This is a genomic window from Roseburia hominis, assembly GCA_040702975.1.
GTDB classification, from domain to species: domain Bacteria; phylum Bacillota; class Clostridia; order Lachnospirales; family Lachnospiraceae; genus Allocoprococcus; species Allocoprococcus hominis_A.
Genome location: CP159990.1, coordinates 1,441,369 through 1,672,054 on the forward strand (window position 1 = coordinate 1,441,369; position 230,686 = coordinate 1,672,054).

Annotated in this window: 199 protein-coding genes, 6 pseudogenes and 3 riboswitches (2 of these 208 running past the window's edge); of the genes and pseudogenes, 173 read left to right on the forward strand and 32 right to left on the reverse strand. The window is 45.7% G+C overall.

The genetic code is table 11. The features are described from left to right. From ABXS75_06820 to ABXS75_06845, 6 genes are all read right to left on the reverse strand, one after another. Positions 1–1,178, reverse strand: partial view of a DDE-type integrase/transposase/recombinase gene (locus ABXS75_06820; GenBank protein XCP86501.1) — the 5' portion only. Its footprint begins 91 nt before the window's first position; only the first 1,178 of its 1,269 coding nucleotides appear in the window; it begins with the start codon at positions 1,176–1,178; the stop codon falls past the left edge of the window. 89 nt (positions 1,179–1,267) lie between these two features. Continuing rightward, complete coding sequence (locus tag ABXS75_06825; protein XCP86502.1) at positions 1,268–2,053, reverse strand: DUF6431 domain-containing protein; 786 nt, start codon at positions 2,051–2,053, stop codon at positions 1,268–1,270. 170 nt (positions 2,054–2,223) lie between these two features. Then, positions 2,224–3,372 (reverse strand): FtsX-like permease family protein, encoded by a 1,149-nt coding sequence (locus tag ABXS75_06830; GenBank protein ID XCP86503.1) that lies wholly within the window; start codon positions 3,370–3,372, stop codon positions 2,224–2,226. 4 nt (positions 3,373–3,376) lie between these two features. Further along, the gene (locus ABXS75_06835; protein XCP86504.1) at positions 3,377–4,069 is read right to left on the reverse strand and encodes an ABC transporter ATP-binding protein; all 693 of its coding nucleotides are present in this window, start codon (positions 4,067–4,069) and stop codon (positions 3,377–3,379) included. Positions 4,070–4,112: 43 nt separating this feature from the next. Next, on the reverse strand, positions 4,113–4,910 hold the full coding sequence (locus ABXS75_06840) for a TraX family protein (protein XCP86505.1): 798 nt from the start codon (positions 4,908–4,910) through the stop codon (positions 4,113–4,115). After that, on the reverse strand, positions 4,903–5,484 hold the full coding sequence (locus tag ABXS75_06845; protein XCP86506.1) for a TetR/AcrR family transcriptional regulator: 582 nt from the start codon (positions 5,482–5,484) through the stop codon (positions 4,903–4,905). Before ABXS75_06845 ends, ABXS75_06840 begins: the two co-directional genes overlap by 8 nt. Before the next feature lie 445 nt (positions 5,485–5,929). Between ABXS75_06845 and ABXS75_06850 the strand changes: the two genes are divergently transcribed. The 5 genes from ABXS75_06850 to ABXS75_06870 all read left to right on the forward strand — a co-directional run bounded on the left by ABXS75_06850 (position 5,930) and on the right by ABXS75_06870 (position 8,238). After that, positions 5,930–6,187, forward strand: coding sequence for a hypothetical protein (locus ABXS75_06850; GenBank protein ID XCP86507.1), 258 nt, complete (start codon positions 5,930–5,932; stop codon positions 6,185–6,187). Positions 6,188–6,238: 51 nt separating this feature from the next. After that, positions 6,239–6,751, forward strand: coding sequence for a GNAT family protein (locus ABXS75_06855; GenBank protein ID XCP86508.1), 513 nt, complete (start codon positions 6,239–6,241; stop codon positions 6,749–6,751). A gap of 61 nt (positions 6,752–6,812) precedes the next feature. Further along, entirely contained in the window at positions 6,813–7,328 is a 516-nt protein-coding gene (locus tag ABXS75_06860) for an adenylate kinase (protein ID XCP86509.1), read from the forward strand. A gap of 86 nt (positions 7,329–7,414) precedes the next feature. After that, positions 7,415–7,924 carry a helix-turn-helix transcriptional regulator gene (locus ABXS75_06865; protein ID XCP86510.1) on the forward strand — a complete coding sequence of 170 codons (510 nt, stop codon included), beginning with the start codon at positions 7,415–7,417 and terminating at the stop codon, positions 7,922–7,924. Between the two features lie 26 nt (positions 7,925–7,950). Further along, positions 7,951–8,238 carry a hypothetical protein gene (locus tag ABXS75_06870; GenBank protein XCP86511.1) on the forward strand — a complete coding sequence of 96 codons (288 nt, stop codon included), beginning with the start codon at positions 7,951–7,953 and terminating at the stop codon, positions 8,236–8,238. A 22-nt stretch (positions 8,239–8,260) separates the two neighbouring features. Here ABXS75_06870 and ABXS75_06875 read toward each other — a convergent pair whose 3' ends face one another. From ABXS75_06875 to ABXS75_06885, 3 genes are read right to left on the reverse strand one after another with little or no spacing between them, the layout of a single operon-like run. Next, positions 8,261–8,530, reverse strand: a complete 270-nt coding sequence (locus tag ABXS75_06875; protein XCP86512.1) for a hypothetical protein — start codon at positions 8,528–8,530, stop codon at positions 8,261–8,263. 35 nt (positions 8,531–8,565) lie between these two features. Then, positions 8,566–9,741: an IS91 family transposase gene (locus ABXS75_06880; protein XCP86513.1), complete on the reverse strand. Its 1,176-nt coding sequence runs from the start codon at positions 9,739–9,741 to the stop codon at positions 8,566–8,568. Further along, entirely contained in the window at positions 9,738–10,586 is an 849-nt protein-coding gene (locus tag ABXS75_06885; protein XCP86514.1) for a site-specific integrase, read from the reverse strand. Before ABXS75_06885 ends, ABXS75_06880 begins: the two co-directional genes overlap by 4 nt. A 423-nt stretch (positions 10,587–11,009) precedes the next feature. Here ABXS75_06885 and ABXS75_06890 point away from each other — a divergent pair, with 423 nt between their 5' ends. Both ABXS75_06890 and ABXS75_06895 read left to right on the forward strand, forming a co-directional pair. Further along, positions 11,010–11,549 (forward strand): helix-turn-helix transcriptional regulator, encoded by a 540-nt coding sequence (locus ABXS75_06890; protein ID XCP86515.1) that lies wholly within the window; start codon positions 11,010–11,012, stop codon positions 11,547–11,549. A 37-nt stretch (positions 11,550–11,586) separates the two neighbouring features. Next, the gene (locus tag ABXS75_06895) at positions 11,587–11,988 is read left to right on the forward strand and encodes a hypothetical protein (protein XCP86516.1); all 402 of its coding nucleotides are present in this window, start codon (positions 11,587–11,589) and stop codon (positions 11,986–11,988) included. Between the two features lie 184 nt (positions 11,989–12,172). On the opposite strand, the gene ABXS75_06900 is transcribed toward ABXS75_06895, so the two are convergent. Beyond that, positions 12,173–13,030, reverse strand: coding sequence for a YitT family protein (locus ABXS75_06900; protein XCP86517.1), 858 nt, complete (start codon positions 13,028–13,030; stop codon positions 12,173–12,175). A 330-nt stretch (positions 13,031–13,360) separates the two neighbouring features. Here ABXS75_06900 and ABXS75_06905 point away from each other — a divergent pair, with 330 nt between their 5' ends. Next, positions 13,361–14,299: a D-2-hydroxyacid dehydrogenase gene (locus tag ABXS75_06905; protein XCP86518.1), complete on the forward strand. Its 939-nt coding sequence runs from the start codon at positions 13,361–13,363 to the stop codon at positions 14,297–14,299. A gap of 42 nt (positions 14,300–14,341) precedes the next feature. Continuing rightward, positions 14,342–15,547, forward strand: coding sequence for a M20 family metallopeptidase (locus ABXS75_06910; GenBank protein XCP87102.1), 1,206 nt, complete (start codon positions 14,342–14,344; stop codon positions 15,545–15,547). A 138-nt stretch (positions 15,548–15,685) separates the two neighbouring features. Here the strand turns inward: ABXS75_06910 and pepT are convergent, their stop codons facing one another. Continuing rightward, a complete protein-coding gene (gene pepT / locus ABXS75_06915; GenBank protein ID XCP86519.1) occupies positions 15,686–16,903 on the reverse strand; it encodes a peptidase T in 1,218 nt (405 codons plus the stop codon). Positions 16,904–17,223: 320 nt separating this feature from the next. Here pepT and ABXS75_06920 point away from each other — a divergent pair, with 320 nt between their 5' ends. The 13 genes from ABXS75_06920 (at position 17,224) to clpB (ending at position 31,706) form a co-directional block, all read left to right on the forward strand. Further along, on the forward strand, positions 17,224–17,898 hold the full coding sequence (locus ABXS75_06920; protein XCP86520.1) for a response regulator transcription factor: 675 nt from the start codon (positions 17,224–17,226) through the stop codon (positions 17,896–17,898). Beyond that, on the forward strand, positions 17,886–19,118 hold the full coding sequence (locus tag ABXS75_06925) for a HAMP domain-containing sensor histidine kinase (protein ID XCP86521.1): 1,233 nt from the start codon (positions 17,886–17,888) through the stop codon (positions 19,116–19,118). Before ABXS75_06920 ends, ABXS75_06925 begins: the two co-directional genes overlap by 13 nt. 70 nt (positions 19,119–19,188) lie before the next feature. Then, positions 19,189–20,067 carry an ABC transporter ATP-binding protein gene (locus ABXS75_06930; protein XCP86522.1) on the forward strand — a complete coding sequence of 293 codons (879 nt, stop codon included), beginning with the start codon at positions 19,189–19,191 and terminating at the stop codon, positions 20,065–20,067. Beyond that, positions 20,067–21,311, forward strand: a complete 1,245-nt coding sequence (locus ABXS75_06935) for an ABC transporter permease (protein ID XCP86523.1) — start codon at positions 20,067–20,069, stop codon at positions 21,309–21,311. The genes ABXS75_06930 and ABXS75_06935 overlap by 1 nt, the downstream gene beginning before the upstream one ends. Further along, complete coding sequence (locus ABXS75_06940) at positions 21,274–21,894, forward strand: hypothetical protein (protein ID XCP86524.1); 621 nt, start codon at positions 21,274–21,276, stop codon at positions 21,892–21,894. The genes ABXS75_06935 and ABXS75_06940 overlap by 38 nt, the downstream gene beginning before the upstream one ends. A gap of 220 nt (positions 21,895–22,114) precedes the next feature. After that, entirely contained in the window at positions 22,115–22,390 is a 276-nt protein-coding gene (locus tag ABXS75_06945; GenBank protein ID XCP86525.1) for a hypothetical protein, read from the forward strand. Then, the gene (locus ABXS75_06950) at positions 22,374–23,717 is read left to right on the forward strand and encodes a TrkH family potassium uptake protein (GenBank protein XCP86526.1); all 1,344 of its coding nucleotides are present in this window, start codon (positions 22,374–22,376) and stop codon (positions 23,715–23,717) included. The genes ABXS75_06945 and ABXS75_06950 overlap by 17 nt, the downstream gene beginning before the upstream one ends. 89 nt (positions 23,718–23,806) lie before the next feature. Then, the gene (locus tag ABXS75_06955; protein XCP86527.1) at positions 23,807–24,463 is read left to right on the forward strand and encodes a TrkA family potassium uptake protein; all 657 of its coding nucleotides are present in this window, start codon (positions 23,807–23,809) and stop codon (positions 24,461–24,463) included. 81 nt (positions 24,464–24,544) lie between these two features. After that, a complete protein-coding gene (locus tag ABXS75_06960) occupies positions 24,545–25,618 on the forward strand; it encodes an ATP-binding protein (GenBank protein XCP86528.1) in 1,074 nt (357 codons plus the stop codon). Continuing rightward, positions 25,608–26,303: a response regulator transcription factor gene (locus ABXS75_06965; protein ID XCP86529.1), complete on the forward strand. Its 696-nt coding sequence runs from the start codon at positions 25,608–25,610 to the stop codon at positions 26,301–26,303. Before ABXS75_06960 ends, ABXS75_06965 begins: the two co-directional genes overlap by 11 nt. A 348-nt stretch (positions 26,304–26,651) precedes the next feature. Next, entirely contained in the window at positions 26,652–28,088 is a 1,437-nt protein-coding gene (locus ABXS75_06970) for an AAA family ATPase (GenBank protein XCP86530.1), read from the forward strand. Continuing rightward, on the forward strand, positions 28,069–28,785 hold the full coding sequence (locus tag ABXS75_06975; protein XCP86531.1) for a hypothetical protein: 717 nt from the start codon (positions 28,069–28,071) through the stop codon (positions 28,783–28,785). Before ABXS75_06970 ends, ABXS75_06975 begins: the two co-directional genes overlap by 20 nt. Positions 28,786–29,105: 320 nt before the next feature. Beyond that, the gene (clpB, locus tag ABXS75_06980; GenBank protein ID XCP86532.1) at positions 29,106–31,706 is read left to right on the forward strand and encodes an ATP-dependent chaperone ClpB; all 2,601 of its coding nucleotides are present in this window, start codon (positions 29,106–29,108) and stop codon (positions 31,704–31,706) included. 289 nt (positions 31,707–31,995) lie between these two features. Here clpB and ABXS75_06985 read toward each other — a convergent pair whose 3' ends face one another. Genes ABXS75_06985 through ABXS75_07005 form a run of 5 tightly spaced genes read right to left on the reverse strand, consistent with a single transcriptional unit; the run spans position 31,996 to position 35,600 of the window. Beyond that, positions 31,996–32,514 carry a YcxB family protein gene (locus ABXS75_06985; protein ID XCP86533.1) on the reverse strand — a complete coding sequence of 173 codons (519 nt, stop codon included), beginning with the start codon at positions 32,512–32,514 and terminating at the stop codon, positions 31,996–31,998. Beyond that, the gene (locus tag ABXS75_06990; protein XCP86534.1) at positions 32,489–33,331 is read right to left on the reverse strand and encodes a hypothetical protein; all 843 of its coding nucleotides are present in this window, start codon (positions 33,329–33,331) and stop codon (positions 32,489–32,491) included. The genes ABXS75_06985 and ABXS75_06990 overlap by 26 nt, the downstream gene beginning before the upstream one ends. A gap of 9 nt (positions 33,332–33,340) precedes the next feature. Beyond that, positions 33,341–33,928: a hypothetical protein gene (locus ABXS75_06995; GenBank protein ID XCP86535.1), complete on the reverse strand. Its 588-nt coding sequence runs from the start codon at positions 33,926–33,928 to the stop codon at positions 33,341–33,343. Then, complete coding sequence (locus ABXS75_07000; protein XCP86536.1) at positions 33,921–34,586, reverse strand: hypothetical protein; 666 nt, start codon at positions 34,584–34,586, stop codon at positions 33,921–33,923. The genes ABXS75_06995 and ABXS75_07000 overlap by 8 nt, the downstream gene beginning before the upstream one ends. Before the next feature lie 12 nt (positions 34,587–34,598). Beyond that, complete coding sequence (locus ABXS75_07005) at positions 34,599–35,600, reverse strand: LacI family DNA-binding transcriptional regulator (GenBank protein ID XCP86537.1); 1,002 nt, start codon at positions 35,598–35,600, stop codon at positions 34,599–34,601. Positions 35,601–35,955: 355 nt separating this feature from the next. Here ABXS75_07005 and ABXS75_07010 point away from each other — a divergent pair, with 355 nt between their 5' ends. Genes ABXS75_07010 through ABXS75_07025 form a run of 4 tightly spaced genes read left to right on the forward strand, consistent with a single transcriptional unit; the run spans position 35,956 to position 41,016 of the window. Continuing rightward, positions 35,956–36,894 (forward strand): ABC transporter permease subunit, encoded by a 939-nt coding sequence (locus ABXS75_07010; protein ID XCP86538.1) that lies wholly within the window; start codon positions 35,956–35,958, stop codon positions 36,892–36,894. Between the two features lie 10 nt (positions 36,895–36,904). Continuing rightward, a complete protein-coding gene (locus tag ABXS75_07015) occupies positions 36,905–37,813 on the forward strand; it encodes a carbohydrate ABC transporter permease (protein ID XCP86539.1) in 909 nt (302 codons plus the stop codon). Positions 37,814–37,839: 26 nt separating this feature from the next. Continuing rightward, on the forward strand, positions 37,840–39,510 hold the full coding sequence (locus ABXS75_07020; GenBank protein ID XCP86540.1) for a sugar ABC transporter substrate-binding protein: 1,671 nt from the start codon (positions 37,840–37,842) through the stop codon (positions 39,508–39,510). 18 nt (positions 39,511–39,528) lie between these two features. After that, complete coding sequence (locus ABXS75_07025) at positions 39,529–41,016, forward strand: glycoside hydrolase family 32 protein (GenBank protein ID XCP86541.1); 1,488 nt, start codon at positions 39,529–39,531, stop codon at positions 41,014–41,016. A 177-nt stretch (positions 41,017–41,193) separates the two neighbouring features. Here ABXS75_07025 and ABXS75_07030 read toward each other — a convergent pair whose 3' ends face one another. Genes ABXS75_07030 through ABXS75_07040 form a run of 3 tightly spaced genes read right to left on the reverse strand, consistent with a single transcriptional unit; the run spans position 41,194 to position 43,801 of the window. After that, positions 41,194–42,006: a hypothetical protein gene (locus tag ABXS75_07030; GenBank protein XCP86542.1), complete on the reverse strand. Its 813-nt coding sequence runs from the start codon at positions 42,004–42,006 to the stop codon at positions 41,194–41,196. A 36-nt stretch (positions 42,007–42,042) separates the two neighbouring features. Next, complete coding sequence (locus tag ABXS75_07035) at positions 42,043–42,690, reverse strand: YesL family protein (protein ID XCP86543.1); 648 nt, start codon at positions 42,688–42,690, stop codon at positions 42,043–42,045. A gap of 43 nt (positions 42,691–42,733) precedes the next feature. After that, the gene (locus ABXS75_07040) at positions 42,734–43,801 is read right to left on the reverse strand and encodes a LacI family DNA-binding transcriptional regulator (protein XCP86544.1); all 1,068 of its coding nucleotides are present in this window, start codon (positions 43,799–43,801) and stop codon (positions 42,734–42,736) included. 446 nt (positions 43,802–44,247) lie between these two features. On the opposite strand from ABXS75_07040, the gene ABXS75_07045 reads away from it, so the two are divergent. The 17 genes from ABXS75_07045 (at position 44,248) to ABXS75_07125 (ending at position 65,267) form a co-directional block, all read left to right on the forward strand. After that, positions 44,248–45,141, forward strand: a complete 894-nt coding sequence (locus ABXS75_07045; GenBank protein XCP87103.1) for an ABC transporter permease subunit — start codon at positions 44,248–44,250, stop codon at positions 45,139–45,141. Positions 45,142–45,152: 11 nt separating this feature from the next. Further along, positions 45,153–46,052 (forward strand): carbohydrate ABC transporter permease, encoded by a 900-nt coding sequence (locus ABXS75_07050; protein XCP86545.1) that lies wholly within the window; start codon positions 45,153–45,155, stop codon positions 46,050–46,052. A gap of 58 nt (positions 46,053–46,110) precedes the next feature. Then, on the forward strand, positions 46,111–47,793 hold the full coding sequence (locus tag ABXS75_07055) for an extracellular solute-binding protein (protein ID XCP86546.1): 1,683 nt from the start codon (positions 46,111–46,113) through the stop codon (positions 47,791–47,793). Between the two features lie 137 nt (positions 47,794–47,930). Continuing rightward, entirely contained in the window at positions 47,931–49,418 is a 1,488-nt protein-coding gene (locus ABXS75_07060) for a glycoside hydrolase family 32 protein (protein XCP86547.1), read from the forward strand. Between the two features lie 215 nt (positions 49,419–49,633). Further along, a complete protein-coding gene (locus tag ABXS75_07065; protein ID XCP86548.1) occupies positions 49,634–50,134 on the forward strand; it encodes a sigma-70 family RNA polymerase sigma factor in 501 nt (166 codons plus the stop codon). Then, positions 50,127–50,966: a hypothetical protein gene (locus tag ABXS75_07070; GenBank protein XCP86549.1), complete on the forward strand. Its 840-nt coding sequence runs from the start codon at positions 50,127–50,129 to the stop codon at positions 50,964–50,966. The genes ABXS75_07065 and ABXS75_07070 overlap by 8 nt, the downstream gene beginning before the upstream one ends. A 313-nt stretch (positions 50,967–51,279) precedes the next feature. After that, positions 51,280–52,221: a hypothetical protein gene (locus tag ABXS75_07075; GenBank protein XCP86550.1), complete on the forward strand. Its 942-nt coding sequence runs from the start codon at positions 51,280–51,282 to the stop codon at positions 52,219–52,221. Positions 52,222–52,439: 218 nt separating this feature from the next. Next, positions 52,440–53,375, forward strand: a complete 936-nt coding sequence (locus ABXS75_07080) for a YafY family protein (GenBank protein ID XCP86551.1) — start codon at positions 52,440–52,442, stop codon at positions 53,373–53,375. Further along, on the forward strand, positions 53,365–54,057 hold the full coding sequence (locus tag ABXS75_07085; GenBank protein ID XCP86552.1) for a GyrI-like domain-containing protein: 693 nt from the start codon (positions 53,365–53,367) through the stop codon (positions 54,055–54,057). The genes ABXS75_07080 and ABXS75_07085 overlap by 11 nt, the downstream gene beginning before the upstream one ends. Then, positions 54,058–54,402 carry a TfoX/Sxy family protein gene (locus ABXS75_07090; GenBank protein ID XCP86553.1) on the forward strand — a complete coding sequence of 115 codons (345 nt, stop codon included), beginning with the start codon at positions 54,058–54,060 and terminating at the stop codon, positions 54,400–54,402. A gap of 137 nt (positions 54,403–54,539) precedes the next feature. Then, a riboswitch (cobalamin riboswitch) is annotated at positions 54,540–54,736 on the forward strand. A gap of 239 nt (positions 54,737–54,975) precedes the next feature. Next, positions 54,976–58,821 (forward strand): hypothetical protein, encoded by a 3,846-nt coding sequence (locus ABXS75_07095; GenBank protein ID XCP86554.1) that lies wholly within the window; start codon positions 54,976–54,978, stop codon positions 58,819–58,821. Between the two features lie 13 nt (positions 58,822–58,834). Then, a complete protein-coding gene (locus ABXS75_07100; GenBank protein ID XCP86555.1) occupies positions 58,835–60,043 on the forward strand; it encodes an ABC transporter substrate-binding protein in 1,209 nt (402 codons plus the stop codon). A 17-nt stretch (positions 60,044–60,060) separates the two neighbouring features. After that, a complete protein-coding gene (locus ABXS75_07105; protein XCP86556.1) occupies positions 60,061–61,125 on the forward strand; it encodes an iron ABC transporter permease in 1,065 nt (354 codons plus the stop codon). Between the two features lie 6 nt (positions 61,126–61,131). Then, positions 61,132–62,238, forward strand: a complete 1,107-nt coding sequence (locus ABXS75_07110) for an ABC transporter ATP-binding protein (GenBank protein XCP86557.1) — start codon at positions 61,132–61,134, stop codon at positions 62,236–62,238. Positions 62,239–62,367: 129 nt separating this feature from the next. Next, on the forward strand, positions 62,368–62,838 hold the full coding sequence (locus ABXS75_07115; GenBank protein ID XCP86558.1) for a YbaK/EbsC family protein: 471 nt from the start codon (positions 62,368–62,370) through the stop codon (positions 62,836–62,838). A 307-nt stretch (positions 62,839–63,145) separates the two neighbouring features. Next, positions 63,146–63,718, forward strand: coding sequence for a flavin reductase family protein (locus ABXS75_07120; protein ID XCP86559.1), 573 nt, complete (start codon positions 63,146–63,148; stop codon positions 63,716–63,718). Positions 63,719–63,860: 142 nt separating this feature from the next. Continuing rightward, complete coding sequence (locus tag ABXS75_07125; GenBank protein XCP86560.1) at positions 63,861–65,267, forward strand: uracil-xanthine permease family protein; 1,407 nt, start codon at positions 63,861–63,863, stop codon at positions 65,265–65,267. Between the two features lie 108 nt (positions 65,268–65,375). Here ABXS75_07125 and ABXS75_07130 read toward each other — a convergent pair whose 3' ends face one another. Further along, on the reverse strand, positions 65,376–67,160 hold the full coding sequence (locus ABXS75_07130) for an ABC transporter ATP-binding protein (GenBank protein ID XCP86561.1): 1,785 nt from the start codon (positions 67,158–67,160) through the stop codon (positions 65,376–65,378). Beyond that, on the reverse strand, positions 67,151–68,908 hold the full coding sequence (locus tag ABXS75_07135; GenBank protein XCP86562.1) for an ABC transporter ATP-binding protein: 1,758 nt from the start codon (positions 68,906–68,908) through the stop codon (positions 67,151–67,153). Before ABXS75_07135 ends, ABXS75_07130 begins: the two co-directional genes overlap by 10 nt. A 926-nt stretch (positions 68,909–69,834) precedes the next feature. Here ABXS75_07135 and ABXS75_07140 point away from each other — a divergent pair. The 31 genes and pseudogenes from ABXS75_07140 to ABXS75_07290 all read left to right on the forward strand — a co-directional run bounded on the left by ABXS75_07140 (position 69,835) and on the right by ABXS75_07290 (position 99,785). Further along, a complete protein-coding gene (locus ABXS75_07140; GenBank protein ID XCP86563.1) occupies positions 69,835–70,344 on the forward strand; it encodes a transcription termination/antitermination NusG family protein in 510 nt (169 codons plus the stop codon). Then, a complete protein-coding gene (locus ABXS75_07145; protein ID XCP86564.1) occupies positions 70,341–70,871 on the forward strand; it encodes a transcription termination/antitermination NusG family protein in 531 nt (176 codons plus the stop codon). The genes ABXS75_07140 and ABXS75_07145 overlap by 4 nt, the downstream gene beginning before the upstream one ends. Next, positions 70,872–71,591: a transcription termination/antitermination NusG family protein gene (locus tag ABXS75_07150; GenBank protein XCP86565.1), complete on the forward strand. Its 720-nt coding sequence runs from the start codon at positions 70,872–70,874 to the stop codon at positions 71,589–71,591. A 494-nt stretch (positions 71,592–72,085) separates the two neighbouring features. Next, positions 72,086–72,373, forward strand: a pseudogene (locus ABXS75_07155) (DegT/DnrJ/EryC1/StrS family aminotransferase). A gap of 850 nt (positions 72,374–73,223) precedes the next feature. Next, on the forward strand, positions 73,224–73,754 hold the full coding sequence (locus tag ABXS75_07160; GenBank protein XCP86566.1) for a hypothetical protein: 531 nt from the start codon (positions 73,224–73,226) through the stop codon (positions 73,752–73,754). 37 nt (positions 73,755–73,791) lie between these two features. Next, positions 73,792–74,370, forward strand: a complete 579-nt coding sequence (locus tag ABXS75_07165) for a polysaccharide biosynthesis protein (protein ID XCP86567.1) — start codon at positions 73,792–73,794, stop codon at positions 74,368–74,370. 30 nt (positions 74,371–74,400) lie between these two features. Then, on the forward strand, positions 74,401–75,699 hold the full coding sequence (locus ABXS75_07170) for a DegT/DnrJ/EryC1/StrS family aminotransferase (protein XCP86568.1): 1,299 nt from the start codon (positions 74,401–74,403) through the stop codon (positions 75,697–75,699). A 104-nt stretch (positions 75,700–75,803) separates the two neighbouring features. Next, positions 75,804–76,513, forward strand: a pseudogene (locus ABXS75_07175) (sugar transferase). Next, positions 76,510–77,127, forward strand: a complete 618-nt coding sequence (locus ABXS75_07180; GenBank protein XCP86569.1) for an acetyltransferase — start codon at positions 76,510–76,512, stop codon at positions 77,125–77,127. Before ABXS75_07175 ends, ABXS75_07180 begins: the two are co-directional and overlap by 4 nt. Continuing rightward, positions 77,124–78,404, forward strand: a complete 1,281-nt coding sequence (locus ABXS75_07185) for a glycosyltransferase family 4 protein (protein ID XCP86570.1) — start codon at positions 77,124–77,126, stop codon at positions 78,402–78,404. The genes ABXS75_07180 and ABXS75_07185 overlap by 4 nt, the downstream gene beginning before the upstream one ends. Then, positions 78,404–80,275 carry a heparinase II/III family protein gene (locus ABXS75_07190; GenBank protein XCP86571.1) on the forward strand — a complete coding sequence of 624 codons (1,872 nt, stop codon included), beginning with the start codon at positions 78,404–78,406 and terminating at the stop codon, positions 80,273–80,275. Before ABXS75_07185 ends, ABXS75_07190 begins: the two co-directional genes overlap by 1 nt. Then, positions 80,272–81,492, forward strand: a complete 1,221-nt coding sequence (locus ABXS75_07195; protein ID XCP86572.1) for a nucleotide sugar dehydrogenase — start codon at positions 80,272–80,274, stop codon at positions 81,490–81,492. Before ABXS75_07190 ends, ABXS75_07195 begins: the two co-directional genes overlap by 4 nt. A 166-nt stretch (positions 81,493–81,658) precedes the next feature. After that, positions 81,659–82,141 carry a serine acetyltransferase gene (locus ABXS75_07200; protein ID XCP86573.1) on the forward strand — a complete coding sequence of 161 codons (483 nt, stop codon included), beginning with the start codon at positions 81,659–81,661 and terminating at the stop codon, positions 82,139–82,141. A gap of 80 nt (positions 82,142–82,221) precedes the next feature. After that, a complete protein-coding gene (locus ABXS75_07205; protein ID XCP86574.1) occupies positions 82,222–83,403 on the forward strand; it encodes a glycosyltransferase in 1,182 nt (393 codons plus the stop codon). A gap of 19 nt (positions 83,404–83,422) precedes the next feature. Further along, the gene (locus tag ABXS75_07210) at positions 83,423–84,577 is read left to right on the forward strand and encodes a hypothetical protein (protein ID XCP86575.1); all 1,155 of its coding nucleotides are present in this window, start codon (positions 83,423–83,425) and stop codon (positions 84,575–84,577) included. 39 nt (positions 84,578–84,616) lie between these two features. Beyond that, entirely contained in the window at positions 84,617–86,053 is a 1,437-nt protein-coding gene (locus tag ABXS75_07215) for a hypothetical protein (GenBank protein ID XCP86576.1), read from the forward strand. Positions 86,054–86,073: 20 nt separating this feature from the next. Then, positions 86,074–87,363 carry an oligosaccharide flippase family protein gene (locus ABXS75_07220; protein ID XCP86577.1) on the forward strand — a complete coding sequence of 430 codons (1,290 nt, stop codon included), beginning with the start codon at positions 86,074–86,076 and terminating at the stop codon, positions 87,361–87,363. Then, entirely contained in the window at positions 87,360–88,466 is a 1,107-nt protein-coding gene (locus ABXS75_07225) for a hypothetical protein (protein XCP86578.1), read from the forward strand. The genes ABXS75_07220 and ABXS75_07225 overlap by 4 nt, the downstream gene beginning before the upstream one ends. 29 nt (positions 88,467–88,495) lie before the next feature. Next, complete coding sequence (locus tag ABXS75_07230) at positions 88,496–90,433, forward strand: heparinase II/III family protein (GenBank protein XCP86579.1); 1,938 nt, start codon at positions 88,496–88,498, stop codon at positions 90,431–90,433. A 77-nt stretch (positions 90,434–90,510) separates the two neighbouring features. Then, positions 90,511–91,632, forward strand: coding sequence for a UDP-N-acetylglucosamine 2-epimerase (non-hydrolyzing) (gene wecB / locus ABXS75_07235; protein XCP86580.1), 1,122 nt, complete (start codon positions 90,511–90,513; stop codon positions 91,630–91,632). A 55-nt stretch (positions 91,633–91,687) separates the two neighbouring features. Continuing rightward, positions 91,688–92,371, forward strand: a complete 684-nt coding sequence (locus ABXS75_07240; GenBank protein XCP86581.1) for an AbiH family protein — start codon at positions 91,688–91,690, stop codon at positions 92,369–92,371. 32 nt (positions 92,372–92,403) lie between these two features. Continuing rightward, the gene (locus ABXS75_07245; protein XCP87104.1) at positions 92,404–92,670 is read left to right on the forward strand and encodes an AbiH family protein; all 267 of its coding nucleotides are present in this window, start codon (positions 92,404–92,406) and stop codon (positions 92,668–92,670) included. A 116-nt stretch (positions 92,671–92,786) separates the two neighbouring features. Next, positions 92,787–93,935, forward strand: a complete 1,149-nt coding sequence (locus ABXS75_07250; GenBank protein XCP86582.1) for an ATP-binding protein — start codon at positions 92,787–92,789, stop codon at positions 93,933–93,935. Positions 93,936–94,524: 589 nt separating this feature from the next. Next, positions 94,525–95,181: a hypothetical protein gene (locus ABXS75_07255; protein XCP86583.1), complete on the forward strand. Its 657-nt coding sequence runs from the start codon at positions 94,525–94,527 to the stop codon at positions 95,179–95,181. 62 nt (positions 95,182–95,243) lie between these two features. Further along, entirely contained in the window at positions 95,244–95,777 is a 534-nt protein-coding gene (locus ABXS75_07260) for a VanZ family protein (GenBank protein XCP86584.1), read from the forward strand. Positions 95,778–96,025: 248 nt separating this feature from the next. Further along, a complete protein-coding gene (locus tag ABXS75_07265; GenBank protein ID XCP86585.1) occupies positions 96,026–96,184 on the forward strand; it encodes a hypothetical protein in 159 nt (52 codons plus the stop codon). A 40-nt stretch (positions 96,185–96,224) separates the two neighbouring features. Further along, on the forward strand, positions 96,225–96,803 hold the full coding sequence (locus tag ABXS75_07270; GenBank protein XCP86586.1) for a transposase: 579 nt from the start codon (positions 96,225–96,227) through the stop codon (positions 96,801–96,803). 104 nt (positions 96,804–96,907) lie between these two features. Next, complete coding sequence (locus ABXS75_07275; GenBank protein ID XCP86587.1) at positions 96,908–97,111, forward strand: hypothetical protein; 204 nt, start codon at positions 96,908–96,910, stop codon at positions 97,109–97,111. A 131-nt stretch (positions 97,112–97,242) separates the two neighbouring features. Further along, on the forward strand, positions 97,243–98,979 hold the full coding sequence (locus ABXS75_07280) for an AAA family ATPase (GenBank protein ID XCP86588.1): 1,737 nt from the start codon (positions 97,243–97,245) through the stop codon (positions 98,977–98,979). 339 nt (positions 98,980–99,318) lie between these two features. Then, entirely contained in the window at positions 99,319–99,621 is a 303-nt protein-coding gene (locus ABXS75_07285) for a type II toxin-antitoxin system RelB/DinJ family antitoxin (protein XCP86589.1), read from the forward strand. Continuing rightward, on the forward strand, positions 99,621–99,785 hold the full coding sequence (locus tag ABXS75_07290) for a hypothetical protein (GenBank protein ID XCP86590.1): 165 nt from the start codon (positions 99,621–99,623) through the stop codon (positions 99,783–99,785). Before ABXS75_07285 ends, ABXS75_07290 begins: the two co-directional genes overlap by 1 nt. Positions 99,786–99,897: 112 nt before the next feature. Here ABXS75_07290 and ABXS75_07295 read toward each other — a convergent pair whose 3' ends face one another. Then, complete coding sequence (locus tag ABXS75_07295) at positions 99,898–100,251, reverse strand: hypothetical protein (protein XCP86591.1); 354 nt, start codon at positions 100,249–100,251, stop codon at positions 99,898–99,900. 84 nt (positions 100,252–100,335) lie between these two features. On the opposite strand from ABXS75_07295, the gene ABXS75_07300 reads away from it, so the two are divergent. The 4 genes from ABXS75_07300 to ABXS75_07315 all read left to right on the forward strand — a co-directional run bounded on the left by ABXS75_07300 (position 100,336) and on the right by ABXS75_07315 (position 105,268). After that, positions 100,336–101,550: an ATP-grasp domain-containing protein gene (locus ABXS75_07300; GenBank protein XCP86592.1), complete on the forward strand. Its 1,215-nt coding sequence runs from the start codon at positions 100,336–100,338 to the stop codon at positions 101,548–101,550. A gap of 110 nt (positions 101,551–101,660) precedes the next feature. Then, on the forward strand, positions 101,661–102,362 hold the full coding sequence (locus ABXS75_07305) for an amino acid racemase (protein XCP86593.1): 702 nt from the start codon (positions 101,661–101,663) through the stop codon (positions 102,360–102,362). 13 nt (positions 102,363–102,375) lie between these two features. Next, positions 102,376–103,920: a UDP-N-acetylmuramoyl-L-alanyl-D-glutamate--2,6-diaminopimelate ligase gene (locus ABXS75_07310; protein ID XCP86594.1), complete on the forward strand. Its 1,545-nt coding sequence runs from the start codon at positions 102,376–102,378 to the stop codon at positions 103,918–103,920. Between the two features lie 118 nt (positions 103,921–104,038). Next, positions 104,039–105,268 carry a HipA domain-containing protein gene (locus ABXS75_07315; protein XCP86595.1) on the forward strand — a complete coding sequence of 410 codons (1,230 nt, stop codon included), beginning with the start codon at positions 104,039–104,041 and terminating at the stop codon, positions 105,266–105,268. A gap of 119 nt (positions 105,269–105,387) precedes the next feature. Here the strand turns inward: ABXS75_07315 and ABXS75_07320 are convergent, their stop codons facing one another. Further along, a complete protein-coding gene (locus ABXS75_07320; GenBank protein XCP86596.1) occupies positions 105,388–106,368 on the reverse strand; it encodes an arginase in 981 nt (326 codons plus the stop codon). 238 nt (positions 106,369–106,606) lie between these two features. Between ABXS75_07320 and ABXS75_07325 the strand changes: the two genes are divergently transcribed. From ABXS75_07325 to ABXS75_07410, 18 genes are all read left to right on the forward strand, one after another. After that, a complete protein-coding gene (locus tag ABXS75_07325; GenBank protein ID XCP86597.1) occupies positions 106,607–108,139 on the forward strand; it encodes a UDP-N-acetylmuramoyl-L-alanyl-D-glutamate--2,6-diaminopimelate ligase in 1,533 nt (510 codons plus the stop codon). Between the two features lie 11 nt (positions 108,140–108,150). Beyond that, positions 108,151–110,379, forward strand: a complete 2,229-nt coding sequence (priA, locus tag ABXS75_07330; protein XCP86598.1) for a primosomal protein N' — start codon at positions 108,151–108,153, stop codon at positions 110,377–110,379. 75 nt (positions 110,380–110,454) lie between these two features. After that, positions 110,455–110,925, forward strand: coding sequence for a peptide deformylase (gene def, locus ABXS75_07335; GenBank protein XCP86599.1), 471 nt, complete (start codon positions 110,455–110,457; stop codon positions 110,923–110,925). Positions 110,926–110,981: 56 nt separating this feature from the next. Further along, positions 110,982–111,935, forward strand: a complete 954-nt coding sequence (fmt, locus tag ABXS75_07340) for a methionyl-tRNA formyltransferase (GenBank protein XCP86600.1) — start codon at positions 110,982–110,984, stop codon at positions 111,933–111,935. A gap of 9 nt (positions 111,936–111,944) precedes the next feature. Further along, on the forward strand, positions 111,945–113,243 hold the full coding sequence (rsmB, locus tag ABXS75_07345; protein XCP86601.1) for a 16S rRNA (cytosine(967)-C(5))-methyltransferase RsmB: 1,299 nt from the start codon (positions 111,945–111,947) through the stop codon (positions 113,241–113,243). After that, entirely contained in the window at positions 113,244–114,281 is a 1,038-nt protein-coding gene (gene rlmN, locus ABXS75_07350) for a 23S rRNA (adenine(2503)-C(2))-methyltransferase RlmN (protein XCP86602.1), read from the forward strand. A 2-nt stretch (positions 114,282–114,283) separates the two neighbouring features. Further along, positions 114,284–115,027 carry a Stp1/IreP family PP2C-type Ser/Thr phosphatase gene (locus ABXS75_07355; protein ID XCP86603.1) on the forward strand — a complete coding sequence of 248 codons (744 nt, stop codon included), beginning with the start codon at positions 114,284–114,286 and terminating at the stop codon, positions 115,025–115,027. Beyond that, positions 115,021–117,162: a Stk1 family PASTA domain-containing Ser/Thr kinase gene (gene pknB, locus ABXS75_07360; GenBank protein XCP86604.1), complete on the forward strand. Its 2,142-nt coding sequence runs from the start codon at positions 115,021–115,023 to the stop codon at positions 117,160–117,162. Before ABXS75_07355 ends, pknB begins: the two co-directional genes overlap by 7 nt. 20 nt (positions 117,163–117,182) lie before the next feature. Beyond that, positions 117,183–118,070 (forward strand): ribosome small subunit-dependent GTPase A, encoded by an 888-nt coding sequence (rsgA, locus tag ABXS75_07365; GenBank protein ID XCP86605.1) that lies wholly within the window; start codon positions 117,183–117,185, stop codon positions 118,068–118,070. A gap of 4 nt (positions 118,071–118,074) precedes the next feature. Continuing rightward, positions 118,075–118,737, forward strand: coding sequence for a ribulose-phosphate 3-epimerase (gene rpe / locus ABXS75_07370; GenBank protein ID XCP86606.1), 663 nt, complete (start codon positions 118,075–118,077; stop codon positions 118,735–118,737). After that, positions 118,730–119,383, forward strand: a complete 654-nt coding sequence (locus ABXS75_07375) for a thiamine diphosphokinase (protein XCP86607.1) — start codon at positions 118,730–118,732, stop codon at positions 119,381–119,383. Before rpe ends, ABXS75_07375 begins: the two co-directional genes overlap by 8 nt. Before the next feature lie 54 nt (positions 119,384–119,437). Then, positions 119,438–120,538 (forward strand): redox-regulated ATPase YchF, encoded by a 1,101-nt coding sequence (gene ychF / locus ABXS75_07380; GenBank protein XCP86608.1) that lies wholly within the window; start codon positions 119,438–119,440, stop codon positions 120,536–120,538. A 38-nt stretch (positions 120,539–120,576) separates the two neighbouring features. Next, positions 120,577–121,503, forward strand: coding sequence for a prolipoprotein diacylglyceryl transferase (lgt, locus tag ABXS75_07385; protein ID XCP86609.1), 927 nt, complete (start codon positions 120,577–120,579; stop codon positions 121,501–121,503). Positions 121,504–121,626: 123 nt separating this feature from the next. After that, a complete protein-coding gene (gene nifJ / locus ABXS75_07390) occupies positions 121,627–125,166 on the forward strand; it encodes a pyruvate:ferredoxin (flavodoxin) oxidoreductase (GenBank protein ID XCP86610.1) in 3,540 nt (1,179 codons plus the stop codon). 311 nt (positions 125,167–125,477) lie between these two features. After that, positions 125,478–126,065 carry a TetR/AcrR family transcriptional regulator gene (locus tag ABXS75_07395; protein XCP86611.1) on the forward strand — a complete coding sequence of 196 codons (588 nt, stop codon included), beginning with the start codon at positions 125,478–125,480 and terminating at the stop codon, positions 126,063–126,065. A 113-nt stretch (positions 126,066–126,178) separates the two neighbouring features. Beyond that, on the forward strand, positions 126,179–126,955 hold the full coding sequence (locus ABXS75_07400) for a Uma2 family endonuclease (GenBank protein ID XCP86612.1): 777 nt from the start codon (positions 126,179–126,181) through the stop codon (positions 126,953–126,955). Between the two features lie 120 nt (positions 126,956–127,075). Beyond that, positions 127,076–127,603: a GNAT family N-acetyltransferase gene (locus ABXS75_07405; GenBank protein XCP86613.1), complete on the forward strand. Its 528-nt coding sequence runs from the start codon at positions 127,076–127,078 to the stop codon at positions 127,601–127,603. 68 nt (positions 127,604–127,671) lie between these two features. Beyond that, a riboswitch (Lysine riboswitch) is annotated at positions 127,672–127,841 on the forward strand. An 83-nt stretch (positions 127,842–127,924) separates the two neighbouring features. Continuing rightward, a complete protein-coding gene (locus ABXS75_07410) occupies positions 127,925–129,544 on the forward strand; it encodes a Na+/H+ antiporter NhaC family protein (GenBank protein XCP86614.1) in 1,620 nt (539 codons plus the stop codon). A gap of 235 nt (positions 129,545–129,779) precedes the next feature. On the opposite strand, the gene ABXS75_07415 is transcribed toward ABXS75_07410, so the two are convergent. Next, complete coding sequence (locus tag ABXS75_07415; protein XCP86615.1) at positions 129,780–131,138, reverse strand: HAMP domain-containing sensor histidine kinase; 1,359 nt, start codon at positions 131,136–131,138, stop codon at positions 129,780–129,782. Then, positions 131,131–131,832 (reverse strand): response regulator transcription factor, encoded by a 702-nt coding sequence (locus ABXS75_07420; protein ID XCP86616.1) that lies wholly within the window; start codon positions 131,830–131,832, stop codon positions 131,131–131,133. Before ABXS75_07420 ends, ABXS75_07415 begins: the two co-directional genes overlap by 8 nt. Positions 131,833–132,040: 208 nt before the next feature. Here ABXS75_07420 and ABXS75_07425 point away from each other — a divergent pair, with 208 nt between their 5' ends. The 38 genes and pseudogenes from ABXS75_07425 (at position 132,041) to ABXS75_07610 (ending at position 176,467) form a co-directional block, all read left to right on the forward strand. Beyond that, positions 132,041–132,490 (forward strand): GtrA family protein, encoded by a 450-nt coding sequence (locus tag ABXS75_07425; protein ID XCP86617.1) that lies wholly within the window; start codon positions 132,041–132,043, stop codon positions 132,488–132,490. Beyond that, on the forward strand, positions 132,487–133,575 hold the full coding sequence (locus ABXS75_07430) for a glycosyltransferase family 2 protein (protein XCP86618.1): 1,089 nt from the start codon (positions 132,487–132,489) through the stop codon (positions 133,573–133,575). Before ABXS75_07425 ends, ABXS75_07430 begins: the two co-directional genes overlap by 4 nt. After that, positions 133,562–136,321 (forward strand): YfhO family protein, encoded by a 2,760-nt coding sequence (locus ABXS75_07435; GenBank protein XCP86619.1) that lies wholly within the window; start codon positions 133,562–133,564, stop codon positions 136,319–136,321. The genes ABXS75_07430 and ABXS75_07435 overlap by 14 nt, the downstream gene beginning before the upstream one ends. Before the next feature lie 295 nt (positions 136,322–136,616). Next, complete coding sequence (locus tag ABXS75_07440; protein ID XCP86620.1) at positions 136,617–139,541, forward strand: insulinase family protein; 2,925 nt, start codon at positions 136,617–136,619, stop codon at positions 139,539–139,541. A gap of 115 nt (positions 139,542–139,656) precedes the next feature. Then, positions 139,657–140,556, forward strand: a complete 900-nt coding sequence (era, locus tag ABXS75_07445) for a GTPase Era (protein ID XCP86621.1) — start codon at positions 139,657–139,659, stop codon at positions 140,554–140,556. Positions 140,557–140,862: 306 nt separating this feature from the next. After that, positions 140,863–141,039, forward strand: coding sequence for a hypothetical protein (locus ABXS75_07450; protein ID XCP86622.1), 177 nt, complete (start codon positions 140,863–140,865; stop codon positions 141,037–141,039). Beyond that, the gene (recO, locus tag ABXS75_07455; protein ID XCP87105.1) at positions 141,005–141,730 is read left to right on the forward strand and encodes a DNA repair protein RecO; all 726 of its coding nucleotides are present in this window, start codon (positions 141,005–141,007) and stop codon (positions 141,728–141,730) included. Before ABXS75_07450 ends, recO begins: the two co-directional genes overlap by 35 nt. Before the next feature lie 22 nt (positions 141,731–141,752). Beyond that, entirely contained in the window at positions 141,753–142,271 is a 519-nt protein-coding gene (moaC, locus tag ABXS75_07460) for a cyclic pyranopterin monophosphate synthase MoaC (GenBank protein ID XCP86623.1), read from the forward strand. Positions 142,272–142,467: 196 nt separating this feature from the next. Continuing rightward, positions 142,468–143,859 (forward strand): glycine--tRNA ligase, encoded by a 1,392-nt coding sequence (locus ABXS75_07465; GenBank protein ID XCP86624.1) that lies wholly within the window; start codon positions 142,468–142,470, stop codon positions 143,857–143,859. Positions 143,860–144,142: 283 nt separating this feature from the next. Beyond that, positions 144,143–144,490: pseudogene (locus tag ABXS75_07470) on the forward strand (DUF4869 domain-containing protein). A 195-nt stretch (positions 144,491–144,685) separates the two neighbouring features. Beyond that, positions 144,686–145,651 (forward strand): translation initiation factor 2, encoded by a 966-nt coding sequence (locus ABXS75_07475; GenBank protein ID XCP86625.1) that lies wholly within the window; start codon positions 144,686–144,688, stop codon positions 145,649–145,651. 428 nt (positions 145,652–146,079) lie between these two features. Further along, positions 146,080–147,435: a citrate transporter gene (locus ABXS75_07480; GenBank protein ID XCP86626.1), complete on the forward strand. Its 1,356-nt coding sequence runs from the start codon at positions 146,080–146,082 to the stop codon at positions 147,433–147,435. A 25-nt stretch (positions 147,436–147,460) separates the two neighbouring features. Then, the gene (locus tag ABXS75_07485) at positions 147,461–149,590 is read left to right on the forward strand and encodes a hydantoinase/oxoprolinase family protein (GenBank protein ID XCP86627.1); all 2,130 of its coding nucleotides are present in this window, start codon (positions 147,461–147,463) and stop codon (positions 149,588–149,590) included. Positions 149,591–149,627: 37 nt separating this feature from the next. Continuing rightward, entirely contained in the window at positions 149,628–150,023 is a 396-nt protein-coding gene (locus ABXS75_07490; GenBank protein ID XCP86628.1) for a hypothetical protein, read from the forward strand. Between the two features lie 134 nt (positions 150,024–150,157). Continuing rightward, positions 150,158–150,310 carry a hypothetical protein gene (locus ABXS75_07495; GenBank protein ID XCP86629.1) on the forward strand — a complete coding sequence of 51 codons (153 nt, stop codon included), beginning with the start codon at positions 150,158–150,160 and terminating at the stop codon, positions 150,308–150,310. Then, positions 150,304–150,765 carry a YhcH/YjgK/YiaL family protein gene (locus ABXS75_07500; protein ID XCP86630.1) on the forward strand — a complete coding sequence of 154 codons (462 nt, stop codon included), beginning with the start codon at positions 150,304–150,306 and terminating at the stop codon, positions 150,763–150,765. Before ABXS75_07495 ends, ABXS75_07500 begins: the two co-directional genes overlap by 7 nt. A gap of 120 nt (positions 150,766–150,885) precedes the next feature. After that, positions 150,886–151,866 carry a LacI family DNA-binding transcriptional regulator gene (locus tag ABXS75_07505; GenBank protein XCP86631.1) on the forward strand — a complete coding sequence of 327 codons (981 nt, stop codon included), beginning with the start codon at positions 150,886–150,888 and terminating at the stop codon, positions 151,864–151,866. Positions 151,867–151,888: 22 nt separating this feature from the next. Beyond that, positions 151,889–152,827, forward strand: a complete 939-nt coding sequence (locus ABXS75_07510; GenBank protein XCP86632.1) for a sugar kinase — start codon at positions 151,889–151,891, stop codon at positions 152,825–152,827. Continuing rightward, the gene (locus tag ABXS75_07515) at positions 152,828–153,454 is read left to right on the forward strand and encodes an orotidine 5'-phosphate decarboxylase / HUMPS family protein (protein ID XCP86633.1); all 627 of its coding nucleotides are present in this window, start codon (positions 152,828–152,830) and stop codon (positions 153,452–153,454) included. A 5-nt stretch (positions 153,455–153,459) separates the two neighbouring features. Further along, entirely contained in the window at positions 153,460–154,002 is a 543-nt protein-coding gene (hxlB, locus tag ABXS75_07520) for a 6-phospho-3-hexuloisomerase (GenBank protein XCP86634.1), read from the forward strand. Positions 154,003–154,014: 12 nt separating this feature from the next. Continuing rightward, positions 154,015–154,668, forward strand: coding sequence for a bifunctional 4-hydroxy-2-oxoglutarate aldolase/2-dehydro-3-deoxy-phosphogluconate aldolase (locus tag ABXS75_07525; GenBank protein ID XCP86635.1), 654 nt, complete (start codon positions 154,015–154,017; stop codon positions 154,666–154,668). Positions 154,669–154,882: 214 nt separating this feature from the next. Beyond that, positions 154,883–155,011, forward strand: a riboswitch (glycine riboswitch). A 106-nt stretch (positions 155,012–155,117) separates the two neighbouring features. Continuing rightward, positions 155,118–156,365 carry a serine hydroxymethyltransferase gene (glyA, locus tag ABXS75_07530; protein XCP86636.1) on the forward strand — a complete coding sequence of 416 codons (1,248 nt, stop codon included), beginning with the start codon at positions 155,118–155,120 and terminating at the stop codon, positions 156,363–156,365. Positions 156,366–156,386: 21 nt separating this feature from the next. After that, positions 156,387–157,475 carry a glycine cleavage system aminomethyltransferase GcvT gene (gcvT, locus tag ABXS75_07535; GenBank protein ID XCP86637.1) on the forward strand — a complete coding sequence of 363 codons (1,089 nt, stop codon included), beginning with the start codon at positions 156,387–156,389 and terminating at the stop codon, positions 157,473–157,475. A 157-nt stretch (positions 157,476–157,632) separates the two neighbouring features. Further along, positions 157,633–158,016 (forward strand): glycine cleavage system protein GcvH, encoded by a 384-nt coding sequence (gcvH, locus tag ABXS75_07540; GenBank protein XCP86638.1) that lies wholly within the window; start codon positions 157,633–157,635, stop codon positions 158,014–158,016. Between the two features lie 17 nt (positions 158,017–158,033). After that, positions 158,034–159,345 (forward strand): annotated as a pseudogene (gcvPA, locus tag ABXS75_07545) (aminomethyl-transferring glycine dehydrogenase subunit GcvPA). Positions 159,346–159,348: 3 nt separating this feature from the next. Beyond that, positions 159,349–160,779 carry an aminomethyl-transferring glycine dehydrogenase subunit GcvPB gene (gene gcvPB / locus ABXS75_07550; protein XCP86639.1) on the forward strand — a complete coding sequence of 477 codons (1,431 nt, stop codon included), beginning with the start codon at positions 159,349–159,351 and terminating at the stop codon, positions 160,777–160,779. Positions 160,780–160,796: 17 nt separating this feature from the next. Further along, positions 160,797–161,795 carry a lipoate--protein ligase gene (locus tag ABXS75_07555; GenBank protein ID XCP86640.1) on the forward strand — a complete coding sequence of 333 codons (999 nt, stop codon included), beginning with the start codon at positions 160,797–160,799 and terminating at the stop codon, positions 161,793–161,795. A gap of 10 nt (positions 161,796–161,805) precedes the next feature. Further along, positions 161,806–163,212, forward strand: coding sequence for a dihydrolipoyl dehydrogenase (lpdA, locus tag ABXS75_07560; protein ID XCP86641.1), 1,407 nt, complete (start codon positions 161,806–161,808; stop codon positions 163,210–163,212). A gap of 138 nt (positions 163,213–163,350) precedes the next feature. Beyond that, positions 163,351–164,652, forward strand: a complete 1,302-nt coding sequence (locus ABXS75_07565) for a folylpolyglutamate synthase/dihydrofolate synthase family protein (GenBank protein XCP86642.1) — start codon at positions 163,351–163,353, stop codon at positions 164,650–164,652. A gap of 97 nt (positions 164,653–164,749) precedes the next feature. After that, positions 164,750–165,307: a GTP cyclohydrolase I FolE gene (gene folE, locus ABXS75_07570; GenBank protein ID XCP86643.1), complete on the forward strand. Its 558-nt coding sequence runs from the start codon at positions 164,750–164,752 to the stop codon at positions 165,305–165,307. 34 nt (positions 165,308–165,341) lie between these two features. Then, on the forward strand, positions 165,342–165,875 hold the full coding sequence (locus tag ABXS75_07575; protein ID XCP86644.1) for an HD domain-containing protein: 534 nt from the start codon (positions 165,342–165,344) through the stop codon (positions 165,873–165,875). Between the two features lie 110 nt (positions 165,876–165,985). Beyond that, the gene (folP, locus tag ABXS75_07580; GenBank protein ID XCP86645.1) at positions 165,986–166,795 is read left to right on the forward strand and encodes a dihydropteroate synthase; all 810 of its coding nucleotides are present in this window, start codon (positions 165,986–165,988) and stop codon (positions 166,793–166,795) included. 87 nt (positions 166,796–166,882) lie between these two features. Next, on the forward strand, positions 166,883–167,698 hold the full coding sequence (folK, locus tag ABXS75_07585) for a 2-amino-4-hydroxy-6-hydroxymethyldihydropteridine diphosphokinase (GenBank protein XCP87106.1): 816 nt from the start codon (positions 166,883–166,885) through the stop codon (positions 167,696–167,698). 173 nt (positions 167,699–167,871) lie between these two features. Beyond that, the gene (locus ABXS75_07590; protein XCP86646.1) at positions 167,872–169,269 is read left to right on the forward strand and encodes an aminopeptidase; all 1,398 of its coding nucleotides are present in this window, start codon (positions 167,872–167,874) and stop codon (positions 169,267–169,269) included. 567 nt (positions 169,270–169,836) lie between these two features. Beyond that, complete coding sequence (locus ABXS75_07595; GenBank protein XCP86647.1) at positions 169,837–171,399, forward strand: ATP-binding cassette domain-containing protein; 1,563 nt, start codon at positions 169,837–169,839, stop codon at positions 171,397–171,399. A 290-nt stretch (positions 171,400–171,689) separates the two neighbouring features. Beyond that, positions 171,690–174,317, forward strand: a complete 2,628-nt coding sequence (gene ppdK / locus ABXS75_07600) for a pyruvate, phosphate dikinase (GenBank protein ID XCP86648.1) — start codon at positions 171,690–171,692, stop codon at positions 174,315–174,317. 253 nt (positions 174,318–174,570) lie between these two features. Then, positions 174,571–175,698 (forward strand): ATP-binding protein, encoded by a 1,128-nt coding sequence (locus ABXS75_07605; protein XCP86649.1) that lies wholly within the window; start codon positions 174,571–174,573, stop codon positions 175,696–175,698. Continuing rightward, the gene (locus ABXS75_07610) at positions 175,682–176,467 is read left to right on the forward strand and encodes a hypothetical protein (protein ID XCP86650.1); all 786 of its coding nucleotides are present in this window, start codon (positions 175,682–175,684) and stop codon (positions 176,465–176,467) included. Before ABXS75_07605 ends, ABXS75_07610 begins: the two co-directional genes overlap by 17 nt. A gap of 365 nt (positions 176,468–176,832) precedes the next feature. Here ABXS75_07610 and ABXS75_07615 read toward each other — a convergent pair whose 3' ends face one another. Further along, complete coding sequence (locus ABXS75_07615; protein ID XCP86651.1) at positions 176,833–177,375, reverse strand: hypothetical protein; 543 nt, start codon at positions 177,373–177,375, stop codon at positions 176,833–176,835. After that, the gene (locus ABXS75_07620) at positions 177,368–178,225 is read right to left on the reverse strand and encodes a GNAT family N-acetyltransferase (GenBank protein ID XCP86652.1); all 858 of its coding nucleotides are present in this window, start codon (positions 178,223–178,225) and stop codon (positions 177,368–177,370) included. Before ABXS75_07620 ends, ABXS75_07615 begins: the two co-directional genes overlap by 8 nt. 272 nt (positions 178,226–178,497) lie before the next feature. Here ABXS75_07620 and ABXS75_07625 point away from each other — a divergent pair, with 272 nt between their 5' ends. After that, a complete protein-coding gene (locus tag ABXS75_07625; GenBank protein XCP86653.1) occupies positions 178,498–178,638 on the forward strand; it encodes a metallophosphoesterase in 141 nt (46 codons plus the stop codon). Between the two features lie 661 nt (positions 178,639–179,299). Here the strand turns inward: ABXS75_07625 and ABXS75_07630 are convergent. After that, a complete protein-coding gene (locus tag ABXS75_07630; protein XCP86654.1) occupies positions 179,300–181,564 on the reverse strand; it encodes a glycogen/starch/alpha-glucan phosphorylase in 2,265 nt (754 codons plus the stop codon). A 335-nt stretch (positions 181,565–181,899) separates the two neighbouring features. Here ABXS75_07630 and ABXS75_07635 point away from each other — a divergent pair, with 335 nt between their 5' ends. Next, on the forward strand, positions 181,900–182,790 hold the full coding sequence (locus tag ABXS75_07635) for an AraC family transcriptional regulator (GenBank protein XCP86655.1): 891 nt from the start codon (positions 181,900–181,902) through the stop codon (positions 182,788–182,790). On the opposite strand, the gene ABXS75_07640 is transcribed toward ABXS75_07635, so the two are convergent. Further along, entirely contained in the window at positions 182,738–183,751 is a 1,014-nt protein-coding gene (locus ABXS75_07640; protein ID XCP86656.1) for a LacI family DNA-binding transcriptional regulator, read from the reverse strand. The two genes, ABXS75_07635 and ABXS75_07640, sit on opposite strands and share 53 nt — an antisense overlap. A gap of 498 nt (positions 183,752–184,249) precedes the next feature. Between ABXS75_07640 and ABXS75_07645 the strand changes: the two genes are divergently transcribed. The 31 genes and pseudogenes from ABXS75_07645 (at position 184,250) to ABXS75_07795 (ending at position 220,067) form a co-directional block, all read left to right on the forward strand. Next, entirely contained in the window at positions 184,250–185,488 is a 1,239-nt protein-coding gene (locus ABXS75_07645) for an extracellular solute-binding protein (GenBank protein ID XCP86657.1), read from the forward strand. 26 nt (positions 185,489–185,514) lie between these two features. Continuing rightward, positions 185,515–186,894, forward strand: coding sequence for a sugar ABC transporter permease (locus tag ABXS75_07650; GenBank protein ID XCP86658.1), 1,380 nt, complete (start codon positions 185,515–185,517; stop codon positions 186,892–186,894). Between the two features lie 2 nt (positions 186,895–186,896). Further along, positions 186,897–187,769: a sugar ABC transporter permease gene (locus ABXS75_07655; protein ID XCP86659.1), complete on the forward strand. Its 873-nt coding sequence runs from the start codon at positions 186,897–186,899 to the stop codon at positions 187,767–187,769. Between the two features lie 188 nt (positions 187,770–187,957). Beyond that, entirely contained in the window at positions 187,958–189,925 is a 1,968-nt protein-coding gene (gene pulA, locus ABXS75_07660) for a type I pullulanase (protein XCP86660.1), read from the forward strand. Positions 189,926–189,941: 16 nt separating this feature from the next. After that, positions 189,942–191,459 (forward strand): 4-alpha-glucanotransferase, encoded by a 1,518-nt coding sequence (gene malQ, locus ABXS75_07665; GenBank protein ID XCP86661.1) that lies wholly within the window; start codon positions 189,942–189,944, stop codon positions 191,457–191,459. Continuing rightward, entirely contained in the window at positions 191,456–193,402 is a 1,947-nt protein-coding gene (locus tag ABXS75_07670; GenBank protein ID XCP86662.1) for an amylo-alpha-1,6-glucosidase, read from the forward strand. Before malQ ends, ABXS75_07670 begins: the two co-directional genes overlap by 4 nt. Further along, positions 193,392–194,165 carry an HAD family hydrolase gene (locus ABXS75_07675; GenBank protein ID XCP86663.1) on the forward strand — a complete coding sequence of 258 codons (774 nt, stop codon included), beginning with the start codon at positions 193,392–193,394 and terminating at the stop codon, positions 194,163–194,165. The genes ABXS75_07670 and ABXS75_07675 overlap by 11 nt, the downstream gene beginning before the upstream one ends. A 43-nt stretch (positions 194,166–194,208) precedes the next feature. Beyond that, positions 194,209–195,150 carry a hypothetical protein gene (locus ABXS75_07680; GenBank protein ID XCP86664.1) on the forward strand — a complete coding sequence of 314 codons (942 nt, stop codon included), beginning with the start codon at positions 194,209–194,211 and terminating at the stop codon, positions 195,148–195,150. Positions 195,151–195,313: 163 nt separating this feature from the next. Beyond that, positions 195,314–195,688, forward strand: coding sequence for a helix-turn-helix transcriptional regulator (locus ABXS75_07685; protein ID XCP86665.1), 375 nt, complete (start codon positions 195,314–195,316; stop codon positions 195,686–195,688). A gap of 142 nt (positions 195,689–195,830) precedes the next feature. Then, positions 195,831–196,542: pseudogene (gene azlC / locus ABXS75_07690) on the forward strand (azaleucine resistance protein AzlC). Then, complete coding sequence (locus tag ABXS75_07695; protein XCP87107.1) at positions 196,542–196,874, forward strand: branched-chain amino acid transporter permease; 333 nt, start codon at positions 196,542–196,544, stop codon at positions 196,872–196,874. Before azlC ends, ABXS75_07695 begins: the two are co-directional and overlap by 1 nt. 90 nt (positions 196,875–196,964) lie before the next feature. Further along, positions 196,965–198,257, forward strand: a complete 1,293-nt coding sequence (locus tag ABXS75_07700; GenBank protein ID XCP86666.1) for a putative ABC transporter permease — start codon at positions 196,965–196,967, stop codon at positions 198,255–198,257. 37 nt (positions 198,258–198,294) lie between these two features. Next, positions 198,295–198,819 carry a GNAT family protein gene (locus ABXS75_07705; GenBank protein XCP86667.1) on the forward strand — a complete coding sequence of 175 codons (525 nt, stop codon included), beginning with the start codon at positions 198,295–198,297 and terminating at the stop codon, positions 198,817–198,819. Positions 198,820–198,955: 136 nt separating this feature from the next. Then, a complete protein-coding gene (locus ABXS75_07710; protein ID XCP86668.1) occupies positions 198,956–199,573 on the forward strand; it encodes a sugar O-acetyltransferase in 618 nt (205 codons plus the stop codon). Between the two features lie 197 nt (positions 199,574–199,770). Then, positions 199,771–201,164: pseudogene (locus ABXS75_07715) on the forward strand (AAA family ATPase). A 100-nt stretch (positions 201,165–201,264) separates the two neighbouring features. After that, on the forward strand, positions 201,265–202,509 hold the full coding sequence (locus ABXS75_07720) for an AAA family ATPase (protein XCP86669.1): 1,245 nt from the start codon (positions 201,265–201,267) through the stop codon (positions 202,507–202,509). Next, positions 202,502–203,248 (forward strand): HNH endonuclease, encoded by a 747-nt coding sequence (locus tag ABXS75_07725; protein ID XCP86670.1) that lies wholly within the window; start codon positions 202,502–202,504, stop codon positions 203,246–203,248. Before ABXS75_07720 ends, ABXS75_07725 begins: the two co-directional genes overlap by 8 nt. A gap of 110 nt (positions 203,249–203,358) precedes the next feature. Next, positions 203,359–204,756 (forward strand): Wadjet anti-phage system protein JetA family protein, encoded by a 1,398-nt coding sequence (locus tag ABXS75_07730; GenBank protein XCP86671.1) that lies wholly within the window; start codon positions 203,359–203,361, stop codon positions 204,754–204,756. Between the two features lie 24 nt (positions 204,757–204,780). Continuing rightward, the gene (locus ABXS75_07735; GenBank protein XCP86672.1) at positions 204,781–205,413 is read left to right on the forward strand and encodes a DUF4194 domain-containing protein; all 633 of its coding nucleotides are present in this window, start codon (positions 204,781–204,783) and stop codon (positions 205,411–205,413) included. 1 nt (position 205,414) lies between these two features. Next, positions 205,415–208,822, forward strand: a complete 3,408-nt coding sequence (locus ABXS75_07740) for an SbcC/MukB-like Walker B domain-containing protein (GenBank protein ID XCP86673.1) — start codon at positions 205,415–205,417, stop codon at positions 208,820–208,822. Next, positions 208,773–209,969, forward strand: a complete 1,197-nt coding sequence (locus tag ABXS75_07745) for a Wadjet anti-phage system protein JetD domain-containing protein (GenBank protein XCP86674.1) — start codon at positions 208,773–208,775, stop codon at positions 209,967–209,969. The genes ABXS75_07740 and ABXS75_07745 overlap by 50 nt, the downstream gene beginning before the upstream one ends. 52 nt (positions 209,970–210,021) lie before the next feature. Next, positions 210,022–210,912 (forward strand): DMT family transporter, encoded by an 891-nt coding sequence (locus ABXS75_07750; GenBank protein ID XCP86675.1) that lies wholly within the window; start codon positions 210,022–210,024, stop codon positions 210,910–210,912. A 152-nt stretch (positions 210,913–211,064) separates the two neighbouring features. Further along, entirely contained in the window at positions 211,065–212,216 is a 1,152-nt protein-coding gene (locus tag ABXS75_07755; GenBank protein ID XCP86676.1) for an amidohydrolase, read from the forward strand. 320 nt (positions 212,217–212,536) lie between these two features. Further along, positions 212,537–213,523, forward strand: coding sequence for a hypothetical protein (locus ABXS75_07760; GenBank protein ID XCP86677.1), 987 nt, complete (start codon positions 212,537–212,539; stop codon positions 213,521–213,523). A gap of 15 nt (positions 213,524–213,538) precedes the next feature. Then, the gene (locus ABXS75_07765; protein ID XCP86678.1) at positions 213,539–213,772 is read left to right on the forward strand and encodes a helix-turn-helix domain-containing protein; all 234 of its coding nucleotides are present in this window, start codon (positions 213,539–213,541) and stop codon (positions 213,770–213,772) included. Continuing rightward, the gene (locus ABXS75_07770; protein XCP86679.1) at positions 213,762–214,736 is read left to right on the forward strand and encodes a hypothetical protein; all 975 of its coding nucleotides are present in this window, start codon (positions 213,762–213,764) and stop codon (positions 214,734–214,736) included. Before ABXS75_07765 ends, ABXS75_07770 begins: the two co-directional genes overlap by 11 nt. Positions 214,737–214,807: 71 nt before the next feature. After that, positions 214,808–215,020, forward strand: coding sequence for a hypothetical protein (locus ABXS75_07775; protein XCP86680.1), 213 nt, complete (start codon positions 214,808–214,810; stop codon positions 215,018–215,020). A gap of 278 nt (positions 215,021–215,298) precedes the next feature. Continuing rightward, positions 215,299–216,693 (forward strand): nitrogenase component 1, encoded by a 1,395-nt coding sequence (locus ABXS75_07780; GenBank protein ID XCP86681.1) that lies wholly within the window; start codon positions 215,299–215,301, stop codon positions 216,691–216,693. After that, on the forward strand, positions 216,677–217,912 hold the full coding sequence (locus ABXS75_07785) for a nitrogenase component 1 (GenBank protein ID XCP86682.1): 1,236 nt from the start codon (positions 216,677–216,679) through the stop codon (positions 217,910–217,912). Before ABXS75_07780 ends, ABXS75_07785 begins: the two co-directional genes overlap by 17 nt. 48 nt (positions 217,913–217,960) lie before the next feature. After that, a complete protein-coding gene (locus ABXS75_07790; GenBank protein XCP86683.1) occupies positions 217,961–218,707 on the forward strand; it encodes a nitrogenase iron protein NifH in 747 nt (248 codons plus the stop codon). Positions 218,708–219,191: 484 nt separating this feature from the next. Next, positions 219,192–220,067 carry a hypothetical protein gene (locus ABXS75_07795; GenBank protein XCP86684.1) on the forward strand — a complete coding sequence of 292 codons (876 nt, stop codon included), beginning with the start codon at positions 219,192–219,194 and terminating at the stop codon, positions 220,065–220,067. 61 nt (positions 220,068–220,128) lie between these two features. Here the strand turns inward: ABXS75_07795 and ABXS75_07800 are convergent, their stop codons facing one another. From ABXS75_07800 to ABXS75_07810, 3 genes are read right to left on the reverse strand one after another with little or no spacing between them, the layout of a single operon-like run. Further along, positions 220,129–220,938: a carbohydrate ABC transporter permease gene (locus tag ABXS75_07800; GenBank protein XCP86685.1), complete on the reverse strand. Its 810-nt coding sequence runs from the start codon at positions 220,936–220,938 to the stop codon at positions 220,129–220,131. A 15-nt stretch (positions 220,939–220,953) separates the two neighbouring features. Continuing rightward, positions 220,954–221,838 (reverse strand): sugar ABC transporter permease, encoded by an 885-nt coding sequence (locus ABXS75_07805; GenBank protein ID XCP86686.1) that lies wholly within the window; start codon positions 221,836–221,838, stop codon positions 220,954–220,956. Between the two features lie 15 nt (positions 221,839–221,853). Beyond that, entirely contained in the window at positions 221,854–223,170 is a 1,317-nt protein-coding gene (locus ABXS75_07810; protein XCP86687.1) for a sugar ABC transporter substrate-binding protein, read from the reverse strand. A 336-nt stretch (positions 223,171–223,506) separates the two neighbouring features. Here ABXS75_07810 and ABXS75_07815 point away from each other — a divergent pair, with 336 nt between their 5' ends. From ABXS75_07815 to ABXS75_07840, 6 genes are all read left to right on the forward strand, one after another. Continuing rightward, a complete protein-coding gene (locus tag ABXS75_07815; GenBank protein ID XCP86688.1) occupies positions 223,507–224,619 on the forward strand; it encodes a uroporphyrinogen decarboxylase family protein in 1,113 nt (370 codons plus the stop codon). Positions 224,620–224,689: 70 nt separating this feature from the next. Beyond that, entirely contained in the window at positions 224,690–226,363 is a 1,674-nt protein-coding gene (locus ABXS75_07820; protein XCP87108.1) for a DUF4091 domain-containing protein, read from the forward strand. Positions 226,364–226,426: 63 nt separating this feature from the next. Then, positions 226,427–227,077, forward strand: coding sequence for a corrinoid protein (locus ABXS75_07825; protein ID XCP86689.1), 651 nt, complete (start codon positions 226,427–226,429; stop codon positions 227,075–227,077). A gap of 85 nt (positions 227,078–227,162) precedes the next feature. After that, entirely contained in the window at positions 227,163–228,032 is an 870-nt protein-coding gene (locus tag ABXS75_07830; protein ID XCP86690.1) for a uroporphyrinogen decarboxylase family protein, read from the forward strand. A gap of 22 nt (positions 228,033–228,054) precedes the next feature. Beyond that, positions 228,055–229,158 (forward strand): methylcobamide:CoM methyltransferase MtbA, encoded by a 1,104-nt coding sequence (locus ABXS75_07835; GenBank protein ID XCP86691.1) that lies wholly within the window; start codon positions 228,055–228,057, stop codon positions 229,156–229,158. Positions 229,159–229,182: 24 nt separating this feature from the next. Beyond that, positions 229,183–230,686, forward strand: the 5' portion of a protein-coding gene (locus ABXS75_07840; protein ID XCP86692.1) for an ASKHA domain-containing protein. 107 nt of this gene lie beyond the right edge of the window; only the first 1,504 of its 1,611 coding nucleotides appear in the window; its start codon is at positions 229,183–229,185; its stop codon lies beyond the right edge, outside the window.

Genomic DNA, 230,686 nt, shown 5'->3' on the forward strand with positions numbered 1-230,686 from the left:
GGATAATGCTCCCCCTCATAAAGGATGTAGGCAGAGGACATATCGTCGGGAAGGAAGCGGATCTCAACTTTGGATGAGATGAACTGCATGGGGACGTCATAGGAGACCTTGTCGATGGAGACAGTGGAATCCTTATTCACCTTCCTGTTGATGCGGTTTAAGAAACATTCCTCCAGCCATTCCCTGGACTTTGGCATCTGTATGGCACAGCGCGTCTTCTGGTAACGTTCCATGGGGGTACAGCCGATGCCGGAATGCATGGAAGTATTGTAGGTGCGGATATAGTCCCGCAGGAGGGAATTGAACTGTGCCAGGGACGTGATGGAATCCATGTCCAGCGTATAAAGCCAGGTCTCCTTGAATGTCCTGAACTGGCGTTCGATCTTGGCCTTGCTGGCGCCGTCCCGCACTTTTGTATGAAGGAGGACCGTGCCGATGGAGCCGCAGATCAGGGAGAGCTGTTCATTTGAGTAGCTGCAGCCATTGTCGACATAGAGTTTCGCCGGAATGCCGTGGGAGGCAACTGCGTTTTTTAAAACTTTCTGGAAGTTATAGGCGTTATCGTTATAAAAAAGGCCGCCGCCCACCAGGAAACGCGAGTGGTCATCAATGATCATAATGCAGTAAACCCTCCTGCGCTGCCCGCCTTCCGTGATATAAGGGAGGTAACAGGTATCCGCCTGCCACATTTTCCCAAAGGCATCTTCCTCAAAAGCTTTCCTGTCCCTCATAGATGGATTGCGCGCCGACTTCAGGTCATGCTTTTTCACGAAGCGCTGGACGGCGCAGACGCTGACAGAGGCGGGGATAAAAGCTTCCTCCACAAGATGGCGGTGGATCTGGGTTGCGTTTAAGCGTGGGAAAGCCTCTTTCAGCCGGTAGATCTCTTCAATGGCCGTGTCCGGCAAGGCGCGTGTGGAGCCTTTGTCGGAACGTTCCCGGGGCATGAGCGCGTCAATGCCGCCATTCTGGTAAAGAGAGGCCCACTTGCTGAGGGTCTTGGGGCTGTACTGGAATACAGAGCCGTCAGGCAGGGTGAGGGGTTTTTCCGTTACCCGCTGGTAATAGGCGTTTCTGGACGCATCCGGATAAAGGCCATGGATGACCGGTGCAATGAGTGCGAGCCGGAACTGTGCCATAGCAGATGCGTCTGAAAAGTTTTTGGTGTTGTAATGCATAAAAAAATCCTCCTTTACTGTTTTCTATCAGCATATAGGAAGAACAGCCTGGAGACCATCCCTGTGTTATGTGGTGTCTGGGAAACGGTTCAGGGGCCGAACTGCTGTTGGCAGTAAGCCGCCGGATTTCTGTGGGACTGGAGGAAGGAGACAGAGAAGCGGCGGACAAAACCGGATGCAAAGCCGGAATAAGCGGGCATCCGAAAAAGGCCTTTCAGGAAAGAGAGGCCGGAGGACTCCCTGGAAGAGAGAAGGCCCAGCCACTCTTCCTTCTGCTTTTTGAACAGGGAAAGCCAATGGTAGAGCTGGTTTTGGTTAATACAGAAGCGTGCGCAGATTTTTTCTACGGAAGCAAGCCGAAGGAAATATTCCGCCAGGACACGGAGGATAAAGAAAAGGCCGTAGGAGGAATAAGGGATGATGAAATCCGGAAGGATGGCATGGGTATGGCCGCAGGAACAGACAAGGCGCAGGATACAGAGGCTGTGCCAGACAGGCTTTCCACCAACGAAATCAGCCAGGGAACGTTCATAATAGGCATGGACGGAACAAGCTCCCTTTGCCCCACAACAGGGGCAGGTCTGTAGTTCAGGCCGGAAACCGTCCATGAAGGAGTCAAAAAGCTTTTTTGATGAAGATTTTATACGAATTAACTTGCAAAACAGGGAATTATTTCTTATCATAATAAATGTCAGTGATGCCAAAGCCTCATGAGTGGGACATGATCCCGTATATGGCAGGTATGCTGGTGTATGAGAGAAAGAACGAACTGTAGGAGGGGCTGTTCTTTCTCTTTTTTGTTCCATAAAAACTATACTGGAATAGAGCAGGATGGTCAAGATAAAAGTGTGCTGTTTTTTACTGCACGCTGACATAGATAATAATTAAATGTTGAGATTTTAATTTGCTGTATTTGTGCAGGAGACAGGAACTTTAATTTGCTGGCTGACAGTTCATCTTGGTCTCCGCCAGCTACCTGATCCGGCGGCCTTGCGGAAGTACGCCTCACTTCCCTCATAGCGTGAGCATAGATGTTTTCCTCCAACTATTCAATCATTATTTCTTTAATTGAAATCCTCTTAACTTTTTCGGAATATACAAACATCAGAATTTCATAAATCATTATAAAAACAACAAGCGAAATAAGCATAACAGGAAAATCAAATTTATAAACAGGAACGCCCTCAACGTCTTTAAATACAATATCCACCATAATACGAAGCAACATGTACTGATATCCGGTTCCAATGGCAAAACCGATATAGGACATCGGCCTGTATCCACCGAGAATTGCCTTGCAGCAGTCTTTTTGTGAATAACCAAAAACCCGCATCATAGCGATTGTTTTTGTGTTTCCATTAATTACTGTTGTGATGGCAAGGAACAGTGTTGTAAATGCTAAAGCAAGACCGATAATCAGCATCATTGCCCCCATCATTTCGCTTGACAGGTCTTTCATACTAAAGGACATCTGCGTCATAGCAGAAAAGCAGAAGGAAGCAAAGATTATGAAAAATACAAGTATTTTCTTACTTTTCAAGGTGTTTCTTTTCAGATCATCCACGAAGGAACACTCGCTGAGCTTATCTGCGGCATGCTTATTTGCTTTGGTTAAGGTCTGAAAATCATTTTTCAGAAGCGATAATACAGGCTTCTTTAATTTACACCAGGCATAACCAATCGCAAGCAGAGAAAAACCAACTGTCGGTAATATCACAAAGTAAAGAAAGATGGTCGGGTGAAAGTGTATAGCGATCTCCGGAAGCATTTTATCTTCATTTTGCAGAGCATAAAACCTTGGCATCATCAGAAACGCTCCGCAAAAACCAATCGCAGTTCCAATAAACGCACTGATTCCAAATACCCAAAAGTTTTTTGCAACCTTTAGATTGGAGTACCCCAAAGCCTTTAGGATGCCAAGCTCTTTTTTGTGGGTATCAATATAGTGCTTGATGTAGAACATGAGCATAACAACCGAAGTTATGAACAAACAACCACCAGTTACAAGACAAACGACCTTTGCCGTCGATACCTGAGCGTTATAGAAAATCATAGACAATTCTGATGTTATTTCACTCTCAACTGCCTGAACGTCAAAATAAAAATTCAGGAACATCGTACATACAAGCACGGCACAGCAGGCGATGATCGAAATGCCGATGAGCTTTGAAGCATTTTTTATTCCTATAAGCATCTTATCACCATCCAATCTCATAAGCGGACTTTTGAACTGCGTTTTGGTAAATATCCGATATCTTCCCACTGTTCATTTTGATGACCGTTTTGGCCATTTCCGCAATATTTAAATTGTGCGTCACCATGACGATCGTAAAACCATACTGTTTTTTTAACTTACAGATATAGTCCAGCACCTGCCGGCCCGTCTGCTCATCCAATGCGCCTGTGGGCTCGTCCAGGAACAATATCTTTGGTTTTTTCGCCAATGCTCTTGCAACGGAAACTCTTTGCTGTTCTCCGCCTGAAAGCTCACCCGGATATTTATGCAGTTTTTCTCCAAGCCCAACTGCTTCAATAACTTTTTTATAATCTTTGTTGCCTGCTAAGTCAGCACCCATTTTCACATTTTTATCCACGCTCATGTCAGGGAGCAAATAATACTGCTGAAAAATGAATCCAACATTTTCCTTGCGAAACGCAGTCAATTCATTGTCGGAAAGCGCTGTAATATCCGTTGCACCGTAAAAGACTTTACCGCTGTCCGGGCGCTCAAGTCCCGAAATCACATTCAAAAAAGTAGATTTGCCAGAACCTGAGGCGCCGAGGATCACAACGAAATCCCCGTCCTGAATTGTAAGACTGATTCCTCGTAATACCTGAAACCGGCTTTCCCCGTTTCCGTATGATTTTATAATGTTTTTCACTTCAATCATCGTTTTTTACCCGCCTTATCTTAGATTTGTGAACATTTTCATTTTACCGGCAAAGATATTGAATAGTACCAATAACAAATAAATGTAAAAGATAATATATGTAAAACGCCCATTTCATAAAATTATTTATGCTTTTGCTTTTCCCACGTTGTCCGTTGTATAACATTAAAATCGGTATCGCCAAAACAATGCACATCTGAATACAACCATATACTTTATCTATTGCAAAGAAATATACAACAGAATAAATAAACACATAAAATATAAGCCATAACATTTGCCTTTTAAAATTTCCTCGGTTTGTTCCCATTGCCAATATACACAAAGCCGCAACGCAACTCCAATCGCTCGGAAAACTTACAATACAAATCAGTATAATTAAAATAGCTTTTAACCAATTAGCTTGCACTTTGTTGCTGTTTGCAATTCTAAGCATAACCAGTCCCCAGGCCAGTGACCACATAACGCTTGTCTGATTTAAAAAGCTTCCGTAATAAAACGGGATAAAAGATTTCCAATCGACAAAATTCATAGACGCAAATACATAAGCAAAGTGCGAGATAATTGCAAATGAGAACAGCCTTGCCGTGTATTTCCCAATATTACGAGTATAATGATATCCTTCGGCAACAAAATAACACATCATCGGACAGGTAATCCTGCCAATGATATGCATTACAATAGGTAATGCCTGCGTCGGATAACCCGAAAATACCAGCCACGCAATATGGTCTATCGTCATTGCCAAAATGGCAATTAGTTTTAATGTGTTCGCATCTAAATTCTTAAATCGAATTTGACTACTTTCATTTGGATTTGCAATTTCATTGCTTTTATCCATTGTTTTTTTCTTCCTTAATATTTTTCAAAATACTCATACATACCTCTGTAATCATTGAGTTGATTTCCTCACCTGTAAAGCGGCACATTTTGGTGGCACAAAGCGTCGCAATTCCGTGTGTATATATCCAAAGGTGATGATATAACTTTTTAGCAAAAAGTTCGTTAATTTCGTAATCGTTTTGAATGGACAAGAGAATTTCTTCATAGCTTTCCTCAATCAATGGCAGTACACCCGATAAATCAGGTATCTGTGGTTGTTCCGTCATAAAGAGAAGTTGAAAAAGCTTTGGTTCATTAACAGAAAAGAGAATATATTGCGTTCCAACGCCCTTAAAAGGATGTTCCCATGTTAACCCTTTATCGACATATTCTTTATACAATGTTTTAGCAGATTCAATCACGGCTTGCTGAACCTCGTCCATATTTTGGAATACAGTAAAAATTGGTCTTGCTGAGCTGCCGAGGTGCGCTCCCAATGCTCTGGAGGTTAAGGCTTCAAATCCATCTTCTTTGACAATAGTTAATGCGGCTTCAATAATTTCCTCTCTTGTGAATTTTGCTCTTGGCGGCATAGATTATTCCTTCCCTTTCTAAATCATCTGTTTTACATCGCTTGATTTATTATACTCGGAACTGCATATAAAGTCAATATGCGGCAGAGATTTCTCCCTGCCGATTGTCTATCTCCGCAATATAAGCGTTGAGCCTGCCGCTGGTCAAAAGCGTTGTTTTCATCATAAACGTACTTGTCCATCTTGAAATCCTCCAGTATAATATATTTGTACATATGTTACAGTTTCCCGATTGCCACTTGCTGTTATAGCTTGTGATCAGCTTTTTTTGTCTACGCTCCGCTCCGGTCGGCACAGAGCAGATGTCCACCGGACATCTTGTGCCCTTGTTTTGTCCTTATGAGGTGGTGTGGGAAGCATAAATGCGAGTGAAATCGGTATTTGATGAGGAATGTGAGTATATGAGCAAGGAAACTAAAGTAATATTTAATGGGGAGGTTAAACGATGATAAAGAGCAGTAAAATCAGTGCCGCTTTTCTTTGTTTAATTATTTTTTCAATTTGTATTATAGTTGGTTTTTTCTTTAAACCATTGTTTATTCTTGCAAGCATTGCTATGGTAGGGTATGTATGGATTGATAAACGATATTTGCGCTGCCCTTATTGTGGTGGATTTGAAAATCTGGAACGACTTTTCTATGCAAAACATCATACATACCACTGCCAATATTGCGGAAAAATTATAAAAATTGAAACAAATTAACAACTTCCAGTTTTACGAACTGGGAAATTGAAGTTTAAGGAGATAGTTAATATGACTTGTGAAATAAGGAAATGGAAATTAACAGACGCTTCCGATTTGGCGTCAGCACTTTCCAATAAACATATACAAGATAATCTTCGTGATGGATTACCATATCCCTATACAGAAAAAGACGGTATGGATTATATTTCTGCTATGCTTTCTGCAAATGAAAACGACACTTTTGCATTTGCCATTATTGTTGATAATAAAGTCATCGGTAGTATTGGTGTTTTTCGCCAAGAGAATATACATAGGCAAACTGCGGAATTAGGATATTACATTGCCGAGGAATATTGGGGCAAAGGCATTATGACAGAGGCAGTAAAGCAGATTTGTGATTATGTTTTTAAAAATAGCGATATTATTCGCATTTATGCTGAACCGTTTTCATATAATAGGGCTTCGTGTCGTGTGCTTGAAAAAGCAGGATTTCAATATGAGGGTACATTGAGAAGCAATGCCGTAAAGGGCGGCAAAGTGATTGATATGAAAATGTATGCCCGAATAAAGGAAGGGATATAAATTCTAGTTTCACGAACCGGAAAAATCGGGAGTTATTCAGTTGGATTGAAGGAGTAATCGAATGATTATTTTGATAACGGGAGCATCTCACACAGGGAAGACAGCACTTGCTCAAAAATTACTAGAAAAATACAAATACCCTTATCTATCCATAGATCATTTAAAGATGGGGCTTATTCGCAGCGGAAATACTACGCTTACCCCTGTTAGTGATGAGAAAGCATTGACGGATTATTTATGGCCAATTGTGTGTGAAATGATAAAAACAGCTATTGAAAATGAGCAAAATCTTATTGTTGAAGGCTGCTATATTCCTTTTGAGTGGTCGAAAGATTTTGAACCGGAGTATTTGAAAAACATAAAATATTATTGCTTAGTTATGAGTAAAAAATATATTACGAATCATTTTAGTGATATAAAAAAGTATGCAAATGTTGTAGAAAACAGAATGGATGATGGGTACTGTACGATAGAAACAGTACTTAGAGATAATGCCGAAATAGTGGAACAGTGTCAGAATTACAAAGTCAATTATCTTCTTATTGATGATGAATATCAAGTTGATATCGAACTATAAATTAAATGTTAATATGCGTTGCTTGTAGCAACGGGCAGTTCCTCATACAATAGCGGTAACACCTGAAAGAAAGAGAGGTTATCCCTATGTTAAACGAGAACATTAAAACAATCAGAAAATCAAAAGGACTTTCGCAAGAGGAACTTGCCATCAAGCTGAATGTAGTCCGACAAACAATCTCTAAATGGGAGAAGGGATTATCAGTTCCTGACTCTGATATGCTGATCTCCATATCGGAGGCGCTTGAAACACCCGTAAGCACTTTGCTTGGAGAAACTGTTATTGAGCCTGAGGCTGATGATTTAAAAGCGATTTCCGAAAAGCTGGAGATTATAAACCTGCAGCTTGCGCAAAGGAAGATTACGAGGCGAAAAATACTTCATTGGCTACTTATCTCAGTGTGCGTGGTCATAATAACAATTTTTGCGGCCCTAATAGTATTAAATAGTCCTTACTTAGGTTGGGATTATAGCGACCCTGAAACCGCCGTTGTCGGAGTAGCTTTTCATGCATTTGAATGGCTGTTTGTCAAGTTGGCACCGATTATCCTTATAGGGGCAATTGTTGGGATTTTCTTAACACGGAAGAAAGGATAAACCTGCATTTTTGGAAGAAAGTACCGATGACATCGGAGTTTGATATTATCTTTAGATGGATACTGTTACCTTCCTTTTTATTGGTATCGACGATTACAGTTTCAAAGAACAACTATTGGGGAAAAGGAAATTGGTTTTGCGTTATTGGTGCTGCGATGATGTTTCTTACAGTACCTTATACACAATTTACAGAAGAAATGGGAATGGTAAAATATACTTTTCGTTTTCCTAACTTTACTTATATGGCAATAGGAATATTAGTCGCATTATGTGGAGTTGGAATCGGAACCATTTGGCACAGAAAGGCGAAATGAAAATCAATAGCCGTACAACTTCTCATTTTTCAGGGAGCTTAATAAAGAGGAAAATCGTTAAGGAAAGAATCGAAGATGGTGCAAACGAAAAAGCAGCCTTGAACTCTTTGATAACTGCCCTTTCGTTTGCATCAATTTCGATTTTTCCTGGTTGAACAAAGCGCATCCGGGCGGCCGCTATATATGGGCTTTCAATTCTGACGCTCTTTGCAAAACAGTATATCGCATGCCTGTGCAGATGGAGAAAAATCCCTTTAAAATCATTTCCAGAGCACCACGAATAAGCCTCCATAGGAAGCTTTTTTGAAAATATTCAGTTGCAGGTGTTTAACATAATAGGTGTGGCTCAGGCCTTGTGTAATACCTGCCAGACGGCAGAGGAATGATGTTTCCACCGCAGGATGAGCATTTGCAGACATCCTTGTTATAGAGCAGTTTGATAATAGCGGGCGCATCAAGATCTTTAAGTCTGGAAATGTATTTCTTACAGCCAAGCAGATTGCGGCATAGTATAATCTTCTTGTTTTTATTCCGAGAAGAAAGCAGGCCGTAATGCCGAATCCGCACAAAACGTTTTGGAGGAACATGCATCAGAAATCTCCGGATGAATTCTTCCCCAGGAAGTGTAAGTTCCTTCCACTGGCCTTGATTTTTGTAATCCTTAACAGTAAACGTAACCGTGGAATCCGTCATACCCTTTATTCGGTAGTTGCTTATGGCAATCCTGTGAGTATATTTGCCAAGATATTTGATAACAGACTCCGCACCACGGAATGGCTTCTTGCAATAAGGAATCCATTCTTTGGCATAGCAGGTGTCCAAAAGTTCCATGAAGGCATAATGATTTTTGTAAGGTTCCGCTGTTCCATGGAACTCCAGCTTTCCATCCGTCCATAGCTGTTTTAGCCCGGCAAGATACTTGCCCCGAAAAACCCTGGAAATGACTTTGACAGGGAGAAAAAAATCCTCACCGTTATCTTTCCAGTGGTTCTTGGCATCCAGCCCTCCGCCTAACACGATGGTGTGGATATGGGGATGGAAATTCATCGCACTTCCCCAAGTGTGGAGAATACAGATATAACCGATGTCTGCCCCAAGGTATTTTTTATCTCTGGCAAGTTCGCTTAAAGTATCTGAAGCTGCATGATACAAGGCATTATAGAGTGACTTCTGGTTGCTGTAAATGACAGGATTTAATTCCTCAGGCACAGTGAAAACCACATGAAAGTATGGGGCGTCCAGTATATCCTCCCTGCGGGCATCTACCCACTTTTCCTTCGGAAACTCCTGACACATGGGACAACACCTGTCCCTGCAGGAATTATAATGGACGGAGATACAGCCGCAGTCCTCGCAAACACTTACATTAACACCAAATGCACCGGTTTTGCAATTCATGATGTGATAAGCTGCTTTTCGCTGTGCCGCAGACAGTTCATGAGTTTTCTCATAGTCAGAATAAAAGCGGTTAAACACATCCTGTATCGTGCAGTTTTCGCTCATGATTCACCGCCTTCCGGAGCATCAAAAGGGCTGCGGATACCAAGAAGAGTTTTGTTGCTTACATGAAGGTATATATCCGTAGAGCGGGGATCAACATGACCAAGAAGGGACTGGATATATTTGATATCCGTTCCACTTTCAAACAGGTGGCTTGCAAAACTATGGCGGCACGCATGGGAAGAAACACGGCGGGTAATACCGGCGCGTCTGGCACTTTCTTTAAAGAACTGGTTGATACTGTTCGGCTCAAGGTATCCACCGGTCCATGAGCTTGGGAAAAGAATGCCTTTCGGACGGCCGCACTGATACCAGTACTCTGTGAGAAGATCCAGATTTCTCCGGGAAAGGATCGTATACCGGTCGATCCTTCCCTTTGTCTCACGGACATGAATGGTCAAGTTGGTACGGGAAATATCATCATAGTGGAGATGGATCACCTCGGATACGCGCAATCCAGAGGAATACATGGTCGCAATGATGGCTTTATGCTTCAGGTTCGTTGTTGCATCAATGATGGCATTTATCTCCTGATGGGTAAGGACTGTTGGAAGATTACGTTCCCGCTTCATTGCAGGAATTTCATCATCGTCCCAGCGTATCTTCAATACTCTTTTGTAGAAGAACTTGATTGCTGAACGATAATGATTATGTGTTTCCGGCGATCTGCCTTCCAGACGTTTCATGGTAAGAAAGGCATCTGCATCCTCGAGTGTGAGGTCAGTAACAGGCTTATTGGTGCAGCGCAGGAAATAGCTGACATCACTGCAATACAGTTGAATGGTCCGTTCTCTAAGGTTGCGTTTTTCCGCAGCTTGGCGGATGGAATTAAAAATATCTTCGTACATTATAAAACCTCCATGAATAAGTAGTTGTTAATAGTGGCAGCTACCTATCAAGGAGGTGCATTGGCATCATAATTCCGATTGCGGAAGACACCAAAAAGTGCTATTGTATTCATAGGCAGTGGGAGTCTCCGTGTTTGATTGTTTTGTGTGGTAACTGAACAATACCGTATTACGGGAGATTTTTCCACTGCTTTTTATTTGTTGTTAAAGAAAAACTGCGCCCCAGCCTTGGCAGGCCATCGCGCAGCGATTTTGTTCAATCGGGATTTACAAAAGAGGATTACTAAGATAATTTCAGAATATTTGGGATAAAAATGAAATCGCAACTTCAAGTAGCGAAAACGCAAACATAGGTTGGTAGTAACTATTGAGGTTTGTTTATATAGTATTATTATCTCAAAATTGTGAATGGAGGTAATTAGTATGAGCTTTGCAGAAAATTTACAGAAAATCAGGAAAGAAAAACATCTTTCTCAGGAAGAATTGGCAGAAATGCTAGATGTTAGCAGGCAGGCTGTTTCAAAATGGGAACAAGGAACAGGTTATCCGGAAGTAGATAAATTATTAATTCTATCACGTGAACTGAACTTATCATTGGACAGTCTTATGGCAACCGAAATCGCGCAAGGAAAAGCTGATGAACCTGACAAGGCAACAGGAATTATTACAATTTCATCGCCGCATGAACACGTTGTTGCGAAGTGTTACAAGGTGATGTCTTCGCAAAAGTTCAAGGGAGGAAAGAAATCCCCACAGTATGCTTTATATGCTGCCAGTAGTGATGGAATATCACTTTGGGGAGCATCAAATACATTTTTGGCGTGGTACGCTAATGCGGAACAATTGGAAAAGGAAATTGCCAAAATAGAGGATGCTATCTTCCGCGGAATACCAACTTATGAACTGAAATATAGCGTAAAAGTTGAAAAGAAATTCTTTGGCTTAAAAATGTTAGATGATTAGAAGCTATAGATGAAGACTAAACTTGTGGAGAGGGTTTATGAAGTGGCTGAAAAGATTTGGGATAGCGATTTTGGTTTTGCCGATTATCCTATTAGTGATTTTGGGGGGATATGAAGTTTTTGGTATGTGCATAAACCATATTGCGACCCAAAAACAAACCCATACATTGCAGATGAACTTAGAAAATGAAATTTCTGATATTGAGATTGTAAATGCCTATTCAGAAACCGGAAATACATCAGGAACTGGAAACCATGTCGACTGCCTGTCCTCTATAACATTTTCAACAGATATGCAAAAAACTGAAATAGAGGATTGTATGTCGAATTACTATGTGTTTGATGAATCGAGTTGCTATGTGAATAAAACAGAAGATGGGTATTACGTAATTTATATCAATACATCAGCTCCGTTTGTGGATAATATAGAAGGACACTAACTTAAACCATTTGTATCCGTCATACCCGTTGAAATCTCCTTCATTTTGCGATAGAATGAAGGAGATAAATTGAACACTATTTGCACCGCGACGCACAGCCGCGAAGGCGTTTCAGACAAGCCGCCAATAAAGTTGAAGAGAAGAGGAGCGGGCCCTATGAATTGCTCCTCTTCGTCCACCAAAATTATTCCGTCTTAAACCCTTCCCCAACAACCTCACTCGATTCCATAATCACCAAAAACGACTTCTCATCAATCTCCTTAATAAGCCTCCTGATCCCATACATCTGCTTATTATTACATGCACACATGACCACATCTTTTTCCAGCTTCGAGTAACTCCCGTACCCTTTCAGGATTGTAGAGCCCCGCCCCAGAATTTCATCAATCCGGTCACAGATTTCCTGTCCCCGTTCCGTAACGATCAGCGCGACCTTGCCTTCATCAATGCCATACATTACCCGGTCTACAACCACCGAAAGAATATACGTAACGATCATACCATAGATCAGGCTGTTCACATCTCTGGAGATCAGCGCAGTACCAAGTCCGACGATCAGGGCGTCCATGGCGAGTGTAATATTTCCGATAGAAAGGTGAGGGTTCTTTGCCTTGATCGAAAGCATGATAAAATCCGCTCCTCCGGTGGAAGAATCACGCATATAAATCATGGCATAGCCAAGGCCGGACAGGACGCCGCAGCAGATGGCAGCAAGAAGCCGGTCTCCTTCATAGACCGGAAACATAGGCGCAATCACGTCCATGATCACAGAAGTAATGATCATAGTGCGAAGGGAGCGCATAAAAAATTTCCTCCCCAGAATCTTAAAGCAGAAAAATGCAATCGGTATATTTAAAATAAGTGCGACAGTACCCATCGGCAGTCCGAACAAGTGATAAAAGATCAAGGCGATTCCGTTGATTCCCGCCAGCGGGAACCGGGCCTGCGCTGCAAAATTATATGCCCCCACCGCGATCAGGATTCCGGCGAAAATGTCTACCGCAATATCCTTTAATAATTCTGTTTTTTTGTTGTGTACCATTTATGTTTCCTCCTTCATGAAAGTATATGAGCATTTCCCATACTTAACCTGGAAATGTATGCAGTTTAAAATTTTTGCAAGGGCAATTCCTGAAAGATATAACATCTCCTTTTGAGCATTGTGGTAGTCTCAAAGCCCCTATAAGCAAAAAAAACACCTGCCAATTATACAATCCTGCGGTACATTCCCAAGAGAGGAATGTCTGCAACAAAATATAATCGCAAATGCTCTTCACATATCTAGTATACAATCAAAAAAGTAAAAATGTCAACACCTCACAGAAAAAAGATGCTATACTAAGATGAAGAACATAAAGGAGAATAAGCCAAGATGAAGATAGTTTTTTTAGATGTCAAGACCATCGGTGAGGATATAGATCTGTCCGGTTACGATGCATTGGGAGAAGTGGTAAAATACGGATTTTCCGCACCGGAGGAAGTGCCGGAACGAGTGAAAGACGCCGATGTGATCGTTTTAAATAAAGTACGGGTGAACGAACGGACGATAGGAAGTGCCGAAAGATTAAAACTGGTCTGTGTAACAGCCACCGGCACGAATAATCTGGATAAAGAATATCTGGAAAAACGCGGGATCGCGTGGAGGAATGTAGCTGGCTATTCCACTGAGACCGTAGCCCAGCACACCTTTGCCATGCTGCTCTATTTGCTGGAAAAACTCCGGTATTACGATGACTATGTCAAAGAGGAGCGCTATGTAAATGACACGATCTTCACCCATTTTGCAGAGCATTTTACGGAAATCTGCGGGAAGACCTGGGGAATCATCGGGCTTGGAAATATCGGAAGACGGGTCGCTGGGATTGCAGAGGCGTTTGGCGCGAAAGTAATCTATTATTCCGCATCGGGACGGCCAGCCCAGGAGGGATACCAGCAGGTGGATTTTGACACCCTGCTGCGGGAATCAGATATCATTTCCGTACATGCGCCGCTCAATGAACATACGGAAAATCTGATCGATAAAAAGGCTTTGGCGAAAATGAAGCCTTCCTGCATTTTCCTGAATCTCGGGCGCGGTCCTATCGTGGTGGAAAAAGACCTGTATGATGCGCTGATGAGTGGAGAAATTGCTGCGGCAGGGCTGGATGTGCTTTGCGAGGAGCCTATGAATGAGAAGAATCCGCTCATTGCTATTAAGGATAGCCGAAAACTTCTGATCACCCCGCATGTGGCGTGGGCGAGCGTGGAGGCGAGGACGAAACTGATGGGGATTATTCTTGGGCAGATTAAAGAGTATATGGGTGAAATCTAACCCGGAGTATCCGGAAGAGGGAGAGGGCATGGTGTGTTCCAGATGAATGGTAAGAATGATATGAATGTAGCAAACGAAATACGCGCGTGGGAAAGTCAGATGGTGGAAGACAGAAGATTTTTGCATATGAATCCGGAACTGAGCAATCAGGAATTTGAAACAACAGCATTTATAAAAAAGCGCCTGGAAGAATATGGAATAGAGATCGAAAACCTTCCGATTCCAACAGGAGTCAGCGCACTGATACATGGGGATAGAAACGGAAAAACAATATGTATCCGACATGATATTGATGCTCTCCCCATTAAGGAGGATACAGGGCTGGAATTTTCATCAAAGCAAGATGGGGTGAGCCATTGCTGCGGACATGATATACATACGGTTATTGCGTTGTATTGTGCAAAATATCTGCAGGAACACAGAAAGCAGCTGAAGGGTAATGTAAGGGTCGTATTCCAGCCGGCAGAAGAAACAGGAGCAGGAGCCAGAAGTATGATGAGGGCCGGATTTGCAGAGCTCGCCCCACAGACAGATCTTGTGGTAGGTCTCCACACACATCCTATGACAACAGTAGGAGAAATCTGCTTACGCAAAGGGCCAATGGAAGCGGGAGTAGATTATCTGAAAATAACGGTACAGGGATGCAGCGGGCATGGAGCATATCCTCACGATTGCGTAGATCCGATTGTGGTAAGCGCATATTTAATCACCCAGCTTCAAACGGTGATTTCCCGTGAAAATCAGGCAGTTTGTCCGGCAGTACTGACGCTTGGAAGTATCCATGGAGGAGAGACGTACAATTCGATTCCCGGCGAAGTAACCATGCTTGGAACGCTCCGTTCTTTATACCCGGAAAGCAGAGAGAAGAACTTGGATGCCATTCGGCGTATTGTCAATCATGTCTGCGAAGGAATGAGAGCAAAGGGAACTGTGGAGATTAGTGAAGGAAACATACCCCCGATTATCAACCGGGCTGATGTGGTAGATGGCATTGTGAAAGCAGCAGATCAGGTATTGGGCAAAGGTCATGTGAGAGAGCTTCCAAATCCCAGTATGGGCTCTGATGATTTTGCGGTATTTTTGAATCAATGTGAAGGGGCACAGTTTTTTCTTGGAACGGGAAACGAACAAGAGTGTAGCAGGTTGGGACTGCATAAAGGCAATAATATCTTTGATGAACGTTCCTTAGTGGTTGGAACAGCAGTTCTTTGTCAATATATTATGAATGAATTGGGGGGACACAAATGAAAAAACAGAAGGCCGTTGCGATCACATTATGCATGATTGAAGCGGTGACTGTTGTAGAATAGTGTAAGGGGCTATCTATTTCCCGATAGCCCCTTAAATGGCTCTGTCGTTCATAACTTCTGCCAGGTTGTCAAGAATTTATTTTGCATACAACTTCACAATCTCAATCGCTATGTCCGTAGCCTTATCCATTCCTTCCGCCGTGATATGTTCATACGGCCCATGGAATGCATAGCCGCCGGTTCCAAGGTTCGGACAGGGAAGCCCCATGTAGCTCAGACGACAGCCGTCTGTACCGCCGCGGATCGGGATCACGAGCGGAGTCACATCTGCCTTCTCGCAGGCAATCTTCGCATTCTCGATCAGGTGCATACAATTTGCAATGACCTGGAACATATTCTTATACTGGTCGGTGATCGTAAGCTTTACGGTACCTTCGCCCCATTTTTCATTTAAATCTTTTTCAATCAGACGCAGGGTATTTTTCCGTGCCTCAAATAAATGTTCGTCATGGTCGCGGACGATATAATGCATGTGCGCTTTTGTCACGTCTCCGTTTATGGATACCAGGTGGTAGAAGCCTTCGTAATCCTCGGTTCCCCGCGGAGTCTCAAAGCCCGGAAGCATGTTGTTGATCTCCATCGCCACCAGGGAAGCGTTGATCATGGTGTCCTTGCTGGAACCCGGGTGGACCCCAAAACCGACGATGTCGAACTCAGCCTTGCAGGCGTTGAAGTTCTCGTACTGGATCTCGCCTTCCGGTCCGCCGTCCAGGGTATAGGCAAATTCTGCGCCGAAGCCCTCCACATCAAAATTGTCCGGGCCTTTTCCCACTTCCTCGTCCGGGGTAAATGCAAGATAAATCGGACCATGAGGGATATGTTCCTCTTTCAGGCGTTCTGCCATGGTAAGAATCTCAGCGATTCCGGCCTTGTCATCTGCACCGAGCACGGTGGTTCCGTCGGTGGTGATCAGAGTGCGTCCCGCAAGCTGTGGCAGGTGCGGGAAATCCTTCAGGGTCAGTGCGCGTCCACTGTCGCCCAGCTTCAGTTCGCCTCCGTCATAGTTCTCATGTACTACCGGGATGATATCGTGGTCGCAGTAGTCGGAGACCGTATCCATATGCGCAATAAAACCAAGTTTTGTCTTATCCTCATAGCCTTCGGTCGCCGGAATCGTACCATACACATAACAGGTATCACTGAGGCGCACGTCCTCGATCCCCATCTCCCTCATCTCCTCGGCCAGCAGCTTTGCCAGGTCGAACTGGCACATACTGGAAGGATAAGTGCTGCTCTCTTCATCACTCGGTGTGCGGACTGCCGCATACTTTAAAAGTCTTTCATATGCTTTCATTTGAGTTCCTCTCTTTACGTTCACATTTCGCATTACGTGGGGAAATGTATTTCCTCCGTTCTGCCGATAAATCTATTATAAATTCCCGGCAAACAAGAGTCAAGCGGGCGGGAATTATATAGAAAATTTTAAGAAAGAATATCACTTTTCCTTAGAATTTATGTAGGAAATTTGTAGAGAATTTTATGATAGAATTTGAAGTGTTTTAGGACTTGGGGAGCACGAAGTGCGGAGCAACCCGTATATCATAGGGGCAAAATGCCTTTTGGCCCCAACATCTTAGAACATGAAGAATACGAATACAGGAGGAGTGGGAAGCTATGGCGCAGAAAATATTGATTGTCGACGATGAAGAGGGCATCAGGCAGCTCGTGAGAGATTATTTTGAAATACAGGATTACGAAGTGATAGAGGCGGACAGCGGAAATGCGGCGCTGAAAAGGATAGAGGAGGCCCCGGATCTGATCCTTCTGGACATCAACATGCCGGATCTGGACGGACTGTCCGTCTGCCGGAAGATCCGGAGCAGCGTGGAGTGCCCTATCGTTTTCCTGACGGCAAGGATTGAAGAACAGGACCGGATCAACGGATTTTTGATGGGCGGAGACGACTACGTTCTCAAGCCCTTCAGCATCGAAGAGTTGGGCGCAAGGGTCATGGCACATCTGCGAAGGGAGCAGAGGAGGCAGGCGTCCGGAACGGTAAATGTGGTGGGAGAGGTGGCAATCTATTACGAGGAGCGGGTGGTGCGCAGCAATTCTGTCAAAATTTATCTCACCAAAACGGAATATGAGATCGTGGAGCTGCTATCTCTTCACCCGGGGCAGATTTTCAGCAAAGAGAGTATTTACGAGAAACTAAGAGGGTATGACGCCGAGGGAGACAGCGCGATCATTGCGGAGCATATCCGGAGGATCCGCGGGAAAATAGGAGCCTTAACCAGGCAGGAGGTCATCGAGACCGTGTGGGGAGTGGGATATCGATGGATTGGTTAGAAGAGAAAGTAGAAAAATTTAGGCTTTGGCTTCAGAACCTCTCCCTTTGCCGCGCGTTAACTATGTACCTGGCGCTGGCCATCACGGCGGCGGCCCTCGTTTCCTATGTGACGCAAAATGTTCTGACGGACTGGAGCGTCATGATCTACAGGCAGTATGGGGCGGATCTGCCAAACGCCTGGCGCGCGATCGAGGGTGCGGATCAGGAGCGCCTTATATGTTTGCAGAAATGTATGGTCATACTGCCATTTTGCTATGTAAGTATGGCAGTTCTGGCGGCGGCCGTCTTGTTCTGGCATAAAAGACTGAAAAAACCGTTCTCTATTTTGCAGGCTTCCGCCAGAGCGATCAGGGAGCATGACCTTGATTTCAGGGTTGCGTATGACAGCCGGGACGAGATGGGAGAGCTTTGCCGCTCATTTGAAGATATGCGCATGGAAATGGTGTGCGGGAAGGAGGAAATGTGGAGGCTGATCGAGGAACAGCGCAGGATCAACGCGGCCTTTGCTCACGATCTGCGCACGCCGCTGACTGTGCTGCGTGGATATTCGGATTTTCTTTACCGCTATATTCCGGAGGGGAAGGTCAGCATGGAGAAAATGACGGCCACCCTGAAATTGATGTCGGAGCATATAAGGAGGCTGGAGTCGTACAGCTACACCATGAAAGGAATCCGCAGCTTTGAAGAGCTGGCGGTACAGAAAGAGGAGATGGATATTTGCCGCCTTGCGGGGCGTATGGAGGAAATGACGGAGGCGCTGAACCGGATCGGAGATGTGGAGATTTCTTTTCACTTTGTGATCCGGGAATCAGAAGGAAAGGGGCTGCGGGAATTTGGCGCCAGTGAGAATGATAAAGATCTGAAGGCGAGGATTGATGAAAATATGATCCTGGAGGTGGTGGAGAATCTGGTGTCCAACGCGATTCGCTACGCCAGGAGACAGGTGGAGCTTATGCTGGAGGTCGATGCGAAGGAGGAGATGCTCTATCTTACGGTCTCTGACGACGGGATGGGATTTACCGAAGAAGAGAGGGAGAAGGCGGTCCTGCCCTATTTTCACGGGAATGCGCCGGGTGCAGAAGAAAAAAATACACATTTCGGGATCGGGCTTTACATTTCCCAAATTCTCAGCAGGAAGCATGGAGGGACTTTGAGCCTTGCAAATCGAATGGAGGGCGGCGCTTTGGTAAGTGTTTCGTTTTCTTATAGAGAATCTTAAAACTTTGTAGGAAAAATCTAGGAATTTTAAGGTTATGCTGGATGCAGCAAACAAAGAAAGGAAGAGATCTATGAATACAACCATTGAAATCCGCCATCTGGATAAATATTATGGGCAAAAAAAGGCGCTGTCGGACATAAATCTTACGATTCCCGCCGGAATGTTCGGCCTGCTTGGAAGGAACGGAGCGGGGAAGACGACGCTGATGAAAACGCTGGCGACACTGCTTAAGAAGCAGAAAGGGCAGGTCACGATCTGCGGGATTCCGCTGGAGGAGGCGGCCAGGATCAGAAAAATTACCGGTTATCTGCCACAGGATTTTTCCATGTACCCGAATATGACGGTCCGCGAAGCGATGGATTATTTGGGCGTGCTCTCCGGCCTTCCGGCAAAGGTAAGGCATGAGCGGACTTTGGAGCTTTTGGATAGGGTCAATCTGGGCGAGGCGCAGCACAAGAAGGTGAAGGCGCTGTCCGGAGGTATGAAACGGAGGCTGGGAATCGCGCAGGCCATTCTCCATGACCCGAAGGTGCTGATCGTAGACGAGCCCACGGCGGGGCTGGACCCGGAGGAACGGGTGAGGTTCCGCAACCTGCTCTGCGAGATCGCGGAGGATCGGATCGTAATCCTGTCCACGCACATTGTGGGAGATATCGAGGCGACCTGTGAAAATATCGCAGTTCTGGACGAGGGGACTCTGCTGTTTCAAGGGACCGCGAGGGAACTGCTTGAGGCAGTCCGGGGCAAGGTCTACAAGGCGGAGATCGGAAGAAGTGAGTTGGAGAATCTCAAAAAGCGCTATCCGGTGACCAGTATGCTGACGATGGGAAATAATGTGATGGTACGGTTTCTTTCGGAGGATACGCCGTTCCCAGGTGCCAAACGCTGTGCGGCGGGTGTGGAAGACGCCTATATGTATCTGATGCAGAAACGAGGTGGTCTGCGGTGATGGTGACATTGTGGAAGAAGGAATGCAGGCAGATCCTGTGCAGTCTGATCTACTGGCTTTACGTCATTTTTTTGATCTTGTTCTACACCAGCCAGATGGGAGGAATGCGGGGGAATATGATGACCGAGCCGGCGCCCGGACAGGAGAATTACTACAGATATGGCAAAAAGGATCAGGCGTCAGAAGAAGAAATCATGAACTATGGCCTGAACTGTCTGGTCGATGGGTATATGTGGGGAAAATTTGACACTTACCCGGTCGGGTATATAAAAGAAGTGACCTTAAGCGATGAGGAACAGGAAGAAATTGGGGAAATACTTGCGGACATGACAGGTGAGCAGCCGGAGGAATTTCAAAAGAATATGGAGACGTATATGCAGACGCCGTGGGAAGGCGGGGAGGACTCATGGACTCCGGCCATCCGCGACGGATACAGCTATGAAGCCTTTTTAAAACATATGGAGAGGGTGTGTAAGATCGCAGGCCCGGGCTCAGAATTCGAAGAGGACCGTTTGAAATCAGGGGCCAGGACTTCGGTGGACTTTGAGGGAGCGAAGAAGGCGTATGAGAACCTGGTGGAAAAGGACGGATATACCGGAGGGTATATGCGGCTGTTCAGCGATTATATGGGAATCATGCTGGGAATCCTCCCTGTATTTTTGATCTCCTCGCGTATCCTTCGGGACAGAAGGGCCGAGATGCAGGAGCTGATCTTCACGCGAAAGACCTCCTCGGCGGTGATCGTGACGGCGCGCTATCTGGCCGGGGTCAGTATGGCGATGCTGCCGGTGATCGCACTTTCTGTCATGCCGATGATCAACTGTATCTTATTTGCAGGGGGAACGGGCATGAAGCTGGATTATCTGGCGTTCCTGAAATACGACCTGGGCTGGCTTCTGCCGAGTGTACTGGTGGTGACGGCGCTGGGATTTCTGATCACGGAACTGACCGAAACGCCGCTTGCCGTACTTGTACAGGTCATTTGGTGGTTCGTAGCTCTTCAGACGGGAGTAAACGGTATGAGCGGAGGCGAATACGGTTGGACTCTGATTCCCAGACACAATTCGGTGATGAATTATGGCAGTTTTGCAGAAGGGTTCAGACAGCTTGTATATAACCGGTTGCTGTATACCATTCTGGCAGTTTTGCTGGTGGCAGTGACGATCGGAATTTATGAAGCAAAGAGAAAGGGGCATCTGAGAAGGCATGGAAAAATATTGCGCAATCACAAAAAGTCAGCTTAAGCATCATCTGTGGCAGCCGTTTCTGCTTTCGGTGCTGCTTCTTACGGCCTCCCCTCTGGTCGTGGGAATCCGCAACCTGAGCTCGGAGCAGTCGGCCAAGGTGCTGGAAACCTTCGTCGCGCTGATTGGAATCCTGCTATTCCCCCCGGTCTTTTACCCGGAACAGGACCAGAATGTGCGCGACACCATTCGGGCCAAATATACGCCGATTACCTCTATTTATCTGATCCGGCTGGCCGCAAGTGTTCTGGCAGCGGCCGCAATGCTGTTCGTATATTTGTGGGTGATGAAGGCGGGACGCTGCGAGATGGAGATGGGAAAATTCTATTTTGGCACCTTGGCGGAGATACTGGCCTTTGGCGGACTGGGGGTCTTCGCCTATGGCGTCAGTGACAACCTGGTCATCGGATATATGGCTCCGCTCGTCTACTATGCTGTGGCGATCGGGGCCGGCGGGAAATACCTGAAATGGTTTTACCCGTTCGGAATGTTGACGGATTATGCGACAAAACATTGGATTCTTGCGGCCGGGATCGTGATTACAGTGGCGGGGATCTGGCTTAGGAACAGGAAACGGTGTTAGAAGAGAGAGAAGAAGAACCAGGTTGATGCGAAGGGAAGGCGTCAGCCTGGTTTTTATTTGTCAGGCACATTCTGTTTCAGGGCGCGCCTGTCGTGTTAAAATCCAGGAAAATCTTAATATCTTGCCAACAGAAACAGAGGTGAAATAAATAGTATGTTAACAGAAAACCATAAATCTTTTCAAATTTTTAACACCGCAAATACTATCATGTATGTAGCTTTTGAATTGGGAAATACTGATATTTAAAAGACATATGAGAAAGACTGGGGGCGGTGCAAAGATGAGAGAACTGGGGGAAATTTTAGAGTTTTCAGGGATACTTATCTTTCTGTTCCTTTTTGGAATGTATGAGATGCGCAAAATAGACCGGTATTTTGCACAGCGGAAGGGGAACATCAGAAAAGCAGAAGAAACCATTTATGTTGTATCAGAACCAAAAAACGGGCTAAAAACAGGGAATGACATAGGAGAGGCGGTTCATGAACATATTATATAAAAAATTAACGCAGACGCAGATTATTGTGATCGGATATCTGCTGATTATTCTTGCAGGAAGTTTGCTTTTGATGTTGCCGGTATCGTCGAGGGGAAGGGTAGTCACGCCTTTTGGGGACACCTTGTTCACAGCAACCTCGGCTGCCTGTGTGACGGGGCTTGTGGTGAGGGATACCTGGCATCACTGGTCCCTGTTCGGACAGGTGGTCATCTTAGGGCTGATCCAGATCGGCGGTATGGGATTTATGACACTGGGCGTGTATATGGCGATCTTGCTCAGGAGGAGGATCGGGCTTCGGATTCGGGGAATTTTACAGGAGAGTATTAATAGCCTTCAGATCGGCGGGATTGTGAAGCTGGCAAAAAAGATTACGAAGGGAACGTTTGTGTTTGAAGGCGTGGGCGCTTTGCTGTTGATGTGCCGGTTTATCCCGGAGTACGGGGTGCTGCGCGGAATCTGGTACGGAATCTTTCATTCCGTGTCGGCATTTTGCAATGCGGGATTTGACCTTATGGGCGGAGCATATGGAAAATACAGCTCCCTTACTTTTTATGAGGGAGATGTTCTGGTCAATCTTACAATTATGGCGCTGATCGTGATCGGCGGAATCGGCTTTTTTGTGTGGGACGATATTTCGGTACATAAGCTGAACTGGAAGAAATACCGCCTGCACACGAAGATTGTGCTATCTATGACGACCGTCCTGATCGTATCGGGAGCCCTCCTGTTTTATCTGGCGGAGCGGCAGAATGTGTTGGCGCAGATGTCGGTCCCGGAGCAGGTACTTGGGTCCCTTTTCCAATCTGTGACGGCCCGGACGGCAGGGTTTAACACGACGGATACGGGAGCGTTGACGGAAGGAGGCAAGTTTCTGACGATTCTGCTGATGTTCATCGGGGGAAGTCCGGGGTCGACAGCCGGGGGAATCAAGACTACGACTCTGGTGGTGCTCCTGGTATTTGTCCGTGCGAACTTAAGGCAGGAGGCAGGGTGTAATGTGTTTGGCCGCAGACTTGATGAGAGTACGATTCGCAAAGCCAGCGTGGTGCTTTGTACCAATCTGTTTCTGGCGATGGCGGCGGTGATGATTTTGGCGGTATTGCAGCCGATTTCTCTTACGGATCTTTTGTTTGAAGTGTTTTCAGCCATCGGAACGGTGGGAATGTCCACCGGAATCACCAGGAATCTGTGCCAGGCGTCGCGGATCGTGCTGATATTTTTGATGTTCTGTGGAAGAATCGGAAGTTTGACCTTTGCCCTATCCCTCAGAGGACACAAGCATGAGCCACCGGTTAAGCAGCCGGTGGAACAGATTACAATTGGATAGCAGGGATCAAGGAACGTAGCCGCTGCGAAAAAGAAGAGGATAATAAAATAATTGGAAGAAACTTATTACAATCAGGAGGAAGAGTTAAGATGAAGTCAGTACTTATTATCGGTTTAGGAAGATTTGGGCACCATCTTTGTACGGATATGGTGAAGCTGGGAAATGAGGTGATGGTCATTGACCGTGATGAGGGGACTACGGAGGATCTGCTGCATATTGCGACCTCGGTAAAGGTCGGAGACTGTACGAATGAGGAAGTGTTAAGGAGTCTCGGCGTGGGAAATTTTGATATTTGCTTTGTGTGTATCGGTTCCAATTTTCAGAGCAGCCTGGAAATTACGAGTCTGGTGAAAGAGCTGGGGGCCAGGCATGTCGTCTGCAAGGCGAACCGGGATATTCATGCCAAGTTCCTGCTTCGCAACGGGGCGGACGAGGTGTTCTATCCGGACCGGGATATTGCAGAGCGGCTTGCGGTCAGGTACAGCGCCAATCATGTATTCGACTATTTTGAATTGAGCGAAGATTATTCTATTTTTGAGATTCGGCCGAAGAATGGCTGGATCGGACACACGATTCAGGAAGCCGATATCCGCGCAAGATATCATGTCAACATATTTGGAATCCGGCAGGGGACGGAGATCATCGTTCTTCCGCGGGCGGATTATATAATGAAGGAGGAGGACCACCTGATGGTGGTGGGGCTTACAAAGGATATTGACAGGCTGCTTGCGAGTATGGGAAAATAAGAGGAAGAATTTGAAATAGGCGCGAAGGGAATAAGTCTGGTATTTAGAAGGTTACTGACTAACGAAATGGAGGAGACTGGTTTGGCAAGATATGGGAAGAGAGCGGTCTATATTATCCGGTCTCTTGTGATCGTTGTGGTTGCGACTTTGATTTCTCTGTCGATTCATTCGGCCGGGGTCGGCAAAGAGAATGCGGTAATGGTCTATATTGTGGGAGTGATCCTGGTCACGGTCTGTACGACCGGTTATTTTTACGGGGCGGCAAGTGCGGTGCTGAGCGTTCTGATTTTTAATTATTTTGTGACGGAGCCGTTTCATACATTTGCCGTGATGAACCGCAGCGATATGGTGCTGATGTTCTTTTTCCTGATGACCGCATTTATTTCTTCAAGCGTGACCGTGCGTTTTCAGAAACAGAAGCAGATTGCGGAGGATACCCGGGCGCAGATGGAGAGGGAGCATTTAAAAAGCAGTCTGTTACGAAGCATTTCCCATGATTTCAGGACGCCGCTTACGGGGATTCTGGGAGATTGCAGCCTGCTCGCGGAGGCTGAGGAGATGGACTCTGCGACGCGCAGGGAACTGGCGGGAGAGATTCAGGAGCAGGCCATCTGGCTGATCAAGATGATGGAAAATATCCTGAATATGACTAAGATCGAGAACGGACAGCTTTACATAAATAAGCAGCCGGAAGTGGTGGACGATATTGTATATGAGGCGGTCACACATGTGACCGGGCTTCGCGAGAAGCGGGATTTTAAGATCGAGCTTCCCAGCGAGCTGGTGGTAGCATCCCTGGACGGTCCGATGATGGTGCAGGTCCTGATCAATCTTCTGGATAATGCGATGAAGCATACCAAGATGGGAGGCATGATCCGGATAAGGGTTGTTTATAAGGAGGAAAAAGTGTATTTTAAAGTGGAGGATAACGGGGAAGGAATCGCGGAAGAGCTTCTGCCGTACATTTTTGACGAGTTTGTCACCCAGTCAGAAGGACGGGCCGACCGCCAGAGAGGAATCGGACTGGGACTTGCGATATGTAAGGCGGTAGTGGAAGCACACGGCGGTGAGATTTACGCGAAAAACCGGGAGGAAGGAGGAGCCTGTGTTGGATTTTGGCTAAATGCTACGCAGGCAGACACAGATGGAAGATAAACAACACATTCTGATTGTGGAAGATGATAAATATATTATTAATTTCCTGTCCATGAGTCTCAAAAAGGAGAACTACGGATTCTATGTGGCGAAGTCGGTGGAGGAGGCCATGAGCCTTTTTTATGCGAACCGCCCCGACATGCTGATCCTGGACCTGGGGCTTCCTGACGGTGACGGAATGGAAGTGGTAAGGGCGGTCCGCGAGGTCTCGCAGGTTCCGATCATCGTGGTGAGCGCAAGACAGGAGGAGCAGCAGAAGATCCAGGCTCTGGACATGGGGGCAGATGATTACGTGACCAAGCCTTTTTATATGGGAGAGCTTCTGGCGCGTATCCGCGTGGGACTTAGAAGACATGCGGGCAAGACATCGGAGGAGGTGCCGGAGGTATTTACCTGCGACTATCTTACGGTTGACAGAGAAAAACGGAAGGTGTTGATTGACGGGGAGCAGGTGCATCTGACCCCTCTGGAGTTTAAGATTTTGACCCTTTTGATCGAGAACCGGGGGAAGGTGCTGACGCATAAATATATTTTGAACGAGATCTGGGGAAGTACCCAGGGCGTGGAGTCGGGGAATCTCAGGGTGTTCATGGCGACTCTCAGGAGGAAGATCGAGAAGGAGCCGGCAAATCCCAGGTTTATCCTGACGGAAGTAGGAGTGGGGTATCGGTTTCGGGAATCGTGATTGGGCGTGGAAATATAGAGACTCTTTTGAAAAAAGTGGAATATGGTATTTATTTGGTTTATATGTGCTAAAAGTCTGGTGTAACGAAAGGAATAGCCATCGGTTATTCACAGAGGTAATCAGGCTTTTGGTTTTTTATGGATATTCTTGGACAGTATTGTGTATGCTTGTAGGAAAGTTTGGAAATTTTATCAGAATATAGGATATAATGTGGCAAAGTAAGAATAATATAGACAAAAAATGAAAATGAATAATAAAAATAGAACATTTTATGAATAAAATTAAATTCGAATTGAAAAAAGAAATAAAATATGTTATCATATTACAACAATACGGAGGTGTATTTTCATGAATAAACCAATAGTAAGGATAGAGAAAATCTGGATTAAGAATTTTAAAAATGTAGGTTATGGGCAGTTAAGTTTCGAAAACAACAGAAAGGCATTTAATGCCAGTGTTTTGGGATTATATGGACAGAATGGTTCAGGAAAAACAGCGCTGCTTGATGTGATTGAAATCCTAAAATTAGCATTGTCAGGACAGCCGGTGCCCCTGAGATTTGCTGACTACATTAACGTTGACTGCGAGTATACGACGCTGAAATATGAATTTAAGGTAAAAACTACGAATGGAACATATGATACATTCTATGAATTTAGCATTAGGAAAGAGTTTGATGTAATATCGCAGAATACGGAAAGTCATGGGGAGGATACGGTAAAATATAAGACAACGGTGTTTGATGAGGTATTAAGCTACTCTTATATATCAAATGAAGAAAAATACCGCCTTGGCGCATTAATTGATACGAAAACAGCGGATATTTTTGTTCCAAAATCAAAATTTGATATTTTAGTCGGAAAGGATAAGGAAGATATCACTGATTTGCTGGTGGCGAAGAGAATTACACTGGCGACTTCAAGAGCATTCATTTTTTCCAGAGAACTATTGAGTATAATTCGGAAAAATTATGCGCAGAAAAAAGGAACAGGATCTTCTTATGAATTGGAGCGACATGTGACTTTGTTGGAAAGTCTGGTGGAATATGGTAATTTTGGGTTATTTGTTATTAATACATCTAACTCAGGTCTTATTAGTTTGAATGCATTACCATTGGCTTTTAGATATGAAGAAAATAATAAAAGGGCAGTCGGGCAACTGGCAATTCCATTAAATGATGCGACGACGATTCCGATAGATACATTAGATGTGGTGAAAAAAATAATTTGTAATATGAATATTGTATTATCGCAAATTGTCCCGGGGCTTACCATCAGTGTAAAAGAATTAGGGCAGCAGGTATTGAAGAATGGGCAGGTTGGTTGTAGGTTACAGCTTATGTCTAATAAAAATAGTAGAGAAATTGCACTTCAATATGAATCGGAAGGAATAAAAAAAATTATTTCGATATTACAGTTATTAATCGTAGTTTATAATAAATCTTCTATTACGGTAGCAATTGATGAGCTGGATGCAGGGGTGTTTGAATATTTACTGGGAGAGCTTTTGAAGATTATATCTGAAAAAGGAAAGGGACAATTGATTTTTACTTCCCACAACTTACGTCCTTTGGAGACGATTGACAAAGGTTTTGTGGCTTTCACAACGACAAATTCACAAAACAGGTATATTCGTTTTAACCATGTGAAGGATAATAATAATCTTCGAGATTTCTATTTTCGGGATATCATTTTGGGTGAACAAAGTGAAATAGTATATGAGCCGACTAATAATTATGAAATCTCGCTTGCATTTAGAGAGGCGGGTGAAAATATTGGCCCGTAAAAAAATAGTATTTGTAATTGTGGAAGGTCCATCTGATGATACTGCGCTAGGCGTGTTGTTGAGCAAAATTTATGACAAAGATACGGTTTATGTTCATATATGGCGCGGGGACATTACGAGTGATAATAAGGTGAATGCTTCAAATATTATTTCTAAAATTGGAAATGCAGTAAAAAGCTATGCTAGGTCACAGCATTTTACAAATAAGCATTTTGCAGAGATTATTCATATTGTTGATATGGATGGTGCATATATCCCGAATGATCACATTTTGAAAGATGAGAATCTGGAAAAGAATGTATATGGTTTGACCATGATAAAAACGGTTGATCCGGACGCAATTATACAACGTAATGAACGAAAACGCAGCAATATAAACAAACTTTGCGGATGCAAAGAAATCTGGTCTATTCCGTATCGTGTCTATTATATGTCTAGTAATTTGGATCATGTATTATATGGGAAATTGAATAGTACAGATGAGGAGAAGGAAAATGATGCATATCAATTTGCAAAAAAATATAGTAAAAATATAGAAGGTTTTTTAAAATATATTATAGAATCAGATTTTTCGGTGATGGGAGAGTACAAAGAGTCCTGGGATTTTATCAAACAAGGGCTGCATTCGTTGGAGCGATACACAAATTTGGGGATTGAGTTGGGAAAAATAAACGAAAGAGTTTCCGAAGTGAAATAGCTTATGGATTGAGGAACGTACATGGGAAAGCGTTCCTTTTCTATTGTCAAACATACTTGAAGAGGTTAAAAAACGGTATTCACTGACAGCCTCCTCAGCTTAAAAATGGTGTCAAAATGGTGTCAAACTTCAAAAAAGACGATTTCAAAGAAACAAAACATGTGCAAACCATTGAGTTTAGAAGGCTTTCAAAAAATATCAGAAAAAATTAGCACTCACCACTTGACAGTGCTAATAATAAGTGTTATAGTTCGGATAGAACAAGAAAAACAATCATTTTGTTGTTGAAAAAACCGTATATCATAAGGAGGCGGTACAATATGAATATTAATAAATTTACCCAAAGTTCCATGGCTGCGGTCCAGGGCTGCGAGAAGGTCGCACTGGATTACGGCAATCAGGAAGTAGAGCAGGAGCATTTGTTATATGCTCTTTTAACGATCGATGACAGCCTGATTCTTAAATTATTGGAGAAGATGGGCTACGCCAAAGAGGTACTGATCAATCGTGTGGAGGAAGCCTTAAGAAAGCGCCCCAAGGTGCAGGGCGGCCAGATGTTCATCGGCAAGGATTTGAACAATACGCTGGTTCATGCAGAAGACGAGGCAAAGCAGATGGGGGACGAATATGTTTCCGTTGAGCACCTGTTCCTGGCATTGATCAAATATGCCAGCCGAGAGATGAAAGCGATTTTTAGAGAACTGGGAATCGACCGCGACAAGTTTCTGCAGGTGCTTTCCACCGTGCGGGGAAACCAGAGAGTGACCAGCGACAATCCGGAGGCGACTTACGATACGCTGAATAAATACGGGCAGGATTTGGTGGAGCGTGCAAGAGAGCAGAAGCTGGACCCGGTGATCGGACGTGATGCAGAGATTCGGAATGTGATCCGGATTCTGTCACGTAAGACTAAGAATAATCCGGTGCTCATCGGCGAGCCGGGCGTCGGCAAGACGGCGGCAGTAGAAGGACTTGCGCAGAGGATCGTCCGTGGAGATGTGCCGGAAGGCCTGAAAGAAAAGAAGATTTTCGCGCTGGATATGGGTGCGCTGGTAGCGGGCGCCAAGTACCGCGGCGAGTTCGAGGAACGGTTAAAAGCGGTTCTTGAAGAGGTAAAGAACAGCGATGGAAATATTATTCTTTTCATCGATGAACTGCACACCATCGTAGGTGCCGGAAAGACCGACGGGGCCATGGACGCCGGAAATATGTTAAAGCCGATGCTGGCAAGAGGAGAACTGCACTGTATCGGCGCCACAACGCTGGACGAGTATCGGCAGTATATCGAAAAGGACGCGGCGCTGGAGAGAAGGTTCCAGCCGGTTCTGGTAGATGAGCCGACCGTGGAGGACGCAATCTCTATTTTGCGTGGCCTAAAAGAGCGGTATGAGGTGTTCCATGGCGTGAAGATCACCGATGGGGCGCTGGTGGCAGCGGCAACTCTGTCAAATCGTTATATTTCCGACCGTTTCCTGCCGGATAAAGCGATCGATTTGGTGGACGAGGCGTGTGCCCTCATCAAGACGGAACTGGATTCCATGCCGACTGAGTTAGATGAGTTGAACCGGAAAATCATGCAGCTTGAGATCGAGGAGGCGGCCCTCAAAAAAGAAGACGACCGTTTAAGCCAGGAGCGTTTGCAGCATTTGCAGCAGGAACTGGCGGAGCAAAGGGAAGAATTTGCCAAACGCAAGGCGCAGTGGGATAATGAGAAGCAGTCGGTGGAGCATGTGCAAAAGTTGCGAGAGCAAATCGAGCAGATCAACCGCGATATCCAGACGGCGCAGCAGCAGTATGACTTAAATAAAGCGGCAGAATTACAGTACGGAAGGCTGCCTCAGCTCATGAAGCAGCTGGAGGCGGAAGAAGAGAAGGTGAAGGACGAGGATCTGTCCCTGGTTCACGAGAGTGTGACAGATGAAGAGATCGCCAAGATCATTTCCCGCTGGACCGGAATTCCGGTCGCAAAGCTGAATGAGAGCGAGCGGAGTAAGACGCTTAATCTGGATAAGGAGCTGCATAAGCGCGTGATCGGACAGGACGAGGGCGTGGAGAAGGTGACCGAGGCCATTATCCGTTCCAAGGCCGGAATCAAGGACCCGTTAAGGCCAATTGGTTCCTTCCTCTTCCTGGGACCTACCGGCGTGGGAAAGACGGAGCTTGCCAAAGCCCTGGCCCAGAGCCTGTTTGACGACGAGAATAACATGGTCCGTATTGACATGAGTGAGTACATGGAGAAATATTCCGTGTCCCGTCTGATCGGAGCGCCTCCGGGATATGTGGGGTATGACGAGGGCGGCCAGCTCACCGAGGCCGTGCGCCGTAAGCCTTATTCCGTTGTCCTGTTCGATGAGGTGGAAAAGGCCCACCCGGACGTATTCAATGTACTTTTGCAGGTGCTTGACGACGGGCGGATCACGGACTCCCAGGGGCGGACTGTAGACTTTAAGAATACGATTCTGATCATGACCTCCAATATCGGTTCGTCCTATTTGTTGGACGGAATCAATGAAAACGGGGAGATCAAACCGGAGGCAGAGCAGATGGTGATGAATGACCTTCGCTCACATTTCCGACCGGAGTTCCTGAACCGTCTGGACGAGACGATCATGTTTCGTCCGCTCAGCCGTGGAAACATTTACTCGATCATCAGTCTTTTGGTGGACGACGTCAATAAACGCCTGGTGGATAAGGAGCTTCGTATCGAACTGACCGAAGCTGCGAAACAGCAGGTCGTAGAAGGCGGATATGACCCGAATTATGGTGCAAGACCTCTGAAACGGTACTTGCAGAAGAATGTGGAGACTCTGGCGGCGAAGCTGATTCTTGGCGGCGTGGTCGGAAGCGGAGATACGATTCTGATCGATGCGGTAGATGGAAAACTGGAAGCGCGGGTGAAACAGCATTTGCGGGAAGTGTAAAAGAGCATGAGGCATTTCGGTCTTGCCATGAAAGTGAGAAAGCGGTAAAAGAATACTGATAGATGAAGTTCTAATAAAAGAAGTATTAATAAAAAATAGGGCTCATTCTGTAGCATGGTGAAAATTTTGATGCTACAGAGTGAGCCTTGTATATTATTAAGGAATGGCAAATTTTATCACTCTTGACTTTTGCATGATTCTTGCTGTTTACTATTTTTACATCATTCACTTTTACAGTTTACTATCGAGCCTTTTTGCCAGCTATCTTGACAATTCAAGCCCAAAAGCATCAATCCCGATTCTTTAGTAACGCCTCGACCATTTGAAACTCCCCAACAACAAACCCATTCTTATCAAGCATAACGCTGCTATTATGATTGCAGTTCAAAATATACAAATTCTGGGTCTCCTGCCAGCTTAGCACATCGTTATAGGAAATCGTCGTTTCTTTTCCGGTATTTGCTATCACAACAAGATGATCCCGATAGAACCTGACCGTCCTTTCGCAAATGCCGTCCCCGCCCTGCGTCATGGCCCTATACTTGCTGCGCCTCCTCGTGCCGGGGAGCATGACGAGAAGCCAAAAAAGGAGCGCTCCCAGGAAAATGGATTCTCCCAGAAGAAAGATTAGGGAGCCGCCGGTATACCAGAGCCAGAGGGCGACTGCCAGGTATAGGAGCAGCAGGAAGCAGGTCAGCTTTTTCACTGATTTCTTATAAGATTTATTTTCAACGGCGCGCATACCCTCATCAAAATATGCGCGGGAAATGCGAATGTGATTTTCAGATATTGGTGTTATTTCGAGCATCGGAATCCTCCTTCTGTTTACGCGTTACCCATGCGTCGTCATCTTCGTAAAATGGAACCTGTTCCGGAAATGCGCCGGCAATCTTTTCTTCTATCTGAAAGCTGCTATTTAATGTAGTATAAATCAGGAAATTGGCAGTATACAGGATAAACCAGAATCCGATCAGTGGCAAAAGCAGCACGGACCATGGAAGGAAAAGGACCATGATCAGCCAATACGCAATCTGCAAGACGGCGACACCGGCAGTTTTAGGAAAGAACCGGAGCATGAACAGCAGGCAGTTGCGCGCGCTCGAAAGGAACGGCTGGTCAAATAATGCAATCTGCGGCCAAAGGATCGAAAAAAACATGGTAAAAAATAGCAGACTGACCGCGTAGAGTGCGAGCGTTCCCCAACCCGGAAAATGTGTGGACCACCAGAACAGCATAGCCATAAAGATGTAGAATCCGAGCATCAGACAGAAGAGAACGCCGGGTAAAATGGACTGGCGCCAGTTCTGCTTCCAGGCACGTTTATAGGTTTCCCGGCATTTTCCCGAGGCGTCGCGAAGAGAGCGCAGCACGGTATCGTACATACAGGAAAGGGCGGGGCCCCCAAAGACTCCCCCAATGATGCAGGCCGGGATTAAAATAAGGACGCTGGAGGTAAGGATTGCCAACATGACTCCGATCGCAAAGGGCAGAAAACCAAGGAGCGTCATCAGGTTTGTGAACAGGAAGTTCTTGATGCTGCGCTCCAGAACTTCGGTATATCTGGGGAAACCGGTCAGACGTTTCCCGTTTGGAACATAAGAATTCGGGCCAAATAGAAATGCCATGATATCCTCCTAACTGGCTTTGAAGTGACAGCCATCTAAAAATGCAGTGAGTAAGGTTTCCAAATCTTCGGTATAGTTCCCAAGGCAGGTGAATTCTGCGCAGACCGCGGTAGTGCCGCAGACGCCGAAGGCAGATACGCCTCTGTCGTAAGGGCTATCCTCGCCTGTGCAGTCGTATGTAATAAAGGTGTAAGTTTGTCCGTTCAGAGTGATGGTATCTTCGGCGTGAACCTCATAATTCTCTTTTGCGGCCGCGAGCCAGGAATCATAGTTCGATTTTGCACTTTCTTCATTCAGGGCTTCGCTTGAGAGAAAATAAAGCTGGGCGTCATACAGAGCGATGGTGTCCCCGTCGCTGTTCTCATAAGGAACGCTGCTTCCTGTGACCCAGGTGGCGTAGTAAAGTCCGTCGGCGGCAAGGGATTCATTGGTTTCCAGCAGTGAGAAGGGCTTCGGGACCTCGATTCCCACTGCGGTGCCGACCATTTTCCAGTCCTCCTGCCATTTTTGCCCGTCCGTGGTCGTTTTTGCTTTAGAAGAACAACCGGTCAGAAGCAGGAACAGACAGAGGAGAAGGGGTAAGATTTTCTTATTCATATTTGTTCATTCCTCCTTTAAGGGTGTTCCAGAGTTTCGCGCATTCATCGGCGTGATCGGAACGTCTTTCGTCATAGAAACAGCGTCTCCCGAGGTAGAGCGGGGCTAAAAGCTCCTGATTGCTGCCGGCCTCCGGCTGTCCGACCAGGGTAGTGGTATAGTCTCCCAGGTCCATCTCCAATAGAAGAGGGCAGGCACTCCACTTCATCACTTTATTTTCCGTACTGTAATCTGCCTCATCGGGACAGCTTCCGTCCGGCATTGCCAGTACCTGGAATTCCCTCTGGACATCGTCCGGATCTTCCATCAGGAAGAAATAGCTTTCACAGTCGTTTATGTCGCCCATGAGAGTCATCATGGAAGCCTGGCGATAGGAAGCCGTGTCGGCGTCTGTATCTTCCGGGCTGCCGCTCACGAATTGGTTGACCTGGATTAGAACCTCTCCGTCCCCGTTGTAGTCCCCGGCAAGCGAGGCGAACGCATTTTGCAGAGCGGTCACGGTATCTTCCGGCAAACGGTCTTCTCCGATATATGCGATCTGAAGATCCGGAGATTTCTTAAACCAGCCAAATGCATTTCCTGCAAGGTCGATCAGAATGCACAGGAAAATGACGCCGCAGATCACGTACCATTTATAATAATGCCACCAGTTTTTCATGGAATCTAAGTCCTACCTTTCCAGAGAATCTTTTGTGGTTCCGCCGGGCATATAGGAAACGGGCAGGCAGATCAGAGGCGGCTTTGCGCTTGTATTCTCCTGAAGCAGAAGATCGACGCACATCTCGGCGATGTCCTTAGTGGGCTGTACGATCGTAGAACAGATGTAGTCGCCGTCGCCAAACATGCGGACACCGTCAAAACCAATGACTTGCACATCTTCCGGCACCCGGATATGGAGTTTCGTAAGTATCTTAAGGATCTCGTAGGCGAGAAGGTCCGTGACACAGAAGAGGCCGTCAAAATCCAGTTTCCCGTTGTGTATATGTTCCGTAAGGAAGGTCTCAAATTCGGATATCGAATAGTCGTCCTGCAGGATCTTGGAACTAAACTGCAGGTTCCGTGCAAGACAGCCATTTTCAAAACCGGCCTTCCTTTTATTGGGTTCGTTGCTGAGGGAAGAACCTACCCGCAGAAAGGCCACGTTCTTACAGCCAAGATCTGCCAGTTTTTCGGCGGCCATCTGCCCGCCCGCGAAATTATCGCTGGCTATGCAGGGAATGTGGGCGCCCATTACACGGTCTATGGAGATAAAGGGCGTATTCTCCGTGACGGACAGAGCCGGATTGTAGGTCAGCCCGATGATCCCGTCCACTTTGTTCTGCTGCACCATCGTAACATATTCCTGTTCGGCTGCCGGGTCAGAGTCGGTACAGCATAAAAGCATGCGATACTTCTTTTTTAAAAGAGACTGATTGATCCGGTAGGCCAGACCTGCAAAAAATGGATTCAGCGTATTCGGGATCAACAGGGCCACGGTATAGGTCTTGCTGGCTTTTAACCCCTGTGCGTAGCTGTTGACCTGGTAATTTAACTTTTTGATTGCATCTTCCACGCGAATACGGTACGATTCCCCTACGGGCAATCCGTTGATGACTTTGGATACGGTACCGAGTGCAACACCGGCTTCCAAAGCGACATCTTTCATTGTGGGAGTAGAATTCTTGGTTCTCATGTACGAATACCTCACTTGTTCATATGTTTCATGAAATTATTATAGTTCCTTTTCACGCATTTGTAAAGCGAAAAATGAAAAATTTCATGAAACGTTACACGAAGCGAAAATGTACAAAATAGTTATTTTTTAATTGTGAAAATCTTATAAAAATGAAAGTTCGCACAAAAAATGAGGGTTATTTGCTTGACTTGAAAAAAGAATAATGCTATTTTGAGTATAGCGATGAAATAACGTTTCATGGAAGTTATGGTTTTAAACGCTACAGCAGCCGAGAATGGCCAGAGGGCTGCGAAAGAAAAATGCCGGGGACATCACGGAGGGTTTCCGGTCTATATAGGGAAGGAGAGATTAGATGAGCAGGTCAAAAACAAAAGCGCCGTCAAAAGGCGGCGGAGAAAAACCGATATTGCAGCGTATGGGTGCATACTGGCAGTTATACCTTATGCTTCTGGTTCCGGTCATACTGACGATTGTTTATAAGTACATACCGATGTATGGCATTCAGATCGCATTCCGTGATTATAAGTCGGTTCGCGGAATGTGGGGAAGCGACTGGGTAGGACTCAAGTGGTTCATACGTTTCTTCAGCTCACCGAACTGTGTTCGTATGATAAAAAATACGATTTTACTTAGCTTTTACAGCTTACTTTGGAGTTTCCCGATACCGATTATTCTTGCACTGATGATTAATCAGCTTCGGTTCAATAAGTTTAAAAGAACGGTACAGACGGTTTTATACGCGCCGCATTTCATCTCTGTTATGGTTGTGTGTGGTATGCTCCGCGTGTTCTTAAGCCCTTCAGGAGGTCTGATCAACCTGATTGCCGGAACCAGCATTGATTTCCTCTCAGAAGCGGCGGCGTTCCGTACCATCTATATTGCGTCAGGCATCTGGCAGGACGCAGGCTGGGGAATCATCGTGTATATGGCAACGCTGGCAAATATTGACACCTCTCATTATGAAGCTGCCAAGATAGACGGAGCGTCCATGTTCCAGCGGATACGCTACATTGATCTGCCGGAGCTTGTGCCTCAGATCGTTCTGATGCTGATCATGAGCGCAGGAAGCCTGATGAACGTAGGATTTGAAAAAGTATTCCTGCTCCAGACAGACTTAAATAAGGCGACCAGCGACGTGATCGCGGTGTATGTATACCAGCAAGGTATTGAACATGCAAAATACAGTTATTCTACGGCGGTAGGTCTGTTCAATACGATCGTGAATGTCATCCTGCTGATCGTGGTGAACAAGATAACGAGTAAGATTTCCGAAGATGTAAGTTTTGTATAGGAGGTGCGGCATGGGAAAGAAAAAAAGCGCAGGGCAGCTTAAGGGATTATCCGATAGAAGCAGTGATATTATTCTGGTAGTGATCTGCCTTGCTATTGTACTTTTGGTTGCATATCCGCTTTATTATGTTTTGGTCGCTTCTGTGTCCAATCCGTATGATGTGTATGCGGGAAAGACGTTCCTGCTTCCGAGTGGATTCACCCTGGACGGCTATAAAGCAGTGTTTGCAGATAAGAGTATTATAACGGGTTACATCAATAGTATAAAATATACGGTAGTCGGTACGGTATTCTCAGTCGTAATGATATATTTGACTGCATATCCGCTGAGTATCAAGGATTTACCGGGAAGGAAATTCCTCAGTATTTTCTTCATTATTACTATGTATTTCGGAGGCGGCCTGATGCCGACCTATTTGATCGTCAGAGATACCGGACTTATCGACAGCATGTGGGCCTTGTTCCTGCCGGGCGGCGTAGCCGTGGGAAATATGATCATCGTCCGTAATTTCTTCGAGCACAGTATTCCGAAGGAAATGATCGAGGCGGCCGAGATAGACGGTGCTTCCAAGTGGACGACTTTCGTGAAGATCGTGATCCCGCTCAGCCGGTCGATCATGGCAGTTATGGTAGTGTTCAGTATGGTCGCTTACTGGAACGACTGGTTTACAGCACTCATCTATTTGCCGGGACAGGAAAATGCGCCTCTGCCGCTGGTACTTCGGAATATCCTGATCAAGAGTTCTGCAAGTGCGAGCCAGGCAAGTACGATTTCCGGCGGTTATGCAGAGCTGAATAAACTGACTGAGATGATCAAGTTTTCGTCCATTATTGTAGCGGCTGCACCAATGCTTGTCATCTATCCATTTGTTCAGAAATATTTTGAAAAAGGATTTATGGCGGGTGCGGTCAAAGGCTAATGAGATTTTGGAAGAAGGAGATGAGTATGGTGAAGATGTGGAAAAGAGCGCTTTCGTGCCTGTTAGTGGGCGGACTTCTGGCCGCTATGACAGCGTGCAGCAAGCAGGAACAGTATAATATGGAACCAGGCGTTGCCAATACCGATACGTCTCAGACGGAATTCACGATTATGGGCGCGGTCAGTGCTCTCAGCAAAGGGTATGATAACAATGAAGTCTTAAACAAGATGCAGGAGGAAGCGGGCATCAAGATCAACTGGAACGTGATGAGCGATTCCTTAAGCGAGCAGGTAAATATCCGTATTGCCGGAAGACAGCTTCCGGACGCTTTCCTGGCGGTTGGCTTTAACAACTATGACATCACGACCTATGGAAGTGACGGCGCGTTTATCGATCTGACGCCTTATCTGACGGAAGAGTACATGCCGAATTTGACGAAGATTCTGGAGGAAAATCCGGATATTAAGAGTGCGATCACGATGAGCGACGGTGGAATCTACGGTCTTCCGGCAGGTGAGAAAATGGGTACGGCAGGTATCGGCGCCGAGGAGGATTACAGTATTTACACGATTCCGCAGTTCAGTATGATCAACAAGGCGTGGCTTGATGAGCTGGGCATGGAGGTTCCGACTACCCTTGATGAGCTGCATGAGGCTCTTGTGGCGTTCCAGGAACATGATATGAGTGCGACCTATTATGGAAATGCAAAAGGAAGCACGATCCCGATGAGTACCGGCTTTGACCAGTGGTGCTGGGGACAGAATATTTTCTATGCCGGATTTGGATTTACCAACTGGCCGAATGATGTCATTAATGATCTGGTGTTAAATCCGGACGGAAAGGTGGATTTTGTCTGCGCCTCTGACAACTACCGTGATGCGCTTACCTATTTCCATGACTGGTATAAGGAAGGGCTCATGGACGTGGAAATGTTCAGCCAGAGCGACACACAGCTTATTTCCAAGTGCTCGCAGGGGTATGTGGGCGTGTCTACATGGTGGTACATCGAGGAACTGATGGGAGAATATGCAGACGACTATGTATTCCTTCCGATCCTTGACGGACCTGATGGAACTCACAATGTAACGGTGCGTACCGGAGGCGGAACGAACAGCGGAAGCCTGAGCATCACGAGCGCTTGTAAAAGTCCGGCAAACCTGCTGAAATTCTTTGACCAGTGGTATGAGCCGGAAAATGTAATGCAGCTTCAGTACGGACCGATTGGAACGTATTTTGTGGATCAGGACGAGAATGGCGTATGGAACAGCATTTCCGACGACGAGGCAAAGGAGAAATTCGGCAAGAGCGCCGGAGAACTGAAAGGTGAATATGAGGTTTATGGGCCGAAACTGATTCTCAGTGATTATTACAATACCACGTTTAAGATGGAGGACCGCGCGATCGAAAGATTGACGGATCTGTATGAATTCTGGATGCCGTATGTTGACAATCCGATTACTTATCCTGTAGACTGTGTATACACGGAAGAGGAGCTGGATGTGATCGACCGTTATAAAGCGGATTTTGAGAGTGCGGTATCGGAGCAGGAAGGCTTATGGCTGAAAGAAGGCGGTCCCACGGACGCTGAGTGGGAGTCTTACTTAAAGCTCCTCAAGGAAAAATGCGGTATGGAAGAACTGCTTAAGGTCTACCAGGGAGCATATGACCGTTATATGGAGGCGAAGGAGAGCCAATAATTTTAGAAGGTGAAGAGTATGACAAGTCAGACATTACGTGAAGCACGCAAATACGAGGAGGCTTCTGAAAAATTTATTAAAAAGGAAGACAGGCCGTCTTATCATCTGTCCGCGCGTACCGGCTGGATGAATGATCCAAACGGGTTTTCATATTATAATGGACAGTACCATATGTTTTATCAGTACCACCCCTATGATTCACACTGGGGGCCGATGCACTGGGGGCATGCGGTAAGTAAGGACCTCCTGCACTGGGAGTATCTTCCGGCGGCGCTTGCACCGGATGAATTTTACGACAGAGACGGTTGTTTCTCGGGAAGTGCTATAGAACTTCCTGATGGAAGACAGCTTCTTATGTATACCGGCGTGATGAAGGAACATCAGAAGAATGGCGGCGTGGTCGAGGTCCAGACCCAATGTCTGGCTGTCGGAGACGGGATCGATTATGAGAAATATGAAAAGAATCCTGTGCTTGATGAGAAGGACCTTCCGGAAGGCGGCAGCAGATTTGACTTCCGTGATCCGAAGATGTGGCAAAAGGCGGATGGTACATACTGCTGCGTGGTAGGAAACCGCCCGGCGGACGGCAGCGGCCAGATCCTGCTCTACACCAGTGAGGACGGATTTGACTGGAAGTATAAAAAGGTATTGGCAGCAAATAACAACCGGTTTGGAAAGATGTGGGAATGCCCGGATTTCTTCAGGCTGGATGGAAAATGGGTGATGCTCACCAGCCCCCAGGATATGCTTCCGCAGGGATTCGAGTACCACAATGGAAATGGGACCCTGTGCCTGATCGGAGAGTATGACGAAGAAACGGATACATTTACGGAAGAATGCAACCAGTCGATTGATTACGGTATAGATTTCTATGCGCCGCAGACGGTTATGATGCCCGATGGAAGAAGGGTTATGATCGGCTGGATGCAGAACTGGGATACCTGCGCAACCCGCGGTCACGAGGAGTTATGGTTCGGGCAAATGAGTCTGCCGCGGGAGCTGTCCGTTAAGAACGGCAGACTTTACCAGGAACCGATTCGTGAGCTAAACGATATGCGAAGCGGAAAGGTGGAGTATAAATCCGTATCTGTTTCCGGAACAGTGAACCTGGAAGGAATCAAGGGCCGCAAGGTGGATATTGAGCTTAGTATCCGTCCGGGAGACGAGCAGAACCTCTATCAGAAATTTGCGATCCGTTTCGCACAGAATGCACAGTATCAGACCTCGGTCAGCTTCCGCCCGCGTGAGGATGTGCTGAAGATTGACAGAAAGTTCTCCGGTTCCAGAAGAGCGATCATTCACCAGCGCAGGAGCAAAGTGAACAGCGAAAACGGCAATCTGAAGCTCAGGCTGATCCTGGATCAGTTCAGCGTGGAAGTGTTCGTCAATGACGGCGAACAGGTCATGAGTTCTACGATCTATACGGAGAAGGCTGCAGATGGGATTTCGTTTTTTGCAGATGGGGAAGTGAAACTGGACGTTGTGAAATATGATTTGATTGGATAAAAGACAGGGTCTTGTGTTAAATAAAAATGCTCTAAATGATTTGGGGACCACGGAATTTTTCGAGGCCGGTAGAAAATCATTTAGGGCATTTTTGCGTTGGGTACACTTAAGCGAAGACCCGGTATAATATTCATCTCGGTTGTCCGCTGTATGCGGTTCTTTTTAAAACATCTGGTTCTATTCTACATTTTCATATAAATATTCCAAATAGGAAACAGCAGTCTTTGCCCTTGGAGAATTAGCAATGATTCCCAAATAAACGGTCCCGTCAAATCCTGCCTTGCGGATAAAGGCTGACTGGGACAGATCCAGTCCCATGGGGTATTCTTCCGTTTCCGCCTCATAGGTCAAGGATTCGTCAAAATACAGGTCCATAGCGTTATCCTTCAGTATATAAGTATTTGTGACAAGATAGGGCTTAAGGGTCTCGTATAAGTCCGGGCTTTCCTGTGAGAGTAGTTTATCGAGATCGCAGAGATACCCGTTTTGGGAGAAGGCGTCAAATGCTTCCTTATCCATAAGAACGACATCGAGCAGCTTGCCGTCAATGGAGGCGAGGATTTTCATGCGTGATGCGTAGGTGTATTCATGGTTCGGATTGTTCTCGTCATCGGTCAGATGCAGGCCGGAGTAGACACAGACCTCATTTTTGGAAGTGCTCAGATTCTGAGACTTCAGAAAATCCGTACTCAGCGTCTGCGTCAGCGTTTCCCCGGCGGATACATTGACGAAGGCCGTGTACAGTGTGACGTCCTTGTGGGTAAAATGCCCATAAATAGAATAACCTATGATATACAGTACAATACAGAGGATTACCAGCGGCAGCTTGTAATAATCAAAAATATACTGTAATTTTTTTCTGCCATGAAGGGTGCGAAGGTTTTCGTCGCGAAGTATGTCATAATTGCCAAGCATACCTGAATGTACGTCCGGTGAACGTTTATCCCGGCCGTCAGGTACGCCGGATTTCTTTTTAAAAACGGGTGACATAAGCATTCTCCTTTTTGACGCAGTTTATCTTCACAGTTAATTGGTGCTTTCGACGGCCCCGGCGGCAGCCTCGCTCTTTTCCTCCAAAAGCAGCAGAATATTGGAGAGCAGGTAGGAGCAGAGCAGTGCGCAGAGTCCTTCGCCGAAGATGATGGCCGGCGTGAAAATACGAATCACGACTAAGGCCATAACAAAGTAGATGACAGCCATGAGGGCGGTGCAGAAAAGAAAACGCATACCAAGAATGAGGGAATTCTTGAACATTTCCTTTATCGTATTATCAAATCTGGACAACAGTGGGAAGATGTACATCAGTACAATGGCATAAGCGATCAGCGCAACGATAAAAACAGCCGTACCGATTGTCCAGAACACATTCTCGAAGCGCATATGGTAGAATACATATCCGTCCACGCCTAAAATAATTCCAAGTCCTAAAAGGATCAGCCAGATCTTGGTTCCCTGCTTCAAATTCATTTTAAAAGAATGAAAGAAGGCTCTCGTGATATTTCCTTCTTCATTTTTTGCCATTTTTAGTGTGACGTAGAATAAAGCGGTAGTGGAAGCGCCGACCGTAACGATCGGCAGACAACAAATGAACCACAAAATGTTCAGATAAACACTGTTTACAAGTTTTGTAATAAACTGCATGATAGGTGCGTCCAGGCTGAAAAAGCTACTCATTTGAAAATCCTCCTTATAATTATAAAAATGTAGAATCAAAGGCCTAATCTCCGGTGGACTCCCGGTAGATCAGGTCTGTTTCCGTGTGAACGGTACGGAAGTTTAATGAAGGTTCTTTAATGCGGGACATCAGCAGATTGACTGCGGTAACTCCCATGATCTGACTATGTATATGAATCGTAGTCAGTGAGGGGGTTATGATTCTGGATTCCGATGAATCATCAAAGCCGCACAGATATACATCTTGTGGTACGGAAATGCCCAGCTTTTTGAACACATGGAGTGTATCAAGTGCCACAAAATCGTTTGCGCAGATGAACACATCTGGCAGCGAATCCAAACCCTGCAGGCAGTCGGCGAGATATTCCTGATACTCCGTTGAAACAGGGCGTTCCACTCCCGGTTTATTTTCCAGAAAGCAGAACTTTTCCTGACAGGGAAGGCCCGCCAGGTACATCGCGTCCCGATATCCCATATACCGCTCAAAAAAAGATTGGCAGTGCCGGTACGTGCCGATAAATCCAATCTGTGTCTTCCCACGCCGCACCATCTCTTTTACAAATGCAAAAATATTGGATTGATTATCCATATATAAACGGTCTGCCTTTAAGGATCCATCAAGGCCGCATACCGGAGAATCCACAAAAAGAACGGGTATATCAAGGTCACAGAGCATCTGGCTGTATGGAAGATCGAACATTTCAATGCAGAGAATGCCAGCGGTTTTTTCTTTGTTAAAAGGCAGTGGGAGCTTAAGGCTCTTTAATTCGGAGGCGATGACCCGATACATGGAGAGAGTGTATCCCAACTGTAAGATCTCCCGCTGAAATTTATCCAGCATGGTAGATGCAAAATGAGAATTGGTCAAAGCCGTGGTGGTAAAAAGTGCGATTTCCCTTTTGCCATTCACCTCTTCGGGTAAAAAATCCGGTTTATAGGTTTCGGGGGTCATGTAGGAAAACTGTTTATATCCCATTTCGATTGCTTTTTTCAAAACTCTGTCCCTTGTCGCGTCTGCGAGGATACCTGTGTTATTGATTGCTTTGGATACGGTGTTTCTGGAAACGCCCAGTGCGTCTGCAATGTCTTGTATTGTTACTCTGTCAGCCATGTTTTTATGTGTCTCCTGTTCCTGGGTAATGATTTTATATAAGGATGCCAAAACCAGAAGGTGAAGCGATCCGAATTCTTGTCGTCAAATACATTATAATGCACGAACCCGATTGAGTCAAATGTAAAAATAAAAAATTTGTGCTAATTTATAGAAAATGGATGGAATAATGTGACGTGATATGTGCAAAAAACAATATAAATGTAAAAAATGTAAAAATGTATTTGTGCAAAAGGGAAAAATATATTGACTAATATGAAAATAAGTGCTATATTTTAAATACAAAGCCTCGAACGCGATTTTACAAATGCACAATTACAACTTGGGAAAACGACAAAATGAAGCAGATGCAAAACAGCGAGAAGGATGAGGAAAGGAAGGAGGAAAATATGAAAACAAGTTCTACAGCAGTTTCCAAAGGGAAACAAAACAAGCAACCGGGAAGTATGCACAATACACTTCTCTATTTGAGACAACATTGGCAGTTGTATGTGATCTTCCTGCTGCCAGCATTGGCACTTACTTTGATCTTTAAGTACATTCCAATGGGCGGCATCATGATTGCTTTCCAGAGGTACAATCCGATTCGGGGTATCATGGGAAGTGAATGGGTGGGATTCAAGTATTTTGAGAGATTCCTGACATCACCCGACTTTATGACCTATCTGGTCAACACATTGAAACTGAGTATCTATGGTCTGCTCTGGGGCTTCCCCGTTCCGATCATACTTGCGTTTCTTTTGAATCGGATTCAGAGTACGGGCATAAAGAAAAAGATTCAGTTGGTGCTTTACATGCCGAACTTCGTGTCCGTCATCGTACTTTGTGGTATTGTCCGCATTTTCCTGTCAGTAACAGGACCGGTCAATCTACTGTTCGGAAGCCAGATTAACTTTATGACGATGCCGGAAGCGTTCCGTACAATCTACATAGCCAGCGGTATCTGGCAAGGGGCAGGCTGGGCGTCCATCATGTACACGGCCTCTTTGTCTAATGCAAGCCAGGAACTAAAGGAGGCGGCAGTCATTGACGGCGCCAATATTTTCCAACAGATCAAGGCGGTAGAATGGCCGGCGATTAAAGATATGGTAATCATCCAGTTTATTCTGCAGGCCGGCAACATTATGAGTATCGGCTTTGAAAAAGCATATGCGCTGCAGACAGACCTTAATATGGGGACATCAGAAATCATTGCTACATATGTGTATAAGAAAGGTCTTATAGACGGTGATTACAGCTTTTCAACAGCCGTAGGATTATTCAATACAGTGATCAATGTCATTTTGCTGGTTGCTGTGAATAAGATTGTTGCAAAGATGAATGACGGCAAAGGATTATAAGGAGGGGCAAGATGAATAAGAAAAAGAAATTTGCCAGATATTCCGCAGAGGATAAGGCACTTCTGCTGGTAGGCTATATTTTGCTGGGTCTGTTCGTGATTGCCATTGTAATTCCAATGCTCTATATTGTCGTAGCCTCTTTCATGGACCCGGTTACACTGCAGAACAAAGGAATTACGTTTGATTTCAGCAAATGGACGTTGACCGCGTACGAACGTGTTATTTCCAATAAACAGATCTGGGTTGGATTTAAAAATGCTGTAGTATATTCCATTGTATTTACAGTGGTGTCTGTATTTATCACATTGCTGGCAGCTTACCCGATGTCCAGGGCGGATTTCAAAGGAAAAGGAATCTTCAATACCATTTTTGTAATCACCATGTTCTTTGGCGGCGGACTGATTCCTACCTATTTGTTGATCAATAATTTAGGTCTGTTAGACAGCATGTGGGCAATCATTCTTCCGGGAGCATTCAGCGTATGGAATATGATCATCGCGCGTACCTATTATCAGGGAATCCCGACAGAATTGCGGGAAGCGGCAGATGTGGATGGCGCTAATGAAATGGTCTACTTCTTTAAGATTCTGATTCCGGTATGTACTCCGGTAATCGCGGTATTAGCGCTTTGGCAGTTTGTTGGAATGTGGAACAGCTATTTTGATGCAATGATTTACTTAAATGATTCGGCGAAGCAGCCATTGCAGCTCGTTCTTCGCTCGATCCTGATTCAGAATCAGCCGGAATCCGGAATGATCTCGGATATGCAGAGTACGGCGGCAAGGGCTCAGCTCGCAGAGCTTTTGAAATATGCAACGATTATTATTTCCAGTCTGCCTCTTCTGGTAATGTATCCGTTCTTCCAGAAGTATTTTGACAGCGGTATTATGGCAGGTTCCATCAAGGGATAGATAAGAAATATGCAACTATAGAAATAGAATCAAATGAGTGTGAAAAAGGAGTAAAATAATGAAGTGTAGATATGCGAAACGTATTTTGGCTGCAGTACTCGCGGTAGGCATGGTGGTTTCTCTTACCGCATGTGGCGGCGGAAGCAAAAAGAAATTAAATACCGGAGAATTTCAGGAGGTCGATAAGGCAGAACTGGAATTCCCGCTCAAGGAAAAGACGACTCTTACCGGACTGATCAGTTATCCTGCAAATACGGAGTCCAATCCGAATAACCGTACCATTTTCAAGAGACTTCAGGAGAAGACGAACGTCGAGATTGAATGGACAGCAATCCAGTCTGACCAATGGGGCGATAAGATTTCCCTTTCTATGTCAAATGTGGATACGCTGGCTGACTTCGTATTCTCAGCGGGCTTTGGTGACAGCGATCTTTTGAAATACGCGGACCAGGGAGTGATTATTCCTCTGGAAGAGTACATCGATGCATATATGCCGAATTTGAAATCCGTTTTTGACAAATATCCAGAATATAAGGCAATGTGTACGGATACGGACGGTCATATCTGGGCTTTACCGTGGATCGAGCAGCTTGGTTCTGAAAAGACGGCGATTCAGACTGTCGGAAATATGAGCTTTATCAATAAGAAGTGGCTGGATTTCCTGAAACTGGACATGCCGACGACTGTAGATGAATTTGAACAGGTTCTGATTGCTTTCCGTGATCATGCATCGGAACTGCAGGCAGAGTTTGGCATCGATGGAAGTATCATTCCGATGGCTTGTATCGTAAATGATGGAGACCAGGATCCTGCTATCCTTATCAACGGATTTGGCGAAGGCTATGGCGATGCAGATAAGGGAAGACATATCGCAGTTACAGACGACAAGAAAGTAATCTGTTCTGCAACACAGGAAGGATACAAAAAAGGAATCGAATGGCTGCATTCTCTTTATGAGGAAGGCCTGATCGATCCGGAAGCATTTACCCAGGAATGGTCCACCTATGTATCGAAAGGAAAATCCGGCAGATACGGAGTATGCTTTAGCTGGGACGTTGCAAATATTGCCAACCTTGAGGACTGGGTACCGCTGCCGGCACTGACCGCAGATGTGAGAAATATTACTCCGCAGAACGGTTCCTTCACAAGCGGATTTGACCGTGGACGTTGCGTGGTAACCGCAGTAGCAGAGCAGCCGGCACTTGTCTGCGCATGGCTTGACCAGATGTACGATCCGTTCCAGTCACCGCAGAACAACTGGGGAACCTACGGCGAAGATGATGAATTTGATATCTTTGAGCTGGGCGAAAATGAGAATGGCGAGGAAATGTTAAAGCATGCACCTCTGGGTGATGCGTCTCCTGTTGAAGTAAGAGAGGCAGAGTGTGTAGGAGGACCGCTGGCAGTTCTTGATGAATATTATGGCGTTTACGTGACCTGTCCGGATGATGCACAGTACCGTCTTGACTGGATCAAGGATTACTATACGCCGGATATGAATACCAAGTATGTATATCCGAACGTATTCATGGATCGCGACGACAATGAGGAATTATCAAATCTGATGGCAGATATCACGAAGACCATCAATGCAAAGAAATCAGACTGGATTATGAATGGATTTACAGATGCAGACTGGGATAAGTATCTGAAGGATCTCGATGCATACGGCTTGGAAGATTATCTTGAAATCTTCCAGAAATATCTGGACGCATACTATGAAAATATGGATGCTGAATAATCCGAATATGCAAACATAGAAGACAGACCATCCGGCAGGAGGGAAAGCAGGTCCGCCAGGGACAATTCGCAAAAAGGGAGTCAGGTGCGCTTCGGCGCACTTGACCACTCTAATATTATTTATAGAAGGTGAAGAATATGACAAGTCAGACATTACGTGAAGCACGAAAATATGAAGAGGCTTCTGAAAAATTTATAAAAAGTGAAGATCGGCCGGCTTATCATTTGTCCGCGCGTACCGGCTGGATGAACGATCCAAATGGGTTTTCTTATTACAATGGGCAGTATCATATGTTTTATCAGTACCACCCCTATGACTCGCACTGGGGGCCGATGCACTGGGGCCATGCGGTAAGTGAGGACCTTCTGCACTGGGAATATCTTCCGGCAGCGCTCGCACCGGACGAATTTTATGACAGAGACGGATGCTTTTCGGGAAGCGCCATCACACTTCCGGATGGAAGACAGCTTCTGATGTATACCGGCGTGATCAAGGAACATCAGAGGAATGGAGGCGTGATCGAGGTCCAGACCCAATGTATGGCTGTTGGCGATGGAATTGATTATGAGAAGTATGAGAAGAACCCTGTACTTGATGCAAAGGATCTCCCGGAAGGCTGCAGCAGGTTTGATTTCCGCGATCCGAAGATGTGGCAAAAGGAAGACGGCACGTACTGCTGTGTGGTAGGAAACCGCCCGGCGGACGGTAGCGGTCAGATTCTGCTCTATACCAGCAAAGATGGATTTGACTGGAAGTACAAAAAGGTATTGGCAACAAACAACAACCGGTTTGGAAAGATGTGGGAGTGCCCGGATTTCTTTGAACTTGACGGGAAATGGGTGCTGCTCACCAGCCCTCAGGATATGCTTCCGCAGGGCTTTGAATATCACAATGGAAATGGAACCCTGTGCCTGATTGGAGAGTATGACGAAGAAACGGATACATTTACGGAAGAATGCAATCAATCCATCGACTATGGAATAGATTTCTATGCACCGCAGACCGTTCTGACGCCCGACGGAAGAAGAGTCATGATCGGCTGGATGCAAAACTGGGATACCTGTGCGATCCGTGGCCATGAGGAACTGTGGTTCGGGCAGATGAGCCTGCCGAGAGAACTGTCGGTAAAAAATGGAAGACTTTACCAGGAGCCGCTTCGCGAACTAAACGATATGAGAAGCGGAAAGGTGGAGTATAAATCAGTTCTGGTTTCCGGAACGGTGAACCTGGAAGGAATCAAGGGCCGCAAGGTGGATATTGAGTTAAATATCCGTCCGGTAGATGAGCAGAACCTCTATCAGAAGTTTGCGGTCCGTTTCGCACAGAATGCACAGTATCAGACATCGGTCAGCTTCCGCCCGCGGGAGGATGTGCTGAAGATTGACAGAAAGTTCTCCGGCTCCAGAAGAGCGATCATTCACCAGCGCAGGAGCAAGGTGAACAGCGAAAACGGCAATCTGAAGCTCCGGCTGATCCTGGATCAGTTCAGCGTGGAGGTATTCATAAATGACGGTGAACAGGCCATGAGTTCTACGATCTATACGGAAAAGGCGGCAGACGGAATTTCGTTTTTTGCGGATGGAGAAGTAAAGATGGATGTTGTGAAATATGACCTGATTGGATAATATATATTAAGAAAGTTAAGTGGAAGGCTGTAGTCATGAAAGTGGCTCAGACTTTTTCTTGCTTCATAGGAAAGTGCGTCCTATGAAATAAAAAACGCTCCGGGAGGATTCTATTTTAATTTCTCATTAAGGTACTAACCGAAAAAAGTATTTTTCTGTTAATATGTAACTTGTCCGGGCCTCATTGTGTCTAAGAAGTGTAGGAGGTAAAAAGAATGCCGGCAGATAAAAAGAAAATGATAACAGAATTTGTAACGGAATATGGGGACAGTGTACTGCGCATGTGCTATCTCTATTTGAAAGATTACCAGTTGGCGGAAGATGTGACCCAGGAAACATTTTTTCAGGTCTACAAGAAATATGATTCCTTTATGCAGAAATCTTCCGTCAAGACCTGGATTATGCGGATTGCGATTAACCTGTGTAAAAACCAGATGCGGACAAGCTGGTTCAAGATCAGAAAGGTTGATGAATTTCCGGAGCTTTCTTACTCAGAAGACTATAATGGCGCCATTGACAGAGAAAGGCTGCTTATGGGAATCGGGAATTTGAGGCCGAAGTATAAAGAGGTCATTCTTCTGTATTACTATCAGGAACTTTCTGTTGCCGAGATTGCGAAGGTCTTAGGACAAAAGGAATCCACGGTCAGGGTCAGGCTGAAAAGGGCAAGAGAGCAGCTTAAGGAAGAATTGAAGGAGGATTATTTTGATGAATGAAATTAAGAAAAGCATCGATACGGGACTTTGTGACATGAATATTTCTCCAGAAAGAATGGTAAAGAATATTCAGGAGGGAAACAGGAATTATAGGTCGAGGGGTGTGAGAAGATTTGGCGGTGCTGTTGCCGCCGCACTTTGTCTGGTCCTGTTTGGAACGGCAGCTTATGCGGCGGGGACATATATTTATTCGCAGATTAAGGTAAACCACGAGACGATGCCGGAACTGGAGCCGATGGAAGTCGTACCGGTCCAGGAGGTAGAGGGGAACGTGACGGAGTATGGCTATGTAGAAAAATCGTACGGTACAATCGCGGAATTGGAAAAGGAATTGGGGATTTCTCTTCTGGGAACGGAGCTGGCAGGGAATCCGTATATGAGAATCGATTATCAGAAGATAGGGGACGGTTATCATATGGTGAACGTCAGGGAGTATATCATTGGCGATCTGATCGATATCCGGGATTGGGATAAGAGTGAAAATAGTGGGGAATTGGAAGGAAATGATGATAAATATATATGGACTGTGGGAGAAATCTATAAAAGTCCGGTGAATCTGGAAGTGGAAATCATTTCAGACCCCAGCCAGCAGGAACTGGATACGGAGTATCTGGGATATTTTGAATACGTGAAAACGATTACCGCGGATCAGGGATATACGGTAAATATTCTGCAGGATAGTGTGGATGAGAATGATCCGGTACTTCAGGAAGAACGATACCGGCCACAGGTATGCGCGATATTTGTTTCTGATGGAGTACGGTATACCCTGAAGGGACGTGTTCCGGTGGAAACGATGGTGGATATTGTGAATTCTATGCGATATCTGTAGAGGAGAGAGGGCTGCAAGGTGATAGGGCTATGCAGCCCTTTTGGGTGTCATGTATACCTGGGTGAACGTCCAGTGGACGTTCATCTTGTTGCCAGCAGAAACTTATAACATTTTACATATTGCTTTTTAGACGCATCAGAGGTATCATTAATTCATTATCGAGGTAAGTAATCAAAAAGGGTCACAAATTCATGGCTGATCGCCAAGTTATTTCATAGTATGGACAGAAAAAGAAAGTGGAGGGGATATTTATGATCATTTAAGAATCTATTTGTAATGCAGCAGATAACTATGATAAACTTAAGGAGGATACATGAATTACAAACAAAATATTATACCGCTGAAAGACCTGAACCTCACCAGCCGTTTCCTATTTGATGAGGTTATGGAGGATCCGCAGATTCATCAGGACGTACTCAGTATTATTTTCCAGAAGGAGATTCCGCTTCTCGACAAAGCAGAGACCGAAAAGGAATTACGGGTATCGCCCTTGATTCGTTCTATAAGAATGGACGTATTTTCCATGGATGAGGAAAATTCTATTTACAACACGGAGATGCAGGAGAAGAAAAAGGGAGACCTGGCGAAAAGGAGCAGATATTATCAGGCTCTCATCGACACGGGGCTTTTGAAACCGGGTATTCCGGATTATACCCAAGGGCATCCCGCGTGGCCATTCGGCCGTTTCACAAGGTTTAATTTACTGAATACTTCGTATATTATTATCATCACGCCTTTCGATTTATTTGGCTATGGAAAATACCAGTATACTTTTGAAGCCAGGTGCCGGGAAGTCCCGGAATGTACGTTAGAAGATAAGGCTGTCCGCATTTTCCTGAATACAAGGGGCACAAACGATGAGGAGGTTTCTAAAGAGCTTGTGGATTTTCTACATTACCTGGAGAATACAACAGATTCTGCCGCAAATGCTTCGGAAAGTGCGCGAATTCACCGGATTCATGAGCGGGTGCATAAGGTTAAACTCAGCGAAGAAATAGGAGTGAAGTATATGCAGGCTTGGGAAGAGAAATATTATGAACGGGAAGAGGGACGTGAAGAAGGTCGCAAGGAGGGCCGGAAAGAAGGTCGGAAAGAAGGTCGCAATGACCATCTGAAGGAATTAATCAAAAAGAAACTCCAGAAAGGTAAGTCTCCTGAAACTATAGCAGATGAAGTAGAGGAAGAACTGGATAATGTTCTGACGGTTATTCGGAAAATTGCCGAGGAAGATGAGTCTGTTAATTCTGGAGAGTGAAAAGCGGAGGCAATTCCGGCTGCCATGACTGCTATATCTACCTATAATTATCCGGAAACCAGAAAAATACGGGCTTTTGGTCGTTGAACATATCTAAGAGTTTTAAACAAAACATGACATACAGATGTCACATTTCTTTTGGTATACTCATCAATATAGGAATCGAGCCGTCTAAAAGACGTCGATTCTGCACTGACCGGAACAAAAGTGAGGATTATATGAAAATCGATAGGCTTATCGGAATACTTTCCATATTATTACAGAAGGAAAAAGTTACGGCGCCGGAGCTGGCGGAGAGGTTCGAGGTTTCGCGAAGAACGATTCAGAGAGACATTGAAGATTTGTGCAAGGCGGGAATACCGATCGCGACCACATCAGGCGCCGGAGGCGGAATCAGTATCATGGACGGTTACCGTATGGACCGAACATTGCTCACCTCAAAGGATATGCAGATGATCATGGCAGGGCTTCGGAGTCTTGACAGCGTGAGTGGAAGTCATTATTACAGTCAGCTCATGGAGAAAATAAGGCTTGGTTCGTCGGATTTTGTAAGTGGCAGGGATTCTATTTTGATCGATCTTTCGTCCTGGTACAAGCCGGAAATTGCTCCTAAGATTGAATGCATTCAAAGTGCGATTGAGGAGAGGAAGCATTTGACATTCCACTATTATGCGCCGAATGGCGATAGTATCCGGACGATCGAACCCTATTTTCTGGTGTTTAAATGGTCCAGTTGGTATGTCTGGGGCTGGTGTATAAAAAGAAAGGATTTTCGTCTGTTCAAGCTGAACCGCATGGACGCTCTGGTACGGGAAGAAACCAGATTTGCGTTAAGGGAAGCGGTGCCGCCGGATTTATCGACCCAGAAGATATTTCCGGGAGAAATAAAGGTAAAAGCATTGTTTTCTAAGGATTCAAAGTGGAGATTGGTGGAAGAATTCGGGATACATTGTTTTACGGAAAATGAGGACGGCACCCTTCTATTTACGGCAGATTATACCGATAAGGAGAATCTCGTCTGTTGGCTGCTTACTTTTGGGGCAAAGGTGAAGGTCTTAGAGCCCATGGAAGTGAAAAATGAACTAATCCGTATCGCAAAAGATGTGATTAGTGAGTATGAGAAAGAAGAAGGGGGTAAGAAAGATGCCATTTGATTATAAGAAAGAGTATAAGGAATTTTACATGCCGAAACGGAAACCTGAGATCGTGGATATTCCCGAGATGAAGTTTATTGCGGTCAGGGGAAAGGGCGATCCCAATGAGGAAGGCGGAGACTATAAGGCGGCGATCGGCCTTCTGTATGGGATTGCATTTACGATCAAGATGAGCAAAAAAGGGGACCATAAGATAGAAGGATACTTCGATTACGTGGTGCCACCGCTTGAGGGGTTCTGGACGCAGAGTGAGCGTCGCACAGAGAACGGCGCGGTGCAATTTGAACAGACCAGCCGGAGGACGGACAGGTATGAGCTTGATTATAGCAGAAAAGAGGATTTTTGCTGGATATCGGTAATCCGGCTTCCGGATTTTGTGACGGAAGCAGACGTCAGGTGGGCGATAGAGGAAGCCGGAAGGAAAAAGGGGCAGGACTATTCCAAGGTGGAATTTCTGACGATCTGTGAGGGACTTTGTGTCCAATGTATGCACATAGGGGCGTATGATGATGAGCCGGCGACGGTAGCTATGATGGATCAGTTCCTTTGCGAAAATGGTTATGAGAATGATTTTTCCAAGGAGCGGCAGCACCATGAAATTTATTTGTCCGATGCGAGGCGTGTGGCGCCGGAAAGACAGAAGACGGTGATACGCCACCCGATCAGGAAGGCTGGTGATTAAATGGCGACTTCAAAAGAATTTCTTGATTATATTGTGGAGAATCTCCAGAGAGCCGGGGAGGTGTCCACCAGGAAAATGATGGGGGAATACCTTGTGTATTATCAGGGGAAGCTGGTAGGAGATATTTGTGATAACTGTTTGTTCTTAAAGCCGACCAAGTCCGTGCTCCGTATGATGCCGGAGGCTGACAGGGATTACCCGTATGAAGGCTCCAAAACGCTTATGGTAATCGTAGACGATGTAGAGGATACAGAGCTTATGGCAGCAGTGCTGAGTGCAATGTACGAGGAACTGCCGGAGCCAAAGCCGAAAAAGAAAAATAAAAACGGAAAGACGGAGATTTAATGTACGTGAAATGAAAAAGTAAATTCAGTATGAAAGAGGAACTAGAATTTACTTTTTCATTCCAGATATAGAAAGCAATAGAAAGTGATTTCCTGGAAAATATTGCAATTACTGGAGTGCTTTGCTATAATGTTTTCGTTGAATATGGGGTTCTCAGTGCCGGACAGATGTGTGTCTGTAAGGGTAAAAGGGAATCAGGTGTAAGTCCTGAGCGATCCGGTCACTGTAAGCAAGGAGTGAGACCGCGATTATGCCATTGCACGTATGTGTGAGAAGGCGTCGGTCGAGCGTTGATGTGCAAGCCAGGAAACCTGCTGAGAATGTTGGTGAATTGCTTCCGAAGAAAGCGTGTTCATGTAAGTAAAAAAGTTATGAGTTGCCAAGCATACCTGAAATAGGATTCAGTGGATGTTAATTTGGTAATCATAGCTTTTATCTTGATGTCTGCTTTCAGATTGAAAGTGGACTTTTTTGTTTTATAAGGAAATTTATTTACAATACCAACGGGAGGCCGCTTCCCAAAAGGCCAAATATAACGACACATTATAAATATGTGAGAAGGAGAGGATCAAAGTGAAACGGAACATGAAAAGATTTCTTGCGTTTTTTCTGGCATTTGTGATGGCAGCGACGCCGGTAACGTCTCTTCAGGCTGAGGATGTCGGAACACAAGAGGACGCACCCGTTGAAGTCGGGAAAACGCAGGAGGATATAGCCTCCGCAGGCGAGGAAGTTCAGGAAGATGCCCCTGCCAAAGACCAGGTTAACACTGCAGATGAAGATGCAACTGAAGATGTAACTGGAGATACGGCTGAAGATGCAGCTGCAGTGGAAGAGGAGAATGAACCGAAGGATGAGAATTCTGCCAATGCAGAGCAGAAAGAAGAGGAAATACCTGTGACCGGCAATGAGCAGGCAGAGGCGGATACTTTAGCTGTAGAAGAGGATACGGAGACTCCGGTGAAGCCGACGGAAGCGATAACCGGCGTGAAGGTGGTAAAAAATGACGGCAGCACATACGGAATGTTTCCAATCAGTGATGTCATATGTTCAATCAAAGGGAATCAGATTGAGATTGCTTTTCATACGGGTGCTAAGAAGATATTTGACCGGCTGTATCTGGGATACAAGACGGATGCGGACAAATCAGGATATTTTGCAGGAAACAATACAGGAAGCACCTGTGAATTTACAATCCGGGTGCCGTTATCACAGAAAAACAGTTGGATTCCGGTTTCGGTAGGAAGATCGGACAAAGGGACCTGGTCAGATAATTATCTCTGGATGAGCATACCGAATGTACTGACGCTTACGCAGCAGCCGCAATCTGTAAGCTGCAAGGCCGGTGAGATCGTTAATCTGTCCGTATCAGCAGATGGCAGCGGTGTTACGTATCAGTGGCAGTACAGCACGGATGGTACAACATGGACCGATTGCACAGCAAAGAGCGCCCGGACAGCATCCTATAGCTTCGCTATGTCATCGGAGCTTTCGGGTCAGTACCGCTGTTTTGTAAAAGATGAGTTGGGAACCGAAGTTGTATCTGATGTTGTGGAAGTGAAACTGGAAAAGACCGGCGAGCAGGAAGGCTTCAAAGCAGATGGAAAAATCACGGCAATCTACGCCAGCGACGATGAGAAGAAGCCGGGGAAAGATTATACCATGTTTAGGATTGCTTCCTCCCAGGCTGTAGTAAAGGGGGAGGAAATTGAGGTCACGATTTGGGTAGCACCGGCGTCAAGCGGAAAGTTCAGCTACGATGCAATTTATATCGGATATAAAGATGATGACCCCAAGGAGCCGATCGTGTTAGGCGAGGTAGATACAGAAAGGAATCTTCAGAGGTATACGTTTAGAGTCCCGATGAATACATCTGGTGGCGAGGTTCATTTCGTTCCGAGAAGCGCATCTAAGGGAACCTGGAGTGTGAAGAGTTCCCTTGCCCTTAAGATCCCGGCACTTACGGAGTTCGTAAAGCCATCCGTAATAACCATTGTGACACAGCCGGAAAAAGAAGTGACGGCAGGAAAAGGGGCCATGGTCTCGCTTTCGGTGGAAGCGTCGGCAGAAGAGGGAAGGACCTTATCCTATCAGTGGCAGTACAGCCCTGACGGTACAACATGGACTAACTGCACAGATCAGGGGGCACAGACAGCGTCATATTCCTTTGCGATGGCAGCCGAACTGGCAGGGCAGTACCGCTGTGTAATCACAGATTCGGATGGCACGACAGTGATATCTCAGACTGCGACAGTAAGTGAACCGTCTGCTCCGATAGTAACAGGAAATGCAGTTCGTGTTGTTAAGCAGGACGGATCTGATTTTACGATGTTTAAGGTCAAGGACTCGAAGGTCGTAAGGGTCGGCGATAATCTTGAGGTGACAATTTCGACGACGAATAAATCTTTTAATAAATTATATCTGGGCTCAAAGGATGATGCTCTGAAGACGCCGGTGATCTGGGGAACCGCGTTGGAGACGGCCGGCTGGACATTTTCGTTCCGTGTGCCGGCAGACCACGCAGGTAAGGTGTGTCCGGTGGCGCTTGGAAAAACAGATGAAAGCTGGTATTCAAACATGTATCTCTGGATCTATATTCCGGATGAGGGGATTCAGGATACACCAATAGTGACAGAGCCGGATCCGAAGCCGGAAGGGAAGATTCCTTCGGACGGAAGTTATAAGGTAGATGTGGAATCCAGTGCATCCATGTTCCGGGTCATAGACTGCAAATTGACGGTGAAAGACGGGAAAATGAGCGCAGTTCTGACATTAAGCGGGCAGGGCTATGGATATCTCTATATGGGAACAAAAGAAGAGGCAGCAAAAGCAGATCCGGTGGCATGGATTCCGTATGTGGTGAACAGTGATGGGAAATATACTTATACCATTCCGGTAGAAGCCTTGGACAGAGGGGTTGCGGTGGCAGCATATTCCACAAGTAAAGGAATCTGGTACGACAGAACTCTGACGTTCCTCTCCGGGACGCTTAAAAAACTCAGTGATTCTGCAGGCGATGGAAATCCCGGAATAACGGAAGACACTGGAAATAATAGTTCGGGATCATCAGCAGTTCTTCCACCAAATGATGGAAAAGCAGACAGTGAATCAAGGTATGAGGCAGATGTTAGTGGATCAACGAGACATGTCAACAGTTCCACGACATTGGCAGACGGCGTATATGTACCGGATGCATTTACATGGTCAGGAGGGACCGGAAAGGTAAAAATCTATTGCAATAAAATCAGTGTCATAAATGGGCAGGCTTATGCCACTCTTGTATTTGACAGTGAGAATTACCAGTATGTAAAGGCAAATGGAAATATTTATTATACAACAAAAGGTAACGGTAAAGCCACGGTAGTGATTCCGATTGCGTTAAATAAGAACAACCAGATTTTAGCCATGACGACGAAGATGTCCAATGCTCATGAGATTGCGTATACGATTTTTGTATATCTGGCAGGAGCGGGAGGCAGCAAGAGCATGGTGAGTACGACAAACGCGAAGCTTGATGAAGAGGCTCCCGAGATTATGGGATTACGGTACGAATCTGAGACTGAGCTTGATTATGCAGAGTATTTCAAGATATATCATTATGATCAGGGAGTTACACTTTTAGAGGTAGATATGGCGAAGGATACGACGGGAGATTCCAAGCAGGCAGAAGCAGAGAATACGGAGCAGACAAACGTGTCTGATAAGACAGCAAAAGCAGCTGAGACGGCAGAGGATGGAGAAGTATCCGTAAGTCAGGAAGAGATGACAGCAGAACTCTATAAAGGGAATGTTGTGAAGTATCTTCTTGTCCCGGATGGGGTAGAAGTACCTGTAGGTCTGGAGCAGGATATGCTTGTCGTACAGATGCCGGTAGATAAGGCATATGTGTCTGAGAATGCGATTCTTGAGAAAATGGATGAGCTTGGGCTGACTGACTATGTAGCAGCAATCGGATGTGAGATGGCGGACTGCAAGGTCGCGTCCATTTCGCAGAGAATGGAGAAGAAAGACGATGAGGAGAAGGCAGAGGTTGTCTATGGAGGAACCTGGGAAGATCCGGAATTTAAGGAGCTCGTAAAGCAGGAGACAAACCTGGCAATTCTTCCTTCTGCGATTCTTCCACAGGAGGCAGACGATACCGATGCGCAGGCAGATGACGAAAAGCTTACGGTGAAAGAGCAGAGAGAGCGTTTTGAGAAGATCACGGAAAAGTTCGCGTTACTTGGCATTCCGGCAATTGTTGACCGCTCCGAGGATGAGAAGACGGATTTGGCAAAGTATGAGTGGGTGAAGGTGTTCGGTGTACTTTTTGGCTGCGAGGAGGAGATGGCTGCATTTTTTGAGACAAAAATAGCGGAGGCCGGAGCTGATGCGGATAGCCAGGTAAGAACTCAGTCAGCAGATCAGACATCGAAATAGGAGAAAATAAACGATGAGAAAGAAACGGTATAGAGTGATTGCGCTGCTTTTGGCGGCAGTTCTCCTTCTGGGAGGCTGCGGTCAAAAGCAGAAAGAGAGTCAGCCGGGAAATGCAGACACAAAACAGGAGAGTAATGATAAGGGCAATGATAAGGGCGGTCAGTCTTTTGAGGCGCCTGAGATAGCAGGGCTTACCTGCGAGTCTGTGATGGACCGGGAGTATGCAACGGAATTTGATGTGTATTATTATAATGATGGCTATAAGTTGATCAATATACATGAGGGCCGTGAGTATCTGCTTGTCCCCGAAGGGAAGGATGTGCCGGAAGGTCTGGATGAAGAGATTGTGGTGCTTGAACAGCCACTGGATCATATCTATATGGCGGCGACAGCAGTCATGTCACTGCTTGACGCTTTGGATGCCGTTGATACGGTGAAGTATTCCGGCACAGATGCATCCGGGTGGTATATAGAGTCTGCGAAGCGTGCAATGGAAGAGGACAAAATTGCTTATGCAGGCAAATACAGCGAGCCGGACTATGAGATGCTGGTGGACGGAGGATGTGACCTCGCTGTGGAGTCTACTATGATTCTCCATACGCCCAAAGTGCAGGAAATGATTGAGGAAATGGATATTCCGGTGTTTGTAGATTATTCCAGTTATGAGTCGCATCCTCTGGGAAGGACGGAGTGGATCAAGGTATATGGCGTGATGTTGGATAAGGAGGAAGAGGCAGATTCCTTTTTTAAGGAACAGGCTAAGGTGATTGACAGGCTGAAGGATTTTGAAAATACAGAAAAGACGGTAGCTTATTTCTATATCAATACGGATGGGACAGTCGTAGTAAGAAAATCGGAAGATTATATTCCATCAATGATTGAGATTGCCGGCGGAAGATATGTGTTCCGGGACCTGAAGAATTCTGACAGCAATGCGCCGTCCGTGAAGCTTACGATGGAAGAATTCTATGCGGCAGCAGTGGATGCGGATTACCTGATTTACAATGGGACGATTGATAACCAGGTGAGTAGTTTAAGTGATCTTATAGCAAAGAGCAATCTTTTTTCAGAGTTTAAAGCTGTGAAGAATGGAAACGTATGGTACACCGGTAAGGATCTATATCAGGCTACGGATACGGTAGGAGAGCTGATTCAGGATATTCATCTGATGCTGACAGAGAATGATACGGATGAGATGACGTTTTTGGAGAGATTGAAGTAAGAAGCTGGTGAGGAAATATGTGGAATAAGGTAGTATCAGGTGAAGAGGGCCGAAGCTTTCATATTGAGAATTTCAGGAGGCGTTCCAGATATGCGATTGTATTTGTATTTATGATTGCAGCATTTTTGGCGATTACTGTTTTAAGCATTAATACGGGTAATGTACATATTTCTGTGCCGAAAATCATAAGGATCCTATTTATGAGAGACGGGGAAGCAGTAGAATACAGTATCATCTGGAAGATACGTCTGCCCCGGATTCTTATGGCAGCGATACTGGGCGGGGCGTTGTCCCTGTCCGGTTTCTTACTACAGACATTTTTTGCTAACCCGATTGCCGGACCGTTTGTGCTGGGTATATCCTCCGGCGCAAAGATGGTCGTTGCGCTTGCGATGATCCTGTTTTTGAAGTATGTGGGACATTTTTCCTCTTATACTCTTGTGGGGGCGGCGTTCACAGGTGCGCTGATATCTACAGGGTTCATTCTGCTGATGTCCAGGAAGATTCATCATATGGCTGCCCTTCTTGTGGGCGGAATCATGATAGGCTATATTTGCTCAGCGATCACGGACTTTGTGGTGACATTTGCAGATGATTCTGATATCGTGAATCTTCACGGATGGTCTCAGGGAAGTTTTTCCGGAATGAGCTGGAGCAATGTCCGCGTGGCTGTGGTTGTTGTCGGGATAGCAGGCATGTGCACATTTTTGCTGTCAAAACCGATTGGCGCCTATCAGCTGGGCGAGGCGTATGCACAGAGCATGGGGGTGAATATTAAGGTTTTCCGGGTTCTGATCATTCTGTTATCCAGTATCCTTTCAGCGTGCGTGACCGCGTTTGCGGGACCGATTTCATTTGTCGGAATTGCAGTGCCATTCCTGACAAGAAAGGCTTTCGGCACTTCGAAACCAATCGTGGTGATTCCGGGGACTTTTTTCGCAGGTGCAGTGTTCTGCATGGTCTGTGATCTGATCGCGCGTATGGTGATGGCACCGGTAGAACTGAATATCAGTACGGTAACTTCCATGCTGGGGGCACCGGTGGTTATTTATATGATGGTGAAGCGTGAGAAAGGAAGGTAGGAAGCGATGGCAGATTATCATTTTCAAATGGAAAATATGGCCGTTGGCTATCACGGGCGAACGCTGATCCATCATATTAATATAGGGATTAACAAGGGAGAAATCGTGACACTAATAGGGCCCAACGGCTCAGGTAAATCTACGATTCTGAAAAGTATCACAAGGCAGCTGAAGCTGATAGGTGGAAATGTGTTTTTTGATGATACGTCTCTTATGAAATTATCCTATAAAGAGCTGTCATCACAGATGGCAGTGGTCCTGACAGAACGGATCAGGACAGAACTTATGACTTGTCATGATATCGTGGCGACAGGGAGGTATCCTTATACCGGTCGGCTCGGAATCCTCTCCAGAGAGGATGAGGAGAAGGTGGATGCGGCGATGGAGGCAGTCCATGCAGGAGGTCTTGGGAACCGCGATTTTAATGAAATCAGTGATGGACAGAGGCAGAGAATCCTTCTTGCCAGAGCAATCTGTCAGGAGCCGGATATCATGGTACTCGATGAGCCGACCTCTTTTCTGGATGTCCGGTATAAGCTGGAGCTGCTCTCGATTCTTGGCAGGATGGCCAAAAAGGAGAAAATTACCGTGATCATGTCTCTGCATGAGATTGATCTTGCGCAGAAGATCTCGGATAAGATTATTTGTGTAAAGGGGGAGACCATATCCCATTACGGTGCGCCGGATGAGGTATTTCGGGAGGAAATCATCCGGGAGCTGTATGAGATTGATAATGGCTTTTTCGACCCCTGTTTTGGAAGTGTCGAGCTGCCGGGGCCGGAAGGCGAGCCTAAGACTCTGGTGTTGTCGGCCTGCGGAACAGGGATTCCGGTATATCGGAAGCTTCAGAAGGAAAATACACCTTTTATTGCCGGTATCCTGTATGAAAATGATGTGGATTATCAGCTTGCAAGACTGCTTGCTGCGAAAGTGATTACAGAGAAGCCATTCTGTGAGATCGGTGACGAGGCTTACCGGGCGGCGATCAAGGCTGTTCGGGAATGTGACAGCGTGATCAACGCCGGTGTGGAGATTGGAATGTGCAATAGGAGGATAGAGGGGATTCTGGGGGAGGCCGAGAGGCTGGGAAAACTGGTAAAGTGTTCAGGATAAGACGCCTTTTAAAAGTGAATCTTGTAAAACAGTAAGGAAAAAATGAATAAGGAAGAAATTATTTTACGGATTGCAATATTCGGTACTATGGTATTATACTTATGGAAGTATGACAGGAGGATTTAGAATATGGCTATCGAAAGAGTAAGAGAATATTTTAGGCAATATGGTATGGAAGACCGTGTCCGTGAATTTGAAGTATCAAGTGCGACCGTCGAGCTTGCAGCTGCAGCTTTGGGGTGTGAACCCTGCCGCATCGCAAAGACGCTGTCGTTCAAGGTAAATGAGGCACCGATTCTGATCGTGGCTGCCGGTGATGCGAAAATCGATAATCCCAAATATAAGGCAAAGTTCAAAGCCAAGGCGAAGATGCTGACCCCGGAGGAGGTAGAGGCGCTGGTGGGACATGCGGTCGGCGGCGTATGCCCGTTTGCAGTGAATGAAAATGTAACAATCTATCTTGATGAATCTCTGAAGCGGTTCGACACGGTATTTCCGGCCTGCGGCAGCAGCAATAGTGCGATTGAGCTTACCATGGAAGAGTTGGAGAAGTATTCTTCCTTTACAGAGTGGGTCGATGTGTGTAAAGGGTGGCAGTAGAACTCCGACCTTTGCGTTATAGGCGGTACTTATCTCCCCATTTACGTATCTGGTCTAAAAGTAGAACTGAGCGTTATGAATATGATTGTGCCTATATATTTCTGCATTTCATTGAATCGTACAGTTTCGAATTCCAGTAGTGTGTATAGGATAAACATTTAACGCTTTCCTTTGAGATAGTATCTATCTTTAATGTGCGTACTTGTTATAAGTATAGATGCTTGTTATAATTATAATAATTAAATGAGGCGAAGTCATTTATAATGACGAGATGCCATTAATATGAATTAGTGAAGGAGAGGAAACGATGAAAAAAGATTTAGGATTAGTACAGGCGGTATATCCAATGCCGGTTCTTATGGTTGCAGCATATGATGCCAATGAGAAGGTCAATGTAATGAATGTTGCATGGGGGCAGATTTGCGATACGGATAAAGTGATTCTCTTTATTGGCGAGGGAAAGAAAACCTGGCTGAATATCAAAGAGAGCAAAGCATTTACGGTTGCTCTTGCAGATGAAGCACATGTAGAGGTTGCTGATTTCTTTGGAATAGCTTCTGGCAACAAGATGGAAGACAAGTTTGAGAGAACGGGATATCATGCAGTAAAGAGCGATAAAGTTCATGCCCCCATCATTGAAGAATTCCCGGTAGTAATGGAATGTGAGTTGCTTGAGTTTGTTGATACAGAATATGTTTCGGGTATTGTTGGAAAGATTGTTAATGTAAAAGCAGAAGAAAATGTGCTTAGTGATAACGGAAAGGTTGATCCAATGAAGCTGCAGGCACTGATGTTTGACCAGTTCCAGCATGGCTATTATGCTACTGGAAAGAAAGTTGCACAGGCATGGAATGCCGGGGCTGAACTTATGAAGAAATAAAGTATATTTTGAAGAATGAATGGATTACGAGCAAGGTTTTGATTGATTATTTTATGAGAAACGCGTATAATGAGAAAGGTAAATGTGTATGTCCGCAGCAACTATGACCGCTGCGGACATTTTACGAAAAGAGGAGGACACTATGAACAATTCAAATGAAGTAATCCGTGATGCGAAGAAGCTGGGGCTGCCGAAGATGTTGATTTTGGGGCTCCAGCACATGTTCGCGATGTTTGGTGCAACGATTCTAGTACCGATCCTTGTGAGCAGCTATTTTCAAACAGCCTGTGGCGAGGCTCCGTCAAAGGGGCTTACGGTGGCAGTGACATTGTTCTGTGCAGGTTTTGGCACACTATTGTTCCATGTATGTGCGAAAATGAAGGTTCCGGCATTTCTTGGATCATCTTTTGCGTTTCTCGGAGGCTTTTCTACCGTAGCGAATTTAAACAGTGGAATTTATGAGGGAATGGGAGCGAATGAAAAGGCGGCATATGCCTGCGGCGGTATTGTAGTTGCAGGACTTTTGTATTTGGTGCTGGCACTGATCATTCGTCTGGTCGGCGTGAAGCGGGTGATGCGTTATCTGCCGCCGGTGGTAACGGGGCCGGTGATTATCTGTATCGGTCTGAGCCTTGCTTCTTCAGCGATCAGCAATGCATCGACGAACTGGTTTTTGGCGCTGGTGGCGCTGGCGGTCATCGTTGTGTTTAACATCTGGGGAAAAGGAATGTTTAAGATTATCCCGATCTTGATGGGAGTCGTGATTTCCTATGCAGTGGCAGTTGTTATGAATGCCTGCGGTATTCTGAACCCGGACGGTTCGGCAATCATCGATTTTTCAGCCATCGCATCTGCGAGCTTTGTGGGAATTCCGCCGTTTCAGATTTGCAAATTTGATGTGACCGCGATTCTTGTTATGGCGCCGATCGCTATTGCAACTATGATGGAGCATATCGGAGATATGTCTGCCATTTCCGCAACAGTTGGCGATAATTTCCTTGCAGAGCCGGGGCTTCACCGTACTCTGATGGGGGACGGTCTGGCGACGGCATTTGCAGGCCTGATCGGTGGTCCGGCGAATACGACTTACGGTGAGAATACCGGGGTTCTGGAGCTCAGCCGTGTTCATGATCCGCTGGTAATCCGGATTGCAGCCGTATTTGCGATTATCATCAGCTTCATTCCGAAGGTGTCTGCAGTGATCAGCACCATGCCGGCGTCTATTATCGGCGGCGTCAGCTTCATGCTTTACGGTATGATTTCTGCAATCGGTGTTCGGAATGTGGTGGAGAACAAGGTGGATTTAACAAAATCACGGAACCTGATCATCGTAGGAGTGATCTTTGTGTGTGGACTTGGATTTGGAAATGGTCTGACCTTCCAGGTAGGCGGAGCCTCCATTACCCTGACTGCACTTGCGATCGCTGCGATTGCGGGAATTCTGCTTAATATCATTCTTCCGGGAAATGACTATGAGTTCGGTGTGAATCCGCAGGGGGATATTAACCGTGGAGTCAGCATGAATCCGGAGAAGGTTAAAAGATCATAAAGAAGATTAAAAAAGTATAGTGCGTAAGTCCTGATTTTGGGTTTACGCACTATTTTTGTTGCCAAGCATACCTGAAACAAGGTCCGGTGGACCTTGTTTTGGTTATGCTTATTTCACGTCTTCAAACTGGCTCTCATACAGGCGGTAGTAGAGCCCTTTCTTTGCCATCAACTCCTGGTGGCTTCCGGCCTCCAGAATATTCTTCCCATCCACATAGAAGATGCGGTCTGCACCCTGAATGGTGGACAGACGGTGGGCGATGATGAAGGAAGTTCTTCCTTTTAACATCGCTTCAATCCCGGACTGAACCAGGCGCTCCGTGTGGGTGTCGATGCTGGAGGTGGCCTCATCCAGTATGAGGATACGAGGACTTCTCAGCATAGTACGGGCGAATGCCAGAAGCTGCCGCTGACCGATGGAGAGCTGAGAACTGCGCTCGCTGATTTCCGTGTCATATCCATTTTCCATTTCCATGATGAAGTCATGGGCGTTAACGGCCTTTGTGGCAGCAATCATCTCTTCCTCCGTCGCATCGTCTCTGCCATAGCAGATATTTTCCCGAATCGTTCCGGTGAACAGGAAGGTATCCTGAGTCATGACTCCCATCTGCTTACGCAGGCTCGCCATGGTGACATGCCGGGTGTCATATTCATCAATGCGGATATGCCCTGAAGTCACATCGTAAAAACGGCTGATCAGGTTTACGATAGTAGTCTTTCCGGCTCCGGTCGGGCCGACAAGAGCGATGGTCTCACCCGGCTCCACCGTAAAGCTTACATCTTCCAGGACTAAGCGGTCCGGCTCGTCGGTGTAGGCAAAACTAACGTTTTCAAAACTGACTTTCCCTTCAATCTGAGGGAGAGCCACGCTGCCGGGAAGGTCCGTGATCTCTGCCGGCGTATCCAGGATATCAAATACACGCTCAGCGGCGGAAATGTTGGTTATGATCTTGTTGTAGAAGCTGGAAAGGTTACGGATCGGGCTCCAGAACATTCCCAGATAAGTGGAAAATGCCAGGAAGGTTCCCACGCCGATGTTTTCCGCCCCCACGATACGGATTCCTATAAAATACAGTAAAAATCCGCCAAGTCCCCAGACAATCTCTACCAGGGCACTGAAGATATCTGCGACGCGCACTGCATTTACAAAGCTGTCGCAGTAACCCTGGGCGCAAATATCGAAGTCACTTTGTTTCTCCGCTTCGGCGGCAAAGCTCTGCACGATGCGGATACCGGAAAAATTCTCATGAATGAAGGCGTTGAGAGCGGAGTTCTTCTTCCGGTGTATCTGCCAGCGTTTGTGCGCTGATTTCTGAATGACGAACATGCCTGTTACCAGAACGGGCAGGGTAAGCAGAGCCGCAAGGGCAAGCTGCCAGTTCTTGATCAGCATGATACAGGCAACGCCTATGACAGTAAGAAGATCCGGGATTAATTTTGTCACACTATCTGACAGCATTTCCTTCAGAGAATTGACATCTCCGACAATGCGGGCGAGAATCTTTCCGGTAGGACGGCTGTCAAAAAAGTGAAAGCTCAATGTCTGAATGTGCTCGTAAAGCTCGCTTCTTATGGTCATCAGGACCTGATTGGTCATACGTGCGATGATGCGCATCCAGCCTCTGGTGCAGAGAGCATGAAGCAAAAACAGAAACAGAGCCAGAAGCGCGAGGCGCATAAGCCCCGGCACATCGGAATTTGCCACGTAGGTATCCACAGCACGCTCAATCATAAGTGGGGTGGCCAAAGTGACGCCGAGCGTGACGAGCAGGAGAAGTGCAACGACAGCCAACGTCTTTTTGTATGCCAAAAGGTAGCTGTACAGCCGAATCAAAGTGTCTTTTTTGGAGACGACGGTTCTTAGCTCATCGTCCCGTGCAGTTTTTATTGACATGGCTTTTCCTCCTTTTCGTAAGAAATCGTAGTGTGGTCCGTATCCTGATACTGTACGCACCAGGTCTGGTAGTAACGGCCTTTTTGTGCCATCAACTCTTCATGTGTGCCCCGCTCGGCAATCGTATTGGTGTCAAGCACGATGATCTCATCTGCGGACCGTACCGCAGAAATACGATGACCGATGATGATTTTTGTAGATTTCGGCACTTTTTTCAGATTCTTTTGAATCAGGCGTTCCGTCTCCATGTCGAGCGCAGAGGTGGCGTCATCGAGAACCAGTACCGGCGCGTTTTTGGCAATGGCACGGGCAATGCTGATCCGCTGTTTCTGACCGCCGGAAAGCCCGACGCCGCGTTCACCGATCACGGTGTCATAACCCTCGCCCAGGTGACTGATAAAGCGCGCGGCTCCGGCTTTTCGGGCAGCCCATTCTACCGTATCCTGATGCAGAGTATCCCGCTTACCGGTCTTTACATTTTCCGTTACGGAATCTGAGAACAGAAAGACGTCCTGCATGACCACGGAAACAGAGGCGCGAAGCTGCGTGAGCGGAAGAGCGCGGATATCGACTCCGTCCAGGAGAATCCGACCCTCGGTCACATCATAGAACCGCTGGAGCAGATTGACCAGAGTCGTCTTCCCGGAACCGGTCATGCCCATGATGCCCAAAGTCTTGCCGGGAGTGAGCTTTATATTCACATCCTTTAAAATCTCATGTCCATCCAATGAAAAACTCACATGATCGAAACAGATTTCCCCGTGTACCTCGGTAAGCGGCGTGGTTTCCGGTGAATCTGAGACCTTCGGAGATTGAGAGGCAGCCTTCCTGATCTTCTTCCAGGAAGCAAATGCAGAAGCAATGTCATTGCTCAGCCAGCCCACGATCTGCATAGGCCAGATTACATTGTTGGCGTACTCGGAAAAAGCGCCCAGATCTCCGAGCGTCATATCTCCGCGGATCACCATTAATCCGCCGACAATGATGACGGTAAGCAGCATGGAGTTGCCAAGCAAGGTGATCAGAGGCTGAAAATCCGCCATGATTTTGGCCTGTTCCACATTCAAATCGTAAAATCTGCGATTGTGTCTGCCGAATTTTTTAATTTCAAACTCTTCTTTGGCGAATGCCTTCACTGTTCGGACGCCGGCAAGGCATTCCTGTGCTACAGTGTTCAGCTCTGCAGTTTCCTCGCTGATTTTATCGTAAACAATGCCGAGTTTCTTTTCCATTTTCACTGCACAGACCCCGATTAACGGAAGTAGTACCAGAGGAATCAGAGTCAGTACAGGGTTAAGCCGGAACATACAGAACAGGACCATGGCGGTATGCGTGATTGCCTCAATGGCCAGGATTCCGATAAATCCGGTCGCAAACTGTACTTTGTCTACGTCTTCCTTGACACGCGTCATCAGCTCCCCGGTGTTGTGACGGTCAAAAAAGTCCATGGACATGGTCTGCAGGTGGCGGAATAAGTCTTTCCGTATGTGAAGTCCCACGAATACGCCGACGTAATCGTAGGTGAATTCCTTGATGTACTGGAAAACAGCGCGGCCAAGCCCAATGCCGAGAAGCCCCAGCAGAAGACGGGTAAGAAGCTGCATCTGTTTCCCGATGATCACGTCATCTATAATACGTTTGGTAATCTGCGGAGCCATCATGTCAAGTATGATGCTGATTACCATGCAGAGAAAGCCGAGCAGATATAAAACGCCATAGCGACGGACATATGTACTCAGTTTTTTCATTTTATATTTCCCCTTTCTTTTTTTGAATATAGGTCAGGATGAAGGAGGATAGTACCTTCATTCTGGCTTTCAGGTATGCCTGAGTGAATGTCTGGCGGACATTCAACTCGGTAAGATAAATGTCTGTTTGCCGTGTGCTCAGATATATTGAACAATTAAAAAATGCGGAAGTAGATCATTCTCTTTCCGCATCTGTAACAGGCTGTGTTTTTCATAGACACTGGCGCATCCGGTACCATGTCTATGGGGTTAAAAAAATCGCAGTCCATACAGACTGCGGCAGAGTAGACCAAGTGGCGTCATGTTACATGCGCCGGTAATCTATTCCTGCGAGGCAGACTGTCTGAAGAATCGTCGATGTTGCTTTTGTGTTATCAAAAATGCTGTAATATGCGTTATACTTCATTGCTCTGCCTCCTTTCTTAATATTCATCTTCAATATAACTGGATAAACGTAAAATGGACATTTATCCTGACATCTGATATATATCTTAAATGGTATATTCTTCCTTGTCAAGAGGATTTATAGATTATGTGGTGGATTTTTGGGGAAATTAATTGCGAATAGAGGGGATTTGGGAGGTTGATTTTCGAAGAGTAGTTAGCTCTATGACATCAATCATTTACAAACACATGTATTATACTATTAATATCCCGAAATGTAAACAACATTTTTTCACCACTTTCTGCATTTCTACCCATTTTCTGCCTTTAATATGGTTATTGTACAATTCTGAACCAGAAAATTTTGAGAAATCAGGTGTTACTTTTTACATTCTTTGTATTTATACGTCCAACTATTCGCCTTTATTCGACCTGAAATATGCTTTATCATTAAAAATCTTTTTAAAAAATCACAATGTGATGTGTCAAATTCCGCCATTTTCATAGAGCTAACTATTCTAAGAAATATTGGAGGATTTTTTATGTGGTATTTGCTTCATTGTCCCCCAAAAAGTGAAGAGGTGGTCTTGCAGAAATATAAAGAAAGCGTGGATGGAAAAATTTTGTCGGACGCTTTTATCTTTACGTATGATTGCATGAGGCGTTATCTGGGAGACTGGCATTATGAAAAGAACAACCTGTTTCCTGGCTGTATTTTTCTGGAGAGCGATGAAATTCAGAGTATTCAGAAGGCGCGGGAATGTTATCTGCGGATGACTGAGGAAGGATGGAACGCAAATTCTCTGCGGGAGGTGTTCCCTGAGGAGCAGAAGTTCCTGAAAATGTTCTGCGGCGGACAGCATCATGTGGCTATGTCAAGAGGCGTGATCCGCAGTGGAGAGACACTGATAACCGAAGGACCGCTTGCGGGGCGGGAGAACCTGATCACCAGAATTGACCGCCATAAAAGGACTGCCTTTCTGAAAATGCCGATGCTGGCGGAGAATGGTCTTGTGCAGGTCGGACTTGAGATTACGGAGAAGACTAAATGACTGATAAATGGTATGTAATGCGCACGATTCCGGGCAAGGAAGAGGATGCGGTTTCTCTTTTAAACAGGAAGATAGACTATCATTTATGGATGAAATGCCAGATTCTGTGGAAGCAGCAGTTGTTCCGTGTGAAAGGAGAATACCTGGTCAGCCGTAAGAAGATGTTTCCGGGTTATGTGTTTATCAAGACAGAATGTTCCGGGAAACTGAGAGAAATGTTACGGAGGTCCAGGGAATTTCCGCAGCTTGTTGAAAGTGGAAGGGAAGAGCTTGTGGCAGTGGAGCAGGAGGATCTGCGGTTTCTGCAGAGTATCTGTGGTAGAGAGCTGGAGCATGATATGGGGCTCTCGACAGTTGAGATTGATGCAGACGGCCAGGTGAGAAATGCTGAGGGTGCGTTAAAGGAGTATGTGGGCCGGATTCGCAGACAGAGGCTCCGGCACCGGTATGTGACGGCGGAGGTGGAGTTGTTCAATCGCAGGGAGGATGTGCTGTTTGGAATTCGTGTTGAAGGAGATCCTGAGTAAGTGGGAGTAGAAGTGACAGGAAAGAATTGGTACATTTTGTTCGTTCAGGTCGAGAAGCAGAGCCAGATTTGTACGATGCTTCAAAATGAAGGGATTCACGCGTTTCTGCCGATGATGGAATACTATCGGCGTGACTCTAAGGGGATTGCGGTAAAACCGATGTTTCCCGGGTATGTGTTCGTGAGATCCGAGCTGGAACAGAAGGAGTTTGATGAGTTTCTGGAATCCCGGAAAGGGTGGTTGTGGGGAGTCATTAAGCAATTGAAGGAGGACGGGACTGCCGCGATGCATGCGGGTGAGACCACGTTCTTTGAACATCTGCTGGATGAAGATGGCGTAGCAAGGATGTCCTATGGATATGTACCGCTGACCGGGAAGAAAAAGGGGAAGGCCGTAGTGACGGACGGACCGCTTGGGTATTTTCAGGAACGGATCTGCAAGGTGGACAGGCATGATAAGATGGCTTGTCTGGATGTGGAGTTCCGGAAGCAGAAGGTGCTGGTGGGGCTTACGATTTTAGATGAAGCAGAAGTACGGAAGAAGGAACAGGGACGTGAGGGAACGCAAGGTGAAAGGGCTGAGGAAACCGGAAAGGTGGAGGAAGCAGGAAGAGAGGCCTCGCGGGAAAATGATGATAGGTTGGTGTCGTCGAAGGATAGGCTGGAAGACGGGACCGAGATTGATATAGAGGAACTGAAAAGTAAGATGATGGGTCTGTAGCTGGTTTACCGCACGGGGCTGGAATCGGAACATAGCTGAGCAATTGGGAGCGTGGGTCTTGATGAGATGAGAGATGTGCGGGTGGCGAAGCTATGTTTTTTTGTTGTCGGGCATACCGGAGTGAAGAGCGGTGGAACTTCGTCTTGGGTGTTTAAGCATATGACAAAAAATTCAGTTGAAGCTTTTGGGAGAGTTTGAGAGGATTCTTATTTAAGAAGTTATAGGGGAAGAAAAGAGGAACATAAAAATCATGTTTACAAGAAAAGAAGACTTAAAACCATTCGGGTCTAAAGTTTGTTTAGCCAGCCTGACGATGCATGGAGAAGAGTTGAAATATATAACTGAGGTTATGAGACAAACTGGATGTACGCAGTAGGTGATATTGGCATTCTAGAAACATGTTCCTAATGTGTTATCAGGTCATTGGCATAGTAAAATGAAGCAACTATCAACGCAGCATTGTGGAAAATGCTTTGATAAAGGAAAGAGAAAACATGGAAAAGCGAATTATTTCATTTAGTCCACCAGATATTACAGAGTTGGAAATTGCTGAAGTGACAGAAGCATTACGGTCCGGCTGGATTACAACTGGACCCCGGACCAAGCTGCTGGAGTGCCGTCTGGCTGCGTATATCGAGACTGGAAGAACAGATGTGGACTGCAATACAGAAGAGAACGGTAAGAGGTATTCCAATCATGTTGTGTGCTTAAATTCTGCTACGGCTGCAGAAGAACTGAATCTAAGAATTCTTGGCGTAAGTCCCGGTGATGAGGTGATAACTGTATAATAGGGGATTTGAGGTTAATTCGAGTACCCGGAGAGGTTAAGATGGCTTCTTGGATACTCTTGGATTGACCCACAATACAGAGTAGAAAATTCAATAAGGAGGAAAGACTTAGTTCACTCATATCCTTTGGGATGAAGTGGACTAATTGTCGTTATTCAGAATAGCTCCTGCTTTCTTTTTGTAAATCAAATAACAGGGGAGAAAAGAAGAGAAATATTTATTCCTGTGGAAAGAGCATATCACCTAGAAAAAAAGCGGGATAACCATCCGCGCATTACATAGATTAGCAGAGATTTATATAGATTTCTAAGACAAAAAGACAGGTTTAGATACAGAGATTGCCCTTCGGGGGGCGATAATACTCCTGAGAGAAATAATGAGGAGTACTTTAGGATGAGAAAGATTAATATACGATGGTAGCTGTTTGCTTATGATGTTTTAATTTTCCTTTTTGTTCAGATATTGTTGCTGTGACTTTATCAGGGCAACAACGCACTATCAACGACAGGCAGGCTTGCACAGGCAGTGCTATCTTTTTTATGCGTGTTCATTGCCAGATTCACAGGTGGAATTTATCAGCAGATATGGCGGTACGGCGGCATCCAGTGCTATATCAGGCTGCTTGTCACCGATGGGATTGCCTTTATACCCAACTTAATACTGGAAATACTGCTGCCGATGGAGCGTATCACCTTCGCCCGTCTCATTTCCATTGCCTGCATGAACCTGTTAGGTGCATTAGCAATCCGGCATGGTCTACTGCTATGCATATAAGTGCGGGAATAGCCGGACGACACTGGGGAGAGCGCTCAACTTGCTGTTGCATATCCTCACAGGTGGGAGTGTGAAGCCGGAAATAGACAGTGAACGTAGAAAGATTAAGATCGCGATTATTGGCGCGGGGCGTGTGGGCGCGAGCTTTGCAGAAGAATTATTGAATAATGCGTCGGCAGCCTATGTCCTCCGCTGTTTTATAGATATCAAGCAGGAGAAGGTGGGCAGAAGTATCCATGGCGTTCCGGTACTCATGGAGGACGAAGCCACGCTGGAACATCTAAAGGATTACGAGGTACAGGAAATCGTCTTTGCGATTCCGAGTCTCTCGGATGCAGACAGGAAACGGCTTTATGACTATTACCGGGGCGTTGGGTACAAGGTCAAGGTGTATGACTATCCGATGTTCCAGCCGGAGATCGGGAAACGGCGGATGAGAGAGTTCGATATTGAGGAGCTACTGTTTCGGAAGCCTGTGGTTTTAGAAGATGAGAAAACGAGTGCATATTACCGGGATAAAATCATTTTGATTACTGGCGGCGGTGGTTCCATCGGCTCAGAGCTGTGCCGACAGCAAGAACACACTGGATGTCAGGATTGAGCTCGTCTCTATTACGAACAGAGCAGGGACTGCAAGAGTGTTTGATGCCTACCTTTTTAAGAAGCAGATTGCGAACGGCGGTCCTGTGACGATTACGGACAAGCAAATCATCCGTTATTTCATGACAATCCCGGAAGCGTCGCAGCTGGTGCTGGAGTCAGGGGCGATGGCGGAAAACGGGGAACTGTTTGTGCTTGACATGGGCCAGCCTGTGAAAATCCTCGACCTGGTGGAAAGTATGATCCGTCTATCCGGAGCCGGTGACGTGGAGATTGTTGAAACAGGCTTAAGACCGGGCGAGAAGTTGTATGAAGAATTGTTGGTCAAAACAGAAGAACTGGACAGGACGGAAAACAGCCTAATCTTCATTGAGCGCGACAAACCGTACAGTGAAGAAGAGATTGACAGGAAGCTAGATGACCTACGGGCTGCCTGTGATTCCGATGATGATGAGGTTGTCCGGGCCGCATTAAAAATGGTAATTCCTACATACCGGAGTCCGGGTGAAGTGAACAGGCGGGTTGCCGTGAATGAGAAGGTTGCTGTGTCTTCTGACAGACATGAAGTGAAGCCGGAAACTACAGACAGCAAAATAGTGGCTATGAGTAGAGTTTAAACGAAATATTTCTGTATAAGGGAGAAAACAATGTTTAGTGAAAACAATAAATTCAAACCTTTTGGGTCAAAAGTGTGGTTGTCGTCTCCGACAATGCACGGCCCAGAGCTGGAATACATGCGAGAGGCATATGAAACTAACTGGATGAGTACGGTTGGTAAGAACATAAATGAAATTGAAGTTCAGGTGGCTGAATACATTGGCGTAAAATATGCCGTTGCCTTAAGCGCCGGAACTGCTGCTCTTCATCTGGCTACAAAGCTGGCGGGAGAGAAGATATATGGTCAGGCAAGGCCATATGAAGGTACGTTAAAGTCTCATAAAATCCTTTGCTCAGACATGACGTTTGACGCCAGCATTAACCCTGTGGCCTATGAAGATGGAGAGGCTGTTTTCATTGATACGGAGTATGATACCTGGAATATGGATCCGGCAGCACTGGAAAAGGCGTTTGAAATCTATCCGGAGGCCAGACTGGTTGTGCTGGCTCATCTGTATGGTACGCCGGGAAAGATAGATGAAATCAAGAGAATCTGCGATAGGCATGGGGCTTTGATTGTAGAGGATGCCGCAGAGAGCTTGGGGGCAAAATACCTCTACCATGGCGAGTGGAAGGAGACAGGGGCTTTGGGCGATTACAACTGCATCTCTTTCAATGGAAATAAAATTATTACCGGATCCAGCGGAGGCATGTTCCTGACTGATTCGAAAGAGGATGCAGATAAAGTCAGAAAATGGAGCACCCAATCCCGTGAAGCCGCTCCTTGGTATCAGCATGAAGAGATTGGGTACAACTACCGCATGAGCAATGTGATTGCCGGTGTTGTCCGTGGTCAACTGCCATATCTACAGGAACACATTAATCAGAAGAAGGTTATCTATGAAAAGTACAGAGAAGGGCTGAAAGATCTTCCGGTGAAGATGAATCCCTATGATGCAAAAAAATCCATTCCTAACTTCTGGCTGAGCTGCATGATTATTGACGAAAGCGCAATGTGCCGACAGGTCAGGGATGATCAGAAAGCTCTGTATATTCCTGAAAAAGGAAAGTCCTGCCCGACAGAGATTCTCGAAGCGATAACTTTGATTAACGCAGAAGGACGCCCAATATGGAAGCCTATGCACGCACAACCGATTTATCGGACTCATGCGTTTGTTACTGTTGAAGGAAATGGCCGGGGTCAAAGTAATGCTTACATAGATAAAGGAAAAGCACAGGACGTAGGTATGGATATCTTCCGTAGAGGGTTGTGCCTGCCGAGTGATAACAAGATGAGCGAAGAGCAGCAGGCGAAGATAATTGAGATTATCCATAGTTGTTTTGAGTGATATATATGATTGACTGGGTGTGAATGGTGGACAAGAAAAAAATAAAGGTATTTGTGGCAGTGGGAGCTGTTGCCGGTATGATCGGATACCAAATTGGAAGATATATGAAAAAGAAGAAGGAAGTGAAGGAATTTGGGAAATCGGATGAACATCAGATCCCCCATAATAAAGGCTTCTATGAGAAATACATAAAGCGTCCACAGGACTTTTGCTGTGCGCTGCTGGCGATCATCGTTCTCTCACCTGTAATGCTTGTGACTGCCCTATTTGTCCGCGTAAAGCTTGGGTCACCAGTGTTATTCATACAGGAGCGCCCAGGACTCAACGGGAAGATATTTAAGTTGTATAAATTCCGAACCATGACGGACGAACGAGATGAGAATGGAAATCTGCTGCCAGACGAGGTGAGGCTTACGAAATTTGGAAAAGGGCTGCGAGCACATCCCTCGATGAGTTGCCTGAACTGATCAATATGCTAAAAGGCGACATGGCTGTGGTAGGGCCGAGACCGCTGCTTGTCCAGTATCTTCCGCTCTATAACAAGCATCAGGCCAGGAGGCATGAGGTCCGTCCCGGATTTACCGGATACGCACAGGTTCACGGACGCAATAGCATTACTTGGGAAGATAAGTTTGATAAGGATATATATTACGTTGACCATGTGCGCTTTCTGGGTGACTGGAAAATCATATTACAGACTGTGAAGACAGTTTTGAAGCGGGAAGGAATCAATTCTGAGACCGCAGCTACGATGGAGTGTTTCAAAGGGACGGCAGAGGATAAAACGGATGCATCCGTGGGGGATTCTGTATGAATAGATTGATAATTATCGGAGCAAGCGGTCATGGGAAAGTTGTGGCCGATATTGCAGCACACTGTGGATACATAGATATTGCTTTTCTGGATGATGACGAAACTGTGAAATCCTGCATGGGCTTTCCAGTAGTTGGTAAGTCTTCTGATATGGCGAGATATAGAGACTGTGATTTTTTCGTGGCGATCGGGAATCCGAATACAAGAGAGAAAGTTCTGGGAAAGCTGAAAAGAATGCAGCTGAATATCATCACATTGATCCATCCAGATGCTGTGCTCGCCGATACCGTTTCCATAGACAACGGTTCCGTTGTTATGGCAGGAGCGGTTATCAATCCCGACAGCAGAATTGGAAACGGCTGCATCATAAACACAGGCGCAACAGTAGACCATGACAATGTAATTGAAGATTACGTCCATGTTTCGGTAGGTGCGCACTTGTCTGGAACGGTTCATGTCGGAAAAAGTACATGGATCGGAGCCGGGGCAGTTGTAAGCAATAACGTAAACATCTGTGGTAATTGCATGATTGGTGCAGGTGCCGTGGTGGTTAAGGATATAGATGATGCTGGGACTTATGTTGGGGTTCCGGCAAAGAGGATACAGGAAAGATGAGAGTTGGTAGTTTGAAAGTTTGGTTAATGAACCATTATGCTTCAAATATGTTCCGTGATAAAGCGGGTCGCCATTATTGGTTCGCTCAGCAACTAAGAGAACGAGGGTATAATGTAACGGTTTTCTGCTCCACAACCCTGGTAAATGGAGAAGAACTCCTTAGTACTGGAAATCGGAAACTTGTAGTTAGGGAAACAGATGGTATTCCTTTTGTGTTTGTAAAGACGATACCGGCACAAGGAAACGGGATCAAGCGAATAGAGAATATGGGATTGTTCTATAAGAACCTGTTTCCGGCAACAAAAGCGTATGCCGCAAAATATGGAAAGCCGGATGTGATTCTTGCATCATCGGTGCATCCCCTCACAATGGTGGCAGGTATCCAGATTGCAAAAAGAATGAAGATACCCTGCATCTGTGAGATCAGAGACTTGTGGCCTGAGGCAATCTTTAGTTTTGGCAAAACAACCGAGAAGAGTTTTTTGGGAAGGGCTCTGACTAAAGGTGAGCATTGGATTTATAAAAAGGCCAATGCGCTTATCTTCACCAAAGAAGGTGATACGGACTACCTAAAAGAAAAAAAATGGACGACAGGACAAGGCGGAGATATTGACCTTGGAAAATGTTATTACATCAATAATGGCGTTGACATTGCCGCATGTGAGGAACGGTGCAGAACAATGCAGTTAGCCAATCCAGATTTAAAAGATGAATCAAAATTCAATGTAACTTATGTAGGTACCATTCGCCCAGTCAACAATGTTGGAAATCTATTAGATGCGGCTAAAATACTGAAAGAAAAGGGCGGATATGATGATATCCAGTTCTTGATTTATGGCGATGGCGAACAGTTTGCGGAGTTACAGGAACGAGTGAATAACGAGAAGCTTGATAATGTAATAATGAAGGGCTTTGTGAATCGCCAGTATGTTCCTTATATTCTTAGCAAATCTTCCATAAATATGTTGAATTATGCACAGAACCAGTACAACTGGACAAGAGGAAATAGTTCCAATAAGCTTTTCGAATATATGGCGAGCGGAAAGCCCATTATTTCAACGGTTCATATGGGCTATTCAATTATAAAGAAATATAACTGTGGTGTTGAATTGGATGAGGATACACCGGTGGCTCTGGCAGAACAGATTATGAGGTTACACGATATGAGTAAAGAAGAACGGGATGAAATTGGATCAAATGCCAGGGAAGGCGCTAATGATTTTGACTTCAGTGTCCTAACCGAAAAGCTGATTAAGGTAATAGAGAGCGTGGTTTGATGCTAAGCATAAGAATGATTAAAGCAGTCATAAGTGAATATGGTGCAGGGTGGGCAGTCAACAGAAGCCTCTATAGTCTGAAGCTAAAAACGATGGGAATAGCACCTCCCATTGATAAGCTATTTGAGAAAAAGACACCTTATCCTAGGAGGTTGGATTTATTTGAAATAGATATTCAAGCCATCCAGAAATACATTCAAGGGCTTAATGAAGAGGATAAGAGGAAACTTGTAGAGGCGGCCGATAAAGCGTGTGAAGGTATCATTACAGGATTTTCATCGATTGAGCTCAACTATGGCAATCCTATTGATTGGCAGCTAAGTCCACTGACTGGGAAACAATGTGATGAAAAGAAAAAATGGTATAAGATCCCTGATTTCGATAAAGAACGGGGAGATATCAAGGTCATATGGGAAGCGTCACGCTTTTCGTATTTCATCACGCTTGCCAGAGCCTATTTACTCACTGAAGACGAAAAATATTACAAAGCATTTACCTCACAGCTTAAGGAATGGCTGAAAAAGAATTCGTATAGTTATGGCGCAAATTTTAAATGCAGCCAGGAATGTTCTCTTCGCATGGTAAATACGTTGCTTGCCTATACGGTATTTCATGATAAAGGAATGACGACGGATGAGGATGTTAGTAATGTGAAGGATCTTGTGGATCGTTGCTATCGGAAAGTATTGAGCAATTTTTTCTATGCATATAAATGCATAAAGAATAACCACACAATATCAGAACTTATGGGTATGATTGTCGGCGCCTGGTGTTGCGGTGCTGATAGGCAGTTGAGCAAGGCATACAAGTTGCTGGATGAAGTTATAGACGAGCAGTTTACAGATGATGGAGGCTATAGACAGTTTTCATTTAACTACCAACGCCTTGCGCTTCAAGATCTAGAGTGTGTTTTAAGTATCGCAAGGAAGACCGATAAAGACATCAATTCCCATAGCAAAGATAAGATCAAGAACGCCGCTTATTTGATGTATCAGTGTCAGGACGAAAGCTGGGATGTTCCAAACTACGGAAATAATGATGGAGCTCTTGTGTTTCCTGTTACATCCTGTGGCTACCGAGATTTTAGACCAGTCATCAATACAGCTTATACTCTTATCACAGGGGAGCAATTGTATGACGCAGATAAACATCAGGAAGAACTTCTATGGTTTGCAGGAGGGAAGAATATTCATGATTTTGCAACCTTAAAGGCAGATAAGGTCTCATCGCAGTTTGTCAATGCCGGATTATTCACGATAAGAGGACAAGATTCCTGGGCGATGGTAGTTTTGAATGACTACACATCTAGGCCGGCACATATGGATCAGCTACACCTTGACCTGTGGGTAGGAGGGGTAAATGTCCTATGCGATGGGGGAACTTATTCTTATGCAAGCGAAGAAGGCCGAAAGCTAGTAAAGAATGAAAGCCACAATACAGCTGTAGTAGACAGTGTTTCGCAGATGAATTCAAAAGGTTCATTTTTGATTTATGATTGGTGTAGAAGCAAGCTGAAAACGTGTGGAGATTCGTGCTTTGAAGGAATGATGATATCTGCTAATGGCTATAAGCACATAAGAGAAATCAAACAGGTCGGTGCATCGTATGAGATTTCGGACCTAGTTGATAAGAACTATAAAATATTATTCCACACACCATGTGAAATCATTCTGGTTGATGAAAAGGCTAGATTATTAAACGGCGGTAAGGTACTGTGTGAGATCAGCAGTACTGGTCAGATAGCTCTAGATACAGGTCAGAGAAGCCTCTATTATCTCAGAAAAGATAGCACAAATTGCTTGTCTATCACAGGACAGGCAGGAGTAAAAAATAAAACAACAATTGCAATTGTAAAGGAGAGTAAAAAATGATTAACGTAATTGGACTTGGCTACATTGGACTTCCTACTGCCCTTATGATGGCATCACACGGCGTTGAAGTGGTCGGTACGGACTATAACAAGGAGCTTGTCGCAACCTTGAATGCCGGTCATACAACCTTTAAAGAAAAAGGGTTGGAGAATCTTTTCGATGCCGCAGTAAAGGCTGGTATTAAGTTCACCACAGAATACCAGGTAACGGATACCTACATCATATCTGTCCCAACACCCTACAATAAGTTCAGCAAAAAGGTTGATGCATGCTATGTAGTCGCTGCCGTGAAGGATGTTATGAAGGTTTGCCCGAAGGGAGCTACTGTGGTTATCGAGTCTACGGTTTCCCCTGGAACGATTGAGAAGTTCGTTCGTCCGGTAATTGAAGAAAACGGATTTAGGATTGGCGAGGATTTAAACCTTGTTCATGCGCCAGAGCGTATCATCCCAGGGAACATGGTTTATGAGCTTCTGCACAACAACCGCACAATCGGAGCTGATAATAAAACTATCGGTGAAAAAGTGAAGGAGTTGTATGCTTCCTTCTGTCAGGGTGATATCGTAGTCACGGACATCAAGACGGCTGAGATGACGAAAGTTGTGGAGAATACCTTCCGTGCAGTTAATATTGCTTTTGCAAATGAGCTTGCTAAAATTTGTCGCCATGACAATATGGATGTGTATGAAATTATCAGAATTTGTAATATGCATCCGCGTGTAAACATCCTTCAGCCCGGTCCTGGTGTGGGTGGACATTGCATCTCAGTTGATCCGTGGTTTCTTGTGGGTGATTATCCCTCTCTGGCCAAGGTTATTGATGAGTCTATGAAAACTAACGATGGAATGCCGGACTTCGTGCTTAACCGGATTTACGAGATTATGAAGGAGACTGGACTGACAGACATTACCCGTGTAGGCTTGTACGGCCTTACATATAAAGAAAATGTGGATGATATGCGGGAATCCCCCACACTTCAGTTACTTGAGAGTCAGGAGTGCCACCTAGCACCCGGTTTGAAGGTATATGACCCCTTCATTGAAAAGGATGTTGTTGCGAATCAGTATCACAGCTTAGATGAGTTCCTGGATGCCTGTGACATTGTCGTTATTATGGTTAAGCATAATGAAATCAAAGAGAATGTTGAGAAGTTAAAGGACAAGGTTATTTTGGATTGCCATAACATTATCGATTTCCCCGGCGTGTACCACATTTAACAAAGTTTATTCTCCGGCATCTCCGCTAAAAATCATGTTCAAACAATCGGATAAGCGTGGGTGCGGAGAAATACAGGAATAAAAATAACATAATAAATTAAAATAATTCTGTGCAGGAGATATATGAATATTTTGTACAAGGACATGCTATAGGTGGAGGGTTATTATGAATGCTATTGGACTATATCGTACTGGGAGATGGATGTATGTGCATCACATTCCTGTCCTTCCAAAAATAATCAAAGGAATATCCTTTCTTTTATTTAACAGTGTTGTGCCATATACGGCTGAGATTGGCAAGGAATCCAAGTTTGCATATGGTGGGATAGGCTGTGTCATTCACAGTAGAGCAAAAATAGGAGACAGAGTAATAATTGGACAGAATTCCACGATTGGTCGATCTCTCGATCCAGAAGATTTTCCGAGTATTGGAAACGATGTATATATTTCTGCGGGCGCTAGAATCATTGGAAATATCCACATTGGAAACAATGTTATAGTAGGTACAAATTCAGTAGTAAACAAAGATGTAGAGGATAATTGCATAGTGGCAGGTGTCCCGGCAAAGGTCATTAGAAGAATTGATGTATCTGTATGGGACTTGTTGAAGAATATATCTTTCCGGGGGGGGGGTAAGTCTTCTACATAGTTTTTTTGTAAGAGACATACATTTTATATTTGCAGATGGCATACGAAAACCTTTTTTGAATACGAGAGGAGGTTTGTGTTATGCGGCTTGATGATTGTTCCTATGAAGCGCTTTATCCAGTAATTGAATTAATGCTAAACGAGGTGAGGGCAATGCGTACCTGCTTTTTACTAACGCATATTCCTAATCCCAGAATAAATAAGCGTATTGCCGTTTTTAAGCATGTTGGTGAAACAAAAGTAATCTGTACAAGAAGATCAAGTCAGAATATTTGGGAACCGATCCAGGATGTCGAACATATTATTTTTGACATTGATTTGCCAAGTGCAAAACATATAATAAAACGGTATGTAGTATCTCAGGATTTCCAGAAGAAGGCACTTGATAAACTAAAAGAAATAATGCCTAATGTCATATATGCTGAAGGTTTGGATTCACTGATAATCGCAGGAAAATATAAAAGAGATCATAACGTCAAAATAATATTTGAAGTCGCTGATCTGAGGGAAAACTATATTGTAAAACCGAAAAAAACAATTGATAGGATAATTACGAATGCTCTTCTGAAAAAAGAAAAGACGGCGTTCGAGAATGTAGACTATCTAGTAGTTACGTCACCCAAATTTTATGACATGCACTATAAAAATATGATACCGGAAGAGAAAATGCTATTTATACCTAATGCTCCTGATACAGAGGTCTTTAGCAACTATAAGAAAAAAGAAGGCGGTGCATTTACAATTGGTTTTATAGGTGGGATAAGATATCTCAAGCAGATGAAGATGCTTGTTGATGTGGCAGATGAAGTTGGATTTAGCGTTCTATTTGCCGGGGCAGGTGGTACATCTTCTGAATACGATGAGATACGAGAATACTGTGAAGGAAGAGAGAATATTATTTTCACTGGAAAATATAATTATGACACTGAGATTGCTGAATTGTATGGAAAGGTAGATTGCGTATTCTCAGTTTATGATGCCGACAATCCAAATGTTAGAATAGCATTGCCTAATAAGTTGTATGAATCGATTATTTGTGAGCTTCCGATAATTGTAGCAAAAGGGACCTATGTATCAGAACTAGTTGAGCAATATGGCGTTGGGGTTTCGGTATCGCACGAGGACAAAAATGATTTAATACAAGTTATGCGTCGCATGAAAGATGATTCGCAGTATCGGCTTATATTTGTTAATAAATGTAAAGAATACAAGGAAAGCCAAAGTAGTTTTGCTACAATGAAGGAACTAGAAAATATAGTATAAGAAAGATAAGGAATTGAAAATGGTAAACAATAATCGTGTCCTTGTGATTAAGCTTTCCCCAGTCAGGGGATTAAACTCATCTATGATGAGGGCTTTAGCGGCAGTGAAGGGACTTGTGGAGAAAGGGTTCAAAGTAGATCTGCTTACGCTTCAGGCAAGCGCATCGCATGTTTTGAGTGAAAAAGAATATGACTTTATGGACAGGGTGAATGTTATTTATGCTAATCCGAACAGAACATATAGTTCTCTTGTAGCCTATTCCAACAATAGTCTAAAGCAAAAAATTGTGAATTTTCTTCGCAAGCTGTATCATACTTTTTCAGTGTTTGACTATTCAACGTCAATTGCTAAGAAAATAAAGATTGATATTCTGCCACAGCGTGAGTATGAATATGTGCTTGCAGTATCAGATCCGAAAACGACACATATTGCAGCACAAAAACTAATCAAACAGGGACTAAAATGTAATAAGCTTATAGAGTACTGGGGTGATCCACTGTATGGAGATATAACACTTAAATCAATCTATCCGGCGTTTGTATATAAAAACATAGAGAAAAGATTTCTTGGCATAGCGGATAAGATAGTATATACTTCCCCGTTTACCTTAAGAGAAGAGCAGAGGCTATATCCGAAGCTAAGAGAAAAGATGATTTTTACTCCTACAGCTTATTTGGAAGAGAGAATCCTTCCCGCAAGAAGTGGAAAATATACAGTGGGGTATTATGGTGCATATCCATCCAATATCAGAAACATAGTTCCTTTATATGATGCGGGTAAGAATATGAAAGAATTGATAGATTTAAAGATTGTAGGCAACTCTGACCTATCATTGAAGAATACGAATAATATTGAAGTTTATCCTCGAGGTGACATTAGTGATTTCGAAGATATAACTGATCTTTTCGTGTGCATTTTAAACAAAAATGGTACGCAAATACCTGGAAAGCTATATCACTATGCGGCATATAATAGACCCATTCTAGTGATTGAGGATGGCGACCACACCGATGAAATGCATGATTTCATTTGTTCATTTAATCGTTATTATACGTGCAAAAATAATTCAGAAGATATAGTAACCTGTATAAAACAAATTATGGGGTCAGATGAGCAGTGGATGCCATTTACCGAAATGAATTCATTGCACGTTATTAGTACTATATTGGAATAATTAAATTATATATATTATTCTGGTTCTGTGAGGGAGAAAATGGAAGTAACGAAGGTTCCACCTAGAGCATTACTGCTAGCTTCATTGTGTTTTATAGTTTCAATTTATATAGGGGTCAGTCAAGTTCCAAATAGCGGTTTGTCGTTGCTATTTTTACTTCCCCTAGTTTTTGCAGTCACAATATTATTCTTCTATCAGGAGTATTCTTATTGTAGGAACAGTTTTGGATTAATTATATTATACGGTTCTGCATTTGTTAGATATATTGTATCTCCTGTACTGATTGTCGTTAGTCAATCTACTGTTTCAACAATCCATGCAAATGATAGCGACTATTTTTATGCAGTGATTGTTGAAGTATTTGAATTACTAATTACGATGATTGTTATAAAATTTGTCTGGCCAAAGCATCTTAGAAAAAAAGAACAAGCTATAATTAATAATCAGTACGACCCCGACTCTATTACTTTTCATCTATCATGGTCTGGTTTTGGGTTTGTAGTTTTGTTGATAGGTCTTGTGGTCATGAGAGGGCATATTGATAATATTTTTTCACATCTCTCCACATGGTTTTATAGAGTTGACAATCATGAAAGTGTGTATGGATACGATATGATGGCGTTTAATATCGTAAAAACGGCGCTGTTTTTAGTTTTAATCTCAGGAATGAAATATCTTTATGACAGGACTTCTCAAAAGAGTATTCCAGTTATTATCGCGCTTGCATTAGGTATTATGAATACAATGCTCTTTGAGTATAGAGAACGTACTGATTTAGCTGTTTTAGTGATTGCGACTTTTTTTGTGTTAAGCTATGCTTTTCCGAAAAGTAAAAAGATGCTTGGAGTTATTTTTGGGGTAGGAGGAGTAGTATTGGTGGCCTTTGTATTTATGGAGGGCACACTGCGCTACGAGGCAGGCTCTTCTTTTTCATCAGTAAATATTTCTGATTATTCTAAGATGGCAGAGCTTTATACTACAGGTCCATCAATTATAGCTAATGCGCATATGAATTATGATGTAATGCGTGAATCTATGTCGTTTATGACTTTTGCAAAGGATGTAGTGAAGAGTTTTGACCCTTTTTCAACACTCCCATTTTTAAGATTTATATTAAATTCTGTTTCCAGTAATCTCAGTTCTGTTGAACTGTATGTTTCTTCAATTCGCGGGCTGGCTTATATAATTCCAAACCATAGTCTCGCTGCTTTATATGTCGGGGATGTATTATGTTGGATTCTTGAACCGGTATTTGTTATTTTAAATGTCAAATTGCTGGGGTGGTTTGAACGAAAAATATATTCAATTAGCGATTTGGCGCAGGTTTACGCAATAATAAGTATTGTGACCATGGTCGCTATGGGAGTTTTTTGTAATAATTTCCAATTGATGCTACATAGTTTCAGTAGTTTGCCTTTATGGCTACTTATGTTCTCATATGTGAATAATATTGGTAACAGGGTTAGACTTTTATAAAAGAATGAAGAGTGGGAAAAATGAATAATATAATGAAGATGCTTTTTAAACTATTGACCAGACTGAAGGAAAAAGGCTTCTTTCATATTTTTGGATCAAGCACTATTAATAAAATAATTGGGTTTGCTAGTACATGGGTTATTGTACGCATTGTAAGCAAGCCAGAGTATGGAGTATATTCTTATGCGCATAATCTCTATTCCTTCTTCCTGATTCTTAGTGGAATGGGGATAATGTCTGCATTTTTGCAACTGGGTAGTGAAACAACGAATGATTCAGAAAAAGAGCGTCTGTATCGCTTTAGTTTGAGGTTTGGTTTAGTCGTCAATATTTTTCTTGCGGTACTTATTATTATTGTTGGTTTGTTTATTCCTATACATTTCGAAGGTGCAGGCAATTTATTTGCACTAATGGCTGGGTTGCCCATCGTAGTCTTGGTAAATGAATTACAACTTACATATTTACGTATTAACACAAGAAATGTAGAGTATTCAACAATAAATACGCTTAACAGTATATTGATATTCATACTGTCTTGTGCTTTGGCTTATTTATTGAAATCACCTGGCTTGGTTCTGGCAGCCTATACTGCACACATTGTTTCTATAGTTATAACGTCAAAAAAGTTTGGTGTGGGAATTAATTTTTCTAATTGTTCGCTTCCACACGAAACAAGAAAAAATCTATTTTCAATTGCTTCAATTTCTATGGTCAATAATGGGCTGAGCAAATTGATGTATCTTTTGGATATTTTTGTTCTAGGCTATTTTGTAATAGATAGTGAGGTAATTGCTTCATATAAGATTGCCACCAATATTCCAACTGCTCTTCAGTTTATTCCACAAGCGGTAATGGTATTTTTGTATCCTTATTTTGCAAGAAACAAGGATAATAAAGAATGGCTTCTCAAAAATTACAGGCATATAATGCTTTTCTGGGGATTGTTTAATCTTGCAGTATCAGTTTTCATGGTAGCTTTTGCCAAACCAATAATTGTGTTGTTTTTTGGAAAACAGTATCTTGATGCTTTAGTGCCTTTCAGAATTCTTAGCTGTAGCTACTTTTTTTCGGCAACTTTTCGATCAATAGCTGGGAATCTATTAATAACACAAAGAAAGCTGAAATTTAATTTATTAGTTTCGATATTTGCTAGTGCAATGAACACTATACTTAACGTATTTATGATTCGCGCATGGGAGTCGATTGGAGCGGCTTTAGCAACACTTATTACGGTAATCGTGTCAGGATTTATTAGCACATCGTATTTAATTTATGTTTTTAGAACGAAAGAAAAGAAGGAGCAAATATGAAGGCTTTAGTACTTGGAAATATTAATTCCAAATGGGTAAAAGAATATATTGAATATGTACTTCTTCCTCTCGGTCATAGCATTACTGTGTTGGGAAATGTACAAAACTGTAAGTATAAAGATTTTTATCTTGGAAATAGCATAACGATAAATAAAGAGGTCAAAGCAAGGGGGATAATAGGGCGAATTCCGTTTTTGCGGGTGATAAGCAGTTCTTCTCGTATTGTAAATAGAAATCATTGGGATACGTACGATGTCATTATAAATATGTTTGTAAACTATAGAGATTTACGGATATGTAAAAAAATTAGGTCTTCAAACAGCAAGATTATATTGTATTATACCGGAAGTGATCTGTTAAGAAAAAATAAGTTACAGCTATGGATTAATCGCGCGCTTATTCCTGATCCAGATTATATAGTTGTTGGCAGTAGCACACTTGCTGAGGCTATGAAGAATAAGTATCCGCTTGATACAGAATTCGAGATTATTAGATTTGGCATATCTGCATTTGAAAGTTTAGACAATTACAAGAATGATAAACATCCTGCATTATCAAATAATTGCTTTTGCATTGGATATAGTGGAGTCCGGGAGCATAATCACATTGATGTTATTAACATTTTTGATAAAATACCAAGTGACTTAAAAAAAGAGATAAAGTTAGTTGTACCAATGACGTACGCAGCAACTCAAGAATATATTGAGGAGGTTAAATTGAAGCTTGATAGAACAGGCATAAAATATAATCTTCCGACACATTTCATGGATAATGATGCCATGGCTGAAATGTGGAGTGGTATTAATTTTTTCATAAATGCTCAAACAACAGATAGCTTATCCGCAAGTGTACTTGAGGCATTATATGCTGGTGCGGTTCTTGTTAATGCTGCGTGGCTTGATTATCCGGAGTATAAGGAATTTGGCATTAAATATCTTAGATTTAATAGCTATGAAGAACTTTTTGATATTTTAATTCAGGTATTAACTCAGAAGACAGACTACAGCAGTTATATCGCCTCTGCAAATCTAAAAAAATGTATGAGTTGGCAATCGGCAAAGGAGAATTGGTCGGGGCTGTTCTCTCGATTTGATAACGCATAAAGAAGAAGTGTGAAAGATTGAGTCTCATAATGACATTAAAAAAAACAATAGATAAAGTATATACGCATGCATCGATTAAAATGAAGTATGTTATAGGAAAGTTGCAGTATAAGTACATTCCTAAGCATGCAGAGAATAAGTCTAACCGTGTGGGCAAATCCATATCTCCTAATTATAAACTTAATGTTTATTTGCAGAGAAGTTTGGAAGAGATAGATGATTTAATCAAATCAAATAAAGAGCTTAAAACATTTATTTTAGAAGAAGGAGAGCGTTCCTTTAGCAATGAATGGATCATACTGAACTCTCGTCAGAAGGGGATGTATGATTTAAATAGTGGGCACTACCGGTGGACTGAAGATATTTTTACAAATTACGTATATCAAAGTTGCTTTTATATGGATGCGAGGCATCAGGTCACTGATAAAGGAACAGATATTAAAATCCCTTGGGAAATATCAAGAATGCAGTCCTTGTTCTCACTTGCACTCGGATATAGAGCATCAAAAGATGAAAAATACGTTAGAAAGATAATAGATATTGTTCGGGATTTTCACGAATGCTGCCCTGTTGGAGACGGGGTAAATTGGAATGTGTCAATGGAAGTGGGAATTAGAATTTCAAATATTATCCTCGCATGCGAATTAATTCAGGATTCCGCATTATTTGATGAGAACTTCAAACGTTTACTTGTTATAATTATTTATGAGCATATGAATCATATCCGTCGAAATTTAGAGAATGAAAAAGACGGTGGGAATCATTTGCTGGCAGATATTCTAGGTTTAGCGGGTACGAGTGCGGCAATGCCGTTCTTGCCAGGAGCAATTGAGTGCTCAGCGTATGCGCAAAAGATGATCTCTCAGGAACTGATGAGGCAGGTCTTACCAGATGGGGCTCATTTTGAAGGATCTGTGTCGTACCACCGCTTAGTTGGCGAAATCCTCTCTTTTTCTGTTATTGCGCAGAGTAAATTAGGTTATTCTTTAACGAATAATGAAAAAAATAGGCTTCATAAAATGGGCCAGTTCTCCTTTGACCTAAGAATGCCAAATGGTCTTGTCCCCCAGCTGGGAGATAATGATAGTGGAAGAGTGTTTCAACTTTCAACTGAAAATACGCGAGATCATGACTCGTTTATCAACCTTGTATCAATAGTAACAGATGAAAAAATAGTTTATCCAAATAGGCAGGATGGCTATTATGTTTTTGCTCCAGTAAATACAAAGGTAGATAATACTGTCTTTTCTCGCCCGGGCGGGGATATATGCGAATACCCTTACTTCAAATGTATTCGTGTTCAAAATGACAATGTCTTTTTGACTTTTTCTGGAATGACTCCAGAGTCATTTAACAAAGCTGGGCATGCACATAATGACTTGTTGTCTTTTTGCTTTGCTGTTGGGGGCGAAGAGTTTATTGTTGATCCAGGTTCAGGCGAGTACACAGGTAATTTGGACATTAGACATGCACTACGGTCGGTCAATAATCATTCTACAGTTTCAATTGACAACCTGGAACAACGCCGTGTACCTACAGATCTCGCTCAGGCATTCCAATGGAATTCTACGGCGCGATGCTCAATTGCATCTATAAAAGAACAAAACGCAATAAAGCTTAATGGTAAATGTTCATATTTTTTGACGTTCGGTAATGCTACTCATGAAAGGACTATTGATATCTATCAGAATAATAAAATATGTATCTATGACCTAGTGAGCGATATGAGTGCTGTATGTTCGCTGTCCTTGCCTATCTTTCCAGGACGTATAATTGAAAAAGTTCAAGATACAGTTATTATTTATGGACAAGAATATACCCTGCAAATTCGAGGTTCATGGCAGTTTTCAATAATGGAATCTCTCTATGCGGTGCAGTATAAGAAAATTGTGCCAAATCGTATTGTTCATGGTATTAGTAATACGAAAGACAACTGGATACAAATAGATATCGTAACCCAAAAGTAGTCTGCAGATGTAAGCAACTATATACGATTATTCTGTTTGAAAATACTATTTCCATAATCTTAGGAGGTAACATGATAATGAAAACAGTAATGCTGGTCTTTGGCACAAGACCCGAAGCGATAAAAATGTGCCCTGTGGTTAATGAATTGAAAACTCGTCCATCTATCAAAACGGTGGTCTGCGTCACAGGCCAGCACAGACAGATGCTTGATCAAGTTCTGACTGCGTTTAATGTGGTGCCGGATTATGATCTTTCCATTATGAAGGGCAAGCAGACACTTTTTGATATCACGACTAACATCTTAAACCGTATCAAAGCGGTTCTGGAAGAAGTGAGGCCAGATGTTGTTCTGGTGCATGGTGACACGAGTACAACGTTTGTAACGGCACTGGCGTGTTTTTATTTGCAGATTCCAGTGGGCCATGTGGAGGCGGGACTGCGCACTTATAATATCTACTCTCCATACCCGGAGGAATTTAACCGTCAGGCTGTGTCTAGTATCAGCCAGTATAATTTCGCACCGACAGCTCTGTCGAGGGATAATCTTTTGAAAGAAGGAAAGAAGCCGGAAACTATCTATGTAACCGGCAATACAGCAATCGATGCACTGAAGACCACAGTGAGAGATGACTACAAGAATGAGCATCTGGATTGGGTGGCGGACAGCAGATTGATTATGATCACAGCACACAGAAGAGAAAATCTAGGCGAGCCGATGCATCATATGTTCCGGGCGATCCGTCGTGTGATGGATGAGCATCCCGATGTGAAAGCGATTTATCCCATTCATATGAATCCGGTTGTGAGGGCGGCGGCGGATGAGGAACTGAAGGGCAGCGACAGGATTCGAATCATTGAACCACTGGATGTGCTGGACTTCCATAACTTTTTATCGCGCAGCTACCTTATTCTCACAGATTCTGGCGGTATTCAGGAAGAAGCACCGAGCCTTGGAAAACCGGTATTGGTTATGCGTGATACGACGGAGAGACCGGAGGGGATTGCCGCTGGGACTCTGAAGCTGGTCGGTACGAGTGAAGATGTAATTTATAATACGTTTTCAGAGCTGCTCACAAATCAGGACAGCTATAATGTTATGGCTCATGCATCGAATCCTTACGGGGATGGCTTTACAAGCGAAAGGATTGCGGATATACTGGAAGGAAAAGAACCGAGGAGCATTTTACTATTACGATGAGGGTGCTAAACTAACCACATCTGATATTGTGTTTCAAATTAAAAAAGGAATCACTATGAACCCTATAAACCCAACAACTCTATTCCTAATCGTCAACGGTTTTGATACTGCACATAAGCTGTCGACTTCCTATGCCTGTTTCCGTGCTTTTGTGTGTGGGCAATATAACGTAGAGGAGAATTCCGCTTCTCTTGTTCCGCAATCCACTCAGTTACCAGACGGCGGTGAACGGTATGATCCAGACGAGGTCGCAACATACATTGTTCAGGTGATTGATATGGCGGTTGGCGGGAACTGGGGGGATTTGGAATCATGCTTGGGATTCCAGCTTTATGAGAGATTGCGATTCGACTTAAGGGTAATTAATTATGAAGGCAACGATAATGATATGTGGAATGATGCGGAAGTCAATGGTCAGCTTGCATCAGGATTGAGATACACTTTTGAGGAAATGAAGCACTTATTTTACAGGTGGGTCAAGGAGCGGCTTTCCGTAATCAATTATGAGGATGCGGCGGGAAATACGCACACGGAAGAGACAAGAAACGGAATCAAGAAACTTCTGACTGGACAGGATATGGAGAAAACGGCATTCCTATGCTTTAATTATACGTATACGCTGCAAAAATTATACGACGTTCAAGAAGATGGAATCTGCCAGATTCACGGAACTGTGGATGGAAGTGAGGAATCAATCCTTTTCGGTCATGGAGACGAATCTGATATAGAAAACAGTTAATTAATGAAGTGGGTTCTGAATACGAACTGGGTGTGCTGAAACGTTATCTACAGAAAGATACACAGCAGGCGATCATGGAACATGGTGATTTTTTTTGCAGGCCGGATCAGGTGAAAGCGGTCTATTCCTATGGCTTTTCGTTTTCTGATGCAGATATGGTCTATCTGGATGAGATAGAGAAACATAGCAATCCGGGGGATGTCACATGGTATCTGAACCGTTGGGATGTAGGAGAGAATCCCGGATTTAAGACCTTGCTGGAGGAGCGTGGCTATCAGGTTGAAATTGCGGAGTGGTAAAAGCAGGATTTATAAAGGCGTAGAATAGTGAAACGGTGTATAAACATTTTGGGTTTAATGATGTCGAGTTCGGAGTAACTCTGGAATGAGAACATTATTTATGGTGGTACAAGCGTATGGTAATTAATAATAAAACATTTAAACAATGGACGGCAGACGATCTTACAGCATTGATTAGTAACGATGATTTCAGAGAAAGCCAGACACTGGACTTTAAGCGTACATTCGAGTTCCTGGAAGCAGAAGATAGAAAGCAGAAAGCAAAGGCAAAAGACGAATTCCGAAACGATGTGTGTTCATTAGCTAACGCGGACGGTGGAGATTTGATATTTGGAATATCGGAGAGAAACGGTGTTGCAGCGAAAATTATGCCGATATCTATTGCGAATACGGACAAATTCGAATTGGATCTTCGTAATGCGTTGCTCCCCATCCAACCATCTGTGCCAGCTGTGGAGTTTAGTTTTATCTCAGTAGATAATGGCTATGTCGTGGTGGTTCATATTGAAAAAGGGATATTTAAACCATATATGACCGTAGAGGATGAGACTGTTTTCAGATTCTTTGTCCGCCACGGCAATCGTAAGAGTGCAATGAGTTATTCAGAGATCAGTAATGATTTTTTGTATGCGGCCTCGTTGTCCAGTGAGATAAAAAGATTCAGACTGGAGCGGTTGTCGGAAATCTTGGAGGATAACGAGGGTATGTTTGGTGTCATCCATGTTGTTCCGGCATCGTTCATGAATCCGGCTGACTTTGTCCCAATGTGCGATTGGGGTAAGACAGGGAAACTACCGCTTCCAATTGAATTGAATAATTACATAAGGGGCATGATGGTTCCTAATGTGGATGGCGTTTGGTTTCCATCGGATGATGGATTGAGGGATTTTGAGTTATTAAGGCTGTTTAATAATGGTAGTGTGGAATTGAAGATGGATTTGTGTACGCAGAAAGTGGGTCAAGAAGAGTGGTTGGTTAGCCACGAGTTCATCGGCGCTATCGGGGATATCGTTGAAGGTACCGCCGAAATCTATAAATCATTAGGCAGAAAATCCACAGTTTATATCTGTACTTCAATTATTGGATGCAAGGGATACCGGAATTATGGATACTCTGTAGGTATCCATAGTGTGTCACCTAAGATTGACCGAGATAGAATTTTGTGCAGTCCAATAGAGATAAAGGATATAACAGATGCAGAGAATGTGCAAGCCATGATTGAAGAATGTAAGAAGATGACCAGGTATGCGCTTGGGACGAAATGATGTTATGATATGGGCACATTCTGTTTGCGGATATTTACGATGGAAAACATGTTTAAGGATCAAAACCAAAATGTTTATACAGAAATTACTAAGGCGATTTATGGGAGGTAAGTGATGAAAGCAAAAGAGATTTATATTGCATTTTGCCAATTTCGGAATTCTGATGGAATAGATGGAAAAGCACCTGTGTAACTTGAACAAGAAGGTGTTAATAGTAGTGAGATTATAGATAATGGGACGGACGTAATCTCCCATACCATATATGAAGGAGATGACGGTGGGACAGTAGAGGAAATTATTACTTCCTATGATTACAGCAGAACTTTCGATGTTCGACCTGATTCTAATCATTTTGATATTACATTATATGATAAAGATGGGAATCGCATAGATAGCGTTCATTATATGCTGATGGATGCGACGTGATTGCCAACCACACCTGGAAAAGTCATCATGAATAGATTGCAGTGATGTGTGGGCAGCGTTGCATGCAAAGTATGTACAGGGTGAAAAATCTTTACATCCTATACAGGAGTGGCTGATAAAATGGTGTGGCAGAAAGAAATCTAAAACAAAGGGGGATGAAAACATGGACCAAATTGTACCGGCATTGGAAACGACATTGTTTGATCCATCACTGAGTGATGCCTGTGGTGACCTTATTGAGCTTGGCATTGATTCATTATTGGACGATGGCGTTGCAAAGAGTATTCCCATAGTTGGACTTTTAGTAGGGGTAGGGAAAACGGCCCAGAACATTCATGATAGAAATTTGTTAAAACAGACATTGCGGTTTATTGATGCATTCAACAAAAAGAAAATACCTCAAGAGAAAATCGAAAAGTATAAAAGGAAATTACAAGACAAACCTAAATATGCAGAAGAAGAGTTGGGCAGAGTTATTGTTCTTTTGAATTCTAATGTAGATATAAAAAGATCGGAGCTTTTAGGGAAGTTTTATAAAGCCTACGTTGCGGAGCAGATTACGTGGGAGGATTTCTGTGAATTATCAGATGTGATCAGTAGGATGTTTATTTCTGATTTGGAGCTTTTGTATAAGATAAATAGTGGAGAAGTAAGGAACACCACAACGTGCAAAGTATATAGGGTCGACCGCCTGATAGCGTTAGGACTGGTCGATTCCGCTGTAATGTCAATGCAAATTGGGAGTGCGGGTCAAAGCAAAACGGAACGTCATGTGATGGCAAATGAACTTGGAAAAATATTTTGTGAATTGTGTGTATAGTACTTTACTAACCACCTGGGTTTCACGTTCACAGTTAACAATATAGAAGGACGAACAAAGATGTGCATTTACAGATTTTATGGAACATAAAACAAGAAACATACATTTTTATAATCGCCATCTGGCTGATCATAGCTGTGCTCCTAAAAGGCAGCCGCCACAATAAACGCTACCTCATAGTTTCCTCTGTGATTTACACGCTGATCCTTCTTTACGTCACTTTATTAGGATGCACGGCGAGCACAGAATACAAGATGGAGCTTTCCTTCCTGTGGGAATACAGGCTGGCGTTAAATGGGCATACGGCTGGTGGGTGCAAATATTCGATAATATTATGCTTTTTTTCCAATGGGCTGGATATATGGCGGGACACGCAGAGGTGCGGTTCGTCACAGGGTGAGCGGTCACAGTGTGGAGTGTCACAGTGGCTCAAAGCTATCATTTTCGGATTGTGTGCATCAGCCCTCATAGAGTTCTGCCAGCTTGTTTTCAAGCTCGGTCTATTTGAGTTTGACGATATCTTAAACAACACGGTCGGGAGGGTCGTGGGGTATGGGCTGTATGTGAGATTTGGCAGGGCCAGGGAGATTGTGTGATTAATAAGTGAGCAGAATTAATTGGATAATAATCTGAATTGATGATAATGTATGGGTAGATTTCGATTTTGATCCACACAATCATATCACCCACAACACCTACAATAGAAAGAGGAGTTGAAAAACGCATAGTTATTGTATTTTAACTGAATATTGCTTTTCACCTTTTAAGTGAATGGAAAAAGACCACTATCTATGGTAAAATTTAGGTGTCGAATCAAAACTCAACCAAAGAAAGAGGTCTCTTTATGGATAGTTTACACACCATTCGCTTAGAAAGCAATACCCAGATTAAAATAAATTTCGATGGAGGAGATTTGTCCTCCGATGCAGGGCTTCTTCTCTTCAAGGAATTCCTGTTTAAACTGGGAGCTGTTAACTCATCAGACGTTTGTTTAAACCAATGATTCTGCATGGTTGCGCATCCATAAAGATGATGCCAATCTGATGCAGGTTATTTACCAGATTATCAGCGCCTATTTTGAAGATGACTGCGCTGATGAATTAACCAATGAACCTGTTATGATTGCCATTCTGGAGAAAGACGCGCTTTCATCACAGCCCACTCTGTCCCACTTTTTTAACCGTATGGATGGAGATACACTGGTGCTGCTCAATCTCATCATCAGGGAACTCCGAAAAATTGTCTACTCCATTAAGAAGCCGGAATTCATGCTCTTTGATATTGATTCCACTCTTCTCAACACCTATGGCAGGCAGGAAGGAGAAGGATTTAATTACCATTATCAGGCACATGGCTATCATCCGCTGCTCTGTTATGACGGCTTGACCGGAGACCTGCTGAAAGCACAGCTGCGGGATGGTACACAGTATTGCAGCAAGGATGCAGACCTGTTTATGAAATCGCTTTTGGAAGACTTTCCGGATATTCCATTATACCTGCGCGGTGGCAGTGGCTTTGCATCGCCTCAGCTATACGAAGTCCTTGAGGATAAAGGTTGCAAATATGCAATCAGACTCAAAGAAAACGCAAAGCTGCGGGAACTGGCAGAAACGGAAAACTAGGCACTATATCGTTCAACGAAACACAATCAGGTGGATTATGCCGTGGAATACGGTGAATTCATATATCAGGCAGGTTCATATAGTATTGTAAGGGAATGAATACGATGAATTTACTAGCATACAGTGCATACTACGAGCCAGAAGTAGCAGCAAGCCTCTATCTTTCAACGAATCTTTATGAAGACTTTGCCGCATCAGGGATGAAAGTAAGATTATTTGTCCCTTTACCAACACGTGGAGTAACGGATCAGATTAGTAACCAGTATAGAAATCAAACAGAGAAAAAAAGATGGAAACCTAATTATTAAAAGGTTAAACATCCCGAAAGAAAGTAAATCTACTGTAAAAAGAGCATAGATGCAAAAATACTTTACATAGTGAATGACCAGCCGTAAGATTCTTCATTGAATTTTACGGCTTTTTTGCATATAATAAATACATGGTGAAAGCAAAATATCCTTGGAAAGGGCGTGTGAATACATTGAAGAAACTTCCAATTGGCATTGACGGATTTGAAAAGATTAGAACTAATGATTTCTATTATATAGACAAAACGATGTTCATTGCTGATTTATTGCGCAATTGGGGAGAAGTGAATCTTTTTACCCGCCCCCGGCGTTTTGGTAAATCGTTGAATATGAGTATGCTGAAAGCATTTTTTGAAATAGGTGGAGATAGGTCGCTCTTTGACGGGTTGAAAATCTCGCAGGAAAAGAAATTGTGCGAGGAATATATGGGAAAGTACCCGGTCATTTCCATTTCGCTAAAAGGAATAAATGGATTCGATTTTGAATCTTGTAAAGCTCAGCTTCGAATGGTTGTAGGATGGGAGGCGGAGCGTTTCGGATTTTTATTAACGAGCGACCATTTGACAGAAAATGATAGAGAGAAGTATCGGGCGCTAACATCTTTTGGGGACGGAAGCTACAAAATGGAAGATGTAGTACTGGAAAATAGCCTGCAAATCCTGTCGCAGCTTCTTTTCAAGCACTACGGCACCAAGGTGATTCTTCTGATAGATGAGTATGATGTGCCGCTGGACAAGGCTTTCCAGGCCGGATACTACGATGAGATGGTGTTATTGCTCCGTAATCTATTCGGTAATGCATTGAAAACCAATGAATATTTGTATTTTGCAGTTTTGACGGGATGCCTGCGCATTTCCAAGGAGAGTATTTTCACAGGACTGAATAATCTGAAGGTGCATACGATCACGGACAGTAGGTATGATGAGTATTTTGGATTTACCGAGTCTGATGTGAGGGAAATGCTGGAATTCTATAGTTTGAAAGAATATGCAGACACGATGAAGGATTGGTACGATGGATTTCGTTTTGGAAATGTGTCTGTCTATTGTCCTTGGGATGTGATTAATTATTGTGATATGTTATTGGCTGATCCGGAAGCGGAACCGGAGAATTTCTGGTCGAATACCAGCGGGAATGGTATGGTGAGGAGGTTCATAGGGAGGGCTGACCAGCGGACCAGGAAAGAGATAGAATGCTTAATTGCAGGGGATGGTATTACAAAAGTAATTAATCAGGAACTGACCTATAATGAGTTGGACCGTACGATAGATCATCTCTGGAGTGTGCTGTTTACAACGGGGTATTTGACGCAGAAAGGGCGGAAAACTGGCAGGGAATATGAACTGGTTATTCCTAATAAGGAAATCCGGGAATTGTTTGTCAGCCAGATACAGGAATGGTTTCGGGACGAGACCAGGGCCGATACCGGGAAATTAGAGCGTTTTTGTATGGCTTTTCCTAAAGGTGAGGCGGCGGTAATTGAGGAAATGCTGAATGACTATTTATGGAAATCAATCAGTATCCGAGATACGGCTGTGCGGACAGAAAGGAAGGAAAGCTTTTATCATGGTTTGCTTCTTGGGCTTTTGCAATTCGAGAGTAATTGGGAAATTGAGTCCAATGCGGAGTCGGGAGAAGGGTATAGTGATATTTCTATCAGGACGCAGCATAGAACCGGAGTGGTGATTGAGGTCAAATATGCCGGTGATGGGAATCTGGAAAAGAGCTGTACGGAAGCGTTAGAGCAAATTGAGGCGAGGAAGTATGACGCCGCACTTCGAAGAGATGGCATGAAGGAGATTGTCAGATACGGAATTGCTTTTTATAAGAAGAATTGTAGAGTGACGTCTGAGGGGAAGGGATACTAGCGAAATGGTGCTGCAATCATTTAGATGGTTGCGGCATTTTTCAGCTTTTGAAAGCAATTCTTTCCGGAACTTGCCATCTTGTGGCTGTCAGGCTAGAGTAAAGATAAGAAAATCGTATACATAACTTAGTTGCCAAGCATACCTGAAAGAAGGTCCAGTGGCCCTTTTTTTGGTTGCCAAGCATACCTAAGCGAACGTCCGGTGGACGTTCGTCTTGGTAAAATGAAAAAAGTGTAGCTGTATTTTTACAGAGATAATCTATAATTCGATTGACTTTAACATTTGTGTTGCTATCTGCGTCACATTTGTATATAATATAGGTGGAAGGTGGTGCATATTATGGCAGTAAAAACAGCAAATGTTAATACAAGAATAGCATTAGATGTAAAGCAGCAGGCAGAACAGATTTTAGACAGACTTGGAATTCCGAGATCTGTTGCTATTGATATGTTTTATAGACAGATTATCGTTCATAACGGTATTCCGTTCTCAGTAACACTTCCTTCTGCAGTGCCAGTCCGTGATGAGATGACAACAGCTCAGTTTAATCAGATGATGGCAACTGGGTTAGAGCAGGCAAAAGCAGGAGATTCTTTTGATGCAGATGAAGTTTTTGATGAATTGGAGCGGAGGCTTGGTTAGTGAAAGAGTATAGCATTCAAATCACCAGACAGGCCAGAGCACATTTGCAAGGAATATCTGATTATATTGTACTTGAACTACAAGCGCCAGAAGCGGCAAGAAATACCATTTCCAGCATTAGAAAAGAGATTATGGGACTTGAGACAATGCCGGATCGTATTTAATTGACAGAGGAAGAACCTTGGAGAAGTGAAGAGGTTCGCCGTATGCGTGTAAAAAACTATTATGTTTATTTCTGGATTGATAAAGAAAGGGACATAGTTCAAATTCTGGCTGTCATTTATGTGGAGCGAGATCAGGAAGCGCAGTTGAAAAAGCTTGATATGGAATAAAACAGAAAATAGTGTGTTTGGAGAAAGAGTCGAGAAAGCGGCTCTTTTTCTTTACAGAAATGAAGGGGTGAGAAAGTAAAGGAATTTCTGAAAGTATTTCCTTTGTCTTTTGAGTGAAAGCAATTCTTTCCGGAACTTGCCATCTTGTGGCAGTCATGTTAAAGCAAAGATAAGAAAATCGTATACATAACTTAGTTGCAAACATACCTGAGTGAACGCCCGGTGGATGTTCATCTCGGTTGCCAAGCATACCTAAGTGAACGTCCAGTGGACGTTCATCTCGGTAGATTTTCTGCATTTCGCAGGAGTCCTTGACGCGGATTCCCGGCTGAGTTATAATGAAATGACATGTAAAAATCGGAAGGAGAGTGTATCTTTAATCATGCAGTTTAAAGACAGAGAATTCATTCCGGTACTTCTCGGCGGGGATATCAACACATACAGTGTTGCACGTGCATTTTACGAGCAGTACCAGGTAAAGACATATATTTTCGGTAAATATGCGACGGGGCCGAGCTACGGCAGCAAGATCACCACGTATCATCCGAATCCGAAGATTGATACGGACGAGTATTTCCTGCGGACGGTAAATACATTTGCCAGAAAGCATTCCCACAAGAAGATCGTTCTGGTTGGTTGCGGTGACAGTTATGTGGCGCTGATCAGTAAACATAAGAGTGAACTGGAGAAGAATATTATTGCGCCGTATATTGATTTTGACTTGATGAACAGCCTTCAGCAGAAGGAGACGTTCTATAAATTATGTGAGAAGCATGGGGTGGATTATCCGGGGACGCTGATCTATGACTCCTCTATGGGTATGGATATCGAAGTGAAGTTTCAGTTTCCTGTGATTCTGAAGCCGTCTGACAGTATTTCATACTGGGAGCACCCGTTTGCTACGCAGAATAAGGTGTATACGATTTCCGATATGGCGGAGCTTAAGAAGGTCATCAAGGAGATTTACGATGCGGGTTATACGGACAAGCTGGTCATTCAGGATATGATTCCAGGAAATGATGAGTACATGCGGGTACTGACTTCCTATTCTGACCGGAACGGTAAGGTGAAGATGATGTGTCTTGGACATGTCCTTCTGGAGGAGCATACCCCCCACGGTCTTGGAAATCATGCCGTTATCATTACAGAGCCGAATGAGGAGCTGATGATGCGGGTCAAGGGACTTTTGGAGGATCTGCATTATGTAGGCTTTTCGAATTTTGATATCAAGTATGATAAGAGGGATGGAAAATACAAGTTCTTTGAGATCAATACCCGTCAGGGGAGAAGTAATTACTATGTGACAGGCTCCGGCTTCAATGTAGCAAAATATATTGTGGAAGAGTATGTTTACGGCAAAGAGACGAAGCTGGAACTGGCAAAAGAGGAGCATCTCTGGATGGTGGTTCCGAAGGCTGTGGCGTTCAAATATATTAAGGAAGAGGAGAATCTGGCCAAGCTTCGGAAACTTCTGAAAGAGAAGAAGATGGTGAATCCGGTGTTTATGAAGGGGGATTTCAGACCGAGGCGCTTCCTTGCTATGACGAAGACGCATTTCAGCCATTTTGCAAAATTTAAGAAGTATTATCATAGTTAGTGTAATGTTTTTGAAACGATCGGGTCTTGTGCTGCATATGTGCCTGAACCATTTGGAAATGTTGCAGGAGCCAGTAGTATGAATATGTGAAGACAGCAGGGGAGATGGATATGGTGAAGAAATTAGGAGTAATCGGCGGTATGGGACCTGAGGCGACCAGCTTTTTCTATGCGAGAGTCATTGCGAGAACGAAGGCGGCGACTGATCAGGAGCATATAGATATGGTGATTCTAAGTCATGCGACGATGCCGGATCGTACAACGGCGATTCTGACAGGGGAGAAGGACGTATTTCTGAAAGCGGTGACCAAAGATGCGAAGGACCTGGAATACCTGGGAGTTTCTAATATTGCCATCCCCTGTAACACCTCACATTATTTTTTGAAGGAGATACAGGCGGCGACGAGCGTGCCTATCATCAATATGGTGGAAGAGAGCGTGCGCACGGTGATGGAGGAGCATCCGCGGGTGAAGAAGATCGGAATCATGGGAACGGACGGTACGCTTCGGGCCGAGACCTACCATCGTGCCTGCAGAGCCAGAGGAATCGAGCCCATCTCTCCGGGAGAAGCAGCGCAGAGGGACGTGATGTCCTTGATTTACGACGATATCAAAAGCGGCAAGACCGGAGACAGAAGAAAGTTCGACAGGGCCTATGAGAATCTGATGGCGCAAGGGTGTGATGCGGTGATTCTGGCGTGCACGGAGATTTCCGTATTTAAAGAGTATTACCAGGTTCCGGCAAATTGCATTGACGCCATGGACGTTTTGGTGGAGGAATCAATCCTGCGTTCCGGGGCGCAGCTTAGATAAGGAGACAAATGGAATGAAAAAATACACATTAAATGAATATGCAATGGTTCTGGAGAATCTGCGTATGATGAAGGAATTCTATTCTGCCGGAAAAGAAGAACTGACAGTAGAGTATTTGACCTATGACTCCAGAGAGGTGACGGAGGGGACTCTGTTTATCTGTAAGGGCGCGGCGTTTAAGGCCGAGTATCTGGACGATGCGATTGAGAAAGGGGCCACGGCATATGTCAGCGAGGTGAAATACGACACCAAAAAGGATGTTCCGTATTTTCTGGTGGACGATATCCGAAGGGCGATGCCGCCTCTGGCGGAGAAATTCAACAATGCGCCGTGGAAGGATCTGACGGTGATCGGAATCGGCGGGACGAAGGGCAAATCTACTTCGGCCTACTACATGAAAGCGATCGTGGACGATTATATGGAGGCTGTCGGGGGAAAAGAAAGTGCAGTGATTTCCTCTATTGATATTTACGATGGCGTGATTAAAAAAGAGTCCCATATCACGACCCCGGAAGCGGTGGAATTGCAGGAGCATTTGCGCCATGCGGTGGAGAGCGGGATTTCTTTTGTGGAGATGGAGGTCTCTTCCCAGGCGTTAAAATATAACAGAGTGGACAATATGCGGCTTGACGTGGGCGTATTTTTGAATATTTCCGAGGATCATATCAGCCCCATCGAGCATCCGGATTTTGAAGACTATTTTGCGTCGAAGCTGCGGATTTTTGCGAAGGCGGATACGGCTGTTGTGAATCTGGACGCAGATTTTTCCGAGCGGATCCTGGAAGCTGCAAAGGCCAGCAGCAGAGTGCTTACCATCAGCACCAAACGGCCGGAGGCGGACGTATATGCATACGACGTGCAAAAGGACGGACATGAGACGGTGTTCATGGTGCGTTATCGGCCATGTGGCGCTGAAGAGGAAGGATTTGACGAGGAATTTCGGCTGACGATGCCGGGGCTTTTTAACGTGGAGAATGCTCTGGCGGTGATCGCGGCTTCGGTTCTGGTGGGGATTCCCAGAGAATATATGCACAGCGGGCTTTACCGGGCGCGTTCCAGCGGAAGAATGGAGCTTTACGCCAGCAGGGATAAGAAGCTGATTGCGGTGGTGGATTATGCGCATAACAAGCTGAGTTTTGAGAAATTGTTCTCGTCTACCAAAGATGAGTACCCGGATTATGATATTGTCTCTATTTTCGGGTGTCCGGGCAAGAAGGCGTATATCCGCAGACGGGATTTGGGCACTGTGGCGGGCCAGTATGCAAAGAAGGTGTATTTGGCCGCGGAGGATCCGGGATATGAGCCGGTGGAAGAGATTTCCCAGGATATCGCCCAGTATGTGGAGGCACAGCATTGTCCTTATGTGATGATCGAGGACCGTGGAGAAGCGATCAAGGCCGCAATGGACGAGGCCGAGGGCAAGACGATCCTGCTCATCACCGGGAAGGGAAATGAGACGCGCCAGAAATATGGAAGCGAATATCTGGATTGTAAGTCCGATGTGGAATATGTGAAGGAATTTCTTGCGGAATATGACGCGGCACATGCTGAAGAGTAGTAAAACAGTATAGGTTATGTAAAACGTTTAGAGTGAAATTTGTGGATACAGTAAAAGCATTAAAACAGTAAGAGTTACGTGGGAAGTTAAGAGTAAAATTTGATGAGGTGAGGCCTAAATGCGTTGCACATTAATGCATAAGAACATCGCTGTGGCGGAGATTGAGATTGATGACGCCACGGGCTTTATACAAAGGATTCCCACCGTTTATGCGCCGGAGCATTTACCGGTAGGCGTTGCCATGAGGCGTGGCGCTGTGGATCGCGGTGCACTGAACGAATGGTGGACGGACCGCTCGATTCCGGCAAGTCGTTCGGGAATCCGGGAGGCGCTTGAGACGTTGGAGATTGCCACTACCAAAATGCTTCTGGTACGCTGCTATGGACTGAGCCTCTCGGATCAATACTGGATTTGTCCCCGGGACTTGAGCCTCACGTGGGATAAAGTGAATTTTTTCGAGAATGCTTTCTCGGAAGATGTGGGCGATGTGTTGTTTGGGGCGAATAAGAAGGCAAACGTTTTTGATTTCTGCTCCCCGGACAATACTTCGGACGGAAATCTGAAAAAGCGGTGGAAGATTATAGAGGGAAAGCGTTTCCTTGTAAAGGGAGGGTCCAATCCATTCCGCCAGCAGCCTTTTAATGAAGTGATCGCAACAGGTATTATGGAGCGCCTCGGTATTCCTCATGTGCCTTATACCATCGCGTGGAGCAAGGGCGCACCCTATTCGGTGTGTGAGGATTTTGTGACAAAGGATACGGAGCTTGTGCCGGTATGGCGAATCATTCAGACACAGAAAAAAAGTAACAGCACTTCGGCATATCAGCATGTTTTGAATTGCTGCGAGGCGCTGGGCATAAAAAATACGGTATCATTTTTTGACCGGATGATTGTGCTGGATTATATTATTGCCAACGAGGACAGGCATTTGAACAATTTTGGATTGCTTCGAAATGCCGAGACACTTGAGTGGCTGGGATTTGCACCGATTTATGACAGCGGTTCTTCCCTCGGCTATGACAAGGTGGCAGCGCAGATTCGCACGGAACAGGATGTGGTCTGCAAACCGTTTAAGAAACACCACAGCGAGCAGCTTAAGCTGGTATCTGACTTTGACTGGATTGATTTTGAATGTCTTGCAGATGTGGGAGAACTAATTACGGCGACGCTGTCTGAGGAGAATGCGAAGGAGTATATCGATGAAGCGCGTATTCGGGCAATCGTGCAGACGGTTGAAAAACGGATACGGAATCTTTCACAGCTTGCCGCAGTGCAGACGAAGGCAGATGCAAAGTCCACGAAAGATGATGTGGAGGAAAATGTGGCGGCGGCTTATTCTTTAAAATAAAGTTAATGAAGAAATGACAAAGCACCAGTTCAGATTGTTGGACTGGTGCTTTAATAATATACTCCTTATAATTGTTCCGTTTCTGCTCTTTTTTCATATAATAGGAGAAAGAGAATTTCTTAATTCCCGGCTGGCGCTGTCTTTCTGTCAGCATAAAAATCCTGAATTTTCTTCACCAGCTTCGACACAAAGGAAGCCGTCCGGTCCTCCTTATCGTGAATATGATTGAATTCCACGATATCGCATGCGATGATCGGAAGGGCAGGCAGCAGTACGTCAAACATCTTCTCCACCTCACTTACCGTAAATCCTCCGGCCACCGGGACGGAGACTCCGGGCATGATCTTCGGGTTCATGGAATCAATATCAAAACTCAAATGTACGGAAGATAAATGCTTCAGATAGGAAATACTCTCCGCAAGGCATACGTCAAGTCCCCTCCGGCAGATTGTATCATAGGTGTAATAGCGGATGCCGTTTGTGTCTAGTGTGATCTGTTCCGGCGGGTCGATATCCCGAAGTCCCAGCATCACAACATTTTCCGGCTTTAATTTGCGCGAGGAGTCAAGAAATCCGGTCAGGCGGTCCGTGCCAAGCCCCAGAAGAGCAGCTACCGGCATTCCGTGGATATTTCCGGTTACGGTCGTCTCGTCTGTATTAATGTCCGGGTGGGCGTCAATCCAGATCAGACCGGTGTCGTTGTTTGCTTCGCTGCCATGTATACTGGAGGGAACGTCTAGGGAATGTTGTTTCCGGTTGTCAAGCACACCTGAGAGTACGCCCGGAGTATGTTCCTTTCGGTTCCGGGTGTACACGGAAGTGGCGGAGACGGATCCCATAACGGAGCTGTGGTCCCCGGCGATGAAAAGCGGCGTATCCCCGCCGGAAAGTATGCGGTACGCATATTCAGCGATCTGCTCACAGGTAGCCGCCACACTGTTTAGATTTTTCAAATTTGGCAAATCTGCCTCTTCTTTTACAATTTCTGAAAGAATCGGGAATACCAGATTCGGATCGTGTTCCCCCAGATACTTAAGACTTTCTATCAGTCCCTTGTCACCTACCCCAAGGTGCATCGGACAGCCATACATGTATAACATAAAAACCTCCCAAAAATCAGTATATTTAGGCAATTACAAAGGAATTTTCTTTATGCCAGGCATACAGAAGTGGAAGATTAGTACATTGTCTCGTAATTAACTATATGTGTAGTTAATTCAAGAATGATGTACTAGGTAAATCTTCCACACGCTGAGCCAAGTATACCAAATTCGGGTCAGAAACACAAGGGGAAAGCATTTGACTTTTGACTTTGTTTTTGAACGCGGGAGGGTATCTATGCAGCTTAGACAGTTACTGCAAGACGTGGAGTATGCCATCATACAGGGTGCGAAGGAAGGAGAGCAGCTGGATGTGAGGCATGTGGTTTATGATTCAAGGCGCGTGGGGGAAGGGGATCTGTTTGTCTGTCTTACAGGCTGGAAAACGGACGGTCATGCATTTATAAAGGAGGCCTGGGAAAATGGAGCTGCAGCCTTTGTGGTGGAAAAACTGGTGCGCCATGGGGAGGCAATCGTTTTCCCGAAGGAGGCAGTTGTGATTCTGGTGAGGGATTCCCGTGAGGAGTTTGCGCATATCAGCGCGGCCTATTTTGGAAATCCGGCCAGGCAGCTTAAGGTGATCGGGGTGACGGGGACGAAAGGAAAGACCACCGTTACCTGGATGCTTCGCACGCTTTTGGAGAGGGCGGGACATAGAACGGGACTAATCGGCACTATCGAGACGATCATCGGGGAGGAAAGAATTCCTTCTGAAAATACCACGCCGGAGTCCTTTACCATTCAGAAGTATTTTGCTAAAATGGTAGAAGAGGGTTGTGAATATGCAGTGATGGAAGTCTCTTCCCAGGGGATCAAGCAGAAGCGGGTGGAAGGAATTCCGTTTCTGGCGGCGGTGTTCACGAATTTCGGGGAGGACCATATCGGCCCCGGCGAGCATGAGAATATGGAGGAATACCGCTATTATAAATCCTGCCTTTTTAGACAGTGCCGGATCGGAATCGGGAATCTGGATGATCTGCAGTGCAGTTATATGTTCCGCTATTCCACATGTGAGAAATATGGCTACACCTGTCAGAAGGATTATTTCTCGTATTTATATGACAGAAAAGAGAAGGTGCTTACGGCGGAACAGATTAGATTCCAGATGGAAAAGGGAAGGCCGGTGACCTGTTTTTTGCTGCGCGGGGAGAGGCTTGCGCTGGAGATGCCAGGGCTTTTTAACGTGTATAATGCACTGGCGGCGCTGGCGACGGTGCAGGCACTGGGAATAGAGATTCCGGAGATGGCAGATACGGTCCGGCAGATGAGCGTAAAGGGCCGGACAGAGCTTGTAACCACGGATAAAAACATTGCATGCTATATAGATTATGCACACAATGCCATGAGTCTTATGGTGGTTCTTGGGACGATTCGAGGCTATCAGCCGGGGAGGATCATTCTGGTATTCGGCTGTGGGGGCAATCGTGCGGTAAGTCGCAGAACCAAGATGGGAGAAGTGGCGGGGCGTCTGGCGGATCTGACGGTGATTACGTCGGATAATCCCCGGTATGAGGAGCCACTAAGCATCATGGAGGATATTCGAAAGGGGATTGCCGGGACAGGAGGAGAGTATGTTATGGTGGAAGACCGGAGGCGAGCTGTGGAATTTGCACTTGATACGGCCCGGCCGGGAGATGTGGTGCTGATCGCGGGAAAAGGTCACGAGACCTATCAGGAGATACGGGGAGTGAAATATCCTATGGACGACCGGGAATTGGTGCGGCTGGCGGTTCTGAAGCATCGGGGAAGAAAAGATATACAAAAGAATTAGGAAGGGGTAACATGTACGCAGATATTATCATAGATATCACCAATGAAAAACTGGATAAGATTTTCCAATATAAGATACCGGACCACCTCGAGGGGGAGATCGGGATCGGAATGGAAGTGCGGCTTCCGTTTGGCAGGGGAAACCGGGAGACAACCGGTTATGTGGTCGGATTTTCCGAGACCTGTCAGTATGATCCGTCCAAGATCAAGGAACTGTATGGTCCGGCAAAGGAGAGTGTTGCCATCGAGTCGCGTCTCGTGGCGCTGGCTGCATGGATGAAGGAGCATTACGGGGGCACGATGATTCAGGCGCTGAAGACGGTGCTTCCGATCAAGCGCACGGAGCGGATCAAGCAGCAGCGGATCATAAGGCGTGTGATTTCCAGGGAGGAAGGTAAGGCTCGGCTGGAAGAGTATTTGCACAAGAATCAGAAGGCCCGCGCCCGGCTGATGGCGGCCCTTCTGGACGATGAGGAGATCGACGCGGCCCTGGTCATGCAGAAGCTGAATATTACACTTCCGGTCATACGGGCACTGGAAGAGAGAGGTGTGCTGGAAATCAGCCTCAGGCAGGTATACCGCAATCCTGCCATGCACGGGGAGCAAAAAGAGGAATGGTTTTCGCTTACCCCGCAGCAAAAGCAGGCGGTAGATACCTTTTGCAGAGACTATGAGTCGGGCGTTCGCCGGACCTATTTGATACATGGAGTGACGGGGAGCGGGAAGACGGAAGTTTATATGGAAATGATCCGCAAAGTGGTGGAAGCGGGGCGGCAGGCGATCGTACTGATTCCGGAGATTGCCCTGACGTACCAGACGGTCATGCGGTTCAGGAGGAGATTCGGGGACCGGGTGTCCGTCATGAATTCCCGTCTTTCGGCGGGGGAGCGCTACGATCAGATGATGCGGGCAAAGGCGGGAGAAGTGGACGTGATGATCGGGCCGAGATCGGCTCTGTTTACGCCGTTTCCCAATCTGGGGCTCATCGTGATCGACGAGGAGCATGAGGCGGCCTATAAAAGCGAGCAGACCCCGCGGTATCATGCCCGGGAGACGGCTGAGGAGAGGGCGCGTCTGGAAGGAGCAAGCGTGGTCTTAGGGTCGGCTACCCCGTCCCTGGAAGCATATTACAGATGCCAGAAGGGGATCTACTGTCTGCTGGAGTTGCGGGAACGGACGGCCGCGGGGCAGCTTCCCGAGGTGTATGTCGCGGATATGCGGGAAGAATTAAGGAAGGGAAACCGCGGGATCTTAAGCGACAGGCTGCGGGAACTGCTGGAAGACCGGCTGAAAAAAGGGGAGCAGACCATGCTATTTTTAAATCGCAGAGGTTATGCGGGATTCCTTTCTTGCAGGTCTTGCGGATATGTAGTAAAATGTCCTCATTGCGATGTGTCATTATCTTCTCATAAGAATGGGAAAATGGTCTGCCACTACTGTGGCTACGAGCAGCCTGCGGTGACGATTTGTCCCCAGTGCGGTTCCCGTCATATCGGAGGTTTCCGCGCAGGGACCCAGCAGATCGAGGAGCTGGTGAAGCAGGAATTTGCGGGTGCGCGGGTGCTTAGAATGGACCTGGATACTACCCGCCTGAAGGAAGGACATGAGAAGATTCTGGAAGCATTTGCAAATGAAGAGGCAGACATTCTGGTGGGAACACAGATGATCGTAAAGGGGCATGATTTTCCCAATGTCACGCTGGTGGGCGTGCTGGCGGCGGATATGTCGCTGTATTCCGACGATTACCGTTCGGCGGAGCGCACGTTTGAACTGCTGACGCAGGCGGCGGGACGAGCGGGACGTGGCAGGAAACGCGGAGAAGTGGTCATTCAGACGTACAGCCCGGAGCATTACAGCATTCAGGCCGCGGCGAATCAGGATTATCAGGCATTTTATGAGGAAGAGATGAATTACCGGGATCTGATGGGATATCCGCCTGCCAGTCATTTGCTGGCGGTGATGCTGTCCGGCGCCGAGGAAGGTCTGCTGGATACGGGCGCCCACTATTTGAAGGAATACGCGCTCCGTGTTGTGAGAGGGCATAAGGTGCAGGTGATCGGTCCTGCAAGCCCTTATGTGGGCAAGGTCAAAGATATGTACCGCCGGGTCATTTATCTGAAGGAGGACTCTTATGAGGTCCTGGTGGAGGTAAAAAACAGGCTGGAGCAGTATATAGAGATCAATCATGGATTCGACAAGATGTGGATTCAGTTTGATTTTGACCCGATGAAGGTGTTTTAAGTGTTAGGATTAGGAAAGTCGCGGGAGATCCGCGGATGTCAGAGGCAGTAAATATAGAATTGGGAGGAAAAGAAGATGGCAACAAGAAAAATCCGTGAAATCGGAGATGAAGTGTTAACAAAAGTATGTAAAGAGGTTCCGAAGATGACCATTCGGAATCACATTTTGATCGGCGATATGCTGGATACGATGTATGAGGCGATGGGCGTGGGACTGGCGGCTCCCCAGGTGGGAGTCCTGAAACGGATCGTCGTGATCGACGTGGGGGAAGGACCGCTGGTGATGATCAATCCGGAGATTTTGGAGACGGACGGCGAGCAGACCGGAGAGGAAGGCTGTCTCAGCGTTCCGGGGAAAGCCGGCGTGGTGACCCGGCCGAATTATGTGAAGGCAAAAGCCTTCGATGAAGATATGAAGGAATTCGTGGTAGAAGGGGAAGGACTTCTTGCCCGGGCGATCTGCCATGAATTGGAGCATTTGGACGGACATCTCTATGTGGAAAAGGTAGAGGGCGAGCTTCACGATACGGAGTATGAGGAGGAGTAAGGACGCGGGGAAAATGCCGGGCGTATTCCGGGTGAAGGAAAGGAAGGATAGGAACAATGAAGGTTATTTTTATGGGAACTCCGGATTTTTCCGTGGGGACGTTGGAAGCGCTGGTCGAAGCCGGGCATGAGGTGGTGCTGGCGGTGACACAGCCGGATAAGCCGAAAGGGCGCGGCGGGAAGATGCAGTTTACCCCGGTAAAGGAATGTGCTCTGTCTTTTGGGATTCCGGTCTATCAGCCGAGAAAGATCCGGGAAAAAGAGTGCGTGGAGGAATTGAAAAAATATCAGGCAGATGTGTGTGTAGTCGTTGCATTTGGCCAGATTCTTACGAAGGAACTATTGGAAATGACGCCCTATGGCTGTATCAATGTCCATGCGTCCCTTCTCCCCAAATATAGGGGAGCGGCACCAATTCAGTGGGCGGTCATTAATGGCGAGGAGGTGTCGGGCGTTACCACCATGCAGATGAATGAAGGGATCGATACCGGAGATATACTGGAAAAGGTGGAGGTTAAGCTGCGCCCGAAAGAGACCGGGGGAAGCCTTTTTGACAGGCTCTCGGAGGAAGGGGCGAAGCTTTGTGTGCATACCCTCGCCGGTCTTGAGGCAGGGAAGATTACCCCTCAGAAGCAGGGGGAGAGCCCTACGGAATATGCGAGAATGCTGGACAAGAAGGCCGGAGAGATTGACTGGAACAAACCGGCTGTCATGCTGGAACGTCTGGTGCGCGGCCTGAATCCGTGGCCAAGTGCCTATACCTTGTGGGAAGACAAGGTGATGAAGATCTGGGAGTCTGAGGCAGCCGGTGCAGAAGCTGGAGAAGGACTTGCCGGGGAGAAGGAAGCTGCGCCCGGGACGGTCGTGCTGGTGACGAAGGAAGCATTCTATGTACAGACCGGGGACGGGCTGCTTAAGATCAGATCCCTTCAGATTCCGGGAAAGAAGCGAATGGACGCCGATGCATTCTTAAGAGGCTACAAGATAGCAGAAGGAACAAAACTGGGTTAGGATAGAAGAATGAAGAAACAGATAGGTGAACGGGAGCTGGTGCTTGCCGTGCTGCTGGCGGTGGAGCAGGGAGAGAAGAGCCACATCGCGCTTGGGCAGGTTTTGGAAAAATACCAGTATCTCGAAAAACGGGAGAGAGCGTTCGTGACCCGGGTGGTCCAGGGAACGCTGGAGAGGCAGTTGGAGCTGGATTATCTGATCGATCAGGTGTCCAAGGTGAAGACGGCAAAGATGAAACCGGTGATTCGGTGCATTCTGCGAAGCGCCCTGTATCAGATCAAATATATGGACAATGTGCCGGATTCGGCCGCCTGCAATGAGGCGGTAGGATTGGCGGTAAGAAAGGGCTTCGCTTCCCTGAAAGGGTTTGTGAACGGGGTGCTGCGCAATCTGGCGAGGAGGATTGAGCAGATTCCGTATCCTCAAAAGGAGCGGACGGAGGAATATTTATCGGTCGCGTATTCCATGCCCCGTTGGATCGTGAAGATGTGGATTTCCGATTATGGTGAGGAACGGACAGAGCAGATGCTTGCAGGTTTCTTTGAGGAGCGCCCTACGGTGATCCGGGTCAATGAAAATAAGCTGACGAAGGAAGAACTAAAGAAGGTACTTGAAAGCGAAGGCGTGACGGTGGAGGAACATCCGCATGTTGCGTCGGCACTTCTGATTTCCGGTTACGATTATCTGGGAAGCCTTGGAAGCTTCCGGGAGGGGGACTTCCAAGTACAGGATGCCGCGTCGATTCTTGTGGCAGAGAACGCGGGGATCAGGCCGGGGGATTATGTGCTGGATGTGTGTGCCGCGCCGGGCGGAAAAGCGCTGCATGCCGCGCAGCTTCTTGCGGGGACAGGCCATGTGGAGGCCAGAGATCTGACAGAGTATAAGGTGGCTTTGATCCAGGAGAACATTGACAGAATGGGATTTTCCAATATTGAGGCTGTACGGTGGGATGCGCTTGAGCCTGACGGAAGGTCCCGGGAAAAGGCAGACGTAGTTCTTGCCGATCTTCCCTGTTCGGGCCTTGGCGTGCTTTCCAAGAAGGCGGATATCAAATACCGGGTGATGAAGGAGAGTATACAGGAACTGGCACAGCTTCAAAGACAGATTTTGGAAGTGGTCAGGGACTATGTGAAGCCGGGGGGAAGCCTGGTATACAGTACTTGTACGGTATGCCGTCTTGAAAATGAGGAAAACGCCCGCTGGTTCGCAGAGAATTTTACGGAGTTTTCGTTGGAGGAGGAGAGACAGATCTTCCCTGCGAGAGATACCGATGGATTTTATATTGCCCGTTTCAGGAGGTGCAGATAGATGGAAAAAAAGGATATTGCCTCATATGATCTGGAAGAACTGAAACTGGAGATGGGCCTGCTTGGAGAAAAACCGTTTCGTGCCGGGCAGATCTACGAGTGGCTTCACCGGAAGCTGGCAGATGATTTCGCGGAAATGACGAATTTATCCAAGGCGCTCAGGGAGAAGCTGGCCGCGGCTTACGAGATACGGAAGGTGGAGATGGTAAGGCGGCAGATCTCAAGGCAGGACGGGACGAACAAGTTCCTGTTCTGCCTAAGCGACGGCAATATGGTGGAGAGCGTACTGATGAAATACAAGCATGGGAATTCGGTGTGCATTTCCTCACAGGTGGGCTGCCGCATGGGCTGCCGGTTCTGCGCGTCCACGATTGACGGGCTGGAGCGGAATCTGACGCCTTCCGAGATGCTGCGTCAGGTGTATCAGATTCAGAAAATCTCCGGGGAGAGAGTTTCCAATATCGTTGTGATGGGAAGCGGGGAACCCCTGGATAATTATGAGAATTTTTTGAAATTTATCCGGATGGTAAGCGATGCGAACGGACTGAATATCAGCCAGCGAAGTATCACGGCCTCTACCTGCGGGATAGTGCCGAATATCTACCGGCTGGCAAAGGAGAAGCTGCAGATTACACTGGCGCTCTCCCTTCACGGCTCGACGCAGGAGAAGAGAAGAGAGCTTATGCCGGTGGCCAATAAATACGCGCTTCCGGAGGTGCTTGAGGCCTGCGACGTTTATTTTCAGGAGACGGGACGGCGCATTACCTTTGAGTACAGCCTGGTTCACGGAGTCAATGATACCGAGGAAGATGCACGGGAGCTTGCGGCACTCTTAAAAGGACGGCAGTGCCATATTAATTTGATCCCGGTCAATCCGATCAAAGAGAGAAATTATGAAAAACCGGACAAAAAAAGTGCGCTGAATTTCAAAAATAAACTTGAAAAAACTGGGATTAATGTTACTATTAGAAGAGAAATGGGCTCTGATATTGACGGGGCCTGTGGACAGCTAAGACGTAAGACATTGCAAGGAGAGTAAGAATGAAGACATTTTCCATGACAGATGTGGGGAGAAAACGCGAGATTAATCAGGACTATGTGTTTGCTACTGACGAGCCGCTCGGCTCTTTGCCGAACCTTCTGGTCGTGGCAGATGGAATGGGAGGACATAAGGCCGGCGATTTCGCTTCCAAATATACGGTGGAGGTTCTTACGGAGGAACTGAAGCATACATTAAAAGAGGGACCGGAGGAAACGCTGATGGATGCGGTGCAGACGGCGAACCGCAAACTGATCGAGGCTGCCGGCAAGGATATCAAGCTGGAAGGCATGGGGACCACGCTCGTGGCTGCCACGGTGATTGATCATACTCTGTATTTTGTGAATGTGGGAGACAGCCGGCTTTATCTGGTCAATAAGGATATCAGGCAGCTTTCCAGGGACCATTCTTTAGTGGAGGAAATGGTGCGGCTTGGCGGCATCAATGAAGAAGAGGCGAAGCATCACCCGGATAAGAATATTATCACAAGAGCCATCGGGGTCAAGGCGAAAGTGGATGCCGACTTTTTTGAGCATGGCCTGAAAAAGGGAGATACGATTCTTATGTGCACGGATGGACTTTGCAATATGGTAGACGATGAGGAGATTTTTTCTATTATTAAAGGGGCAAGAGATATTGTGGAAGCGGGTCAGATGCTGATTGACCGCGCGAATGAAAATGGGGGAAAAGATAACATAGGTGTTGTGTTAGCACAGCCGTTTTCTAATGAGGTGAGTATATGGTAAAAGATGGGATTTTTTTAGGGGAAAGGTATGAGGTGCTTAGCAAGATCGGCACCGGCGGAATGGCAGATGTCTACAAAGGGAAGGACTGCATGTTGAACCGTTTTGTTGCGATCAAGGTGTTAAAAAAGGAGTACCGGGAAGATAAGGGATTTGTAAAGAAATTTCGTTCCGAAGCACAGGCAGCAGCGGGGCTTATGAATCCGAACATCGTGAATGTTTACGATGTGGGGGAGGACCGCGGACTGTATTATATGGTCATGGAGCTTGTAGAAGGAATTACGTTAAAGGAATACATTCAGAAGAAGGGCAGACTTTCGACCAAAGAGGTCATAAGTATTGCGATTCAGATGTGCTGCGGTATCGAGGCGGCGCATCGGCATCATATTATTCATCGCGATATTAAGCCGCAGAATATTATGATTTCCAAAGAAGGCAAGGTGAAGGTGACCGATTTCGGAATCGCGCGGGCGACCACGTCCAATACGGTCAGTTCAAACGCCATGGGTTCTGTTCATTATGTTTCACCGGAGCAGGCGCGGGGCGGTTTTTGTGATGCGAAGAGCGATATTTATTCTGTCGGCATTACGCTCTATGAGATGGTGACAGGGCAGGTGCCGTTCGATGGGGATTCCACTGTTTCCGTAGCGATGAAGCATTTGCAGGAGAATATTACGCCTCCTTCAGAACTCGCGCCGGATATCTCGGAGGCGCTGGAGAAGATCATTTTAAAATGTACTCAGAAAAGTCCGGACAGACGGTATCAGGATATCGGTATGCTCATACAGGATCTGAAGCGTGCAATTGTGGATCCGCAGGGCGGCTTTGTGGATATCGCGCCGATTAGCAGTCTGGGCGGCACCGTCGTAATCTCACAGGAGGATATGGAGCGCCTCAAACGGGGTGGGAAGAGGTATCGTGATGAAGATTATGATGATGACTATGACGATTACGATGATAGTGACTATGATGATAGTGATTATGATGATGACTATGACGATGAAGAGTATGATGATGGCAGGTATGATCGCCGTCGCGGTTATGACGATGAGGACGACGATTATGATGTGGATGAAAAGCGGGGAAGAAACGGGGAAGTCAATCCGCGGATGAATAAGATGATGAAGATCCTCACCATTGTGGTGGCGGTCATCATTGTGTTTGTACTGTTATTTATTATTGGAAAAGCGGCAGGAATCATCAAATTCGGACCAGGAACACAGGCGCAGGAGAATGTGGAGGCGAAGGTCGAGGTACCGAAGCTGATTGATCAGGAATATGAGGTCGCTGCAGAGATGTGCGAGAAGAAAAATCTTGAGATCAAGATCGTGCAGAAAAAACATTCCGATAAAGAAGACGGGGTTGTTCTCGAACAGAACCCGGAAGCGGGGAAGAAAGTCAAGAAGAAGACGGTAATCGAAGTCGTAGTAAGCTCTGGAGCAGAGGAAATTGAGGTGCCGCCGGTAGAGAACCTGACAGAAGATGAGGCGAGAAATGTCTTAAGGGAAGCTGGATTTGAGAAGGTAAAAATAGATGGTGATGAGTACAGCGATACGGTAGCGTCCGGTATGGCAATCAAGACATCGCCGGAGGCGGGAACCAAAACGACCACCGATACGGAGATCACGCTGTATATCAGTAAAGGGGCCGAGAAGAAGACTGTTCCGAATCTAAAGAATAGGACAGTAGAAGAGGCGAAGGCAGCACTTAGTTCCGCAGGACTTGCTGACGGAGGCACCAGCAAAGAGGAGTACAGCGACACAGTCGAGAAGGGACACATCATTTCCCAGAGTGTGGAGGCGAATAAAAAGGTGGAGAAGGGCACTTCGGTGAGTTATGTGGTAAGTAAAGGAAAGAAACCGGCGGATACCGTTTCCATTCCTCCGGTTGCGGGCAAATCCCTGAAGACTGCGAAATCGATGATGGACAATGTGGGACTGTATTATGAAGTGAAGGAGCTGGACAGCGATCAGCCATATGGCACTGTTCTGGGGACAGATCCGGAAGGTGGCAAAGTAGAGGTGGGAAGCACTGTTACTATTTTCATCAGTAATGCGTCTCAGGCAAATAATAATGACAGCAATAATACTTCTGATCAGAATAATAATAACGACAACAATACAGAAACCAATGAGTAGAGTGGCGAAAAGGACTGTTTATGCAGGGTAGGATTATGAAAGGGATAGCAGGATTCTACTACGTTTATGACGTAGTAGAATTCGCTGTTTATGAATGTAAGGCGAAAGGTATTTTTCGAAAAGATAAAATTAAGCCTTTGGTGGGGGATTTCGTAGAATATGAGATTCTGAACAGAGAGGAAAAGACGGGGAATATTACGGCGATACTTCCGAGAAAAAGCGAGCTCATCCGGCCGGCCGTAGCCAATGCGGATCAGGCGATGGTGGTATTTGCGGTGACGGACCCCAGGCCGCACTTAAACCTTCTGGATCGGTTTCTGGTGATGATGGAGCGGCAGCAGGTGCCGGTGATCATCTGTTTTAACAAAACCGATCTGGCAAAGGAAGAACAGATATGTAAGCTCCGTGAAGTTTATGAAGGCAGTGGATATCGCACGGTCTTCTTAAGCGCAGGGAGAAAAGAGAATATTGAAGAATTGAGAGAATTGCTCATTGGAAAGACGACAGTGGCGGCGGGACCTTCGGGAGTGGGGAAATCGTCCCTTACGAATTGTCTGCAGAGGAACGTGAGTATGGAGACGGGAAGTATCAGCCGCAAAACACTGCGGGGGAAGCATACGACAAGGCATTCGGAGCTGATCGCGATTGACGAAGAGTCCTATATCATGGACACGCCCGGTTTCTCTTCCCTTTATACCGATGATTTTGATAAAGAAGAGCTGAAACAGTATTTTCCAGAATTTGCAGGACTTGAGGATGGATGTCGTTTCCTGGGGTGCAATCATGTGAGTGAGCCGGATTGTGCGGTCAAGGAAGCGGTAGAGCGGGGAGCGATCCATCCGGTGCGCTATAAGAATTATCTGGAAATATATCAGGAGTTGGAACAAAAAGAGAAAAGGAGGTACTGATTTTATGAAAAATATTTTATCCCCTTCTATTCTGGCGGCGGATTTTACCAGATTGGGAGAAGAAATCAAGATGACAGAGGAGGCCGGGGCTAAGTATCTGCACTTTGATGTGATGGACGGTGTGTTCGTCCCCAGCATTTCTTTTGGTATGCCGGTTTTGAAATCAATCAAAAAAGCGACCGGACAGGTGATGGATACACATTTGATGATCACGGAGCCGATCCGTTATATTAAGGAATTTGCCGAGGCCGGAGCGGACCTGATCACCATTCACTATGAAGCCTGCGAAGATGTGCGCGCGGCTTTAGAGCAGATCAGGGCGTGTCATGTAAAGACAGGAATTTCTATTTGTCCGGAGACGCCGGTCAGTGTGCTGGAGGAATATCTGGAAGAGGTGGATATGATTCTTGTCATGACGGTGCACCCGGGCTTCGGGGGACAGAAGCTGATTCCGGAGACGCTGGATAAGGTGCGGGAACTCAGAAAGCTCCTCTCAGAAAAAGGTCTTGAGACGGATATCCAGGTGGACGGCGGTATCTATGCAAGTAACGTCAGGGAAGCGCTGGATGCCGGGGCCAATGTCATTGTTGCAGGTTCGGCTGTTTTTCGTGGAAATGCGGCGGATAACACAAAAGAATTTATGGAGATATTAAAAAATTATGAGTAAGACAATTATTATCAGCGGTGGTGTCATAGACGAGGCGTTTATAGGCAAGGTGCTTGCTGAGGAAGAGGGAGCATACGTGATCGGCGTGGACCGGGGCGTGGAATACCTGTATCATCACGGAATTATGCCACAGTATATCGTCGGGGATTTTGACAGCATCGATCCGAAGGTGATTGATTATTACCGGAATGAGACGCATGTGGCGATCCGGGAGTTCAATCCGATCAAGGATGCGACGGATACGGAGATCGCAATCCGGCTTGGCATCACCCTGGGAAGCAAGGAAATGCTTATTCTCGGTGCGACCGGAGGAAGGATCGATCATTTGTGGGCGAATATTCAGACGCTTGCAGTGGCGTTGAGGGCCGGGGTGAAGGCGTATATCATGGATGATAAAAACAAGATCTATGTGATCGATAAGCCCTGCAAGGTTAGGAAAAGCGAGGCATTCGGACCGTATTTGTCCGTGTTCACGCTGAGCGGCGAGGTGTTTGATTTCAACCTGACGGGAACGAAATGGCCGCTTCGGCATCATACCCTGAAGCCCTATGACAGCCTGACGGTCAGCAATCGTTTCGCGGAAGATACGGTGGAAATTGATTTTTCCAGCGGGGTACTGGTCGTGATGGAGACCAGGGATAAGTAAGCAGGTAAGAGGGCGCTTACAATGAGAAGAAAAGATGGAGAGGAATAGACAGAGATGAAATTGGGAATCGTTGGACTGCCTAATGTAGGCAAAAGTACATTATTTAATTCACTGACAAAAGCGGGAGCGGAATCGGCGAACTATCCGTTCTGTACCATTGACCCGAATGTGGGCGTGGTGACTGTGCCGGATGAAAGGCTTGATGTGCTGGGAGAGATGTACCACACGAAGAAGATCATTCCTGCGGCTATTGAATTCGTAGATATTGCAGGACTGGTAAAAGGTGCGTCCAAAGGGGAAGGACTGGGCAATCAGTTCCTTGCCAACATCCGTGAGGTGGACGCCATCGTGCATGTAGTGCGCTGCTTTGAGGACAGCAATATCGTGCATGTGGATGGATCGATCGACCCGCTGCGCGATATCGAGACCATCAATCTGGAACTGATCTTCTCAGATATTGAGATCCTGGAGAGAAGGATTTCCAAGGCAGTGCGTGCGGCCCGCAATGATAAGACGATCGCCAAGGAGCTTGCGCTGATGGAGCGGGTCAAGGCGCATCTGGAAGAAGGAAAGCTGGCGAAGAGCTTTGATGAGGTCGGTGATGAGGACGAGCAGGCGTGGCTGGAGAGCTACAACCTTCTGACCTATAAGCCGGTGATCTTCGCGGCAAATGTAGCGGAAGATGATCTGGCAGATGATGCGGTGGACAATGCGGGTGTGCAGGCGGTCCGTGAATATGCGGTCCGTGAGAATTGCGAGGTATTTGTGGTATGTGCGCAGATCGAGCAGGAGATCGCTGAACTGGATGATGATGAGAAAAAGATGTTCCTGGAGGATCTGGGACTTAAGCAGTCCGGCCTTGAAAAACTGATTCAGGCAAGCTACAGCCTGTTGGGGCTGATCAGCTATCTGACCGCGGGAGAGCCGGAAGTCCGCGCATGGACGATCAAAAAAGGGACCAAGGCGCCCCAGGCTGCCGGAAAGATTCATTCCGATTTTGAGAGAGGGTTCATCCGGGCGGAGATCGTTTCCTATGATGATCTGATGGCATGTGGAACCTACAATGCTGCAAAAGAGAAAGGCCTTGTCAGATTGGAAGGAAAAGAATATATTGTACAGGATGGAGATATTATTCTGTTCCGGTTTAATGTGTAGTTTAAAGCTGCCGTCCGGCAGGAGAAAGTGAGAGGATTATGACAGAAGCAATTCATTTCCCGCATTTGGGAATTCATTTGAAACATGTTGGAAAGGCAATTTCGATATTCGGATTTGATATTGCCTATTATGGAATGATCATAGGTTTTGGAATTTTGATTGGAATCGCGATCGCGGTGTATGAGGCGAAGCGGACAAGACAGAATCCGGAGGATTATCTGGATTTTGCGATTTATGCTATCATCTTTTCCATCATCGGTGCGAGAATTTATTATGTGGTCTTTGCGTGGGATATGTACAAAGGGCACCTGCTCAGCATTTTCAATATCCGTGAGGGCGGCCTTGCCATATACGGCGGTATTATTGCGGCAGTGATCACACTTCTCGTATTTGCACATCTGAAGCAGCTTTCGGCGCTTAAGATGCTGGATACGGCCTGCCTTGGACTTGTGGCGGGACAGATGATCGGCCGCTGGGGGAACTTCTTTAACAGGGAAGCGTTTGGCGAATACACGAACGGACCTTTTGCCATGCAGCTTCCGCTTGATGCGGTACGGGTATCGGATGTCACGGATCGTATGAGAAATCATATTGAGATCATTGATGGGGTGCGGTATATTCAGGTACACCCTACCTTCCTCTATGAGTCCGTCTGGTGCCTGGCGCTTTTGATTCTTTTACTGGTATGGCGTTACCGTAAGAAATTTACCGGCGAGATATTCTTCCTCTACCTTTGCGGGTATGGCCTTGGAAGATTCTGGATCGAGGGACTCAGGACGGATCAGCTTTTGCTTCCACTAGTCAAACTTCCGGTGTCCCAGGTGCTTTCCGGTGTTTTGTTTGTCGGATCGCTGGCCCTTATCATTTATCAGAGAATGCAGGCGGACAGGAACCGTATGAGGAGAATGCGGGAAAGGGAAGCACGGCGGGCGAGTACCCGCAGATCCCGGGATCTTTATGATTAGAGAAGGCAGTTGTTCATGAAAAGGAACAATCTAGGTGCAAGAATTACTGGACTTTTTAAAATGGACAGACTATAATAAGAATAAATGTGAAACTATTGACACAGTTAAGGAGGAAAACAAGAAATGGCAAGAGCAATGAAGACCATGGATGGTAATCATGCAGCCGCACATGCATCTTATGCATATACAGACGTAGCTGCTATTTACCCAATCACCCCTTCATCAGTAATGGCTGAAGCTACCGATGAGTGGGCAACTCAAGGAAGAAAGAATATTTTTGGACAGACTGTTCAGGTTACAGAGATGCAGTCTGAGGCAGGTGCAGCAGGTACCGTACACGGCTCCCTGTCAGCAGGTGCGCTTACGACCACCTATACAGCTTCTCAGGGCTTACTGCTTATGATTCCTAACTTATATAAAATCGCTGGTGAGCAGCTTCCGGGTGTATTTAACGTATCTGCACGTGCGATCGCTAGCCATGCATTATCTATTTTCGGTGATCACTCAGACGTATATGCCTGTCGTCAGACCGGATGCGCTATGCTTTGTGAGTCCAGCGTACAGGAAGTTATGGACTTAACTCCGGTTGCTCATTGTGCAGCAATCAAGGGACGTATCCCGTTCATCAACTTCTTTGACGGATTCCGTACCTCTCATGAGATCCAGAAGATCGAGACATGGGATTACGAAGATCTGGAAGATATGGTAGATAAGGATGCGATCGACGCATTCCGTAAGCATGCACTGAACCCGAATCATCCGTGTCAGAGAGGTTCTGCTCAGAACCCGGATATCTTCTTCCAGGCACGTGAGGCATGCAACCCGTTCTACGATGCTATGCCGGCAATCGTTCAGGAGTACATGGACAAGGTCAACGCTAAGATCGGTACGAACTACAAACTGTTCAACTACCATGGAGCAGAGGATGCAGAGAACGTGATCGTTGCTATGGGATCTGTTTGTGATACGATCGACGAGACTATCGACTACTTACTTGCACAGGGCAAGAAGGTCGGCGTTGTAAAGGTTCGTCTGTACAGACCGTTCAGCGCTCAGGCACTTATCGATGCAATTCCTGAGACAGTTAAATGCATCAACGTATTAGACAGAACCAAAGAGCCGGGAGCTCTTGGCGAGCCTCTGTACCTTGATGTTGTTGCAGCTCTTAAGGGCAGCAAGTTCGACGGCGTGAAGATTAACTCCGGCCGTTACGGATTAGGTTCTAAGGATACAACTCCGGCTCAGATCGTTGCTGTATTCGAGAACGTAGACAAAGCAGTATTCACCATCGGTATCGTTGATGACGTTACAGGACTTTCTCTTGAGGTTGGCGCTCCTCTGGTTACGACTCCGGAAGGAACCATCAACTGTAAGTTCTGGGGACTTGGAGCTGACGGAACTGTTGGTGCTAACAAGAACTCTATCAAGATCATCGGTGACAACACCGATATGTATGCTCAGGCATATTTTGACTATGACTCCAAGAAGTCAGGCGGTGTAACAATGTCTCACCTGCGTTTTGGTAAGAAGCCGATCAAATCTACTTACCTTATCAAGACTGCTAACTTTGTTGCATGCCACAACCCGTCTTATGTAAATAAATACAACATGGTTCAGGAGCTTGTTGACGGAGGAACCTTCCTTCTGAACTGCCCGTGGAACGCAGAAGAGCTTGACAAGCATCTGCCGGGACAGGTGAAGGCATTCATCGCTAACCATGGTATCAAGTTCTACACGATCGACGGTATCAAGATCGGGAAAGAGATCGGACTTGGCGGACGTATCAACACCGTTCTTCAGTCTGCATTCTTCAAGCTGGCTAACATCATTCCGGAAGAAGAAGCAATCGATCTGATGAAGAAAGCTGCAAAAGCTACCTACGGCAAGAAGGGTGACAAGATCGTTCAGATGAACTACGATGCAATCGACGCTGGTGCAAAACAGGTCGTTGAAGTAGAAGTTCCGGAGAACTGGAAAGACTGCGCTGACGAAGGATTATTCTCACCGGAAGTTAAGGGCGGAAGAGAAGACGCTGTTTCCTTCGTTAAGAATATCCAGGCTAAGGTCAACGCTCAGGAAGGATATTCTCTGCCGGTATCTGCATTTAAGGATTATGTAGATGGTTCTACACCGTCCGGTACAGCAGCATACGAGAAACGTGGTATCGCAGTTGATATCCCGGTTTGGGTACCGGAGAACTGTATCCAGTGTAACCGTTGTGCATACGTTTGTCCGCACGCTGTTATCCGTCCGGTGGCTCTGACAGAAGAAGATATGGCTAAGGCTCCGGAAGGAATCAAGGCAATCGATATGGTTGGTATGCCGGGAATGAAGTTCGCTATGACAGTTTCCGCATATGACTGTACAGGATGTGGCTCTTGTGCAAATGTCTGCCCGGGCAAGAAGGGCGAGAAGGCTCTCGTTATGCAGAACATGGAAGCAAACGCTGGCGAGCAGGTATACTTCGACTTTGGTACAGAGATTCCTGTAAAACCGGAAGTTGTTGCTAAGTTCAAAGAGAATACCGTAAAAGGTTCTCAGTTCAAACAGCCGCTCCTTGAGTTCTCAGGCGCTTGTGCCGGATGTGGTGAGACACCGTACGCTAAACTTATTACACAGTTATTCGGTGACAGAATGTACATTGCTAACGCAACAGGATGCTCCTCTATCTGGGGTAACTCTTCACCGTCTACACCGTACACCGTAAATGCTAAGGGACAGGGTCCGGCATGGTCCAACTCTCTGTTCGAAGATGCAGCAGAGTTCGGTTATGGTATGCTGCTTGCTCAGAGAGCATTAAGAGATGGCCTGAAGACAAAAGTTGAGGCTGTTGCAGCAGCAGAAGAAGCTTCTGATGAAGTGAAAGCAGCTTGCCAGGAGTGGTTAGACACATTTGCATGTGGCGCTACGAACGGAACAGCTACTGATAAACTGGTTGCAGCACTCGAAGGATGTGACTGCCCGACATGCCAGGATATCGTAAAGAATAAAGACTTCCTTGCTAAGAAATCTCAGTGGATCTTCGGTGGTGACGGATGGGCATACGATATCGGATTCGGCGGTGTTGACCACGTACTTGCAAGTGGAAAAGACATCAACGTAATGGTATTCGATACCGAGGTTTACTCCAACACAGGTGGACAGTCTTCTAAGGCTACCAAGACCGGTGCAATCGCTCAGTTCGCTGCAGGCGGAAAAGAGACCAAGAAGAAAGACCTTGCAAGTATCGCTATGAGCTATGGCTATGTATACGTTGCACAGATCGCTATGGGTGCTGACTTCAATCAGACCGTAAAAGCAATCTCTGAGGCTGAGGCATATCCGGGACCGTCCCTGATCATCGCTTACGCTCCGTGTATCAACCATGGTATCAAGAAAGGTATGAGTAAAGCTCAGACTGAGGAAGCTCTGGCAGTTGAGTGCGGATACTGGAATAACTTCCGTTACAACCCGGCAGCTGAAGGCGCTAAGTTCACTCTTGACAGCAAAGAGCCGAAGATGGAAGGCTACAAAGAATTCCTGAACGGTGAGGTTCGTTACAACGCTCTCGCTAGATTCAATCCGGAGAAGGCAGAAGTAATGTTCGCTCAGAACGAGGCAGAGGCTAAGGCTAGATACGAATATCTGAAGAAACTGATCACACTGTACGGTGGAGAGGAATAAGAGGATATTCTGAATAAAGATTATCAGGCGGCATGGCGAAAGGCTATGCCGCCATTTTTTTGTTACCGTGTATACCTAAGCGAAGGTCCAGCGGGCCTTGTTTTGGTTGCCAAGCATACCTAAGTGAACGTCCGGTGGACGTTCATCTCGGTTGCCAAGCATACCTAAGTGAACGTCCAGTGGACGTTCATCTCGGTCTCATAAAATAGTACTTGACAAAAGCGACACGAGTGTCTTAAAATATAAAAAAGACATTGGTGTCGCTTTTGAATTATCGAAGATATTGAGAAAAGAATGAAAGTGAGAACAGCATGGGAAATAAAGGAGATGCGACGAGAGAGTATATCAAAGAAAAAGCATATACATTATTTGCCGAAAAAGGTTTCAAGGACGTTACGATGAAGGATGTATGTGAAGTGACAGGGCTTAGCCGGGGAGGTCTGTATCGACATTTTGATAGTACAGCGCAGATATTTGAGGAGATCTTTTTGGAACTGACGGGAAAGACGGAGCAGGATTTTGCAGAGCGAATTGATGCGGGAGAGAATGCCAGGCAGATGCTTGAAGATATATTGGAGAAATATAAGGAGGAGATTGAGGAGAAGGAGCGGACTCTGACACTTGCGATATATGAGTATTCGCAGGCGGTCAACAGTGAATTCCTGATTGAACTCAACCGGACGTCGAAGGTCAAATGGAAGGAATTCATTAAATACGGGGTGGACCAGGGAGAGTTTGTTGATGTCGAGATAGATGCGGTCGTGGATTTGATCCTATATGCCTACCAGGGGGCACGAATGTGGAGTAAGATTCTTCCGGTTGACCGCGGAGTGAGCCGGCATATAGTCGATTGCATTTATGGTATGCTGCTTGAGAAAGGTGAGAAGAAGGAAGAGTAGTCGTTTTTTAGGTACTTTAATTGCCTTACCATACTTCCGCTGTGCTTTTGTAAGAAGGAAGAATAGTAGTTTTTAGATACGGAAAGCATACCAGATTATTAAGGAGGAAAGATATGAGAATAGATGAGATGAAAGAACGATCCATAGAGCTTGGATATACCTATGAGAAAGTAGCGGAACTCTCCGGAGCACCGGCTGAAGAAGTGGAAAAAGTTATAGAAGATACGGAAAAGTCCTTTGATTATAATACAATGATAGCATTGGGGAAATTCTTTGATGAGACTTATCCTATGACAGTGCGGGAGAGTTCTCCCCTTTATTGCAATAAAGTTCAGGGAGAATATACTCTGGAAGATTATCTGGCGCTTCCGGATGACAGACGGGTGGAATTGATAGACGGAGTTTTCTATGATATGTCTGCGCCTACCAGTATCCATCAGTTGATAGGCGGGCAGATATATACACAGTTAAACAATTATGTGAGCAAGAAAAAGGGGCCGTGCCTGCCATTTATCGCTCCTGTTGATGTGCAATTGGATTGTGATGAGAAGACGATCGTGCAGCCGGATGTGATGATCGTATGCGACAGAGAAAAAGTTACCAAGGCGCGTATTTTTGGGGCACCGGATTTTGTAATTGAAGTCTTGTCCAAGTCAACGAAAAAGAAGGACAGATTGATCAAACTCCAGAAATATAAGATGGCTGGCGTGAGGGAATACTGGATGATCGACCCGGATAAAAGGAATGTGGTAGTTCATGATTTTGAGAGGGATAAGTCTCCTGTAATCTATGGCTTTGATGCAAAGGTTCCCGTTGGAATATATGGCGGTGAGTGTGAAATCGATATGAGAGAGGTTTATGAAGTGGTTCGTTTCATTTATGAGAGCTAGTAAAATAGATATGGCAATATAGGAATATAGCGGGAAGGATGGCAGAAAGCAGATTGTTATTGGGCATGGTTTGCGTTTAACATTTGATATTATGAAATAAAGAGAAAGGAAGAAAAAAGAATGAAAACACCTATATTAGAAACAGAAAGATTGCTTTTAAGACCTATGACTGTCAATGATTCCGAGGAGGTCTTTAGGAATTGGGCCAGCGATGCAGAAGTGGCAAAGTTTATGAGATGGAGCACACATGAGAATGTGGAGGTAACGAGGCAGTGGCTGGAGAGTGAGGAGAAAGAGATAGAAAGTGAGCAGTTGTATGACTGGGGATTTGTGCTGAAAGAGACGGGAGAGTTGATTGGTTCCGGCGGATTAAGCTGGGTCCAGGAAAAGGGGATGTATGAGCTGGGCTACAATATTATGAGAAAATACTGGAACCAGGGACTCACTACCGAGGCCGCAAAAGAGATTGTGCGGTTCGGACTGGAAGAATTAAAAGCGGAGAAATTATATAGCTGCCATGCAAAGGAGAATCCGGCTTCCGGAAGGGTGATGGTGAAAGCAGGCTTCCAGTATTGGAAGGATGCAGTCTATAGTAGTTGGGATCATACGAAGACATATGAGTGCAGGGAATATATTTTGACAAAATAAATCAAGAATATGCAATAAAAGGTTGACATTTCTATATAAAAATGGTACAACAAGTTATATGTGAATATGGACCGGATAGAGGCGCGGGATTCATCAGTACGATATGACATTAAGGATAGGGAAATCTGTCATATCAGAAAGGGGAGACCGCCGAAGGAATCAGTGTATCCCAAGCTGGTTTCTGGGACGATGCAGAAGATGCAGCGTACTGTCACATTTGTGGAGCGCTATCAAGATATGCTATGTACAGCCATGAATATACCTCCGTGCGGACGATATTCATGGCGTTTTACATTTTAAAGGAAAAGAGAGGATTTACACATGAAGACAAAGGTAAGAAGACTGATGTGGGCTTTCATGGCGATTATATCTGCGGTACTGTGCAGTCCGTTGGTCGCATTTGCGGCTGAGGAAGCCGAAGAGTACGTACCTGCCATGTATGCCAGTTTCTGGGCGTTGGTGCCGCCGATCGTAGCGATTGGACTGGCGCTGATCACAAAAGAGGTTTATAGTTCTCTGTTCATTGGAATTCTGGTGGGCGGTTTATTCTATTCCGGATTCCAGTTCGAAGGAACGATCACACACATTTTCCAGGATGGAATTATTGGAGTGCTGTCTGATTCATACAATGTAGGTATTCTGGTATTCCTGGTAATCCTGGGAACTATGGTATGTATGATGAACAAGGCAGGAGGCTCTGCCGCATTTGGGCGCTGGGCCAGCGAGCATATCAAGAGCCGTGCAGGTGCGCAGCTTGCGACTATCCTGTTGGGCGTTCTGATTTTTATTGATGACTATTTTAACTGTCTTACAGTGGGAAGCGTGATGCGGCCGGTAACGGATAAGCAGAATGTATCCCGTGCGAAGCTGGCATATTTGATTGATGCTACGGCAGCTCCTGTTTGTATTATCGCACCGATTTCTTCCTGGGCGGCTGCAGTTACCGGTTTCGTAAAAGGGGAAGACGGATTTTCCATTTTTATCCGTGCGATTCCATATAACTACTATGCAATTCTGACGATTGTCATGATGGTTGCCATGGTACTGATGAAATTCGAGTACGGCACCATGAGAACACATGAAGAAAATGCGAAAAAAGGTGATATCTATACTACGCCGGATCGTCCTTACGCCAATGCAGAGGAAGATGTCGTTGAGAACGGCAAAGGAAAAGTGATCGATTTGCTGATCCCGATCGTTGCGCTCATTATTTGCTGTGTAATCGGTATGATCTATACCGGAGGATTCTTCGATGGAGTAGGATTCGTGGAAGCTTTCTCCGCAAGTGATGCGTCCGTCGGACTTGTACTTGGAAGCTTCTTTGGATTTATGATCACAGTCGTTCTCTACATGGTAAGAAGAGTACTCAGCTTCAGCGATATCATGGCCTGTATCCCGGACGGATTCAAGGCGATGGTTCCTGCAATTTTAATCCTGACTTTTGCATGGACCCTGAAAGCTATGACCGACAGCCTGGGAGCTGCAGAATATGTGGCGGCTATCGTAGAGAGCAGTAAGGGCGGATTCCTGGCAATCCTGCCGGCAATCATTTTCCTGGTAGGCTGCCTTCTGGCATTCGCGACCGGAACCTCATGGGGAACCTTTGGTATCCTGATCCCGATCGTTGTTGAGGCGTTCCAGAATACGAATCCTACCATGATGATTATCTCCATCTCAGCATGTATGGCAGGCGCGGTATGTGGAGATCACTGTTCTCCGATTTCGGATACGACGATCATGGCTTCTGCGGGAGCACAGAGTAACCATATCAATCATGTAAATACACAGCTTCCGTATGCGGTCACCGCAGCAGCTGTTTCCTTCGTGACATATATCATTGCAGGATTTGTGAGAAACGCATGGATCGTACTTCCAATCGGAATTGTTCTGATGATTGGAACTCTGTTCGTGATTCGCAGTATGGTGCCGCGGGAGGAATAACTTTTATCGGGAATGTCAGGATTGAATTCCGTAGGATTTTTATATAACTATAGTAAAAAGAATACGTCCCTTTTTGAAGGTGCGTTTGATAGAATGAGTGAGAGGGCAGATATACTGCCCTCTCGTTATATACTGTCGAATTTCACTCTTATTTTTTTATATCACTCTTACTGTTTTAGCAGCGGTAAATGTATGTTTCTTCATTGTACTACCTCCGAATTCTTTAAGTTGATATTTACCTGAGCGGAAACGTCAGTTCAACCAAAAAGTTTCCTCCCGTCTCCTGCGTATTTACCTCCCCTTCCAGCAGGCGCATCATTTTTTCAACACTCTTTAGTCCGATATTGTTTCCGGACACCTTGGAAGTATCCTGCTTGATAGAATTTTCTATCGTGACCATAATTCTCCGGTCAGATATAATTCCGTTTACCTGAACCGGAATTCCTTTATCACCGTATTTCAGGATATTGGAGAACAAATTATTAAATATACGTTTCAACATAGTCTTATCACTTTTCAATACCCCCGTGGTTTCGGTAAAATGAGTTGTGGCGGTAAATCCAGCCAGGTGAATGAAGTCACAGTTCTCCAGCAGGCATTGCCGGATAAAATCAGTGGAGATCCAGATAAGCTCCGGAGTCTCAGCCTCTTCGTATATCAAAGCATATTCAAACATCCGGTCCGTCATTTCTTTGATATCTGACGTCTTTTTCAGACAGCGCGACAAATATTCTTCCTGCTTTTGTGGATTTCGGTTTAGTTTAAGCACCTCCAGATAACCGTTCAAGATCGTGAGCGGCGTTCTGAGATCATGGGACATGGCCGTGATCAGATCCTGGTTTGCCTTCCGGCTCTGGGCCTCCCGGAGAATATTCTCGCTCAGTGTGATGCGAAGGTTATTCAGCTCCCGCGCCAGAATTCCGATCTCATCTTCGCCGCAGCCAGGAACGGTGTGTGTCAGATTGCCTGAAGCCATCAGAAGAACTTCGTCCTCCAACACGAGAATAAGTCTTAGTTTCCGCCCGACGAAAAACAGAAGCAGCGAAATAAAAAATACGGTGCACAAAGCGATTGTAAAAATAAGGAAGGGGAAGGCGAAAAAACTACGGTAGTAGGTGTATATCATTACATCAGCATAGCCATTTTTAAATTGCATAGTAAACTTCATCATATCTTCTCCAAGGCCGTCCGTCATACTATATCCGAAGTTGAACCAACTGCGGAAGGAAGAATCGGATATTATTTTGGTAGGTCTGCCGGCCCTGTAATGTCCGTCCTCTGCTCCATAAATAAAGATACTGTAACCCGGATCAAACAGGTCGAAGAAGGGGCCAAGTTCGGCTTCAGCAGTTTTTTCGTCGGTGCCTATTTCCGGGATATCATATTTTAAAGCCTCCTCGGTGCAGCGTATCCAGAATTTGTCATCTTCATTATAGGAAGGGTGGGGGATAAGATCGAGATCCGCCAATTTTCCGTAAAACAGCCATTTATTGTACCAGAGTAATACAAATAGAAGAAAAGTCAAACAAAGGGACATCAGGAAGACGACGGCAAACTGCGTGCGGATCTTCCATTTTTTCATACGTCTAATCACAGCGGTACCCCTTTCCCCAGATGTTTATTATAAGCTCCGGATTTTTTGGATCTTTCTCGATCTTGCGGCGCAGGTTTCGGATATGCACCATGACCGTATTGTTTGCGCCGTAATAGTATGGCTCGTTCCATACGGCTTCGTAGAGCCGCTGGGCTGAGAAGGTTTGGTGCTTGTTTCTGACGAGGAGGGCAAGGAGGGCGAATTCGGTGTCGGTCAGTTCCAAAGGTTTGCCGCCAGCCAGAACCGTTTCCTGTTCTTCGTCGATCTCAAGATGGTGGTAGGTGAGCTTTTGTGGCGGCTGAAAAACATTTTCCTTACCCTGGTAGACCTGATACCGCCGGATCAGCGCTTTGGCGCGGCTGATCAGTTCGTTATAGGAAAACGGTTTTGACAGGTAGTCGTCCCCGCCGCTGGAAAATCCCAGAGTCTTGTCGCTGTCTTTCGTGAGCGCGCTCAGGAACAGGATCGGAGCATTGCTGCTCTTTCGGATTTCCAGGCATGTCTGGTAGCCGTTCATGCCCGGCATCATGATATCCAGAATGATAAGGTCGAATTCGCAGGAGGAGAGAAGCTCAAGGGCGACCGTACCGTTCGGCGCCTCCGTGACGAGAAATCCCTCCCCTTCCAATAAAATATGTATGATCTCCCGGATTTCCGGGTTGTCGTCTATTATGAGAATGCGCGATTGGTCCATAAGATAAATATCTCCTTATTCTAAAATGTTGCTATGTTCTTATTATAGCGGAATTTTAGAAAAAATCAGACCTTCTTAAGAAAGTTTAAGATTTATTTTTGGCGTTTCTTAAGAAGGAGGGAGTAAAGTATGGGAAAGAGAGGGAAAACTAGGAAATAGAGAAACAATGCGAAAATAAAAACAGTAAGAACTATGTGAAAAGCTAAGAATGAAATTAAGAAAGGGCGGGGAGCATGTGAAAAAAATGTGGAAAAAAGCAGTGGGAAGCCAAGTGGCGCGGTATTTGTTTTTCGGAGGCTGTACGACATGCGTGAACCTGGGGATATTTACAATTCTGCACTATCTGGCAGGTATGGGAACAAATCCTGCGAACCTGCTTTCCATTATCATATCGATTTTTTTTGCCTTCTGGGTGAACAGGAGATTTGTATTTCAAAAAGCGCAGGAGGGCACCAGACAGATAACGGAGGAATTCGTAAATTTTACGGGAATGCGGTTTGTGACTATGCTGATTGAATTCTGGGGCGTAGTATTGCTGGCGGGGCCACTTAAAGTCCCGGCGCTTGTAAGTAAAGTAACCATTCAGATTGTAGTGATTTTGTTGAACTATATTATCAGTAAATTTTTCGTGTTTCGGGAAAAGGAGGTATCGCTATGAGTAAAATTACAGTTGTAGTTCCATGCTTTAATGAGGAAGAGGCGCTTCCGGTCTATTATGAGGAAATGTGCCGGATCATGGAACAGATGCGGGAGGAAGAGTTTGAACTCTTGTTCGTGGACGACGGTTCCTCGGACGGGACTCTGGAAATTTTGAAAAATATGAACGAGAAGGACAGGCGGTGCCGCTATCTGTCTTTTTCCAGAAATTTTGGAAAAGAAGCGGCGATCTATGCGGGGCTGCAAAATGCGACCGGCGATTATGTAGCGACGATGGACGTGGATCTTCAGGACCCGCCCGGGCTTCTGCCGGAAATGTACCGCATTTTGACGGAGGAAGAGTATGACAGTGTGGCGACGAAGCGTTCCACAAGAACCGGGGAGCCGCGGATCCGTTCTTTCTTGTCAGAGAGCTTTTATAAATTCATCAACCATATTTCAAAAACAGAGATTGTAAATGGCGCCAGGGATTATCGCCTGATGAAGCGGAAAATGGTGGAGGCGGTCCTTAATATGAGCGAATATAACCGTTTTTCCAAAGGAATCTTTGAGTGGGTGGGATTTCGGACCAAATGGCTGGAATTCCAGAACGTGGAGCGGTCTGCGGGGGAGACAAAATGGTCGCTTCGGAAGCTGTTCGTGTACTCTTTGGAAGGAATTACCGGATTCTCGGTCGCGCCGCTTTCTCTGGCGTCGGTGGTGGGAGTAGCGTTTTGCCTTCTTTCCTTTTTGATGATCGTGTTCATCATCGTGCGGACCTGTATCTGGGGAGACCCGGTCTCAGGCTGGCCGTCGCTGGTGTGTATTATATTTATGGTAAGCGGAATTCAGCTTTTTTGTACGGGAATCGTGGGAGAATACCTGTCAAAAACGTATCTGGAGACGAAGAAAAGACCTATCTTTATTTTGAAGGATTCCAGCGAGGAAAAGAAGGCGGAAGGGAAGGCAAAAATGTCCCTGATCAAAGGCGGAAAACGAGTGCCGCTGCATGGCCCGCAGGACGAGGAATATATGGGAAAGAATACGATGGAACAACAGGAAAAACAGATGGACGAAAGGCCGGATTTGCAATATGAGAGGAAATAATAAAGAAAGCAGGGGACGGAAAAAGCACGCTATCGAATCAGCCAGGAGTTTCGCGCCGTATCTGGCTCTGGGGGTGGCGGTCCTGTCCTTCTGCTGGCTCTTTTGCTGCCAAGCATGCCTAAGTGAACGTCCAGTGGACGTTCATCTCGGCTGCCAAATGAACCTAAGTGAACGTTCGGTGGATGCTCATCTTGGCCTGGGACAGGTGGTGTTTGGGGCAAAAGTGGACTGGCTTAGCCAGCACAGCGTATTTCCGGAGTATTTCCGGCAGCAGTTTTATGAGACCGGACAGCTTTTCCCGGAGTTCGCGGCCAATATTGGTGGCGGGCAGAATATATATCATTTTGCGTATTATGGATTATATAACCCGATCATTCTGATTTCCTACCTGCTCCCTTTTGTGAAAATGTCGGATTACCTGATGGCGGCACAGATTTTATGCCTGATGGCGGCTGTTCTTTTGTTTTACCATTGGCTGAGGCGCAGGGGCTTTGAGACGGGGGTCAATCTGGGCTGTTCGCTGATGTTCCTCTTTGCAGGACCGATGATTTTTCATTCCTATAGTCAGATCATGTTCGTGAATTATATGCCGTTTCTGGTACTCGCGCTTATGGGGGTGGACCGGTATTTTGAATCGGATGGCAGGCTGCTTACGGTCGGTACATTTTTGATGATCATGACCAGTTTTTATTTTAGTATTGGCGGAATACTGGTTCTGGTGTTGTATGGGGTATATCGATATTTGCAGAAAAAGGAAGAGGCGGGACTGCGGGTGACGCTTCGGGGCTTTTTGACCGATGGAATTTGCTTTTTGTTTCCTATGCTGACTGCCGTTTTGCTCAGCGGAATCCTGCTGGTGCCTACGGCCATGGCGCTCATAGGGCAGGGAAGAGGCGGCGCTAAAGGGGTGAGCCTGGGCGAATTATTTCTTCCAGAGCTGTCATGGAACCGGTTTTTCTATTCGCCTTATGGAATCGGGCTCACCACGCTGGTGCTAGTGGTGCTTCTTACGGGACTGACCTATAGGAATAAGGCGGACAGGGCCTTGTATCTGTGTACATTGGGAATTCTCTTAATTCCGGTATTTGCGTGGGCCTTAAACGGAGGACTTTATATTCGCGGCAAAGTCATGATTCCGTTTCTTCCGCTTTTGTGTTATATGATAGCGGATTATTTGAAAAGACAGAAGCGAAAAGAAATCTCACTGGCATCCGGGGCGGTTCCCTACCTGCTTGTGGCGTTTCTGATTTTCGTGGGAAGGCAAAGTGGGAAAATAGCGGCCGGGCGGAAGCTGCTTGTGGCAGATTGCATGATCATGTTGTTTTGTTATGGCATATTTTGGAAAAGAAGAAAGGCAAAGATTCTGTTAGTTCCGGCAGTGCTGTTTTTGACGGTATTTAATCTTGTGTGTCACACGCAGGCGGGAAGAATATTGGAGACGGAATTCTATGAGAAAATCACCGACGAACAGATTGGAGCGATAATCGCGCAGGTGGAAGAGGAGGAAGAGGGCTTCTACCGGACAGAACAGTTGGGAACGGATCGGGAAAATGAAGCGAATCTGAACCGGGTGTGGGATATGGGCCAATACATTTCATCTGTTTATTCCTCTACATATCATGCGGGATATGCAGATTTCCGGAAAAATGTATTTGGTCTGGAGGAGCCCTTCCGCAATATTTTAATGCAGTCGGCTTCCAAAAATCCGATATTTCAGCGTTTTATGGGAGTGAAATATGTCGTTTCGGAAAATCCGGTGCCGGGGTATGAAGTTTATTTTGACGGTGGAAAACAGAAGGTCTATGTGAGTAGCGAGGCCCTTCCCGTTGCTTATGCGACCGACCGGGTGATGTCCGGGGAGGAGTATGAGAAGCTGGAGTTTCCCTATAACCAGTTGGCGTTGCTTGAATATGCCGTGGTGGATGAGGAAAATCAGGGGAATGTGGCGTGTGATGAGAAGGAGATAACCGGGAAGAATGGGGGAAAGAAGGCGGGGAAGAATGAGGAAAAATGTTTTCTGGATACGTGTCAAGTAGAGCGGATTAGTGTCGGCCTGTCAGCAAAGGAAGATACGAAAAAGTATGATAAAAATAACTCTGTAAGTGAAACAGAAAATGGATATAGTATCAATATCAAACAGAAAATCCAAGCAAAGCTATCCCTTCCTGGAACCATAAATAAGGGAGAAATCCTGTTCCTGCGTTTCCGGGTAAAAAACAGAAATACTTCTAAGGATGTAGCCATTTGGGTAAATGGCGTGCGCAATAAATTGAGTGCAGGAAGTCACATTTACTATAACGAAAATGAAACCTTTACTTATGCCATTTTGCCGGAAGTAGAGGAAAATGCGTTGGAGGTCGTGTTGGGAGAAGGAGATTACGAGATTGCAGATGTGGAATGCCTGATCGGGAAAATGAGCGGGACCAGGCAGGAATTATGCCAGTCCGAATTTGTGCCGGATCAGATGCGGACGAAAGGGAATCAGATAGCCGGGGAAATTGAAGTTTTGGATGATGGATACTTTATTACTTCCATTCCTTATGATGAAGGGTTTGAAGTGCGGGTAGATGGGAAAGCTGTCTCCTATATGAAGGTGAATACGGCATTTCTTGGATTTTCAATCGAAAAAGGGGAGCATAAGATTGAACTCATTTATCATGCACCGGGAGCGACAGCAGGGAAAATCGTATCGGTCGTAGGCATTTTATTGTTTCTTTTTGTCTGTATCTCATCTAAAAAGGGGTGAACTTTAACCTGTTATTTGAAACTTGATTTGCTAAAAAGTGAACGGTATTTATCATTTAGATAGATACTGTTCTTTTTTCGGTTGCCAAGTATACCTGAAATAAGGTCCAGTGGATCTTGTTATGGGAAAGTCATTAACAGAGAAAAATTTATAAAGACAGAATGTGTGGGAGCGCATTCTATTTTAGAAAAGCCCTTGTATCAGAGCCGGGAAATGTGTAAAATAGAGTTTATGAAGTAAGAGCCAGGATATCATAGTATATATGCTGGCAAATTAGTTTGCGGAGGAAAATGAAATGGATTTAACAAAACTGACTGCATATGAGATCATAGAGCAAAGAGAGCTTCCTGATTTGAAATCAGAAGGGGCCTTGCTGCGCCACAAAAAGAGCGGTGCCAGAATACTTCTGATCTCTAACGACGATGACAATAAGGTATTCAACATTGCGTTTCGGACGCCTACGACGAACAGTACCGGAGTTCCGCACATCATGGAGCATACAGTGCTCTGCGGTTCCGAGAAATTTCCGGCGAAGGATCCCTTTGTGGAGCTGGTAAAGGGGTCTCTCAACACATTCTTGAATGCCATGACCTACCCGGATAAGACGGTATATCCGGTTGCAAGCTGTAACGACAAGGATTTCCAGAATCTGATGGACGTCTATATGGACGCAGTTCTGCACCCCAATATTTACAAGCATCAGGAGATCTTCCGTCAGGAAGGCTGGAGCTACGAGTTGGAGGAGCCGGATGGAGAACTGATCTATAACGGCGTGGTATATAATGAGATGAAGGGAGCCTTCTCCTCGCCGGACGGAGTGCTCGACCGGGTGATCTTAAACTCCCTGTTCCCGGATACCACTTATGCGAACGAATCCGGCGGTGACCCGGAGGAGATTCCGAATCTGACATATGAGGAATACCTGGATTTCCACCGGACCTATTATCACCCGTCCAACAGCTATATCTATCTCTACGGAGATATGGATATGGAGGAAAAACTGGAATGGCTGGACAGCGAGTACCTGTCTGCCTACGAGAAAAAAGAGGTGGAATCTACGATTGGATATCAGAAACCATTCGACAAAATGATTGATATTTCCAAGGAATATTCCATAGCAAGCAATGAATCTTTGGAGGACAATACCTATTTATCCTACAATAAAGTGATTGGAACCAGTCTGGACCGCGAGCTGTATCTGGCTTTCCAGATTCTGGATTATGCACTCCTTTCTGCGCCGGGGGCCGTTCTTAAGAAGGCTTTGCAGGAGGCAGGAATCGGCAAGGATATTACCGGGTCTTATGATAACAGTACCTATCAGCCGATTTTCTCGGTCATTGCGAAAAATGCCAATGCGTGCCAGAAGGAAGAATTTGTAGGGATCATTGAAGATACCCTTCGCTTGCTTGTGGAGAAGGGAATCGACAAGAAATCACTTTTGGCGGGAATCAATTATCATGAATTCCGTTACCGGGAGGCTGATTTCGGAGGATTTCCCAAGGGACTGATGTATGGACTTCAAATCTTCGACAGCTGGCTGTATGACGACAGCAAGCCATTTATCCATGTAGAAGCGCTGGATACCTTTGCATTCTTAAAGGAACAGGTGAATCAGGGATATTTTGAAGGTCTGATCCAGACCTATTTGCTGGACAATACGCATGGCTCTATCGTGACGGTCGTGCCGGAGCGGGGAAGAACGGCGCGGATGGATGCGCAGCTTCGGGAGAAATTAAAGGCATATAAGGAATCCTTGACAGAGGAAGAGATTAAGAAGCTGGTGGAGGATACGAGGGCGCTGAGGGCTTATCAGGATGAACCGACGCCACAGGAGGATCTGGAGAAGATACCGATGCTGTCCCGGGAGGACATTTCCCGCGAGATCGCGCCGGTCTATAATGAAGAGATGCAGATCGCAGGCATTCCGGTCGTGTTCCATGAAATCGAGACGAACGGAATCGGATATCTGGATCTGATGTTTGACCTGTCCGATGTTCCGGCTGAGATGCTGCCCTATGTGGGAATTCTGCAGGCCGTGCTCGGCATCATTGATACAGAGCATTACGAATATGGAGAATTGTTTAATGAGATCAATGTAAATACAGGCGGAATCGGAACCTCTCTGGAGCTGTATCCGGATGTGACGAAAGTCAGGGAAAAAGAGTTCAAGGCGACGATTGAGATGAAAACGAAGGCTCTTTATGATAAGATTCCATTTGCGCTTCAGATGATGCAGGAAATCCTGGTATGTTCCAAACTCCGCGATGAAAAGCGGATCAAGGAGATCCTGGATATGACCAAATCCCGCCTGCAGACCCGTTTCCTTACGGCAGGCCATTCGGCGTCGGCGCTGCGTGCGATGTCCTACAAATCCCCGCTGTCCAGATTCAAGGATATGACGGCAGGAATTGAATATTATCAGTGTGTGAGCCGTCTTACCAGCCGGTTCGAGGAGGAGAAGGAGCAGCTTATGGACGCCCTGGAATCTCTTACGCACCTGTTGTTCAGGAAAGGCAATATGATGGTCAGCTATACGTCTGCAAGGGAAGGCCTTGGCGTTTTGGAGGAAGGTCTTCGTAAGTTGAATGCGGCATTGTTTGAGGAGAAGACGCCGGGAACTGCCTGCGTGATTCAGTGCGAGAAGAAGAATGAAGGATTTAAGACGTCCTCCAAGGTACAGTTCGTGGCCAAGGCCGGGAATTTCATAGACGCAGGATGTGAGTACAGCGGAGCCCTTCAGATTCTGAAGGTGATCATGAGCTACGAATACCTTTGGGTAAATATTCGTGTAAAAGGCGGCGCTTACGGTTGTATGAGCAGCTTTAACCGAATCGGAGAAGGATATTTCGTTTCCTATCGCGATCCGAACCTGGCAAAGACACTGGAGGTCTATGACGGCGTGCCTGAGTATCTGCGGAATTTTACGGTCAGCGACAGAGACATGACAAAATACATCATCGGAACGATCAGTAATATTGACCAGCCGATGACGCCTGCCGCAAAGGGAGACCGTTCCATGAACCTGTACATGAATCATGTCAGTGAAGAGGTGATCCGAAAGGAGCGTATGGAAATCTTAAATGCAACCCAGGAGGATATCCGTGCGCTGGCAGATGTTGCGGAAGCAGTTCTTTCCCACGATCAGATCTGCGTCATTGGAAATGAAGCGAAGATTGAGGAGGATAAGAGCGCATTTACAGAAGTGAAGGATTTGTTTTAGGGCGACAGAATACGGTATAGGGGAAAGTGTATATCTTAAGGCGATGGATAAAATATAAAAGAAATCATATGACAAAAAGATTATATAAACGACATATATTACAGAAAGGGAAAATATGAGAGCAGATTACAAATCAGGATTTGTAACCTTGATCGGGCGGCCGAACGTAGGGAAGTCCACGCTTATGAATTATCTGATCGGGCAGAAGATCGCGATTACGTCCAACAAGCCCCAGACGACCCGCAACAGGATCCAGACCGTCCTTACGACGGAAGAAGGGCAGATCGTTTTCGTGGACACGCCGGGAATTCACAAGGCGAAGAATAAGCTGGGGGAATATATGGTAAATGTTGCCGAGCGTACCTTAAATGAGGTGGACGTGGTGCTTTGGCTGGTAGAGCCGACCACGTTTATCGGGGCGGGAGAGCAGCATATCGTGCGGCAGCTTGAGCGCGTCAGGACGCCGGTCATTTTGGTGGTAAATAAAGCGGATACCGTAAAAAAAGAGGAAATCTTACCGTGTATTGCAAAATACAGTGAGGTCTATGATTTTGCGGAGATCGTTCCGCTGTCTGCGAGAACGGGGGAGAATACGGACGAGCTGCTTAAGGTCATTATGAAATATCTGCCCTACGGCCCGCAGTTTTATGACGAGGATACCATCACGGACCAGCCGGAGCGCCAGATCGTGGCGGAACTGATCCGGGAGAAGGCGCTGCACTGCCTGAATGAGGAGATTCCGCACGGAATCGCGGTGTCCATTGAGAAGATGAAAGCACGCAAAAAGGTGATGGATATTGAGGCGACGATCATTTGTGAGCGGGAGTCTCATAAGGGGATCATCATCGGGAAACAGGGTGCGATGCTGAAAAAAATCGGCAGCACGGCGCGGTTCGAGATCGAAAAGATGCTGGATATGAAGGTGAATCTGCAGCTTTGGGTGAAGGTAAAGAAGGACTGGAGAGACAGTGATTTCCTGATTAAGAATTTTGGGTATCGGGAAGAGGACGAGTAGATTTTTGAAGAGTTGTGGCTTTCACAAAAGAGATTCAGCGAGGAAGAAGTCTGTGGACTTTGGGAACTTTGTGTGACGATAAGGACAGGTTTTTATGAAATGTCAAGGGATAGGGCTGAAAAAATGCTGGCAGATTTTATACAGTATAGCTTTTTAGTTCCGGGAAAACCTAATCTTATACAAAAAGCCCAGGTGTCATAAAGATTGGTGCAGGATATTCTTTTTGCTGCGCTTGTCGGGTAAGAAAGTAGTTTAGCGCTGTATATGACACAGAGGCGAATCAGAAGAAAAGATGAGGTGGCCTTGATGGATCAGCGATACTGGGAGCAGTTTGCAAAAACGGGAAAGGTAGAAGATTATCTCTTTTATAAGGGCATGGAAATCTGCCAGAATATTATGAAAAAGTACGGGGACGAATGCAGTGAGTCAGTTGATAACGGTGACGGGAATGGTGCTGTCGGCATCACCGATTGGAGAATATGATAAACGGATCGTCATACTGACGAAGGAGCGGGGAAAGTTGTCGGCATTTGCCAAGGGGGCCAGGCGTCCCCAGAGCCATCTGGCAGGCGTGACGACGCCCTGCTCTTTTGGCACGTTTGCACTCTATGAGGGCAGGACTTCCTACACGGTACAGTCTGCGGAGATTTCGAATTATTTTGCAGAGCTGAGAGGCGATGTGGAAGCGGCGTATTATGCATTTTATTTCCTGGAATTTGCGGACTATTATGCCCGGGAGGCAAATGACGAGAGGGAACTTCTGAAATTACTCTATCAGACCATGCGGGTGCTGACAAAAAGAGTGGTTCCACTAAAGCTGGTGCGTTACATATATGAACTGAAAGCCATCAGTATCAATGGCGAGGGCCCCCAGGTGTTCCAGTGCGTGGTCTGTGGAAATCGGGAAAGAAGCAGTATGTTCAGCGTGAAAAAGGGCGGTCTGGTGTGCGGGGAGTGTGACCGGGATGTATACGACGGAATGCGGCTGAATACGTCGACCCTCTATGCGATGCAGTATGTGGTGTCATCGCCGGTCGAGAAGCTGTATACGTTCCGGCTAAGCGATGAGGTACAAGGCGAGTTCGGACGGGTGATGGAACGGTATATGGACGTCTATGTGGACCGGCGGTTCAAATCGCTGGAGATTTTGGAGCAGATTGTGGGTATGAAGTAGAAAAGGTAGAGGAGAAGGGAAAATGGAATTGACGCATTTTGATGAAAATGGAAAGGCTTTGATGGTGGATGTCACCGCAAAAAACGATACGGAGCGTGTGGCTACAGCGACGGGAAAGATTACGGTAAGTAAAGAGGTATATGAGGCAATCGAAAATGGTACAGTTGGGAAAGGCGATGTGCTGGGGGTGGCGACGACCGCCGGAATTATGGGAGCGAAGCGGACTTCGGAGCTGATTCCTATGTGCCACATTCTTCTTCTGACGAACTGTAGGGTGCGGTTTGAGATGGTTCCGGAGGAGTCTGCGATTTATTGCTTCTGCACCGTGAAGGTGACAGGGAAGACCGGAGTGGAAATGGAGGCTTTGACCGGAGTCAGTGTGGCGCTTCTGACGGTTTACGATATGTGCAAGGCAATCGATAAATCTATGGAGATCGGGGATATTTATCTGATCAGGAAGATTGGTGGTAAGAGCGGAGAGGTGAAGAATGCGAATCATCGAAAAGTGCAGGAACTTGCCGAAAAATTAAATATTTTGTAGTACGAGGAAGCGGGAAGAGTTTTCTACACACCGGGAGGCAGAGAATACGTCCATAAATCGGGCAAAAACGGAATGCATCTGGGAAAAAACAAGGATTCTACTTGCAAAATATGGAATCTATCTGTATAATAGGATAATCATACCTTGTGACGGGGTGTTGATTAAAAATTAAGAAGAGAATGCGAGGATTGGTATTATGGTAGAAAAGACAATGGACAAAATTGTAGCTTTGGCAAAAAACAGAGGCTTTGTATATCCGGGGTCTGAAATCTACGGGGGACTTGCAAATACGTGGGATTACGGTAATCTTGGGGTAGAACTCAAGAATAACGTAAAGAAAGCCTGGTGGAAGAAGTTCGTTCAGGAGAATCCTTACAATGTAGGCGTCGACTGTGCGATTCTTATGAATCCCCAGACATGGGTTGCATCCGGTCACCTGGGAGGATTCAGTGATCCGCTTATGGATTGTAAAGAGTGCCATGAGCGTTTCCGGGCAGATAAATTGATTGAAGATTATTCCAAAGAGCATGGAATCGAGCTGGAAGGAAGCATCGATGGCTGGACGCATCAGCAGATGGCTGATTTCGTAAGAGAGCACGAGATTCCGTGTCCGACTTGTGGTAAACATAATTTTACAGATATTCGTGAATTTAACCTGATGTTCAAGACATTCCAGGGCGTGACCGAGGACGCAAAGAACGTTGTATATCTTCGTCCGGAGACTGCACAGGGAATTTTCGTAAACTTTAAGAATGTACAGCGTACTTCCAGAAAGAAACTTCCGTTTGGTATCTGCCAGGTTGGTAAATCCTTCCGTAACGAGATTACACCGGGTAACTTCACATTCCGTACCCGTGAGTTCGAGCAGATGGAGCTGGAGTTCTTCTGCAAACCGGATACCGATCTTGAGTGGTTCGATTACTGGAAGAGCTACTGCCTGAACTGGCTGTTCACCCTGGGACTTAAGAAAGAAGAAGTTCGTTACAGAGATCATGATAAAGAGGAACTTTCCTTCTACAGCAAGGCTACGACTGACGTAGAATTCCTGTTCCCATTTGGATGGGGCGAGCTGTGGGGCATCGCAGACAGAACCGATTATGACCTGACTCAGCATCAGAATACGTCAGGACAGGATATGACCTACTTTGATGATGAGACCAAAGAGAAATATATCCCGTATGTAATCGAACCGTCACTTGGAGCTGACCGTATGGTACTTGCGTTCCTCTGCGGCGCTTACGATGAGGAAGAATTAGAGGGTGGAGACAAACGTACTGTTCTTCATTTCCACCCGGCTCTTGCTCCAGTCAAGATTGGTGTGCTTCCGCTTTCCAAGAAGCTGAACGAGGGAGCTGAGAAGATCTATACCGAGCTTAGCAAATACTACAATTGTGAATTTGATGACCGTGGAAATATCGGTAAGAGATATCGTCGTCAGGACGAGATCGGAACTCCGTTCTGTGTAACGTATGACTTCGAGTCTGAGGAAGATGGCGCAGTGACCGTGCGTGACCGTGATACGATGGAGCAGGAAAGAGTTAAAATTGAAGATCTGAAGGCTTACTTTGAGAAGAAATTTGAGTGGTAAGATTTAAAGGAAGAGGTGCTGCTGTTCGTGGAAAAATCCATGGGCAGCAGTTTTTTGCTGCCAAGCATGCCTAAGTGAACGTCCGGTGGACGTTCATCTCGGCTTTGTGAATACAACGGATAGGAAAAGCATACGACAGACAAAAAACGGCCAGTTCCTCTTTTTTATTTGAGGGATATGTGTTAGAATCTATACATATTATTGTGTTTGCGTTTAAAGATTTTTACAAATTGGCAGGAATTAATCCTGCAAGATGAGTGCTTCCAGAAAGGAGGACTGCACCATGTTAAAGATTATATTTGGAGAAACTGCAGGGGCAGTTTATCATCCCCCTACCTATTTTGACAACCGATACGAAGACGAGTGGATTACTGATCCGCTGTCGATTGAAATGATAAAAGACATTGATAACTCAGATGTGATCAGTGCCCACTTAATTCAAAGCCCGGTACTTGGCGCAATACCTGTCAAGGATATTTCCGGAGGTGTAAAAACGTTGATTTTGATGGCATTTGATGAAAGCGGAAAAGTGTTCAATGCGTCTGCCTGTGGAGACAACTGTGCCAAGTGGATCGTGAAGCTGGGTAGGCAGAAAGATTTGACCATCAATCTACATCATGTGATGGATTTTAGCTGCCAAGCATGCCCAAGTGAAGGTCCGGTGGACCTTCATCTCGGCTGCCAAGCATGCCTAAGTGAAGATCCGGTGGATTTTCATCTTGGCAAGGCCATTGACTTTGAGGCCCTGATTGTGAATACTGGTAAGACTGTTCATAGCTATGAAGAGTATTTGAAAGAAGCTTTGACCATAAAGGAGCGTTGATGTATGAAGGGAAAATACCATATTGTTGTGCAAAATAACAGGCTCCGTTATGAGTTGACTGTTTGCAGGAACATCACCATCATTCGTGGAGACAGTGCTACCGGGAAAACTACGCTCATCAACCTGATTGAACAGGCGGCTGAACTGGGTGAGAATTCTGGTGTAGATGTGGTCTGTGAACGGCCATGTCGTACTTTGAGTGGAAAGGACTGGAACCTGATTTTGCCACACATTCATGAGCAGATCATTTTCTTCGATGAGGAAAACCAGTTCATAAAATCTCAGGAGTTTGCAGCGGCAGTAAAAGCCTCGGACAATTACTTTGTGATTATCACGCGAGAGGATTTGCCAAACCTGCCTTATTCGGTGGAGGAAATTTACGGCATTCATATATCCGGCAAGTATCACGACTTACGGCGTACCTACAATGAGATGTATCGTATCTACAGTCCAGAGACATTTTCCGGAAAAGTGAAACCGGATTTGATTGTGGTTGAAGACTCTAACTCCGGCTATGAGTTTTTCAGTGCGGTATGTTCGGAGCATAATATCAACTGTCTGAGTGCTAAAGGGAAATCAAACCTGAAACAGGTGGTTCCCCAAAGAGAGGGACAGATTTTGGTAGTGGCAGACGGTGCGGCTATTGGTTCTGAAATGAATGAACTGTATCAGATGATGAAGATCAATTCATGCATGAAATGTTATCTGCCGGAGTCTTTCGAATGGCTGATTTTGAAATCCGGCCAGATTGACGGCAAGGCTGTTCAGGATATTTTGGAGCATTCGGAGGATTTTATTGAAAGCCAGAAGTATTTTAGCTGGGAGCGTTTTTTCACTGCGCTTCTGGTGGAATATACGCAGAATTCTTATCTTAAATATAGCAAAAGCAAGCTGAATGAAGCCTATTTACGGGGCAAGTTGAAGCAAGCTATGTTGGCTGTGATGGAAGGCATTTGTTGGGAAAAGTAATTTCTCTGATATTGGATTGGGCCAGGCAAAAGCATGACAAAAATGATTAATAAAAACGTTTGATCAGATAATCTTTTGAATAAAAGGACAGAGGCAGATAAAAGAAATTTTTAAAAAGTTTCTTTTATCTGCTTTTTTCGTTTCAAAGGAAAGTACGCTATATGCAGTAGAATCCTGCAGAGCAGTATTCTATTTCGCATAAATGAGTAATATATTATTATATACAAAAAATATGATAGCGCTTTCATATAATTCGCTAAAAATACAATTTGTGCAAGAAAAAAGTTCACAAATTTGAGAAACGAAATTTGTGCAATATATCAGAAATAGTAAAAAAATCCAAAAAACAATTGACATTTAGCCCAAAAAAACTATAATCAAAAATATGAAAGCGCTTGCAGAAAAAATAAAAATTAAGGAGGTCTATTATGGAATATGTAATAGGAATTTTGTTACTGGTTTCTTTCTGTGGCTTGGTTGTATATGCCGTGCGAGGTGGAAATCTTATGCTTGGAATTTTTGTGATGGCTATTATCTGGACGGTGCTCCCGATGCTCGGTAATATGTTTGTTACAAATCCAGAATTTATAGCAGCAAATCGGGAGGCAGTTAGTGTCACATGGACAGAGGCACTTCAGAAGGTATTTCAGAGCGGCCCGGAAGGCTGGGGTTCGGTGCTTGTCAATGTGGTATTCGGTGCATGGTTTGGAAGAGTTTTGATGAATACGGGAATTGCTTCCACACTGATTCGTACAACAACAGAGCTTGGCGGAGACAAGCCGGCAATTACATGTATTTTGCTTTGCGTAGTAACAACGGCATGTTTCTCGTCTATTTTCGGAGCCGGAGCAGTTGTGGCGATTGGAGTTATTGTACTTCCGATTTTTATGTCGCTGGGTATTCCGAAGGTAGTAGCAACGTGTTCCTTCATGCTGAGTGTTGGAGCAGGAATGTTTGTAAATCCAGTTCTCTACGGACAGTATTCTGCATTCTTCTTAGGAGAAGACGGAAAGACATTATATCCGTATGAGCAGCATGTATCCTGGGGAATATACGCACTGGCTATTCAAGTTGTTGTCGTTATTATTATGATTCTGGTCATGACAAGACAGAAAAAGGTACATAGCTGGGCGGCTACTGCACCAGTATCAAAGAAAAGCCGGCGTGGAGATAATGCACCGGGAATTGCCTTAATTGCACCGATCATTCCGGTTGTACTTCTTATTGTATTCAAGGTTCCGATTATTTTAGGGTTCATTATCGGAAGTTTCTACGCACTGTTTACTTGTAGAAAGATTAAGGGGTGGGCACAGACTTGCCGTATGATTAATAAAGATTTCTTTGATGGTGTTGTAGATACGGCTCCTCTGGTTGGATTTTTGTTAATGCTTCCCATGTTTAATAAAGCAGCAGAGCTTTGTGTTCCTTACTTTAATGCATTGCTTGGAGGGATTATTCCGAATAATACGCTGGTCATCAGCATTGTATTTGCAGTGTTGGCACCGATTGGAATGTTCCGTGGACCATTTACACTGTTTGGCTGTGGTGCAGCAACACTTGGTATCTTAAAAGGTATTGGATTTGCAACATCTTATCTTGCACCACTTATTATTATCCCGAGTACCGTTATGAACGTATCCTGCTGCATTACACAGTCCTGGATCGTATGGGGTGTAAATTATACAAAAGTATCTACAAAAGAATATTTGAAGATCAGTACGGCTGTTGGTTGGATCATCTGTGTGATTCTCCAGGTTATGGTATATTTTATGTTCGGGCAATAAGTAGTCTGCGATGGAGGAAAAGAGAATGAGTGATAGAAAAGTAAGAATGGGAATTGATGTCGGCGGTACGCACACGAAAGCAGTTGCTATCGACAATGCAACACAGCAGATTATCGGGAAATCTTCTGTAAAAACAACACATGATGATAAATATGGTGTGGCAACAGGTGTTGTGCAGGCATTTAAGAACTGCCTAAAAGAGAATCATATTGATCCGGAGGATGTTATCTTTGTGGCTCATAGTACAACTCAGGCTACCAATGCATTGATTGAAGGAGATGTGGCAAAGGTTGGAGTGATCGGAAGCTCTTTGGGTGGCTTAGAAGGTGTTTTGGCGAAAGCTCAGACGAAGCTTAAAGATATTGATTTGGGATCCGGAAGAAAGATCAGCATTTGTAATGCATTTATTAAAGAAAAGGATATGAATCATGATTCTATAAAAAAAGCAGCAGAAAAGTTAAAAGCAGAAGGAGCTCAGGTATTTGTTGCATCAGAAGCCTTTGGAGTAGATGATATGTCAAGTGAGAAGGCAATCTATGATGTAACAAAGGGCGAGATGGGTATGGAGACAAGTATTGCATCTGAAATTACTAAATTATATGGCCTCACGAGAAGAACGAGAACTGCGGCAATTAATGCGAGTATCCTGCCTAAAATGCTCAACACTGCTAATTCTACGGAAGAAAGTGTGCGTTCCGCAGGAGTTAAAGTTCCGCTTATGATTATGCGCGGTGATGGCGGCGTTATGGAAATTAATGAGATGAAAAAACGTCCGGTATTAACAATGCTATCGGGACCGGCAGCTTCGGTTATGGGGTCTCTTATGTATCTAAGAGCTTCTAATGGAGTCTACTTTGAAGTAGGAGGAACGACGACCAATATTGGAGTTATTAAAAATGGACGACCGGCGATCGATTATTCTATCGTGGGAGGGCACAGAACGTATATTACATCTTTAGATGTGCGTGTCCTTGGAGTAGCGGGCGGAAGTATGATTCGTTTATCGAAGAATGGAGTTACAGATGTGGGTCCTCGCTCTGCACATATTGCAGGACTTGACTATGCAGTATTTACTCCGGAGGAGGAGATCGTTGATCCGCAACTTGAGTTATTCTCACCAAAAGAAGGTGATCCTGCAGATTATGTGGCAATCAGGTTAAAGAGTGGTAAGAGAATTACAATTACCAATTCATGTGCGGCAAATGTCCTTGGACTTGTAAAACCAGAGCATTTCTCTTATGGTAATGCAAATGCGGCAAGAAAGGCAATGAAACCAATTGCTGATTATCTTGGAGTTGCAGTGGAAGAGGTTGCAACGCAGATTCTTACAAGAGCGTACGAGAAAATCAGCCCGGTTATCCTGGAACTGGCAGAAAAATATAAATTAGAGCATGATCAGATTTCTTTGGTCGGTGTCGGCGGAGGCGCAACCTCTCTGATCGGTTTCTGCGCGCAGAAGATGAACATTAATTACAGTGTTCCTGAGAATGCGGAGGTTATTTCCTCCATCGGCGTGGCACTTGCTATGGTAAGAGATGTTGTAGAACGTGTTGTTCCGAATCCAACACCGGAAGATATCAGAAGCATTAAGCGGGAAGCAATTGATAAGGCAGTAGAAAGCGGGGCTTCTCCGGATACAGTGGAAGTGCATATTGAGATTGACCCGCAGACTTCAAAGCTCACTGCGATCGCGCTTGGTTCCACAGAAGTAAAGACTGCAGAGTTGATGTCTGAGTGCAGTGAAGAAGAAGCAAAAGAATTGGCGGCGGCAGATTTGAGAAGAGATAAAAAAGAGATTGAACTTGTATGTCAGATTCCGAATTTTTATGTATATCAGGCAAAGGAAAAAGACAGAAATCCGCTTCGTATTTTAGATAAAAAGGGATTTATTAAAGTACAGCGTACAGATGGAACAGCAGTTATAACAAAAGTTGCCTCCTATAGGAGTGTAGTGTCAAGATTATGGGAGGAACTGGCGATTTACAAAGCGGATGCAATCTTAAGACCTGATTATTATGTGTGTGCTGGCGCTAGAGTAATGGATTTTAACGGCTCTGGTGAGTTGGAACAAATACTTATGCTTATGGATGTAGAGATGCAGTCTATTGATCCGAACGAAGAAGTAGTCATTGTAGGTGCAAAGAGTCAGATATAAAACAGACAGATTGAAATTGTCCTGTCAGGAGGTATTTATGGAATATTCAATGAAAGAAATGATTCATACATTGATGAAACTCAATGAGATACAGTGGGGCGGGTACGCATTTTATCATGAACCTCTGGAGAGAAAATTTACGGCAGAACAGAAAAAAGAATATATCTGCCGTGCAAATAGATGCGGCAAGGTGGAGGCAGAAAAACTCCGGGAGGAATATGCGGGATATTCCGTAGGTGAAATGGCAAAGGCTCTTGGGTTTGACGTAAATACTCCTGACTTTCCTACGGGAGGGGGACATGTGGTATTCGCTCAGTATGTGGAGCCTGGAGAGATTACTATATTCAGAGACTGTATAGAAAAGGCTGAGATACTGATAAAGGAAGAAGGGCTGGAACATTTTTTAAAGAGATCAGTCTTGAAGATGTTCTGATCGCTCATGAGCTGTTTCACGGGATTGAGTATAAGAACAGAAAGCAGATTTATACCCAGATAGAAAAAGTAGAACTATGGAGAAGACCATTTTCTAATAAATCAAAAATATTGTGCTTAAGTGAGATGGCAGCGATGGCATTTGCAAAAGAATTGCTGGGAATGAGCTTTTCGCCGTATGTACTGGATGTGCTTCTGATGTATGGCTATCATGCAGAGGCGGCACAGGCTTTATACGAAGAAATATTAGAAGCAGCAGGTATAAGGGAAAGGGGAAAAGAATGCTAACAGAAAGAAAGGATCAGCAAAGGACATATGATTATCTTGCACCCAAATTTCAAACGGCACTGACATTTCTGAGAGAGACAGATTTTTCGAAAATCTCTGAAGGGAAAATAGAAATTGACGGTGAGAATATCTTTGCTGAAATACAGGAATACACGACAAAACCACAAGAAGAATGCAGGTTTGAGTCGCACAGGAAATATTTTGATATTCAGTATATGGCAGAAGGGGAAGAATATTTTGGTTATATACCGGTAAAGGAACTTAAAGAGGATACGGGGTATGATGAGGAACGTGATCTTGAGTTCTATCAGATGCCAGAAATAAATGGCAGAATTCATTTGAAAAAAGGTGACTATGCGATTGTATCACCGGATGATGGACATCGGCCAAGATGTATCGGAACAGCGCCATGTAAAGTAAAAAAAATTGTGGTAAAGGTAAAAGTTGATTTATAGCTCAATTACATAAAAAGGACTCTTTTTAAATACCGTGCACCCTTTGAAATGATTGAAAATAATTGAAAATTTGTGTATGATAGTGACAAAGAAAACATGTACAATAGGGGACGGTAAATTATGAATATATATGATGTGGCAAAAGAAGCAGGCGTGTCAATTACCACTGTATCAAGAATGATCAATAATAAAGGTTATGTGAGCGAGAAAACAAGGAAAAAGATTCAGGATGTATTGGATAAGAATGAATATCAGCCGAGTGCTATTGCCAGAGGACTTGCTACAGGTTCCATGAAAACAGTGGCAATTGTTGTTGTGGACGTAAGAGTTCCGCATTATGCATTGACTTCCTATATTATGGAACAGCAGCTTTCTGAACTTGGGTATATGGTCTTAGTATGCAATACAGGAGAGGATAAAGAAGAATGCAGAAAATATCTGCATATATTGGCAGAACGAAAGGTAGATGGCATTATTCTGGTGGGATCGGTGTTTAACCGACTGTGTGATGACGATACCTTGAATCTTTTAGAGGATATTCCGATTGTGATGGCTAATGGGAAAATTGATCGTCCTAATATTTATTCGGTGTTTGTAGACGAAGCTTACGGCATAGAGCTGGCGGTGCATCATATGTATGAAAGAGGACGCAAGAAAATTGCTTATGTGATAGATAAAGATACTGAGTCAGCCGAGAGGAAGCGGGAAGGGTTTTTAAGGGAGATGAAAAAACTTGGATATAACACCCCGGAAAAGGATGTGTATCAGACACCGTACGGGCTGGAAGGAGGAGCAAAGGTCGCAGAAATATTAAGGGAAAAAGGGTATGATGCGGCTGTGTTCGGAGAGGACCTTACAGCTGTAGGCGCTATGAATGCATGGAGAAGGATGGGAATAAGAATTCCAGAAGAGATGGCACTGTCAGGATGTAATAATTCTGAGTATTCTTATATCTGTAATCCACTTCTTACGACTGTAAATAATAAGGGAGAAGTATTGAGCAAACTTACAGTTCAGCTTCTCCGGGATGTAGTATTAAAGAAGAAAGAGCTGGCAACTTTGGTTGTGCTTCCCGAACTTGTTGTGAGGGAGACGACCTGACCTTACCGGAAAGGGAAGGATTATGTCAGAAGTGATTTTATTTGGAGAGCCAATGGCGATGTTTGTAGCAAAGACGCCAGGAGCGCTTCACGAAGTAGAGGAATTTACAAGACTTCTTGCAGGAGCAGAAGTGAATGTAGCAATTGGACTTACAAGGCTGGGACATAGCGTGTCCTATGTTACAAAATTAGGATATGATCCATTTGGGACTTATATTGAGAATAAACTGAAAGAAGAGGGAATTTTTGCACAGGTTACAAAAGATAAGAATCATTTTACAGGATATCAGTTAAAGAATAAGGTGTCCGAGGGAGATCCGGAAGTGTTTTATTTCCGCAAGAATAGCGCCGCTTCCTGCCTGTCTGAGGAAGATGTTGAAAAAGTAGATTTGGAAGGAGCGAAGGTACTGCATGTTACGGGGATACCGCCGGCTTTATCAAAAAGCACTAGGAGAGCCACATACCGCTTGATTGAGCGTGCAAGAAGGCATGGGATGTTAATAAGCTTTGATCCGAACCTTCGTCCGTCTTTGTGGGAGAGCAGGGAAGAGATGATTGAGGTGATTAATGATATAGCTTCTAAGGCAGATATTGTTCTTCCGGGAACTGGGGAAGGCCTGGTGCTTATGGGAAGTGAGGAGCCAGAGAAAATTGCACAGTACTACCGTGAGAATGGAGCAAAAACTGTGATTGTTAAAGCGGGTGAAAAAGGAGCATATGTTTCATCAGAAGAAAAATGTGGCTATTATGAAGGATATAAGGTAGAAACGGTGGTAGATACTGTTGGAGCCGGAGATGGATTTGCAGTAGGTGTACTGAGTGCATATTTGGAAAACATGACAATTGAGCAGATGGTGGACCGCGGAAATGCAATTGGTTCTATCCAGGTCTCTGTAGCAAGTGATAATGAAGGGCTTCCCACAAAGGAAGAGCTTGAGCGTTACATGAAGGAGGCGAGATAGATGAGACTTCAGGCAGCGATTGACAGAGTGAGCGCGGAACGTGCGGATGAACTTATTGATCTGATAGATGGATATGCAGATATTATTGAAGTCGGGACCTCCCTTATTAAGGATTTTGGATTAGAAGGAAGTGTAAGGTATTTAAAGAAAAAGCACCCGGAGCAGTGTATTCTTGCAGACCTGAAAACATGTGATGAGGGAGAGTATGAATTTCGCAAAGCATATGAAGAAGGGGCGGATATTCCGACTGTTATGGGATTTTCTTCTATCCCGACATTAAAAGCATGTCAGAAAGTGGCAGCAGAATATAAAAAAGAATATATGATTGACCTCCTTGAAATTTCCGATGAGAAACTTAAGCAATTAAAAGAAGGATTTCCAGAGGCGATTTTTTGTGTACATCTTCCATCAGATAATGGGGGAGAGGGTCTGAAAGAGTTGACCGCGCATATGTGCGGTCAGCTAAAAGGAATTCAGAAAATTGCGGTTGCGGGCGGCATTACATTGGATACGGTAGAGATTATGAAATGTGCAGGTGTAGATATTGTTATTGTCGGCGGAGCGATAAATAAAGCGAAAGACATTCAGGAAGCGGCAAAAGCATTTGCTGATGCAATTAGGAGGTAAATGATATGGTTGATGTGTTACAGACCATTATGGGAGAAATCCATGATGTTATTGATAAAGTTAGTGAAGAAGAATTACAGAAAGTAATCGGAAAACTGGAGAAGACGAAGAGAATATTTGTGGCAGGAGAGGGTCGGTCCGGTTTTAGTGCAAAAGGATTTGCGATGCGGCTTATGCATCTTGGTTATACAGTATTTGTGGTTGGCGAGACGATTACACCCGCAGTTTCCGAAGGGGATATATTTATTGGTGTATCCGGTTCTGGTAAGAGCGCAAATGTTGTGAATGATACAAAAAAGGCTGCAGAAAAAGGTTGTACGGTTATTGCAGTTACAAGCAAACCGGAATCGCCGCTGGCACAGCTTGCCGGGACAGTGCTTGTAATTCCGGGAACAGTAAAAGGTGATACGGGAGATGAAAGAGGTTCTGTGCAGCTTTTAAGTTCTCTTTTTGATCAGAGTCTTCATATTACGCTTGATGCAGTGTGCTTATTGATCAGTTACCGGGATAATACGGCAAATGAGACAGCTACAAAGGCGCATTGGTAGGAGGCAGGGGATATGGAGAAGATGATAGAAAAGCTTCGCAGGTTGAGAATAATACCAGTTGTGAAGCTGGATGATGCCGAGGCTGCTGTACCTTTGGCAAAGGCGCTTACAGAAGGCGGACTGGCTTGTGCAGAGGTAACATTTAGGACGAACGCTGCTGTGGAGTCCATACGCAAAATGAAAAAAGCTTGCCCGCAGATGCTTGTAGGAGCGGGAACAGTGCTAAGTTTTGCACAAGTAGATGCTGCGATAGAGGTGGGAGCTGAGTTTATCGTAAGTCCCGGTCTCAATCCAAAAACAGTGCGCTATTGTCAGAAAAAGAATATACCGATTTTTCCGGGAGTTGCAACTGCCAGTGAGATTGAGCAGGCATTGGAGTTAGGCCTTGATGTTGTGAAGTTCTTTCCGGCAGAGCCAAATGGAGGAATAAAAGCAGTGAAAGCATTAGCGGCACCTTATACGATGATGCAATTCATACCGACAGGTGGTATTAGTCCGGAAAATGTCAAGGAATATTTGGAGTTTGACAGAATTATAGCCTGTGGAGGTACATGGATGGTGAAGGAAAGTCTTGTAAAAGCAGGCAAATTTGATGAGATAAAAACTTTAACCCAGAATGTCGTCCGATTGTGCAGATTATATTCCGAAAATCAAGACAAAATTTGATTCTGTTGCAAAACACATATAGATAAAATGAATAAGCATGACATTTTATTCAAAATAATTTCCCGGGTTGACATTTGGTTGTGCAATTTATATAATACAATCAATAGTTGTATGAAGAACCTGTGAGATACCACCATATTGTACAAGGGGTACAATACGCAAGGATGGAGCCGAAGGGGCAGCGCAAAAACTCTCAGGCAAAAGGAACAGGTTTTGACAACACTCTGGAGAACAATATGATTGCATCGTGAAGAGCAATGGCATTGTACCGAAGAAGTAATCCATCTGGCGAGGCGCGCAGCCAGTTGGGTAATCTTTCAGGTAAAAGGACAGAGGCAGATAAAAGAACTTTTTTGAAAAGGTTTCTTTTGTCTGCTTTTTTTCGTCCCTGTTAAAAAAATGTCTATCAGGGCGTAAAAAAGCAAGAATATTGACGAGGAGGAAAACAGATGAATAAGATTACAGATGTAATGGACTACATCAGGGACTATGACTTGGAGGTGGGAGAAGCTCTTTACCTGGAACTGAATCGCCAGAGAAGAAATCTGGAGTTGATCGCATCGGAAAATATTGTAAGCCCGGCAGTGATGCTGGCGATGGGAACGGTGCCGACGAACAAATACGCCGAGGGATATCCGGCAAAACGATACTATGGAGGCTGCGAAAACGTAGATATTGTGGAAAATCTTGCAATCGAACGTGCGAAGAAATTGTTTGGCTGCGATCATGTGTGTGTGCAGCCGCATTCCGGAGCGAATGCGAATACAGCGGTTTACCAGGCTTTCCTGAAACCGGGAGATACGGTGATGGGCCTTAACCTGGCTCACGGCGGACATCTGACTCACGGCTCACCGGTGAACCTGTCAGGAATTCTCTACCATTTTGTACCTTACAATGTAAATGATGAAGGTTTTCTTGATTATGATGAGATTCGGAAGATCGCAAAGGAATGTAAGCCGAAGATGATTGTTGCAGGAGCATCTGCTTACCCGCGGGGAATCCGGTTTGATATCTTTGCAGATATTGCAAAAGAGGTGGGTGCGTACTTGTTCGTGGATATGGCGCATATTGCAGGACTTGTGGCAGCAGGACTTCATCAGAGTCCGGTTCCCTACGCAGATGTAGTGACGACGACGACCCACAAGACTCTGCGCGGACCGAGAGGCGGCATGATTTTATGTAAGGAAGAGCACGCAAAGGCAATCAATAAAGCCATTTTCCCGGGTACCCAGGGAGGCCCGCTGATGCACGTGATCGCGGCTAAGGCAGTCTGCTTTGGGGAGGCGCTGAAGCCGGAATTCAAAGCATATCAGCAGCAGGTTCTGAACAATGCAAAAGCGCTGGCGGAAGCTATGGTAGAGGAAGGCTTTAAACTGGTAAGCGGTGGTACGGATAATCACCTGATGCTAGTCGATCTTCAGAACATGAACATCACCGGAAAAGAGTTGCAGAACCGCTTGGATGAGGTGTACATCACGGTAAATAAGAATGCGGTGCCGAATGATCCGGCAAGTCCGTTCGTGACCAGCGGTATCCGGATTGGAACTCCGGCTGTTACTACCCGCGGATTAAAAGAAGAAGATATGCGCACGATCGCAAAACTGATCAAGATGACGGTAACGGATTTTGATACGAAGGCAGATGAGATCCGCGCAGCAGTAAATGATATTTGTGAAAAATATCCCTTATATGAATAAAAAAAGAAGGAGGAGAGGATCATGGAACTTAAGACACCACTTTACGATGCCCACGTACAGGCAGGAGGCAAGATCGTACCCTTTGCAGGATATCTTCTGCCGGTGCAGTACCAGACAGGCGTGATCAAAGAGCATATGGCAGTTCGCACCCAGGCAGGACTTTTTGATGTGTCCCACATGGGAGAAGTACTCTGCGAGGGCAAGGATGCCCTGGCGAATTTGCAGATGCTGCTTACTAATGATTTTACGAATATGGTGGACGGACAGGCAAGATACAGCCCGATGTGCAACGAAAAGGGCGGAACTGTAGATGACCTGATCGTCTATAAAAAATCCGATGACCATTATTTCATCGTAGTCAATGCTGCAAATAAGGATAAAGATTATCAGTGGATGCTGGACCATCAGTTTGGCGAAGTGATCTTTACCGATGTCTCTGACCAGTATGCGCAGATCGCTCTTCAGGGACCGAAAGCGATGGAAATCCTGAAAAAGCTGACCTCCGAAGAGAATATACCGAAAAAATACTATCATGCAGTATTTGACAGTGAGGCTGCCGGGATCCCCTGTATCATTTCCAAGACCGGATATACTGGAGAGGACGGCGTTGAACTCTATCTGGCAAGTGAGAATGCCCGGAAGATGTGGGATGCACTTCTTGAGGCAGGAAAAGAAGAGGGGCTGATTCCCTGTGGACTCGGAGCAAGAGATACCCTGCGTATGGAGGCAGCGATGCCGCTCTATGGACACGAGATGGATGACGAGGTATCACCGCTTGAGACCGGACTTGGATTCGCAGTTAAGATGGCAAAAGAAGATTTTATAGGAAAAGCAGCAATCGAAGAAAAGAAACCGAATAACAGAAAACGTGTCGGACTCAAGGTTACGGGAAGAGGAATTATTCGCGAACATCAGGATGTATATGCAGATGGGCAGCTTATTGGCCACACCACATCGGGAACCCATTGCCCGTATCTGGGATATCCGATCGCTATGGCCCTCGTCGATGCAGGACATGCCGAGGTGGGAATGAAGGTCGAAGCAGATGTCCGCGGACGCCGAGTGGAAGCGGAAATCGTGGCACTTCCGTTTTATAAGAGAAGCAAGTAGAAAGTGATTTTATAGCGGTGGATTTAAAGACCCTATAAGAGAAGCAAGCGGAAAAAGATTTCATATGGAGATATGGCCGGAAAGGATTTGCTTTGACAGAGAAAAGAAAATCCTGGTCAGTCATTAAGAGCAAATAAGGAAAAGGAGAACAAAGATCATGGAATTAAGAGAAGAATTAAAATACGCAAAATCACACGAGTGGGTAAAAGAAGAGGGAGAAGAGTGTACCATCGGACTTACCGATTATGCGCAGTCTGAGCTGGGAGAGCTTGTATTCGTAAATCTGCCGGAGGTAGGAGACGAAGTAACTGCAGGGGAAGTGTTTGGCGATGTAGAGTCCGTAAAAGCGGTTTCCGACATTTATTCACCGGTCACAGGTGTAGTAAGCGAGATTAACGAGGAACTCCTTGACGAGCCGGGCCTGATCAATGAACAGCCTTATGACGCATGGCTCATCAAAGTGAAGGACGTGACTGAGAAAGAAGAATTGTTATCTATAGAAGAATATGAAGCGTTTGTGGAGAGTGAGAAAAATAAATAGAAAGGCGGTGGACTGTTATGGGAAGCTATGTTCCAAATACAGTAGAAGAACGTCAGGAGATGCTTATGGAGATGGGATTTTCCTCCATTGAGGATCTGTTCGTAAATATTCCGGCCGAAATGCGGCTTACGGACGGTCTTCAGATTCCGGAAGGCATGTCCGAGCTGGAGGTGCGCCGGAAAGTGGAAAAAATCGCCGGCAAAAACAAGGTGTTCGACAGTGTATTTTGCGGCGCGGGAGCATACCGGCACTATATCCCCTCCATTGTAAAAAGTGTGATTTCAAAGGAAAATTTGCTGACAGCCTATACGCCGTACCAGGCAGAGATCAGCCAGGGAATCCTGCAGTCTATCTTTGAGTATCAGACGATGATCTGCGATCTGACGGGAATGGACGTTTCTAATGCGTCCGTATATGATGGGGCGGAAGCTCGGAGCCGAAGGAATCGCTATGTGCCAGGATAGAAAACGTAAAAAAGCGTTGATTTCAGCGACAGCGATGCCGCAGGTGGTGGAGACCGTTAAGACCTATTGCTATGGAAATGGAATGGAACTTGAGATCATACCGGAGAAAAATGGTCTTACGGATGTAGAATACCTGAAAGAACATATCGATGCAGGAACTGCATGTGTTTATATCCAGCACCCGAATTACTACGGAAACCTGGAGGAAGCAAAGAAGATTGGGGAAATCGTACATGCCGCAGGAGCAAAATATATCATGGGCGTCAATCCAATCTCTCTGGGCGTACTTAAAACACCGCGGGAATACGGCGCGGACGTGGCGGTAGGAGACGGCCAGCCGCTTGGACTTCCGATGGCTTTTGGAGGTCCGTATCTTGGATTTATGGCCAGCACGCAGGAAATGATGAGAAAACTTCCGGGAAGAATCGTGGGACAGACCACAGACCACAACGGAAAGACCGGTTATGTGCTGACCCTGCAGGCAAGAGAGCAGCATATCCGAAGAGAGAAGGCGTCCAGCAATATTTGCTCGAACCAGGCACTCTGCGCTCTGGCGGTAGGCGTATATTTGGCAGCCATGGGAAATGAAGGGCTTCGCGATGCGGCAATGCAGTGTACATCCAAAGCGCATTATCTGGCAGAGGAGCTTGCAAAGATCGGGTATAGCACAGAGAATCAGGGTGCATTTTTCCATGAATTCGTGACCGTATCAGATACTTCTTCTGAGAAGGTGTTAAAAGCATTGGAAGAAAAAGGAATCCTGGGAGGATATCCGCTTGATGAGAGAAGAATTCTGTGGTGCTGTACAGAGATGAATACAAAAGAAGAGATGGACGAGGTAGTCCGGATCTTAAAGGAGGTGTAGTGCATGTTAATATTTGAAAAGAGCAGGCCGGGACGCGGATGCAGCACACTTCCGAAGTGTGACGTTGCTGTGGTACTGCCCGGTGACAAGGATAAACGGGAATTAAAATTACATATGCCGGAACTTTCTGAGATAGAGCTTGGCAGGCATTACACGGAACTTGCCAAGAAATCACATGGTGTCAATGACGGCTTCTATCCGCTTGGTTCTTGTACCATGAAATATAATCCCCGGATCAATGAGGAGATGGCAGCGCTCAAAGGTTTTACGGATATTCATCCGCTTCAGCCGGAGCATACGGTGCAGGGCTGCCTGGAAGTGCTTAAGACCTTAAAGGAATATCTGTGCGAGATTACCGGTATGGACAGTATGACCTTTCAGCCGGCGGCAGGTGCGCACGGAGAGTTTACAGGCCTTCTTCTGATCAAGGCTTACCACGAGAGCAAAGGCGACCATGGACGTACGAAGATTCTCGTGCCGGACTCCGCACATGGAACGAATCCGGCCAGCGCGGCGATGGCAGGCTATAAGGTCGTCAGCATTCCGTCCAATGAAAATGGCGGCGTAGATTTGGAGAAATTAAGAGCTCGAACCGGCGATGATGTGGCAGGACTTATGCTGACCAATCCGAATACGATCGGATTATTTGATGAAAATATTCTGGAAATTACCAATATTGTACATGAGTGCGGCGGGCTTTGCTACTATGACGGAGCAAACTTAAATGCGATCATGGGCGAGGTGCGTCCGGGAGATATGGGCTTCGATGTGATTCATCTGAACCTGCATAAGACCTTCTCCACCCCGCATGGAGGCGGCGGTCCGGGAAGCGGTCCTGTGGGCTGCAAGAAGATACTTGCAGACTTCCTGCCATCTTACCAGGTAGAGGGAGAAGAAACTTTAAAATTAACTAAAGCAGAAAAAAGTATCGGAGAAATGAAGAGCTTCTATGGAAATTTCCTGGTAGTCGTGCGTGCACTGGCTTATGTCATGACTCTGGGAAAAGAAGGTATTCCGGAGGCGAGCCAGAATGCGGTGCTGAATGCAAATTATATGATGTATAAGCTGAAAGACATTTACCATATGGCGTATGACAGGACCTGCATGCATGAATTTGTCATGAGTCTTTCTGAACTTAAGAAGGAGACCGGAATTTCTGCCATGGATATTGCGAAAGGTCTTCTGGATCACGGAATTCATCCACCTACAATGTACTTCCCGCTGATTGTGGACGAAGCGCTCATGGTAGAGCCGACAGAGACGGAGTCCAGAGAAACGCTGGATATGGCGGTTCAGGTGTTCAAAGAGCTTTACGAAACAGCTAAAAAGGATGCGGAAAGTCTGCATAATGCTCCGGTGACCACACCGCTCACCAGGCTGGACGAGGTCGGTGCGGCGCGCCACCCGGTACTTCGGTATGTGTTTGAGGAGTAAAGCTGAAGGAGGCGGCTATGGTAGAAAAGATTACTTATATAGAAAGTATGCAGCCAAATCCATATAGAAATCTTGCAGTGGAGGAATATTTATTCCTCCACTGTGAGGATACGGAGTGTATTTTGTACCTGTGGCAGAATCAGAATACAATCGTGATCGGGCGGAATCAAAATGCCTGGAAGGAATGTCTGGTCAGCAGTCTGGAGGCGGACGGCGGCCATCTGGCAAGAAGACTGTCCGGAGGCGGTGCAGTTTACCATGACCTCGGTAATTTGAACTTTACTTTTTTGGTAAGTAAAGAGAATTATGATCTTGAAAAACAGTTGGAAGTCATTAAAAGAGCGGTGCAAAAGCTGGGGGGCAACGCAGAAAAATCCGGAAGGAATGATATCCTCATTGACGGACGGAAGTTTTCGGGCAATGCTTTTTATGAACATGGAACTCACTGCTATCATCACGGGACGCTTATGGTAGATGTGGATATTGAGAATTTGTCGAAATATTTGACAGTCTCCAAAGAAAAATTAAAATCCAAGGGCGTGGATTCTGTGAAATCCAGAGTCGCAAATTTAAAAGAGTATATTCCGAATCTTACGATTGAAGCATTAAAAGCAGCACTACGGGCAGCTTTTGAAGAGGTATATGGCCTGAAGGCAGGGGAACTTAGGGTCTCTGCTCTGAAAATGGAGGAAGTGGAAGAAAGCGAGAAACGTTTTTCTTCCTGGAAATGGCTCTATGGAAGAAAATTGGATTTTCAGCATGAGCTTTCCTATCGTTTTCCCTGGGGACAGCTCACACTGCAGTTCATGGTGGAAGAAGGGAAGGTGGCGGACGTGAATGTGTATTCCGATTCACTGAAACCGGAGCTTATGGGAGAATTGCCGAAATACTTAAAAGGAATCCGTTATCACAATAAAAGTCTGGCTGTAGAACTTGGATTATATTGGTCTGAGGATCAGGATCAAATGCGGATGATGAATGATATCGTAGAATGGATTCGGTCAGTGGAACTATAAGGAGACAAAGATGGAAAATAGATATGATTTAACGATAATCGGTGCGGGACCGGGAGGTTACGTAGCAGCGATCAAGGCGGCAAAGCTGGGGATGAAGACCGCGCTGATCGAGGACAGAAGAGTAGGCGGGACCTGTTTGAACCGAGGTTGTATTCCGGCTAAGGCGATGATTCATGCCTCTTCCTTATATCGGGAAATGCTGGAGGGCGGTCGGTTTGGAATTTTTGCAGACGATGTACAGTATGATTATGAAAAAATTCTGGCCTACAAGGAGGGCACGACGGAGAAGTTGGTACAGGGGATAGAGCAGCTCCTGAAATCCAACGGAGTCACATTGATTGAAGGAAAGGGAATGCTCCTTGGCTGCGGGAAGGTGAGAGTAGCAGCAGGGGAAGAAGAATTGCTGATTGAAGCGGAGAAGGTGATTCTGGCGGCAGGGTCCAAACCGCTGGTTCTTCCGATTCCTGGAATGGACCTGCCCTGTGTACTTACAAGTGACGAGCTTTTCCAGCTGCGTGATGTACCGGAAAGTCTGGTAGTGATCGGCGGCGGTGTGATCAGCGTGGAATTTGCGACCGTATTTTCTGCGCTGGGCTGCAAGGTGACTATTCTGGAGGCAATGCCGAGATTGGTACCCAATATGGATAAAGAGATTTCCCAGAATCTGAAATTAATCTTGAAAAAGCGGGGGATTGACATTCATACTTCGGCGACGGTTCAGATGGTGGAAGCGGAAGAAGGCGGCTGCATCTGCCGTTTTATCGAGAAAGAAAAGGAAGAAGCGGTCAGCGCGCAGTATGTTCTCTGTGCGGTGGGACGCTGTCCGAATACGGATGGACTGTTTGCCGATGACGTCTCTTTGCAGACGGAGCGTGGGCGCGTGATCGTAGATGAGCATTTCCGTACAAGCATGGAAGGAGTCTATGCGATCGGAGATCTGATTCCGGGAGCGCAGCTCGCTCATACGGCATGTGCCCAGGGAATCGCCCTCGTAGAGGAGCTGGCAGGAAAAGAAGTTTCCGTTGATCTTAAGGCGGTTCCGGGATGCGTGTACACTGATCCTGAGATCGCGTCGGTGGGACTTACGGAAGAGGGAACTAAGGAGCAGGGAATCCCAGTAAAGGTTGGAAAATTTATTATGAGTGCCAACGGAAAATCTCTGATCACGCAGGAAGAGCGTGGATTTATCAAGGTGATCGCAGACGAAGAGACCGGGGTGATTCTGGGTGCGCAGATGATGTGTGCAAGAGCTACGGATATGATAGGGGAATTTGTGACTGCTGTGGCCAACAAGATGACGGTTTCCCAGCTTTTAAAGGGAATGAGAGCACATCCCACTTATAATGAAGGAATCGGCGAGGCATTGGAAGAACTGGAAGGCGGAGCGATTCATGTGGCTCCGAAGAAGAGACGTTAGATTCAGGTGTGAGATAAAAATGTTTTTCCTCTTTTTTATTTGAGGAATATGTGTTAGAATGGAAAAATCAGATCAGGGCGTATCCGGAGGTTACGATTTGCGCCGGATACGCCTGATTTTTTGGAAGGAAATTACATAATGTTATACGAAGAAGCAAGGGTATATTTGGATGATGCATCGAAATACGGAAGTGTACTTGGCTTAGACAGTATAAAGAGCTTATTAGGTGAGCTTGGGAATCCGCAAAACGATTTGAAATTTATACATATAGCAGGTACCAACGGAAAGGGTTCGATTCTTGCCTGTCTCTCGTCCATACTAAGCGAGGCAGGATACCGGGTGGGACGATATAGTTCCCCCACGGTCATGGGGTATCTGGAACGGTTTCAGATCGACGGCAAATGGATGGCGGAGGACGAGCTCGCTTTTTTTGTGGAGAAGATAAAAGAAGCCGTAGATCGGATGAAGGAGAAAAATCTTCCGTCCCCGACGGTTTTTGAGATAGAGACGGCGATTGCATTTTGCTATTTTAAAAAGGAAAAATGCGATTATGTGGTACTGGAGACCGGAATGGGCGGGGAACTGGATGCCACGAATATTGTGTCCGGCACGAAGGTCTGCGTGTTTTCATCGATTAGCATGGACCATGTGGGGGTGCTGGGAAATTCGCCTAAGGAGATCGCAAAAACAAAGGCCGGAATCATAAAGCCCGGAACGCGCGTAGTCACTGCACATCAGGTGGATGCAGTATGGGAGGTTTTAAGAGGGCGCGCTAAGGAGCTGGGATGTCCGATCTGCCGCACGATGCCGGAGCGCGCAGTGGTCGTAGAAGAGGGCCTTGGCGGGCAGCGGTTTTCCTATGGCGAGTATCAGGAGCTGACACTTCATCTGGCAGGGCGCTATCAGATTGAAAATGCAGTGGTCGTTCTGGAAACAGTGCAGGCGATGCGGGAATTGGGGGCAGAGATTCCTGAGAAGGCTGTGCGCGTAGGACTTCGGTCGGTCAGTTGGCCGGGAAGGTTCCAGATGGTCTGCGAAAAGCCGCAGATTATCATAGACGGTGCGCACAATGAAGATGCCATGCTAAGGCTCAGGGAAAATATAAAGGCCTATCTGCCGGGGAGAAAGATTACTGCGGTGTTGGGAATCTTTAAGGATAAGGATTATCCGAGGATGCTGGACATCATTGCGCCGTATCTTGCCCGGGCTTATGCGGTGAATCTGCCGAACCGGGAGAGGACACTTAAGAAGGAAGTGCTGGTACGTGAGCTGGAACGCAGGAAGGTTTCGGCAAAATCTGCAGAAAATATGCGCTTGGCAATAGAGGCGGCCGCAGACGAGCTGCGGGAGGAAAATGAGGTAATTCTGGTATTTGGATCTTTGTCGTATTTGGGAGAAGCATACCGGACAGCCGTGAGTATAAAAGATAGAGAGAAATAATTGCTGGGTGCATGGACAGAAAGGCAGATATAAGGCTATACATAGAAAAGATGGCAGGGGAGGCGTATTCCCCGCATGACGGAAAGGAAGTAGACCAATGGTAGATCATGGGAAAGTGGAGCAGGCGATACGTCTGTTATTGGAAGGAATCGGAGAAGATGTAGAAAGAGAGGGACTTCGGGAAACTCCGTCCCGGATTGCCAGAATGTATGAGGAAATCTGCGGGGGAATGGACGAGTCTGCGGGGGAGCATTTAAGAAAGACGTTTACGGCTGAGAATAATGAAATGGTCGTGGAAAAGGATATCACATTCTACTCGATGTGCGAGCATCACATGCTGCCGTTCTTTGGGAAGGTTCATATTGCGTATATTCCCGATGGAAAAGTGGTGGGCCTTAGTAAGCTGGCGAGGACGGTGGAGGTCTATGCCAGAAGACTGCAGCTCCAGGAGCAGATGACTGCCCAGATTGCGGACGCCCTGATGGAGCATTTGTGCCCGAAAGGGGTCATGGTCATGGTGGAGGCAGAGCACACTTGTATGACGATGCGCGGCGTGAAGAAGCCGGGGAGCAAGACGGTAAGTTTTGTGACCAGAGGTGTATTTGCAGAAGAAGAGAAATTGCAGGATCTGTTTTTTCATATGATCCGGGAATAGAGAAGATTTGCGGAAAGGACGGACTGAAAATAGCATGACAAATGAAGAAAAAAAGGAACAAACAGAGAACATGAGCCGGGTAAATCACATTCTCTTTCATCCTTATTACCAGGAATGTCTGGCGAAGAACCAAAAGGCGGAGGAGGGCAGGATTTTCTGCGGACATGATATGGTCCATTTCCTTAATGTGGCGCGGATTGCGTATATCTTTTCTATGGAACGGCAATCTGGGATTCCCAAAGAGTCTGTTTATGCTGCGGCCCTGCTTCATGATATTGGGAAGTGGCAGCAGTACGAATTTGGGATTCCACACGATAAAGCCAGTGCCCAGATTGCAGAACCAATTTTGAGCGAGGCTGGATTTGAGAGAAAGGAACGGGAAATGATTTGCGCGGTGATTCTCGGGCATCGCAGCGAAGGGGCATGTGAGCAGGTCCCGGGGGAGGCGAAAATGCTGGCGCAGATTCTGTACGATGCGGACAAGGCATCGCGGAGCTGCTTTTCCTGTGAGGCTAAGGCGGAATGCGACTGGGGACAGGAGAAGAAGAATTTGCAGCTTATGGTATGAGGTTGGCGGTCAGGCATACTTTGGGAAGGTGCAGGCTTTTACCGATGTGGTGGTGTGTCTGAGTGTGAAATATGTTGCAGCAATGAGGAGACAGAACAGGAGAGAGTTGTATGTTAAGAGTAGGAAACAGAGAATTTGATACGGACCACCATACCTATATTATGGGAATCTTGAATGTGACCCCGGATTCCTTTTCGGATGGTGGAAAATTTAATCATTATGATGCGGCCATGCGTCATGCAGGGGAACTGATCGATGGCGGGACGGACATTCTGGATATCGGCGGCGAATCTACCCGGCCCGGACACCAGCAGATCTCCGTGCAGGAAGAAATCGAACGGGTGGTGCCGGTCATCGAGGCAGTGAAGAAGAACTTTGACGTGCCGGTATCCATTGATACGTATAAAAGTGCGGTGGCCCGGGAGGCGCTGCGCGCAGGTGCGGATCTGGTAAATGATATCTGGGGATTTTTGTATGATGAGAACATGGCGGCACTGGTCAGGGAGTACGATGTGGCGTGTTGCCTGATGCATAACCGGAAGGAAGCGGTGTACGAGAATTTTCTGGAGGATATGTACCAGGATTTGGAGAAATGTATTCGGGCAGCGAAGAAGGCGGGGATCGAGGACAACAAGATCATGCTTGATCCGGGAGTGGGCTTTGGAAAGACTTATGAGATGAACCTTGATGTGATGAAGCATCTGGATTATTTTAACGGCTTAGGATATCCGATGCTACTTGGAACTTCAAGAAAATCGATGATCGGCCTGACACTGGGTCTTCCAGCAGATGAGCGGGAGGAAGGCACACTTGTGACAACGGTGATGGCAGTGCAGAGTGGCTATGGATTCGTTCGGGTGCATGACGCTGAAAAAAACCGGCGTGCCATTCAGATGACAGAAGCGATTTTGAAACGTTAAGATAGAATAGTAAAAGTGATTTGGCATAGCGTGTGAATAGAAAAACATAGAATTTGCCGGAATATGGGGGAGAAAAAGAGCATGAGTTTGGATAAGATAAAAGTCAAGAATCTGGAAGTATTTGCAAACCACGGAGTGTATCCGGAAGAAACAAAATTAGGACAAAAGTTTCTGATATCTTGCGTTTTGCATGTGGACACCAGAACGGCCGGGAAGACGGACAGTCTGGAAGAGTCTGTAAATTACGGGACCATTTCCCATCTGATCAAGGAGAAAATGGAGAAGGATACCTATCAGCTCATCGAAGCGGTGGCGGAGCATTTGGCGGAGGAAATCCTGCTTTTTGATGAGAAGATCAGGAAGGTCGACCTGGAAGTGAAAAAACCCTGGGCGCCGGTGGGACTGCCTCTTGAGACGGTGGCAGTGGAAGTGAGCCGGAGCTGGCATGTGGCGTATGTCGCGTTCGGGTCCAATATGGGAGAGAAAAGAGAGTATATTGAAAAAGCAATCGAGGGGATAAGGCATACCGAAAAATGCCGGGTGGAAAAGGTGTCATCGATTCTGGAAACGGAGCCCTATGGCGTGACGGAGCAGGACGTATTTTTAAATGGCGTGTTAAAACTGCAAACGCTTCTGACTCCGCAGGAATTGCTTGACAGGCTTCACGAACTGGAACAGGAGGCGGGCCGGAAAAGAGTGATACGCTGGGGACCGAGGACGCTGGATCTGGATATCGTGTTGTATGATGATCTCATTTTGGAAGAGGACGATCTTTGTATTCCGCATGTAGATATGCAGAACCGGGATTTCGTGCTGAGACCGATGGCGGAGATCGCGCCGTATAAGCGCCACCCGGTATATGGAAAGACGATGACGGAGATGCTGACAGAGCTTTTGAAATAATTGAGGGCAGGAGAGGAGTTATGGGGTAACAGATTAAGAATTTATTATGCATCTGTTAAAAACATTTTATGAAAAGTTTATGCCGGGAAGAATTGATTTACAAGGGGAAATTGAGTATACTAAAAACAGTGCGGTGTAGTACACCAAAAACTGGTAAAGGAGAGGAGACAGAGATGTCAGTAAAAAATGTATGGAACACCTATAGCGAGGCTGAACTCGCGGAACTTCATGAGATTAATGAAAAGTATAAAAAATGCCTGGATCTGGGGAAGACAGAGCGTGAGTGCGTGAAGGTTGCAGTGGAGATGGCAAAAGAGGCCGGATACCGCGATGTAAAAGAAGTGATCGCAGAGGGCAAGCCGCTGGAGAAAGGCGCAAAAGTATATGCGGTATGCATGGAGAAGATGATTGTTATGTTCCGCATGGGAGAAGAGCCGCTGTCCAGTGGTATGAATATTCTGGGCGCGCATATTGACTCCCCGCGTATCGATATTAAGCAGAACCCGCTTTATGAGAATGAAGGCTTCGCTTATCTGGATACCCATTACTATGGCGGAATCAAGAAATATCAGTGGGTAACGGGACCGCTTGCAATTCACGGCGTCGTTGCGAAACCGGACGGAACCATCGTGAATATCAGCATTGGTGAGAAAGAAGAGGATCCGGTTTTCGTTATCACCGACCTGTTAGTACATCTGGCAGCGGATCAGCTTAAGAAAGAGGCAAGCGTAGTGATCGAAGGCGAGAAACTGGACCTTCTGATCGGAAACTGCCCGCTGGAAGAAAGTGAAGAACTGAACAAAGATCAGAAAGAGGTACTGAAGGCCAATGTGCTGAAGATCCTGAAAGAATCTTACGGAATCGAGGAGGCTGATTTCACTTCTGCTGAGCTTGAGATCGTTCCGGCAGGAAAGGCAAGAGACCTTGGATTTGACCGCAGCATGATCCTTGCATATGGACAGGATGACAGAATCTGTGCATTTACCTCTCTGTTCGCTATGCTTGACGTAGAGGAGTCCAGACGGACAAGCTGCTGTATCCTGGTAGATAAAGAAGAGATCGGAAGCGTGGGAGCGACCGGTATGCATTCCCGTTTCTTTGAAAATATTGTAGCTGAGCTGGTAGCACTTAACGAGGGTGAGTCTGATCTGAAGGTTCGCCGTGCAATGGCAAATTCCTGCATGCTTTCTTCTGACGTTAGCGCAGGTTATGATCCGATGTTTGCTGAAGCATTTGAAAAACGCAGTGCTGCATTCCTGACCAAAGGTCTTTCCTTCAACAAATTCACGGGAAGCAGAGGAAAGAACGGCTCTAATGATGCCAATGCAGAATATCTCGGACGTCTGCGCAAGGTAATGGACGACGCAGGAGTTGCTTATCAGTTCGCTGAGCTTGGTAAGGTAGACGTCGGCGGCGGCGGAACAATCGCGTACATCATGGCGAACTACGGCATGGAAGTAATCGACAGCGGCGTGGCAGTTCTGAATATGCACGCTCCGTATGAAGTCAGCAGTAAGGCAGACGTATATGAGGCAGTAAAAGGATATCGCGCATTCCTGAAGAATATGTAAGATTGAAAGTAAATAATCTGGAAGAGGACAGGCTGAAAAATAGCCTGTTCTCTTCTTTACATATGTGGAGAGTTTTGGTATAGTAAAGGTGTTGTAAGATTTATAGAATCATATTGGAAATGAGGTGAAAGGATGTATACAGTTTCTTGTTAATGACAGGGGCAGCAAAATAAAGTTGTTTGAATTGGAGTAATCTATAGATGACGAACTCCTTTATTTTACTATGCCCGGGCAGGAAAGTGATACATTCTTTGGAAGATCCATATATCGTATCCGGTTTAAGATATCCCGAAGGGACCTGTGCATAGGTTTCTGCGTTTACCGCAGAAATGTGAGCGCTATAATCCCCCGGAGGGGCCACGATTCGAAGAATCATGGTATACTGCGCGAAAGGCGCAGCCGGTGTCGAGGTTGTGTGCTGCAGGAAGGTATTTCTTTTCTGCGGCATTTTTTTGCCAAGCATGCCTAAGTGAACGTTCATCGCGGTTGCCAAGCACGCCTAAGTGAACGTCCAGTGGACGTTCATCTCGGTTGTTAAGTACGTTTAAGTAAAGGAGGATATGAGATATGGCGCTGATTCATGTGATGGATTTAACATTTCGATATGATGGAAGCTATGAAAATATTTTTGAGCACACCAGTTTTCAGATAGACAGTGACTGGAGGCTGGGATTTATTGGGAGGAACGGTAAAGGGAAGACGACATTTTTGAAACTTTTGATGGGAGAATATGAGTGCAGCGGTACGATTTCCACGAATCTGGAATTTGAATATTTTCCCTATCCTGTGAAGAGGCAGGACGCGTTGACGCTGGAGGTGCTAAGTGAGATCTGTCCGTCGGCGGAGGATTGGGAGCTGATCAGGGAGTTGTCCCTCTTGAATGTGGATGCCGAAATCCTGTACCGGCCATATGAGACCTTGTCCAGCGGGGAGAAGACGAAGGCTATGATCACGGCAATGTTCCTGAAGGAAAATGCATTTCTTTTGATCGATGAGCCGACGAATCATCTGGATATGGAAGGAAGGGAACTGCTGGGTAGTTATTTGAAAAAGAAGAAAGGGTTCATCCTGGTTTCTCATGACAGGGCGTTCCTGGATTCCTGCATCGACCACGTGCTGTCGGTGAACAGGGCGGATATTGAGATTCAGAAAGGCAATTTCTCTACGTGGTGGGAGAACAGGCAGAGGAAGGATCAGTTTGAACTTGCCGAGCATACAAAGCTGAAAAAGGATATCGGCCGCCTGCAGGACGCTGCAAGGCGTGCCGGAGGCTGGGCAGCGAAGGTGGAAAAAACGAAGAAGGGGACGAGGATCGCCGGACTGAGACCCGACAGGGGTGCCATCGGGCATAAGTCGGCCAAGATGATGAAGCGGGCAAAGTCTCTTGAAAAACGCAGACAGGGAGAAATCGAGGAAAAATCAAAACTGCTTAAGAATCTGGAGGAGAGTGAAGAAATCCGGCTTGACGGGCTTACGTTTCATACGGACAAACTGGTGGATCTGAAGGACGTGACGGTCCGTTACGGGAGTCATAGTGTCTGTGAAAATGTCACTTTTACGATTTGCAGAGGCGAGCATGTGGTGCTGCACGGAAAGAACGGGAGCGGCAAATCCAGTATTTTAAAATTGATCTGCGGCGGGGGAGGAAGCCTGGGACTGCCGGAAGAAAAGGAGCCGGAAGCTGAGATGGCAAAGGCCCCGGCAAGCGAAGGCAGACGGTGTGATGTTCTTTCTTACCTGGGGAGTATCGAGCGCCATGACAAGCTGAAAATCTCCTATGTATGTCAGGATATCGCGGGGCTTGCAGGAAATTTATCAGATTACGCTGAAACGTATGCTATAGAGGAGAGCCTGTTCAAAGCATTTCTTCGCAAGCTGGGATTTTCGCGGGAGCAGTTTGACAAAAGGATAGAAGATTACAGTGACGGGCAGAAAAAGAAGGTGATGCTGGCGAGAAGCCTGTGTGAGAGGGCGCATCTTTATGTCTGGGACGAGCCGCTCAATTATGTGGACGTGATCTCCCGCATTCAGATTGAGGAAATGCTGTCAGGCAGTGATGCCGCTATGGTATTTGTGGAGCATGACAGGCGTTTTTGCGAGAGAGTGGCTACGAAGAGCGTATTTCTTTAGAGGGCGTGCCCGGCTGCTGAAGAAATGCAATCGCTAAAATCCCACGGAGGGCTCATGATTCAAAGCATTATGGTAAAAAAGTGCAGAAATATACGAAAATGGAAGGTTTGTCCAAAACCCCTTGACGAACTTTGATAAAACATTTACAATGAAAGTGCGGTGTTGACCGTGTGATAAGAGGGTTATAAGATGCGGGGAGTGACGACTTTATTCAGAAAATATTCATAAAGTCGTACTTTTCATGTTTTATATACATCTATCTCAAACAAATACGAGGAGGAAAAGTAGAAATGGCAACAAAATGGGTTTACATGTTTACAGAAGGTAACGCTACCATGAGAAACCTTCTTGGCGGTAAAGGTGCCAACCTTGCTGAAATGACCAATCTCGGAATCCCGGTTCCACAGGGATTTACCATCACAACAGAGGCTTGTACTCAGTATTATGAGGATGGAAGACAGATCAACGATGAGATCATGGGACAGATTATGGAGGCCATCACTAAGATGGAAGCAGTTACCGGTATGAAATTCGGTGACAAAGAGAATCCTCTTCTGGTTTCGGTTCGTTCCGGAGCGAGAGCTTCTATGCCGGGTATGATGGATACCATCCTGAACCTGGGGCTGAACGAAGAGGTAGTGGAAGTACTTGCTAACAAATCAGGCAATCCGCGTTGGGCTTGGGACTGCTACAGAAGATTTATCCAGATGTATTCTGACGTAGTTATGGAAGTAGGTAAAAAATACTTCGAAGAGCTGATTGACAAGATGAAAGCAGAGAAGGGTGTTACTCAGGACGTAGATCTTACTGCTGAGGACCTGAAGTGCCTGGCTAATCAGTTCAAAGCTGAATATAAAGAAAAAATCGGCGCTGACTTCCCGTCTGATCCGAAGGAACAGTTAATGGGAGCTATCAAAGCCGTATTCCGTTCCTGGGACAACCCGCGTGCTAACGTATATCGTCGTGACAACGATATCCCGTATTCATGGGGAACCGCTGTTAACGTACAGATGATGGCATTCGGTAACATGGGCGAGACCTCTGGTACAGGTGTTGCATTTACCCGTGATCCGGCTACCGGTGAGAAGAAGCTGATGGGCGAATTCCTTATGAACGCTCAGGGCGAAGACGTTGTTGCCGGTGTTCGTACACCGCAGAAGATCGAGCAGCTGAAAGAAGTTATGCCGGAAGTTTACGAGCAGTTCGTAGGAATCTGCAATACTCTGGAAGATCACTACAGAGATATGCAGGATATGGAGTTCACGATTCAGGATAGGAAGCTTTACATGCTTCAGACACGTAACGGTAAGAGAACCGCTCAGGCAGCTCTTAAGATTGCTTGTGACCTGGTAGATGAAGGCATGATCACAGAAGAAAAAGCAGTTGCTATGATCGATCCGAGAAACTTGGATACCCTGCTTCACCCGCAGTTTGACCAGGCAGCTCTTAAGGCAGCTACTCCGGTCGGAAGAGGTCTTGGAGCATCTCCGGGAGCAGCTTGCGGTAAGATCGTATTTACAGCAGAAGATGCTAAAGAATGGGCAGCTAAGGGCGAGAAGGTAGTTCTTGTTCGTCTTGAGACCTCTCCGGAAGATATCGAAGGTATGAAAGCTGCACAGGGAATCCTGACAGTACGTGGTGGTATGACCTCTCACGCAGCAGTAGTTGCTCGTGGTATGGGCGAGTGCTGTGTATCCGGATGTGGCGATATCGCTATGGACGAGGAGAACAAGAGATTCACACTTGCCGGAAAAGAATACCATGAAGGAGATCCGATCTCTATCGATGGTACAACAGGTAACATTTACGATGGAATCATTCCGACAGTAGACGCTACGATTGCAGGTGAGTTCGGAAGAATTATGGAATGGGCTGATAAGTACAGAACTATGAAGGTTCGTACCAATGCAGATACACCGGCTGACGCTAAGAAGGCTGTTGAACTTGGCGCGGAAGGTATCGGACTTTGCCGTACAGAGCATATGTTCTTCGGTGAAGGAAGAATTGACGCTTTCCGTGAGATGATCTGCTCTACAACTGTAGAGGAAAGAGAAGCAGCTCTTGAGAAGGTACTTCCGTATCAGCAGAACGACTTTGAAGGATTATTCGAGGCTCTGGAAGGCAATCCGGTAACGATTCGTTTCCTTGATCCGCCGCTTCATGAGTTCGTTCCGACTGAGAAAGAGGATATCGAGAAACTGGCTGAGGCACAGGGCAAGAGTGTAGAAGAGATTGAAGCAGTTATCGAGTCTTTGGTTGAGTTCAACCCGATGATGGGACACCGTGGATGCCGTCTTGCAGTTACCTATCCGGAAATTGCAAAGATGCAGACAACTGCTGTTATCCGTGCAGCTATCAAAGTTCAGAAAGCTCATCCGGAATGGACAATCAAACCGGAGATCATGATTCCGCTGGTTGGCGAGATCAAAGAGTTAAAATATGTTAAGAAGTTCGTAGTAGAGACCGCTGACGCTGAGATCGCAGCAGCAGGAATCGACCTTAAGTACGAAGTTGGTACTATGATCGAGATCCCGAGAGCAGCTCTTACTGCAGATCAGATCGCTACAGAAGCTGACTTCTTCTGCTTCGGTACGAACGACCTGACACAGATGGCATTTGGATTCTCTCGTGACGACGCTGGTAAGTTCCTGAACGCTTACTACGATGCTAAGATCTTCGAGAACGATCCGTTCGCTAAGCTGGATCAGACTGGTGTTGGTAAATTAATGGAGATGGCTATCACTCTTGGTAAGCCGGTTAATCCGAACCTTCACATCGGTATCTGTGGCGAGCATGGTGGAGACCCGAGCTCTGTTGAGTTCTGCAACAAGATTGGTCTTGACTATGTATCCTGCTCACCGTTCCGTGTACCGATCGCAAGACTGGCAGCGGCACAGGCAGCTATCGCTCAGAAATAATTTAATTTATATATTATGCACGGATTTTGCCCCGTCTATTTAATAGGCGGGGCATTTTTGCATATGTGTGAATAAAGATAGGATTTTGTCATTTAGGCACTAAAGTACAAAAACAGTATATATATTATATAGATGAATATTTTCTTTTGAGAAGGGTATACTTATAAGCATGATACTAAGTGTAAAAAAATTACACTTAGTATTGAAGGCGACGAAAATATATTGTATTATATATTTGAAGGAGGAATGAACAGTGCTTACAAAAATGTATTTGACAAATTTTTTATCGTTTTGCGAAAGGACTGAATTTGATTTTACATCATCTAAATATACAATTTTATCTAATACTAATGTATCAGATAATGGAATTTTAAAAGGTGCATTGGTGATTGGAGCTAATGCATCCGGGAAATCTAATGTACTTCGTGGTCTGCAATTTATCATTAATTTAATAAAGGGAGATGGAGTGCCGGTTAGTACTTACAGATGCTATTTTGCGGAGACACCTGTTACCAGTGCGGAATATGAATTTGTTTTTAGTGGAAAAAGAGTTTCCTATACAATTGGCTTTAATATTAAAACAAAAAATCTTTCAGAAAGACTCCTGGTAGATGAAAAAGAAGTTTTGGTTCGAGAGGGACACACGGGGAAATTAAATATAGGTGATGTTTCTGTAAGTGATAAAGTAGATAATGACACGTTGTTTTTGCGCACTGCATCATTTAACACAGGAAGATTTCCGCAAGAACCTATTCTTCGTGAATTGATGGATTATTTATTTAATTCCTACTATATCGATGGTTATAATCAATCAGCGCTATTAGGAAAAAGTATTAATAAATATGCGGAAGACAATGGTGTCGAGAAACTAAATAACTATTTAAAAGAATTCAAATATGATTTTTTTGTGGAATACGGTGAAAAAAGTAGCGGAGAAGGGCTTAATATTCGAATGGGTTCCGGACAAAAAAGTATATTTTTTAAAAGAAATAGTTTTCCAATGCCAAGTACTTTTTACGCAGAGTCACAAGGAAATCAGGTTTTTGCAGACATGCTTCCTCAAATCATCAATGTTATTGAACGTCCGGGGATGTTAGTGATAGATGAATTTGGAAATAGCTTGCATAATAGATTGGCTGAGAAGATTGTTAGATTTTTCATGGAAAAATCTAAACATTCTCAATTGTATATTACATCTCATGATACTAATTTGATTTCCAATTCTGTATTTCGACCAGATCAGATTAATTTGGTTACGTTTGATAAGGGAAGTAAAGTAAAGCGAATTTCAGTATATAAGCCAAGAGAAGCTCAGAATCTTGAAAAAATGTATCTGGGAGGCATGTTTGAGGGGTTGCCGTTGTATGACGAAGAAGTATAAAGTGGATAAAACAAAAATAATAGGAAATGTAATCTTCGTTGTTGAAGGAGGGAGACCGGAAACTGGTGGTACGGAATTAAGATTGTTGAAAAGCATTTTTTCAGATGTTTTAGGATATGAAGTACAAGAACTGCGACGTGGTACAGATGAATTTATTGGATATGGTAACAACAAGAGTTCTAGAGTGTTTGCTCTTAATTTGCCCAAAAATCAATTAACTCAATTGACAGAAGATGCAATGGATCAGTTATTTCGTCGATTGAAAACTGAGTTTTCCATTAAACCTGAAGATTGTCCTATCTTTTTATTATATGATCGTGATTATAAAAGCTATAAGCATAACGAACTCAGAGGTAAATATGTTCGCAGGTATACAGATCCTTATTCAAATGAAGAAGGTTATCAGGGGCAGCTTTTGTTGAGTTATCCAGCAGTTGAAAGCTACATATTGTCATGTACTCAAGAGAATGTATTTCAACAAAGATACTTTTTGGGGATAGATGCAAAAGTGCAGCTTAATCAGTGTGGATTCTCAGAAGAAGAAATATCAGAAGATGAACATATTATTCATGCGACAGTTGAAATGGATAAGGGATTGGCAAATTTTATGCTTGACGATTATGACCTGGATAATCTTGGAACGACGTTGTTGGGCGTGTATGAAGAGCAACAGAATATTGTAAATGAACATCAGCAATTTTCTGCCTTGTCGCTTATTTCTATGGCATTGCTCGAATTAGGTGTAATTGTTGAATGCGAAGATATATAATTTAAGGTACATTAACGATACGCTATGAGCCGAATGAAAAGGCAGTGAAATCCCGCACGCCGAATTCAACAGCCCTGGGATTATAAACTCATTCCCTTTGTCAGTTACGATTACCGGCAAGAGTGGTAAACGTAATAGAAGGACAAGAAAGTGTCCTTAGGAGCAATCATTAAAAGAGGAACTGCCGCTTTTGAACGATTGCTTGGATATGAATTTTATTTTGTTCTTCTGCCAGAGTGATTTAAACAGCTACATGATAACTATATGGAGAAATACTATAATGTGGTTATAAACAATTATCGCTCAGAAATAATTTATATGTCATGCACTGATTTTGCCCCGTCTATTTAATAGGCGGGGCATTTTTAAAAATATTTTTCTTTACTCTGATAAAGAAAAATCAAAGCTACGATCAAGGTAATCAGTTCCGCTATCGGCACCGCAAGCCACACGCCTGTCACTCCGAAAAACTTCGGCAGAGTGAGTAGAAGCAGTGTGATCAACCCAAAGGTCCGCAGGAAGGATAAGATTGCTGACAGCCTTCCATTCGACAACGCTGTAAATGTAGCGGAGGTGAAAATGTTCAATCCGCAGAACAGAAAGCTAAACGGGAAAATCAAAAACCCATTTCTTGCAATTTCATAGACAGGTGCCCCCTTCTCTGAAAAAATGCAGACTAAAGGCGAGCCAAAAACAAATGCGATGCCAAAGACAGAGATAGAAATAAGGATAAGGAATCGCATACTAATACAAAAGACATTTTTAAGTTGCATTGTATCGATGATTGTATATAAGCCCATGAAGACCATTGTTAAAATCGTTGGAAATGCAAATTTCAGGAGAGATTTTAAGTCAAAATCCTGTGCTAAAGGATTTGCGCCAAGTGGACTTTTTCTAGTGTCACTCATGCCCTTTATCCTCCGCCATTTCCCTTTGCAGTACAAAACGCTGTGTCGGATAGCCGAACTCCACCAACAATTCTGCCTCGGCAAAACCAAGCCTCTTTAATGCTTCACGATAGCCGGGGTCTGCCTTGTCGCCCTCCCTGAAGGTTGTGGCGCTTATCTGTGCAGAACCTGTAAGCTCATGCAATACCTTTTTGCAAAATGCTTTTGCAATGCCTCTTTTTTGGTACTGAGGGTGTATTCCAAAGAAATCGATGTTTCCTGTCATTTCGTTAAATGCCATGATTCCGATTGCAGTGTCAGAATCTTTCAAGATCAATGCCCGTTTGTTTTTGATGTATTGCCGCAGCTGCCCAAGGTATTGTGTCTCGTCTAAATGTGGAAAACCGTCAATTACGAGATGAACCAGCTCCATCCACTTCGGAATATCCTCGTTTGTTGCAAAGAGATTTTTTTCCTGCCAGTTGTCTTCTTCCCAATTAGTTGGATTCTCGTTCAAAACATATCTTAACTGCAATGGATAAAAAACTTTTTCCGCCCTATATTGACTGGGCGATTTTTTATACATGGTTTTGAAAATATCGGAGAAGGCCTGCTGGCTTTCATATCCGGCAATCAAGGCTATCTCGAGAATTGGTTTGTCGGAAAGGACAAGCAGCTTTGCAGCTTCTGTTAACTTGCGGCGCTTCACATAGTCGTGGAGGGTCAGACCTACTGTGTCTGAAAAGATACGATGCAGGTGGTATTTTGAATAATGTACTGCTTTTGCAACCGTTTCTAAGTCAAGCTCTTCTTGTAAGTGGTTTTCTATATATTGGATTGCAGCTATTACATTTTTGATGTTTTTGGACATTACGGCACCCTCCTTTCTCTCTAAATTTGTCCGCTAAGCTAAAATTACCTCTAAAAGATTGACAGAGGATAGTTTGCGCTTTTTGCTTACCCGGAAGTTAATGTTTTACAGTAAGTATAATACAAAATCTCATAATATTTTTCATATATCTTGCGGTTGTTGCAACAACTTTTAATGGGGATGTTTATGAAAAGATTTTAGGTGAAATGCAGTGAAGATATGGTATAATTAGGGTGCCCGCCGGACGGTGGGCATCCGGAAAGGATGATTGCATGATTTACATAACGGGAGACACCCATGGGCAGTTCGGGCGCATTGAAGCATTCTGTGAGCGGTTCGGGACAAGCCGTGAGGATATATTGATTATTTTGGGAGACGCAGGGATTAACTTTAGCGGATCTGTTTTCACTTAATGCAAAAGATATTATAGTGGACTTTTTAGAAAAGCAAAATTTACAATTGAGCCAAAAAGAGTGGGATGAATTATTTCCGGATATCAGTATGGAAATTGAAGAAATCATTATAAACTATTTTAAGTACTTCAATTTTGCATTAAAAGTACTTGATAAAAAGTATTCATGAATAATAGAGTAAGCAATTAACAAATAGTATATGGAAGGTGTTGATAAGGAAATCCGTCTTACCATAAAAGTAAAAAATTTTTGTCCCATACTTGACATAAGCTGATGGCAATGGAAGAACGGGGAGGATGCTTCTTTTTCGGGAGTGTTTAAGGCACCGCATCAGTCCGGTTATAATTGAAGATTCCAGGAGACCATTGTATCTTGAAGGTTTAAAGGCTTATAGAGAAAATGGGAGCACAGCTATATTGGAAAAATTATTTATTGCGGAGCAGGAAGTGTATTACCGAAAGGCAAGCTATTTTATGTAGCGGGGAATTATTTTATTGATGAATTGGTGCTTGGAAAAGTTCGATTTGGAATAATCAGTATTTAATAGGAGGGGGCTATTGCACTAAAACTTAGTGTAACAGCCCCCTTCATTGATGCCGCATCAGATCCTGCCCGTATTTTTTAGGAGTTGCAGAAATTTTTATTAAGGCTATAGCTTAACTTATCCCAAATGCCAAATCTCCTCATTATATTCTTCGATTGTTCTGTCGGAAGAGAAGAATCCGGCTTTCGCAATATTAATGAGCGCTTTCTTCGTCCACCCCTTCTGATCGCAGGCATAGTCTGCAACGGCCTGTTGCTTTCTCACTACATAGGCGTTGAAGTCAGGAAGTGTCTGGAACCAATCTTTGTAAATTAATTCGTTTCTAAGTCGGGAGAGGGATTCCATGTTTCCGGCTTCTGACATTTCCTCGGAACAGAGGAAATCGATGGCGCGGGTCAGGTTCGGGTCGCTGTGGTACCATTCGGCCGGGCAGTAATCGCCTCTTGCGTAGCGATCGATGACCTGTTTGCTGCTCTGCCCGAAAATGTAAATGTTTTCGCCTCCCACGCGTTCGGCAATCTCCACGTTAGCGCCGTCCATGGTCCCCAGCGTCAGTGCACCGTTCAGCATAAACTTCATGTTTCCGGTACCGGACGCTTCCTTGGAGGCGAGGCTGATCTGCTCCGATAAGTCGCAGGCCGGAATCATCTTTTCTGCGGCGGTCACATTGTAATTCTCTACAAATACAATCTGCATGAGTTTGGACGCGGCCGGATCTGCGGCGATCACTTTGGAGAGCGTGATCAGTGCGTGAATAATATCTTTTGCAATGGTATAAGCCGGGGCAGCTTTGGCGCCGAAGATGCTGAGCATCGGGGCGGCGGGCAGGTGGCCTGCCTTGATTTCCAGATACTGGTGAATCAGGTACAGGAGATTAAGCTGTTGGCGTTTGTATTCGTGCAGCCGCTTGGACTGGATCGAGAATATGGCGTCCGGATTTACGGTGACACCTTGTTTTCGGAAAAGCCAGTCGGAAAGGGCTTTCTTATTTTCCTTCTTGATGTCGGCAAGCGCCTTTAGCACTTTTTCGTCTTCGATGAAGGCCAGGAGCTTTTCGAGTTCGTCGGCATCTTTTTTGAAACCACTTCCGATCAGGGATTCAATCTTAGCACTGAGCCTGGGGTTGCAGGAAAGAAGCCAGCGGCGGAAAGTGATGCCATTCGTCTTATTGTTGAATTTCTCCGGATACAGGCGGTAGAAATTTGCCAGCTCACTTTCCTTTAAAATCTGGGTGTGCAGGGCGGCAACTCCGTTGGTGGAGTGTGTGAAATGAATGTCCATATTTGCCATATGCACACGGCCGTCCTTGTCGATAATGGCGGTGCTTTCGTCCTCGGTGCGGGTGCGGGCCAATCCGTCCAGCTTTTCAATGATCGGCATAAGCTGCGGAACCACACGCTCAAGAAAGCTGCGCGGCCATTTTTCCAGGGCTTCTGCGAGAATGGTGTGGTTGGTGTAGGCACAGGTGTCTGTTACGATTTGCACGGCTTCCTCGAATTCGATGCCCTTTTCCCCAAGAAGCCGGATCAGCTCCGGAATGACCATGCTGGGGTGGGTGTCGTTGATCTGGATTGCAGCGTACTTAGCAAGATCGTGGTAATTTGAGCCGCGCTTTGCGCATTCGTCTAAAATGAGCTGAGCGCCTGCGGAGACCATCAGGTACTGCTGGAAGATGCGCAGAATACGCCCGTCGTCATCAGAGTCGTCCGGATACAGGAACAGGGTAAGATTCTCGGCAATCTTTGTTTTATCGAACTGAATTCCCTCGGAGATGATTTCCTCCTTAATGGTGTCAAGGTCGAAGAGGTTCAGGGTGTTGGTGCGACCCTCATAACCGGTGACCAAAAGCCGGTACAGACGCGCCGGATAGGTCTTACCGGCAAGGGTCACCGGGTAAACGGTTTCGGTGGGGGTTGCCCAGTTCATCTTAGTGAGCCAGAAATCCGGCGTTTCGCTCTGGAGTCCGCTTTTCAAATTCTGATGGAAGAGGCCGCAGTGATAGCGCAGGCCGATTCCGTCGCCGGGGAGATTTAAGGAAGCAAGGCTGTCGAGGAAGCAGGCTGCAAGGCGTCCCAGGCCGCCGTTTCCAAGGCTTGGCTCCGGTTCTATCTCTTCGATGTCGGAAAGAGATTTTCCGGCATTTTCAAGGATCAGGCGGACATCTTCGTAGATTCCAAGGTTCAAAAGGTTGCCTGAAAGCAGTTTCCCGATCAGAAATTCTGCGGAAATATAATAGAGCTTTCGGCCGGTCACCGGCCTCACCTTCTGCTCGCTCATTTCCTGAGTTAAATGAAGAAGAGCCAGGTAAATTTCTTCGTTTGAAGCCGTTTCCAAAGATTTGCCGCAAAGCGCGGTGAGTTTTGCGTTTAGTGCTTGATTCATAATAAGGATCTCCTTTCGGGACTGTGTGTGTTAGTTATCGGGTATACCTGAAATAAGGTCAAGTGGACCTTCGTCTTGGTTTGATATCCAGAGAGGCCACGGCGGGCATCTCAAAGACTATAATGTATTATTATCACAAAAAAATGGCATTATCTTGCGTTATTATTGCAAAATATGGTACGATTCTATCATGAAAGGGAGAAGTGGCCCGGTTGGTGAGGGTAATTTGTAAATTGATAATAACGAAAGAGCCGGACCAAAATGTATTATAATACTTCCTTTTGTGATGTGGAAAATCTATATATTGCAGGTGACAAGGAAAGGAGCGCGCCGTCATGGAAGAGGGATATGTCGGGAAAATGAAATTTCAGGAAGAATTTCACGAAAATAAGAAGCACGGGAGTCTGCTGTTCCCGTTTAACATCTACCCGTGTACGATACCGGGGGATTTTCCTTCGGTTCCGCTGCACTGGCATAAAGACCTGGAACTGATTTATGTGAAAAAGGGGAAGGGGTATGTGCAGATGGACAGGGAGGTGTTTTTCGCTGCGTCCGGTGATATCTTTGTCTGTCCGCCCGGGTGTCTCCATGCGATTAGGGGAGACGAAGGGGCTTCTATGGAATATGAGAATATCATATGCGAGGTGGAATTCCTTGGCGGAGGCGCTGCGGACGTGTGCGCACGTGAGTATCTGGTGCCGCTGGAGGCAGGGCAGCTGCTTTTACCGATGCACCTTGAGGAAAAACAAGAAGAATATGCGAAGGTACAGGAATGCCTGAGCTATCTGGAGCATTTGTGCAAGGAGCGGCCGAAGGGCTATGAACTGGGAGTAAAATCAGTGATGCTTGCGCTCTTATTTCTGTTCCTTAAGGTCAATCCGGGGAGCCCAAGGAAGGATTCGCTGGATACTGTGCGGCTAAAAGAAACACTTCAATTTATTGAGACACATTATAAGAAACAAATCAGTGTGGCTGAAATCGCGGAGTATTGCGGCTTAAGTAACAGCCATTTTATGAGATGGTTCAAGGAAATGACAGGCAGCAGCTTTGTGAGTTATGTGAATGAGAGAAGGCTTGCGGCAGCGGCCAGTCTCCTGAGGCAGACGGAGGATAAGATTCTGTCCATTGCCGGGGAGACGGGATTTAGCAATCTGTCTCATTTTAACAGGCAGTTCAGAGCTCGCTACAAAGTGACGCCGAAGCAGTACAGACAGATTCGCGTTTGACTAGTTCAGCCCGCAAAAGGAGTGTACTGATCGCGGTATGGTCAAGCAGGCTGCGGAGCGCATAGTATCCGCAGCGGCCGAGCGCACTGCGGTCCTGGCGAATCGTGGTGAGCGGGGGCATCGTATAGGCGCTGAAGGGTGCGTCGTCGAAGCCGATGACACTGACGTCTTCCGGAACCTGGTATCCCAATTCGGTCAGGTGCTGCATGACTGCGCTTGCAAAGGAATCATGGCTGCACAAAATAGCAGTGACCTTTTCCTCCAGTAGGCAGGGAAGGAATTGCTGTATGCATTCCGAAACATGGTAGGAAAATCCGGTAATCTCATCGGAGGTGGCAAGCTCATGGTTCTTCATTGCCTGGAGATAGGCGTTATAGCGGGCCTGGGTGATGCGGGATTCCAGAGCGCCGCCCAGGTAACCGATACGGGTATGGCCTAATTCTTTCAGATAGGAGACGGCCATGTCGAGTCCTTCTTCGTTGTTGACCCCGATGTAAGAAACTGCCGGATTCTCCTGAATATAATTGTCATAAAGGACTGCCGGAGTTCTTGCAGTCTTTAAATCTTCCATCCAGGGATCGGAAAGTGAAAAACCAAGAATAAAAGCGCCCTGGTACTTGTGCTCCAGCATGAACGTATCGTAGGATTGCTGCTTCTGGGAGTCAGGAGTGATGTCGACCGTCTCAACGGTCCAGCCGTCCGGAACGGCCAGTTTCTTAAATCCCAGCACAATCTCATATCCAAAACTCATAGGATTTCGGTAATCCATATTTTCCACAATAATACATAATTTGTTAGGGCTGTCTTTGCGGACGCGGTTTTTTTTGTATCCGATCTCGACTGCCGTCTCTAAAACTTTTTTTCGAAGAGTTTCGCTTACATCATCAGCGTTGTTCAAAGCCTTGGACACCGTTCCCTTTGAGATTCCGAGTTTGACTGCAATATCATTAATAGTGGGCATAATGGACCTCCCTCATTATTTGCGAATATTATATGTGACTAGTTTTCGGCGTTTTGCGGGTTCTAAAGTCGTATGTTGGCACGTAAATGTCATACATGACCTTGTTACCCTGATATCATGTAGTTGAATTGGTTCCATTATACAAAGTCTGAACGAAAATTGCAAGATTCCATTCGAAAACAGCTCTGCGGAAATCTGATTTGTTCTATTTTTATACAATTTTTGATATTGATTTTCGCGTAAATCTTACTGAATTGCTGTTTTTACAACGTCCCTCCTTGCGCAGAAGTATGAAAAACAGTATGATTTAGTAATGTTTCGTAATTGGGTATAAAGAAAAGAACGAGCATATAGACAAAACCACAATAAATACGAGCGAAAATATGAAAAAAATATGAATAAATCATAAAATATTAGTTGACAACAGGAAAAAAACTGGTTAATATTGAAATCAAGGAAACTAAGCGAAACTTTTTAAAAGGAGGAGAAGGAAAGGCAATGAGAAAATGTGTTTCAATTCTTATGACTGTTGTATTAGGACTGGCCCTGCTGGCCGGGTGTGGGAAGTCCAAGCAGTCAGTACCAAAAGAGGGAGAAGTAGAGAGTATCCGTCTTATGGTATGGGCGCCGTCGGAGGACCAGTCCAAGGATAGCGGTGAATGGCTGCAGAAATGCTGCGAGGCATTTGCAGAGCAGCACCCGGAATACGACATTGATTTTGTGTATGGCGTGGCGGATGAGGCGACCGCTGCAACGCAGGTGGCACAGGACGCTGAGGCCAGCGCAGATGTGTTCATGTATGCAAACGACAACCTGACGGTTCTGACCGATGCCAAGGCGGCAGCGAAGTTCGGCGGCATCTATGAGGAGGCGGTTGTCAGCACCAATTCGGAGACTGTAGTGAATTCCCTTAGAGCAGACGGGTATCTCTACGGCGTACCGTTTACCACGAACACCTGGTATATGTTCTATGACAAGAGTGTATTTTCAGAGGAAGATGTGAAGAATCTGGATACGATGCTGGAAAAAGGCGTGGTGTCCTTCCCGTTCACCAACTCCTGGTATCTCCCTTCATTCTATGTGGGCAATGGCTGTACCTTGTTTGAAGACGGAACCGTGGAAGAGGCCGGCGTGGATTTCTCCGGCGAGAAGGCGAAGGAAGTAACGGATTACCTGATCGATCTGATGGATCACCCGAATTTCGTGGTTGATGCGGACGGCTCCGGTATGGCAGGACTTCGTGACGGAAGCATTAATGCCATGTTCACCGGTTCCTGGGACGCAGGCAGTATCAAGGAAATCCTCGGAGATAATATGGGCGTAGCTGCGCTTCCGACCTATACGCTGAACGGGGAAGAGAAGCAGATGATGGCCTATGCAGGTTCCAAAGCGATTGGCGTAAATGCCACCTCAGACCACATGGTTGCTTCCATTCAGCTGGCCGTTTACCTTGGCTCTGCCGAGGCGCAGAAGCTCCATTATGAGCTGAGAAGTGTGGTTCCCTGTAATGAAGAATTACTTCAGGAGGAGGAAATTGCCACAGATATGCTGGTAAATGCGCAGAACGATACGTTTAACCGTACTTCCATTTTACAGCCGTTCGTGAGCAAGATGGCAAACTGCTGGACGCCGGTCGAGAACATGGGGAAAGGTATTCGTAACAAGACCGTTACCCACGAGAACGCCAAGGAACAGACAGAAGCAATGAACGATGCAATGAACAGCGATGGAATCTAGGAAAGGGATAGATGAGGTAAAGAGTTATGGGAATATTTAAAAAGAAAGTAAATGATTTTCCGACTCCTTATACGGTGAAGGCCGCAGTCGCCGACGGGGGGGTTGATACCAGACTCTCTTTGTTGGTCATGGGACTGGGAAATATCATGCATAAACAGGTTGCAAAGGGAATCATGTTCCTTGCAGTGGAAATTATGTACATCGTATTTATGGTAACGAACGGATTTCATTGCCTGGCCATGCTGCCGTCGCTTGGAAGTGTTGAGCAGCAGGAGGTATGGGATGAGACGCTGCAGATCTACGAATATACGCAGGGGGATAATTCGGTACTGATCCTTCTGTATGGCGTGGCGACCGTGATGCTGACCCTGCTTATGGTATGGATCTGGTGTGGCACCGTAAAAAGCGGATACAAGGCAAAATGTCTGGAAAAAGAGGGCAAGCATGTCAATACTTTTATGGAAGATGTGAAAACGCTGGGACATGAGAATGTGCACCGCCTGTTGATGACTCCGTCGCTGACCTTCATTTTCGGACTTACGGTATTGCCGCTGATCTTCATGATCTGTATGGCGTTTACCAACTACAGCAAGATCGGCAACCACCTGGTACTGTTTGACTGGGTCGGACTTGACAATTTTAAGGCGCTGTTCGATTCTTCCAGTATCCTGGGAAGTACTTTCTGGTCCGTACTGGTCTGGACGCTTGTGTGGGCGTTCTTCGCGACCTTTACGAACTACATATTCGGTATGATCCTGGCTATCGTGATCAACCGTGACGGGACAAAGGCAAAAGGCTTCTGGCGTTTCTGCTTCGTGCTTTCCTGTGCGGTACCGTCCTTTGTATCCCTTCTGATCATGCGGACGATGCTGCAGCCAAATGGAGCGGTGAACGTACTCCTTAGAAACATGGGCTGGATCGCAGCCGACAGCGCACTACCGTTCTTTACGGATCCTCTGTGGGCGAAGGTGACAGTCATCGTGATCAATATCTGGGTAGGCGTACCGTATACGCTTCTGCAGTTGACGGGCGTACTCCAGAATATTCCGACAGAGCTTTACGAGGCGGCCCGGGTGGACGGCGCGAATGCGCTTCAGATTTTCTCAAAGATCACGCTGCCGTATATGCTGTTCGTGACGACGCCGTACCTGATCGCTACCTTTACCGGAAATGTAAATAACTTTAACATTATTTACCTGCTTTCCGGAGGAGACCCGGTCGTGGATCTGTCATCGACGGCAGGAAGCACGGACCTTTTGGTTACCTGGCTCTACAAGCTGACCATCGACAAGCAGTATTACAATATCGGTGCGGTCATCGGTATTTTGACCTTTATTATCCTTGCGGTCGGCGCGCTTGTTACCTATCGCAACAGTAAATCTTACAAAGACGAGGAGGGATTCTAGAAATGGCAGTAAAAAAGGAAAGATCCGCAAAACGTGTGCGGATCGTGAATAACACTATTGTACATATTTCGCTGGCAATCCTGGCTGTCATCTGGGTGTTCCCGATTGCCTGGGTCGTGCTGACCAGCTTCAGGGCAGAGAAGGGGTCCTATGTGTCCACCTTCCTTCCTCAGAGCTATACACTTGATAACTACGCAAGACTGTTTACGGACACGACGATCCTGAACTTCCCGAAAATGTTTGCAAACACGCTCTTTATTGCGATTTGCTCCTGCCTGTTATCGACCTTTTACGTGCTGGCTGTCTCTTATTGCCTTTCCAGACTGCGCTTTAAGATGAGAAAGCCGTACATGAATATGGCCATGGTTCTGGGACTGTTCCCGGGCTTTATGTCCATGGTAGCCGTATACTTTATCCTGAAAGCGCTCGGGCTTTCCGAGGGAGGGCTGATCCGGCTGGCACTGGTTCTCTGTTATTCCGGCGGCGCGGGACTTGGATTCCAGATCGCCAAGGGATTCTTTGATACGATCCCGCTGGCCATTGACGAGGCAGCCCTGATCGACGGCTGCACCCGCTGGCAGATCTTCTATAAGATCACGCTGCCGCTCAGCAAGCCGGTGATTGTGTATACGGTCCTGACCGCCTTCATCGGACCGTGGGTGGATTTCATCTTTGCGAAGGTAATCTGCCGTGCAAATGCGGATTACTATACGGTGGCGATCGGTCTTTGGAGAATGCTGGAAAAAGAATACATAGATAGCTGGTATACCTGCTTTGCCGCGGGGGCCGTGTTGATCTCTATACCGATTGCTGCATTGTTCCTGTTTATGCAGAGGTATTATGTAAACGGAATGGCTGGTGCGGTAAAAGGTTAGCAGACGGCTGTTCTATCCTCTGGATTTTAAGGAGGTATATAGGGTACTGTGGCGTTTGGGTCGCAGTACCCTATTTGGTTTGTCAGGCATACTTAAGGAAAAATCCTGTGGACCTTATTTGGGGTAGCACATCAGCATTGTGCCGGGATATATTTTAGAAAAGCAGATATGGGAATGGAGTTGTTAAAATGCAGGTGTACGAATACAAAAAATATTATGATAGCACTGAGTTTAAGGAAAACTATTTGTATCAGGGAACGGATCTGGGAGTGAGCTGCAAAGCGGGAAGAACCTGCTTTAAACTCTGGAGTCCGCTGGCGGATCGCGTATATCTGAATTTTTATGAGGACGGAGAAGGCGGGCGCCCTAAAACTCTGGCCATGAAGCCGGAGGAAAAAGGCGTGTGGTCGTACCTGGAGGAACGTAATCTTCACGGGACCTACTATGATTTTACGATTGAGGCGGACGGGAAACGTGTAAGAAGTGCGGACCCTTATGCAAAAGCCTGCAGCTGCAACGGCAGGAGAAGCATGGTAGTCGATCTTAAACGGACTGGCCCAGCGGGCTGGGAGGAGGATAAGGCTCCGAAAAAAACGCCGGAGCAGATCATCTATGAATTGCACGTCAAGGATTTTTCCTACGATCCTGCGAGCGGGGTTCCGGAGGCGTACAGAGGAAAGTATAAAGCATTTACCGTGGAAGGGACCACGCTGGAACATGACGGCGTCCACCCGACCTGTCTGGATTACTTAAAAGAGCTTGGCGTGACGCACGTACAGCTCATGCCGGTGTTTGATTTTGGTTCGGTCGATGAGGCCGGGGACGCGCGGGAATATAACTGGGGTTATGATCCGCTTAATTATAATGTGCCGGAAGGCTCCTACTCGACCGACCCGTTCTCGGGGGAGGTGCGGATCCGGGAATTAAAGGAGCTGGTCATGGCGCTTCACAAAAACGGGATACGGGTGATCATGGACGTGGTCTACAATCACACCTATTCGGTGGATTCCTGGTTTTCCAGAACGGCGCCGCACTATTTTTACCGCCAGTATGAGGACGGGACCTACTCCGATGGCTCGGCCTGCGGCAATGACCTGGCGAGCGAGAGGGAGATGTGCAGTAAATATATTCTGGAGTCGGTCCTTTACTGGGCAGAGGAGTACCATATGGACGGATTTCGGTTTGATCTGATGGGGCTTTTGAATGTGGATCTGATGAATGAGATTCAGTGCAGGCTTAACGAACGGTTCGGCAAGGGCGAGGTCATCATATACGGGGAACCGTGGAGGGCGTCGGATACGCCGATGAGGGAGGGCGCCATTCCCTGCCTGAAGGAGCATATCGGAGAGCTGCACCCGGATATCGGGGTGTTCTGTGACAACACGCGGGATGCCATCAAGGGCCATGTGTTCTATGAGGAGGTTCCGGGATTTGTAAATGGCGGGAAAGAGCTGGAGAAGGACATTTTGCATTCCGTGCGCGCGTGGACCGATGAAAATGAGGAGTTCCGCGCCAGGTCGCCGCGGCAGATCGTGTCCTATGTCTCCGCGCATGACAACCTGACTTTGTGGGATAAGCTGATGGTGACGATGCGGCCGGGAGAGTCCTTCCTTCGGCGCGACCAGGAGGTCCTGCGGGCAAATAAAATGGCGGCGGCCGTATATTTTACCTGCCAGGGCAGACTTTTCTTCCTTTCCGGGGAGGAAGGGGCCAGAACGAAAATGGGGGACAGCAACAGCTTTACCTCCTCGCCGGAGGTGAATCAGCTGGATTGGAAGCGGATCTATGAGTATGAGGAGCTGCTGACCTATTACCGGGGACTGATCGCGTTTCGGAAGCAGATGCCCGGGCTTATGGATAAGTCGTCCCGGGCGGGCGAGCGGATTTTTGAGAGAAGGATTCCGGCAAAGGGGTGTCTTCAGTTCTGTGTGGACAACAGAGAATGTGAGAAATGGAAGGTGCTCACCGTCTGCTATAACAGTACGGACAAGGCACAGGATTTTCAGCTTCCGCCGGGAGAGTGGGAGCTTTTGGTAGATGAGAGCAGCAGCTATATCTGGCAGACGGCAAAGAGGGAGGAGAAGGCAAGGCTTTCGTCCATGTCTGTCCGTGTGTTCGGTATGCGTGAGGCCAAAGAGAAGAAAAGGAGCGCGTAGAAGGGAGAAATCGGGTATGAAAAGAGCGAGCGGCATATTGTTGCCGGTTTTTAGTATATGGTCCCGCTATGGAATCGGGGCATTTTCCAAAGAAGCATATGAATTCGTAGACTGGCTTCATGAGGCGGGGCAGTCCTATTGGCAGATATTGCCCCTTGGGCCTACAAGCTACGGGGATTCGCCGTATCAGTCGTTTTCCACGTTTGCCGGGAACCCGTATTTTATCGATCTGGAGCAGCTGATCGAGGAAGGCGTGCTGACGGAGGAAGAGTGCGAGGCGTGCGACTTTGGAGGGAAGGCGAGTTCAGGCGTAGAAAAAATTGACTATGAAAAACTTTATAATGAGCGTTTTAAGTTGCTTTATAAGGCGTATGAGCGAAGCGAGATCTACAAAAATGAGAAATTCCACAAGTTCCGGCAGGAAAATGCGGATTGGCTGGAGAACTATGCCTTGTTTATGGCGGTAAAGAACCGGTTCGGCGGAGCGGCATGGAACGAGTGGGCCGAGGATATCCGCCTCAGATGGGGCTTTGCGCTGGATTACTACAGAGAGACCTGCTATTTTGAAATCGAATTTTATCAGTATTTGCAGTTCAAGTTTTTTGAGCAGTGGACCAGATTAAAGGCCTACGCCAATGAGAAGGGAATCCGCATTGTGGGGGATATCCCGATCTATGTGGCGTTTGACAGCGCAGACGCATGGGCAGACCCGCAGCTATTCCAGTTTGACGAAGAGAATCTTCCGTCAGCGGTCGCCGGGTGTCCGCCCGATGCATTTTCCGAGACCGGGCAGTTGTGGGGGAATCCACTTTACCGCTGGGAGTATCACAGGCAGACAGGGTATGAATGGTGGACCAGGCGAATGGCACACTGCTATAAGCTCTACGATGTGGTCCGGATCGATCATTTCCGCGGGTTTGATGAGTATTATTCCATTCCCTTCGGCGCCGAAACTGCGATGGAAGGGCACTGGGAGAAGGGGCCGGGCATGGATTTGTTCTGGACATTGGAGAGAAATCTCGGCAGGCGTGAAGTGATCGCAGAAGACTTGGGACTTATGACCTGGTCGGTGGAGAAGCTGGTGGCGGACAGCGGATACCCGAACATGAAGGTATTGGAATTCGCATTTGAACCGGAGAAGGAGACGGGATACCTGCCGCATGACTATGACAAGAATTGTGTGGTCTATACGGGAACGCATGATAATGATACGATCGTGTCCTGGTATCAGGATCTGGAGGAGGAGCAGTTAGAATTGCTGCACGCGTATATGGATAACGCGGGCACTCCTGCGGACAGGATTCATTGGGATATGGTTCGTCTGGCGATGATGAGTACGGCAAATTTGTGTATGATTCCGATTCAGGATTATCTGGGGCTGGGAAAGGAAGCGAGGATCAATCAGCCGTCTACGCTGGGCTGTAACTGGAAATGGAGGCTTGGGCGGGAAAGCCTGACGCCGGAGCTGCTTAAGAGGATCAGAGATCTGACGAAGATCAGCTTCCGGCTGCCGCCTAAGGAGGAGCGATTATGAAATTCATCTATGGGAAGCAGGATTTTACGACGCTAGCGCGGGGGCAGGAGAACTGCTATCTGCTGACCAATGGTCTGGGCGGCTTTTCTTCGGCGACGATCATCGGGTCTAATTCCAGGAATGACCATGCATTTTTGATGGGGTGCACCGAAGCGCCGAACCACCGGTATAATCTGATCCACCGTCTGGAGGAATGCCTTGAGAGGGATGACGCCTGCATCTGCCTTTCCAGCCAGGAATATGCAGATAGCGGGCAAAATGAAAGAGGCTACCGAAACTTAAGCAGTTTTACGTTTGAGGATTATCCACAGTGGACCTATGATGTGGACGGGGTGACGATCGTAAAAGAGATGGCGATGAAACAGGGGGCTAACCTTGTGGCCGTGCGGTATGAAATCGAGAACCGGACGCAAAATGATGTGACGTTTTGCGTGACGCCGCATCTGCAATTTGTCCCGAAGGGGACACAAATGGCCCGGGAAAAACGGTTCGAGATGACCCCGGATTCGATTTCTTCCGATGGAATTCAGGTGTATTTTAAGACGAATGGTAAGCTGCGGCAGATTCCGCCAAGAGTGATCGAGAATCTTTACTACGCCTACGATGCGTGTGATGGAAGGCCGGCGTATGGAAGGACTTACGTGAATCATCGGATAGAAAAACGAGTGAGGGCAGGAAAGGCCGGAAAACTGGAAATTATATATAGCATGGAAGGGATTGAAACGAATGCAGCTTCGGTTCTTAAGGAGGCAAAAGCGTACCGCGAGGGGCTTGCCGACGCGTCACATCTGCGGCACGAGATGGCAAGAATGCTGGCGAAGAGTGCGAACCAGTTTGTGGCCCGCCGGGATTCTACCGGAGGGAAGACGATGCTGGCGGGTTATCCGTTCTTTGAGGACTGGGGAAGGGATACCATGATCGCGATTGCGGGCTGCTGTATCACCACCGGACAGACTAAGACGGCGAAAAGTATTCTTCGGACCTTTGCCGCATATTGTAAAAATGGGCTGATGCCGAATCTGTTTCCGGAAGGCGGGAATGCGCCGCAGTACAATACGGCCGATGCGGCGCTTTTGTTCATCAATGCCGTGTACCTTTATTTTGAGAAAACCAAAGACCTGTCCTTCGTGGGAGAAATGTGGGGCGTCATGCGGGAGATTATTTCCTATTATAAGGAAGGAACTCTGTACGGAATCCATATGGACGAGGACGGGTTGATACTGGCGGGAGGGAATCTGGATCAGGTGACCTGGATGGACGTGCGGGTCGGTCAGATCCTGCCGACACCGCGGCACGGGAAGCCGGTGGAAATCAATGCCTATTGGTACAATGCTCTCTGCATCATGGAGCAGTTTGGACCGCTCCTGGGGGAGCGGACGGAGTATAAAGTTCTGGCCGCGCAGGTAAAAGAGAGTTTTCGGGAGAAATTCTGGAATCCTGCCGCAAGATGCCTGAAAGATGTGATTTCCGGGACAGCGGCAGACGAACAGATCCGCTGTAACCAGATTTGGGCCGTGTCCATGCCTTTTTCTGCTTTGGACGAGGAGCAGGCAAGGCAGGTGGTGGATACGGTATTTGAAAAGCTCTACACACCCTGCGGGCTTCGGACCCTGGAAAAAAGTGATCCGCAGTTCTGCAAGGCTTACAAAGGAGAGCAGATAAAGCGGGACCTGGCGTACCATCAGGGAACCGTGTGGGTATTTCCCCTGGGAGCGTACTATCTGGCCTATCTGAAAACACATGGATATTCCAGGGAAGCGCGGGAAGAAGTAGAGCGCCGGCTTGAAAGCATGGAATGTGCTCTGCGGGAAGGCTGCGTGGGGCAGCTACCGGAGATTTATGACGGGGAAGTGCCCGGGTTTTCGCGCGGGTGTTTTGCACAGGCGTGGAGTGTAGGGGAAATCCTGCGGGTATATGAGGCGATGGAACGGTATGAGGTATAAAAATGTGGTATTTGATCTGTATGGAACCCTGGTGGATATTCATACAGATGAAAAAAGCAAGGAATTATGGAAAAAAATGGCGCGGCTTTACCGCGAATACGGGGCAGCGTATCAGCCCCGGGCGATGCAGAAGGAGTTTGAAGAACGGATCCGTGAAAAACAGCGGTGTGCAGATGAGATTCAGATTGAGGAAGTATTTGCGGAGTTATTTTTCCGGAAACAGGTGCAGATAGAGGGGGAGGAGCTTCTTGATATCTGTAAAAAGTTCCGGGAATATTCGACGGAGTATATCCGGCTGTATCCGGGAGTACATGGGCTGCTTGCGGGGCTTCGGGGACAGGGCAGAAAAATCTATCTGCTCTCCAATGCACAAAGAGTGTTTACGGCTCATGAACTGAGCGGGCTGGATATCGGGAAATATTTTGACGGTATTTTGCTTTCTTCTGATTATGGGGTGAAGAAACCGAACCTCCGATTTTTCGAGGCGTTGTTTGTGGAGTACGGCTTAGAGCCGGAAGAGTGCCTGATGATCGGAAATGATGAGACGTGCGATATCGGAGGAGGAAACAGAGCCAGTATGGGGACACTTTACCTGCATACGAATCTGTCGCCGGAGTATCGGGGAAGGCAGGCTGCGGACCGCGCGGTGATGAGCGGATTTTCGAGTTGCCAGGCATACCTAAGTGACCGTCCGGTGGACGGTCATCTCGGTATAGAAATATTGCTTGCGGTGATTGAGGAGATGGAGAGGGAAATGGTGTGAGGCCGGAAAAATTTGCTGATGATTTTTGAAGATGCCATCATTTATGATTGTAGGTATGGTAATTTTATCTGGCTGTACGAAGTCGCAGGTACCGAAAGAGAAGGAGGAAGGGAAACAACCAGAAAAGCAGAAAGAGAATCCGCCGTATTATTTCTCATTTACTGTTACAAAAGAAGAAGGAGATAAGCTTAATACTTACACTTATATTTCTGATTTTGAGACGAAGAAGATAGAGGAAAATTCGGAAATTCCTTACACATCTCAATATCCTTTGACTGTATACTTAGATTCAACGGATGAGGTATATTACACCCACCGGGAAGATGGAGCAGGCGATGATGAGACTTATCGAAAGAGGTGCGGAAGTTTGGAAGGGGAGCGCTTGACAGATTCTTTATTTGCCGTTAATTATATTTTACCATTTGCAGACAGAGTGTATCTTGTAGCTGTTGAAAATGGAACAAGGGCGATGGGACTGTTTAAGTTTGAAAATGGAAAAATATGTCGGATACTGAAGGATGAGGATGCATTTGTATGGCAGGTGAATTATAATCCTGATTTGGAGAAAATTGTCTTCAATACATATTCCCAGTCGGAATTTGATGAGAAGATGGCAAATAATATGGGAGAAGAATCTTTTGGTGTGAATACGATTTATGAGATGGATTTAGCAACGGAAAGCATACGAAAAGTTGCAGATGTTGAGGAAGGATATATGACAGCGATTGCATTAGATTCTTCTGGTGATATTTATTATCAAATAGGAGATTGGTACAAACTGAAAGATGAAAAATCCCAGAAGTCGTCTATATTTGAGGGATTGCAGATGGATAAACTGATTTCTATGCAAAATAGTAAAGTATATTATATTTCATATGAATCAGAAATTATAGGTTATGACTTGGAAACAGGGGAGAAAGAATTGTTTTATACCCTGAAAGAGAAAAATGCGGCAATAAATAATGCGGTGTTATTGAGAAGGTAAAGTATATGATATAGAATCTTAATAGTTTAATTGCAAATAAGGCATTCCATTACTGCTTGTGGTGGAATGTCTTATATCGTTAAGGGCACGTAAAAAATTTTACATTCCCTTTTATAGAAATATGAGGTAATATATTTACATCAAATGTGGAGAAAGGAGAGAGATGAATTACTATAATATAGAAATATTATTTGACGAACGAAAGCGGGTAGGAGCGAATCTATTTGAAATTATCAAGGAAAAGGGATATACAAAGATTTCTTTTTCAAAGGCAGCAGGTATTAGCCGTCCGACACTTAACCACTTGTTTGAAGGCGAAATCAACAGTGTGACCACATTTGAGAAGCATATAGAAAAAGTGCGGGCGGTTTTGGGGATTGGAGAGCAGGAGCTGATGGTAGAAAGGTGCGGCGAACAGCCGATACTTACGGCAGCGTTTTCATGCAATGAGCTGGAGAAGTGTATACCTAATAGAAATGAGAGAGAAATGTTTGAAATCCTAAAGGGGTTACTTAATCTTTGTGATTTTTATTATTAAGAAGAGGGAAAACAAAATATGAACAGCGGAATTGATTGAAGAGAAAATCAATGTTATGATTGAGAATATGAGTATAACTGGTGTATGGTCTTATTAGCTGCAAGCAAATGGGAGCATGTACCAGATGTTTGTGAGGTTTATGATGCAAAAGAAATCAAATGTTTTAAAAAAGGCGTTCCTTGCGGCGTTTCCGCATACAATCCCGATTTTTGCGGGATTTTGGTTCCTGGGACTGACGTATGGGATCTATATGAATGTCTCGGGTTTCAGTTTTTTGTATCCGATGGTAATGAGCCTTATTATTTTTGCGGGTTCCATAGAATTTGTGGCGGTAGGCGCTGCTCGGGACATTTAATCCACTGCAGGCACTAGTGATGACACTGATGATCAATGCGAGACATTTGTTTTATGGAATTTCCATGCTGGACCGATACAGGGGGACGGGGTGGAAAAAGTTCTATCTTATATTTGGTATGTGTGACGAGAGCTTTTCAATCAATTATACGGCTGAGGTTCCGGAAGATGTGGACAGGGGCTGGTTCATGTTCTTCGTCACACTTTTGAATCATTTATATTGGTTTACGGGAGCAACCCTGGGAGGCATCTTTGGGTCGCTGATTCATTTTAATACGAAAGGGCTGGACTTTGTGATGACGGCTATGTTCGTAGTGATTTTTATGGAACAGTGGCTGAAAGAAAAACGTCATACCAGTGCCATGCTTGGAGTGGGTCTGTCTTACGCCTGTCTTCTTGTCTTTGGCGCGGAGAATTTCATGATTCCGGCGATGCTTGCGATTCTTGGCGTTTTGACTTTGCTGAGAGGACGAATGGAGAAAGGAGGGCAGCAGCTATGATGACGATATCGCAGCAGATGATTACAATCGGGGTAATTGTACTCGGCACGGCCCTTACCCGTTTCCTGCCTTTTTTGCTTTTTCCGGCGGGAAAGCCAACCCCGGAGTACATAAAATATTTGGGAAGAGTACTGCCGTCGGCAGTATTTGGACTTTTGGTGGTGTACTGTCTGAAGAATGTGCATGTTTTGTCGGGCAGTCACGGGATACCGGAACTGATTTCCATCGTAGTTGTGGTGGGATTACATATGTGGAAAAGACAGATGCTTCTTTCGATTGCCGGGGGAACAATCTGCTATATGCTGCTGGTACAGACGATTTTTATTTCATAGGAAGGCGCGTCATATGAAATAAAAACTCTGCAGTGGAACAGAAGTAATCGGGTGAGGGACAAAGAAATTTAGAAATGGGGAAAGAAACATATGAGTTACACAGGATATGAGCTTTTGTGGTTGTTTTTTGCGTATTCCTTTGCCGGGTGGGTACTTGAGACTTTGTTTGCCGCGGGCAGGCAGAAGCAGTTCGTGAACAGAGGATTGATCAATGGTCCGGTATGTGTAATTTATGGTACGGCGGCTGTTCTTATGACGATTGGTCTAAGCGGCCTTGGTGGAACCTGGATTTTCCTGGGAGGCGTGATTTATGCGACGGCGTTGGAATGGAGCGCCGGACATTTGATTGCGCATTTTTACCATGAGCGATGGTGGAATTATTCCGAAATGAAATGGAATCTGGACGGCTATATCGCAGCGCCTATGTCACTGCTCTGGGGCATGTTGGGCTACATCAGTGTGAAATGGGGGAATCCGCTGCTTACTGCTATGTACAGACTTATTCCGGGGCTAATCCGTGAAATTCTTCTATGGGCGCTGGTCGTGATCCTGGCGGTAGATGCATTGGCAACGTGTATTTTACTCATCGGAAAGAGCGGAAGAATGGACCGCTGGGAGGCAGTGGACAGCCAGTTCGCAAATGTGGCCGCACGCCTTGGAAAATGGATATCCGGGAATGTGGAAGCTCGTATTCATAAGGCGTATCAGACCATAGAGCGGATAGAGGAAGAGGAAAAAGAAGGAACGTTTGCGGAGGGCTGCGGATTCTACAAGGTCGTGATGTTGTTTTTTGTGGGAGCATTTCTGGGGGATATTACGGAGACGATATTCTGCAGGGTGACAGCCGGAGTCTGGATGAGCAGAAGCAGCGTGGTGTGGGGACCGTTCAGTATTGTCTGGGGACTGGCCATTGCGAGTGTGACGGCAATGCTGTATAAGTATAAGGATCGGTCCGATAGTTTCCTTTTCTGGATCGGGACCCTTTTGGGTGGTGCGTATGAGTATTTTTGCAGTGTTTTTACGGAGCTTGTGTTTGGAACGGTATTTTGGGATTACAGCGATATCCCGTTCAACCTGGGAGGAAGAATTAATCTGCTCTATTGTTTTTTCTGGGGCATTGCGGCTGTCGTGTGGTTCAAGCGGCTGTATCCGATCGTATCTCGTGCGATTGAAAAACTGCCGGTGCTGTGGGGAAAACTTTTGACATGGGGACTGATCGTGTTCATGAGCTGTAATATTGTAGTGTCTTGTATGGCGCTGGTGCGGTATGACGAGAGAGGGAGAGGGATAGAAGCAAAGTCCGGGTGGCAGGAATGGGTAGATATGCATTATGACGATGAGAAGATGGATAGGATTTATCCGAATGCTAAGACGGTGGAGTAGGTGTGAAAAATTGATTTGAAAGTGATGGAGTATCATTATGGAAAAGAGAATTGTTGGTAAAAATGTGATTCTTCGTGAGCGAAGAAAAGAGGACGCAGAATATTTTTCTTATTGGTTCAGTCAGCCGAGAATTATGCTTCAGTGTGGATTTACAGCTCCTCTTACGAAAGAAGAGGCTGAAAAATATGCGGATACAAAAGACAGCGACTGGTATACAGTAACGGATTTGAATGGAAAGATTCTTGGAGAGACAGGGCTTCTTAGAATGTGGCCGCAGTGGCATTGTACTGACCTCACTATTATTTTGCCAAATCCTGAGGATCAGAGTAAGGGGTATGGTACAGAAACTATTGAGTTAATGTTTCAGCTGGCTTTTAAAAAATATCATATGAACCGGATTGCAATAGGTGTTGTGGGACAGAATGCAGATGCATTGAGATTTTATGAAAAAGTGGGGTTTAAGAGAGAAGGAATCCAGGAACAAGGATATTATTATAATGGAGAATATAGTGATTTTGTTATGATGCGGATTCTGCGGTCAGAGTGGGAGAAACAATTGTAAAAATAGAGAAAACTTTAAGTTTACTAATTCATTTGTGCATTTACAAAGGAAGTGCGAGCGCTGAAATTCCCTGGAGGGGCCATGATTCGAAGAATCATGGCATACTAAAAAACATAGCAGACAAGGAGGAAAAACAATGAGCACAATGAAAGAAAGATTACATACAGGAGAGTTATATTATCCGCATGATGATGAGATTCTGGCAGACCAGTTAAAACGTCTGGATCGTCTATATGACTTTAACATGACGCGGCCTACGGAACTAGAAAAACGTGCGGCAATGCTGAAAGAGATGTTTGCGGAAATAGGGGAAGACTGTTATATTGAACCTCCCTTGCACACGAATATGGGCGGCGGCCATGTGCATTTTGGGAAGGGCGTCTATGCTAATTTTAATCTGACCATGGTAGATGATACGCATATTTATGTGGGAGATTATACGATGTTTGGCCCAAATGTTACCTTGGCGACGGCAGGGCACCCGATTTTACCGGAGCTGCGCGAGCAGGGATACCAGTATAATATGCCGGTGCATATCGGAAGAAACTGCTGGCTTGGCGCGGGAGTGATCGTTCTGCCGGGCATTACGATTGGCGATAATGTGGTGGTCGGCGCGGGAAGCGTTGTCACGAAGGATATTCCCTCTAATGTAGTGGCGGTCGGAAATCCGTGCAGAGTCCTTCGCGAAGTAAATGAACATGACAGGGAGTACTATTTCAAAAACCGGAAGATTGATTATGAGACGCTGAGATAAGAAGGAAAATCGGCTTAAGAAATCAAGTGTAAATGTGCAATTCTAGTTGCCATGCATACCTGAAATAAGGTCCAGTGGACCTTATTTGGGTGTAAGTGTGCGATGTTGGAGAGAGTTTCGGCTTGTTATTAGAGAACAAGATAGATATAATGGAAGTAAATCATGACGCACGGGCGAAAAGAGAGGATAGTGGTTTTATGGGAAGATTAGTATCGATCGGATATCAGGAGTATGATGATTTAGTCAGAAATCGTCTCTTTTATGTGGATAAAACCATGTTCATAGAAGAGTGGTGGGGGAGCAGAGATAAGGTTACTCTGATTACCCGGCCGCGCCGTTTTGGAAAGACCCTGACGATGAGTATGGTAATACAGTTTTTTTCTGTGGAATTTGCGGGGCAGGAATCACTATTCGAAGATATGTATATATGGAGAGATGAACAGTATCGCAAATTGCAGGGAACCTTTCCTGTTATCAGTTTAACTTTTGCAAACGTTAAGGAACGAAATTTCCAGATGACAAAGCAGAGAATCGGTCAGATTTTGACAGATTTATATAATAAGCATATCTTTCTCTTGGACGGGAATTTGCTGACAGAAGAAGAAAAGGCATATTTTCGCAGTGTTTCGATGAATATGGACGAAACGATTGCAACGCTGGCTATTCACAAGATGTCAGATTTCCTCTCGCGTTATTATGGGAAAAAAGTTATTATCCTTCTTGATGAATATGATACCCCTATGCAGGAGGCATTTGTAAATGGATATTGGGACGAATTGGTATCTTTCATGCGAAGTATGTTCAATGCGGCATTTAAGACAAATCCATATCTGGAGCGTGCGCTTTTGACCGGAATAACCAGGATCAGTAAAGAGTCGATTTTTTCGGACCTAAATAACTTGAAAGTGGTAACAACTACATCGGCTGAATACGCGACCTGCTTTGGATTTACGGAAAATGAGGTCATTGTCGCTTTGGCGGAATATGATATGTCAGGTCGGGTAAATGAAGTAAAAGATTGGTATGATGGATTTACATTTGGCGGGAATACAGACATTTATAATCCGTGGTCGATTTTGAACTATTTGGATACCGGGAAATTAGGAGCTTATTGGGCGAATACCAGTTCAAACAGCCTGGTTGGAAAAGTGATTCGTGAAGGAAGCAAGGATATTAAACTGAATTTTGAGACGCTGATAAGCGGTAAATGTATCGATGTATTGATTGATGAACAGATTGTATATGATCAGTTATCTGTTAAGGAAAGCTCTATTTGGAGTTTATTGCTCGCCGGCGGATATCTGAAAGTAGCAAAAACTACCTTTGTAGAGAGAACGGGGCGTGTTTTTTATCGTTTGGCACTCACGAACAAGGAAGTCCGCATTATGTTCGAGAGTATGATACATGATTGGTTTTCTGATTATGATAGTGGCTACAATGATTTTATTAAAGCGCTACGGTGAATGCGGCCCTGCGACAGATTGAGGAGAAAGAGTATGAAGTTATGCTGGCGGCAAAAGGGATAGAAAAGAAAAGGATTCGGAAGTATGGATTTGCTTTCAGAGGTAAGAAGATATTGATAGGGAAGTAAGAAGGGGATATTGTATAAAAAGCGGAGAAGATAGAGGTTGCGATATGCTGAAAGAATGAGGTATAATAATTATATTCTGGGAGCGTAAGAAGGTGACATTGTGAGAATTGATTTTTTGGAATTAGTTAATTTTAGGAATATAAAGACAGAAAAAATCTCCTTTGAAGGCAAGAAATTTGTTGTTTTAATAGGAGAAAATGGCAGTGGTAAAACTACATTTCTTGAAGCAATTACGAAAGCGTATGTTCCTGTATTACGCGCTATAAATGGTGATGCAGTGAAAAAATGTGATTTGACAAATGGCGATATCATGTGTGGAACATCTGGTACCGCAGTTACAATAGGAATTGAACTGGATCAAGAGAAGTATGTTTGGACAAACAGAAGAAGATTCTCTTCCCAGGTGCCGTTTGAAGAAGTCATTGAAATGAAAGAACAAACGAACGATTTAAAAAAGCTGAAACAAAAATATATTGACTGTGTGCTGCAAAAAACTTTGCCACTTGTACTGTATTATGGAACGGATAGAGTTATACGAGATATTCCTCAGCGAGGACATATAAAGAATTTCGAAGTAACGGATTCATTGCGGAATTGTTTTGATAATGTGAATTATTTTAGAGATTTTTATGATTGGTTTAAAACGGAAGAAGATATTGAATTGCGTGGTTTGAGAAAATGTGCAGATTATCATAACACGAGACTGGACTGTGTCAGATCCGCTATTGAACGTATGATTAAAGGGTATCATAATCTTAGAATTGAATTATCGCCGTCCAGAATGGTTTTGACTAATGATAAAGGGATAGATTTACAAATTGATCAGTTGAGCGGGGGCTATAAAGCGGTATTGTCTGTAGTTGCTGATATTGCGAAGCGCTTGTCGCTTGCGAATCCGGATTCAGAGAATCCATTGGAAGAGGAAGCAGTTATATTAATTGATGAATTGGATTTACATCTCCACCCCAAATGGCAGAAAACGATTGTCGATGATTTAAAGAGGACATTTCCGAATTGTCAGTTTATTATATCGACACATTCACCGTTCATCGTACAGGCTTTGGAGTCAGATGAATTGTTTGACATGAATACAATGCGATATGCTGATGAAGTGGGGAACTATAATGGCTGGAGCATTGATGCCATACAGGAGCAGAAGATGGGGGTGGAAAGAAAAACAGTTGTTTATAATGAAAGTATTCGCAGGTTTTCAGAAGCTATTGACAAGGAAGAGTATGATGAAGCAAGAGAATTGTATGAAAAACTGTTAAAAATGGTTCATCCGAAAAGCCAGGAAAGAAAAGTCATGGATTTGGATATGGAGATGATCGAAAATAATGATTAAACTCGAAAGAGGGCTTCCGCCTGAAGAACTTACTGAGGAAGTAAAGTCTGAACTTACGCGCTTATATACAGAAGATAAGGCTAAAGATGTATGGAATTCACCCAAGATAAAAAAGCCGTTGAAGTCTGCGTTGCTTCAAATGAGTCATGGGAAATGTTCTTACTGTGAATGTGTATTGGAAATTGAGTCAAAGGATGCTACGATAGACCATTTTCTGCCCAAAAGTTCGCATATGGATAAAGTCGTAGAATGGAAGAATTTGTTTCCTGCGTGTTTGCGTTGCAATAGAAAAAAGAATGATAATGAAAATAGGATTGTGAATCCTTGTGAAGATGATCCGAAGGAGTATTTGGCCTTGTGGAAGGAGAATCCCTATCGGTTAAAAGGAATTGATCCTGAAAAAGTGGGTAGGAATACGATTCTTGCGGTGGGACTTAATGACGTTGATCGGGTAATGGTTCCAAGAATGACTGAGTGGGAAGATATACATCAAAGGCTGGAAGATATTTACGAAGATTTGCAGGAAGAAGGCTATAAGGAAAAATATAAAAGGCGTATGGAGAGAGTGATGGAAAAGTGTACAGTTAAGAATTCCTATGCCGCAGTAAAGTCGACTAATATGCTTAATGATACAATTTACATAGAGATTAAAAAAATTTTTGAGCATAACGGAGTATGGACAGAAAAATTTAAAGGTTTGGAAAAAGAAATGCAACGAATTGCACTGGAAATAGTATAGCATTTTGTTACATAACCGATTGGTTTTCAGAAATGTTGATCAATTGGTTTTTTATTGTAGGGAGTAATTGGCAGGATACCGAAAAAGGTTTATAAAAAGGATAGGGTTATATGATACTAAAAGAGAGAATCCCCAAAGAATTCTATAAATTATTCCGCACCCAGAACATGGATCTGTTCATGCAGGTTCTGGTGGCGATTTATGTGGAAAACAGCGAATACTGCACGTCCCTGGGCCTTACGGAGCGTGAGTGCAGAGGGATCATTAATGAAGAACTGGCCCGGAAGAATGCTGACTGGACCTGGGAAGTGTGGGAAGAGGCGGAGGAGATGCCGGTGAGTGCAAGTGCCGCATTTATTCTGGGACGCCTCGTGAGCTGGGGGTGGCTTCGCAGCGACTATGATGAGAAGCTGAATGAAAATGTCATCTCCTTTCCGGAATACAGCCAATTATATGTGGAGCTGTTCCAGAAGCTGATGCGGGAAGATAGCAGCCAGGAAAGAGAGAGTATCCTTTCCATTTACAGTGCCCTTTTTACCTATGAATCGGACAAAGAGAAGAATAACGACATTTTGAAAAATGCGCTGCACAAATCCCGAAGTCTGGGACAGCTCCTTACGAATATGCAGGACGGTATGCGGGCGTATTTTGATGAATTGGCAAGGCAGAAGGACTTTTTGGGAATCCAGGAGGTCCTGATTAATGAGATGAACAATAAAGACAGCAGAAAATATGCGATCCTTACGACGACGGACAGTTTTTACCGCTATAAGGAGGCGGTAAAGGAGTTACTTGGCCGGATTTTGGAGATGAATGAACTGAGAAAGGAAGAGGACGAGAGAACCCTTCTGACTTTGGAAGAAGACAGCCTGCCTTGGAGGCGCATGCAGAGGAAGTTGGAGAATTATGAGGAGGCAAGCCGTCTTGTCTATCTGGTCGAGAGGGAATTTGACCTCATCGAAAAGAAATATAATAAACTGATCGAGCAGAAAACGATTTTTGCGGGACGCGCGGCGGCAAGAATCCGCTATATTTTAAGAGAAGGAACGGAGGATCAGGATAGTACGGTGGTCCTCGCAGGCCTTCTTGGAAAGAGTGAAAAACGGGATGAGATTCTGGGGAAGCTGGCAAAGAAGATGTGCTTTTCCGCGCCGTACCGGTGCATTACGGAGGACAGCCCTTACGCCAGAAGGGATCGCCCGGACTATGAATTCCGGCCTGAGCCAGTGGGAAAGACGGCGGGGCAGGAGGAGCAGATGGCGGATTTTGTGCCGAAGCCGCTCTATACAAAAAAGCAGATCCGGGAATTTATGGAGAGGAACCAAAAGGACGGAGTCTTTACTTGGGACAAGGATTCTGTAAAAGGAATGGAAGATTTGGAAAAATTGCTGTTTGTATGGCAGTATATGACGAAGGACCGGGAGAAAGAGTGCGAGATTGAACTGGGGGACGAGCTGGAAACGGACGAAGGATTTACGTTCACGAATTTGAAGATTCGTGCGAAGTAGAATATAAGAAGGGAATAATCAGATATGATCGAATATTTAAACAGCCTGTCGATCACGGAGGCGGAGGAAGTGAAGAGAACGATCCGCGACCTGTTCAAGCAGACCTGCATTTTAAAAATCAAATACGATCCGGTCACGCTGGTGTCGCGGGATAACCCCAGATACCGGATCTGTGAAAAGCATAAAGATTTTATCCGCGATTACCTGTCGGTCACCGGGTGCGAACTGCTCCATGACCCGCAGGAATCTATTTTTCGGATCGGCGGGGAGGGGATTGCCACCGAGAAGATGAGCATGACCACCACGCTGCTGGTATTGATCCTGAAACTCATTTATCGGGATAAGATCATGGGCGAGGGACTTAGGGCTACGGTGACGAATTTAGAAGAGATCCGCGAGTACGGGAAGAATACCAATTTGATTAATCGAAAGCTGACGAACCAGGAATGGCAGGAGGCCCTGACGCTGATGAAATTTCATCAGATGCTGGAAATCCCGTGCGCGATCGTGAATGTGGAGGATACTACGCCTCTTTACATATACAGTACCGTCAACATTTATTGCAGGACCGCAGATATCAATGAGTTGGTAAGAGAGTACGAGGAAGAGGCTGTGCAGCTTGAAATGAAGGAAGCATTACAGCCAGGGGAGGAATAAGGTGAGAGAAGCTAAGAAAATTATCACCAGAATGTGTATGAACAACTGGGGCGGAGTGGAACATAAGATCCTTACATTTCACGAGTATGTGAATCTGTTCAGTGGAAAGAGCGGCTCGGGGAAATCTACGGTGATGGACGCGATTCAGGTGATCCTGTACGGGAGTTTTTCGCCCGCCTTTTTGAATAAAGCGGCCGATGACGCCAAGAACCGGAGAAGTGTGATCAGCTATCTTCGCGGGGAGCAAAAGGACGGGACCGCCAACCGGGAAGGTAAGGATTTCTGCTCTACGATTGCACTTGAGATCGAGGATACGTCAAATCATATTGTGACCTGTGTGGGGGTCGCCTTTGAGGTTCGCATAAGTGACAGTGAAGTCAGAAAATTCGTCTATTTCAGTCATTCGGGAAGAATGCCGGAGGGCGGCTACCGGACGGAGGAAGGGATTCCCTATGACAATAAGCAGATACGGCATCTTGTGGAAGAGCGGTCCAAATCGGAGGATAACCGCGGCAAGGGGGAGGTAAACCGGATCTACCCTTCCAAGGAAGCCTATCTGGGGACCTTATTCGACGTGATCCTCGGTTACATCGACGGGAACCGTTTCATGACTATGGAAAAGAGTGCGATCGCTCTTAAGATGACAAACGGAACCGGCCAGTTCATCAGGGACTATATGTTCCCCAGAAGCGAAGGGAAGGCGATCGGGAAAATCAGCGAACAGCTTGGAAAATACAGGGACATCAAGGAACAGGTGGAGGATCTGGAAAAAAGGATCAGTTATCTGACCCGGGTGAAGGAGGCTCACCAGGAAGTGGTAAATGTAGGCGCCGACATTGTTCATGGGCAGGCGGCGCTAAAATTTGTGGACATCCTGGCGCTGGAGAGCAGGATAGAGGCGGACAATCAGGAGCTTTCGGATACCCGGAAAAAATGCGAGGAGTTCTCGAAGAAGGATTCTGCTTTAAAGGAGCAGCGGGAGGACGTAAAAGAGGCATTGATCAAGGCGGAATCCGACCTCAAAGCCACGGATTACGGCAGCAAAAAGGAGCGTCTCGAGGAACTGACAAAGCGGGCGGATATGCTGGCGAAGGATAGTGTGCAGTGGCGAAAGACACTTTCTGGTTTACAACGCTGGGTAGACGAGGAGATTGTGACCGATTATGTGAGCAATCCGACGATTTATAAAATAGAAGAATTCCAGAAGGGCGCGGTAAGCGTTTCGCAGTGTGCCAGATTAAGAGAGGCGCTTGCGGGCACAAGGGAGATGATCCGCGACGAGATTGAGGAATTAAGAGAACAGAAGCAAGGTGTGCAAAAGGAGTATGAAGCGAAGAAAAAGCGCGTAGAGGACATGAAGCATGACCGCAAATCCTACGGGGATATGGGCGAGAGTATCCGCAAGGCAAGAAAAATGCTGAGAGAACGGCTGGCGGCTTCCTACGGACATGCGGTGGAGGTACAGGTGCTGGCCGATCTGTTCGATATTCGTGAGGAGGAGTGGAAGGACGCGGTAGAAGGACGAATGGGAAGATTGAAGCTGTGCCTGATCACCGAGCCGAAGTATGCTCATGATGCGGCGGTCATCTTCCGATCCATGAAAGAGTTTGAAGAAATCGAGCTGATCAATTCCCGGGCGCTTATGGATAGTGGGCCTCAGGCGTTAAAAGGGACGCTCTATGAGGCGGTCACCACGGAGATTCCTTATGTAGATGCGTGTCTTAAGCGTTTCCTCGGGCATATCGTAAAATGCCGCTCCGTGGAGGAGCTGGAGCAGGTGCATGACGGTGTGACGCCGGATTGCTATTCTTACAGCAATTTCCGGTTCCGGCATTTGAAAAAACGGGATTACACCTGGAACGCCTGCATTGGGAGCAAGGTCTCCAAGGCGAAGCTGGCTGAATATGAGGCAGATACTAAGAAGCTGTCGGAGGCGCTAAGAGAAGTGACCCGTCAGATGGCCGCTTTGAATGCGTCCATGGAGTTTGAGGCGCTGGGGGCAGGAGATGAGTATCTGGCAGCGCTTTCCCGTTCGCAGGAGGAGCTGGAGGAGGCCCTCGCTGAGAAGGCCGAGTTAAGCGAGGTCATTCGGAAATTAAAGGAGGGCAAGTACCGGGAGCTGGAAGGAGAGGTGCAGAAGCTGAAAGAGCAGTCGGCGGCCGTGGAGGCGGAAATTGAGAAGAACAGCCGTCTGCTTCGCGAGTACCAGATCAGCGAAGCGCGTCTTTCGACAGATATTAATAATAAACAGGAAGAACTGAATAATCAGCGCATGGGTTATAAGCCGGGCGAGGCGGTAGAAGAAGAGGTAAGGCGAGAACTTTCCCAGGTGACGGGGCAGACTTTAAAGGGCAGGATCCGTTCCCGTCTGGAGCGTTTAGGCGACAGGCTGGCAAAAGCAGACGATAATCTGGCGCGGGCAAGAAATAATTACATTTTCGCCTATCCGTCCTGCAATTTAAGCGGTACGGAGCGGACAAATGACGCCTACGATAAACTTTTGAATGACTATCTGAACAATTACAGGCCGGAGTACCAAAAAGAATTTGAAAAGCAGTGCGACCTGATTTATAAGAGCCTGCGGGATAATGTGATTGCAGCCATTCACGGGGATATCAAGGCGGCGAGACGCCATGCGGCGGAGATCAATCGTATGCTCAGAGAGACCAATTTCGCGGACAGCATTTACCAGATCAAGATCGAGCCGGCGAAAAATGAAAATGCACAGTTTTACGAAATGCTGATGGCCGAGGAGCTGGACAGCAAGGTACTCTATGATGACGAGATCGAGGGGCAGATGAGTCTGGGGCAGGATACTTTCCTGCAAAAATATGAGCGTCAGATCAACCTTCTGACGGAAAAATTCATGCCCGCGCGGGGAGAAGATGAGATGAACCTGGCGAAGCGCAGGCAGGAGATGGAGCGCTATGCGGATTACCGGAACTATCTGTCGTTCAGTATGTATGAGCGGGTGGAGGATGAGAAGGGAAATATCCGTGAGAACATGGTAGATGAGATGGCCGGGCGGGATTCCGGCGGCGAGGGGCAGAACCCCAAGTATGTGGCACTGATGGCCGGTTTTGCCATGCTTTATATGTCGCATAGCAACCGGGATTCCAGGATTAAGCTGGTGCTTCTTGACGAGGCGTTTTCTAAGATGGATCAGGAGCGCAGCGAGGTGTGTCTGAAATATGCGAGAAAACTGAATCTGCAGCTTATTGTCTGCGTGCCGGACGAGAGACTGCAGTCCCTGATCCAGAATGTGGACAGTGTGTACGGCTTCCGCAGGTATCAGAACCAGATTTCCATGATGCATATTGATAAAGGACGATATCTTCAGATGATGGAAGGGGAAGAAGATGACGAAGGAAGCGGGGAAAATGACGCTGGCCCTGTGGCTGATTCATAAGATTAACACGAAGGACTGGCGGATCGGAAAGGTGACCGGGTGGAAACACCCGGAAATCTCCCAGGACGTGATCGACCAGATTGGCAGGCAGGAACTTCTTAGGCAGGCCCAAGAGCTGGAACGCCGGGAGCTTATCCGGGTAAAGTGGCGGGATTTCAAAACGGATATAGAGAGAATAGATGTTTCTGTAGAAAACATGGACCGCCTCTGTGCGTTTGCCGGGGTGGAAAATCCCAGGGAAGAGCTGCAACGCGCGGAAGAAATTTTGAAACGATGGAGAGAAGAAGCAAAGGAAGAATGGCAGAAGAAATATTATGATTTACTTCTTGAACGAACCACAAGAGGAACGGTGCCTGTTGAGGTAAAAGATGAGAATCTCTTCCGTTGTTTGAATAGTCTTCCCGGACAGGAGAAGAGCTGTTGGAGGCGTGTGTTTAGCGCTAACGTACTGGGGGATTCCAAGCTCTTTGAGACGAAGTACGAAACACGATTGATTACCATATTGATCCATCATTCACCCTACGTGCGGGAAGGCATGGAGGCTGCTCAGATTCTGGCGGAGCATGGGGTACTTACCTATTCACAGACTCTGGAATGGAAGGGGCCATTGGTGTATGAAATAGGAGGAATTGGGACTTCTATTGACACAGCAGGCATGATTTATGGTACAATTATAAATGCGCAGACATTGGAACAATCCAGGGTAGTTTCAGCGGGGAACGTAAGCAGAATAGTGACAATAGAAAATAAGGCGAATTACGAGGATATGAGATTCAGAAGTGATACGCTCTATATTTTTGCCCACGGATTCTTTTCTCCGAAGGAGCGATATTTTCTGAGTACTCTTCGGGAAGTGTTGGGAGAAGATACGAAATATTATCATTGGGGTGATATGGATTATGGTGGGATTCGTATTTTCGGATATATCAAGGAGCATATTTTTCCGGAGGTCAGACCGCTGTATATGGATGGGAAGACTTACGAAAAAGCATTGCGTCAGGGAGCCGGGGTGAAGCTGGACGCAGGGAAGAGGAGAAAGCTTGAGCGTATGGAGGCAGGAGAGCTGGAAGAATTGAAAGATGCCATCTTACAGTATGGACTGGAAATCGAACAGGAAGTATTACTCTGTGAATCGGTCAATGTTTAAGAGGCATCGATTAAACGATTACAAAGGATTATGAAAGTGAGAGGATAGTGGTATGAAGAGCAACAAACAGGCGATTGGCCATGTGATGGCCATGATTTCAGTAATCATCTGGGGGACAACTTTTATTTCAAGCAAAGTACTGCTTGCTGATTTTACTCCGGTGGAGCTTTTGATCTTCCGGTTTGTAATTGGTTTTGTCGCTTTATGGTTCATGAAGCCTGGGCGCCTGGTGCTGAAAAATCGAAGGGAAGAATGGTATTTTGTGGCGACAGGTCTTACGGGAATCTGCCTGTACTATTTGTTTGAAAATGTTGCATTGACGTATACGCAGGCGTCGAATGTAGGGGTGATTACCTCTATTTCACCATTCTTTATCGGAATCAGCGCGCATTTCTTTTTGAAAGATGAGAAACTAAAGAGCAGCTTCTTCGTCGGCTTTGTGTTTGCGATCGCGGGAATCTCCCTGATCAGTTTCAGCGGGCAGGATGGGATTCATTTGAATTTAACGGGAGATCTGCTCAGTGTGGCGGCGGCGTCCATGTGGGGATTCTATGCCATTTTGACCAGAAAGATCGGGGAACTTGGATATGATGTGATTCAGTCGACCAGACGGATGTTTTTTTATGGAATACTGTTCATGATTCCGATGGCGTGTGTGTCAGATTTCCGGCTGGGAGTGGAGCGATTTGTGGAACCGGTCAATCTGATCAATATGCTCTATTTGGGAGTCGGAGCCTGCGCGGTCTGCTTTGTGACATGGAATTATGCGGTGCAAAGCTTAGGAGCGATTAAGACCAGTATCTATATTTATCTGATTCCGGTAATCACGATCGTCATGTCGGTCATTATTCTGCATGAAAAGATTACGGTCATGTCGATTGCTGGTACAGTTCTGACATTGTCGGGGCTGGCAATATCCGAGTTGTCAAACAAAGCTAAGTAAAAATTGGACTGTTTTTGTCTGGTTTCAATTTTATTTTTAACTGATCGAACAGCAGGAAAAACAGATAGCTGGCAAATAGACCAAATAGCTAAGCAGCAAGAACGAATACTGTAAAATAGTATAAAGGAAAAATAAAAGGAGGACATAAGAAAATGAAAAGTTTACTAATCAAGAATGGATGGCTCCACGACGCAGTTCATCCGGAAAGCTATCAGGCGGATATTCTGGTACAGGACGGAAGAATCGCCAAAATAGGTTCGGGTCTTGTATCTGACGTGGCAGAGGAAATTGACGCCACGGGATGCCAGGTGTATCCGGGGTTTGTGGAAGCCCACTGCCATTTGGGCGTAGATGGGTATGCCATGGGCTTTGAGGGCGATGACTGCAATGAGATGACAGAGATACTGACGCCTGAGCTGCGGGTGATCGATGCTCTGAATCCGCAGGATGAGACGTTCCGATTGGCGCTGGAAGGCGGTGTGACCTGCGTAGGTACGGGCCCGGGAAGCGCGAATGTGCTGGGCGGTATGTTCGCAGTGATCAAGACAAAGGGAAAACGGGTGGATGATATGATCGTCAAGTTCCCTGCGGCCATGAAATGTGCATTTGGAGAAAATCCAAAGCGCTGTTACAAAGAGAAAAATAATTACTCCCGGATGGCAACAGCGTCCAAGCTGAGAGTGACTCTCCGTGAAGCACAGGAATATCGGGCACAGCTTCAGGAGGCAAAGACCGTCAAAGACAGACCGAAATATAATGCGAAGTTAGAGGCGCTGCTTCCCGTTCTGGATGGTGAAATTCCGCTGAAAGCTCACGCACATCAGGCAAATGATATTTTTACGGCGATCAGGATTGCGAAAGAGTTTGGCGTGAAGCTGACTTTGGAGCATTGCACGGATGGCTCTCTGATCGCGGAGGAATTGGCAGCGGAAAGTTATCCTGTCTGCGTCGGTCCGACTTTTGGGCATGCGACCAAGATTGAATTAAAAAACAAAAGTTTTGAGACACCGGGTGTGCTTGCGAAGGCTGGTTGCCAGGTATCCATTATCACAGATTCACCGGTGATTCCACAGGAGTTTTTACCTTTGTGCGCGGGCCTTGCTGTGAAATATGGAATGGACGAGTTTGAAGCGCTTAAGGCTATCACGATCAACCCAGCGAGACATTTAGGTGTGGAGGATCGGGTCGGCTCCCTGGAAGAGGGCAAGGACGGTGATCTTGTCATAGCAGCGGGGAATCCTATGATATCAGACACGCGAATTCTGTATACGATTATTGATGGGGAAGTTTGCTATCAGGGGTAAATGAAGTAGAATGAAAATGGAATAATTTTTTGGCGCCGCATCTGGTTTCAGTGTAGAGAGATTACCTGCCAGGTGCGGTTGTTTTTTTGTTGTCAAGCAGGTCTGAGTAAGTGTAAAACGATAATCGAAGCAATCGGAAGTGCAAGCTCTTAGCGACGGTTAAGGGTAAGAAGATTATTGACAAACGATAATTTTCTGCTATAATGAAGCTATAATTATCGTAAAACAATAATTCTACTGCCTGTTTGAATTGGTTTGAGACACACGAAACACTTGGAGCTGTTCGTTAGTCGATTGTGTATCAGAAGGGAGATGAGATTATGAAACAAAAGAGATTTATCTGGTTTTTTATCGTAGAGGCTATCATATTTAGTGTACTCAGTCTGCTCCAGATAAGATTCTTAGGATTTTTCACAACAATCATTGCATTTCCGTTTGAACAGATTGGATTTGCACTCAGGGCGCTTTCCCTCTCGAGCGCAACCGGGAATGTGGCCGCAATTCTTGTCTATCTTTTACTCTCCTTAAGTCCGTGCGCCGTTTATATTTTGTTGGTTAAAAAACATAAGGAGAGACGGATTGATGCATTGCTTGTGATTGTGAGTATCCTGCTATTCATCGTCATTTATTATATGATTAATCCAGCCCTGTCTGGGTTTACGGTTCCGGGCGGTGGAAAGATTATATTGGGATCGGCATTCTATTCGGTCCTGTTTGGCTATCTTGTTCTTCGGGTACTGTGTGTATATGCATCGGCTGAGGAGGCAGGGCTTCAGAGAGGACTTAAAACACTTCTTGTCTGCCTGAATTCAGTCTTTGTATATGCAGTTTTCTGGGGATGCTTAGGAAATCTTTGCTTAGCCTTGCATGAAGTGGGAACCCAGAATACAACCTATTTTGAAGTAATGAGCGAAGACACATTTTCAGGAGTATCTCCGCTTATGCCAACGTATTTCTTTTTGATATTACAGTTTTTGGTAAATGCGCTTCCCTACCTTTTAGATATTGTGGTTGTATTTCTGGCGATCCGCGTGTTGGAGGAACTGGAAAAAGACCGCTATTCGGACGGGTCCGTGGCATCAGTGGAGAAACTGGCAGGATTTTGCGTGAAAGCGCTGGCCGTCACGGTGGCGGCAGACATGATTTTCAGTATTCTTCAGCTTATGTTTGGAAATGTACTTTGTCAGATTAATATGACGGTTACGATTCCGGTGACTTCTGTAATTTTTGTATTGGTTGTACTCCTGCTTTCACGCTATATTCGCGAAGATCAAAAGCTGAAGCAGGATAATGATTTGTTTGTATAATGGCAGGTGAGACATATGGGAATACGGGTTTGTCTGGAGGAGGTCCTGAAAGAGAGGAAGATGACATCGAAGGAGCTTTGCAGGCTGGTGAATATTACCGAGGCCAATCTCTCGGTTCTCAGAAGCGGTAAGGCAAAGGGCGTCCGATTTCACACGATCAACAGAATCTGCTACTTTTTACAGTGTGACGTGGGAGATATCTTAAAATTTGACGGTAATCTGGAGGAGGGTGAGGAAAATGAAGAATAGAAAAAAGAAACTCGGCACAGTCATGGTCATGTTGATGTTTTCCCTGTGTGGCTGCTCTCTTGCGGTTCCGGAAGGAGGAACAGAGGGAAATGGGCGGTTGATCGGAGCATTTATCACACCGGATTATCTGGACCTTTATGATATGGAGGGGTATTTAGAAGCGCATGCGTCTGATTTGGCAGACGGGAGAGAAGTCATGCTTGCCGATGATGCTAAGTATGAGGAGAAATTATATGCTGACATTCAAAAAAATGGCAGTGAGGATCCGGGTGACTGGAAGGTATCCTTCGGAGATATTGCTGGTGTCAATTTCTTTACGCCCTTCTGGAAAGGGGAAGATGGAGATGGGTATTGGGCGAGTGAGTATGGCGATGGAATTTGCGATACCGATACGCACATCAAGACGACAGATACCGGGGAGGAGAGAAGTATAAAAGGAACGGTGTATATTCTGCCGGGAAAGGCAAATGAGAATATCGCATACTATGTGAATCCGGTCTATCAGACGCAGGAAGGAAGAATTTTTGTGGTTTCGGGGCAGGGATTTTCCACGAGCGGAGATTCCTCGGAAGGAGTCTGTATGACTACGGAGCTTGCGGACCAGGTAACGACGACGGAAAACGGGAAGTCGGTCGAGGAGAAGAGCAGTGTGGCAGTCAGCATCGCAGTGATGTACAGGCCGGTGAAGATCACGATTTTCCAGATGGACAGGGAGAACCGGATTATCAGAAAAGCAGAATACAGTCCGGCGGAGGTGCCCCAGAAGCTCACGGCAGAATCCGGGGCGGAGTATATTCTGGTGGAGACGGAAAAGGAGAATCTGTCAGGTGAGGAGGTGGTTTCGCGGGAAATCTATGAACGGAGCAAAGAGGAGTATCTTGAAACATTCTATGCAATGGAAAATGGAATGGTTGCAAGGCAGAGCACGGAAGTCGTGTGGCAGGATGAAGAATCGGTGGAATAAGATTTACGGAATGTATCAAAGAGGGGATTCTGAAGGAATTTCTTATGAAGTATCGGACGGAGGCGAAGAGTATGAGTATTTATGAATATGATGAAGAACGGCATATGCGCCAGACGCGAGAAGAAGGAAGAAAAGAAGGTGAAGAAGAAGGGAGAAGAGAAGGGATAGAATGTATGGAACAGCTGATTTTGCTGCTTTCGCAGCAGAACCGACTGGGCGAGGCTGTAAGAGCCGCAGAGGATTCAAAATTCAGGGAACAGTTATTTAAAGAATTTAACTTGTAGTGTCAATTCATAAAATAAGGCAGCGCACCAGCGCTGCCTTATTCGCATATTGAGACACTACTATGTCTTTTCATTTCGCTAAGTGCATCTTCAATTTCAAATTCAGACGAAGATTCAAATAGAGGATTTCTTGCTTTGAAATGGAAATAACATAGATAAACGCTATAAATTATAGACAATTATAGAAGATGACGATTTGAGCGAACTATGGAGGCGTGATATAATTTTTATAGAAAAACGGTCAAAAGATATAATTTACGGGGAAAAACGAGGTGTTTATGAAGGAAAGAGGCTATTCGATAAAAGAGATCTGTGAATTTTTACAGAAAGAAAGACCGGACAAGCAGGAAAAATTAAGATATTCCAGAGAAGGATTTCGCTGCCCGGGGGCGGGAAACCGGGGTATGGGAGGTCTGTCAAGGACTGCGGTATTTATCCCGGAGTCCATTCATTTTCTGGTGGCTCCGCAGGCGTGTATGTTTCATTGTATTACCGATTTATGGATGAATGGGTATACGGAGGGCATTTATCAGATTCGGCTAAGTGACAAGGAGTTGATATTGGGGGAGGTTGCCGATATCCTGGAACGGGAGATATTTGCCCAGCTACCCACGCTTAAGCCATGTCCCAAGGTAATCATGATCACGGTGACCTGTGCGGATGGACTGATACAGACGGATTACAGCCGAATTAAGAAAAGACTAAAAGTGGAGTATGGAATTCGGTTCGGCGTAATTGAGATGTTTCCTATTTTAGAGGAAAGTATTGTAAAACATACGGACAAGTTTGTAGAGAGTGTTTACGGAATGATCGATGCTGATCAAAGTAAGCCAAAACGAAACATGGTAAATATTCTGGGAAAAGTAGAGCCGGCAAGAACAGATACGGATTTTTATAAGGTTTTGGAAGAAGCGGGATATACGGTAAATGAGATTCGCCAGTGCAGAACATTGGAAGAATTTGACCGGATGGGTGAGGCGAAGCTTAATATCGTACTTAGCGAATTCAGTCTGTATGCGGCTAAGATGATGGAGCGGAAATACGGGGTTCCTTTCATGTACTGGAATCAGCATATGAGTCCGGAAAGTATCCAGAGCAATTATGCGAGGCTTGAGGAAATATTGGAGCTGCATCTGGATGTGAGTAAATACGAACAAAAAGCAAAAGAGAAGGCGGATCAGGTCAGAAGACTTGCAGAAGGAAAGACCTTTGCCGTAGGGCAGTCCCTGGATTATAATCCGGCCAAGGTAGCCTGTGATCTTGTGGCGCTTGGACTTTCGGTCAAATATTTTTTTGTGGATAAGATTAGAAAAGAAGACCTTTCTTATTATCAGTGGCTCATGGAAAATAGCGAGGAAATAAGGGTTTATCTGGCACCGGATATCAGCATGATGCGGTTCATGGATAATCCGCAGGAGGTGGATTATACACTTGGAGGGGCGAATATGATGCTGAAACATGTTCCGGGAATTTCTTTTATCCGTCTGGGAGAGGAGCCCTATGATTTTGAGACTTTTATCGAGATTATGGAGCAGATGGAAGAGCAATTATCGGCAGACGCCGCAGAAAAAAGAAATGTGAAAGCTGCAGAGCCAGACATCGGTCAGAATCTTTTCGCAAGAAACTGGGCGGTGTATCCGAAAGAGGAGGAAAAAGATGGGGCGCTTATTTGAAAAAATGATTTCGTTTGCGGCGGATTATTCGGGGGCGGCAAGCGTTTTGTATGAGCTGGGAGGACTAACGATATTCTGCGATGCCGGAGCGTGTTTGGGCGGGTATCGGTTTGGAGAAGAGCCAAGAGGCGGCTGGGAGAAGAGCCGGGTATTTTCCGCCTCCTTGCGGGAGAGGAATGTCGTGATGGGAATCGACAGGCAGCTCACAAAAGACGCGGTCCGTACATATGAAGAGGTGGGAGGCACATTCATCGCACTGATTGGAACTCCGGTTCCCGCAGTGATCGGCGCTGATTTGGGTGGAATCGCTGGGGAAATCAGCAAGCAGGTGAGCAAGGGGACGCCCATACCGGCTTTCGGTATCGCGACCAATGGAATGGAGTATTATGATGCCGGCCAGGAGAAGGCCTATCGCGCCTTGATGGAAAATGTGGTGAAGGAACGTGCGGAAACGCTGGCGGACGTAAATGTGATTGGGGCGACTCCGATCGATATGTGGGACTTGAACCAGATTCAGGATTGTATTCTCTTTTTGAAAAAGGCCGGGGCAGAGAATCCGGCAGTGTGGGGAAGTAATGGACATCTGGCTGAAATCGCGGGAGCGGCAGGCGCAAAGCTGAATATAGCAGTTTCTGTGTCAGGGATTAAGATTGTAAAAAGCTGCGAGCAAAAATATGGAACGCCGTATCTGATTGGTTATCCTGTCGGGGAGATGCAGGAAAAAGTCTGGGCTGAAAGGATCAGGAGGATTCTTCTGGGAGATCGAGTATACGGTAATGAACGAAAAGCGGCTGTTCTTCCTGGACGCCAGGCACATGTAGAGGAGGCCTGCAGTACAGAGGGTGAGAGGCCATCCGGAGTCAGGAGAGCTTTGATTCTGGGAGAACAGGTAAGCTCCTGCAGCCTTCGGGACATGCTGCGTGAAGAATTTGGATATGGGCAGGTGGATATCTGTACTTTTTTCAAGATGGAGAAAGACCTGATGGAAGAAGGGGATATGCATTTGCGGGAAGAGACGGATTTGCCTCAAATGCTGAGTCTTAGGGGGACATATCATTTAATCGTGGCGGACCCGCTGTATGGTAAATTGCTGCCCTATCAACCGGAAAAAATAGCATGGATTCCGCATATGGCGGTTTCCAGCGCGATGTATCTCGATAAAAGTCCGGTGCTGTTTGGCAGGAAAGGGAGCATCTATTTTAGAAACATTTTGAAATAGGGCTGAAACGTATTTTTAAATTAGTGAGGAAAGAGAAGGAAGAAAAGAATGAAAAAAATTGCAATATATGGAAAGGGCGGTATTGGAAAATCGACGATAACCAGCTCATTGGCAGCAGCATGTGCTATGCAGGGCTACAAGGTGATGCAGATTGGATGTGACCCGAAGGCGGATTCCTCTATTAACCTGTTGAATGGAAAGAAACTGGTCACCGTTATGGATTATCTGCGGGAGAATGACGAGGAACCGGAGCTTTGCGACATCGTGGTGGAAGGTTATGCGGGCGTACTTTGTATAGAGGCAGGAGGACCGATTCCGGGGCAGGGCTGTGCGGGACGCGGGATTATTACCACGTTTACCATTCTTCAGGAGCTGGAAGCAATAGAGACGTATCAGCCGGATATCATTTTCTTTGATGTTTTGGGGGACGTTGTGTGCGGTGGGTTTGCAGCCCCGATCCGGGAAAATTATGCAGATGAGATCATCATCGTTACTTCCGGGGAGAAGATGGCGCTCTATGCGGCTAATAATATTTACCAGGCCGTACAATCGTTTCAGGACCGCGGTTATGCCTCAGCAAAAGGAATCATTTTGAACAGCAGAAATGTGAAGGAGGAGGAACGTCTGGTCAGGGAATTTGCGGATCGGGCGCATCTTCCGATTCTGATGAAGGTGCCGAGAGATGAAAATATTCAGATCTATGAGGAGAAGAATATGACAGTCCTTCAAGGGAATCCCAATCTGGAGATTTCAAGATTATTTTTAGAATTTGCAAAAAAACTGATGGAAGAATAGACGAAGGTTTGTTTTGGTATTGAGGAAGCCGTCTGATGTCTATTCTGATATGTGCGAAAATTTCATATAAATTTAATTGCATTTGCCCGATACCCGCGGTATACTGGCGATACATCGAATTCAGATCGGTCCGCTCGCACAATTCTGACTGATTGGTTGGTGTATCCCGTATCTTTGGCGGGAATTTCGGAGTTCTAAGGCATATTCTGCCGTAGATTTCCTTTTTATGGAACTTAGTAGTTATTATATGTTTACAGAATGTATTTAGGATTCTTGACTGAGGAAAAAATAGCTTCTGGACTGTTTTTGTCTCAAAAAATGCACTGGTATAATGGGAAGAGTTGTGATAGAATAAACGTAGGCAGCAGTGTATTATTTGCGTGGGCAACGAGCTAGGCATGCCTGAAGTGAGACCCAGTGGACCTTACTTTGGTAAAAGGGTCAGGAATCCAAATGCAGACTATAAGCTGCAGGAGGATTATTCATGGCTGAGCAATTAAATGAAAAAGTAGTTACTGTAAATCGTACATTCAAGGCCCGGTTATTTGAAAAGATTTTTAGTGAGAAGAAAGATCTTCTGGGCCTGTATAATGCAATGAATCATACAAATTACAAGGATCCGGAGTTGTTGGAGATTAATACTCTGGAAAATGCAATCTATATGTCAATGCATAATGATATTTCTTTTATCATTGACTCCAGGTTGTCGTTGTATGAACACCAGTCGACGTACAATCCCAATTTGCCACTTCGTTTTTTAATGTATGTGGCGGATTTATATTCGGCTATGATCAGGAATGAAAATCTGTATGGTGAGAAACTGATTAAGCTAGATACTCCTAGATTTGTCGTGTTTTATAATGGTGTGAAGGAACAGCCAGAACGTTTGGAGATGCGTCTTTCGGAAGCATTCAAGGTGGTGGAGGAAAATCCGTCTCTGGAAGTAAGGGCTGTTATGTTGAACTTAAATCCGGGGTATAATGAGGAACTCAAGAAAGTATGTAAAACGTTGGCAGATTACGCGGAATATACTGCTCGGGTGAGGCGGTACGCAGAAGATATGTTACTTGCCGAGGCGGTGGAACGTGCAATCACGGAATGTATCAAAGAGGGGATTCTGAAGGAATTTCTTATGAAGTATCGGACGGAGGCGAAGAGTATGAGTATTTATGAATATGATGAAGAACGGCATATGCGCCAGACGCGAGAAGAAGGTAAAGAAGAAGGAAGAAAAGAAGGGATAGAATGTATGGAACAGCTGATTTTGCTGCTTTCGCAGCAGAACCGGCTGAGTGAAGCTGTAAGAGCCGCAGAGGATTCAGAATTCAGGGAGCAGTTATTCGAAGAATTTAACTTGTAATGTCAGTTCATAAGACAAGGCAGCGCTGGTGCGCTGCCTTGTTCGCATATCGAACAAAATCCTAACTTTTCATTCCGCTAAGTGCTGCCCCGGCCTCAAATTTGGACTGAAGAGCCAGATAGAAGATAAATGGTGGCAGGAAGGTCACCGTTGCACAGGCCATGGTAAGCCCGACATCAACATCGTACTGAGCCTTGATGGTGGTCAGTGCCAGCGGCAATGTGCGCAGAGCGTCTTCCGTGGTGATGATTAGTGGCCAGGTAAAGTTGTTCCAAGCACCCAGGAAGGTGAAGATGGAAAGTGTCAGCATAGCCGATTTCACCAGAGGAAGCACGACGCTCCAGAGGATTTTCATGCTGGAAGCTCCGTCGATTTTGGCTGACTCAAGCAGCTCATTGGGAATTGCCAGCATAGCCTGTCTCATGATGAACACGCCGAAAGCCGTCGGCAGCGGAAGAATCAGGGCCTTGAAGGTATTTACCCAGCCCAGGCCGCGCACCACGATGTATAAAGGCACCAGGATTACCTCGGACGGTACCAGCATGGTGAGGATCAGGCAGAGGAAGATCTTGTCGTTTCCCTTGAATTTCAGTTTCGCAAATGCATAACCCGCCGTGCAGCTTGTAAACAGTGTCAGAAATACGCCGGCCACAGCCACGATGACACTGTTGATAAAATAGCGTACAAAGGACGGATTCGCGAATATTTTCCGATACTGCTGTAATGACATCGTATCAAGTGAAAAGCGGAAATCATATGCGTTGATCGTGCTTTTCAGGGACATTAAGATCATATAAGCAAAAGGAAGCGTGCATATTAAAATGATACAGATCAGAAAAAGACTCACGAACAATCTCAATACTTTTTTCATTTCTTATGCACCTCCTTATATCTCTGACGCATCGCGCCGCATGAAACGCTGCTGGAATAGTACGATCACCAGTACCATCAGCATCAGCACATTCGACACGGTCATGGCGTAGCCTGCTTTGCTGCCCTTGAAGGTGAGCTGGTAGGCATACATGACCATTGTAGTGGTGGACATGGACGGCCCGCCTCCGGTCATAGTGTAGACCATATCGAAGATCTGCATAGCGCTGACGGTTGCAAGAAACCCATTCATGATCAGCGTGGGTTTCAGAAGTGGCAGCGTGATCCGTGTCAACTGGTTCCAGGTATTGGCGCCGTCCACTTTGGCCGCCTCATAGTAGTTGTCCGGAATGGACATCAGGGAGGACAAAGTGATGATCATATAATATCCCATGCCTTTCCATACGATGATGCAGGCCACGGTCACGATTGCGCTTTCACTACTCCCCAGCAGCATAGTGGGGTCAATGCCGAAGATGCCGAAAATGGCACGTACAACGGGGTGGCCGCCATTTAAAATGGTCTTCCACACGGTACCGACTACGGCACTGGAGGAAAGAACCGGGATAAACAGTGCCGCTTTGGTCAGTTTCCCTAAGAAGGTATTCTGTCTGGCTGCTATGAGCACCGCAAATAAGGTAGAGGTAAAAAGCTGCAAAGGAACGATGATCACCGTAAGCTTCAGTGTGTTCATGATACAGATCCGCAGCTTATCATCTCGGAATAGTTTCTGATAATTGTAAAGTCCGTTAAATTTTGCCGGTGTGATTATATTATATCTCGTAAAACTGAAACAGACCGCAATGATCAAAGATCCTGCCACAAAAGTAAGCAGGATCAATGATATCGGCGTAATATAAGCATAAGGCACAAGAACGGACAAGCCTTTCTTCTTCTTCATGAGCGCCTCACTTTTCTATTCGTTGTCAGCCCAGTATTCGTCCAGAGTTTCATTTGCAAATTCAACAGATTCGTCCAGGGCCTCTTTGACCTCCATCTTTCCTTCCATGATAGACTGGATATGGGAAGACAGGTTCTCAAGAATCTCACTTCCGCAGGGACCAACCTGGAGCGGACGCCATTTGTCACGGTCTTCCGTAACGATACGTTCCATTTTCGGGTCTCCCACGTATGCTTCGGATTTGGTAAGAGGAGCACCAGGAGCGACCTTGTGGTACTCGGTCATGAATTCAGAACCGGTCACATAGAGGATCAGCTTCATAGCAAGTTCTTTATCCTCACAAGATGACATGATGGATAAGGAGTCCGCCGCACCGAAGGTTCCGTAGTCCACGTTCTTAAGAGAAGTTACGTAATCCCAGTTCTTAAGGTTCGGATAGCTCTCTTTAAACAGTGTCTCATGAGACTGGGAAGAACGCGTCACGCCAAATGCGGCCTTGCCTTCTGCAAAAATAGTGGTAAATGCGTCAGTACCGGAGATAGACATCAGGTTTTCCGGCATATAAGGCTGCAGACTCTTGAAGAATTCAATGGCCTCCACACCTTTTTCATCGTTGTAACGTGCGCTCTTTAAGTCATCAGCGTAAATATCGCCGCCTGCCTGCCAGATCAGGCTGTAAATATAGGAGTTCAGGATATACAGGTTGCTCATGTCGCCGCTGTTAAGACCTACCGCATATCCGTACTGATCGATTTTGCCGTCGCCGTCGGTGTCAAGGGTTGTCTTTTCACAGATTCGTTTAAAATCTTCCCAGGTCTCGGGAGCGCTTTCGCCTACGGAATCCAGAATGTCTTTGTTGTAATAAAGTACGAACGGAACGCCGGTCACAATCGGGATACCATATTGTCCGTCCATCATATAACCACGGTCAATATACAGATATTCATCTTTCACTTCATCGTCAATCATGTCTGCCATATCCACAACAGCGCCGGAAGAAATATAGGTCGGGTACATCTCGGCATACATATATCCGATATCCGGGCCCTGACCGTTGCTGATGGCAGTCGCCCACTTCTCCTCGTAGTTAGCCCACGGAATCAGTTCAAATTCGATCTCACAATTGTTTTCTTCCTCGAACTCTTTCAGAAGAGGTTTCCAGTTCCCCTCTGTATCCTCATCAAGCGGCGGCATCCAAAGAGTCAGAGTAGTTTTCTCCTGGCCTCCTTCGTCTTTTCCGCCCTCGGATTTGGATTCCTTGCTGCCGCAGCCGGCAAGCATGCCTACGACCATGGCTGCACAAAGCAGTACACTGAGTAGTCTCTTTTTCATGTGTAAATCCTCCCAATCAATTAAGAATTATAGACAATTAATATATATTTATTAAAAGTCTATACCAAAATTATAATAGTGATACATAGTGAAAGCAAATTGATAAAACTGATGAAAACGAGTATATATTGAAAATTTCTATAAATGCACAAGGTATGACATGGACAGAAACATATGAATAGAAAAATTCAATAAGATTTATAGAGAAATCCAATAAATAAGTATGATTTACTAAAAAAAACGATTTGACTTTGTGTAAAATTAACAATATCATGAATATGTATATGAAAAAGTTGGTAAAAATGTGAGTGGAAGCCATGGAGGATTGGAGAGAAAATGGAAAAAGTAAAGAGACCAAATGATCAGATGACTCCGATTGAGAGAAAAAAAGCGATAGAATCCGGACAGGAGTTCGATCGTTTCCCATGCATTCCATTTATGGGAGAATTCAAATGCCAGTTTACCGGCATCAGTTTTCGGGATTTCTGGTATGACCCGGAGAAGATGGCGAAGGCGGAGATTGCGGCATTTAATCGATACGGCTATGACAGGATTGTGATCGGACCTAATACCAGGGGGATAACGGAAGCACTGGGAGGCAGGTTCGTTTATCCGGAGAAGGGACTGCCGTATGCGGACAAGCCTTTTTTGAAGCAGTATGAGCAGCTTGAGGAGATGGAGCCGGTCCGGGCAGAGACTGATTCCAGAATTCAGGTGTTCGCGGATACGGCAAAGAGACTGGAGGAAGCCGGGAAGATCGTTCCTATGGAAATGAGTATCGGCGGGCCATTTACGATCGCTTCCCAGCTTCGTGGAGTGGAGCTGCTTCTGCGGGATACGAGGAAGTGCTCTGATTCGATCATGAAACTGCTCAGAATCGTAACGGACAGCCAGAAGAGCTGTATTGATATGGCGGCAAGGTACGGCTTTGGGATTGCCATGGCAGATCCGGTCGCGAACCCGGCTTTGATCGGGCCGAAGCTGTATGAAAAGTTTGTATTTCCATTTACGAAGGAACTTACGGATTATGCGCTGGAGAAGACAGGGAAAAAGGTATCGCTCCATATGTGCGGCACCACGTATAGCATCTGGAAATATCTGCGGCAGTATGAACTCAATGAACTGAGTCTGGATAATATCATCGATCTTGAGCGGGCAGCAAAGGAGCTGGGGGATGCAGTTCCGATAGCAGGGAATGTGGACCCGGTGGAGATTGTGATGAACGGGACGAAGGAAGAGATTTACGAAGGGGTAAAAGCGTGTATTTCGGTCGGGAAATCGGCAAAGAAGGGTTACCATCTGGCTACAGGCTGCGACATACCCGAGACGACCCTGCCGCAGAAAATCGACTGGTTCATGGAGGCCGCAAGAGAGTGTGGGAATGGCAGACAGGGCCAGAAGATACATGTAATGCAGAAAATGTGTGGGGAATCAGGTAATGGCAGATAAGGATAGATAATACAAAAGAATAAAATATTTGAAAAGATAAAATATACGAAAAGGGAGGAATGAAGTTTTGATGAGAGCGGAAAGAGAGATAAAATATGAGATGAAGGTACTCAGTTCACTGGAGAAAGTATTTCCGGACGAGGTCCCGGTGTACAAGCCGGAATGTGTGCGTTTGAGCGGTCTTTGGGGAGAAACGATATCGTTTCAGATCGCGTATACGGGTGATTTTTTCATGCGCGAACGTCTGGATTTCAAAGTTGTGTCGCCGATTGAGAAGAATATCCGTCTGCGGAGCGTAGAGCAGGTGCCGGTGGGACGCGCGACGAACGGAATCGTAGATGACAACTATTTGAGAACTCAGTCCGGTCTTTATCCGGATCTGTTAAGGGATCTGAAAGATGGAAAGGTGATCGTCCGCTCTCACCAGTGGAGCAGCATCTGGGTGGACGTGAAGCTGACGGAAGAGATTCCGGCGGGAGAGTATGAGATTGAATTTCAGTTAATCAAAGAGGAGAAGGTGGTGTGCCATGCCACGGCCAGGATAACCGTGATCGGCGCAGTGCTTCCGAAGCAGAAGATCATGCATACAGAATGGATTCATGCCGACTGTCTGGCGGACTACTACCACGTTGATGTATTTTCTGAAGAACACTGGAAATTAGTGGAAAATTGCTTCAGAGAAGCCGTGGACAGAGGCTGTAATATGATGCTGGTCCCGTTATTTACCTCGCCCCTTGACACGGCGGTAGGGCTGGAAAGGACGACTACACAGCTCGTAGAAGTGACCGTGAAGGACGGGGAGTACCTCATCGGATTCGACAAGGTAAAACGCTGGATCGACCTTTGCAGGGAGTGTGGCGTGGAATATTTTGAAATGTCTCATCTGTTTTCTCAGTGGGGAGCAAAGTATGCGCCCAAGGTGGTGGCGAATGTGGACGGAAAAGAGGAGAAGATCTTTGGCTGGCATACGCCGGCGGTGGGAGAATACACCAGATTCCTTGAGACTTTTCTGCCGCAGCTTACCGCAAAGCTGAAGGAGTGGGGAATTGCGGAAGTGACGTATTTTCATATTTCCGATGAGCCGAGGGAGGAACATCTGGAGAGTTTTAAGGCGGCGAAGGAATCTCTGGGACATATGCTGGACGGTTTCCACACCTTTGATGCCCTGTCCAGCTATGAATTTTATCGTCACGGATTGATAGATAAGCCGGTTCCGGGGAATAATGAGATTGAGGAGTTCCTGGAACACGGGCTTACAGATATGTGGACCTATTATTGTACCGGACAGTTCTATGAGGTGAGCAACCGGTTCATGTCCATGCCGTCTGCGAGAAACCGCATTTACGGGGTACAGCTCTATAAATATAAGATTATCGGTATCCTGCACTGGGGATACAATTTCTATAATACACAGTATTCGATTGAGCATATTAACCCATATGAAGTGACGGATGCGGGAAATGCCTTCCCGTCAGGCGATCCGTTCCTGGTATATCCGGGAGCCGACGGCCATCCGGAGGAATCAATCCGTATGATGGTGCATTATGAGGCACTTACGGATCTGCGTGCTCTTGAGTATCTGGAATCACTTACCAGCAGAGAGTTCGTGATGGAGCTGATCGAGGGTGAACTGGCGGAGCCTCTGACCTTTAGGCGTTATCCGAAATCGGATATGTATCTGATCGCTTTGCGGAATAGAGTGAACCGGGAGATTGAGGGGAGGATACCTTGTGAAACGGTCTAATGACCATACGGGCTGCCCTTGGGTATATAAGAGGAAACATATGTCGAAAGTGAGGAATGACTTATGAAAGGGAAAGAAGAACTTCTGAAGAAATTATCGGACTGCGTGTTTGACATGGAGGACGAGGAGGTCGTGGACGTAGTCAGGGAATATATTGATTGCGGATATGATCCCAAGGAGGGTATGCTTTCCGGTTTGGTAGATGGAATGAAGCGTGCGAGCGAGATGTACGAGGAGGGCGAATATTTTGTGCCGGAGCTGATCGTGTGCTCAGATGCGATGTATGCCGGAATTGAGGAATTTCAGAAATACCTTCCGGATGCGGTGGGCGCCGGCATTGGTAAGATCGTTATCGGTGTGGTAGAGGGAGATACCCACGATATCGGTAAAAATCTTGTCAGGATCATGCTGGAGACGGGCGGCTTTGACGTGCATGATCTGGGGCGCGATGTTCCGCTGGACACATTTGTGGACTATGTGCGTGACAACGATGTGGATATTTTGTGTATGTCTTCCCTCATGACGACAACGATGCCGGGAATGGGAACGGTAATCGAGAGGCTCAAAGAGGAAGGACTTAGGGATAAGGTGAAGGTGATGATCGGCGGCGCGCCGGTATCTCCGGCTTTTGCTGAGAAAATCGGGGCGGACGGTTATACCCGGTCTGCCGCCGAGGCAGTGGAGTTTGCAAAGAAACTGGTCGGAGCCGTCTAGTGTACTGACCACACTAGCGATTTGGTCTAGTTATTTGCGAAATGTTGTATTAGCGTATGCGATGTCGGCAAGTCAGGGTGATGAAATGAGAGAAATCAGAGATTTTCATTGTACGTACGATAATTCAATCGGGATTTATGGCGATGTGGCGGGGAGGCTGGGTCTTTCTTTTCCTGATGCCTATCTTCACGCCGGGACTATGGCAGAGCTTTCAAAGGCACTGAAACAGTATGACGGGGCAGCTTTCTGTGAGCTGCCTTTTTGTCATACAGTGGAAGCGGAGGCCATGGGCGGGAGTATTCAGTATGGAGACGCAGTGGCAGGGCCGAGGGCAAAGGAATATGTATGTAACTCTTTGGAGGAAGTGCTTGCGCTGCCTGCGATTGATTTTGGCAGCGGACGAATCCATGAGGTGCTCCTTGCATGCCAAATGCTGAAAGAGTCAGGAGAGCATGTGGTGCTTGAGGTGTCGGGTCCCTTTACGATACTGAATGTGTTAATTGATGCAAAATATGTATTCAAAGGAATGAAGAAGAAACCAGAGCTTGTAAAAGAGGTCTTTTGGAAATTGGGAGTACAGATCCTTGCCTTTATGGAGGAGGCGAAGCGCTATGGAGCTGAGTTCATCAGCTATGCGGATTCTTCCGGCAGTGTCAGTATTCTGGGACCTCATATGGTGCGGCAGGTGGCGGAGGGTTTTACGAGGGACTTTTTGAAGAAGGCCCGGCAGATTGCAGACGAGAATACGATGCTTCTCCTCTGCCCGAAAACGACATTTGCACTGCTTGGACTTGGAATGCTGACGTTCAGGGACAGGCTGCTTGCGGAACCGATGCGGTACGGGGACGCCTGCCTTTCTATGAAGGGGACCGTGAAGATAGCGGGGCAGACATGTATTAAGAATATAAATTACCGTTTGGAAAGCAGAATTTTTAAGGAAATCGTGTTAGTATAGCGTTGAACGCAAGGAGGAAATGATGATAACGCCAAAAGAAAGATTAAAGTTAATTTTTGAGGGGCAGAAGGTGGATAGACCGGCCTGCATCTGTCCGGGAGGCATGATGAATATGATCACCTCGGATTTAATGGAGAGAGTCGGGGTGTATCTGCCGGAGGCACATACGGATCCGGTACAGATGGCGGCACTTGCGAAAGCCGTGTATGAGGAGGGCTGTTTTGAAAATTATGGAGTGCCTTTTTGCATGACTGTGGAGGCAGAAGAAATGGGGGCAAAGGTAGATCTGGGCTCCCGGGTCTATGAACCGCATGTGGTCGGCTATGCGATCGATTCTGTTGTGGATTATAAGAAGCTCCGCCCGGTCGATTTAAGTTGCCAAGCATACCTAAGTGAACGTCCGGTGGACGTTCATCTCGGTTGCCAAGCATGCCTAAGTGAACGTCCGGTGGACGTTCATCTCGGTACAGGCCGTGCGAGGGTCGTGCTGGAGGCCATCCGTATTTTGAAAAAGGAGACGAGCGGGGTGCCGATCGTGGGAAATCTCACTGGGCCGGTCAGTACGGCCAGCTCCCTCATGGAGCCGGTGACATTTTACAAGGAGCTACGCAAGAAAAAAGAGCAGGCGCATGAATATATGGAATTTGTCACAGAACAGCTCATCGCATTTGGTCGTGCGCAGATCGAGGCGGGTGCCGACGTAATCGCCATCTCCGACCCCAGCGGGACGGGGGAGATTCTGGGACCGAAGCATTTCCGGGAATTTGCGGTCACCTATATTAATAAGCTGTTAGATGCGTTGCAGGAAGAAAAACTTGGGACGATCGTTCACATCTGCGGTCAGATGAGCCCGGTCTATGCCGAGGTGGGGGAAATGCACTCCAGTGCGCTGAGTTTCGACTCGATCGTGCCTATGAAAGAGGCGAGAGAGCACCTGGAAAGCCGGGTGCTCATGGGAAATGTAAGTACCTATGCTTTGGAATTTGGAGATCCTGACCGGGTGAAGGCACTGACCAATCATTGTGTGAAGAGCGGATCGGATATTATTTCCCCGGCCTGCGGTCTGGGAATGAAGTCGCCGATCGGAAATGTACAGGCGATTCTGGAAGCGCTGAAAGAGGAGTAAAAACGAGAGTTTGGGAGAGAGAATATGGCAGAAATACAGATCAGGTCCGGCAAAAGGAAAATTTCCTGCGAAAAAGGAAGTAATCTGCTTCAGGTCCTACTTACCGCAGGAGTATTTGTGAATAACCCCTGCGGCGGGAAGGGAATTTGTGGAAAATGTAAGGTGAGGGTTCTGGCGGGCGACATTTCTCCGGTAACGGAAACAGAAAGAAAACATTTGACGCCTGATGAGCAAAAAGAGGGAATCCGGCTGTCCTGTCTTGCGAAGGTTATGGGAAGGGTTGAAATCGAGCTCCTGGAAAAAGAGCGGAAGCATAAGGTTCTTACCAAAGGCTATGTGCCGGATTTTGACAGGGAGCTGCGCCAAGAAGGCTATGGCATTGCGGTGGATATCGGTACCACTACGGTGGTGACATCTCTGGTGGATTTGACGAATGGAGAAGAGATCGCAGATGCGTCGATGATCAATGCGCAGAAGCACTACGGATTGGACGTGCTTACCAGAATCACATATGAATATGAAAATCCCGGAGACGGGGCAGAGAAACTAAAAGAAGCGATCGTGAACTCTCTGAATTCCATGATCGATGAGGTATGCCGGGAAGCGGGAATAGGAAGCAGCCAGATTCGGGAGATTGACGTGGCTGCGAATTGTACGATGATGCATATGCTTTTGGGCGTAGATGCAAGGTCGATCGGAAGAGCGCCGTATCAGCCGGAGTTTTTGGAAGCGCAGTACCTGAAAGCGGCAGAGATCGGCCTTGCGGCTGGGGAAGGCGCGGATTTATACTGCCTCCCTCACGTGTCGGCTTATATCGGTGCGGATATAACGGCGGGAGCTTATGTCTGCAATCTGCAAAATGAGAAAGGAAATGTACTGTTCATTGACATCGGAACCAATGGGGAGATCGTGCTTGCGGCGGGCATGCGGCTGCTTTGCTGCTCCTGCGCGGCGGGACCGGCTCTGGAAGGAATGAATATCAGCTGCGGCATGCGTGCGGCAGAGGGGGCGATAGAGGATATCACAATCGGGGAAAATGGCGTAGAGTATACGGTGATAGGGCAGAAGGAGACAAAAGCGGAGGCGGCCGGGCTCTGCGGAAGCGGAATCCTGTCGGCTGTAAAAGAGCTTTTGAGGACCGGATTGGTGAAGAAAACGGGCGTGTTCATAAAGAAGGAAAGGTTAGCAGAAGAGGATTACCGTTATCCGCTGATCCGGGTGAACGGTACGAAGAGAGAACTGGTCATTTCGGAGGTCCCCGAGATTATTGTTTCTCAGGATGATGTGCGGCAGGTGCAGCTTGCCAAAGGTGCGATTTTATCCGGCATCACGGCACTATTGCAAAAGGCAGGAATCAAGGTGGAAGATTTGGATAAGGTGATGATTGCAGGGCAATTCGGCGCGCATCTTCCCGCCGAGTCACTGATTCGGACCGGAATACTGCCGCAGATTGCACCGGATAAGCTGGTGTATGTCGGAAATTCATCGAAAACCGGTGCTTATATGACGCTGATGTCACGGAAAGTAA

Coding starts and splice junctions, on each gene's coding strand:
- ABXS75_06860 (XCP86509.1), top strand. CDS start 6,813: ATGATTATTTTGATAACGGGAGCATCTCACACAGGGAAGACAGCACTT.
- ABXS75_06950 (XCP86526.1), top strand. CDS start 22,374: ATGAACATATTATATAAAAAATTAACGCAGACGCAGATTATTGTGATC.
- def (XCP86599.1), top strand. CDS start 110,455: ATGGCAACAAGAAAAATCCGTGAAATCGGAGATGAAGTGTTAACAAAA.
- ABXS75_07810 (XCP86687.1), bottom strand. CDS start 223,170: ATGAAAAAGAGACTACTCAGTGTACTGCTTTGTGCAGCCATGGTCGTA.
- gcvPB (XCP86639.1), top strand. CDS start 159,349: ATGTTAATATTTGAAAAGAGCAGGCCGGGACGCGGATGCAGCACACTT.
- ABXS75_07305 (XCP86593.1), top strand. CDS start 101,661: ATGGTGAAGAAATTAGGAGTAATCGGCGGTATGGGACCTGAGGCGACC.
- ABXS75_07205 (XCP86574.1), top strand. CDS start 82,222: ATGCGGCTTGATGATTGTTCCTATGAAGCGCTTTATCCAGTAATTGAA.
- ABXS75_07610 (XCP86650.1), top strand. CDS start 175,682: ATGACGAAGAAGTATAAAGTGGATAAAACAAAAATAATAGGAAATGTA.
- ABXS75_07085 (XCP86552.1), top strand. CDS start 53,365: ATGCCATTTGATTATAAGAAAGAGTATAAGGAATTTTACATGCCGAAA.
- ABXS75_06840 (XCP86505.1), bottom strand. CDS start 4,910: ATGGATAAAAGCAATGAAATTGCAAATCCAAATGAAAGTAGTCAAATT.
- ABXS75_07250 (XCP86582.1), top strand. CDS start 92,787: ATGGTAATTAATAATAAAACATTTAAACAATGGACGGCAGACGATCTT.
- ABXS75_07325 (XCP86597.1), top strand. CDS start 106,607: ATGCAGCTTAGACAGTTACTGCAAGACGTGGAGTATGCCATCATACAG.
- ABXS75_06830 (XCP86503.1), bottom strand. CDS start 3,372: ATGCTTATAGGAATAAAAAATGCTTCAAAGCTCATCGGCATTTCGATC.
- ABXS75_07735 (XCP86672.1), top strand. CDS start 204,781: ATGATCGAATATTTAAACAGCCTGTCGATCACGGAGGCGGAGGAAGTG.
- pknB (XCP86604.1), top strand. CDS start 115,021: ATGGTAAAAGATGGGATTTTTTTAGGGGAAAGGTATGAGGTGCTTAGC.
- ABXS75_06900 (XCP86517.1), bottom strand. CDS start 13,030: ATGGTACACAACAAAAAAACAGAATTATTAAAGGATATTGCGGTAGAC.
- ABXS75_07130 (XCP86561.1), bottom strand. CDS start 67,160: ATGTCAATAAAAACTGCACGGGACGATGAGCTAAGAACCGTCGTCTCC.
- ABXS75_07030 (XCP86542.1), bottom strand. CDS start 42,006: ATGTCACCCGTTTTTAAAAAGAAATCCGGCGTACCTGACGGCCGGGAT.
- ABXS75_07195 (XCP86572.1), top strand. CDS start 80,272: ATGATTAACGTAATTGGACTTGGCTACATTGGACTTCCTACTGCCCTT.
- ABXS75_07035 (XCP86543.1), bottom strand. CDS start 42,690: ATGAGTAGCTTTTTCAGCCTGGACGCACCTATCATGCAGTTTATTACA.
- folE (XCP86643.1), top strand. CDS start 164,750: ATGGTAGATCATGGGAAAGTGGAGCAGGCGATACGTCTGTTATTGGAA.
- ABXS75_07050 (XCP86545.1), top strand. CDS start 45,153: ATGAATAAGAAAAAGAAATTTGCCAGATATTCCGCAGAGGATAAGGCA.
- ABXS75_07125 (XCP86560.1), top strand. CDS start 63,861: ATGAACAATTCAAATGAAGTAATCCGTGATGCGAAGAAGCTGGGGCTG.
- ABXS75_07645 (XCP86657.1), top strand. CDS start 184,250: ATGAGAAAATGTGTTTCAATTCTTATGACTGTTGTATTAGGACTGGCC.
- ABXS75_06930 (XCP86522.1), top strand. CDS start 19,189: ATGAATACAACCATTGAAATCCGCCATCTGGATAAATATTATGGGCAA.
- ABXS75_07275 (XCP86587.1), top strand. CDS start 96,908: ATGAATTTACTAGCATACAGTGCATACTACGAGCCAGAAGTAGCAGCA.
- ABXS75_07785 (XCP86682.1), top strand. CDS start 216,677: ATGGGGCGCTTATTTGAAAAAATGATTTCGTTTGCGGCGGATTATTCG.
- ychF (XCP86608.1), top strand. CDS start 119,438: ATGAAATTGGGAATCGTTGGACTGCCTAATGTAGGCAAAAGTACATTA.
- folP (XCP86645.1), top strand. CDS start 165,986: ATGTTAAGAGTAGGAAACAGAGAATTTGATACGGACCACCATACCTAT.
- rsmB (XCP86601.1), top strand. CDS start 111,945: ATGAAGAAACAGATAGGTGAACGGGAGCTGGTGCTTGCCGTGCTGCTG.
- ABXS75_07615 (XCP86651.1), bottom strand. CDS start 177,375: ATGAGTGACACTAGAAAAAGTCCACTTGGCGCAAATCCTTTAGCACAG.
- ABXS75_07830 (XCP86690.1), top strand. CDS start 227,163: ATGAGAGAAATCAGAGATTTTCATTGTACGTACGATAATTCAATCGGG.
- ABXS75_06835 (XCP86504.1), bottom strand. CDS start 4,069: ATGATTGAAGTGAAAAACATTATAAAATCATACGGAAACGGGGAAAGC.
- ABXS75_07230 (XCP86579.1), top strand. CDS start 88,496: ATGACATTAAAAAAAACAATAGATAAAGTATATACGCATGCATCGATT.
- hxlB (XCP86634.1), top strand. CDS start 153,460: ATGGTTGATGTGTTACAGACCATTATGGGAGAAATCCATGATGTTATT.
- ABXS75_07320 (XCP86596.1), bottom strand. CDS start 106,368: ATGTTATACATGTATGGCTGTCCGATGCACCTTGGGGTAGGTGACAAG.
- ABXS75_07270 (XCP86586.1), top strand. CDS start 96,225: ATGCAGGTTATTTACCAGATTATCAGCGCCTATTTTGAAGATGACTGC.
- ABXS75_06990 (XCP86534.1), bottom strand. CDS start 33,331: ATGGCATTTCTATTTGGCCCGAATTCTTATGTTCCAAACGGGAAACGT.
- ABXS75_06925 (XCP86521.1), top strand. CDS start 17,886: ATGGATTGGTTAGAAGAGAAAGTAGAAAAATTTAGGCTTTGGCTTCAG.
- ABXS75_07120 (XCP86559.1), top strand. CDS start 63,146: ATGAAAAAAGATTTAGGATTAGTACAGGCGGTATATCCAATGCCGGTT.
- ABXS75_06940 (XCP86524.1), top strand. CDS start 21,274: ATGGAAAAATATTGCGCAATCACAAAAAGTCAGCTTAAGCATCATCTG.
- ABXS75_07495 (XCP86629.1), top strand. CDS start 150,158: ATGGCATTTGCAAAAGAATTGCTGGGAATGAGCTTTTCGCCGTATGTA.
- ABXS75_07595 (XCP86647.1), top strand. CDS start 169,837: ATGGCGCTGATTCATGTGATGGATTTAACATTTCGATATGATGGAAGC.
- ABXS75_07185 (XCP86570.1), top strand. CDS start 77,124: ATGAGAGTTGGTAGTTTGAAAGTTTGGTTAATGAACCATTATGCTTCA.
- ABXS75_07215 (XCP86576.1), top strand. CDS start 84,617: ATGGAAGTAACGAAGGTTCCACCTAGAGCATTACTGCTAGCTTCATTG.
- ABXS75_07450 (XCP86622.1), top strand. CDS start 140,863: ATGGATCAGCGATACTGGGAGCAGTTTGCAAAAACGGGAAAGGTAGAA.
- ABXS75_07200 (XCP86573.1), top strand. CDS start 81,659: ATGAATGCTATTGGACTATATCGTACTGGGAGATGGATGTATGTGCAT.
- ABXS75_07685 (XCP86665.1), top strand. CDS start 195,314: ATGAATTACTATAATATAGAAATATTATTTGACGAACGAAAGCGGGTA.
- ABXS75_07180 (XCP86569.1), top strand. CDS start 76,510: ATGAATAGATTGATAATTATCGGAGCAAGCGGTCATGGGAAAGTTGTG.
- ABXS75_07525 (XCP86635.1), top strand. CDS start 154,015: ATGGAGAAGATGATAGAAAAGCTTCGCAGGTTGAGAATAATACCAGTT.
- ABXS75_07020 (XCP86540.1), top strand. CDS start 37,840: ATGGTGAAGATGTGGAAAAGAGCGCTTTCGTGCCTGTTAGTGGGCGGA.
- ABXS75_07465 (XCP86624.1), top strand. CDS start 142,468: ATGGTAGAAAAGACAATGGACAAAATTGTAGCTTTGGCAAAAAACAGA.
- ABXS75_07430 (XCP86618.1), top strand. CDS start 132,487: ATGAGTAAAATTACAGTTGTAGTTCCATGCTTTAATGAGGAAGAGGCG.
- ABXS75_07765 (XCP86678.1), top strand. CDS start 213,539: ATGGGAATACGGGTTTGTCTGGAGGAGGTCCTGAAAGAGAGGAAGATG.
- lgt (XCP86609.1), top strand. CDS start 120,577: ATGACAGAAGCAATTCATTTCCCGCATTTGGGAATTCATTTGAAACAT.
- ABXS75_07240 (XCP86581.1), top strand. CDS start 91,688: ATGAACCCTATAAACCCAACAACTCTATTCCTAATCGTCAACGGTTTT.
- ABXS75_06845 (XCP86506.1), bottom strand. CDS start 5,484: ATGCCGCCAAGAGCAAAATTCACAAGAGAGGAAATTATTGAAGCCGCA.
- ABXS75_07055 (XCP86546.1), top strand. CDS start 46,111: ATGAAGTGTAGATATGCGAAACGTATTTTGGCTGCAGTACTCGCGGTA.
- ABXS75_07820 (XCP87108.1), top strand. CDS start 224,690: ATGAGAGCGGAAAGAGAGATAAAATATGAGATGAAGGTACTCAGTTCA.
- moaC (XCP86623.1), top strand. CDS start 141,753: ATGGAATTGACGCATTTTGATGAAAATGGAAAGGCTTTGATGGTGGAT.
- ABXS75_06865 (XCP86510.1), top strand. CDS start 7,415: ATGTTAAACGAGAACATTAAAACAATCAGAAAATCAAAAGGACTTTCG.
- ABXS75_07015 (XCP86539.1), top strand. CDS start 36,905: ATGGGAAAGAAAAAAAGCGCAGGGCAGCTTAAGGGATTATCCGATAGA.
- ABXS75_07700 (XCP86666.1), top strand. CDS start 196,965: ATGAGTTACACAGGATATGAGCTTTTGTGGTTGTTTTTTGCGTATTCC.
- ABXS75_06970 (XCP86530.1), top strand. CDS start 26,652: ATGAATAAACCAATAGTAAGGATAGAGAAAATCTGGATTAAGAATTTT.
- ABXS75_07025 (XCP86541.1), top strand. CDS start 39,529: ATGACAAGTCAGACATTACGTGAAGCACGCAAATACGAGGAGGCTTCT.
- ABXS75_07485 (XCP86627.1), top strand. CDS start 147,461: ATGAGTGATAGAAAAGTAAGAATGGGAATTGATGTCGGCGGTACGCAC.
- ABXS75_07510 (XCP86632.1), top strand. CDS start 151,889: ATGTCAGAAGTGATTTTATTTGGAGAGCCAATGGCGATGTTTGTAGCA.
- ABXS75_07770 (XCP86679.1), top strand. CDS start 213,762: ATGAAGAATAGAAAAAAGAAACTCGGCACAGTCATGGTCATGTTGATG.
- ABXS75_06965 (XCP86529.1), top strand. CDS start 25,608: ATGGAAGATAAACAACACATTCTGATTGTGGAAGATGATAAATATATT.
- ABXS75_06910 (XCP87102.1), top strand. CDS start 14,342: ATGAATGGTAAGAATGATATGAATGTAGCAAACGAAATACGCGCGTGG.
- ABXS75_07000 (XCP86536.1), bottom strand. CDS start 34,586: ATGAAAAACTGGTGGCATTATTATAAATGGTACGTGATCTGCGGCGTC.
- ABXS75_07795 (XCP86684.1), top strand. CDS start 219,192: ATGGCTGAGCAATTAAATGAAAAAGTAGTTACTGTAAATCGTACATTC.
- ABXS75_07480 (XCP86626.1), top strand. CDS start 146,080: ATGGAATATGTAATAGGAATTTTGTTACTGGTTTCTTTCTGTGGCTTG.
- ABXS75_06920 (XCP86520.1), top strand. CDS start 17,224: ATGGCGCAGAAAATATTGATTGTCGACGATGAAGAGGGCATCAGGCAG.
- ABXS75_07400 (XCP86612.1), top strand. CDS start 126,179: ATGAGAATAGATGAGATGAAAGAACGATCCATAGAGCTTGGATATACC.
- ABXS75_07210 (XCP86575.1), top strand. CDS start 83,423: ATGGTAAACAATAATCGTGTCCTTGTGATTAAGCTTTCCCCAGTCAGG.
- nifJ (XCP86610.1), top strand. CDS start 121,627: ATGGCAAGAGCAATGAAGACCATGGATGGTAATCATGCAGCCGCACAT.
- gcvH (XCP86638.1), top strand. CDS start 157,633: ATGGAATTAAGAGAAGAATTAAAATACGCAAAATCACACGAGTGGGTA.
- ABXS75_07310 (XCP86594.1), top strand. CDS start 102,376: ATGAAAAAATACACATTAAATGAATATGCAATGGTTCTGGAGAATCTG.
- ABXS75_07575 (XCP86644.1), top strand. CDS start 165,342: ATGACAAATGAAGAAAAAAAGGAACAAACAGAGAACATGAGCCGGGTA.
- ABXS75_07695 (XCP87107.1), top strand. CDS start 196,542: ATGACGATATCGCAGCAGATGATTACAATCGGGGTAATTGTACTCGGC.
- ABXS75_07655 (XCP86659.1), top strand. CDS start 186,897: ATGGCAGTAAAAAAGGAAAGATCCGCAAAACGTGTGCGGATCGTGAAT.
- ABXS75_07280 (XCP86588.1), top strand. CDS start 97,243: ATGGTGAAAGCAAAATATCCTTGGAAAGGGCGTGTGAATACATTGAAG.
- ABXS75_07835 (XCP86691.1), top strand. CDS start 228,055: ATGATAACGCCAAAAGAAAGATTAAAGTTAATTTTTGAGGGGCAGAAG.
- pulA (XCP86660.1), top strand. CDS start 187,958: ATGCAGGTGTACGAATACAAAAAATATTATGATAGCACTGAGTTTAAG.
- ABXS75_07555 (XCP86640.1), top strand. CDS start 160,797: ATGGTAGAAAAGATTACTTATATAGAAAGTATGCAGCCAAATCCATAT.
- ABXS75_07405 (XCP86613.1), top strand. CDS start 127,076: ATGAAAACACCTATATTAGAAACAGAAAGATTGCTTTTAAGACCTATG.
- ABXS75_07625 (XCP86653.1), top strand. CDS start 178,498: ATGATTTACATAACGGGAGACACCCATGGGCAGTTCGGGCGCATTGAA.
- clpB (XCP86532.1), top strand. CDS start 29,106: ATGAATATTAATAAATTTACCCAAAGTTCCATGGCTGCGGTCCAGGGC.
- ABXS75_07515 (XCP86633.1), top strand. CDS start 152,828: ATGAGACTTCAGGCAGCGATTGACAGAGTGAGCGCGGAACGTGCGGAT.
- ABXS75_06905 (XCP86518.1), top strand. CDS start 13,361: ATGAAGATAGTTTTTTTAGATGTCAAGACCATCGGTGAGGATATAGAT.
- ABXS75_07105 (XCP86556.1), top strand. CDS start 60,061: ATGTGGAATAAGGTAGTATCAGGTGAAGAGGGCCGAAGCTTTCATATT.
- ABXS75_07065 (XCP86548.1), top strand. CDS start 49,634: ATGCCGGCAGATAAAAAGAAAATGATAACAGAATTTGTAACGGAATAT.
- ABXS75_06995 (XCP86535.1), bottom strand. CDS start 33,928: ATGAATAAGAAAATCTTACCCCTTCTCCTCTGTCTGTTCCTGCTTCTG.
- ABXS75_07435 (XCP86619.1), top strand. CDS start 133,562: ATGAGAGGAAATAATAAAGAAAGCAGGGGACGGAAAAAGCACGCTATC.
- glyA (XCP86636.1), top strand. CDS start 155,118: ATGAATAAGATTACAGATGTAATGGACTACATCAGGGACTATGACTTG.
- ABXS75_06885 (XCP86514.1), bottom strand. CDS start 10,586: ATGTACGAAGATATTTTTAATTCCATCCGCCAAGCTGCGGAAAAACGC.
- ABXS75_07110 (XCP86557.1), top strand. CDS start 61,132: ATGGCAGATTATCATTTTCAAATGGAAAATATGGCCGTTGGCTATCAC.
- ABXS75_07825 (XCP86689.1), top strand. CDS start 226,427: ATGAAAGGGAAAGAAGAACTTCTGAAGAAATTATCGGACTGCGTGTTT.
- gcvT (XCP86637.1), top strand. CDS start 156,387: ATGGAACTTAAGACACCACTTTACGATGCCCACGTACAGGCAGGAGGC.
- ABXS75_07675 (XCP86663.1), top strand. CDS start 193,392: ATGAGGTATAAAAATGTGGTATTTGATCTGTATGGAACCCTGGTGGAT.
- ABXS75_07475 (XCP86625.1), top strand. CDS start 144,686: ATGAAGGGAAAATACCATATTGTTGTGCAAAATAACAGGCTCCGTTAT.
- ABXS75_06825 (XCP86502.1), bottom strand. CDS start 2,053: ATGTCAGCGTGCAGTAAAAAACAGCACACTTTTATCTTGACCATCCTG.
- ABXS75_07775 (XCP86680.1), top strand. CDS start 214,808: ATGAGTATTTATGAATATGATGAAGAACGGCATATGCGCCAGACGCGA.
- ABXS75_07060 (XCP86547.1), top strand. CDS start 47,931: ATGACAAGTCAGACATTACGTGAAGCACGAAAATATGAAGAGGCTTCT.
- ABXS75_07745 (XCP86674.1), top strand. CDS start 208,773: ATGACGAAGGAAGCGGGGAAAATGACGCTGGCCCTGTGGCTGATTCAT.
- ABXS75_07670 (XCP86662.1), top strand. CDS start 191,456: ATGAAATTCATCTATGGGAAGCAGGATTTTACGACGCTAGCGCGGGGG.
- ABXS75_07705 (XCP86667.1), top strand. CDS start 198,295: ATGGAAAAGAGAATTGTTGGTAAAAATGTGATTCTTCGTGAGCGAAGA.
- ABXS75_07500 (XCP86630.1), top strand. CDS start 150,304: ATGCTAACAGAAAGAAAGGATCAGCAAAGGACATATGATTATCTTGCA.
- ABXS75_07140 (XCP86563.1), top strand. CDS start 69,835: ATGTGGTATTTGCTTCATTGTCCCCCAAAAAGTGAAGAGGTGGTCTTG.
- rlmN (XCP86602.1), top strand. CDS start 113,244: ATGGAAAAAAAGGATATTGCCTCATATGATCTGGAAGAACTGAAACTG.
- pepT (XCP86519.1), bottom strand. CDS start 16,903: ATGAAAGCATATGAAAGACTTTTAAAGTATGCGGCAGTCCGCACACCG.
- wecB (XCP86580.1), top strand. CDS start 90,511: ATGAAAACAGTAATGCTGGTCTTTGGCACAAGACCCGAAGCGATAAAA.
- era (XCP86621.1), top strand. CDS start 139,657: ATGAGAGCAGATTACAAATCAGGATTTGTAACCTTGATCGGGCGGCCG.
- ABXS75_07190 (XCP86571.1), top strand. CDS start 78,404: ATGCTAAGCATAAGAATGATTAAAGCAGTCATAAGTGAATATGGTGCA.
- ABXS75_07630 (XCP86654.1), bottom strand. CDS start 181,564: ATGAATCAAGCACTAAACGCAAAACTCACCGCGCTTTGCGGCAAATCT.
- ABXS75_07800 (XCP86685.1), bottom strand. CDS start 220,938: ATGAAAAAAGTATTGAGATTGTTCGTGAGTCTTTTTCTGATCTGTATC.
- ABXS75_07640 (XCP86656.1), bottom strand. CDS start 183,751: ATGCCCACTATTAATGATATTGCAGTCAAACTCGGAATCTCAAAGGGA.
- ABXS75_07395 (XCP86611.1), top strand. CDS start 125,478: ATGGGAAATAAAGGAGATGCGACGAGAGAGTATATCAAAGAAAAAGCA.
- ABXS75_07255 (XCP86583.1), top strand. CDS start 94,525: ATGGACCAAATTGTACCGGCATTGGAAACGACATTGTTTGATCCATCA.
- ABXS75_06870 (XCP86511.1), top strand. CDS start 7,951: ATGACATCGGAGTTTGATATTATCTTTAGATGGATACTGTTACCTTCC.
- ABXS75_06880 (XCP86513.1), bottom strand. CDS start 9,741: ATGAGCGAAAACTGCACGATACAGGATGTGTTTAACCGCTTTTATTCT.
- ABXS75_07730 (XCP86671.1), top strand. CDS start 203,359: ATGATACTAAAAGAGAGAATCCCCAAAGAATTCTATAAATTATTCCGC.
- ABXS75_07005 (XCP86537.1), bottom strand. CDS start 35,600: ATGAGAACCAAGAATTCTACTCCCACAATGAAAGATGTCGCTTTGGAA.
- ABXS75_07815 (XCP86688.1), top strand. CDS start 223,507: ATGGAAAAAGTAAAGAGACCAAATGATCAGATGACTCCGATTGAGAGA.
- rsgA (XCP86605.1), top strand. CDS start 117,183: ATGCAGGGTAGGATTATGAAAGGGATAGCAGGATTCTACTACGTTTAT.
- ABXS75_07760 (XCP86677.1), top strand. CDS start 212,537: ATGAAACAAAAGAGATTTATCTGGTTTTTTATCGTAGAGGCTATCATA.
- ABXS75_07070 (XCP86549.1), top strand. CDS start 50,127: ATGAATGAAATTAAGAAAAGCATCGATACGGGACTTTGTGACATGAAT.
- ABXS75_07425 (XCP86617.1), top strand. CDS start 132,041: ATGAAATTAAGAAAGGGCGGGGAGCATGTGAAAAAAATGTGGAAAAAA.
- ABXS75_07355 (XCP86603.1), top strand. CDS start 114,284: ATGAAGACATTTTCCATGACAGATGTGGGGAGAAAACGCGAGATTAAT.
- ABXS75_07375 (XCP86607.1), top strand. CDS start 118,730: ATGAGTAAGACAATTATTATCAGCGGTGGTGTCATAGACGAGGCGTTT.
- ABXS75_07300 (XCP86592.1), top strand. CDS start 100,336: ATGCAGTTTAAAGACAGAGAATTCATTCCGGTACTTCTCGGCGGGGAT.
- rpe (XCP86606.1), top strand. CDS start 118,075: ATGAAAAATATTTTATCCCCTTCTATTCTGGCGGCGGATTTTACCAGA.
- ABXS75_07225 (XCP86578.1), top strand. CDS start 87,360: ATGAAGGCTTTAGTACTTGGAAATATTAATTCCAAATGGGTAAAAGAA.
- malQ (XCP86661.1), top strand. CDS start 189,942: ATGAAAAGAGCGAGCGGCATATTGTTGCCGGTTTTTAGTATATGGTCC.
- ABXS75_07135 (XCP86562.1), bottom strand. CDS start 68,908: ATGAAAAAACTGAGTACATATGTCCGTCGCTATGGCGTTTTATATCTG.
- ABXS75_07075 (XCP86550.1), top strand. CDS start 51,280: ATGAATTACAAACAAAATATTATACCGCTGAAAGACCTGAACCTCACC.
- priA (XCP86598.1), top strand. CDS start 108,151: ATGTACGCAGATATTATCATAGATATCACCAATGAAAAACTGGATAAG.
- ABXS75_07295 (XCP86591.1), bottom strand. CDS start 100,251: ATGCAGAAAATCTACCGAGATGAACGTCCACTGGACGTTCACTTAGGT.
- ABXS75_07710 (XCP86668.1), top strand. CDS start 198,956: ATGAGCACAATGAAAGAAAGATTACATACAGGAGAGTTATATTATCCG.
- ABXS75_07750 (XCP86675.1), top strand. CDS start 210,022: ATGAAGAGCAACAAACAGGCGATTGGCCATGTGATGGCCATGATTTCA.
- ABXS75_07285 (XCP86589.1), top strand. CDS start 99,319: ATGGCAGTAAAAACAGCAAATGTTAATACAAGAATAGCATTAGATGTA.
- ABXS75_07565 (XCP86642.1), top strand. CDS start 163,351: ATGTTATACGAAGAAGCAAGGGTATATTTGGATGATGCATCGAAATAC.
- ABXS75_07100 (XCP86555.1), top strand. CDS start 58,835: ATGAGAAAGAAACGGTATAGAGTGATTGCGCTGCTTTTGGCGGCAGTT.
- ABXS75_07010 (XCP86538.1), top strand. CDS start 35,956: ATGAGCAGGTCAAAAACAAAAGCGCCGTCAAAAGGCGGCGGAGAAAAA.
- ABXS75_07265 (XCP86585.1), top strand. CDS start 96,026: ATGGATAGTTTACACACCATTCGCTTAGAAAGCAATACCCAGATTAAA.
- ABXS75_07680 (XCP86664.1), top strand. CDS start 194,209: ATGATTGTAGGTATGGTAATTTTATCTGGCTGTACGAAGTCGCAGGTA.
- fmt (XCP86600.1), top strand. CDS start 110,982: ATGAAGGTTATTTTTATGGGAACTCCGGATTTTTCCGTGGGGACGTTG.
- ABXS75_07805 (XCP86686.1), bottom strand. CDS start 221,838: ATGAAGAAGAAGAAAGGCTTGTCCGTTCTTGTGCCTTATGCTTATATT.
- ABXS75_07420 (XCP86616.1), bottom strand. CDS start 131,832: ATGGACCAATCGCGCATTCTCATAATAGACGACAACCCGGAAATCCGG.
- ABXS75_06850 (XCP86507.1), top strand. CDS start 5,930: ATGATAAAGAGCAGTAAAATCAGTGCCGCTTTTCTTTGTTTAATTATT.
- ABXS75_06935 (XCP86523.1), top strand. CDS start 20,067: ATGGTGACATTGTGGAAGAAGGAATGCAGGCAGATCCTGTGCAGTCTG.
- ABXS75_07725 (XCP86670.1), top strand. CDS start 202,502: ATGATTAAACTCGAAAGAGGGCTTCCGCCTGAAGAACTTACTGAGGAA.
- ABXS75_06855 (XCP86508.1), top strand. CDS start 6,239: ATGACTTGTGAAATAAGGAAATGGAAATTAACAGACGCTTCCGATTTG.
- ABXS75_07590 (XCP86646.1), top strand. CDS start 167,872: ATGTCAGTAAAAAATGTATGGAACACCTATAGCGAGGCTGAACTCGCG.
- ABXS75_06895 (XCP86516.1), top strand. CDS start 11,587: ATGAAGTGGCTGAAAAGATTTGGGATAGCGATTTTGGTTTTGCCGATT.
- ABXS75_07650 (XCP86658.1), top strand. CDS start 185,515: ATGGGAATATTTAAAAAGAAAGTAAATGATTTTCCGACTCCTTATACG.
- ABXS75_07490 (XCP86628.1), top strand. CDS start 149,628: ATGGAATATTCAATGAAAGAAATGATTCATACATTGATGAAACTCAAT.
- lpdA (XCP86641.1), top strand. CDS start 161,806: ATGGAAAATAGATATGATTTAACGATAATCGGTGCGGGACCGGGAGGT.
- ABXS75_06955 (XCP86527.1), top strand. CDS start 23,807: ATGAAGTCAGTACTTATTATCGGTTTAGGAAGATTTGGGCACCATCTT.
- recO (XCP87105.1), top strand. CDS start 141,005: ATGGTGCTGTCGGCATCACCGATTGGAGAATATGATAAACGGATCGTC.
- ABXS75_07040 (XCP86544.1), bottom strand. CDS start 43,801: ATGGCTGACAGAGTAACAATACAAGACATTGCAGACGCACTGGGCGTT.
- ABXS75_06890 (XCP86515.1), top strand. CDS start 11,010: ATGAGCTTTGCAGAAAATTTACAGAAAATCAGGAAAGAAAAACATCTT.
- ABXS75_07145 (XCP86564.1), top strand. CDS start 70,341: ATGACTGATAAATGGTATGTAATGCGCACGATTCCGGGCAAGGAAGAG.
- ABXS75_07505 (XCP86631.1), top strand. CDS start 150,886: ATGAATATATATGATGTGGCAAAAGAAGCAGGCGTGTCAATTACCACT.
- ABXS75_06985 (XCP86533.1), bottom strand. CDS start 32,514: ATGCTCGAAATAACACCAATATCTGAAAATCACATTCGCATTTCCCGC.
- ABXS75_07170 (XCP86568.1), top strand. CDS start 74,401: ATGTTTAGTGAAAACAATAAATTCAAACCTTTTGGGTCAAAAGTGTGG.
- ABXS75_07410 (XCP86614.1), top strand. CDS start 127,925: ATGAAGACAAAGGTAAGAAGACTGATGTGGGCTTTCATGGCGATTATA.
- ABXS75_07440 (XCP86620.1), top strand. CDS start 136,617: ATGGATTTAACAAAACTGACTGCATATGAGATCATAGAGCAAAGAGAG.
- ABXS75_06875 (XCP86512.1), bottom strand. CDS start 8,530: ATGGAGGCTTATTCGTGGTGCTCTGGAAATGATTTTAAAGGGATTTTT.
- ABXS75_07080 (XCP86551.1), top strand. CDS start 52,440: ATGAAAATCGATAGGCTTATCGGAATACTTTCCATATTATTACAGAAG.
- ABXS75_07045 (XCP87103.1), top strand. CDS start 44,248: ATGCACAATACACTTCTCTATTTGAGACAACATTGGCAGTTGTATGTG.
- ABXS75_07755 (XCP86676.1), top strand. CDS start 211,065: ATGAAAAGTTTACTAATCAAGAATGGATGGCTCCACGACGCAGTTCAT.
- ABXS75_07635 (XCP86655.1), top strand. CDS start 181,900: ATGGAAGAGGGATATGTCGGGAAAATGAAATTTCAGGAAGAATTTCAC.
- ABXS75_07315 (XCP86595.1), top strand. CDS start 104,039: ATGCGTTGCACATTAATGCATAAGAACATCGCTGTGGCGGAGATTGAG.
- ABXS75_07780 (XCP86681.1), top strand. CDS start 215,299: ATGAAGGAAAGAGGCTATTCGATAAAAGAGATCTGTGAATTTTTACAG.
- ABXS75_07115 (XCP86558.1), top strand. CDS start 62,368: ATGGCTATCGAAAGAGTAAGAGAATATTTTAGGCAATATGGTATGGAA.
- ABXS75_07220 (XCP86577.1), top strand. CDS start 86,074: ATGAATAATATAATGAAGATGCTTTTTAAACTATTGACCAGACTGAAG.
- ABXS75_07790 (XCP86683.1), top strand. CDS start 217,961: ATGAAAAAAATTGCAATATATGGAAAGGGCGGTATTGGAAAATCGACG.
- ABXS75_07620 (XCP86652.1), bottom strand. CDS start 178,225: ATGTCCAAAAACATCAAAAATGTAATAGCTGCAATCCAATATATAGAA.
- ABXS75_07090 (XCP86553.1), top strand. CDS start 54,058: ATGGCGACTTCAAAAGAATTTCTTGATTATATTGTGGAGAATCTCCAG.
- ppdK (XCP86648.1), top strand. CDS start 171,690: ATGGCAACAAAATGGGTTTACATGTTTACAGAAGGTAACGCTACCATG.